Source organism: Microcoleus sp. N9_A2 (genome assembly GCF_036701775.1).
Classification (GTDB): Bacteria; Cyanobacteriota; Cyanobacteriia; order Cyanobacteriales; family Microcoleaceae; genus Microcoleus.
In genome coordinates this window covers 57672-288357 of the sequence record NZ_JAUBRH010000001.1, presented here as the reverse complement: position 1 = coordinate 288357, position 230686 = coordinate 57672, and the positions used below count along the sequence as shown (strand labels likewise).

The window sequence follows — 230686 nt, the reverse complement described above, 5'->3', positions numbered from 1 at the left end:
ACCCCTGCCAATTTCACCTCGCGCAAGTTCGCTCCCGTCAGGTTAGCGCCTTTGAGGTTTGCGTCTTGGAAATTCGATCTGGTAAAGTTAGCCTCGCTGAGGTTTACCCCTTTTAAGTCGGCCCCGACGAGGTTAATCTCTCGAAAATTTCTTTCTCCGGCCGCATATTGCCTCAGAATTCGATCGGCCTCCATGTCATTCGCCTCGCAATTTTTTTTAAACGTTAGAGTGATGGGTGTTACCACATCATCCCAGATAACTACGGTATTCACTCTGCACGCTGTACTATCTGTAGAATCTTTGCATTGCTTTCCTGGCAATGCTGTGCTACTCGCTCCTAAAGGGCCTGACAAATATCAACGCTTCTGAGAAAATCAACAATAGGGTAAAACTCTCGGGACTGGGCACTCAGTCAGTCGATTTTAGATTTTAGATTTTAGATTTGCTCCACAGATTCATCTGGGAGCCGGAACTTTGGTCTAAAATTATGGGCTCACCACGACGATTATCGGAAACTTGTATCCGTTTTTGGGCGAGCTGGCAGTTGACAACTGACAACTGTTAACTGTCAACTGTCAACTATCAACAGAGAAAGGAAATTTTAAAATGCCTGAAAATTTGAGAAGCCAAGCTGTGACTGGGGGCGTGCAGCGCGCGCCCAATCGAGCCATGCTGCGGGCCGTCGGTTTTGGCGACGGCGATTTCACTAAGCCCATTGTGGGCATTGCCAACGGGTACAGCACGATTACGCCCTGCAATATGGGATTGAACGAGCTCGCTTTGCGGGCTGTTGCGGGTGCAAAAGAAGCCGGCGGGATGCCACAGATGTTCGGTACGATTACTATCAGCGACGGGATCTCGATGGCAACTGAAGGGATGAAATATTCCCTGGTTTCGAGAGATGTGATTGCAGATTCGATTGAAACTGTTTGCAACGGCCAAAGTATGGACGGGGTGCTGGCTGTGGGCGGTTGCGATAAGAATATGCCGGGGGCAATGATTGCGATCGCCCGCATGAACATTCCTGCTATTTTTGTCTACGGTGGCACGATCAAACCGGGATACCACAACGGACAAGATTTAACCGTTGTCAGCGTTTTTGAAGCAGTCGGTCAATTCAGCGCCGGCAAAATTGAGGAAGCAGAACTCACCGCAGTGGAAAAAAAAGCTTGTCCGGGTGCGGGCTCCTGCGGCGGAATGTACACAGCAAATACAATGTCCAGCGCTTTTGAAGTGATGGGCATGAGTTTGCCCTATTCTTCGACAATGGCTGCTGAGGATGCCGAAAAAGCTGATAGCGCTGAGGAATCTGCCAAAGTTTTGGTGGAAGCGGTTCGGAAACAGTTGTTACCGAGCCAAATTTTGACACGCAAGGCCTTTGAAAATGCGATCGCGGTAATTATGGCGATCGGCGGTTCAACCAACGCTGTGCTGCATTTATTGGCGATTTCAAATACGATCGGCGTTGAACTGTGCCTCGACGATTTTGAAACAATTCGAGCCAAAGTGCCAGTCTTGTGCGACCTCAAACCAAGCGGCAAATACGTAGCCGTCGATTTGCACAAAGCCGGCGGCATTCCGCAAGTCATGAAAATGCTTTTGGAACGCGGCTTGCTACACGGCGATGCGCTGACAATTACCGGCCAAACTATTGCTGAAGTGTTAGCAGATATTCCCGCCGAACCGCGCGCTGACCAAGATGTCATCCGCCCTTGGAATAACCCGATGTACGCCCAAGGACATTTAGCAATTCTCAGGGGAAATTTGGCAACAGAAGGAGCCGTTGCTAAAATTACAGGTGTTAAAACACCAAAAATTACCGGCCCAGCGCGGGTATTTGAATCGGAAGAAAATTGTTTGGCTGCAATTTTGGCTGGAAAAATCAAAGCCGGAGATGTGATTGTCATCCGCTACGAAGGGCCCAAAGGCGGGCCGGGAATGCGCGAAATGTTAGCACCAACTTCGGCAATAATTGGTGCAGGTTTAAGCGATTCTGTCGGCTTAATTACTGACGGCCGCTTCTCTGGCGGAAGCTACGGCAGGGTTGTCGGTCACGTTGCACCCGAAGCGCAAGTTGGCGGCACAATTGCTCTGGTAAAAGAGGGCGATTCGATTACAATTGATGCTCAAAATCGCTTGTTGCAGCTCAATGTTTCTGATGCAGAATTGGAGCAGCGGCGCGCTCTTTGGCAGCCTCCTAAACCTCGCTATACTAGAGGCGTTTTGGCTAAATACGCTAAGTTGGTTTCTTCTAGCAGTGTGGGTGCTGTGACTGATTTAGGTTTGGGTTAAAGTAGAAATTTTTGTAACCGCAGATGAAGGCAGATCAACGCAGATGAACGCAGATAAAATCCTATTTGCGTTCATCTGTGTCCATCCGCTGATATCTGCGGTTACAAAATTCCCAAATTAACTGCGCTGATTCAAAAAGCGGCTTGCCATCGACATTGCGTCAGTAATATCTACATCACCGTCTCCATCTGCATCTAAAAACGTATTCAAAACGGGATTTCCGCCCTGGGCAGGATTTTGAGCGTTGGTGCCGGTTTGTAGCAAATTCAGTACGAGTGGCACCAAAACAGGTATCATCGCTTGCACTGTGGCGTTATTTAAACCGGTTCTTTGGGCGATATCGGCCACTATCTGCGTTAGTTGGCCGGCTCCGAACAAACTCTGTACCGCCTGCGGATTGGGACTTGTGCCGCTAAATTGGTTGACAAGTTGTTGAGCTTGTGCGTCTCCTGACTGCGATCGCACGTCTTGCAATGCCGATCGCACGTGTCCGCCCAAAACCGACATTGCTAGCTGAGTCGTACCCGCATCGATGCCCTGGTTGCCGCTCAACTGCTCTACCGCACCGAGAATGTTGCCCAACTGATTGGGACTTGCTTGTTGGTTAGGATTGTCGATCGCGCTTAAGATTTGGTCAAATAGTCCCATAATTTTTGCTCCTTGCTGTGATTGCTAAACTATAGATCAGAAGATTTAAGAAAATGTAAAAATCAAACCATCAAGCCTTTTATTTGCCGCTTTCCTCATGCCTTTGCCACGCCTGTTAACCTTAATTGCTGCTTTCTGCCTCGCCCTGGGGCTGATTATTGGGCTGGTGAGTTCCTTAACAGGGCTTTACAGTCAAGTTGCGTGGTCTGCTTCTCCGCTGCTGGCTAATTTGCTGATTTTCCTGATAATTGTACTTTTGGGAACCCTAATTTTTGCGCTGGTTTACTATTTTAGGCTGCTGCAACGCCCTCAGAAAGTTAAGGGAAAACGGCCGATTACTCCGAAGGTTCCTGTTGTAAAAAGTGAAGCTGCTTCGGAAAATCTCAAAGCAATTCGGCAACAAGTCGATCGCATTCAAGATGAAGTAGCGCGGCAAGCTTTGCTGTTGAGAGCTCGCGAAATTGAAGCTAGCATGGCTCGCGGCAGCGTTCGAGTAGTTGTTTTCGGCACCGGTTCTGCAGGCAAAACTTCCGCTGTCAATGCGCTGGTGGGGCGGATGGCGGGACAGGTGGGCGCGCCGATGGGAACTACCGAAGTTGGGGAAACTTACACTCTGAAATTGAAAGGAATCGATCGCGAATTAGCAATTACTGATACCCCAGGTATCTTGGAAGCGGGAGTTGCGGGGACTTACAGAGAGGAATTGGCTCGGCAGTTGGCGGCGAGGGCAGATTTGATCTTATTTGTTTTGGACGGCGATTTACGAAAATCCGAGTACGAACCGCTACGGACTTTGGCGGAAATTGGCAAAAGGTCGATCGTGGTTTTTAATAAAGTTGACCTTTATCCCGACACCGACAGAGATGAAATTCTCACTAGGCTGCAGCAGCGAGTCAAAGGTTTTGTATCAGCAATGGATGTAGTTGCAATTAGCGCCAACCCGCAAAAATTTGTACTAGAAAGTGGCACAATATTTCAACCAGACCCGGATATGATGCCATTAATTCGGCGCATCGCTGCAATTTTGCGAGCCGAAGGCGAAGACTTAATTGCAGACAATATTTTGCTGCAATCTCAGCACTTGGGAGACCAAGCGCGCAAGTTAATTGATGCTCAAAGAAGGCGGCAAGCTGATAAGGCAGTAGAGCGATTTCAGTGGATCGGAGCCGGAGTAATTGCGGTAACGCCTTTGCCAGTTTTGGATTTGTTAGCGACAGCAGCAGTTAACGCTCAAATGGTAGTAGAAATTGCCAAGATTTACGGCTGCGAATTAAATATCGATCGCGCCAAAGAATTAGCCTTGTCTCTAGCAAAAACCCTAGCAAGTTTGGGAATAGTTGAAGGCGTAATTCAAGTAGTTTCAAGGGCGCTGCAATTAAGCGTAGCTGGGTTTGTGCTCGGCAAAGCAATTCAAGCAGTCAGCGCCGCTTATTTAACCAGAATTGCCGGCAAAAGTTTTATTGAATATTTCCGACACGACCAAGATTGGGGCGACGGCGGCATCGCCGAAGTTGTGCAAAGGCAGTTTCAGTTAAACCGGAAAGACGAGTTTGTCAAAGCATTTGTCAAAGATGCGATCGCCCGCGTTGTCGAACCTCTGAACATTTATCAGCAGGAATCGGAACCAGAATTAGAAATGTCAGCGGAATTGGAACCACAAATAGAACCAGAATCCTTGTATCAGCCGCCGCAATACGACGATTGGGAAACTTACAGCAACAAACGCAACGATGAGTGGTAATGGGCCAAACAGGGAATTGGGCAAACAGGGAATTGAGAATTGGGTAATTACGATCATTCAATGAGATGTTCCCTGAGTATGCTTTGTTGAATTTTATTAAGAAATTTTACAATAATTTTACACATGGGGGAGACTCCGGGGGGATCAAGTCAAACCGAGCGATCGGATCGAACACAATTTTGATAAAATTTAAGATTGACAACAAAATTTGCTATTGTGCGTCCGGGTAAAAACAATGAGCGATCGACCAATTATTCTCGGTATTGTCGGAGACAGCGCAGCGGGCAAAACCACCCTGACGCGGGGAATTGCCCAAGTATTGGGGCCAGAAAATGTCACTGTGATTTGCACTGACGACTATCATCGCTACGACAGAAAGCAGCGGGCCGAAATCGGAATCACAGCATTGCATCCCGACTGCAATTACCTCGACATCATGCAGCAGCACCTCAGCCTGCTACGTACCGGACAAGCAATTCTCAAACCCATCTACAACCACACGACAGGTACATTCGACCCGCCGGAATACATCAAGCCCAGCAAATTTGTAATAGTTGAAGGTTTGCTGGGTTACGCAACCCGAACAATCCGCGATTCTTACGACGTAAAAGTGTATCTGGCTCCTCCCGAAGAGTTGCGAACTCAGTGGAAAGTTAAGCGCGATATCATGAAGCGCGGTTATACTGAAGAACAGGTGCTTGCAGAAATAAAAAAACGGGAATCCGACTCTGAAGACTTCATTCGTCCTCAGCGCAAATCGGCCGACGTTGTAGTTAGTTTTTACCCGCCAGAAGCGGACAATGAATCGAATTTGAGCGTCCGTTTAGTGCTCAGACCGACAATTCCTCACCCTGATTTTACTGAGATTTTAGGTCGAGGCAGCGAGAGTTTTAAACCTGCAATTCGCTTGGGACTCGATCGGGATATGGGCAAACCGGTTGACGTTTTGGAAGTAGACTCCCACGCTACCAGCGAGCAAGTAAACGAACTGGAAAAGATTTTGTGCAACGAAATGCCGCACCTGCGGGGATTTTGTTCTACCGAAGGCAATCCCGAAATTGGCAAACTGATCGGCACAACTGGCGAAGTTTTGCAAAGTTACCCGCTAGCTTTGACGCAGTTGCTAGTTGCATATCACATGATTAAAGCAATTCATTTGTATTAAGCTGTACTGCATTTAAATTGCATATTCGGGCGGGCTAGAAGCCCACCCCACAAGAGTTGGATTATTTCTGTAGTTATTGTAGGGTGTGTCAGGGGGGGATTATTAGTTTATAGTCAAAACATTCTGCCCTGACGCACCCTACAAACTGGCGAAATTGCGGAATTTTAACTGTATTATTTGTGTCACAATTGAGGATAAATCGTCAGTGCTGGCAAAGTCAGATTAATAGTAGCCAATTGCTGAAGTGGCATGGAGACTGGCAACTGACTTTGAGGTGCGGGCAGCATTTCGCCTCGGAAGTCCAGGATGGTGACGAGTAGCAGGTAGGCAAGTGCTAGCATTATAGAAATCACGCCGGTGATAATAGCAATAATTTTTGAACGATCCATATTCAGATAATTTTAAGTGCAGCTAAGATTAGTTTAACATTAAAAAGAGCAATTATGACGAAACTTATGCAATAGAATATAATCAGGTGCTACTTATTTAGATGACGAAAATGGAACCTTTTATAGATGCGCCAACTTCCACCGAGATGCCCGGAGCTACCCCAGTGGTGGAAATATTTAATCTGGGGAAGTTCTACCGTACCGGCTTCTGGATGAACGAAAAAATAGAATCGCTCAAAAGTTGCACTCTGACTGTTTCTGAGGGGGAAACTTTCGGGTTGTTAGGGCAGAATGGAGCGGGAAAAACTACGCTGCTGAAGACTTTGCTGGGGATAGCGCGGCCGAGTTCTGGCACGGGGCTGCTGTTGGGGAGGCCTTTGGGCGATCGCAACGTGAAGCGGCGAGTCGGCTATTTGCCAGAAAATCCCTACTTTTACGATTATCTCACGGGCTGGGAATTCTTGCAATTTGCGGCGGGCTTGTTTGAAATTCCCCCCTCGATTCAGCGGCAGCGAATTCCGCATTTGTTGGACTTAGTTGGGCTATCTCAATCGGCGGCAATCAAAAAACAGTTGCGCCAGTATTCTAAGGGAATGCTGCAACGGATAGGTATGGCTCAAGCTTTGATTAACAATCCAGATGTGGTATTTTTGGATGAGCCGATGTCTGGTTTAGATCCGATGGGGCGCTATCAGATGCGGGAGATAATTTTATCGCTAAAAAATCAAGGAAAAACGATTTTTTTTAATTCGCACGTACTGTCGGATGTGGAGAAGATTTGCGATCGGGTGGCAATTTTGGCTCGCGGTGAGTTAATCTGTATTGGTGCGATCGACGAACTTCTGGGAAATACTGAAACTTACCGGGTTGAAGGTAGGGGCGGCCACTTGAATATCCTGCAAAAATGGATACCGGATATGGAAGTTGATAATGATTTGTGGTACGGTCATTTGCAGGGCGAACCGAAGGAGTTTATTTCTAGTCTGAGCGCGACGGGAGGGCAGCTAATTGGGATGAATTTGGCTAAGCCTTCTTTGGAAGAGTTTTTTATGCAGCAACTTCAAGAAAGAGGCATTTATTCCAGCAGTTGAAGTTGATAAAATCGGCGGTTGAAACCGGGCGGTTGAAACCGCGACTACACATACAAAGTCCGCCTTCGCGGACTAAGAAAACGGGCAAGATGCCCGTTCCACAAGAGTTTAATTTTCTTGTGGGGTGGGCATCTTGCCCGCCTCTGAAAGGCTAATATTTTTTACTTCCTTTAACAATGGCAACTGTAGATTTGCACATACTAACTCTGCACAATTCCACTGCCGCAAATACTCACAAACTTCAGAAATAATCGCATTTGCTGCATCTAAATCTTGTGCTTGAGAGGCATGATAGTGCGCTCTAATTAAGGGCTTAATATCCTCGATATCTTGCCATTCCGATTCCGGTTTGAGCGGAATACTGATATAATAACTATAAGCTTGGCTGTGGGCGGTACGGAAACTTTCGGGATTTTGATTTAGCAGGTACTCGCCCTTTTCTCGGACTAGCGGATGCAAGTGATAGGATTTGAGATGGCGATCGTAATATAGCAATTGTCGGCGTTTGAGTGCCTGAATAATATTTTCTTTAAGTTCATACTTGCTAACTTCTGGCATTTGAGCGCTAATCCCTGCAAAAGATAGCGGATATTCTGAGGTTTGATAGACAGAAATTCGGCTGAGACAAGTTTGCTCGCCGTCGCCCAGACGTGCTATCATTTCATCGATCGCTCTTTCAATATCTCGAATCAGCAACCAGTCTCTCTGGTGCAGAAAAATTCCGACATTTCCCTGAAACTCGGTATCATCTCGAATCAAGGCTGCAATGAGTTGTAAGGCTTTGGGATGTCCTGAATAGCGATCGCCCATTTCGGCTAATTCTTCTGGATTTGCAGTCAGATTAAACGATTGCAACAGGGAAATTGCGCTATCTCGATCCAATCCGTTGAGTTGGATTTCGCGGGTGACTGTGGGCGGCAATTCGGCTAAGGTTTCGCGACTGGTAAAGATAATTTTGCTTTGATGTTCTGTTTCTAATAGTTGTTTGAATAACCAAGCATATTCTGCACAATCGTCTGCGAAATAACCAGCCGCTTTGGCTTGTCTTGTTTTCAAAAGTGTGTCAGCGCGATCGAAGACAATTAAGCAAGGTTTTTCTCTGAGGATTTTGAGCAGATTTTCGGTTTTTTTGCCGCAGTCATTTTGAGCGTTGGTGGCGGGGGTAATGTCGCCGTTGGAGAGGGTGAATAGCAGGGAGTCAATTGTGCGATCGAAGGGGGGTGCTTTGCCTGTTGCGGATTGCAAGGATTGCCAAGCGGCGCAGGTGAAGGGGGTTTTTTTTGTGTGGAGTTGGCGAATTAGTTGGCTGACGAGGCTGGTTTTTCCGATTCCGGGTAATCCGACAATTGAGATGGCTGTGATATCTGAGTTAACGATCGTAGTTTTTAAGATTTCGAGTTCTTTTGTGCGCTGTACCCAATTTCTGACGGGGGGTAAGTTTTCTGGGAGGGGAAATGTGCGATCGGTTTCGCTGTCTAGGGGGATATCTGCGATCGCGGCGGCTAAAAGTGGCTCTGTTTTCTTGATTTTGTAGCCTTCAGCAATGTATTCCCAGTTTTCTATTTCTACTGCTTTGCAAATATTGATAAAGTTCTCTCGTCTAATTTCTATTTTCGCCCAAAACCGCTTTAAGGTAGCTGTTGAAACTAAAGCGGCAACACACCAAGTATCCTCAGTTTTATTCCATCCGAGATTGCGTCTTACCATGTCAATGATTTTTAGCCCTTCTTCGGATGCTCTGAGCAAACCTGCCATTGCGACTCCTCTACGGAAATTATGCCTTGGTAAAGAATATTACATGATTTTGTGAGCCAAATGAGCCAAATGAGCCAAGTGAGCCTTTGATGTTGAGCCAAATGGTGAGCCGTTAAGCCTATACAGATTCTGGATTGTGGAGTATTGTGAAATGATGTGTTTGGCTGTCAGCTACGTTTGACGGTGCATCTGGCGGGCGATCGGGCATACAGCTTATCTGCTGTTGGGAGCAATGTAAAGTTTTATTACAAAAACAGGGCGAACTGCATAAAGAGCAGAGAAACGCCCTGATAGATATCTAGGAAAGCTTGCAAGGCGGGCTTTGCTGGTTTTGACGCAACTATATTTGTGAGGAGATGGGATTATGCAATTACTGACAGATGATGTGTTGTTGGGTAGTGCAGTGGATGTGAGTGCGATCGCGCCTCTGGAGGAAGAGATCAAGGGCGATCGAATCTTGTCCTATGGTTTGGATACCCGCAGTGCTAGCCAGTTAGGGGCCAGTTCGTCTTTCATTTCGACCTTCGACGGACTAAGGGGACAAGTTGGAACGATCGATCCGTCAGCCAAATTTACTCAAATTGCTAGTACCTTCAGTTTCTCCGACATCGCTGTTTCTAAAGACGGGACGATTTTCGGAATTACGCCCACTCAGTTATTCAAAATCGATCCAGTATCGGGTTTAACTTCATATGTTGGCGCTCTGGGTGCAGGTGTTGTCAACATTAATGCTCTAGAATTTGCCAATGATGTCCTCTATGCGACTGGCAATTCCAACTTATATACAATTAATACCAGTAACGGGGCAGCATCTTTCGCAGCTAACTTAGGCCCTGGGTTTACTAGCAGTGGGGATTTAGTATTTGACGCTGCGAACAATCGATTTTTAGCCACATCGAGAGGAGATACAAGCGATAGTTTGTTTGCGGTATCTCTCACAGGTCAAGCAACGAAAATTGGTGACATTGGTATCAATAATGTTTGGGGCTTGTTGTTTGAGGGCGGAAAACTTTTCGGTTTCACAGGAGATGGGAAGCGAATTGCGATCGATCCTGGAACGGGAGCGGGGGTTTTTGATACCCTTGTCCAGGGTATTAGCGATCGAATTGGGGGAGCATCTGGTATTCAAATTAAGAAAGGAGAGATACTGTCGAGCACTCCGGGAACTATTCTGTCAGCGGATACGATCGATGTGTTTTTGCCGCCCGGTGGCGAAATTACTTTAGATATTACAGTGACAGTGCCTGGGGATGCTTCTAGTTCAACCACTCGCAGCGCATTGAGTGTTGAAAGTGTGGATACTGTGGCTGCTCAGATGCCAAGTTCTTCAACGGTTAGTGCGAGTGCGACAACTGACCAGCTTCCGCTTGATGTTTTTCTGCTGCAAGACGCTTCTAACTCCTTCCGTGATGACGTGTCTACTTTCCAGCGTCTAGTACCAAATTTAGTTGATACTCTGTCAAATCAGCAGCCGGATACTCAATTTGGTCTTGGCAGTTTCGTTGACAAGCCAATAGAAGGGATCGGAAGTATTGATGCAGGTCATTATGTTTATCGTACTAATCTACCACTAACCAAAAATGAAAATGAACTGCAATCGGCAGTGAATAATCTAACTATTCTCCCTGGTAATGCTCAAGAACCGGAAGCATCACTGGAAGCCCTGTTACAAACGGCACGTCGTGCTGGCACTTCTGAAATTGGTTTCCGAGATAGTGCGCGACGTGTTGTTGTTGTAGCTACAGATGCACCGTTTTACCAAGCGGGTGATGGTGGGATTCAGGCGGGAATTACCAGACCAAACAATGGCGATGCTGTTCTTGATGGCAATCCGCCGGGAACCGGAGAAGATTATCCGAGTATTCAGCAAGTTCGCGAGGCGCTGATTGATGCAGGTATAGTGCCTATTTTTGCTGTTACATCTATATCCGAAATAGATAATGTAAACAATATTTCAGTGTATAACGACCTAGTTAATAAATTAGGTTTCGGTAAAGTTGTCAGATTAGACTCAGATAGTGCTAATTTGGTGAGTGCAATTACAGAGGGCTTAGATCGAGTCAGTCAGGAAATTACTCTCGTACCTGCTGATGATGATTTCAACTATGTGAAAGATATTTCACCCAAGAAATTTGAAAATGTCAAGCCGGGTGATCAGCTAAATTTTAAAGTCACGTTAAAATCGGATAGTACAGGTGGTGACGATAATCTGAAACTGCAAATACCTGGATTTGGTAATCTGGGTGACACGCAGATTAATGTGCGAACATCAAATCTTAATCAGCTAATCACAGAAACAGATACCATTACTGCCAATTTTTTTGAAGATTCTGATACTGACAAAAAATTAAAAGACGGGATTAGCAGAACAAGAACCAGTATAGCAGCAGGTTCCATAGGAGTAGCAGAGTTTAGTAAAGGATTTGGCATTGGCGGTCTCATTGCGGGAGTTACAGTAGGCGTTGGAGCAGGTTATATTAATGACAGGCTGGGGGAGGGTTCTACATTTCTTCCCTATGGTCAGTTACCTAATGATTTGGAGATAAAACAGAAGAATCAACGTGAAGTTAGCCTTAAGCGTTTTCCATCTTCCCTAACTTCCACACCAATTAATTCAACTGAATCTAAAAAAACATGGGTCATTATTCACGGTTTGAATGATAACCCTGACGATAAGTCTGATAGTGATGGAGATTTTTCTGACATAGCAAAAGCCTTAACTACAAAAACTAACGATAATGTGTTTCTTCTCGATTGGAGACAAGCGGCTGCTGGTGGAAGAGTAGATGAGAAGGATAATAATCCTAATGCTCTCATGAGACTTGGTAACTATACGGGAGCTAAGTGGATTCGACCTGTTGCTGAATTTGCAGTTAATAAGCTGAAAGAGTTTGGCATTGATGCTGAATATGCCAGTAAGAATTTAAATTTAGTAGGTCACAGCTTGGGGTCATTACTAAGTAATGAAATTGCCAGAATCTACAAAAATGGTTTCCTTGATAAAAATGATGGTAAAGAAACTAAAGCTAATGGAATAGGAGTGAATTCTATTTTGGCTCTCGATCCACCATCGCAGACTAACCTAAGTTCTTTCTCAGCTTTTGTTCCTGGCATTGGATACGATATAGATGGTAGAACTGCGGAAGCTGATTTTGTAGATCCAGTTCAAGGAATATATTTACCAAAATTTAGAGAAGTGTCTAACTTCTCAAGGGCTTTTGTAGGCAGCAAAAGTCTTGCAGGAAATCAGTTATTCGCTGAACAGGCTCATGAATCATTCCAAATGGATTTTGGTGGAGTTGCTACTGATATAGGTCAGGAACATACTTGGGTTGTCCAGACTTTTAAGCAAATTATTGATCGAAGAGACAGTTTAGGAGAAATTGGCAAACTATTCAATCCCACTCCCATTCAACAACTCCTCAATCCGAGTCCCAATTTTAAAGAAAATGGTTACACTAATGCCCTTGGCGGAAAACATGATGGGAGCATCGCTGTTGAAAAACCAAACGGCAATAATTTACCTCAACCAAAAGCTCTGATCTTTACAAATACATCAGGAGATAAGGATGATATTGTTTATGGTACTGCTGGGGATGACAAGTTAGATGGTAGTGACCAGGGCTTAAACTTCTTTGGTGATTCTCGTTACAGTGATGCTGGAAACGATATATTTTATGCCAACTCAGGAGAGGATGAAATATTTGGCGGTACTGGCAATGATACTCTTTATGGCGATAAAGACAACAATTTCATCAATGGCGAAGAAGACAACGATTTGATTGAAGGTGGCGATAATAACGACACTATCTTTGGTGGGAAAGGAGACGATACAGTTATTGGAGGTAAGGGCAACGATAGTTTAGAAGGCAACGATGGTAAAGATACGATTACTGGTGGAGAAGATAACGATACCCTATGGGGCGGTAGTGGTAACTGGGCTGATTATCTTGATGGTGGTGATGGCAATGACTCTCTCATGGGAGAAGACGGCGATGATACTCTGATTGGTGGAAAAGGCAAAGATACTCTATCTGGTGGTTTTGACAGTGATATATTTGTCATAGGGAAAAATGATGGTATCCGCATTAATGATAGTCCTTCTAGAGAAGATATCAAAAATGGAATCGATCTGATCACAGATTTTGGCACTTCAGGATTTCGAGGAACTGACAAAATTAAGTTAATCGATTTAAGCTTTGGAGATTTAGATTTTCTAGAGTTGGAACGTGGCTTCCTTAACCCTTTCAAAGATACGGCAATAGGTATCAAATCAACAGGAGAATACTTGGCGTTTTTAGACGGAGTTTCCAGGGATTCAATTAATAAAAACGAATTCTTCATTTGAGGGCATAAACTAGATTATGTTTAGCTCTTATTTGGTTGCGTCTCCTTCACCAAACTAGAGCGATCGCCCTTAATCCATCCGCGTTCATCTGCGGTTCAAAAAAGTGCGATCGCCCTTACGACAAAAAGTGCGATCGCCCTTAACACAAAAAGTGCGATCGCCCCTTTCAATTCCTAACCAGAAATCACCTCACTCAAAAGATGAGCCTGAGAACCCTCAAGCCGAGGCCCATGAATCTGCACCACGCTAGAAGCCAAGAAATTGCCCCAGCGAGCCGCTTGTACAGAACTCAAACCGTTAGTAATTCCAAACAAAACACCGCCCGCAAAAGCATCCCCAGCACCCACAGAATCGATCGCCTTTACCGGAAATCCCGCCACATCAACAATCTGTTTGTTCTCCACCACCATGCAGCCTTTTTCCCCATTAGTGATAAAAGCCAAATCCGAAATCTCGCTCATTTTCCGAGCGCACTCTTCCAGAGATTCTTCCTTAAAAAAGCTCCGAACTTCATCAGCATTGCAAAAAATTACATCGCAATATTCCGAAACCACCTTGTGAAAATCATCAGCAAATCGATCGACTAAAAAGCCATCCGAAAAAGTAAAAGCTACCTTCACACCCAGACGCTTAGACTGTTCCATCGTCTCAATACTAGCCTTTCTCGGTTCTGGAGCATCCCAAAGATAGCCCTCAACATAACTGTACTTGCAGTGAGACAGGCGATCGACATCAATATCAGTCGCAGCCAGAGTAGTAGAAACCCCCAAATTAGTACACATCGTGCGTTCCGCATCCGGCGTAGTCAGCACAACACAAGTACCAGTGGGCTCCTTCGACTCAGCAGCAGGATGCACGTTAAAATCAATCCCCGCCGCCAGCAAATCTTGGCGGTAAAATTCCCCGTTAGTATCCTTAGCAACCTTCCCCGAATAATACGCTTTACCGCCGCTCTGAGCCAAACCAATCATCGTATTTGCCGCCGAACCCCCCGATCGCATTTGCAGCGAATTGTGCTCTAAATCGTGCAAAATTCCCCCCTGCGTTTCCGAATCCATCAGCGTCATCCCGCCGCGATTCAGCCCGTGGTCGAGTACAAATCCATCTTCTACCAATGCTAGGATGTCTACAAGGGCATTGCCTACGCCAAACACGTCCACTGAACCAGATTCTTGATTATTTTCTGTCATCGCTGCTTTTTTTTACACTAACTATCAACTCTATAATAAATCGGATTAAAGTCAACATCCCCACTCCCAATCTAAAGTCCCCAACTTAAAATCTAAAATTCAAAATCCAAAATCCCCAATCTAAAATCTAAAATCCAAAATCTAAAATCGCTATGACTTGTCTCCCACCTCTGATTCAGCAAATGTTGCAGCCCGGGTTTTACCCGCACGGGGTGACAGAACCTGTGCAGCTAATTCAGACTCATGGCTCCTTTGTTCTCCTGACAGGAGATTATACTTACAAAATCAAGAAACCAGTCAATTTTGGTTTTTTGGACTATTCAACCTTGGAGAAAAGGCAGCATTTCTGCACCCAAGAATTGCTGCTGAACCGACGCACTGCACCGGAAATTTATCTAGAAGTTTTGACAATTGTTAAAATTGGGGATTCGTTTCAATTTGGCAGAAACTTACCTGCTATAACTCCGGTTGAATTTGCTGTAGAATATGTTCTGAAAATGCGGGAGTTTCCTCAAGATTCGCTGTTGCTTAGTTTGTTGGAACGCGGACTGTTGACCCAGCAACTTATGGCAGACTTAGGGCGGGAAGTTGCCAACTTTCACAGCAGGGCAATTAGTAATAGCTACATTCGCACATTTGGCGAAGTCAGTCAGATTCGCACAGCAATAAACAACAATTACCTGATTTCGCAAAAATATATCGGCGGGCCGCAGACTCAGGTGCAATTTCAGGAAACTAAAGATTATACGGATACGTTTTTTGCGAGAAATAAAGACTTATTTAACTTGCGGGTTGCCAATAATAAAATTCGCGAGTGCCACGGAGATTTGCACTTGCGGAATATAGCATTCTGGCAAGATAAAATATTACTGTTCGACTGCATTGAATTTAACGAGCCTTTTCGCTTTGTTGATGTCATGTACGATGTCGCTTTTACAGTAATGGATTTGGAATCGCGCGGGCGCAGAGACTTGGGAAATGCTTTTCTCAATACTTACATCGAACAAACAGGCGATTGGGAAGGACTGCAACTGCTGCCTCTGTATTTGAGCCGTCAAGCTTATGTGAGAGCAAAAGTAACTTCGTTAATGTTGGATGATGCCTCGATTCCAACTGCCCAAAAAGCACACATTTCACAGACAGCAGCTCATTACTATAAACAAGCTTGGCAATACACACAACCACGCCCAGGAAAGTTAACTTTGATGTCGGGTTTATCTGGTTCTGGCAAAAGTACAGCGGCTCGATATTTGGCTCGGCGCACTGGGGCAATTCATATTCGATCCGATGCTGTTCGCAAACATTTAGGCGGGATTTCTTTAAATGAACGCGGGGGGCAAGATTTGTACTCGGATGAAATGACGGCCCAGACTTATGGTAGATTGTTAGAGTTGGGGATAATTCTGGCTGACCGAGGTTGGGATGTGATTTTAGATGCAAAGTTCGATCGCCAAAACTTGAGAACCGATGCGATTAATCAGGCTCAATCCCACGGCTTATCCTGGCAAATCGTTTACTGCACCGCACCAATTGCTGTATTGCGAGAACGGCTGCAACAGCGCCGGGGCGATATTGCCGACGCGACAGCCGAACTATTGAGTTCGCAGCAAGCCACTTTTGAACCTTTTACAGAATTAGAGCAAATTTCTTTAAAGATTGTAGATGCCGCGCAAGACTTAGAGGTACAATTAAACTTGATTTGTGGGGAGTAGTTGCAGCGCGATCGCCCTTGGCAATCTTACTTGTCTGCTAATATTGTCAATATCTTTCTGTGTTATTACAAACAAAACTTACAGCTCATGCCAAAATTTACCGGAGACTCCAAGGGGTTTAGCCCCGCCCTGATATGGTTTGTGTTGTTTACCGTTGGGTTTCGCTTAGTAGGATGTACGCTGCCCCTGAGTCTCGGCTTGGGTGTCATCGGTGGCGTGGCAGCAGGTTTAATTGTCGCTTGGTGGCACAACGAATTACTACTCAACCCGAATATAAATTCCAAGGACACAACCTCGGATGCTATCCTCAACAAAGAAGTAGTGCAAAGGGACGGCCATAAATATAGCAAAACCTCTAGGGGTGATGCTGCTACATTTTTTGGTTGGTTATCTGGACCAGAGGATCGTCGCTAGCACTGAAAATAGTTTTGAGTATTGAGTTGTAAGTTTTAAGTTAAAGAGTTCATAATTAAAAACTCACTACTAAAAATTAACCACTCCCGCCCGTTAAATTACCAATTACAGATTAGCGACTAACGATGGTTCATTTCCAATTACCCATTACCGCTAACGAGCAATTTGAATTACTTGCTTAATGTTTCTATTTCTATCGAAACTCCTGCCGCTGTTTATTTATCCTTTGGGGTTGAGTTGCCTGTTAATGATGGCGGCTTTAATCACACTTTGGAAGCGTCCCAAATGGGCGGCGGCGCCAATTGCTGCGGCTCTAATTATTTTACTGCTCGGAAGTAGCGGTTGGGTTTCAAAATCGTTAGTTCGATCGCTCGAATGGCAAAACTTACCAACCGCCGAACTCCCCCAAGCTGAAGCGATAATCGTCTTGGGCGGTGGTGTCAAAGCAGCTTTACCTCCCCGTCCTTGGGTAGAATTAGGTGAAGCGGGCGATCGAATAATCTATGGTTCCCGACTTTACCGGCAAGGCAAAGCTTCCCTGCTAATTCTCAGCGGCGGTAGAGTAGATTGGAAAGGCGGCGGGCCTCCAGAATCGGCAGACATGGCAGAAATTGCCCAAACAATGGGTGTACCGGCATCAGCAATTCTGCAAGACCCCGATTCACACAACACCTATCAAAATGCCGTCAACGTGCGGAAAATTTTAGATGCTAAAGCTATAAAAGGGCCGGTTTTGCTAGTGACATCGGCGATGCACATGACTCGATCGCTCTTAATTTTCAAGCGTCAGGGAATAAAAGCAATTGCCGCACCAACAGACTTTCAAATCACGCAGCAGGATATCGCAGCATCCCAAAGCAATTGGCAAGCAGTCGCCTTGGATTTATTGCCGGATACCTATCAGTTAAACCAGTCAACTAAAGCTTTGAAAGAATACATCGGCTTAATCGTTTATCGGCTGCGGGGATGGCTTTAACAGAATTTTAGATTTTAAATTTTGGATTTTAGATTGAAGAATTTAAGCTAATATCAAATCCGGTTGCATCCCAATTATAGGGGCGTGGCGGGCTTATATAATTTGTCTATACTTATCAAATATCTGGGCGAACGCGCCCCTACAAAACTTCATCAGATAAAATTCCGAATCAAACGGATACGATCTAAAATCTAAAATCTAAAATCTAAAATTCTATGATTTAGTGTGTTAGCTTAAAGTCAATACAGCCAATATTAGCCACCGTCGCCCCCAAACAGTCATGCTGCCCCACGAGTTGCAAAACATTGCCCCAGAACCGACTCCCGCGGCCGAAATTTTTCAGAGACACCAAATTGTCCGCGAGTTTTACGATGAAATTAAGTACCGTCAAGAACTAGAACTTCACTGCCAGTGGTATTACGCTACAGCCAAGCAGCATCAGCAGGAATTGCAGAAAATGCAGGGAGATTGGAATATTTTAGGTTGGTTCAGCCGCAGAGGGTCGAAAAATTAAGGATTAAATAAATTACGAATATTAACTTAATCCCACTTTAAAAAACTGAACCCCAAGATCCCGACTTCTTTAAGAAGTCGGGGATCAAACAACTAGACTTCAGAAGAGATCAATTCAACCTCATCTTCTTTGAAATGAGCTTTAAATTTTTTGTCAAACTGAACTAGAACCGGCCAATTAGCACTGACAGGTCTGCCGTGCCATTCCTGAACGATCGCCACGACTTCTCCTTCCATACCCTTAATATCAAATGGTTGACTGCGATTTTCAGGATGGTGGTAGACAACAACAGAGTTTTTAATGCAAACGCGATCGCCAACTTTCATAAATTTAAACTTAGTGTTCTTTCTTTCAAACTCTACAAAGCGCGCAAGTGCAGAACATCTGTACGCTTTGGGGACAGTCTTTTTATCTTCCCACATAAGTAGAGCGAAAACTTAAACAAAATTGGCGGTTCTCTGTCGGTGCTTCGATCGCCAGCCAAGATCGGCATGGAGGCATCCAGGCCGATCTATTCTCGGTTGAACCCGCAGGCCTGATCGGCATTTAAAGCTCGATCGGGCGGATTCTCAAGGACGGGAATTGATGCCGGCTAATCGGGAAACTGTTAACTTAACTGATTTAACCAACACTCCACATCAACTGCCAAGGTTTGACCCAACTCCAGCAACTGCCGGATCGAAGACAACTCCCAGCCGCCGCCTGAACGCGCAATTTCCAAGGCAACGGCAGCCCCCGCAGTTTCGTCCGCCGAGGCATCTTGCCGTTGCAGCCAGCCCAAACACAGAGGCACAATTTGGCTGTACAGAGAATCGAAATACAGTTCCTGCGATTTGTCCAAACACAAGCCTAAACTCAGCCGATCGCCCACAGCAATCAAACGCTCGATCGTGCGGATATCAGCTTCCAACTTGACAGGCGAGCGCTCATCCACACCCGATCCTGCTTGCAGCAGCGCGTCTAGCGATCGCCAAACCATCTTTTCCAAAATTTCCTTGACTTCGGGAACGTTCAACTGACAGCGGAGATGGCCGCTTTCAGTGGCGATCGCCTCTATTTCTGCCAGCAGCGCCTCCGGGTTCTCGGTTTCCAGTTCCAGGGCCTTAGCCGCCGTCACACAGCGGTGTCCCAAAGCCACCTCAGCAGCCACCTGCAACTCTACCGGCACCGGGAGTTCGTCGCGGTGGAACGCCATCATCACCCCGTAATTTTCCCGGTAAACCTGAGTGTAAAGCTGATCCAACCGAGTCAAATTTTCCTGACTCAGCAACTGCACGATCCGGTGGCGTTCCTCAGCGAATAAATCCCGCAAGCTAAAGGACTGATCCCCAAACAGCCGCACCATTTCCAGAATCGCGTGGGCCGCCGAAGCTTCTTGCATAACTCCAAACAACCGCTCTTTGAGCATAGTGTACGATCGGCGGCTGCCAAAAGGCTGAATACAGCAGTGGAAGTCCCAGCCGCCGAGGTGCAACGCAGCAAACACAAAAACCTCTGTTTCCCGCGTAATTTCCGAGGTTAACTGCAATTGACCCACAGCCAGAGTCATCGATCCCATGCGCTGAATTTGGAAATCTTCCTGCAGGGCCTGATAGCAGTAAACTCGTTGTTCGCGGGGATATTTGGCAAACAGAGAACTGATCGCGTAGTGGGCGGCTACCTGTCTGAGACTAATTTGGGCTGTCACCACGAGTTTGCGGTAAACTTCGGCCCCTGTTTGGAAATAGTCAACGTTGCTGGGTACGAGGGCTAGTCGATCGACAAAATCCTTTTCTAGCTGCACGCCGGTAACTTCGCCCGCCAATTCCAGCGCCCGGGCCGCGTAGCGCAGAATTTGCACGCCTTCTGGCCGCGAGATTTCTTCAAAAAACCAGCCGCAGCTAGTGAACATTAACAGGGTGTGGCGCTGCATTTCCAGCAGTCGCAGTGCGTCTACCTGTTCGGAGGCATCGAGTTCGCGCACTTGATGGCGTTTGAGGAAACTGTCAACGTTAGCGGGCGATCGATCGCGGATGACCTCAATATATTCATCTCTGGCTTTCCAGGGATCGCGAAACAGCTTGCGTCCCGCTTCTTCGTAAATCGGAATCAGTCGATCGCGCAGCCAATTCAAAGTATCCCGCAAAGGCTTGCGCCACAGCAGGTGCCACCCACCCCCACCACCGCAGCCGCAATCATCTTGCCAGCGATCGACCCCGTGAGAGCAACTCCAGGCCGTTACGGGTTTGAGTTCCACTTCCCAAACACTCGGATTTTGACTTAAATAATGAGCAAAATTCGTCACCGTCCAGCCGCGGCGGGGAAACTCTTCTGTAAATGCGTAAGCGAGGCATTTTTCGGTACTATTTTTGTGATGGCCGAAAGTTTCGCCGTCCGTCGCCACGCAGATTAATTGAGCCGGTCGGTGGTCTCCCCGTACTGCTTGACCCAACCGCCCTGCCAAGTGGTGGCTGCTGCTGAGAACGTCATTGAAGCCCATATCCCGCGAGATCGGGCCATCGTAGAAAAAGATATCGATGTAGGGAGTGTTGGCAGGTGCGGCTTCGGAATTTTGGAAGTGCCTGCGGCCAAAATGGTGAGTGCTCAGCGGCGAGAGTTGGTGGTCAGCCATCAACCGCATTTCTGGTTTCAAATAGCAGCGGTACGGGCGAGTCGGATCGATTTGACCGCCGCCGACTTCGTGCCATTCGGAATTGGACGCTGGTTCCCCTTCTTGGTTTTGCGCGATCAACGGGCGGCAGCGTTCTGCTTGGGAGGGGGCTAAGACAATGAAGCGGATGCCTTCAGCGACTAAAACTTCGAGGGTGGCGTAGTCTACGGCGGTTTCGGCGAGCCACATTCCTTCGGGATCGCGACCGAACCGGGAGCGAAAATCTGCGACCCCCCACCGAATTTGGGTGTATTTGTCTCGCTCGTTAGCCAGCGGCATGATGATGTGATTGTACACTTGGGCGATCGCGTTGCCGTGACCGTTGAGCCGCTGGCAGCTTTTGCGATCGGCTTCGAGAATCCGCTGGTAGACTTCCGTGTCGTAGCGTTCGAGCCAGCTCATCAGGGTCGGCCCGATGTTAAAGCTCATATACTCGTAGTTGTTGACGATCCCCGTGACTTCGCCGCGATCGTTGAGTATGCGGGCAAAGGCGTTGGGGCGGTAGCACTCGATGTCAATGCGTTCGTTCCAGTCGTGGGCTGGAGAGGCGCTGGCTTGGCGTTCGATCGCGTCCAGGTAAGGGTTTTCCCGGGGCGGCTGGTAAAAGTGACCGTGAACCGTCACGCACACCCCTGTTGCAGCAGTCACGCTGCTTTGGGTTGCAGCCGTAACGGTTGGCGAAGACAAAGGTAGCAGATCGGATTGAGTTGTAGAAATCGAAACCATGCGATCGAATCCTCAAGTAGTTAAAGACAATAAAACCCGCCTAATTAGAGACTAAAACCTGACGCAGCAAGAGTTGCAGCTAGGCATCTGTTAGGGGTAAATTTTGGCAGATAAGTTTTGATACATTTGTAGTATTGCGAGCAAAGCATTCGTTCCAAGATGCCAACCGTCGATCCCTGGGTTTTTCTGCCAATGCTTTGCTGTTGAAAGAGTTAAAAAAGGTAGCTTTTGCTGCTTTTTGGCACTTGCGACCCATTTCGGGTTAGTGTTTGCAGAGCTGTTCATTGAGAAATTGATTTACATTGCTGGATTGTAAAGTCTTATTCATTAAATAGCAACTTTTCGCCGGAAAGATTTAATTTTTGGCAATAAATCTTGGCGGTTGTGGAGATCGGTTTAATGCCCGATCAATTTATAGAGTAGGAGTATTGCCCGAGTTTCGCATCATACTTTAGGTGCTTTTTACCTAAGTTCTGGAGAAGTGAGGCCAGTTGGGTTAGGGCGGGGCAGATTTGCGGCAAATGTACTTTCCAGAAGAGTTGTAACACTGGTGCGGAGTCAAAAGGCAACAAAAAAGCAAAACGGTAACTGTTATATTTTAACTCCTGAGAGGTATGTGAGGGCGGAGGCGGAGGAGGAGGAGGAGGAGAGTTTGGACGAGAAGATGCTGCATTTGACGGCGAAGTTGGAGAGGCAATTTGCCGAGAGGGCCAAGTGAGAGGCGATGATTCGGGAAAATCGGCAGAGGGTGGGTTCTGGCGGATAGTTCGTCAATTGCTGAAGATTATCATGATTTTTTGCGAGAACTTAAGGAACGTATTGTGCGATATCAAGTGCGGGCCGTACTTTCTGTTAATCGCCAATTAGTGTTGCTTTACTGGCCAATTGGACGGAATATTTTAAACTGACAACAGCAGCGAGGATGGGGAGCAAAAGTTATAGACCATTTAGCTGCTGACTGAGAAACAGCTTTTCCTGAAAGGATGTTTGCCGAGGATTGAGCAGTTGGAAGCTGAGTTAGAAGCGGTGGATGTGGAAATTGAAGAGTAATGATAAAATGGGAGAATGTGAAGCTAGCTGAACGCCTCCGAAAAATTAGTCAAAATTTTAACATGATTAAACCAACAACAATAAGTGAAAAGCTCCTTTTCAGTACCGTTCGGATAGCAGTCCAATTCTCTTCAGGTGAGGAAGGCACGGGTACTGGCTTTTTCTTCAACTTTCTAGTCGATGAGCAGACACATATACCTGCAATAATAACTAATAACCACGTTGTGGCTGGCGCTGTAACAGGGAGTTTTCAACTGCATGAATTAGATAAAACTATAGAAGAACCACAGCCATCTGGCGACTTCTTTACTGTGGACTTAGATGATTTTGAAAACCGCTGGGTTTCTCATCCTGACAATAATGTAGATTTATGTGCAATGCTATTTCAACCTCTACGGAGTGAAGCTGAAATACAGGGGAAATCTATATTTAACTGCGCGCTTGACAATAGTTCTATTTTATCTAAGGCTGACCTTGAAGAACTTAGTGCAGTGGAAGAAGTGCTAATGATAGGCTATCCTAACGGGTTGTGGGATGAGGTTAACAATTTACCGCTTATTAGAAGAGGAACTACTGCAACTCATCCGGCTGTGGATTTTAAAGGAACAAGCACAAATGTAATTGATGCAGCCTGTTTCCCTGGTTCTTCTGGCTCACCTGTGTTGATTGTAAATGAAGGAATGTTCAACACCAAGTCAGGGACATTTGCGGGATACACAAGAGTTTGGTTACTTGGTGTACTTTTTAGTGGCCCTTTCATAACCGCGCAGGGAGAAATCGTAAGTGAAACAATACCTACGAGTCAACAATCTATTAGTCTAACAAGGCTGATGATCCACTTGGGATACATTGTTCAGGCAAAAGAAATAAAAGTTTTAGGAGAACACATAAAGCAGATTTTGCAGGCATCTGGGAACCTTTAATTAAGAAACAGGAATGCAAGTCAGCAACTCTAATAATCCAAAACTATTGAAGTGGACATTAACCAACAAAAAGAACAATTCAGCAACATCTACCTGCAAGCTGTCACCACCGTTGCCGGCTATTCCGTCTACAAACCTTCCGTAGACGATGACAGCGTAGACTGGGGAGTAGCTGCCAAAGGCGGGACAGGCCCCATCAGAGCACCTCGCTTAGAATTGCAGTTAAAATCTACATCAAGAGATATCCAAGACGATAACTCCATCCGCTACCCCCTCAAGCTCAAAAACTACGACGACTTAAGAATGGATGACTTCGCCATTCCCCGAATTTTAGTTGTCGTTTTAATCCCCGAAACACCCGAAGACTGGTTAACCCAGTCGGAAACAGAACTCTGCATCAGAGGCTGCGGATATTGGATATCGCTGCGGGGAAAGCCAAAAACACAAAACACAAACACTGTCACCGTCGCCATCCCCAGAACCAACCAATTTACAGTCGCCGCCCTTCAGTCAATTATGGAGGGAATTAGCCAAGGAGTTAAACCATGAAAATCACCGTAAAAGATAGCCAAACTCTCGAAACAATCAAGCTAAATCAACTGAGAAATTACTTACAAACTCACGGCTGGCATGAAGACAAACCTTTCTTAGATAATGCCACACTTTGGCACAAACCAACAGCCGATGCAGAAGAATTTGAAATATTGCTACCTAACCGGGAAAACCTGGGAGATTATGCAGCCCGCATCCGCGAGGCAATCCAAACCCTAGAAAACGCAGAAAATCGCCCTCAAATTGAAATTTTAAGCGAACTACTTACCAGCATTCCCAACACGATTATTCAGGGAATTGTTATGCAAATTCACACCCCAAATACCCAAAAATTAAGTGGCGAAATTACTCTCATCGGCCTTGTAGTTGCCAAATTGCGGAAAATTCAAACTTCACTTGCAGACAAAGATTATATCCTGGCGATTAAAGCTTATCAAGAACGCTTACCGATTCTCTGTAGCGGTGACTTAATCAAAGACAACAACGCCTTCATCCTCAAAAACCCCCACAACTTAACTCTCGATGAATTTTGGTAAGACTAACAGATTTTGTCTAAATCTATATTAAACACCTTCCAAACAGATATCCAGTTCCTTAGCAAAGGCCTCTGGCGCATCCAGCATTAGCCAGTGTCCAGTATCGGGTAGCGTAGTTGTCGTCAGTGTGGGACGGAGGATGTGGAGGCTGAAGGGAAAAGTGTTTGAGGGGGCAATAATGGAGTGGGCTCGTGTTCCAGGGGCTGCTAGGTAGCGATCGAGAGAATCAACTGCGTCAAAAGCAAACATCTGGCGATACATTCCAAACAGGCGATCGTGTGGAGTCGTCGCCAACCAAGCGAGAATCCGATCGCGCGTATGGGCCCTGCTTCCTGTCAGCGCCTCGTTGAAGCTGGTTTCCACAGCAGCCCGCCAATCCTCCGTCTCCAGAGTCCTCTGGAAGGAGACGATCAGTTCGTGCACATCTGCAGGCACCTTGGTAAAGTCTCCAGGTGCGTCTGCCAGAATCAACCGCGCGATGCGGTGCGGTGCGCTGGCTGCTGTGGCGAGGGCAATACAAGCACCGAAACTGTGTCCAACGATCGCCACTCGATCGAGTCCCAGCCCATCCAGTACCGCCAAAACATCCGCTGCACAGGAGGCGGGCGCGTAGTTGCCGTCCTCCGGCGGTGCGGAATCGCCGTGTCCCCGCATATCAAGGGCGATCGCGCGTCGGGTACGGGCGACACGGGCAAGCTGCGCCTCCCAGATGTTCGCGGAAACCGCCATACCGTGCACGAACACCACCGGCAGTGGCTCAGACTCCGCAGCGGTGACAGGGGGGCTGGCTTCGATGATGTGAATAGTGCCGATCGGTCCTTTGAGAGTTGTCGATCGCATACAATTTTCTCCTAAGTTTTATAGTCCTGGACGCACGGGTAGTCAGAAACTGGGTTTTTCGCAAAAATACTCGGTTATATCAAATCCGTTAACATCGGAATTATTATCTCTCTCTTCTCTTTCTCTGTGTCCTCTGTGCCCTCTGTGGTTTAATCATTCCGATACAACCGGAATTGATATTAGAGCATCGCAGAAAAGGTAAAAACCCGGTTTCTTTGGTTTGGATGGGTAAGTCAGGTTTTAATTTCCTCATTTCACACCACCAATTTTACCTCTGTTACTCCTTGGCGCAACTCATACTGTCCTTTTACCCAAAATTGTTTAATTTTTTCACCCAAAAACGGAGCCGTTTGCATCATCAATAAACGCAATAATCCATTTTTTCGCAGTTGTTCGCCTTTCCACGCTTCTTGTGCTTGAAGTTTTTGGGCGCGAATAATTTCTGGTTCGCGTTCTGCCTGAATCCGCGATAATGCTAAGTCAATATCCTCGTAATTAGCGCCTGCTTTCAATAAAGGTACAAGGTGATTGGCCGCAACAATTACATCGCGGAACGCCATGTTAATTCCTTGAGCGCGAACCGGAGACATCGGATGTGCCGCATCCCCCAAAAGTATGATTCCTGGTCGATGCCAGCGCGGACAGCGACCAACCACAACAGATAATCGCATCGGAGATTCGCTCGTATCCGCACAGTTGCGGAAATGTTCTGCCATCCACGCAGGCGATCGCGATGCGAAAGTTTCTGCCCAGTCTGTGTGTTTCCGATCCGTTTTGTCATCTGCCGATAGCACCCAAGCCAGATGAAGTTTACCTGATTCTGCCCCATGAAAGACACTAAATCCGCTACCGCCATTCAGGATGGAATAAAATACATTATCCGCCACAAACCGAGGATGAGCGGCAAGTTTAAACCACAGAACATCTATACTATTCTGCTGTTTTACTAACTCTAATTCTGCACGTTGTCGTACAACCGAGTTTCTACCATCTGTACCAATCACAAGTGCAGCAGGAATCTCTCGCCCATCTCCTAGCTTTACACCCGCAATGCGATCGTTGCTGTACAGTAAATCTTTTACGGGAACACCTGAGATAAATTCAAACTCTGGATGCAACTTAGCTTCTGAAATTAGTGTTTCTAGCAAAGGCGGTTGCGATACCAGCGTACAAGGTTGATTAGACCCCATTGGCTCATCAACTCGAAATAGTTGCCGATCGCCCACAACGAACTCCCAGGCATCAATTTGTCGGTGTGGAACACCTTCTAGCATAGTGGATAAGCCCATTTGGGCGATCGCATCCAATCCGCTGGGCATTAACGCTTCACCGCGAAACACTCGGTAGGAATCTTTTGCAGCCTCAACCAAGGTAACAGAAATACCTCGTTTTACCAGCAGCAAAGCAAGTGCCGCACCAGTTGGCCCCGCTCCCACAATTACAACTTGCGTCATTGCCATTCCCCATTGCTTTTTGCGGATATTGAGATGTCAACAAAGGTGGTGAAAGGAGGCGAAATCCCCTATTCCCAGCTATTTCTGAAGTGCCTGTTGAAAAGTCTTAAGTGCATCAACATGATTCACCATATTGATGCAACGCAACAACAAATCAAAATCTATCCCTTTCACCTCCTCACTACTGGAAACCTTTTCATAATGAAGTGTATTGCCCTCTCCCCGCAGGTGATAAACCTCTAACAATCCATCTTCCCAGAACCACACTTCCTTTATCTTCAGCCGCTTGTATACCTCCAGTTGGTTGATGCCGCCACTGGAAAACACGACCTCGATCGCCAGATCGGGTAGCATACGACCAGGGGCAAGTTTATAAGATTCATCCGCCTCTCGCTTAACGGCTACGCCTTCACTTTCTAGCGTCATTGAGCCAGTTGGAGTAAAGTCAAACCCCGCCATCAGCAGGTACAGTTCCACCAATGCGGCAATTCTCTTCTTAACGGTTTCGTGGGGTTCTCCAGGCATTAGTTTAATCTCCAAAACTCCATCCAGGAAAGAAAGTCGATATCCTGGACGGTCTAACAATTGCTCAACTGCTTTGAACTCTCTCCAAGTGAGTCCCTCAAACAGAAGGGGTGATTCTTTTCTGGGTGGTGCGATGATTGCTGCAGTCATTTGATTCTCCAGTCTATTTCCAGATGAGAAACGATCGGGTTTGGAGGGCGATTTGTTTATTATAACTTTAAGTAGCATCCTCCACTGTACATCCGATTTCTTGCCCGTAGGATAGTTCCAGCGTGTGACCGTCTGGGTCTCGCAAAAAAGCCCAGTAGCCGATCGGATATCCAGAATCTTTTGGTTCCTCAAGCAGTACGCCTTCTTGACGTGCTTTGTCGCAGAGAGAATCCATGTATTCGCGGCTTTTGCAACCTACTCCGAGGTGTGCCCAGGGAGACAGAACGGGATGTACGGAGTTTGTTTGAATTAGCACAATTACAAAAGGGCGAGTGCGATCGGAAATCCAGACCACAGCAACACCCGTTTCTGCATCAATGCGGCGGTGAACTACTTGCATCCCAGCATATTTGGAGTAGAATTCAATACTGCGATCGACATTTGAAACCGGGAGGGCAATGTGAGTCAGTCCAATATCAATATTTTGCATCATAATTAGGTTTTTTCCGGCGGGCTATCTCGATCGTTTGGCTGTTTCATGACTTACATAAAAAGTCAATTTTCACATTAGCCATAGTAATAAGGTGCGCCGTGCGTACCCTATTACTATCGTGGAATAGTTTCTAGACTGATTATGTCAGTCCAATATTAATCATGAAAGGTAGCAGAAGTTAATTCAACCAGTTGGAATCTTGACAATCCAGAAGGTGCAATTTCTGGCGGTGGCACCTGTCTTGCTGAAGTTTTCAGGTATTTCCCCTCGTGGATTGGTGAGACGATTTTCATCCGGTGAGGGCGGGTGTAGTAGCGGTGCGTTGGTTCCCTCTGTTGCTCTTCTTGGAAGCTTTCGTTGGCAATCTTCTTGCGGAGTTTGACGATCGCATCCATAATCGCTTCTGGCCGGGGCGGACATCCCGGTACATAGACATCTACGGGAATTAACTTGTCCACACCGCGCACAGCAGTCGGAGAATCTGCACTAAACATTCCGCCCGTAATCGTGCAAGCGCCCATTGCAATTACGTATTTGGGTTCCGGCATTTGTTCGTAAATTCGCACCAAAACCGGAGCGTATTTCATCGTAATCGTGCCGGCCGTAATTATCAAATCTGCCTGTCGGGGAGACATCCGGGGAAATACACCCCAGCGATCCAAATCGAAGCGAGCAGCGAGCATGGCGCTAAATTCAATGAAGCAACAAGCAGTCCCAAACATCAGCGGATACAAGCTGGACATTTTGGCCCAGTTGTACAGGTCATCCACTGTGGTGAGGATGATGTTTTCCGATAGCTGCTGCGTGACTTCAGGAGGATCGATCGGATTGGCGATCGGCAAATCTTCTGAAGGCATCTCCAGTGTAATTTCAGGTGAGTTCATTTTGACAAACTCCTTAATATATCTAGCGGTTGGTTGTTAGTAGTTGCCAGTTAATTTATGTCTGAAGATTGAAAAAGTTTAGTGAAAATTGGGTGAAAAAATTCAATCATCAGCACAGTCTTTGTTTAATTATGGCATGGCATTTTAGAGGTCGCCATTAACTGCAAAATATTGTAAGATAGCGAATAAAGAAAAATAGCGCTTCTTGGAGTGCCTGTTCTACTCCGTGCGAGTCGCGTCCTGTATAAGAGTTCGATCGACCAGCGACCAACAGCTAGCGCCCCCCAGCTTTAACAAAACCCCTTTTTTTCATTTACCCACAGGCTATGATTGACCGTTGGGAGCTTTTCAGAATCTAAATGCTAAACACAACCACAATAATTTCCAGCCTGCTGTTATTTATCCCAGTGTCCATCGCCGGACACTTTCTCGGCTGGGAATCCTCCACAATCTTCATCACCTCGGCCCTAGCCATCGTCCCCCTGGCCGCCTGGATGGGCACGGCCACCGAAGAAATCGCCGTCGTCCTCGGCGCCAACTTGGGGGGTTTGCTAAACGCTACCTTCGGAAATGCCACGGAACTGATTATCGGCATCGTCGCCCTCAACGCGGGACTAATAGATGTTGTCAAGGCCAGCATCACCGGTTCAATTATGAGCAACCTGCTGCTGGTGATGGGATTTGCGATGCTGCTGGGCGGCTTGCGCTACAAAGAACAAGAATTTCAGCCGACAGTCGCCCGGTTGAACGCTTCAGCGATGAACTTAGCCGTGATTGCCATTTTGGTGCCGACGGCAGTTGAGGCGACCTCTATTGGCATCCCTCCGGAAACTATGCAGAACCTCTCTAGCGCTGTTGCTATAGTGCTGATTATCGTCTACGTGCTGACGCTGCTGTTTTCGATGAAAACCCACAGTTATCTGTACGATGCAGGGGTGGCAGAAACTGAAATGCTCGAAGAATTAGCCGAAAGTAACTTAGCACCAGACAGTCCCGACCACAAAGTCAATCTGCCGCTGTGGATTGGGGTGCTGTTGGCCTGTACCCTGATGGTAGCTGTCGAGTCAGAACTGTTGGTTGGTACCCTAGAAGAAGCTACCGCCACTTTGGGGCTGACATCACTGTTTACCGGGGTGATTTTAGTGCCGATTATTGGCAATGCGGCCGAACATACGACGGCGGTGACGGTGGCGATGAAAAATAAAATGGATTTGTCGGTTTCTGTGGCCGTGGGTTCTAGTTTGCAAATTGCTTTGTTTGTTGCCCCGGTGTTGGTTTTGGCAGGTTTTGTCTTGGGCAAACCGATGGACTTGAATTTCAACCCGTTTGAACTTGTAGCGGTTGCGGTGTCGGTGCTGATCGCCAATTCTATCAGTTCTGACGGCAACTCTAACTGGCTAGAAGGTACTTTGCTGTTGGCAGCTTATACGGTTTTGGCGCTGGCGTTCTACTTCCATCCGGTAATTGAGGGACTTGTTTAAAAGGCTTTCTTCTGCTGAAGGAAGAAGTCAAGCGTGAAGAAGCAAGAAGGAAGAAGCAAGAAGGAAGAAGCAAGAAGGAAGAAGGCGGATTTTCCGACTCTCCCCCACTCCCCCACTCCCCCTCTCCCCCTCCCCCACTCTCCCCTCGGACTTCTTCCTTCGATAGTGGTCGTGGCGATCGTACAATTGAAATGTGGCTGCTCTCTCGTTATTAGTTCTGGTGTGTTTGTACATTATGTGCTCTCATCAGGGATTTGTGACCTCGATCGGCTATGACAAACAACAAAACCTTTGGCCTCAACCCGATCGTTAGCTCGCAGTGCCCCCGGTTATAAAAAAACACGGGATGCTGAAGTCAAGCGAGACTAAAACCTCTCTTGACTTCAGAGACGCTGCAAGATTTAAATCAAGGGTGCTCATGAGTCTTTTACTAGGTGTGCTACGATGGTCATAAGTTGAAAATTGAGTTGGACTTGCATAGCCAAAAAGTTCACCAAAATTAGTCATACTTAACTTGACTGATTAACATTATGGGCGGTATGATTAAATCAATGCCGAAAAAAAGGCTTAATTATCTGGGAGAGTAAACCGAGCGTGTAAGTCAAAACTGACCAGCCTGTCACAAGGTCCAACGGGAGCCCGCGTTTCGTTAAATTGGTTGAAAATAGTGGATGACTCATGGCTAAAAGCTTCAACTAAAATTAATTCAATTAGGGTGCTGCTCCATCCGAATTAACGCCTGTGGACAAGAAAGAGCCGACTCCCTTGGGTGAAGCAGGAAACAGACCCTTCAGGAGTAATTCTGATTGAATGGTGAGGCTTAAATAAGTTTAGCCAAGTTTTGTGTAGCAGTAAACGACGGTCGATTTAAAACTGACCAGCCTATAAAAAGGTCGAACGGGATACCACGATTCGTTAAATTGGTTGAAAATAATGGTTAAACAATGGCTAAAAGCTTCCAAAATAATAAATACAGACTGCAAAAATAGGGTGCTGCTCCACCCGAATTAACGCCTGTGGACAAGTAAGAGCCGACTCTCTTGGCAGAAGCAGGAATCAGACCCTCTAGAAAATACTTCTAGTTGAATGGTGAAGCTTAGATAAGTTTAGCCAAGTTTTGTAGAGCAGTGTCAAAGTAAAACTTGATAGAGCAACCTCAATCAGGGTTATGTGGCTTCTGTGAGTTATTGCCTCAATCCCAAATGCCCGAATCCCTCCGATCCAGCCAACTCTGGCAAATCCGCGTGTATCCACTGCGGGTCAGAACTTTTGTTGCAAGGTCGATATCGGCTAGTCGCGCCTCTCGGAAGCGGCGGCTTTGGCAGAACATTTGAAGTGGACGACAACGGCGCCCGAAAAGTGATCAAAGTCCTGCTCAAAGAACATCCCAAAGCTGTAGAACTGTTTAAGCAAGAAGCCGACGTATTGGTCAGGCTCAGACATCCAGGTATTCCAAAAGTCGATCGCGACGGTTATTTTATATTTTCGCCCGCTCACAGCACAGAGTCTTTTCACTGTCTGGTGATGGAGAAAATTGCTGGGGCCAATTTGCAAGATTGGCTGAAACACCGGGGCCGCCCGATTAGTCAAGAACAAGCTGTTAACTGGCTCAAACAACTGTCGGAAATTTTAGACCAAGTTCACCGCCTCAACTATTTCCATCGCGATATCAAGCCGCACAACATTATGTGCAAGCCAAACGGGCAGTTAGTGCTGATTGACTTCGGGACTGCTCGGGAAGTGTCGGCGACTTATTTCGCTAAGGTGGGCCAGGGGCAAAATGTGACTGGTATTGTTTCCCCGGGCTACACGCCGCCGGAACAAACTAATGGCAAGGCTGTTCCGCAGTCAGATTTTTTTGCTCTGGGGCGCACTTTTGTTTATTTGCTGACTGGGAAGCCGCCGACTGCGTTTCCAGAGAACCCGCGCACGGGCAGATTAATGTGGCGCAAAGGAGCTCCTCAGGTTTCCGACGCCGTGGCTAATGTAATCGATTATCTGATGGCGCCTTTTCCGGGAAATCGACCTCAAAGTCCGCAGATGGTTTTGCAGTGCTTGGAGGAAATTAATCTCGATGGCGCGGAAAGTCAGTTGCCGACTCAGTTGCCGACGACGGGGCAAACTAAAATTCGCGGAACTTCCGGGGGGGCTGGGGCGACGAAGCAGAGTTCCATGAACCGCCTCAGACCTCTGAATTCGGGATTGAACAAGACCGATAAAGAAGTTTTTGATTGGAAAAAGAAGCTGCTGGCCGGCACGGCTGTTTTGATGGTGAGTATTGGCGTGTCTCAAATTTACGGTTCGCTGCGTTACAAGGTGTTTCCAGCAAATCCGGTGTGGCTGCTTTCTACTTTACCTAGCACTCATCTTTTGCAAAAAAGTTTAAATAATCTCGGGGGTGTAAATGCGATCGCCCTGTCGCCTGACGGTCAAACTTTGGTGAGCGCAAGCTCTGGGACGATTAGAATTTGGAATGTGAGGACGGGACGCCTGTTGCACCCTCTCTATTCGGTGCATTCTCAAAAATCGGTCAAGACGCTGGCGGTGAGCCCGGACGGCTCGATTTTTGCCAGCGGGGGCGACGACAATAATGTGATTCTCTGGGATTTGAAGACGGGGGTACGGAGGCTGACGATTCCCGCTCACGCAGCCGCCGTCAACGCCATCGCTTTTAGCAGGGACGGTAAAACTCTCGCTAGCGGCAGCGATGACAAAACTGTTCGCTTGTGGAATGTCAGAACCGGCAGCAGGTTGCGGACTTTGAGTGGCCACGCCGGAGGAGTAAACGCGATCGCTTTGAGCCGGGACGGTAAAACTCTCGCTAGTGGCAGCCAGGACAAGACTATGCGTTTGTGGAATCTCGATACCGGAGAAGTCAGAAGAATTATCACAGGTCACGGGGGCCCGGTTAATGCTGTGGCTTTTAGCCCGAACGGGCAAATTGTGGCTAGTGCTAGCACCGACAATACGATGATCCGTTTGTCGAACGTGCAAGACGGGAAGCGCACCCGCACTTTTAAAGGGCATTCGAGCTGGGTGAGGACGATCGCCTTTAGCCCGGACAGCCGCACTTTGATCAGCGGGGGGGGAGATATTATAGTTTGGGATTTGAAGACGGGAAAAGAAAGAAGCACTGTTTCTGGTCACAGTCAGTTTGTGAGTTCTGTTGCTATTGCCAGAGATAGCAAGACTTTTGTGAGTGGCAGTCCTGATAGCACCATTAAGATTTGGCGAATGCCATAGTCAGTTGACAGTTGACAGTTGACAGTTGACAGTTGGCAATTGACAGTTGTCAGTTGGTCGTTGGCAGTTGGTGGTTGACAGTTGGCAGTTGTCAGTAGTGTAAGGTGTGCAGCGTACATTGTACAGAATTACTTTTTTTACGAACCGCGTCCTTCGCGAAGGAAGAAAAGAGAGAGAAGAGAGACTGTTGCGACCAGTATTACCAATGACCAATGACCAATGACTAATTTTAAAATAATCAATAGGTTGTGCAAGGGGACATGATATTATCCCAAAATTCCTCGCCCGTTTTTGGCAAATTCATCAACTGTTTGCTGGGACAATTCGTGAACTGCGATCGCCTGCAATACGTCCAAAGGCAATGTCAAATGATGGGCGCCGGCTAATAAAGTATTTACTGCTTCTTCTGGCGATTTAATGCTTGCTGCCAAAATCTCTGTATTAGTTCTCTGCAATACGTTGGCCATATCTCGCACTAAGGCAAAACCGTCTCCGAGGAGTCTGGTGGCGCGATTCACGTAGGCGATCGCATATTTAGCCCCCGCTTCTGCTGAAACAACTGCTTGTGATGCGCTGTATATCGCCGTCACCGCGCAAGGAATTTCCGGTGACAAATGCGCTACTGCTTGAAAACCAGCCGCCGTTGCTGGAACTTTCAACACTGTTTGCTGTCCAATTAATTCAAAAGCCGCTTTTCCTTCTGCTACCATGCCATCAAAATCAGATGCAGTTAGCTGATAATACACTTCACCGGGAATAAGTTTTGCCAGTTGTTTGAGCGTCACATCAGGAGCTAAATCGCTTTTTCCCAGGAGGGTTGGATTAGTAGTAATTCCCGAAAGCCAGCCGAACTTGCTCGCCTCTTTTGCTTCGGCTACAATTGCAGTATCGAGATAAATTCCCATCAGATCTACACCTTTATTTTCTTAGTTTATTGTGAGTTTTCCGAGGCTTAGTTTCAGTTTGATGTCACTGAGCGTCAAATTGATTGTTAGGTATTAACTGTAGCAGATTTGTGAAAACATCGCTAGTAAGTAAAAATAACAATTAAGTGATGGGTATCACCTCACTTGCTGATTACGATCGCCATGTAACAAAACTTCGATCGCCAAATGCCGGAAACAAACAATTTATATTTGTAGTATGGGTTATGTATGCAATAACTCAAGGAGGTGACTCATAAAATGAGAGAAAAAGAAAATAATCAGTCACAAGTCAGTCTTGAGGAATCTTGTGACAAAGCGGAGTTGAAAAAACCAGCAGCCACTCAAGACTTGTCAGAAAATGATAATTCTCAAACCGAGTCTCAAGCCTTTGAAAATCACGGTGAAGATGGTTTGAAGGCTCTAGCACGCTTAATGATGGTGAGTCTAACTTGGTCGCTGGCAGGACTTTCTAAACCAAAGTAAGTTTTTGGGTTATTGGCTATTGGTTATTGGTTATTGGTAATAAACACTGGTATTATGCCAGAGTGTGATGAATCTTTAAGTTTTAATATCCAATTCCTAATCTCTCGCCTGTGCTTTTTATAGTACAGGCTTGCCCATTGCCTAATCGGATGGGACTCAATGCCTCATCCCTGGGCTTCGCCCAATTCCCAATATCCAAATTTTATTTATATCAACCGTTTTGGGGCTTGCTATCAATCCGCCCCAAAGACACAATATTGTTGTGTCCTAATCTGCTACTTAATATTTTCCGAACCTACTGCCTCAGAAATCGAATTAAATCCTTTTTCTTCTAACTTTTGCAACAAGCCTTGTAGAATCCGGCGCACCATCCAAGGCCCTTCGTAAACCCAACCGGTGTAGACTTGAATTAAACTCGCACCGGCGGCTATTTTTTCCCAAGCATCTTCGGCGGTGAAAATGCCGCCAACTCCAATTATGGGTAATTCGCCTTTTGTATATTGCCAGATAAATCGGATTACTTCTGTCGATCGCTCCCGCACAGGAAGCCCGCTAATTCCCCCGGCTTCTTCGGCGATTGGTTTGCCTGTTTCTCGCAATATTTGTGTTTTCAATCCGTCGCGGCGAATGGTGGTATTTGTGGCGATAATTCCTGCTAGTTGGTAGGTTTTTGCTAAGTCGAGGATTGATACGATCGCCTCCGACTCCAAATCCGGCGCAATCTTGACTAAAATTGGCTTGATTCCCTGATTTTCCTGTTGCAAAATTTCCAAAATTGTGCTAAGCCCAGCAGCATCTTGGAGCGATCGCAACCCAGGCGTATTCGGAGAGGAAACGTTGACTACAAAATAGTCGCCCCAATCTTTCAGCAGCTTAAAACTCTCCCAATAGTCGGCTGCTGCCTGCTCTAACGGTGTTACCTTAGATTTACCGAGATTGATGCCCAAGGGGAAGGGAGACTGAGGCATGGGGCGCTGGGCATCGAATTTTGAATGTTTCTGTGCTGCCTGAAACCGGGCTGCCATTGCCGCGGCTCCTTGATTGTTAAATCCCATGCGGTTGAGGGCTGCACTGTCCTGAGTCAAGCGAAACAAGCGAGGTTGGGGGTTTCCCGGCTGTGGTTGACAAGTGACAGTGCCGAGTTCGGCAAAGCCAAAGCCAAAATTTGCCCAAATGTCAGCAGCTACGCCGTTTTTATCAAATCCGGCGGCCAAGCCGACAGGATTGTTAAAGCTCAGTCCCCACAAAGATTGTTCAAGGCGAGAATCTTGGACTCCCAAAGATTTCTGCAATCGAGAGAGCATTTGGCTGGTTGCGGGGTTTGACTGGGTTCTGGCTGCGAGTTCGAGAACTTGGAGAGTGCGGTTGTGCAGCCACTCGGCATCGGTTTTAAATACGGAAAACAACAGCGGGCGTACACTTGATTGATAAATATCCAATGATTTGTACTGGGGCAATTTACAAATTAGAAATGAGAAGGAAAATAAAAATATTCACGAGCAGGCAGCGAAGGCGAAGTTTTTACTTCAACTTCGATCGACTTTATCCAATGTTTGAGATTGAGGGATAAGTGAGACGATTATATTATAAGTTGACTCTTTTGCATTTTATTTTTTTGAATTTTTAAGTTAGTAATTTTAAATTAGACAAAGGTGCGGGGAAGCTTGGAAATGGGGCAGCAGCAAAGACCAAAGGATTTAGACGAACAAATCGCGACCCTAGAGCGCGTTCTCCAGACTCTCCGAGAAGAGGAGAATGTTGAAGTGCTACTTTCGACCACACTCGGTTACTTGCAAACGGAATTTGACTGGGGGTTGATTTGGATCGGGTTGTACGATCGACAGGCCCACAGATTGTTGGGGAAAGGAGGCATGACTCCTAACGGCGACCAGTCTTTTCTCAAACAGCGGTTTGCCCTCAGCCCGGGGGATTTGCTGGAACAAGTGGTGATTCAGCTCCGGCCGGTGGGAGTCCCGGATTTGCGATCGGAAAGTAGAGCCGGAGAATGGCGCAAAGCAGCTCAAAATTTCAATATTCAAGGCACGACTCTGTTTCCGCTGCGCTACAAAGACCGCTGCTACGGGGTGATTTTGCTCGGCACCCAGGTGTGGGGAGCGTCGCCCAAGTCGGGGGAAAAAACGCAGTTGGCGATCGTATTTGGAGCGCTGGCAACTGCTCTTTACCAAATAGAAAAAGACTGGCAGCGAGAACAAGTCAAACACCCAGATGAGTCTCTTTTAGCGCTGATTTCGCAGTTGGGGGAATTGCGATCGCTCGATCAATACTTGCAAGCGGTGGTCGAACAAACTCATGAATTTATCGAGCCGACGCGTACCAATGTTTATTGGTTCGAGCGAGAGCGGCGCTATTTTTGGCGCCGAGTCAGCAACCGCGAAGTTGCTCCGGGTTTGGGGGGGCCCGGCCGAGCGGCTTCGGGCATCACCGTCCAAGACTTGGGGGAATTTTATCAGGCTTTGGGCAGGGAAGAAATGGTTTGGATCGGTGAATCTCAAAGTTCTCTGAAAACTGAGCTGACAGGGCGGTTGATGCAGCAAATCCGCGCTCGCTCTCTGTTGGCTGCGCCGATTGTTTCGGAAGGGGAATTGTTGGGATTTTTGGCAGTCGAAGCCGGCGAGCCCCGGATTTGGCAAGACAATGAAAAGCATTACCTGCGGGGAGTGGCGCAGTTAGTGGCTCTGACGGCTCCGGTGTCGGAGATGGAGGAGAAAATTCAGCAAATTGAGATCGATCGAGATTTAACTGCCGGAATAGCTCACGCCATCTACAGCGATGCTGACTGGGAGGCGACTTTGAAATATACCGCCGAACAGTTGTGCGATCGGCTCAAATGCGAATACTTTTTGCTGCTGCTGTACGGCGAAGAACAAAATAGCTTTGAAATTGTCTGCCAAAATCTGCCCCGCAACCGCAGGGCAGTGCCGTCGCCACTCAACGCCCTAGATGTGGCTGACGTGGGGCTGTTGCAAGAAAGTGCACCTCTAGCTATTGAAAATTGGGAGGAAGACAGGCGGTTGGGCGCTTGGCGGGAAGTGTTGGGGGAAGCTGGGGTGCGATCGCTGTTGGCATCGAGCACTCAGGGGAAAAAGGCAGAGGGAGAAAACCCCAATCTCAAATCGAAAATCGCCAATCGCCAATCGATCAAGGGTTTGCTGGTTGTCGGGCACAGTGCAACTCGCACTTGGAGGCGATCTGAGCAAGAATTAATTCGGCTAGTGGGCCAACAACTAGGATTGATCCTGCACTCCTGGCAACAGAGTTCGGCAATCGACAAATATCAGCAATTTGAGCGATCGTTCAAATCGGGTTTGGCGGTTTTGCACCATTCTCCTGATGAGCAATCTGAGCAACCGATATCTGGTGCTTCACCGACGATGTTCCCAGAGTTGCCGCTACAAAAGCTCGATCGTAACTTTGCTCAACAGGTTTCCCAGACAATTTCCTGTCCTTTAGTAGCCGTAATTACTTGGAATCCCGGTGAGGAGGAAGGTTCAATTGCGACGGCGCTAGCTGCCAATCCCGTATTTGCCCTCAATCCCGAGGCGGTGATTCCTGTCAAAACAGATGCGTTAATCCAACAAACCCTGGCTGCTAGCGAGGTGCTGCAACAGAGCACGAGCCAACTGCCGCTGGCGACGAAGCGGTGGCTCCGCAGTCCGGGAATTGGCGAGATTCTGACGGTGGCGCTGCGGACGGCCCCAGAACACGCTCCGGCGGGCATTGTGGTGGCGGCAGACGCTCCGGGCCGCCAGTGGTCGGAGTTGTCGGTGAGTTTACTCAGCTCGATGGCGTCTCAGTTGGCTTGGTGGCGCAGGTATTTGGCGGTGCAATCTGCCGCCGAGTCGCAGCGATTGGATCTGGAGTTGCTCAACTGGTACAAACAGCGGCGTTTTGAGGAGTTTTACCGCACTGTGGGAGCGGGGGTGAAGGAGTTGGGGGAGTTGAGTGAGTCGATTTTGCAGTCGGCGAAAGAACAAAAGGATGCTCTGAAAACTTTGCGCTACCAACAGGTTTTGCGACACATTGGCAATGCTTTGGGGTCAACTCATTTGCTGCTGAAACAGGAACATTGGCGGCTGCAATTCGGACAAGATGCGGTGCCTGTGAGCGCTTGGCTGAGGCGATCGCTCGATCGAACTGCCCCCCTGGTCAAACAGTCGAAAGTCGTGCTGGAAGTGCACAGAGAAACTGCTGTGTCGATGCCTGCGGGTCAGACTTTGAGTGTTCGCGGGGACAGTATCAAGCTGGATTTGATCCTGTGCGAATTGCTGGCGACGGCTTGCAGGCGCTCTGCTGTTGGCGCCAAGATTGAGATTCGCTCTCAGTTGTTAGGGGAAGATTTGTTAGAATTGTCTGTGATCGATAGTGGCGCGTGCGATCGACAGTTAATTGCTGCCTTCAACGGCGGTTCCGGGCCCGATATATTAGCGGTTTCTGCAAATAGGTCGATCGTGCAAAATCTCTTAATTTGTCAGCGAGCGGTACGCTTAATGGGGGGAAACTTTTATTTAGAAATGTTAGAACACAATTTAATTGTCGCTCGTTTAGTCCTGCCCCTAGCCAATTCTTAAAATTCTGTAGCCGCGAGTTCACCCGACAATAACTTATGCACTCAGTAGACCTGAATTGCATAAGGAATGAGAATTAAATAACTTCCACAAGTTTGTGGGATGGGCGTCCCGCCCATCCCACAATAACAATTAAAATTGTAAGTTATTTAATTCGCGATCCTTAAGTCTTTGGTTAATACAGAAACCGCAGATGTCAGGCAGATAGACACAGATAAACGCAGATATTTTCAGGATAGGCGATCGACTTTTGCTAGAGGTATAGTCATTTCCCATCGCAAATCGCAAATCGCAAATGGTATGACATCCAAAGGAGGAGAAACCCTTTCCCTAAACCGATAAAGTAATAGTTTCCGCCGCCTCAGAACTGGGGAAAAACCTTTGAGTAATCGAAGCAGTTATAATATGAGAAAGCAATCCCATCGGCCCCGCAAAAAAACACAAAGCCAAAGAATGAACTGTCCAAACTCCTGTCCGCTGTCCTTCCAAATAAATCCAGCGCCCGACAAACAAGTCCATCACTAAAAAATGTATCCATCCCGTAGCCGCCGCTGTTTCCTCCCCCAGAAACTTAGCAATATCTGCTAGCTTGGGATTGGACAAAGCTGCCGCGTTTTCCGCAGTCAGACTGCTACCAAACAAATATATGTACAAAACGGCGAGTATCGCAAACGGAATAAAGGAATTCATCACTTTTCGGGTAATTCCCCAGTTTGGTAATAAAATCATAATTGCCCAGAAAGGCACAACGAACAGATTACCGACATTAAAAATTAGCTCTGGTGTCATAGTTGGCTCTTGGCTCCTGTGAATGCAATTCAATTAAGGATGTTAAGATTATTTTACACAATTTTTGCTGAAATTTCTCAAAAGCCGAAAAAAAGCTCATTCACAAATGAAATAGAATTGCTATACTTATCTAAAATTTCACATCTCGCATCTAAAATCGATTAAGGCAGCACAGCCCATGACAACTTATAATAACCTTTCCGAGTGGTGCAAGCAAAAAGAGAATATCTCGCTTGATGCTAAACATACGGTAGAAATACTGTTGCAAATATCAGACTCTTCCGAGTGCGATAGAGCCAACGCACTACTTTCTAATACAACAGAACTTAACCTCAAAAATCTTCAAATTACTGATATCAGCCCTATCTCATCTTTCTCTCAACTTACTAATCTCATCCTCGGCAGTAATCAAATATCTGACATCGCTCCCCTGCAATCTTTGACTAACCTGAAAACTCTGGTTATAGATGTTAATAAAATATCTGATATCAGTCCGCTTTCATCTATGAAAAATCTGAGTATACTCGTTCTCGATACCAATCAAATCTCAGACATCAGTCCCCTGGCAGATCTCACTAATCTTACCGCACTTGTCTTGTTTGACAACAAAATTTCCGACATCACTCCGGTGAAAAATTTAACTAACTTAAATGCGCTGATTCTCTACAACAATCAAATTTCAGATATCGCTCCTCTGGCCAATTTAACTGAACTCCAGACACTCTACCTTTACAATAATCAAATATCGGATATCACCCCGCTGGCTTCCTTAAAAAATCTGACTACGCTGTTTCTCTTCGGAAATGAAATATCTGACATTACTCCGCTGGCATCTCTAACTAAATTAAATAAATTGGTTTTATTCCAAAATCAAATCTCTAATATTAGTCCTTTGACATCGCTCACTAATTTAATTGAACTCAACCTCGGTAACAATCAAATCTCCGACATCAGTCCGCTGAAATCGTTAACTAATTTGACTGAACTTTATCTGTTCAACAATCCAATTTCGGATAGCAGCGCGCTGCAAGCTTTAAATAATTTATTTTTACTAGACTTGTACAATAATCAAATCTCTGATATCAGTTCCCTGCAATCTTTGCAAAAGTTAACTACCCTGGACTTGCGCGGAAATCCCATTGTTAATAAAATTTGCCCTGTCAATCCTGAATCTATATGCCGGTTTTAATTCTTAAGGTCGAGATGGCAGTTTATATAGTATAATGTTTAAGGTCAATATCAGGAGAAAGTGATGAGCGGACACGATGCTTTGATGTTAGGATTGCTGCTGTTGCCAGGTTTGGCTTTGTCGATCGCAATTATGGGGGCTTTTGCCGCTGGTGGATAATCAGTTTTTAGCACTCATCAGCACTCCAGCAAGCAGTTTACTGGTTACGAGAGGGCGGGTTGATCTATTTTTTGAGTTGCCTACAATATCTTTGGCAAAACCCGCCCGCTTCCTTCTTCCATAACTTACAAAAATTGTGCTGTCACATCGGAATTTACCAAAGTATTCGCACATAAAATACCCGATGCTGCGACGGCGGGAACGCCTATTCCGGGCATGGTGCTGTCTCCCACCCGATACAAGCCTTTGACTGGTGTTTGCGGCCCGGGAAATGTGCCTTTTCCGGCGGCGATTGCAGGCCCGTAAGTTCCTTGATATCGGCGTAAAAATCGGGCGTGGGTTAGCGGTGTGCCGATCGACTCTAAGACTATTCGCGATCGCAAATCCGGTATAATTCTTTCTAAAGCTTGAAACAGAGATTGCGATCGCTCTTGCTTTTTCTGCTGATACAATTTGCCATATTCCCAACCTTCGTAAGGTTCCAATGTATAAGCGTGAAGGGCGTGATGTCCGGGCGGCGCGAGAGTTACATCCCACACTGTAGGAATCGAAATCATGCAAGTATTTCCGGGTACTGTAATGTCAATCTTGCTGTCGTGAACGACGACGTGGTGGCCGGTCAAATCTTCTAGTCCTTCGGCTTTAATTCCTAAATGCAGGTGCATGAAACTGTCTACTGCTGGCATCGACAAAGCGTTTTTTCGGTAGCTTTCCGGCAAATCTTCAGGTCGCAGTAACTTTGTATAAGTATCCCAGACGGTGGCATTTGAAATAACAATTGGGGCGCGGATAACTTCGCCGTTTTTCAAGCGAACGCCGGTGGTTTTGCCGGATTCAACTAATATTTGCTCGACGGGAGAACCCAGGCGCAATTTTCCTCCCCAGCGCTGCAAGCCTCTGACTAAAGCATCGACGATCGCACCGCTGCCACCTACAGGATATTCGATCGCACAGCGCGATCGTTCGCCAATCATAAAAGCTATTTCCGGCGCGACGGTTCCGTGCGCTTTCAAACCCGACAGCAAAAAGCATTCCAAATCGATCAAACGCCGCACCCAAGGGTCACGCACGTCCCGATCCATCAAGGAACCTGCTGAACCCGCGATCGCACCTACTAGCGGCAACAGCTTCAGCAAAGCAGGCGAGTACCGAGACAGCAAAACAGGTATCAACTGCCAGTCGGATCTCAGTGCTAAAGCCGGGATTCCACGCAAAGCTTCATACAAAACTAATAAGTTTTGTTGAAATTGCTGCAATTCTACAGCACCTTGCGGTGCGAACTTAGCTACAGCATCTAAGTAACTTCTCGCATCAGCATAAATCGGTAAACTTCCCTCTGGAAAATGGTAATGCCCCAGCGGATCGTAGGAAATTGCTGTGATCGATTCCTCCAAAACATCAAAAACTTGCCGCAAAGGATTGAACGACCGGGGGTCAGTCAAACCGCAATAAAAAGAAGGCCCCGAATCAAAGTGAAATCCCCGGCGCGAAAAGCTGTGAGCTGCCCCGCCCGCTATGATGTGGCTCTCGCAGACGAGCACCCGCTTGCCGTAACGAGCTAGCATCGAGCCGGCGACTAAGCCACCAATACCGCTGCCAATGACGATCGTATCAAAGTCTTGCATTTATCAAATGTGGTATAATTGTATTATTTCTTGCTGAGTGTTGACAGGGTATTTTTATGGGAGGAAAACTATGAAAGCTTTATCTATTTTAGATGAAGTTGTTCGCGAATTAGAACAAGACGTGAATCTTTCGCGCATTAAAAAAATAATATTTTTTGCTTGTAAAGAGTTCTGGGAAAACGACCCTGCCCAACTCGCCAGCGCAGATGTAAGGATTTTAATCGAAGAACTGTGCGCCAAATACAGCAGGTTAGAAGATATTGAAGCAGTTTTAAATAGTATAGTCTCTAAGGTTAATAAAAAAACCGAGTATGCTTTAGTAGCAGACCTCATAGTCTGTCAACTTAGCAGGCTGTATGAATTTGAAGATTTCACCAAATTAGAAATAAACATATCTAGTTTTGGCGGTCAGGAAGCTCCCGCATTTGAAGAACACTTTAGTTCGGAAGTACCCAGCAGCGAAGAAAGGGCAAGAAACCCAGGCAAATTATTTGATGTCAGACAAAAAATTTTGCAGCAAACAAATCCGCTGAGGGCGAAAATCCTAATTTTTTCTACTCTTTATCACCAGTTTACTTTTAGCGATCGCGATTGGCTCCTGCTGAAAACTCAAGAACTTGACAATTTACTGCGACAACTGTTTAATGTCTGTGGCAGCCTAGCCGAACTAGAATCTCGATTGTACACAACTGCTAGCAATCTCGACAACAGAGATGAAAACGACCAAGCTGCGAGCGTAATCATCAAAGCGATGAATCCTTGTTACGCAAAAATGCAACAGGAAGAATCCCATGAAGCCGAATCTTCGGCTAGTGAAGATTACGATCAGACACATTTAAACAACAGTATTTATCAAGAGAGCGAGCTGGTGGACAGGCGCAGCGATTATTTTGATCCAGGCGAGATTACTAACATCCTTCAAGCTGCTCCATCTCACTATCATTATGACCCCCAAAAGAGTTACTTAGTGCCGGACACGGCAGAAAATGTACAGTTTAAAGAACCCGAAACCAGCAATAATTATGCTACCAATTTCAGACAGGAAATGGTAGAAACATTCCCAGTTGCAGAAATGCCGACTATTATCGAAATTTTAGAACCGGCTGCTCCTGTTATTATAAATATTAGCGATTCCATCAAACGAAAATTGGAATTGGAAGAAGAAATGACAGAATTAGTCAGTCAAAGTGCTAACTCCGCAACGGCGCAAATAGAAAATATATTCACCCAGTTAGAAGCTGCTTTGAACGGAAAATTTTCTACGGGAAGTGCAGAGGAGCGTTTGTACTGGAAATATAAAAATCTCAGAGAGTATGTAGGAAAAGTTCAGAAGTTTACCGATAAATTGCTGGAAATTTTGATTGAACTGGAGTCAAAAGAAAGCGGAAACTATCCTTCTGAAATCTTAGAAAACATGGCAGACAATATTTCCGAAATACCGCCGGAAAACTCTAGCCATAAAGCAAATCAGTATCAGCTTCTGGAAATGGCAAAGCAAGGCAAACCAAAGGCGATCGTCCAATTGATTAATCAATTGCTACAGCCTAAAGGAATTACTGCTACAGCGGGATTTAAAGATGGTTGGCTCCATGTAATTCTGGAGTCTGCTGAAGTACCAAATCAACAGGCTACAGCTACATACATTCACAAAAAACTGTGTACTTTAAAATCTCAATATCTTACTCATGTGAAAATTTACGGGCGACAGTTAGGTAGTAAAACAGTCTTTTGGACTCAAGAATTTGTCAATCAAATTGATTAAATGCCCCGAATCTAGTCTGAGGCTACACAAACTAACTCGGCCTGCCTCAACTGAAATTCAACAAACAAATTTCATCAAATTTCTCAGACTCAAGTCTGGCGCTACAAAAATTAAGTCCGCCTGCGCGAGCAGAAACTTAAGCAGTCTAGAAATAGCAGATTGTACCAAATTAACAACAAAAACAAATATGAATGCCAGCGAAATTTTAAGGCGATATACATCAGGAGAACTAGATTTTCAAGGTATGAATCTCAGAGGGGTATACCTGAGCGGTGCCGATTTAATTGGCGTCAATTTAAGCAGTGCTGACCTCTGGGGTGCAAACTTAGCGATGTCGTACCTGAGCAGAATTAACCTTCAGCGCGCAAATTTAACTAATGCAAAGTTGTGCGGTGCTAACTTAAATCAAGCTAACTTGAGCGGAGCCAATTTGTCCGATGCAGACTTTCACGGAGCGACTTTGCAAGGTGCAGACTTTCGCAGAGCCAATATCTCTTTGGCAGTTTTTATCGATGCAAATTTGAGCGGTGCAGATATGCGAGGTGTCAATTTGCAAGGTGCAGATTTGCGCGGTGCGTGCTTGCGGGGTGCAAATTTGCGGAAGGAGCCGCGGCTTTTTGAGGGTGCAAATTTGCGGGGTGCAAATTTGCAAGGTGCCGATTTGCGGGGCGTCAATTTGCAAGGTGCAGATTTGACTAAAGCTAATCTCTGTCACGCGAATTTGACAGAAGCTTCTCTGGGGGAAGCAAATCTGACTCAGGCGAATTTGAGCGAAGCTATTTTAGATGGCATATTTTTGACTGAAGCAACTTTGGTAGAAACAAATTTTTCTTGGGCTGTAATGACAAATGCTAAGTTGGAAAGAGCTGTGTTAATTGATGCTGAATTTGCTGGCGCTAACTTGCGGGGTGCATTTCTTCCTGATGTTAAGTTGAGCAATGCTAATTTAGTTATGGCTGACTTGAGTCGAGCTAATTTGGTGCGGGCTGATTTGAGTCGAGCTAATTTTAATCAGGCAAATTTGAGTGAAGCGGATCTGACTGATGCTTACCTGGCTAGAACAGATTTGCGCGATGCAATTTTGCACCGCACAATTTTGATTAGGGCAGATTTGAGCACTGCTAATTTAGCAGGTACTCAGTGGCGCGGTACAATTATGCCGAATGGAGAAATGCACGGGTAATTACTTCTAGTAGCAATCCTTGCAGGAGTCGTAAACTTTTTACCCCATCCCAACCCTCTCCTTATCAAGGGGAGGGAGTAAGAAATTCACAAATGATTTAGGATTGCTATATACATGGAATCTGCTGTATCTGAAATTGCTTAAGACCTTGTGTTAACAACCTGTCAGCTTCCGTTTTCCGGTCTACAAGGTTCTGAGTCAACACTTGAAAAGCAGGAGTTTTGCCTTGAACACTGGGATGAAAGAAAATTCGCCGCCACTGAGCACGGCTAGAAGTGAGAAGAGTAAGGTCGAGCCAATGGTTGGCAATTTCATCGCTTTTACTTCCTCCGTCAGATATAGCACCTGAGCCAATCTAGCGGTTATCAACCGCATGAGATACACTCAGTAAAATTCATTAGACCTGTCCCATAATTCTTGTGGAACAGGCAGGATGCCTGTTCAAGACTGGCTTTTCTGGAGATGTCTATTAGCGTTTTTGCCTCGCACACACCAATCCTCTTTCATGAGAACGAGCAACTCATAACGTTTTAAAGTAGCTCAAAGCTTGGTTCAAAAACTCGCCCATTCGCTAGGGAGAAGTCAAAAGTCTAGCTTCCCTTTCTACCGATGGCGGATTTTCCTTAAAGTTGCTGGGAAAAATTGGTGTGATTGAACAACTGCTTGATAAAAAATGATGCTACTTTAAAAGATTTATGCCAAGACTTTCAAAAAAAGACCCGAATCAAAGTCAGTATATCTTATTACGCTATCGCCCAAAAAACATTGAATTTTAATTCAAATTTATCCCTTCACAGGCAAAACGATCGCAAACTCAGTGCCAACTCCAGGCTCGCCATTCACCTCGATGCTTCCGCCATGTTTTTCTACCGCAATCTGGTGGACAATTGCCAACCCCAATCCAGTTCCTTTGCCGACACCTTTCGTCGTGAACAAATGGTCGAATATCTGGTGTTTAACTTCCTCTTTGATTCCGGTGCCGTTATCAGCAATTTTAATTTTAATGTACCCCTCGCCGACTATATCCGTGCAAATCGTGATGCGGTTGGGATTGGCGGTAATTTCGCTAAAACTGCGTCCTATATTTGACTCTTCTAAGGCATCGATCGCATTGGCAAGGATGTTCATGAAAACTTGATTCAATTGACCGGGAAAACATTCGATTTTAGGGAGATTGCCGTATTTAGTGATCACTTCGATCTGCGGGCGATGTTCGTTTGCTTTGAGGCGGTGTTTCAAAATTAAAATAGCGCTATCAATGCCTTCGTGAATATTAAAAGGAACTTTGTAGTCTTTGTCGCCTCGGGAGAAGGTACGCAAACTGTTACTGATGCTGCAAATGCGTTCGCATCCGAGTTGCATTGAATCAATCATCTTGGGTAAATCTTCCAAAAGATAATCGAGGTCTATCTCTTGGGCGTGGTCGGCTATTTCCGATTGCGATGCAGCGGAGCGATACAATTCTAAGTGTTCTATCACATCTTCCAAACTTCTTTTACCTTCGCTTAAATTGCCAGAAATAAACCCAATCGGATTGTTAATTTCGTGTGCGACTCCAGCGACTAAATTACCCAATGCCGACATTTTCTCATTTTGCACGATTTGCAGTTGTGCTTGTTGTAAATTTTTTAAAGTTCGTTCTAGCTGTTGATTTTGCTCTTGCAAAAGTTCGGCTGCTCGCTTGCGCTCAGTGGCATCAACACCCAAACCAATAATCCCGATTGTCTCGCCATGGGAATTTTTTAACTGCACTTTCGTGATTTCTAAATCGTGTAGTTTGCCGTCAACAAATCTGAGAATTTCGCTGGAGTAATGCGGCAAATCTTGGGCAAGGCAGGCGGTATCGGAAACCAAACAGCCCGCTGCATTCTCCCCCAGTATATCTTTATAATGATCGACAGCTAGGAAATCGCTCAGAGGCACACCCACATCTTGAGAAAATGTCTTGTTCAAAAACTGAACTTTACCACTGAGATTAACCATCCAAATCCAAATCGGAGCGACATCAAGAATCGCTTGGAGCATTTTTTTCTGATCGGCAAGCTGAGCTTCGGTTCGGCTAATTTTTACTAGCGATCGCTCTAATTGTTGGTTGTAATCCTGATATTTTTTATATAGCAGAGCATTTTGCAAACTGATGGCTGCCTGGGAACACAGGAGATTGAGAAGTTGCAGGCGATCGCGGGTGAAAACTCTTGCGGTTAAGCGATTTTCCAGATACAAAATGCCGACTAAGTTGCCTTGATCGAGAATCGGCCAACACAACAGGCTCTGCGGTTGGTATTTGAGGATGTAGGAGTCGGAATCCCAATCACGTTGTTGAGCGAGATCCCGAACTATCACAGGTTTCAATAAATTTTGAACGCAGTCAACAATTTTGAGGGGCAAGATATCGCTGTTGTCATCGAGTTTTGCGGATGATAAGTCGATCGCCCATTCGAGTCCCGAATTGTCGAGCGCGCTGGTAGCCCTGATTTCCCATTGATTCCCGTTTGACAAAATCAGCGCTCCTTTGTCAGCTCCTGTATTTTTCATCGCCAGTTGCATCAGTTTGGCAATCAGTTGATCGAGTTCTCTTTCACTAGAGAGCGCTTGACAAGCTTTTAGCAGTGTTGAAAAATTCCCGAAATCTGAGACGCTCGCCGAAACAGACGGATGAATGGATGGATGAATGGATGGATGAAGCGATTGATTTGGCACCGCAGGTGTAGGAAAATTTGCTAATGGATTTGCAGGGAGTTTTGCGGGTTCTAAAATCGGTTTTAATAATTGAGGATAACGTTTTTCTAAGTCATCAATTTTGGCTCTATCTCCCCAGCGGAAATAGCAATCATAGGCATCTATCATGTAGAGTCGGGCAATTTTTTCTCTTCCTAATGACAGGTAAAACTTAGCAGCGAGTTCGCAGCCAAGAGCTTCTTCATTGACATATTCGTTAGCTTTAGCTCCGGTAATAGCTCGATCATAAAGTTCCATTGCTTCTGCTGTCTGTCCCATAACGCCCAGCAATTCTGCTTCAACCAGATCGAACTTGTGTTGGTAATTGATCGGCGTATGCTGCGCGAATTCTTTGAGTTTTTTCTGACTAGCCCCAACGCGCTTCAGGATTTGTTGGCGCTCCGCCGGTGCGGCATCTGCATAGATTGCCAAATCTGCCAGCGCATCATAAAAGTCGTGCATCATCGTTACTAGCATCAAAACACAATTCCCAAGATAAGGTTTGCCTCCATTTCCCCTGTCGATTGGCTACGGATTACGGCTGGAATATATCCCGAATCCGTGGCCTCTTTTTGTTAAAATTTATCCACCTCCATCTGGCAGGTAACAGTCAAGATTAATTGAAAGATTGGAAGGTTTAATGTATTTGTAAATAATCGGTCTGCGTTCGAGTTCGTCGAGAATGTCTGTTCGGTTGAGGACTATTTCTACCGAGCCAATTAACGATCGCTAATGCAACTTTTTGGGATTTTGGCAGCACCGCGTCCCGGAACTCCTCCGCCACAAGGACGTAGGTTTGAGAATTTTAGCGGCGGGTGGTTGGTCTTTGTCGCGCACGAACCGATCGATAGCCGATCGAGAATCTGTGTACAATTGCGCGATCGGGCGATATCCCGGCATTACCGCAGTCAAATCTAGTACATTTATTATTGTGTCCATATCGGCTGACCTCAACTCCGACATTAGCTTGACAAAACTTAGTGTATCTATCTTAGGGCATAAACCGCATAATTTTTGATCGCCCGATCGAAAATTCCAATTATCTGTTAATGAACAACATTTTATACTTTGGCGATCGCGATTAAAGCTTTTTACTTACGTATAAGTTTTTGCTGTTAATCTCAAATGCGATTCAATGAAGGCGAAATACCGTAGAAACACCGCCTTATCATGTCTTGAAAAATACAATGGGTCATAAATTGAATTTAATATAGCTCGATCGCCCAAATTTCCGCGAAGCCGGTCAAAAAGTTAATACCTTAAAAAGTCCAAATACAATCTATATAAATTATAAAGAATCAGTCGTGAAAGCAGTAGCATTCCAGTCCCCCCTAGAAAAGGACAGGGCATTTGGATTGTGGTGAAACCCCCCTGCACTCTACTTCCAGGCTAATAGCCCTCCCAGGGGTTAAAACCAAATCAAATAGTAATAGGCAGTAGTCTTCACAGGACTTTACCTAGATTCCGACAGGGGTTTTAACCCCTGTCGGAATCTAGCTTCCCGAGAAGGAAACAGCGTTATTTGATATTAGTTGATCGCGTCTGCCACTGTTTCTGCCACTCGTTGAGTTATTTCGAGATATCGATTCACTTTCCAGCGAACCTTGTTCGAGGCATCTTCAGCGTTCTATTGTGCATCTCGCGCTGCATCATTGATATTTTCTTGGCCGCCGCTGGTACCGTATCTCAGGGACTCAGTACCCTCTGATACTCTTTCTTTTGCTCCCTCGGTAGCTTCTTTAACAATATCTTTTGCTCCCTTCAAGCCTTCGCGAGTGTTTTCTTTAAGATTAGCAAAGCCTTGTTTGGTTTTGTCGCCAAAGTCATCAGCTTTGCGCTGGGCTGTGCGAGCATCGTCCTTCACCTTTTGGCCAATTTGGTCGAGTTTGTCAGGCGCGTCATCCGCTACCCGCCGTACATTTTCGCCTACATTGTTGCTAGATTTCGTGTCAATGCGTTTCTGGGCTTGATCTTTGAGAAGCTGAGCTTTTGCTTCTGTTGTTGTCATCTTTTTGTTTCTAGGATCGACATCGCTGTAATCGTTCATGCCGCCTTTGAATTCGGAAGTTACAGCCCCTGAAGGCACTTCTTCTCTAATTTTGTCGGCAGTTTTTCCTACCTTCACATCAGTTTTTCCTACTATCGCATCAGTGTTTCCGGCCGTCACATCAGGGCGGCTGCAGGCCGTACTCACTAATACTAAAATGCCAGCCAGAAACACTGTTAAAATTTGTACAGCTCGAATTTTTTTCAGAAATGCAGTTAGTCTCTTCATAAAAATGCTCGGTAAGTGGGAAACAAGCGTGGCTTGAGCCCTGAGAGGGAAACGACGCGGCGGTTTCAACCGCTTTGAATCCCCTTTCTGGGTTGGAGAGGTATGGTTGCCCCTCCGATGGAGATATGGTTGTCTCCTTTCTCCCTTGCGGGGTAATGTTCGCCTCGACCTGGTTATAAAGGCTTGTTAGACCTGCAACACTGTTTCAGTGACTTTAAAACTGTTTAATTGCAGATGACAGAGCGGAAAACTGGCGTCGCATTCGCCGGTGTCGTGACCTAAATAACGTCTCCGCCATGCGGGGGGTCTGGTCAGAACAGCTTGCAATTTCTTACAAGCTCAGTGGCACTTAGCCCTGAGTTCCTGACAAAAATGCTCCTTTCTATTGTGAGATGATCAAATGCCTGGTGGTTCTGTAGATGGCTAGCCTTACCAAATTAGGCACTTAAACACTTTTTTTACTATACGAATAGAAACCGTAGCTTTTCATCTATCCCAAGTTACATTCCTTAAGTTATAGCAGAAGGAAGAAGGAAGAAGGAAGAAGGAAAAAGGAAGAAGGAAAAAGGAAAAAGGAATGGACAATCCTCAATCTTCTACCAATTATTAAAAGTCGCAGCACCCCGCGCAGGACAAGGCAAAGTCGTTTCCCTACATAGCTGTTTGGTTCTCTGTGCGGGCACTGCGTAGAAACGTTTTGCATTTTGGGATCAAAAAAAACCTTCTAGTCAGGAACTAGAAGGAAGGTGGTGTATTATCTCAAGTACAACAAGGTCTTTAATCGCAATTGTGGCGGCACATCCCGATCGCACACATCTGTCTAATGGCTGAAAGTATCTGTACAGTTGCTAATCATTTTGAATCGCTGTTTTGAGACTTTTGCAGAATTCGCCGATCGCCTCTAAACCCTGTTCTGGAGTACCTTCTGCCAAGCGTTTGACAAAAGCACTGCCAACAATCACAGCATCTGCACCCCATTCTTTCACTTGGCGAGCGTGTTCGGGTTTCGATATACCAAACCCGACGCCGATGGGTTTGTCGGTGATGCTTCGGAGTTCTTGCAGCAACTCTTTTGCTCTCGTTTCTAAGCCTTCGCGTACTCCCGTAACCCCCGTCACGCTGACCAAGTAAATAAATCCTTGAGACTCCCGAGCGATCGCTTCTATGCGACTTTTGGGACTTGTGGGAGCAACTAATAATGTTAGTTCAATCCCTAATTTGTTGGCAGGTTGGATGAGACTGTCAGCTTCTTCTAAGGGCAAGTCTGGGACAACCAATCCCTGAACTCCGGCACTTTTGATTTGTTGCAAAAAGGTTTCTATACCTCGGTACAAAATCGGGTTGTAGTAGGTAAAGAGAATAATGGGCGATCGCAAATTCGGACTAACTTTCGCTACCATTTCCAGCACCGCATCTAACCGCGTTCCCCGCTGTAGAGCCCTTGTAGCAGCGGCTTGAATCACCGGCCCGTCAGCTAGCGGGTCAGAATAGGGAACCCCAAGCTCGATCGCATCTGCACCGTTATCATCCAAAATTTGCAGTGCTTTAGCTGTTGTCTCCAAGTCTGGGTCGCCAGCAGTAATAAAAGGAATCAATGCACATTGGTGGTTCTTGCGTAACGTTTCAAAACAATTAGAAATAGTCATTAGGCAGTTGGCAGTTGGTTGTTGGCAGTTGGTTGTTGGCAGTTGGTTGTTGGCAGTTGGTTGTTGGCAGTTGGTTGTTGGCAGTTGGTTGTTGGTATTAGCTAATAACAACTAATATCATGTCCGATCGATTAACCATAATATCCCGGTCGGGGCGGGTTTTTGAGATTGTCAATTATTGGCAGGTATTGTTGGCTCACGGGCCCCTACAAAAATCGCGGTCGCTCGACCGGACATGATATAACCACTAACCACTGACAACTGACAACTGACAACTAACCACTGACTAACTATCTTTTTCCTGCTCAATTTCCGCTTGAAGTTTGGCTAATTCTTCAGGAGTGAGTGCATCTAGCTGCTTCTGCAAAACAGCATCTTTGTACTCTTTCAGTTGCTCGCTGTAGGTCATACTTTGAGTCAGCGCTCGAAATAAATAAGTCACCAGCCAGCCAATCAAGCCAGCAACCAAAAATAACTGACTCCAAATGCCTGCATTCATGCTGTCGAGTCCGGCGAATTGCAGTAGCAAGTAGACCAAGCCACCCGCTACAAAAAAGCCGAGACTGATTCCAATTACGTCAATACGTCGCATTTAGGCTTCTATCTGCCGCCGTTTGGGGCGAAAATTCAAAAACGGAGCTAGGAGGAACATACCTGGGAAGAAGAAGAACATCAAGAAGTACATGAAGCCACGCTCAAAAGAGGTAGCCACGTACCAGCGGCTGTTCAGGTAAGCGTAGGTGGCCGCGGGTACTACCAGGAGGTAGGCTCCTGCCAAGACGGCGTAAAGCAGTAAGGTAATATACATAGATTTGCTTTAGGGGAATAATAACACGGGTAAGTCAGTTGACAGGCTGCGTTAGCTGGTTAACTATTGTACCGCTTGGGGAGATCCAGCGCGACTTTTGGGAATTTTTTGATTAGGGGTTGCGTAAATTGGGGTTTTGGCTGTAGAATAAAAGGCTGTTGCTGTCAGTGAATCAAATCCACAGCAATTTGACAAAAGGGGGGTGTGGCGGAATGGTAGACGCTACGGACTTAAAATCCGTTGACCCGAAACGGTCGTGTGGGTTCAAGTCCCTCCACCCCCATCAAATTCTATCCTTTGTGAGTTAATAAGCTGTTGCGGCATTTAACTTTATTTTTTTCGGGCGATGCTCAAAGCCCACCCCACAATAGTTTTAATAAAGAGGATTCTTCAAGTTAGATGCGCGCCAGCTTGTAGTAATTCTTGCAAGATTTGTGGGATGGGCTTCTAGCCCGTCCTATATTACGCAGCAACTGGCAAAGTAATCGCAAATTCCGTGCCCTGTCCTATTTGAGAATTTACCTCAATTTTGCCGTGATGCTTGGCAAGGATTTGATAGGAAATAGCCAATCCCAATCCAGTGCCTTTGCCGATCGACTTTGTAGTAAAAAATGGGTCAAATATCTGTTGGGTACTGGCGGAGGCAATTCCCGGCCCGTTATCCCGAATCTTGACGGTGACAGTATTGTCGGCTGTAATTTCCGTGCTAATCCAAATGGTTGGCGAATAGCCTTTGTCTTCCTTTTTCACCTCCTCCAGCGCATCTATTGCATTACTAATAATATTCATAAATACTTGATTGAGTTGGGCTGGATAGCACTCAACCGCAGGCAACTTGCCGTATTGTTTAATAACTTGAATACCTTGTTTGAGTCGGTGATTGAGAATGACGAGGGTGCTATCAATTCCTTCGTGAATATCGGCTGATTTCATTTTTCCATCGTCCGATCGCGAAAAATTCCGCATGGATACGACAATTTCGCGAATGCGATCGGCTCCCATTTTCATCGAACAGAGGGTTTTTGGTAAATCTTCTCTGAGAAATTCGAGTTCAATGTCTTCGATGCGCTCTAAAATTGCATCTGGTGGGTTGGGATAGGATTGTTGATAGAGAGTTACCAAACCTGTCAAATCTTCGATGTATTGCTTGGCATAGTCAATGTTGCCACCGATGAAGTTGACGGGATTATTGATTTCGTGGGCTATCCCTGCAACCATTTGACCGAGAGATGACATTTTTTCGGTCTGAATTAATTGGGATTGAGTTTGTTTTAGTTCTTGTGTATACTCGCTAACTCGCTGAATCAATTGATTGAAAGAGGCCGCTAAAACTCCGATTTCGTCTTCGGTTTTGACTGGTACTTGCAGGTTGAAGTTCGATTCGCGAGTGACTTGCTGAGCAAAATTAGTGACGGTTTCGATGGGTTGGGCGATCGCGCGGCTAGTTTTGCGAGCAAGTAACACGGCGATGAGTGCTGAAATTAGCATACTCCCGATAATAATTCGGTTTCGCAAACCTTCAGTTTCTTCTAATGCTTCCACTCCTTGCAGTTTGTGAACTTCTACTGCAGCAATTAGCTCGGTTAAACTCTGAGCAAAGTTATCTAGTACGATCGCCTCTTGACCGCTGCTAGTCCTCAACATTTGTAGCTGTGCGGACTCGATTCTGTTGGGTGGCAAGTTCCAAACTTCCGCTTCTTTTAACTGCAATTTAATTAGCTGAGCGTAGTAATCAATAACGATGGCAGATCTCTTCAATATAGCCTGTAATGCTGCCTCTTCTGTTGGTAATCCCTGGGGATTTTCTCGTGCGAAAGATTCAATTTCTGAAATCAGGATTTTCGCCTGATTGATTTGCTGGACAAACCGATCGTGCTCGTATTGCAGCCACAGCGTGTTTCCCAAAACGGCCGGCAATCTCGCTGCGTGCGATCGGGCTTCAAATACGGTATTTTGCAAATTTTGCAGCAGTTGCTGCTGTTGCCCAGCAACATTTACCTGAATTAAAGCTTGCTTGCGAAAGTAGTCTCCGACTTTCAGTCCCGTACCCGTGCCAAAAATCGCTATGCCAATCGCTAAAGCATAGCCATAGCTAATTTTTTGACCGATCCGCAAATGATTGAATCGTTCCCTCAGCCAATTTAAATTAATAAATGAATGCGGGAGCAAGTTTTTTTTAAGATAGCAATTTGACTCTACTTTACTATCTTGGCGCTGAGTGTGGGTAAATAATAACATTTAAAGTTCCTCCCAAAATAATCAGGAGTTGTTGACATCCTGCACAATTTTTTGTAAGTTTTAAAAACAGCCAAAACCGAAATTTATGGGTGTATCATTTAACCTGGGTTAAAACTTATAATATTTCGGCTCTTACTCCTGAAAAAATGCGATCGGGAGATCCGACAGTTTTTTTGGCTTTTAACTTTTGGCGTAATTTTGGGGCGGACAGTCGGTTGCGTACAAAATATTGAAACTATTTTTTGTCTTAAGTCCACCAGATAAATGCTGTTTTCGCTGCTAGCAGACGCAATTTAGCCGATCCCTTCTTAATTATCTCTGTTATTATGCGAGAATGTTTGTGATCTGTATCAACAATCTATGTGATTTTACGCAGATTTACAAAACTTATAATAACTGCGATTAGTATTTTTACTCAGTTGGGGACACAAGGTCCAACTACGGGTTCTCCCCGTTTTTCTTTTTCTGCCAGTTCTAGGTTTAATTCCAGCAGTTTTGCTAAGATATCGTCGCTGTCAGTAAATCCGTAAGCTGCATTACATTGGCGATCGAGCGCTTCATGGAGTTTATAAAGTTGGCTGGTTGGTTCTGCAAAAAACTTGTTGTAAAGCTGAGTAATTCCCCACTGTTTTGATGACATTTGTTGAGTGCGGTATTCGTGAAGTTCGACAGCAGTTGCGCGAATTTGCTCTACTAATTGCTTCGCTACTGTCTGGGGAAATGGGAAAGTTTCAAAACAGGTATTGTGGGTGTAAGCGATATCTGCTTTGAGAGTTGATTTTTGAGCGTGCATCCAAGTCCGGTGTACTTGAGATGAGAGAATGCCAAACACATAAAAATCATCAGAGGCAACAACTACTGATTTGTCTCCCGGCAGCCAGCTAACGGGGGCGGGAATGAAGACAGCCCATTTTGAAACTCTCGGCACAGTAAAGTAGTGAGATAACGGTGCGATCGCCTTTCTCATTGCAGGTCGCTTTTCCCCATATTTCCACCAATTAAGTTTAGTTGATTCTCTCCGATTATCATCCCGTTCAGGCTTTACATTAGCTTTCACGTATTCAAAAGGTAGCAGGTATTCACTCGCGTCTTCAATGTTCATATCATTAAAGTCAATAATCCAGCGTTCCGGCGTACCGTTAGGATTTTTTGCTAAATTTGCACCCATTGAAAATAGTTTAAGAACCTCTTGATTTTTAGCATCTGCTTTCACCCAATTCTCAACTTGTTGGTGAGTAACAATAAATCCTTTTCCAACCGGGATTACACCTTGAAAGCATCTGTTTGAATTAGCTAACAATTTCGCAGCTTGAGAAACATCAATCGTAGCTTGCAGCGAAGAATTAATATTTAAAACTGGGCGACCATCTAAATTGTAACGTTTCGGCTCTGACTTGCTCCAATTAACAATACTTACATGAACTTTAGCTTCACCCGACCAAGGTTGAGTAGAAATAGCATCATAAATATAACCGCCATTTTGAGCAATATAATCTAAACCAGCAGCGCGGTTTTTCCCTTGACTGATTGAATTAGTAGCCACCAAACCAGCCCGGCCATTAGTGCCTAAATTATTATGAGCAATCCGAAACCAATAAGAGCAAAAATCCACAGAATCTTTGACATCTGAAAACCGTTCAAATACGCAGTCAATATATTTGTCATTCAGTGTCATTCTCATATGCTTTCCCCCTAAAAATGGCGGATTTCCGATAATCGCGTCCGCCTTCACCCACTCAGTAAACAAAGCATCAGCACAGACAATATTTTGATCCAAAGTATCCAAAGGCAAAGAAGGTTCTTGCAATCCCAAATTATCAATCGCCACCTTGCGGCCAATCATCAGCGTCACCCGCGCCAACTCAACCGCAAACGAGTTAATATCCATACCATAAAATTGCTGCGGCGTCACTACTGAAAGGTAAACTTTTGAACCTTCACAGTCATTTAACTTATCTAACAATAACTTTTCAATCTGCTTGAGTTCCTGATATGCCACATAGAGAAAATTTCCCGAACCGCAGGCGGGATCTAGTACCCGATATCTACCTATTTCCTGGTGCAGTTTTTGCAGTTCCTTAACTGTAGTTGCAGCTTGAATCCGTTCCTCCCAGTAATAAGTAATCGTTGGTAAAACAATCCGCCGAATGTCTCCCTCAGAGGTGAAGTGAATGCCATGTGCGTGTCGCTGTTTTTTATCATTCTTCAACGCCCCCTCAAAGATATTGCCGAAAATAGAAGGGCGTACTTTACTCCAATTTTGTTCGGCACAAACTTCTAATATTTTTAACTCTCCCGGTTGCAATTCTATGGGGTGAATCTCTGAAAATAAGCCGCCATTAAAATATTCCACACCTTTATAACGTCCCGATGGCGTGACTCCATCCTGGTTCATTGCTTGAAATAAGCCGCCTAAAACATCGTAGGTACTTGCCCCTTCCAGACAATCTTTGACGCAGCGAGTAAAGAGTCCTAGTGGCAAAAGTCCCCTATCTTCCGCAAACATTGCTAACACGCACTGCAACACAAATCGCTGGGCTTGAAGCTCATTAAATTTAGGAGATTTGCGCTCTTTTTCGCGCTCAATTAGCATTTCCAGCAACATCCCCATCCTGCTAGCAGCTTTTTCTGTAATCTCGACTTGATTATTTTTAAATATCGGGCGACGGACGACAGATTCCATAAAGGCAAAAGCGGGCGATCGCGCTGGCAATTGCTTTAATGCTATAATGTCTAAAGGTTCATCAGGCTGAAGGTCAAAATCGTAAATGTGAAATTCATCAAAATTGCACATCATCACGTAGCGAGGGCGATCGTCTTTTTTTAGGCGCAGATAATACCGCTCAGTTTGGGCGCGATACTCTCTTTTAGTTAAGTCTTCTCCCCGCTTTTTCATTTCAATCAAAACGTGCTTTTTCCATACCAAATCAGCAAATCCCATTTGACCTTTCTTGCTAGCTTTTTCGATGCGTTGTTCATAGGTTGCGCCTGCTTCTAATGTCCCCTCGTGACCGAATGCCTGAAAAAAGCGGTCTAAAAATACCTGTGCTTGTCCTTTTTCATCGCCTGTAATGTTTTGTTGGCAGTAGGCGACGAATTTGTGGAGGCTTTCGGGGGTGGCTGGCATGGGAGGATAGTTTTAAAGGCCTGATTAATTAGTATAATCTGCTATCTTGTATTATTGTTATCTTTTGTCATAGCCCGCCAGGGAATAAATTCCCTGTCTAGATAGCTTAAGTCCTCTGAAGAGGACTGAAAAGAATATTTTATATTTTTTAATTAAACCATTAAAAAAATCTGTTATGCTATTTATTTAGTCCTCTTTCAGAGGACTTGAGCTGTGAGCCAGGGAATTAATTCCCTGGCGGAATGTTGGGTAGCGGGTAGTAATACTATATTTTTTATAATGTCTATTCTTGAACTCTAAAAATCTGTGATTCAAAACTCGACTGAACAAGCTGCAAATAAGATAAATGGATGGCACGGCAAGCTCAATATAGTCTACGCCAACCGTGACGGCGCAACTCAAATCATTCACAATCAAATGCAAGCGCCCCTAAAGGTGCAGCGTCCGTTTTATCCAGAGGGTAAAGAGGTTTGTCACAGCGTCATCTTGCACACGGCTGGGGGAGTTGTTGGGGGCGATCGACTTTCCAGCCATTTTCACCTCCAACCCAACGCCAAAGCCTTGATTACCAGCGCCGCTGCTAGTAAAATCTATCGTAGCAGCGGACTAGAATCACAACAAAATATCGACATCAAACTAGAAGCCGGTGCTAATTTAGAATGGCTGCCACAGGAAACAATAGTTTTTGACGGCGCAATATATCGGCAAAATTTTCGGGTAGAATTAGCACCGCAAGCGAGCATTATGCTATGGGAAATTACCAGATTTGGACGCACTGCTAGGGGCGAAAAATTCTTGTCTGGAGAATGGCAATCGCATACCGAAGTCTGGCAACAAAACAGCCCTTTATGGATTGACAGACAATTGCTCAAAGGTGGAGAAAAAATGCTCGAAAGTCCTCACGGCCTCGCAGGAAAACCCGTAGTCGCCACCCTCGCTTGGGTAGGCGAACCCGTCACCAAAGAACTCGTGGAAAAAGTGCGAAATTTGCCATCTGAGGCAACAATTTATCCGGGTAATTCCACCGGCGTGACTCGTATTCCTAACGGTTTGCTGTGCCGATATCGCGGTTCATCCACCACCGAAGCTAGAGACTGGTTTGTCAGCATTTGGCACTTGCTGCGCTTATCTTTTTCAGAACGCCCTTGCTGTTTGCCCAGAGTTTGGATAAAATAGGATGATATTTGAGTTTCAATGTATAGTTGCCCTCCTAACTAGATTATTCATCTCTCTCTTCTCTGACTCAGCGCCCTCTGCGCCCTTTGCGGTTAAATCATTCACCAACAACCGTAAAAGATATCATAATCAAATAATGCGATCGCCCTTACCAGAATAAAAATGCAACTCACCCCCCAAGAAAAAGACAAACTGCTGATTTTCACCGCCGCCCTGGTAGCAGAGCGCCGGAAACAAAGAGGCTTAAAATTAAACTATCCAGAAGCACTAGCCTACATTTCCGCCGCGATTTTAGAAGGAGCTAGAGACGGCCTCACCGTCGCAGATTTAATGAGCTACGGGACAACTCTCCTGACGCGGGAAGATGTCATGGAAGGCATACCGGAAATGGTGCACGAAGTACAGGTTGAGGCGACTTTTCCCGACGGTACTAAGTTGGTTACAGTCCACGATCCGATTCGTTAAATATTCTACCGCAACAACTCGCAGGAGATAGATATGATTCCGGGAGAAATGATTGTTTCAACAGGCGAAATTGAATTAAATGCAGGGCGTGAAACAGTGCGCTTGCTAGTCGCAAATACGGGCGATAGACCGATTCAAATCGGTTCCCACTATCACTTTTATGAAGGGAACGAAGCCTTAGCATTTAATCGAGAACAAGCAAAAGGAATGCGGCTGGATATCCCCGCAGGTACAGCAGTCCGATTTGAACCCGGAGATGAAAGGGAAGTGCAATTAGTAGCGTTTGTCGGCAGTCGTGAAGTCTACGGCTTTAATGGGAAAGTGAACGGTAAGTTAGATGGGTGAGACTTGTTTGCCGAGCTTAAAAAGAATAATTAGTAGGATTATAATTCGATATGTCAGATCAAATTAGATTGTGGGAAATATCAAAGGATAAATTGAATGAAATTACAGAATCTAAGTTAGACTTAGAATCGCGTTTGGAAACCTGGTTAGATAATGATATTTCAATCCTAGCAGACGATCTCTTGGTAATTGGTCGGCAAGTGATTACTGATTATGGTGGAAAGCTTGACCTTTTATGTATAGATAGGAACGGAGATTTAGTCATTGTTGAGTTAAAGAAGGACAAAACATCAAGAGAAGTAACAGCACAAGCCTTGGATTACGCCTCATGGGTTAAGGATTTGTCAAAGGAGAGATTGACAGAAATTGCCAATGCTTATTTACTAACTAAAAATGGCAGTAACTTAGAAGATGCTTTTTGTGATAAATTTAGCTCAGAATTCCCTAATATTTTGAATTATCAGCACAACATTATAGTTGTAGCTGCACAGATAGATAGTAATTCTGAAAGAATTATTAAATACTTGTCAGAAACTTATGGTGTGAGGATCAATGTCGCAACATTCCAGTATTTCCGTGACTCAAGCGGTAGAGAGTTACTAGCAAGAAAAATGTTGATTGAGGCTGAAATAAAACCTGTAAATATATCCCAAAAAACTCCCAACTTGACCCTAGAACAATTATCTGAAATGGCAGATGACAAGGAAGTTGGAAAAGTTTATAGACTACTTTATGACGAAGTTGTACCAGATATATTTTGGATAAATACAACAACAAAAGGTCTGGCATTGAGAGAAAGATGTCGGAATGGCAAACTTATCTTAAATCTTTTGTTAACTGAAAGCACGCCTAGGGATGGTCTAAAAGTTAAGGTATACATAGATAGAATTTCCAACTATTTAAACATTGATGCAGAAGAGTTTGCTGATTTGTTACCTAACTATCAAGAAATAGAACAAGATGATTCCTTTGGTTTAATTGCTGAAGGATTCTTTAAAACAGAAGAACAGGTTAAGCAGTTTGTGGCAAAATTAAATCAAGTAAGGAGCTAATTAATATGAGTTACAGAATGGATCGTCGCGCCTACGCGGAAACTTTCGGGCCGACAACGGGCGATCGCGTGCGTTTAGCCGATACAGAATTATTCATAGAAGTTGAAAAAGACTTCACAACCTACGGCGATGAAGTTAAGTTTGGCGGTGGCAAAGTCATCCGAGATGGCATGGGACAATCGCCTATTTCTAATGCTGACGGTGCTGTTGACACGGTAATTACTAATGCTTTAATATTGGATTGGTGGGGAATTGTTAAAGCAGATGTCGGGATTAAAGACGGCAAAATTTACAAAATTGGTAAAGCCGGAAATCCTTATATTCAAGATAGGGTAGATATTATTATCGGGCCTGGTACTGAAGTAATTGCGGGTGAAGGAATGATTCTCACGGCGGGGGGAATTGACTCTCACATTCACTTTATTTGCCCGCAACAAATAGAAGTGGCGATCGCCTCTGGAATCACCACGATGATAGGAGGAGGCACTGGCCCGGCAACGGGTACAAACGCCACAACTTGCACTCCCGGCCCTTGGCATATGTACCGAATGCTGCAAGCAGCCGACGCTTTTCCGGTGAATTTGGGATTTTTAGGTAAAGGAAATAGCAGCCAACCTCAAGGATTAGTCGAACAAATATTCGCCGGTGCAATGGGTTTGAAACTCCACGAAGATTGGGGAACTACGCCATCGACGATCGACAATTGTTTGAGTGTAGCTGACGAGTACGACGTGCAAGTTGCAATTCACACCGACACTCTCAATGAAGCGGGATTTGTGGAAGCGACAATTGCCGCTTTTAAAAATCGGGCAATCCACACTTACCACACCGAAGGTGCAGGCGGCGGACACGCACCGGATATTATTAAAGTCTGCGGCCAAGCTAATGTTTTGCCTTCGTCTACTAACCCGACTCGCCCTTACACTGTCAATACTTTGGAAGAACATTTAGATATGTTGATGGTTTGTCACCATTTAGATCGGGGGATTCCTGAAGATGTGGCTTTTGCTGAGTCGAGAATTAGAAGGGAAACTATTGCTGCTGAGGATATTTTGCACGATTTAGGTGCGTTTAGTATGATTTCTTCTGACTCGCAGGCGATGGGAAGGGTTGGGGAAGTGATTATTCGGACTTGGCAAACGGCGCATAAAATGAAGGTGCAAAGGGGGATTTTGAACGGGCAAGATGCCCGTTCCACAGGGAATTTGGACGGGCAAGATGCCGGTTCCACAGGGGGAGAAAATGACAATTTTCGGGCGAAGCGGTACATTGCGAAATATACAATTAATCCGGCGATTACTCACGGAATTAGTCAGTATGTCGGTTCGGTGGAAGAGGGTAAGTTGGCGGATTTGTGTTTGTGGCGGCCGGCGTTTTTTGGGGTGAAACCAGAGTTGATAATTAAAGGAGGGGCGATCGCCTACGGGCAGATGGGAGATGCTAATGCCAGCATTCCGACGCCGCAGCCGGTGCATATGCGGCCGATGTTTGGCAGTTTTGGGGGGGCTATTGGGGCGACTTGTTTGACGTTTGTAAGTCAGGTGGCGCGCGATCGAGATATTGCCGCACAGCTCGGTTTGCAAAAGCCCACTGTAGCAGTTTCGGGCACGCGGCAAATTAGTAAAAGAGATATGAAACTCAACGATTATTTGCCACAGATGGAAGTCGATCCAGAAACCTATGAAGTGAGGGCGGATGGGGAATTGTTAACTTGCGAACCGGCAACAGTTTTGCCAATGGCGCAGCGATATTTTCTGTTTTAACTGATATCTTGCACCATTGTCAGCAACAGGCAAGATGCCTGTTCCACAAAATATAAATTTTCTGGTGGAACAGGCATCTTGCCTGTTCATAAAAGGCTAATTGACAATGGTGCAATATCTCTGTTTTAACCGATTATACAATCATGTAGGGGCGGGTTTTACAAACAATATTTGCCAAAAATAGACAATCTCAAAAACCCGCCCCCACCCAACGGTAAATCTTCGTCTTACTTCATTCGGGAGTTGATTTCGTGTTAGAAAAATTGAGCGATCGCACTATCAAACCCTGGCACAAAAACCAAAAAAAAAGTGCAATATTAATCCCGCTCAACAGCTTCGGTATTCCCTCCAGCAAGCTCGAAACAATCTCGTTTTTTAACGGCAGCGCTTCTGCAAAAAAGGCAACAAATAACCAACCAACGCCACTCAGCAGTAAAGCATAGGGAGTCGAGCGAATTTGTCTCCGAAAAGCTAATCCGTATGAAATTGCCAGCACGGCGTAAAATATGACAATTGTCACTTTCGGAAAACCCGCACGTCCCAGATGAACGTGGGTGCGAAAAACTTCATTGAACAAAAAGCACTGACGGGGTTGTCACCCCGTCAACCCAAAACGCTCTAATTTAATCACGACTCTCCTGGATTTGTGGTGGAAACAGTAGTGTGAGCGTGTCGCTAACGCAGCTAAGATGCCGCCACCACGGGAAGTTTTATTTTTATTTATTATCACCTAAAACTTAGGAGAGTCTTAATCAGTTGGTAAACTCAATTTTAATACCTGTCCAACAGATACCTCGTGCTTGTGCGTCGCTACTACCACCGCACCTCCTAATCGCGGATCGTAACATCCCACCCAAGCCGCAGGATGACATTCGTGCACTAAATACCCGTACAGCCAAATTGCTCCTCTACCTTCAATGACAATTCCTTGACTCAATTGAACGTCTGGAGGAAGTTTCAAACCTTGTAAATCATCGGGTGTGATGATACCGTCTTGAGTTGTAATTCGCAAGCGCAAATGTTGGTAAGCTAAACCGTCTTGAGTTTGATGGGGGATTATTTTTAATTCAATAGGATTCATTGGATGCACAAATGTTGAATGCTGCGATAAAATCATATACCTTTTAGGGTAAATTGGGAATCCGATCGCCAACTTTGAGTCCCAATTGGGCCGCCCTTCCGCCTCTGAGTTCAATAACTCCGTCAACGGGAACATCCGGGCCGTAGTTGGGGCAGGTGTCGCTAAAACACGGCGGTACGTTAGGAATTATCGCCTGCACGACGCCTTCGCGCAGAAAAATCATATCGAGCTCGATCGACACGTTTCTCATCCAGAAACGCACGTTTCGCGCGGGGGCGATCGGGAAAAACATTCCCCTGTCATCGGGCAATTCTGTGCGAAACATTAAGCCAATTGCTTGTTCTTCGGGAGTTTTTGCCACTTCTAGTCCCAGGGGGCGATCGCCCACAATAGTATTCACAGAAACTGGCAAAAGTTGACCCATATCTATCCCGCTAAACAGCGATATAAAGTTGGTTTCTGTCAGATTAGGGTTTCCCAAAATTACTCCTAAATAATTACCAGAATTTTTATCTTTCATCACAGTTTGGTTATCCGCAAGAGAAATATCTAAATCGCTAAACTTCATGCCTTCTGTCAAGACAATTTTATCATTTCCGTTGGCAAAATCTGTAATTATATCGGCTTCAGTAATAGTAGATGCGGCGGAGGTTCTTTCAATCACAAATAAATCATCCCCCGCGCCTCCTGTTAAGATATCCCCGCCTTCGCCGCCTATTAGCAAATCGTTACCCCGATCGCCAAAAATCCAATCGGAGTCTTGTCCTCCATAGATTGTATCGCTTCCCTGACCGCCAGACAGCGTATCAGCGCCTTCATTTCCTGCTAGCAAATCATTGTCCCGATCGCCAAAAATTCGGTCGTTTCCGCCCAAACCTTGAATAGTATCATTACCTGCAAATCCTCTAATCGTATCGTTGCTGAGAGTTCCCAGGAGAAAATCGAAGCCGAAACTACCGTCGATGTTAACCATTTTGCGTTTAATGATGCGTTTAATAAAATGAAGATTTGGCGATCGGCATCCGCCAACCGGTACCAAAAGCTCGATCGCTAATTTTCAAACCCGGGGCTGCTTGTCGCCGTTTAAACTCCGCTTGCCTCACTAATTTTACTACACGTTTAACCACCGCTTCATCGTGTCCTGCAGCGACAATTTGTTGGGCAGATTCGTGATATTCTATCAACCGCTGCAAGATGTCATCCAAAACATCGTAATCCGGCAAAGAATCTTGGTCAATTTGCCCCGGTTTCAGTTCAGCACTCGGCGCTTTACTAATAATATTAACCGGAATAATTTCTTGTCTCTGGGGCGGGCACGGGGGTGGGTATGGAGAGGGCGGGCACGGGGGCACCGCCCCTACATATCCGCCAGAATTCAGCCACCGACAAAGCGAATAAACGCGAGTTTTCGGGACATCAGAAATCACCGCCAATCCCCCATTCATATCGCCGTAGAGAGTGCAGTAACCCACCGCCATTTCCGACTTATTACCAGTCGAAAGCAGCAAATGTCCGAACTTATTAGAAATTGCCATCAACAGATTGCCTCGAATCCGCGATTGAATATTTTCCTCAGCAATCCCGAAAGTTGTGTTGACAAACAAATCGGCGAGAGTGCGATCGTAAGTTTTCATCAAATCGCCGATCGGCAATAGTTCGATCGCGATCCCCAGATTTCGGGCTAATTCCAAAGCATCATTAACCGAATGATCTGAACTATAAGGAGAAGGCATCAGCACCCCTAGAACATTTTCGGGCCCGATCGCGCAACTGGCGATCGTCGCCACCAAAGCCGAATCTATCCCGCCACTCAAACCAAGTACAACCTTAGAAAAACCGCACTTGCTGACATAATCTCGTACTCCCAAAACCAAAGCAGCCCAAATTTCGGCATCTCCCTCGGCAGGATGAAAACTTAAATCAGTTGTGGATCGGGCATCTTCCCCGATCCCGCCGCTGCCAACTAAATCTTGTTTATTTTCGTCATATTCCAGCACCGCAAAATCCGTTTCAAAAGAAGCTAATACCTGAATCAAATCACCCTTTCGATTCAGAGCAAAACTGCTGCCATCAAAAATAATATCATCATTTCCCCCTACCTGATTAGCGTAAACAATCGGTATCCCGCAGCGGATGACGCTGTGCTGCAACATCGCCGATCGCACTCCCCGCTTCCCCGCAGAATAAGGCGATGCCGACAAATTCACCACTAAATCTACACCCAATTTTGCCAAATCGGAAACAGGATCGCCCGCGTAACTGCGTTTACCCCAAAACTCCTCATTGTTCCACAAGTCTTCACAAATTGTCACGCCAATTTTGACTTCGCCAATAGAAAAGTAATTGCTGTTTTCTCCCGGTTCAAAATATCTATCTTCATCAAATACATCATAAGTAGGCAACAAGCGTTTATGAAAAACTTGTTTGACGGCGCCATTTTGCAACAAAACAGCGCTATTAAACAATGATTTTCCGCCGAGTTTAACAGCATTAGCATTAGGTAAGGCAGTGCCGGCTATGACTGCTAACTCCGGTGGCAAAGCTTGCGCCAGTTGCTCCAACTGTACACCTGCATCTGCAATGAAACTCGGATTGATTAACAAATCGCGCGGCGGATAACCGATCAGGGAAAGCTCCGGTGTTAGCAATAAGTTTGCGCCCTCAACCTCAGCTTTTTTCGCAGCCTCCAGAATTAGGTTGGAGTTGCCAAAGATATCACCAATCGTAGGGTTGAGTTGTGCGATCGCAATTTTCATATCACCAAATCACCTCATAAATATTGCTAACAGTCCGCCCGCGCGGACTCACTTTCCTATAGTTCTAGATTTGAATGTATAGAAACCTTACTCTGATTTGAAATGTTTCAACTCTTCCTCAATATAATAATTTACCAAATCCCGGTAAATATTTTCAACCACATCAGGATTCAAACCTGATTCTAAAGCCCACTCGCGCCGCTGCTGTAACATAGCATGAAAGCGATCGGGCGCTTTAACGCCAGCTTCACTCGTTTTGAACCTTGCTGCCGCGACGACGTATTTAAATCTCTTGCTCAAAGCGTCGATCACTTCTCGATCGATGATATCAATTTCCTCCCGAACTTCGTGAATATTAGCGCATTCATCAGGGTCTTTCATAGTCTACACTCCTTAATAGCTTCTATTCTAATGTTACTAAATTGATCCCCAAATGTCATCCAAGGAACAGCTAGATAAACACCAACGGCTTATTTTTGAAAGGAGCAAAAGCGGCGGCATCAAAGCGGTACAAACTAGCAGGGCGGCCAGCCCTGCGCGAAACCTTAACACCGGTATCGCACAAAAAACCCAATTTCAACAATCGAGCTCTAAAATTAGAATAATCAGAAAAACTTTCCCCCAAAATAGTTGTATAAAGTTGATACAAATCGCTCAAAGTAAAAAGTTCCGGCAAAACTTCAAAAGCTACCGGGCTGTATTCAAGTTTGTTACGCAGTCGCCGATATCCGTATTCGAGAATTTGAGTGTGATCAAAGGCCAGCTTTGGAACTTGTTGCACGGGATACCAAGCAATGCCGCCGACACGGTGCCCGACACCCGCGACTACACTCCCAGCAATTAACTCAGCTTCCTCAAAGCGAACCAAAGCAAAATAACTAACCGAAAGATAACGATCGCCCCTGGTAAATTCCCGAGGATCGCGCCCCGGTTCTCCGAAAGTATACAATTGCTCCAGATACAAATTTTTTACCCGAATTTTCTCAGACAAAATCCGGTAAGCCGCATTTTCAAGAGACTCTCCCTGGCGCACCAAAGTACCAGGAAGACTCCAAGAATCGATAAACGGTTCGTCTTGCCGCATTACCAACAGCACCAACAAGCGGTTCTGCACGGTATCGACGGAAAAAATAACATTATCTACTCCTACTTTAAAGTCAGCTAATGAGCAACCCTCGCTCTTTTTTGTGCCTCTTGCCATGCGTACAAATGCTCCCTATGGATGTAATCTTCGATGGTCGGAGTCAGAGCTTCCGTGTCTCCTGTTTCGCGATAGGAAGTAGAAGAAACATTGGGAGCACTCAAAGATGCGATCGCCACGTCTGCACCCATGCGCCTCAACTGCCACAAATCTAATTGCTCTGACGGATAACCGGGTCGTGGTACTATCAGCAACTCCACTTGTTTTAACAATTGTTCAAATTTGTACCAGCGAGACAATTGCCCCACCAAGTCCGAACCTATTACCAGCGTCAAATCTGCATTCGGCCACAGCAATCTTGCTTGTTCCACAGTTTCCACCGTCCTCGGACTGCTGAGTTCTGGATGCAAGCAAAGATTGTGTCTGGGGGAATTAATTTCTTGAATCATTAACAGCAGCATTGCCGATCGGTGTTCTAGAGAAGTCTGGTGCGACTTAAAAGGATTGTCCGACGCCCAAACTGCTACCCAATCAAAATGTTGGGAAAGCCAATTCAGGATAGTTTTGTGTCCGGCTGTGGGCGGATCGGCACTGGTTCCAAAAAGAGCAATCTTCTGCATAGGGAATCGGTAATTGGTAATTGGGAATTGTTGACTGTTGACTGTTAAATGTTGACTACTGACTACTGACTACTGACTCTTTTTCGTTTTTTGGGTGAGACTCTGCAAATCTGTAGAAATTTCCACTGAGGGCGAAATCGGGTTGTCAAGTTGGCGAGTTTCGGGTCGAAGACTGGCGACAGAAGCAGCAGTGCGTTTGGCGATCTCCTCCAAACTTTCCGGGTTCTGGACTCGTTTGCCATCCTTGACAACCAACTCCATTAATGGTAGGTAAGAATCGCAATTGTGAATAGTTTCTCCCGACAATCCCAAACAATCTCCGAGAATTTGCCCATTTTCAATATGTCTAAAAATTTGCTTTCTTCCTGGATATGTTACCTTGTCGCTTGCCTCTTTCATCACCGGAATTCCGTCAATTTCCACCAACTTATAAACACCGTTGACAGGGGAACCGCTGACCAACTTGGTTCCCAAACCGTAACCGTCAATGCAAGCGCCGCTGCTTTTTAATTTAGCAATTTCTCGATCGTCCAAATCGCCGCTAGCAAAAATTGGAACGCCCGGAAGGATCGATCGAACTTCCCGAGACAGCACCGCCAAATCGCCGGAATCCAGCCGCACGCCTTCCAACTGCATTTCACCACTGTTTACTCGATCGGCCAACATCCGCGCCGCCGCCACAGTATCATAAGTATCGATCAGCAGCGGCGCCCCCGGAAAATAGCGGTGAAAAGCTGCAAACGCCTGATTCTCGCTACCTTCGAGGGCAGCCACAGCCATTACCAAAGCATGGGCGATCGTACCGACTGGTTTGCGGCCCAACTTCAAAGCAGCCAAAACATTAGAAGTTCCGTCGAATCCCGCAGCCAGGGCAGCCCTAGCCGCCCACACAGCAGCTTGAGGCCCAAAAGCCCTGCGCGTCCCGAATTCCAGCAACTTAGCCTCCGGGCCCGCCGCATCCCGCAGTCTGGCCGCCCGCGTCGCAATCAAAGTTTGATAATTTATGGCATTCAACAAATAAGTTTCCACCAACTGAGCCTGCCACAGAGGAGCCTCAATTCGCAGCAGAGGCTCGTTAGCAAACACCGCCGTCCCCTCCGGCACCGCCCAAACATCGCCAGTAAAGCGGGCTGTGGCGAGTAAAGTCCAAAATCGCTCTCCTGCGCCAGCAAAAATCCCAGTGGACTGCAAAGCCTGAATTTGCGCCGGCGAAAACCGAAATTTCTCCAGATAGTCAATAACTTGAGCCAAACCCATCGCGATCGCGTAGCCAAAACCTTCTGGCAGCCTGCGCGCGAATAATTCAAAACTCGCGGCCCGCCCGTCGATCCCTTCCCCGACGTAACAAGCGGACATCGTTAGCTGGTAGAGATCGGTCAAAAGGCTGTAATCTGCTGAAGAAACCGTTAGTTCCTGGTCTTCTAAGATTTCTTCAAAACCTGTGAGCTGCAGGCTTTCTGTCGCAGTTTCCATAAGAAAAACCCCGAACAAACTTCTTTTTTTTAATTATAGTGACAAACACCATATCTTTTTGTAAATTTTTGATAAAGATTGCAGATATTTGTCGAAAAAATTCGCTTATTATGCCCTTTAATAGCGGATTTAGGTTGATTTTTCGATTAATATTATGGTAAAAGCAATATAAATACTGAATTTAACAAACTCAGGAATTAAGCACAAACACTCAAGCGTTCCGGGTTTTTTGCGAAAATATTTCCTTGCAGCCTTTGAATAGAGTTAGAAAACCCGGTTTCTGAGCGTCGAAGGGCGATCGCGACTGCTTGAGTTGAGCCAGGAAAAATCTATCAGCAAAAGGTCGATCGTCCAAAAATGTGTAATGTCTCAAACCTTCAGCTTGCTTCATTGTTGCAGACCAATAAGTAATTCAAATAAATATTGCTAAACTCATCCACAGCCCAAAAATCCGAGTAATATTAAAAGTATCAGAACCCAGACAAGAGAGGCAGATTCTATGAATCTTTCTAAATCTTTGGCAAACGCGATGCGTTACGTTTCGGAAGCAGCGGTGCGGATTTTTAGCCCCAGCGATGACAACTATCCAAATAGTGGAGTTCAACCTTTTGAGGGTAAGCTCTCCAAAAGTTCTAAGTCGAGAGAATGAACAGCCATTCCGGCAGTTTCTCGTGAGTTCGGCACCGGCATTCAGTTTAACAGTCAACAGTTAACAATTAATTGTTGACTGTTAACTTTGGACTTTTGACTTTGACTGTTAATAGTAATTGTAGGTGGGGTTTCCCTTCCTTCTACCCAACATACAATTACCAATCACCAATTACACTAAACTTCCCAAATTGACAAAAAGCATATTCAGTGTAGTAAGCTTTTGAAACAAAGATTTTTGCCCCTGTTTTACTGCGTATAAGTTAGAGAAATACCAAGCAAAACGAGAACCTTTTGTTGCACTAGGGTTGGTTCAGTAACCTGATCAAAAATCAAACTATATAGCAATCCTTGCAGGAATCATAATTTTTTACCCCACCCCAACCCTCCCCGATCCCGCGGGGAGAAAGTAAGAAATTCACAAATGATGCGAGCGAGGATTGCTATAGGAGATATACTTGCAGAGGGAGGCATTAGAAATCCCATTTGAGCAGATTGCTTGAGAGATGATTTCTTGAGGGATTTATCATTTTTTTATACCTGAACAAAAAGTATTAGCTTTAGACCCAGTTGAGTATTTTGCTGAACCCAAAAATCGGGATTGAGGAATAGTCAAGCGATCGCAAAAACCTCAAATATCGGTAATTGCTTTTCCTTTTCCTCCTAATCAACGAAGTTCTGAACAGTTTTTCTTCCAACCTCCTTGAACTAAAATGTTGCACCATTCTCAATTAGCTGTAGGGGCGGGTTCGCGAGTAGCCTTAAAGGTTGCAGACAGGTAAAATAGACCCGCCCTCCCTTATCTTTATTGACATTGTTGCAAGATCTTAGTTGAACAAATGGCACCATATTTTAAGTTGCTACTTCGATACCTAAGAGTAATTCTACCCATAGACAAAAGTGTTTTTAGCTTAACTGGTTACAATGTGTAGACACTGGCTGCGGGCGATACCTAGCCGAAAGTTCGGGTCATTCCCCCGTCTGAAGACTGGCTATAAGCTGGTCTTTTTGTTAGCTGAAAACTCTACTGTTAGTTAGGTCTTACGAGGGTTAATTGTCGTAAAGTGATTTTACAGGCAAGCTGCAAACAGGAGTGAGAACATTCAAGTAATTTCACGGAAGCTTTGAACGTTTGTTGGGAAATTGTTTGTGCCTCAATTAACTTGCAAGGAATTTCCCCTTCAAATACACCCCTGCTGACAGCCGCGATCGCACTTTATGAAAGGAGTAGCTGATGCAGGCAAAACAAAACAAACTTTTCACTACCGAAGCGATCGATCGCTTATCTTCACCGGAACGCCTCGACCAAATGATGCAGGTGGTCAGTCCTCGATCGTGGCTGCCGCTAACTGCTATTGGCTGTTTGGTGGCTGCTGCGGGCGTTTGGAGCGCGATCGGGCGAATTCCGCTGACTGTTTCCGGTCAAGGCGTGTTGCTTCTGCCCCGCCGAGTCGTGCAATTTCAAGCTGCTAGTTCCGGTCAATTGGTAAAGCTCAATATCAAGCCGGGAGATGCAGTGAAACGCGGTCAGGAAATCGGCAGAATTGATAAACTAGACCTCAAGCAGCAGCTAGAGCAAGAAAAAGCGAAATTAGCTGAACTGCAAGGGCAAAAACAAGATACTAATAAGCTGCAAAAACAGCAGATTGCCCTCGAATTAAAAACCCTCGAACAGCAGCAAAAAGACCTTCAAGAAAGCTTGAATAGGGAGTCAGTTGCACCAATATTGCACCAGCAAAGTATGGCTGCATTAGAGCAAAAACGCCAAAGTTTGGAAGAAAGTTTACGCCGCGAACAAATTGCGCCGGTACTGCGGCAGCAAACTCTGACAGCATTAGCAGAAAAACGCCAAAGTTTGGAAGAAAGTTTGCGGCGGGAACAAGTTGCACCGATATTGCGGCAGCAAACTCTGGCCGCGATCGCCAAAAAACGGGACAGTCTTTTGCAGCGAAAGCAGCACATCACTTCTTTGGTGGAAACTTTACAGCAGCGCTTTGAAACTCGCCGCGTTCTTTACGAACAAGAGAGGGCGATTAGCGAGGATGTAATGCTGCAAGCGAGACAGGAATTCGCGGACTCTCAGACGCAACTGGCGGATATTGAAACGCAGTTAAAGGAACTCGACGTTCAGAAAACCAATAGCGATCGCGAATTCCTGCAAAATCTCAATAAAATTGACGACATCAAAAACAGCCGGCAGCAACTCAAGGTAGAAGCTACCAATACCGAACGGGATTACCTGCAAAATCTCAACCGCCTTAACGAAATTAAAAACAATCTCCAAGAACTTAAAGTTCAGAAAAGTAACACCGAACGGGATTACCTGCAAAACCTGAACAAAATTGACGAAATCAAAACTAAGATTAAAGACATGGAAACCCAAGCGGTCAAACTAGCTCAACAAGATTTAGAAAAGTCGATCGCCCAAACAAATCAAATTCAGGAAGTTAAACGCAAGATTGCCCACTTGCAGAATCAGTTGACCGCCGACAGCAAAATTACCAGCCAATACGACGGCCGCGTTTTAGAAGTTAGCGCCGTTGCAGGTCAAATGCTGAACATCGGTACAAGGATCGGGACAGTTGAATCTCAAAATGCTCGCGAAAAAATGGTCAGTCTTGTTTATTTTGCTGACAGAGACGGCAAGCAAATTAAACCGGGAATGACTGTACAAGTTACCCCTAGCGTCGTCAAGCGAGAGCGCTACGGCGGCATTGTCGGCAAAATAACGCAAGTTTCTCCTTTTCCCGTTACTAATCAAGATATGTCGGCAATTATCGGCAATGAAAATTTGGCTGACAGCATCTCGAAAAACATCGCTGGTGGCGGTGCTCCCGTGCAAGTTTTTGTGGAATTGCAGGAAGATCCGAACACTATCAGCGGTTACAAATGGTCTTCCTCGAACGGGTCTCCTCTCAAGATTTCCCCCGGTACTACTGCGCTAGTTCGGGTTCAAATCGGGCAGTTAGCGCCGATTTCTTACGTGATTCCTATTTTTCGATCTTTGACAGGAGTTTACTAACAACAGGACTGACGCATGGGTAGTCAGAAACCGGGTTTTTTACCTAATCTGCTCGCCCTCACGAAGTATTTTCGTAAAAAAACCCAGTTTCTAGGTTCCGGTGCGTCAGTCTTGTTCATTTACTAATTACCCGTTAATAAACAATGAAAATTCCCTGGATTGACAAAGTTTTTACGCCGCGCAAATTAAGGCGGGTTCGTACTCCCACACTGTTACAAATGGAAGCAGTAGAATGCGGTGCTGCTGCTTTAGGAATTATTTTAAATTACTGCGAACACCCGGTACCGTTAGCTCAATTGCGGAGCGAGTGCGGCGTTTCTCGCGATGGCAGTAAAGCTTCTAATATCCTTAAAGCAGCCAGAATTTACGGCTTAGATGCTAAAGGGTTTAAAAAAACTGTTGAAGAATTGAAAATTGTACCGCCGCCTTTTATTATTTTTTGGAATTTCAATCACTTTTTGGTGGTTGAGGGGATGAAGAAAAAGCGCGTTTACCTTAACGACCCCGCATCGGGGCCGAGGACTGTTTCCCTTGAAGAATTTAAGTCTGCTTATACTGGCGTTGTTTTGACTTTTGAGCCTGGGCCTGAGTTTAAAAAGGGTGGAAAGAAACCGAGTATTGCCAGTGCTTTAGATTCCCGATTGCAAAGTTCCCGTTGGGCGATCGCATTTTGTTTAATTGCTGGTTTATTACTGACTGTTCCCCGTTTGGCTGGCGCGGCATTTACCCAAATTTTTGTAGATGAAATTCTGGTCGAAAACCGTCACGAGTGGCTGCGACCTTTAATATTGGGAATGCTGTTTGCGGCGGCAGTCCAAGGGCTGCTAGCGCGGATGCGGCTTTTCTATTTGCGGCGGCTGGCAAACAAACTTTCGATTTCGATGTCGGGACAGTTTCTCTGGCATACTTTGCGCTTGCCTGTGGGATTTTACGCGCAGCGGTTTGCAGGTGAAATTAGCAGCCGCTGCCAAGTTAATGACAAGGTTGCTGAAATTTTATCGGGGAAACTTGCTGCAACTGCGATCGACGCGGTGATGATGGTTTTCTATGCGATAATTATGGTTATGTACGACTGGGTATTGACCAGCGTTGCCGCTGTTTTTGCAGCATTAAACTTTTTGGCACTGCAATCTTTATCCCGCAGCCGCGTCGATGCTAACACCAGATTAGCTCAGGAAACAGGTAAGGTGGGCGGTGCTGCAATCGCAGGCATTCAATCTATTGAAACTGTCAAAGCTAGCGGTTTAGAATTCGATTTATTTTCTAAGTTTGCCGGGTACTATGCCAAAATGAGCAACGCCCAGCAAGAATTGGCTTTGCCCACTCAAATATTGTCAATATTACCAGCATTTTTAACGGCATTAGCCGCAACTGCTATCTTAGTTGTTGGGGGCTTGCGGGTGATGAACGGCGGTTTGAGTATCGGGATGTTAATTGCCTATCAAAGTCTCACTCAGCAATTCCTCGGACCTGTTAACAACCTGGTCAATTTTGGCGGCACATTGCAAGAATTAGAAGCCGATTTAAGCCGACTTGATGACGTTTTACAAAACCCGATCGATCCAGAAGCAGACCGCGATTCTTTTAATAGTGGAAACGACCGCGGCGCGATCGCACCAGATGCTTTTCACCTGCAAGGAAGTATTGAATTGCGGAGTGTCAGTTTTGGCTACAGCCGCTTGGAAGCGCCGCTAATTGAAAACTTGAACTTAACCGTAAAACCTGGTCAGCGGGTAGCGTTAGTGGGGGGCAGCGGTTCGGGCAAATCTACTATTGCTAAACTTGTTACCGGACTTTACGAACCAATGAATGGCGAAATTTTATTTGACGGGGTTCCCCGCAATTTGATTCCGCGTTCTATCCTAGCAAATTCGCTGGCAATGGTCGAACAAGAGCTATTTCTATTTGCCGGCACTGTTCGGGAAAATCTCACGCTTTGGGACCCGACAGTACCAGAAGCAGATTTAGTGCAAGCGTGCATTGATGTGGCAATTCACGAACTTATTTTGAATATGCCGGGAGGATACGATGCTCAACTCAATGAAGGGGGAACAAATATGAGCGGCGGACAGCGACAGCGCTTGGAAATTGCCAGGGCATTAGTGAGGAATCCAGCGGTGTTGGTGCTGGATGAAGCAACCAGTGCTCTGGATGCTGAAACTGAGTTAATTATCGATCGCAATTTGAGGCGTCGCGGTACTTCTTGTATTGTGGTTGCTCACCGCTTGAGCACGATTCGAGATTGCGATGAAATTATTATGCTTGCAGGGGGGAAAGTAGTTCAGAGAGGCACTCATGAGGAGTTGCAAAAGCTGGGAGGGCCTTATGCTCTTTTGGTTGGGAACGAACAATAAATAGCAGAAATACAGTAGCCAACCCGACATTCCGCCAGGGAATGAATTCCCTGTCTAATAGCTAAAGTCCTCTGAAGAGGACTGAAATGAGCGATGGTTTTATAGGGCTATTCAGTGTTGGCTATAGAGTCTTAGCTATTCAGTCGGTTTTAACCGACTTTAGCTATGAGACGGGGATTTTAATCCCCGGCGGATCTGTGGATTAGCCCGATCGATTCGATCGCACTGTCTTCTTTGAGGCAAGGCTTTAAACCCCTGCCCAACTTGATATTACTAATTACCAATTACTAGCTATGCTCGATCTAAATCCTGTTAAGAAACTGCATCGAATTAAAGGAAATGAACCGCTGCTGCTGAATGACCCGCATCAGGTATGGATTGTTCGATCGGGCGCGATCGCAGTCTTTGCAGCCAAGATACAAAGTGAGAAGCCTGCGGGCAACCGCCATTATCTGTTCGGCGTCGGTGCAGGCGAGGCTTTGTTCGGCGCTGCCCTGGGGGATGGGTGGGGAATTCTGGCGATCGCGATCGCCGAAACGGAACTGGAACCGATCGCGATCGCAGATTGTGCCGCTTTAGTTGCTGCTGGTGAGAGCAAAACGAGATCGCTGGTGCAAGGGTGGATAAAGCATTTGGGAGAACGAGTGATTCCCTACGGCATAGATCCGCTTCACGCCCCGGAGGAAAAAGTTGCCCCAGAAACTGAGGTTGTAGCAGCCTCGCAGCAGATATCGCTGCAAAAAGGTCAAATGCTGCGATCGCCGCCGGGAACAGTTGTCTGGGTGCAGGTGCGATCGGGCGATGCGAGTGTCGGGGAATTGAAGTTAAATTCCGCTTCCCCAGCGTTTCCTTTGGCTGGGAATATGCTGCTGGTGGCATCCGGGGAAGTTGAGGTGCAAATTTTCTCAACAGCAGAGGTGGAAAATGCCGACTGGCTGCGCGCGAGTTTAGCTTTGCTGCACGAGTATTTTTGCTGCTGCTTGAACTTGCTGGTTTCCCAGCAAAAAGCAGAGGAATTTCGGCGCTTTCAGGAACGCGAACAGCTAAACCGCCAAGTAACTCAGACAGCTTTGGGAGATTTAACCGAGGTTTTGCATCCCCGGAAAACTGCCTTGTCTGAGGAAGGAACACCGCTGTTAATCGCTGCTGGGGCTGTAGGTAAGGCACAAAGTATAACCGTCAATCCCCCGGCGGGTTCGGAAGATTTCAGCCGAGTGAAAGATCCGATGGAGGCGATCGCGCGATCGTCCCAATTTCGCACCCGCCGCGTGCTGCTGGCTGGAGATTGGTGGCGGCAGAACTGCGGCCCGCTGTTGGCTTATACAAAGTCCGACAATCGACCTGTAGCTTTGTTGCCCGGTAAGGGATCTCGCTATACTTTGTTCGATCCGATCGATCGCACTCGCAAACGGGTAACTAAAGCAATCGCCCAAGAGTTGTCGTCAGAAACTCTCATGTTTTACCGGCCCCTGCCGCTATTGCTTCACAACGCTGCGGAACTGTTTCGCTTCGGAACGAAGGGCTACGAAAAAGACATCATCGTTGCTTTCGGGCTGGGGATATTGGGAACGCTGCTGGGGATGGTGACGCCGCAAGCTACCTCGATTTTGGTCAATGATGCTATTCCTGACAGCGATCGTTTGTTACTGTGGCAGTTAGGGCTGGTACTGTTAGTTGCGGCGATCGGACGGGCTGTATTTAGCATGGCCCAAACAATTATGACGCTGCGGATCGAAAATGCTGCCAGCGGCACTCTCCAGCCGGCAGTTTGGGATCGATTGCTGAGATTAAAACCGGCATTTTTTCGCAGCTATTCTTCTGGCGACTTGCTGACTCGCTTATTAGCAGTTAATCAAATTCGCGCCCAACTCAGCGGCGCGACGCAGCGGACACTTTTGAGCGCGATATTTTCCCTGCTGAATTTGGGGCTGATGTTTATTTACAGCCTGCCGCTGGCTTTAGTCGGAATTGGTTTAACTTTGCTCGCGGTTATAGTAACAGTCACATCGAGCTTGCTCTTAATCCCAAAAGAGCGGAAGATGGAAACAGGAGAAGGCGACATTAACGGGCTGACAGTAGAACTGATCAACGGAGTATCAAAGCTGCGGGTAGCTGCAGCAGAAGGGCGAGCGTTTGCAGCTTGGGCGAAAAAATACAGCCAGCAAATCAAGCTAAGAACAGGAATTAAACGAATTGACGACAGCGTTTCTGTTTTTAACGAAGCGCTGCCATTAGTAAGTTCTATCCTGATGTTTTGGTTTGCAATTCAGTTCATGCAAACTCATCAAACAGGAGGCGACGTACTGAACATGGGCACATTTCTCGCTTTTAACTCCGCCTTCGGAACCTTTCTTTCTGGCGTCACAGATTTGAGCAATACCGTAACTGATATTTTAGGCATTGTACCGCTGTGGGAGCGAGCCAAACCGATCGTCCAGGGAATCCCGGAATCTGACTCGACAAAAGCCGATCCCGGCCGCTTGAAAGGCCAAATTACGATCGATAGGGCAACTTTCCGCTACCGGGAGGACGGCCCCCCAATTTTAGATGATGTCAGTATCAATATTCAACCGGGGGAATTTATCGCGATCGTCGGGCCGTCTGGTAGCGGTAAATCAACATTATTTCGGCTGTTATTGGGATTTGAAATAGCACAAAGTGGGACTGTTTATTACGACAATCAAGATTTAGCAGGCCTCGACGTTCAAGCTGTGCGGCGGCAGTTAGGAGTAGTGCTGCAAAACGGCAGAATTAATGCAGGTTCGATGTTTGACAATATTACCTGCGGGGCGCTGGTAACGCAGGAGGAAGCTTGGGAAGCCGCCAGAATGGCCGGTTTAGCCGCCGATATCGAACAAATGCCGATGGGAATGCACACGGTTGTCAGCGAGGGCGGCACGAATCTTTCGGGAGGACAGCGGCAGCGGTTATTAATTGCCCGCGCGATGGTTGTCAAACCAAAGGTTATCCTGATGGATGAAGCTACGAGTGCTTTGGACAACCACACGCAGGCGATCGTTACTGAGAGTTTAGACAAGTTAAATGTTACCCGAATAGTCATCGCCCACCGCCTGAGTACGATTCGCAATGCCGATCGCATTTATGTGCTTGAAGCCGGCCGTTTGGTGGAATTCGGTTCCTTTGAGGAATTGGTAAAACAGGGAGGATTGTTTGCTCGATTAGTGGCGCGACAGATAGAGTAGAGATTCAAGGTAAAACCATTTTCAAGAACGGGAAAGATGCCCGTTCCACAAGAAATTCACTCTGTGTGGAACGGGCATCTTTCCCGTTCATAAAAGCCTGATTAAAAATGATGCAACATCTCAGTTACATCCGTTAGATCCTGTACATTGCTCGTTGGCAAACTGGTTATTCTTTTGTTAGCAAATCTGGCAACCACAACAAAATTAGCAATAGCAAGCAGGCGATAACTAAGCCAACGCTAAATATTGTACCGTTACCCAGGTTGGGGGCTTGCTGCATCAGGTATAGTGGCTGTATTGCATCCATATTTTCTGTATATTTGGATTGTTGTATTTGTCATTTAGTAACGAAAAAGCAATCGCAGAGTATACGATTGCTTTGCGAATTTTAGCCTCATCGATCGCGTTACAGTTGGCAATTACAAGTGGCTCATTACAAGCAACTCATTTCTTCTATCCGCGATCGAAATTCCTTAATGCTTCAAAGAATTCCATACTGATAGCGGGGCCTTTAAAATGAGGTCGGGGACTGTTGCTTGTGACCACAGGCATACCGGCAGCCCGAGCGCGATCGGCCATATTAGAATGACCACCCGCGATCGCTTCGAGATCCAAGTCGTTCAATTCTCGATCGGTTGAATTTCCCAATTCGGATGCTGTGAGTTTGGACGACTCGGACGGTAATTCTTGCAAAAAGTGATTGTTGCTTTCCATCAGATGTTTTCTCCTTGGATGTTTAAACTCAGCAGAAGCGCGATCGCTTCTAGTTACAAGCAGCTCATATCTTCCGTCCCAAATAGGACAGCGTTTCTTCAGTTATTTGGAAGACCGGACCCATACGCAACAAAAAGTCGGGCTTTGGACCGCTGGCTGTGATAGTACGGATACCGCCTGCGATCGCATCTAATTCCGTATCATTCAATTCTTGATTAGTTGAGTTATCCGGTGCGGATGCTGTGATTGCGGACGACTCGGAGGGTACTTCTTGCAAAAATCGATTGTTGCTTTCCATCAGATGTTTTCTCCTTCGATAATTAGTGAAATTTGCTTCCAAAAGCGATCGAACCAACTCCTAGCAAAGTTGGCTGTTATCTAACCTTTTTACCTGCTACTGAGTTAAAATTCTCTCTGTCTGAAAGCCAGTAACCAAGCTGATCGAACAGAAAACCGCCTGCGATCGCATCTAATTCCGTATCGTTCAATTCTTCAGCAACAGGATTGGCTGGCGACTGTTGCTGTTGTACGGCAGAATCTCGATCGACTTCTTGGCAAAACTGATTAGTGCTGTCCATCTGATTGCTCCTTTTGATTTCGGTGTTGTATTAAGACAAAGATTACCTACGGTGTTGGAGTCGCCGCACCGACTACAGCTCCAGAAATAGCTCCTTTTGCGGATTCCTTAAAGGGGTCTTCTCCTGCGAAAAGACCGCCGAGAAATCCACCTAGAGCACCTAGAACTGCTCCTATACCAGCTCCGATAACTCCTGCGCCAGCAACAGCCTCCAATTCACTGTCAGACAACTCGCCTGAAGTATCTGACTGGCTCTGATGCTGAGCAGTCACCGACTCCAGCCACTCAGAAACCTCTGTTGAGGAGAAACTGTAGCTTTTTTCTTTGCCCAGGGCTACCGCTTTATTCACTAAGCTTTCCCGATCCGTTACCGATTGGAACTGTAGCTGGAGTTCTGGATCTTGCGAGACTTCTTGAAAAAAATGATTGACGCTTTCAAATTCAAAAGACATGAGATTTGCTCCTAATTGAATTGTTAAGGAAGTAACTCCTTATTTGTTTTTTCCAGCTAGGCTAGTGCTGGCCTATGCGTAAATTTAGTTTAGGAAATTACCCAGCTAAAGTAGCTAGCTCCAAGTTTAGTTTTGAACCTATAAAAACAACAGAGCTTTAACTCACCTTTAGTTGAGGAGATTACCTGAACTTTTGGTTAGGTATCGAATATTCCACGGAACTATAGACTGGTAATACTCCGTTTCTGTGCAATGAGTAAAGCCTGCGTTCCATACCTCCGTAAGTCTTGTATAAGCAATGACAGCCTATATTTGAGGGCGACATCCAGCCAAAAGTTTAGGATTTTACCTCACAGAGGCTGAGTCGCCAACTGACTATTTGGCTAAGTTCATACTCAACTAAAAGCTAGAAGGTTTTTAGGGTTATTATCTTACGCTAAAAATAGTAAATCAACAAAAAAACCATGAAATTCATTAAATTGTTTGGAGTGTCGGCTTCAATCGTACTATCGTTCTCCATCTTTCAGCAGCCGACCCATGCTCAAAAAGCAAGTACCTTTGCTACCAGTTGCACGGATTTTTCAATCAATGGCGCTCAATTATCTGCAACTTGTGACAAAAAAGATGGCACTAATCAGCGCACTTCCATTACCATTCAAGGGGTTCATAATAAAAATGGACAACTGGTACAAGGCAATATTGGGGAAGCAAGTACGTTCAACCGAACTTGCACAGACTTCGGTATTAATGGATCTCAAATTTCTGCCAATTGCCGCACATCTAGCGGTGATTATCGGCATTCTTCTGTCACATTACTGGGAATTAATAATAACGATGGCAAGCTAATGTATTAATTATAGGAGGATTGATCGTTTCTAAAGTCCGATCGGCAATTGTGAAAGTGCTAACCCAAGAGTCGTATAAACAAAGGGCGATCGGGCTGCAAGAGGCGATCGGGCGATCGGGCAGAGTCAAGCGCGCTGCTGATATTATCGAACAGGCTGTATTGACTCGGAAGCCTGTCTTGGCTTCTAAAATCTAAAATCTAAGATGTGGAGTCCACTCTAAAATCTAACATCTAAAATCTCAAATCGACTGACGGCTCACGCACCTCTTGTGTGAGGAGCATATTTATGCTATGTTCGACCCTACAGTTGACAGCGGTATGAATATGCTGACTCTTCCCGGCGTTGAAATCACAGAGCTCGTCTACGAAAGCGCAAACTCCCTGGTTTACCGAGCATTCCGACAACCCGACTGTCTCCCCGTCGTCCTTAAAATCCTCAAAGAAAATTATCCCACACCCCAAGAACTCGCCCGCTATCGCACAGAGTATAAAATTACACAATCTCTGAACCTGAGTGGTTCTATAAAAGCCTATGATTTGCAGCCATATCAAAATACACTGGTGATGTTTGTCGAGGATTTTGGCGGCGAATCCTTGAAAATTTGGATGCAGCAGAAAAAATTTACTCTTGAAGAATTGTTACGAATTGCGATCGCCACTACAGAAAGTTTACAACAAATTCACAGCGCCCACATCATTCACAAAGACATTAACCCTTCAAATATTGTCTTCAATCCAGCTAACGGAAAACTCAAAATTATCGATTTTGGCATTTCCACGCAGTTAACGCGCGAGAATTACACCATCAAAAATCCCAACATTTTAGAGGGAACTCTTGCTTATATGTCGCCGGAACAAACCGGCCGAATGAACAGAAGTTTAGATTACCGCACGGATTTTTATTCCCTGGGGGCTACCTTTTACGAACTGCTGACCAACAAATTGCCTTTTGACACCAATGATGTGCTGGAATTAGTACACAGTCATCTCGCTAAACAGCCCTTATCTCCCTGTGAGGTGAATCCCGAAATTCCGCAAATTGTTTCCGATATTGTGATGAAGTTGATGGGGAAAAATGCTGAGGAGCGGTATCAAAGTGCGATCGGAATTAAAGCGGATTTAGAACAATGTTTAAATCAACTGCACAGCAATAACAACATATCAGTTTTTCCCCTAGGGAGTCAAGATATTTCTAACCGTTTTCAAATTCCGCAAAAACTTTATGGCAGAGAGGAAGAAATTGATAGCTTACTAACAGCTTTTGAAACAGTCAGCAGTCACAGGAAAGATGCCTGTGCCACAAGTTCAATGATGCTAATTTCGGGATATTCTGGTATCGGTAAATCAGCTTTGGTGCAAGAATTATACAAACCTATTACTCAACAGCGCGGTTATTTTATCTCCGGCAAATTTGACCAATATCAGCGCAACATTCCCTACAGCGCCATTGTCAATGCTTTTCAGGATTTAGTCAAACAACTGTTAGCAGAAAGCGTAGCAAATCTCAAAGAATGGCGGGAAAAATTATTAGACGCATTGGGAATCAATGGTCAAGTCATTATTGACGTAATTCCTGAAATTGAATTAATTATCGGCAAGCAACCTGCGGCGCCAGAATTGGGTGCGGCAGAAGCGGAAAACCGCTTTAATTTTGTGTTTCAAAACTTCATTCAAGTTTTTACCAAACCCGAACATCCTCTGACAATATTTATCGATGATTTGCAGTGGGCTGACTGGGCATCTCTGAAACTGATGCAACTGCTGATGAATGCTTCGCCAGCCGGACTGTTTTTTATTGGGGCTTATCGGGATAACGAAGTTTCTGCGGCTCATCCGTTAATGCTAACAATTGAAGAGATTGTCAAAACAGGGGCAAAGGTCGATCGCATTTCCCTGTCCCCTTTGGACTTAGCCACGGTTACTCAACTGATTGGCGATGCCCTGAATTGCCCGGAAGCAAGAGTCAACTCCCTTGGCGAGTTAGTGTTTTTCAAAACGGGCGGGAATCCTTTCTTTATGAATGAATTTCTCAAATCGCTTTATACGGAAGGGCTATTACAATTTGACTTTACTCCTCTGCCTCACCAAGGGGGGACACAGGGGGGTTGGCAGTGGGATTTAGAGGAAATTCAAGCGAGGGGATTCACTGATAATGTTGTCGAATTGATGGCTGGTAAAATTAAACAACTACCACAGAATACCCAGGAAAATTTAAAGCTAGCAGCCTGCATTGGCAATCAATTCGAGCTGAAAACGCTAGCGTCACTTTGCGAAAAATCTGTGCAACAAACGGCGGATGATTTGTACGTAGCCGTTGCTGACAATTTAGTAGTGTTGCTGGGGAATAGGGGAGATGTGGAATTAGAAATTGCAGGAAGATTACCCAGTAGCCAATCCGTAGAATACAAGTTTGTTCATGACAGAATTCAGCAAGCTGCTTATTCCCTGATTGATGAACAGGATAAGCCGATAGTCCACAAACAAATAGGACAACTGCTGCTGCAAAATATTCCCATTAACAAACGAGAAGAAAAAATATTTGACATTGTTAATCAACTCAATTTCAGCAGTGAATTAATCGATCGCCAGCAAGACAAAGATGAACTGGCTCAGTTAAATCTGATTGCTGGCAAAAAAGCCAAGGCATCTGCAGCTTATCAGCCAGCTTTCAACTATCTGCAAACGGGGATACAATTGCTGGCAGAAAACGCTTGGCAGGTGCAATACCCGCTAAGTTTGCAACTGCATCAAGAAGCCGCAGAGCTAGCTTACATAGTGGGCGATTTTGAGCAGATGGAAAGTTTAGGCAACCTCGTACTAACCAATGCTAAAACAGTGCTCGATAGCGTCAAAACGATCGAGGTAAAAATGGGTACTCATGCTGCCCAAAATCAACTAGATATGGCAATTAATCTGGGGCTAAAAATTCTGAGGCAGTTGGGAGTAAAACTGCCCGCAAAGCCTAACAATCTAGATAGCATAATCGGATTGCTGGAAGTTAAGTTAACCCTAGCTGGGAAACGCATTGAGGATTTAGCCAATCTACCTCAAGGAAGCGATCCTTCTAAACAAGCCGCACTGCGTATCTTGTCATTTATGACTACTGTCGCCTATGGCGTGGCCCCTAAACTCATGCCTTTAATTGTGTTTAAGCAGGTGATTTTATCTGTAAAGTATGGCAACTATCCTGAGTCTCTCCATGCTTATGCAGTTTATGGATTAATTTTGTGCGGAGTTGTGGGAGATATTGAAGGTGGTTATAAATTTGGTCAGCTAGCATTGAGGATGTTGGATCAATTTGGCAAGCCAGAATTAAAAACTAAAGTCCTGCTTCCATTTAATGACTTCATCCGTCATTGGAAAGCGCCAGCTAAAGAAACGTTGCCATCTTTGTTGGAGGCTTACAAAAGCGGATTGGAAACAGGACAAGTGGAAGAACGTGCTTGTGCGTCTCAAACTTACTGCGGTTATTCGTACCTCTTCGGCGCTGAATTGTCAGGGCTGGAAGGCGATATTGCTACTTATGGCGAGGCAATAGAACAATCAAAATATGACCCGATTATTTGGCAGATTAAACCTTTAGAGCAGTCGGTTTTTAATTTATTAGGTAAGTCGGAAAATCCCGGCTATTTAATTGGGGAAGCCTATGATGAGCGAACTGCGCTATCACTATTAACTGAAGCTAACGATCGCACTTCGATTTTTGCCCTGCATTTTTATAAAATGATTCTCTGTTATTTATTCGGGCAATATGCTGAAGCTGTATCAAATGCAGCTTCCACCATGCAGTATGTAGAGAGTGCTGCTGGAACTCTTCAAGTATCATACTGTTATTTTTATGAGTCGCTGGCTCAGCTTTCGTTCTATTCTAATGCTTCTTTCGACGAGCAAAAGCACTGTTTAAAAAAAGTCACTGCTAATCAGAAAAAAATGAAAAAATGGGCGCATCATGCCCCGATGAATCACTTGCACAAATTTAATCTAGTGGAGGCAGAACGATATCGGGTTATTGGCAAAGATGCACAGGCGATCGACTATTACGATCGCGCAATTTCCCTTGCCAAAGAAAACGAGTACATCCACGAAGCCGCCCTCGCTTACGAACTCGCCGCCAAGTTCTATTTATCGAGAGGGAAAGAATTAACAGCTAAAGCTTATATGCAGGAAGCTCGTTACTGCTATCAACTCTGGGGTGCCGTGGCTAAAGTTAAAGATTTAGAAACGCGATATCCGCAATTATTTACGCTCGATCTACCTACAAAGAAAAACATTTCAACCACTACATCAACTACGGGCAGCCCTTCTAGTTCTTCCTTGGATATCGCTACAGTCATGAAAGCTTCCGAGGCCATTTCTGGCGAAATTTTACAGGATAAATTACTATCCAGATTGATGAAAATTTTGATTGAAAATGTCGGAGCTCAAAAAGGCTATTTAATTTTAGAAACCCAGGAAAGATTGCTGATTGAAGCTGAAGGTGTAATGAATGATGAACAGATAACAGTGTTGCAATCTGAACCAGTAGAAAATTGCCAGGAACTTTCCGAAACAATTATCAATTATGTCGCCCGAACCAAAGAAAATTTAGTATTAAATGATGCGACTCGTGAAGGAAAGTTTACGAATGACCCTTACATCAAAGCACGTCAGCCTAAGTCTATTTTGTGTGCCGCTTTGATGAATCAAGGTCAAGTGGCTGCTATTGTTTATCTCGAAAATAACCTCACCGCCCAAGCTTTTACTCCCGATCGCCTGGAAGTTTTGCAATTGTTATCGGGACAAGCGGCGATCGCACTTACCAATGCTAAACTTTATGCGGAAGTAAAAGAACGCGAAAACCGACTGACTCAATTTATCGACGCTATGCCGATTGGAGTAACAGTAATTGACAGCGCCGGACAAATTTCCTACGCAAATCCCACAGCTTCCCAACTCAGCGGCATCAATTATATACCCGAATTAAATGCCGCTCAATTTGCCGAAATCGGTCAAGCTTATTTAGCAGGAACTAACGAGTTATATCCCACCGCACAAATGCCAATCGTGCGTTCTTTGGCGGGTGAAACTGTCAAAGTAGATGATATAGAGTTCCACCGACCTGATAAGATTGTTTCCTTGGAAGTTTCCAGCACACCAATTGTGGATGAAACTGGCAAAATTAATTATGCGATCGCCACATTTCAAGACATCACCGATCGCAAACAAGCAGAAAAAGTTTTAGCTGATTACAACCGCACTTTAGAACAGCAAGTGAGCGATCGCACTCTTGAACTCCAGCGAGAAATCATCGAGCGACAACGAGCCGAAGACGCCGCACAAGAAGCCAACCGAGCAAAAAGTACATTCCTCGCAAATATGAGCCACGAATTGCGGACTCCCCTCAATGCAATTCTCGGATTTTCCCAATTAATGAATCGCGGTTATAACCTATTGCAGGAACAGCAAGAACACCTGAGTATTATCACCCGCAGCGGAGAACATTTGCTCGAACTGATTAACCAAGTATTAGATTTGTCCAAAATAGAAGCGGGACGCACGACTCTCAACGAGACCAATTTTGACCTCCACCGCCTGCTGGACGACATCAAAAATATGTTCCAACTTCCTGCACAAAATAAGGGATTGCAGTTATTAGTAGAGCGGATGCCAGACGTTCCCCAATATGTGCAAACTGATGAAATAAAATTGCGCCAAATCTTGATTAACCTGCTTTCTAACGCCATTAAATTCACGTCCAAAGGCGGCATTTATGTGAAAATTAAAAATCATGAGCTTGCTCATAAAATCTACTTTGAGGTTGAAGACACGGGAGCGGGAATTGATGTTAGTGAGTTAGACAAGCTATTTGAAGCTTTTGTTCAAACTAAAACAGGGGAAGAATCGCAACAAGGAACAGGATTAGGTTTAACGATCGCACGTTCTTTTGTGCAGTTAATGGGAGGTGAAATGACAGTCAGTTCTTGTGCTGGAGGCGGTACTATATTCAAATTTGACATTAAAGTTAATGCAGTTGAAAAGGCCGATCGCCAACGGGAACAGCCAACCAGACGAGTTATGGCGATCGCACCCAATCAACCCCGCTATCGAATTCTCGTTGCAGACGACGCTTTTGACAACCGTCAACTGCTAGTTAAACTGCTTTCTGCGATCGGTTTTGAAGTTTACGAAGCCAAAAATGGGATGGAAGCAATAGAAAAGTGGGAGCAATATTCACCGCACTTAATCTTTATGGATATGCGGATGCCGGTGATGGATGGTTATGAAGCAACCAAACAAATTAAAGAGGGCAACCACAGGGGGATTGCCCCTACGGAAAACGATGATTTTGTAGGGGTAGTGCCCCCGTGCCTACCCCAGACAGCAATTATTGCCATAACAGCAAGTAGTTTTGAGGAAGAGAAAGCCGTTATCCTTTCTACCGGGTGCGATGATTTTGTTCGCAAACCATTTAGAGAAGCAAACATATTTGATGTTCTCCACAAACATATCGGAGTACAATTCGTTTTTGAAGAACTAAATGCTGCGGCCAGTTTCACAGAAAATGAAGTAAATGTATTGACAAAAACCGCTTTTTCTGAACTGCCTCCTGAGTTAGTAGCCAATCTCCAGCAAGCCATTAGCAATCTCGATTTGGAACAGATGCAAACAGTCATCAATCAAATTCGCGAAATCAATCAGCCCTTAGCGAGGGCGAGCGCAGCTTGCATTAAAAACTTTCAGTACGAACAGTTGCTAAATTTAATACACACATTGAGGGATGAGACATGAACAAAAACCTCAGTTTTACCAGCGAAGAAAGTATTTTAGTTATTGATGATTGTCCTGAGAATTTAAAACTTTTAAGCGGGATACTATCAGCCGCCGGATATAAAGTTCACCTAGCTCCCAGTGGGAAATTAGCTCTAAACTTTATCAATGCCAACTTACCAGACTTAATTTTACTCGATATTATGATGCCTCACATGGATGGCTATGAAGTCTGCGCTCAGCTCAAAGCTACTCCGAAAACTCAAGATATTCCAATAATTTTTATCAGCGCTTTGCAAGAAATTTTCGATAAGGTAAAAGCCTTCTCTGTGGGCGGAATAGACTACATTACAAAACCTTTTCAACAACAAGAAGTTTTAGTCCGCGTCGAAAACCAATTACGTCTGAAAAGGATGTCTCAACAACTCATAGACCAAAATATTTTAGAAGAGCGCAACCGCATGGCGCGGGAAATTCACGACACTTTAGCGCAAACTTTTGCAGGCATCATCATACATTTGGGAGCCGCAGAACGGGTAATATTAGCGAATCCAGAACAAGCACAAACACACATGAAAACAGTCTGCGAATTGGCTCGCTCTGGACTTGCTGAAGCGCGGCGATCCGTAGAATCTTTGCGCCCGCAACTGTTAGAAGATGGCGACTTGTATAGCGCTCTAAACCAAATTGCTAAACAACTGTCATCAGATACTGATACGCGCACTATTTTTGAAGTGGTTGGCACAGCCTATTCCCTACCATTAGAAATAGAAAATAACCTGTTGCGAATCGGGCAGGAAGCATTAACAAATGCTTTCAAATATGCCAAAGCTACAACGATCAAAATTGAGTTGGTTTACGAAACATCCAAGTTCCTTTTGCGGGTGCAAGACAACGGAGAGGGATTTGATACGGAAAGTATCTGTTTTAGTAAGGGCTTTGGTTTATTGGGAATGAAAGAACGCGCCGATCGCATTAACGCGCAACTAATTGTAAACAGCAGCCCCGGAAACGGAACAGAAGTTATAGTTTCAGTTAATCGCCAGTAAAGTAAGGTGCACATTTCGCACCATACATAGTAAATTTGTAGTTAGATTTTCAGTTTTTTTTGATAAAATTAACAGGGAAACATGATTAACCAATCAGATATTATTCGCGTTTTAATTGCCGACGATCATTATATTGTGCGGCAAGGTTTAGTGGCGCTGCTGGAGCAGGAATCAGATGTTAAAGTTGTGGCGCAAGCAAGCAACGGGCAAGAAGCTGTGGCAATGTTTCGCCAACATCAGCCCGATGTAACGCTGATGGATTGGCGGATGCCGGTGATGGATGGAGTCGCCGCTATTGCTGCGATTTGTGCGGAGTTTCCCAGCGCCCGGATTGTGGTGCTGACGACTTATGACGGCGATGAAAACATCTATCGCGGATTGCAAGCTGGTGCAAAGGGCTATCTGCTGAAGGATGCGGAACCAGAGGAGCTTTTAGCAGCAATTCGGACGGTTTTTGAGGGTAAAAAGTATATTCCGCTGGCAGTGGGTGTTAAGTTAGCCGATCGCCTGAGTGGCCCTGAATTGAGCGATCGCGAATTAGAAGTCATTCGCCTGATCGTCGCAGGTAAAAGCAACAGCGAGATTAGTAAAGTTCTCCACATCAGCGAAAGCACCGTCAAGTTTCACATCAACAATATTTTGAGCAAAATGGGAGTTAGCGATCGCACGCAGGCCGCGATTGCCGCATTAAAACGGGGGATTGTCAGCCTGTAGTTCGACCGTAAGTATTTTTACTGATTGATATGACTATTATGACTGCAAATAATGAAAAATAAGACCTTAAGTTTTACGTCAAAACTTGAAAGCAGAGCTAAGGTAGAGCTAATAGGACAAATTATCCCTATGAAAAAAATGCTTTATTCACTTTTGCCCAAATCTCAAGTCAAAGCCCGCGTTTTAAAACAGTTAGCAGCCGCCATTTCGGCATCTTTAGCCCTTAGTGTAACAACCAGTTTGAAACCCTCGCCGGTATTAGCTACTAGCAATATCCCCCCCGTTAATCAAACCTCGACCCAGCAAGCCGTAAAACCTGATTCTAGCTGGCAGCTAGGGCAGTTGCGTACCACTGTTCCCGTGCAGACAATGCAGCTAGGGCCGGGCGGATTTATCCCGATCGCGATCGGCAGTATGATAATCATTCTAGTCCTGCCATTATTTTTTGGTGGATTAGTCGTAATTGGCGATCGGGAAGTTGGCATTGTCAGTAAAAAGTTTAGCTTCAACGGCAAATCTTTGCCCCCAGGAGATTTAATTGCCTTAAACGGTGAAGCTGGATACCAAGCTGATACATTGCCGCCCGGTTGGCACTGGGGTTATTGGCCTTTGCAATACAACGTCCGCAAAGAATCTTTAACAATCGTTCCCCAAGGCGAAATAGGCTTAGTTATCGCAGCAGGCGGCGAGTCGAATCCGCCACAGCGCATCCTCGGAAAAATCACAGAATGCGACAATTTTCAAGATGCTCGCAAATTTCTCAAAGAAGGCGGCGAAAAAGGCAGGCAACTCGGCATATTGACGGGCGGTAGCTATCGAATTAATACGGCATTATTTACAGTAATCACAGCAGCAAACGCTACCAAACACGGGATGACAGCCGAACAGTTGAAGCTGTACAAAATTGCTCCCGATAAAGTGGGAATTGTCACAACTTATGACGGCGTTCCCATTCAAGATGGCGAAATTGCCGGCCCGATTATTCCCAATCACGACAACTTCCAAAACGCGCAAAAATTTATCACCGCCGGCGGGCGGCGCGGTTTGCAGGAACAGGTTTTGCTTTCCGGTTCCTGGAACTTAAATCCTTGGTTTGTCGGGGTTGACCAAGTGGCGATGACCGAAATCCCGATCGGCTATGTCGGCGCGGTTATTTCCTATGTCGGCAAAACCTCAGAAGATGTTAGTGGCGCTGCTTTCACTCACGGAAATTTAGTAAATGTCGGCAATAAAGGCGTGTGGGTAACTCCTCTTTATCCGGGGAAACATCCGCTGAATACTCGCATTTTGAAAGTAGAGTTAGTGCCGACTACTAATATAGTATTGAATTGGTCTGGCAAAACAGAAAGGCACAGTTACGATTCTAAACTTTCGTCTTTAACCGTGCGTTCTCAAGACGGTTTCGCCTTTGATTTAGAAGTAGCTCAGATTATTCACGTCGGCGCTTTGGATGCTCCGAAAGTTATCTCCCGCGTCGGTTCGATGCAGAATTTAGTAGACCACGTTTTGCAGCCGACAATTGGGAATTATTTCCGCAATTCGGCTCAAGCTTATTCTGTATTAGATTTTCTCTCCGCAAGAAGCGGCAGGCAAGCCGAAGCCGCCGAGTATATCAAAGCAGCTTTGCGTACCTACGACGTGCAGGCAATTGATACTTTGATCGGGGATATTTTGCCGCCTGCAGAGTTGATGCAAACTCAAACAGATCGCAAAATTGCTGAGGAACAGTGCAAGACTTATGAGGTGCAGCAATTAGCACAAACTCAGCGGCAACAATTGGTGCGGGAAACTGCTTTGGCTGAGATTCAGCAAGAGATGGTGAAATCCGAACAAGGCGTGAAGATTTCTGAGTTGAAAGCCAATTCTCAGGTGAAACAAGCTCAAGGCGAAGCTGAGTCGATTCGGGTGAAGGGAAATGCTCAAGCTGAAGCTTACCGCGCGGGTGTTGTAGCTTTGGGAGGTTCCGGTTATACGGCTTTGCAGTTAATGCAAATTATAGGCGATCGCAACGTGCGAGTTGTGCCGGATGTTGCGGTTAGCGGTAACGGTAGCGGCGGCGGTTTGGTTGACGGTTTGCTGGGAATGATGATGTGGAATCAAACGAGCAAAAATGGCGAAAATGGCGGGGAATTGCCGATAATTAAGTTGGAAAAATCGCCCCCTGCTGCTGTAGAAAATTCTCCTAATTTACCAGTAGCTAAGCTGCATTCAAGCAAGCTGCAAGTAGCGAAGTCTGAGACTTTCCATGAGACTGAGATTGATTCGCTGTTTGATGAATTGCCATTTGACGACAAATTTTTTAGTTAGATGGTTTTTGTAATTTGAATGATTCGTATTTAATCATTCGTAGGGTGCGCAATGCGCACCTTTAGAACTGGGCGAATATAATTCGCGTCTATACAAACAAAACCCTAGAAGAGCGGGTTGAAGAGTTAGAGGCTAAAATGACGTTATTTTCTTCATTCTGCGGAGGCATAATTCGTTTGCATAGACGCGGTTTCAACCGCCGTATTATCTGGGAATTCTATGTTTGTGTAGACGCTAATTCTATTCGTTGGGAATCCTTGGATGCTGGATGCAGTGGAAAAAATGCAGCCGGTGAGACACAGAAAAATTCAGCAAGTTTTTGTATGTGTTCAGTTGTAAGTTGACGCTTTTCGTGCAGAATATCAGAGATAATAGACTCTGTTTTGAAAATAGGAACGAGGTCTTTTTGTCTGAGGTTGAATTCTTCTATCAAAGCTTTTAACAGTTCTATCCCGTAAATGTCAGGAATAGGTTCTAAAGTTTGCTCGTATTCATAAACCAGGGTTCCGAGTACGTTTAAGTAGTCGCGTTCGTCAGGAGTTAGTTCGCCTTTGTCTAATGGAGAGTCAATGGTTTTTTGAGTTGCGATTAATTCTGACTCCGCAGTTACGGGTCGCGGAGGAAATGCTTTGAGCAATTCGATATAGGCAATAGAGTTTTTCATGGCATAATATATTTTTTTAACAAAAAATATATTAATTTGTAGGTGCATAATGCGCACATTATACCTGATTATTATGCGCACTACACCTGATTTTTTTGGTGCGCAGTACACACCCTACACCGAATTTGCTTTTCTTTGAGTCCGCGAAGGCGGACTTTGTTTGTGTAGACGCGAATTCTATTCGCCACGAAGCTCTCCGTTGCGACAAATCGCAGTACAATCGATCGCAGTATTGCATATAAGGAATCCCCATGTCAGACCAGTTTTCCACTGAAATCAGCGATCGCATCTGCACTCACATGAACGAAGACCACGCTAGCGCCGTAGTCTTGTACGCTCAAGCCTACGGCAACAAACCGGAGGCGACATCGGCTCAAATGCTCGCGATTGATGCCAACGGCATGGATTTAACGGCTCAAGTCAATGACGAAACAGTGCCAGTCAGAGTTGAGTTCGATCGCACTTTAACAGACGCCGAAGATGCTCACCACACTCTTATTGACATGGTGAAACAAGCTCGAAAAGTTGCTAAGTAGTCAATTGCGTACTATTCTGTTATAATTTTAACGTTTGCAGTACGGACTTTAGTCAGGTTAAATAGTTGTTAAGGACTCAAGTCCTTAGTGAAAACCTTTAGTTAGGTTAAAAATTTTTTTAAAGACTAAAGTCCGTACTGAAAAAATAATAATAAAGTTTAATTTCACTCTAAAATATCAAATAAAATGACCGAAAATTACCCCAAATTCCAAGAATTTGATGCCGTCAAGGGCAGTCAAAATAACCCTTTCGAGGCACTCATTAAGCGACTAGATTTGATGATTCGCGCCCGCTATTCGCTGCTGTACATTGTCGGCGCAGAAGAGGAACCAGTCGAAGCTGTAATCGCCCAAGTAGCGCTGCAAGTAACACCCGCGCGCCGAGTATTGTTCTGGGATCTCGTGCGCGGCTGGGAGGATAACGGTTCTGGGAAAGGTTCGGTAATGGCAGCGCTCGATCGCATCGGCAAGACCGCTGTCGAAGAATATACCATATTTGTACTGCGGGATTTGCACCCTATTTTGAAATATCCATACAGCGAAAAAAGCGCGGCGGTAGTGCGAGAATTGCGGAATTTAACGCGAGAATTGAAGCGCAGCAAAAAAACAATCGTCCTCACTTCTCACGCCCTAGAACTGCCCGAAGAATTGAAAGAAGAAGTAACAGTAATTGATTTTCCTTTGCCCAACGTCCAAGAAATCGACAGTTTAATTTCCCACGTTGTGGAAAAGCCGCAACAGTTGCAAGTTAGCGGTTTAGCAAGGGAACAGTTGGTTAAAGCTTGTCAGGGTTTGAGCCGCGCTAGAATCGGGCGGGTTTTGGCTAAAGCTTTGGCCGCCAAACAGCAAATTAACGAGTCGGATATTGACGGAGTTTTGGAGGAAAAACAGCAAGCAATTCGGCAAACAGGAATTTTGGAGTTTTTTAACTCCAAAGAATCCCTAAAAAATGTGGGAGGATTGGAGAATTTGAAACAGTGGGTAAAGATGCGGCAAGATGCTTTTACTGACGAGGCGCGCCGCTACGGTATACCCAATCCTAAAGGCGTTTTGTTAGTAGGAATTCAAGGAACAGGCAAATCTTTATCTGCCAAAACTATTGCTTGCGAATGGCGTTTGCCACTGTTGCGTTTGGATACTGGCAGATTGTTCGGCGGCGTGGTCGGGGAAAGCGAAAGCCGCGTCAGGCAAATGATACAATTAGCAGAGGCGATCGCCCCTTGCGTTTTGTGGATAGATGAAATAGATAAAGCCTTCGGCAACATTATCAGCGGCGGCGACGGCGATTCGGGAACTTCGCGGCGGGTATTCGGCAGTTTGATTACTTGGATGCAGGAAAAAACCAGCCCGGTGTTTATTGTCGCAACTGCAAATAACGTGCGGATTTTGCCGGCGGAGTTGCTGAGAAAGGGCAGGTTTGATGAGATTTTCTTTTTGAATTTGCCCTCAGAATCGGAACGGCAAGATATTTTTAAGGTGCATTTGCAGCGTTTGCGGCCAACTAGATTGCGCGAGTTTGATTTGGAGGTTTTGGCGAAGTCTGCTAAGGATTTTAGCGGTGCGGAAATTGAGCAAGTTGTAATTGATGGATTGTACCGGGCGTTTGGCACTTTTGTGAACGGGCAGCGCCGAGATTTGACGACGGAGGATGTTTTGAGGTCGATCGAGGATACAGTACCATTAGCTGCGATCGCGCGATCGCAAATTGAAGATTTGAAGCGCTGGGCGGCCGAAGCAGGGGCGAGAACCGCTTCTAACGATACTCGATTGATTGATGAATTAAAGCGCTACAGCAGGCCGCTGGGTGAAGATGCGATCGACAATTAACCAAATTTCGGTTCGCAGTCAGGAATGCAAGTCCCTAGTTCTGAGGACTGAATTTCTCACTACGAACCTAATCTAAAAATATCCGCAAAAATCGCATTTTCTCCAACCATTCTACTCGCAGCCGGCGAATCGTAAACCACTAACAACGAATTCTCCTCCCCCAAATAGGGAAACAAACTCAACCCCTCAGCATTGTCCGTACCAACCTGAAAAGGCAAGTCAAACAATACCTCCAAATCTCCCCCACCTTGCCCAGTAATACTGTCGCCCGCTCGCCCTAAAATTCCCCTTAACCGAAAAACCCTCATCGCCCCAGATAAAGTCATCGTCGGCCCGGCTAAAACAATTAAATCTTCCCCATTAAAACACAATTCTCGCACACCCAAACCGTTCAAATCGACAAAATGTTTTTTGTACAATTTCCCTGCTTCCCCAATTTCCTTAAGCCTTAAAACTCCAGGTTCTGTCTCTTCAACTTCTATTTCTAAAATTATTGCCCAACCGCGCAGCACCGGCCCCCGCAAACCGAGAAAAATGCTCTCCCCCCGCACCGCAAAACCCTCAATATCGAAGCCATTTTCTTTGCTCGGAATTGGCACAGAAAAATACAAGCCGAGATGGCGGTCATCTTGGAGCGCATCTGTGAGAAGATTGCCCGTTTCTGTCCGCTGAAGGCATCCCGCTGTCAATTGAATTTGGGGATTTTCAGGATGGGAAATTGACTTGTACAAAATCCCGTCTTTCACAGGGACTTTTGCTAGCAAATAGCGGTTGACCTCTGTCTTAATTGTTGCTAATCTTTCGAGATCGTCTTCGGAGTCTTTACCTTTAGGTTTTTTACGTTTTGTGCTGTGAGAACCGACCAACCAAAGGTAATTGCTGCTGAAATCAATTCCTTCAATATCGATTTCGTCGTCTCCCGATAAATCGATAAAATCCGCGATCGCAAATTTTTGATGTTCTCCAAAAACATGAGGCGATACAGGCGACAAACATTCGAGCGAAGTCGTTTCATCGGAACCCAGCCACAAATGACCGTCGGGAGTGAAAGCCACAGCCGATAAGTCTGTAATAATATCGCTCGCTTCGCTGTTGAATTGCAGCAGCAGGCGACCGAGCAAAAAGGATTCTGACATAATTATTAGCACCAAAACTATTCTTATGGTAAGTAATTATAGCTAAATCTGCTTGAAACTCATAGGTTGCACCATTCTCAATCAGGCTTTTATGGGCGGGCTAGAAGCCCACCCCACAAGAAAGAAAATTCATCTGTTGTGGAACAGGCCGGAAAGCCTGTTCATGACGGGCAGGATGCCCAACCCCTACTCCCCACAAGAAAGAAAATTCATCTGTTGTGGAACAGGCCGGAAAGCCTGTTCATGACAGAGGTGCAAGATGTGAGTTAAAACCCATTGAAAACTAAAACAGAAAACTAAAATAAATATCCTCCTCAAGCCTCATAGCGAGAACTTCCGTTTTGAGATAAGGATTTTTAACCCCTGGCGGGCCCAACCGCAGTTGGCGGTGATTATTCCGCAAACCGAACCTCCACAGACGGATAACACCCTAATTGAAGCATTAACATCGCCGTTACGTTTCGTTACTATAAGGAAACAGAGAAAAAAACTTCTCGACCATAATATCAGAGGTAGCCAATTATGAACGGTACATTTCGCGTCGGCAACCTGTTTGGAATTCCCTTTTATGTCAACGTATCTTGGTTTCTAGTTCTGGGTTTAGTAACTTGGCAATACGGCGGCGCACTAGCTGGCTTGTTTCCCGCATTAGGCCCCGTAGCGCCCTGGCTGCTAGGATTATTCACAGCGCTGCTGTTATTTGCTTCCGTCTTAGCCCACGAATTAGGACACAGTTGGGTGGCCATCAAACAGGGAATTGGCGTGAAATCAATTTCGCTATTTCTGTTTGGCGGGCTGGCTAATTTGGAAAGAGAATCGAAAACGCCAGCCGAAGCATTTTGGGTAGCCATTGCAGGCCCGTTGGTCAGCTTATTTTTGTCCGGTTTGTTAACTGCGATCGGCATCGGCGCCGGTCTCACAGGCCCCGCAGCGGCCATCGTCGGACTTTTAGCTTCCATCAACTTAGTTTTAGCCTTATTTAACTTAATTCCCGGTTTGCCCCTCGACGGCGGCAACATCCTCAAAGCGATCGTCTGGAAGATTACCGGCAACCCTTATAAAGGCGTAATCTTTGCTAGCCGTGTCGGTCAAATAATTGGTTGGATCGCTATTGCTACAGGCATCTTCGGCAATATTTGGAATTTAGTAATCGGTTGGTTCTTGCTGCAAAATGCTGGTCAATCTGCACAATATGCCACAGTCCAAAATGAACTCGCAGGGCTGACAGCCGCCGATGCTTTGACTACCGAAAGCCCGATCGTCTCCCAAGACTTGTCCCTCAGAGAATTTGCCAACAACTACGTTATCGGTAGCGCTCATACCTGGCGTCGGTTCTTAGTTACCGATGATGCGGGACAATTGGTAGGTGCGATCGACCTTGACGACCTCAAAACCATTCCTACCGGAACCTGGCCCCAAGTTTTGGTGAAAGAACTCCTGAAGCCGATCGAATTTACCACCACAGTCAAACCAGAATTATCCCTCCTCGAAGTCGTCACCCTTCTGGAAACACTCAAAGTCCAAGAGCTCCCCGTGATTCGCGAAAACGGCGTCCTCGTGGGACTTGTAGAAAAAGCTGAAATTGCCCGCTTGCTACAAAAACGAGCTCAAGCAGACCCCGCTTGATACCCTCAGATACTTGACAAATAACAATTAACCCCCTCGATTTCCCCTTACCAAAAGGGCGATCGGGGGGGTTAACAATAGCTTCACAAAAATCACAGTTAAACACAAATAGTCGTGGACGCAACTGTCACAATAGTTAAAGATTTTTTGAGGTATGTTGTTGCGTCCAGGACTGACTAAGGAGCGCGAATTAAATAACTTACAATTTTAATTGTTATTGTGGGATGGGCGTCCCGCCCATCCCACAAACTTGTGGAAGTTATTTAATTCTCATTCCTAAATTATTAGCTGCCAATCAAGAATGATAATTATTATATAGCCTTTCTCAACTTTCGTGAGGTACGCGGGCAAGCAATTCCATATAAGATTGCCAATAGCCTGCAGATATTAAAATTATCTGCGTTAATCTGTGTTCATCTGCCTTAATCTGCGGTTTGTCTATCAATCAAAAAATTAGGCACTCTTGTCTACTGATTACCTGACAATTCTCAACCGTACCGCACTGTTACTGAGAAAGGCTGTACAAGTTAATCTTCGGCGCCCCCTACCGCTCAATTTCATCAATCAAATCTAGTATTTTTTGATAATCAAAATTATATAGATGATTCATCAGAACTTCCGCAAAAACATCATTATCGCTGCCGATTTCCTCAATAGTTGTGGCAATCAAGTCGAAGTCAGCCTCACGGACTGCCTGTTTTAGATTGCTCGTCCATTCTGGGGAAACTTTCGGCTTGGAGTCCAGCGTAAATATTGCAGCACTATCAGATATTTTTTCTTGTACCATACTTGAACTTTGCGATAAATCATAGACTTCAACATATTTATTGATGACTTCACCAGCACCCGCTGCGGTAACAACTTGAATGTCAAACTTGAAGACTGTACCCTGTCCCACTTCGCTCTCTACAGTAATGTCGCCGCCCATTAATTTTATGAACTCGCGGCTGATGTTTAATCCTAAGCCCGTACCTGTTTGAACTTTTTTTTCTGATGAAGTTTGCACCAATAATTCAAATATGCTTTCTAATTTTTCCGGGGAAATACCAACTCCTGTATCGGCTATTTCAAAGCCAACAAAAACTGTTTTTTCAGGTTCCCCACTATTAAAAAAATTGTTTGTTGTAGGCTTAATTATTCCTGATTGCTTTTGCCTTACTGTGACTAAAACTGAACCAGATTGGGTAAATTTAACCGCATTATCTAATAGATTAATTAGCACTTGTCGCAACTTAACATCATCAGTTTGCACGTATTGGGGAACATCGGAATAGCAGTCAATAATTAATTGCAGTTTTTTATTTTTCACCGGAATCTGAAACATATTTTGCACGTCCACCAGCAAGCGGTACAAGTCAAAAATTTTGGCGTTGAGTGTCATGCGCCCAGCTTCAATTTTAGATAAGTCTAAGATTTGATTGATCACCTGAAGCAGGTGCTCTCCGCTGCGGCGAATAATTGTGATATTTTCTTTTTCCGGCAAAGTTAAATTAGCGCTAGGTTCCATTAATTGAGCGAAGCCGAGAATGGCGTTGAGGGGGGTTCGCAATTCGTGGCTCATGTTGGCGAGAAAGATGCTTTTAGTTTTGTTGGCAACTTCTGCGGCTTCTTTGGCTTGTTTGAGTTCTTGTTCTGCTTGTTTGCGATCGCTCGTATCAATGATTATGCCGTGCCAGACAATATCTCCATTTTCGCGCAATTCTGGTCGAGAATAACCTTGCAGCCATTTGAGTTTTCCCGATGCTGTCACAATCCGCCACTCGTGGGAAAATAGTTCTAGATCAGTGGCACTTTTGACAATTGCCTCGAAGTGACTGGATCGATCGTCCGGGTGTATTTGTTCGTAGAATAAAGCAAAGTTGTTCTGGATTTCCTCCGGCTCTAATTCTTGAATTTCTCGGCACAGCGGACTCATATATTCCATCTTGACTGAGCCGTCGGAATGCTGCACAAATATGTAAAGTTCTCCGGGAACAGTGTTGGCTAATTTGTGAAACAGAGCTTCGCTTTTTTGCAAGGCTAATTGTGCTTGTTTACGATCGCCAATATCAATCCCAAATCCAAAAAGAAAGTCAAAATTGCCATTTTCATCCAAAACGGGCGTACCGTACCACTCGACTAACAAAGTGCGCTCGCACTTTGTGAGAATGGGATGTTCGTTAACGGTTTGCTCCCGCGCTGTTACACCCGTAAAAATCGAATGTAATCCGGCTCGATCGCTTGGGGGTACAAATGTAGCTAAGTAATCTTTGCCTGCAACTTCTGTGGCAGTATAGCCCACAGCTTCCAGCATACTGTTATTCGCCAGCAGGATTTTACCCTCAGAGTCGATCGCTACAAAAAAAATCGGAGAATTTTCGATAATCTTTAAGTTAAAGTCGCGCTCTTGACGGATAATTTTTTCAGCTTGCTTGCGCTCCTCAATTTCGAGCTGCAAGCGGGCATTGATCGAGGCTAGCTCGATCGTGCGATCGACTACTTCAATTTCCAGAGTACGGTTGTAGTCAGCCAATATTTGCTCTGCGTGTTTGCGAGCCGTAATATCTTTAAAAACAGTAAGAACATAAAGGATATTCCCTGCACCGTCAAACACCGGCAGCGCTCGCACTTCCAAACGAATATTTTTCCCGTCTCGGCGAATATCCATATCTTCGGCAATCACCTCCAAGCCACTCAACGCCCGCACAAACGGCATTTGCTCAACCGGGTACAGTTGATTAGTACCTGTTATATAAATTTGATAAGCTTCTGCTAGCTCTGTTGCGGTAGCATCGGGCATTTCTCCCCTGCCCAATATTTGCTCTCCCGCCGAATTCATGAACATAACTGCGCCGCCCGGAGTCATCGCCGAGACTCCAACAGGCAAATTTTCTACCAGTTGGGCAAATTTTTCTTCACTTGCTGCCAAAGCTTGAAAAGACTTTTTCAGTTGAGCTGCCATCTCGTTGAAAGACTCGGCTAATTCGCCGACTTCATCAAGCCTACTGACATTAACAGCGTGATCGAACTTTCTGGCGGCGATATCTTTAGCTGCTTCGTTAAGTCGTCGCAGCGGCAGCGTTACCCACCTAGCTGTCAGCACTCCGGCAATTGTCGATAGCAGTAGCGCCCCCCAACAAAGTAAAATTGTAGTGCGCGTATTTTTGTTAATTTGCCCCAGGAAATCGGATTTGGGAACTGCGATCGCAATCAGCCAGTTCAAACCGTAACCATCAGAAAAGGGCAGCACTTCCACAAAATATTCCTGCCCGTCTCGGCTAAATTTCAGTTGCTGTCGCTGCTTAATGTTGCCAAAGCCCCCGAAGTGTTCGTACAAATATTTAGCTGCGGTGCGAATGACAGGAGTTTGGCTCTCTAAAACATTCAGCCGTTCAGGTTCCTGCTTTCTCAGCATCTTTCTAAAGGGTGATTCTTGACTCGAACTGGCAACCAGCAAGCCCGATCGTTCGATCGCGAAAATTTGGCCTGTTTTGCTAAGCTTGATGCGATGGAGATATTGCTCAAGCCCCGAGAGCGAAAAGTCTACGGCACTAACTCCCAGCAATTTACCATTTCGATCGCGAATCGGTTGGCTGGCAGCAATAAAAACAGTCCCGGAAGTAAAACCTGGATAAATACTCGTCCAAATGGGTTTGTTAGCTGCAACAGCTTCTTTGTACCAGGGGCGGAGACGGGCATCGTAGGTTCCGGGTTCTGCCTTTAATTTAGCGGTGCGAGTGCCTCTGCCGTCTGTAGCGTAGTATATGTTCTGAAAGTTGGTAGACTTGTTCGCCTCGACAATTTGCAAGCTGTTATCCGTGGGGTGGCGCCAAATGCCGAGATATTCTCCTGATTTTTGAGCACCGAAGGATATCCATTGAATGCTTTTAAACGATCGCATTTGCTGCCAGAGGAACTTCTCTCCCCGAGGCTGTGGCTTTTCTAACTGTAAGTTTAATTCACCGCGCTCGATCGCTTCAGCGTTAAGTTGATTTACCCACTGGGTATGTTCGAGAAAAGAAATCAGCTTTTCTTCAACTCTCTTCCCCGTCTCCGCGATCAATTTCTCGGCGAGCTCTTCGACTGCTTTGTCTCCGTTGCGAAATGACAGATACCCGACAATCCCGACTGCTGCGACGATTTGCAGCACAAAAGAGGCCACTAGAAGGTGACGCAGGGAGATTTTTGTTTGGTGTTGAGAAGTTTTGCTCGCGAATCGGGGCAACGGCATAGGCTGATGACTAATTGCTCCCTAACACTTTAACTGTTCCAGCTCTTAATTTCACTTATGGGCGATCGAGGCTGCTTCCTTGCCCTCAAAACACATCCCACACAGACACATAAAATTTTAGATTTTAGATTTTAGATTTTAGGTTAAATAATTGGGAATGAATGATCAAGCTCGTGCTTTCGAGCTTCGCTACAGTTGCATTCTTTTTTTCAACTGGTATGACGCACTGTTAGCTGAGAATACCTCTGCCATTTTCTTGCTTTGGTGGGTTTCCTAGCTCAACCAAACCTAATTTTTCCTTCAAACCTCTTCGGTTCATCAATTACATCCGTTAAATCCCGTACACAATTGGCTGCCGAACATCCATCCATCGAACCTCCATCAATTACATCCGTTAAATCCCGTACACAATCGGCTGCAGAACATCTCTTTAACAGCTACGCAGAAAATCCCCCGCTTCTCCAAACGGATATAGCGAGGGGCGAGAATAGGTATTCTCGGAAAATATAAAGTAGTGGCAGTGGCTTTTGTCGAGCCATTGCCATCTATAGAAGCCATACTGTTTTAGGCTCACAGAAAGATTTCAGAGCCAATTCTCTGCTTGCAGTCAATGCTTGAAGTCAAACCAACCTGTTCAAGCAAGAAGTCAAAGCAAGTGGTAAAGGCCTAGGCTACTTCTTCTTCTCGATCAATTTGGCGCAGGTGAATGTGCTTGCGTCCCAGAGAGATTTCAAATTCATCTCCTGGCTGGAGTTCCATCTGTTTGGTGTAGGCAGCTCCAATCAGTAAGTTGCCGTTAGATTGAACGCTAATCCGATAGCTGGCAGAACGTCCGCCGCGTCCATTGCCGTTTTGCTTCCCGTCTAGCTGAATGCCTTCTGCATCAATCAGCGCATTCAGGAATTTCATCATGTTGACCCGTTCTACGCCGTTCTTGGTAATGGTGTAGTAGCCACAGGCTCTAGCTTTTTCTTCCTTGGTAAGGTTCTCTAGCTCTTTGACCTTTTTGATCAGATCTTCGCCTTCAAGGGGTTCGATATTTTTCTTTTTAGCCATTTACTGAGTCCTGAAATATTCAACTGGTGTACGGATTTTTTCTCGGTTGGTTTTTGGTTTAACCAAGAAACTTTAGCTTTATAGCTGGTCGTAAAACCATATTACACCGATCGGCTCAATTGTTAACCACTATTATCTAAATATTTTTAACAACCTGCAGTCTTTCTTGAGGAGTAGCTGCAGCCGGTGCGAGCAATCTCTAAACTCGGTAGCATAAGCTATCAGCTATCAGCTAGCTGAATATTTGCCCCGCTCTTAAAATCCTATGAAGTTAACCACACGCGGACACTACAGTGTCAAAGCATTACTGGATCTAAGTTTGCAACCTCGCTTTGGCCCGACATCGGTGAAATCGATAGCGAAGCGACAGGAGTTACCGGCTCCGTATCTAGAAAAATTGCTGATTGAAATGCGACGAGCCGGTTTAGTCCAATCTGTTCGGGGCTCCCAAGGAGGATATCAATTAGCCCGCCAGCCAGCTCAAATCTCTTTAGGACAAATCTTAGAGGCTGTAGGTGAAACTATTGAACCTTTACCTCGACATTTTCCCGACGCGACGCAAGCAGAGGACTGGGTAACATTCAGTTTATGGAACCGATTGCACAAAAAACTTGCCGAAGCGCTGTACAGTATTTCCCTCGAAGACTTATACTATGATGTCCGCAGTTGGCAAGCGGCTCTTGGGGAAGAAACCAGCTTTATCATTTAAATGGTAAGTTCATTTATTCGATCGCTCTTCTAGCACACATGGACACAACACTTGTTACCTACTTTGGCGGCTGTCACTGCGGAGCTGTCCGCTTCCGTGTCGCCGTTGGCAAACACGAAGCATCTGATTGCAACTGCTCTATCTGTAAAAAGAAGGGATTTTTGCACCTCATTGTGCCGCCAGAACGTTTTACCTTGCTCAGTGGCCAAGATGTTTTGACAACCTATACATTTAATACAGGAACTGCTCAACATACTTTCTGCCGAATTTGCGGCATTCACTCGTTCTATCGCCCCCGATCGCATCCCGATCAATTCGATGTCAACGTCCGCTGTCTTGACTCTGATGCCATTTCGCACTTTCAGATCCTACCCTTTGATGGTGTTAATTGGGAGGAGAACGTACACTTGCTGGGCGACGAAAGTAATCTCAGCAGTTAAAATTAGGGATCAAAAATCCAAGTCAGCAAGGGTGGCAGCATTTAAAACCGTGGCTATCCTGCGAGCGCTCTTGCTCGGACAGACTATCAAGTTTGACACAATATATAATGATGCCGGATGAATTTCCTGTTTTGATTTTAGCTGCGGTGTTGGATTATTCGATCGGCGATCCTTGGGGTTGGCCACATCCCGTGCAAGCGATGGGTTGGGCGATCGACCGTTATACTCGACTTGTCTTTAATATATGGAATAATCCCGCAGGCAAAATGCCTGAAGCAGGCGCTCGTCCCGCTGGCGAGCAGCACAAACTGCTGCTACGATGTGCTGGTACAATACTAGCGATCGGGCTGATTGTAGGCAGTTATACTGTCAGTTGGTGGATCGTCCAAGCTGCTAGTTGGGTACATCCTCTTTTAGGTATTGCCATACAGACCATTTTGCTGGCAAGCTGTTTTGCAGGTCGCAGTTTGAGGGCGGCAGCGGAGGATGTGCTAGCACCTTTAAATGTTGGAGATTTAGTCAAGGCGCGAGAAAGGTTGAGCCTTTACGTCGGCCGGGATACCGAAAACTTATCCGAGCCAGAAATTCTACGAGCATTGTTAGAAACTGTAACAGAGAATGCAGTCGATGGTGTGACAGCACCGCTATTTTATGCATTACTTGGGTTCGCTCTGCCACATCTATTATTAAGTGTTACCGATCGCCCGATCGATCCTAACTCGATGTGGGCGAGTGCTATAGTCCCCTTGGCGATCGCCTACAAAGCAGCCAGCACATTAGATTCTACCGTCGGCTACAAAGAAGCGCCATACACTGATTTAGGATGGTTTAGTGCCAAACTAGATGACGTGTTGACATGGATTCCTTGCCGACTAACAGTGATTACTTTAGCCTTAATATCTGGCAAACCGATGTACATTTGGCAGATTTGTCAGAGAGATGCAGTTAAAGATGCCAGTCCCAATTCCGGTTGGAGTGAGTGCGTTTACGCCGCCATCTTGGGAGTGCAACTAGGAGGTACTAATTCCTATCGCGGAGTTCTCAAAGACAAACCCCTGTTAGGCGAGCCGGTTTACCCTATCACAGCGCAGCTAATTTGCCAAGCATTGGAATTAACTCGGTATTGCTTTCTGATTTGGTTGGGACTATCATTGCTTTTTTATACCTTATTATGTTTGAGCCGCTAGCTTATGACCTCACTCGAACAGTCCAGGAGGCATAAATAACGTATTTATGTGATTGTTCGCCCTCAGCCAAGCAATCGCAGCATCTGCTTTTCATCCGTTCGGGGTCAGTCCTGCAGAACACAGACATCAACCACCGACAAAAGCAAAAAAAAGTTTTGACCTTTGTTCAAACCCCCAAATTAATCTGTAAAGTCAATCTCAAATCTCAAATCTCAAATCTCAAATTGTTAGATATGCCAACAGCCAACAATTAGCTCGCAGCAACCCATGACTAAAATTATCAAAATTTTATCCCCTGATGAAGTGAGACGCACTCTCACCCGCGTCGCTTCCCAGATTGTCGAAAAATCAGGGAATCCCTCGGAGTTAGTGCTGTTGGGCATTCATAGTAGAGGAGTGCCTTTAGCTCAAATTTTGGCAGATCAAATTGAAGTTCTCGAACAAGTCAAAGTACCCGTGGGCGCTTTGGATATTACCTTTTACCGAGATGACTTGGATCGAGTTGCGATGCGGACACCGGCTAAAACAGAAATTCCTTTCGATTTGACGGGCAAAACTGTGGTGTTGGTAGATGACGTTATATATAAAGGCAGAACGAGTCGAGCGGCTTTGAATGCGGTAAATGATTACGGGCGGCCGGAGAAAATTTGGTTGGCGGTATTAGTTGATCGTGGCCACCGAGAAGTACCGATTCAGCCGGATTTTACGGGTAAAAAGTTGCCGACTGCAAAGGAAGAACAAGTTAAGGTTTACGTTCAAGAGCTCGACGGGCGCTACGGAGTGGAGTTAATTAAGGGTTGATATCCTTGACCAATGATCAGAATAATAATTTTTGGAGTGCAGTGTGAGCGTCGCCGCGCAGCGCCCGCCATCTCAGAAGCGAGCGGATATAATGTGGAATTGATTAAGGCTTGATATCCTTGACCAATGATCAGAATAATATTTTTCCGAGTGCAGTGCGAGCTTAACAGATTGCGATCGACCAAATTTCTAGTTGGCGATCGCACTTGCGACCTCACAAACCAGGTTTATTCGGATATTTTTCGTTACTTGTCGCAAATTTTTCGTAAAACCGGGTTTCTAGCCCCCATCCGTCCTGGACGGGTATCTGGGAAGAAACCTGGTTTTTAGCCAGAGCGCTGAGCGTCCTAAATTATTAAAAATCGGCAGTGCAGGAGTTGAACCTGCCTGGGGCGAATTATGAGTTCGCTGCCTAAACCGCTCGGCCAACTGCCGTTAAATCTATTTCTTTGATTTAACTCAAAATGAAGTATAACATAATTTCCCAGTCCGTGCTAGAACTAGAGAACAAAAATCAAAATCTTTAGATCTGCTGAGTCCCGATCGCCTGTTAGCCAATGTTAGGCAAGCCAATCGACCGGACAAAGCAGTTTCTAGGGTTCGGCATAAACTTATAGGCAATGGCAGTGAATTCGACGGTAGTGCTGACTCTAATTCTGCTCGCTCTAATGTTTGGAGCAGGCGTGACGAGTTCTGTTTGGGGATTTACTATAGGTCGCGAAGCCTTACAAGGAACGACTCAACCCGATGTTCGTCCCAGCAACAATGCTGGCAGCGGCAAGCCTGGAACGAAGGCTAGCAAAGACCAAGTGAGCATTTTGAAAGAAAAAGACATTCTCACAACCGTCAAAGCACGGGTAGAAGGTCGCGATCCCGAAAAAACAACGGCCGGGGCAAATACTAAAACAGAGAAGGCAAGCTCTAAATCAGCCGCGGCCAAAAAACCGGCTGCACAAAATGCCAGCGCCAAGTTTCCCCTGAACAGTCGCGACGGGGGAATAACTCTGGAGGTAAGCGCGGCCAGTCAGCGCAACAATTCCATGCTGCTAGACGTGAGCATGAAAAATGAAGGCTCCCAAGCTGTGAGGTTTCTCTACAGTTTCTTGAACGTCACTGACGATCGTGGCCGGGCCCTGAGCGCGACTGCCGAGGATTTGCCGTCGGAACTCCCCCCCAACGGGCAGGTGTTTTACGGTACGGTGAGTATTCCCACAGCTTTACTGGAAAATGCTAAGGAAGTTTCGCTGACGCTGACAGATTATCCAGGTCAAAAACTTCAGTTGCAAATATCTGGCATTCCAGTGGCGAAGTAAAATAAAAGAAGACCAAACCTGTAGACCGATTCTCAGGTTTGATCGAGAAAGTTTTTTTAGGGAGCATTGTGTCACTTTTAGGGGCGAGAGTGCAGGAGATATCTGATTTACCCGCGATGAGTTTGACAGAGGTGCTGTCGCGGTTGCTGTCAGTGCTGTTGCTGATTGCAATCAATGCTTTTTTTGTGGCCGCTGAGTTTTCGATGGTGACGGTACGCCGATCGCGCATCAATCAGTTAGTAGAAGCTGGCGACATTGCAGCTCTAACTGTGCAATCTTTGCAGAAAAGTATTGAGAGATTGCTCTCGACAATGCAGTTGGGAATCACTCTTTCTAGTTTAGCTCTCGGCTGGATTGGGGAAAGTACGATCGCCGTGCTAGTCCGAATGTCGATCGGCTATTTGCCGCTGCCAATTTACATCAAGTCGGCGATCGCCCATTCTTTTAGCATACCAATAGTAACTTTTTTGTTGCTAGCTTACCTGCAAATCGTACTGGGCGAACTCTTTCCCAAATCTGTAGCGTTACTTTATTCCGAACAGCTAGCCAGAAGTTTAGGGCCTCCGAGTTTATTGATTTCCCGTCTGTTCAATCCCTTTGTGTCGTTTCTTAATCAATCTACTCGATCGCTCTTGCGGTTTGGGGGCATCGAATACGACCTAAGACATCGGCCGGTTACTCCCGAAGAACTGCAATTAATTATAGCTACTTCCAGCGAATCAAGCGGCTTGCAAGCAGAAGAGCGAGAACTACTTAACAACGTGTTTGAATTTGGCGAAGTTTGGGTAGAAGAAGTGATGGTGCAGAGGCCGAACATTATCGCACTTCCGAAGACGGCTACCTTTCAAACTTTGCTCGACGAAATGGCAATTTCTAACCATTCCCGCTATCCCGTGACGGGAGATTCTTTAGACGACATTATTGGCATTATTGGTTTCAAGCAACTTGCAAAACCTCTAGCTCAAGGTTTGCTATCTCCCGACACGGAAATTGTAACTTGGATGCGTGCGGTGAGGTTTGTGCCGGAGATGATGCTGCTGGGGGAACTGCTGCCTTTGATGCAGAGTTCGTCGGAAGAAATTGCGATCGTTGTCGATGAATTTGGCGGCATTTCCGGGTTAGTCACGCTGAGGGATTTGATTGCGGAAATTATCGGCCGCACTTACCACTCGCCCGACAGTAAAGAAATTGCTTTGCAAGTATTGGACGATCGCACTTTTTTGGTGCAAGCGCAGTTAAATGTAGATGATGTGAATCAAATATTGAATTTGGATTTGCAGGTGACAGACGAATATCAGACAATCGGAGGTTTTCTGAGCTATCAGTTGCAAAGAATGCCGGCTGTTGGGGAAGTTTGGCGCGGCGACAATGCGGAACTTACGGTGGTTTCTGCGTGCGGGCCCCGCTTGGATCAAATTCAAATTCAGTTGCTGTCAGGGGCTGCGGGCGATCGAACTTTGGGTGAAGTTGCAGCAGCGGATGGAGAATTTGTGGGGAAAGGGCGATCGAATAGCGGGTTGAGAGGAGGGGCGAGATTTTCTAGTTAAGATTGGGATGGAAAGGGCGATCGAAATAGGGCAATTTTTTAGAGATCCGAAATTATCTGCGAACGGTTTCATGACTTACGCATTAAGGTAAAGAAACCGGGTTTTTTACCTTAATTTAAAGTTTTAAGCAAATATTTTGGTTAAAAAACCCGGTTTCTAGCTACCCGTGCGTCTAGGACTATGTTTAAGTCACTCGTCCTGGATTTTGTTAGAGTTACAAATCAGTATTTTTGTTCTCCGTCGAAGGCAAAAAACAAGAACCGTCTAAATTCATCGCTACACCCACAACACCACCATATAAGCGTTTGCCACCTCTTAGTGCGGCTTCCTCTGCGGCCCCATACAGAGTGGAATAATCTACACCATGTTCGGGATAGAAAGCTACCCCACAAGATACTGTCAACGGAAGAGCAACTTCTACATAACTGCAATCGCTCATACAAAAAAAGCTTCGCAATGGGGGAAGATGAGAATAATTCTGATTAACTGCCTTACAAATTCGCATTGCTAGTAAGACAACTTCTGCCATCTTCAAATTATTTATAAGAATTAAAAATTCCTCTCCACCTGTTCTAAAGACATCAATACCATCCGGTAAATTTTGGCAAATCAACTTAGCAATCTCTTTCAGTTTTTCATCGCCCACATTATGACCGTAGCGATCGTTGAAATATATAAATCCATCTATATCTATCAAGATGAGTCCAAATTGCGAGCGATCGCCAGCGAATTGAGCAAAGCGAGTTTGCATCATTCTTCGATTACCCAATTCGGTCAAGCTGTCAATATCTGAATAATTCATCTAAGAAGCATCCTTTTCAAATCAAACCATGAATATCAAAATCACTACGCCAACCAAATAACTTGTAAGGTGCGTCAGGCTTGAAGCGAGTACGAAATAATTATGGTTTGCCGTCTGACGCACCCTACATATTAAGCGTAAAGCACCGGATCTTGCAACCCTAATTCTTCAAAAGCCGCCAGCCGCAGCCGACAAGAATCGCAAACGCCGCAGGCTTTTTCCCCACCTGCATAGCAAGACCAAGTTTGCTCCCAAGGCACTCCCAACTTGTTACCCAATTCAATAATTTCAGTTTTTTTAAGTTCGATTAAAGGTGTGACAATCTTAATAGCTTCTCCTTCCCTTCCCTGCTTCGTTCCTAACCGAAATACTTCCTGCATTGCTTGGATGTAATCGAGGCGGCAGTCGGGATATCCAGAATAATCTAAAGCGTTGACGCCGATGTAAATGCGCTGAGCTCCTAGGGTTTCGGCGTAGGCGAGGGCAAAGCTGAGAAAGATGGTATTTCTAGCTGGAACGTAGGTAATGGGGATGTTTTGCGACATTTCTGCCAGGTTGCGATCGATCGGCAATTCCATCTGATTGTCCGTCAAAGCCGAACCGCCCCACAGCGTCAAATCAAAGTTTATCACCTGATGCGCCTTAACATCCGCTGAAAGTGCGATCGCCCTTCCTGAATCCAACTCCCGCCGGTGCCTTTGCTGGTAGTCAAAGGAAATAGCGTAACACTCGCAGCCGTCGGCTTTGGCTTGATACAAAACTGTTGAGGAATCCAGCCCTCCCGACAATAAAATAACTGCTTTCACTTAAAACATCCTCAATCGAATCAGCTTTTACATTTATATCAAATTAGTTGTGAATTGACAAGTTTACAGCGATGGATTTTAACGAACCGCGAAGACGCGAAGGAAGAGAAGGAAAGAGAAATAGTTGACAGTTGATGTGATGATTGCTAGAAGTTTAACTTGCTAACAAATCGTCGAGTTCGCGGTAATCGGGCAAAGTTGTATCAATTTCTTTACCTTGCCGCAAAACTGTGCGATCGCGCTGTGACCTCGATAACAGTTCGCTGAAATTTCGCGCCTTAAACAAAATCAAATCTGCTGGTACACCAACGGCAATTTTTCCTAGATTCGGCAATCCCATTAAATCTGCTGGTGTTGTTGTGACTGTGCGCGGCCAATCTTCCCAAGGCCTGTCTAAATGGGCTATGCGGACTGACATATTAAAGACTTCTAAAACATCGTGATCTCCAAATCCGTAAAACGGATCGCGACAGTTGTCGCTAGCAACTGTGACGGGAATTCCTGCTGCTTTGAGTTCGTGCACCAGCGTCACTCCCCGCCAGCGCGGTGTACGCCCAGATTGTCTATCTTGCAAATAAAGGTTGCACATCGGTAAGCTGACAATGCCAATATTTGCTTGCTTGACTAATGTCAAAGTTTCTGTTACTAAATCGGGCGGTTGTACGGCTAAACTGCAGCAGTGCCCGCAGATAATTTGACCGCTAAATTTATGGCTGATGGCGGTTTTTGCGACTTCCCGCAATGTTACTGATTCTGGATCGTCGGTTTCGTCGGTGTGGAAGTCGAGGTTTAAACCGCGTTCTTGGGCTAAGCTAAATACGCGATCGAGTTGTTTGTCTAAATCCGGGTTCATGTAGGCGACTCCGCCGAGGATGCCGCCGATTTGGGCAATTCTATCTGCTAATTTTTCGCCTGCGGGTGTCAGGTAATAGTCGAGGGAAACTAGGGAAACTGCTTGCAAAATTAGCCGATCGCTCCATTCGGCTTGCAAAGCTTCAAATACTGCTAAACTAACGGTTCCCCCATCGCCTGCGCTGTCGATGTGAGTACGGATGGCTTTGGTGCCGTGGGCGTAGCTGCACTTGAGGCCGAACTGCATCCGCCGGTAAACATCCTCTGCATTCCAGTGTTTTTCGGCATCAGCGCGCACAGTCTCCAGCGCACTTGCAAAAGTTCCGTCGGGATTGGGCGATCGTTCCCAAATGTGGCCTTTGTCTAAATGCGTGTGCATATCCACAAAACAAGGCCAAACTAAGCCGCCCTGCAAATCTACAACTGGGATATCTCGAAGTTGCGATAAAGGTTGCGTATTTGTGGGGATGATTTGGGCGATCGTACCCGCTGCAATTTCCAAATCCACCAAACAAAAATTGTTCTCACTCCCCGTTGTCGCCACAGTAGAAGCTGACGGGGCGATCGATTTCATCTCTAGCAGAGACAGGGGGACGCGAGCATTTTTGAGCAATAAATTAGATGTACTTGGCAACATTAACTTTGTGAGTTAGAATTTTATTAATAATTTAACGATACCAGCTTTAAATATAGCAATTATTTCCAAATTTGGGAACTTTTTTATTTCTCTCTTTCCCTTTTACTCTCTTTCTTTCTCCTCTGCGGCCTCTGCGGCCTCTGCGGTTAGTAAAAAAATATCATTCACAAATGAAAGATAATTGCTAGAGAAGATTTCGAGGAAATTGGATATATCGGATACTTCCGCAGACACAATTGTGTTGTTACAATCGATAATTGTTTAAAATTGCCATAGCAAGAGCCAAAAACAACTGTGTCAAAACCCAAACATATAGTTTTAACATCCCATCCCGACAGATCCGGCACAAAACCTCATCCCATTTACTGGGGAGAAATCGATCCGCTGAAACGGGGGCCTGTGATTGGTAGCCTCACCAAATCGTCTCACCGGAATGCGATCGGCACTCATTCGGGTTCCTACTCTGTTTATCGCGCGCTAGCAGTGGCTTCCGGGGCTCTGCAAGCAGATCACCGCCCGGATTTTACCAACACCTCTCCGGCCGCACACATCGGGCCGCACCCGAGTTGGGGCGATCGCAATTTGATTGTTTCTCTCGATCCCTTTGGGGGTTTGGTCAGCGAAGTTTATACTTCATTTCTCCAGCAGGGATATGATATTCGACCGACGATTGCTGTCACTAAAGCTCACATTAATATGCCGGAATTGCAAGATGCCATCGCTAAGGGGCGAGTGCAAATTGATGGCAAAATAGTCAAAGCAGGTGGCAATTTAGCAGTAACTAAAATTGCGATCGACCCGGTGTGGTATTTGCCGGGAATTGCTCAGCGGATCGGCGCTGAAGAAAGTGTTCTACGGCGTGTCCTGTTCGAGGAAACAGGCGGAATGTTCTCGGATTTAGTGACGCGGCCGGACTTGCACGTTTTCTTGCCCCCAATTGGCGGAACTACGGTTTATATTATTGGCGATGTCGCGAATATTTCTGACCCACAGAAGCAGTTGGCGGTACGGGTACATGATGAATGCAACGGTTCTGACGTGTTTAGTTCGGATATCTGCACTTGCCGTCCTTATTTGGTACACGGGATTGAAATTTGCATCCAAACGGCACAATCTGGCGGTTCTGGGGTAGTTGTTTATTTCCGCAAGGAAGGCAGAGCTTTGGGGGAAGTTACGAAGTTTTTGGTGTACAATGCCAGAAAACGGCAGGAAGGGGGCGATCGGGCTGATGCCTATTTTACTCGCACTGAATGTGTCGCCGGAGTTCAAGATATGCGGTTTCAAGAACTCATGCCAGATGTTTTGCACTGGTTGGGGATCTCTCGAATTGACAGTTTAGTTTCTATGAGCGATCTCAAATACAATGCAATTATCAATTCTGGCATTCAAGTAGTCGATCGCATCCCCATTCCCGAAAATTGGATTCCCGCAGACGCCCAAGTCGAAATCGCCGCCAAAAAAGCAGCCGGCTACTACACGCCAGACCCCGTGCCAGATGCTACAATTCTTGCAGAAGCCATCGGACGCGATTTAGGAGATTGACAGGCCAAAGACGCGAACAATCGAGCGCGAACAATCGCGTCTTTGCCAAATAAAATATATTGCTGGTCTTTGATCGGTCAGGGTAGGTTATGGCTAATTTGCGTTCTACTGTTATCGTAAAAACAGATATTTGTGGATATACCGCCAGAGTTAAAAAATTATCTCAGTCGGAATTAAGTAGTTTGTTAAACGAGCATAAAATTTTTATTTCAGATATTAGTACCAGAAATGAAGGCAGCATGATTAAAGGGGAAGGTGATTCCTTTTGGATGATTTTTCCCAGCGTCACAGCAGCGGCGATGGCAGCCATAGAAATGCAGCAAGAATTGAGAGCTGAACAATCTAGCAAATCGAATGATGAACGATTGGCTATTCGCGTGTCGATTACCCTAGGAGATGTCTTGCACCAAGATAAAGATATTTTTGGCGATACAGTCAATTTAACAGCGCGGATAGAATCAGTAACTCCGCCGGATGAAATATATTTATCCCAAGCAGCATGGCTGGCGCTCAACAAGGCAGAAGTGCAAACATCTTTTGTTAACGAGTTTTCTTTGAAAGGGATGAGCGAACCTGAAAAAGTTTACAAAGTTGACCAAAGTCACAAAACGCGGATAGTTGAAAATCAAGCAATAATTAAAGCTGATTTGAGAGGTTTTATTGCTTATCAAGAATCTAATTCTATCAAAGATGTTGAATATTTGCTGACTAACTTCGATACTTTTGAAAAAAACATTTGCGAAGAATATGGTGGCACAATTCGGAGTATAGTTGGCGATTCGCATTTGTTAACTTTCCCGGAAGCTCATTCAGCCTTAGCGGCAATGGAAAGTTTGTGCGAGAATTGGAAACTGTTTATTCACGGAAATCAAATACCTTGCGGCTTGTCGGTAGGAGTTGCTAAAGGAAATTTGTATATTTTTCGGTCTTGCACTTACGGAAAAGATATTAACATCGCCGACAGGCTGGAAGATTTAAGTAAAATAGTATCTCCGGGTACAGAAAGAAATTCGGTGATAGTTTCCGATCAAATAAAACGCGAAGTTAGCGGCTCGAAGTGGGAGTACAAGCTGATCAAAATCGATAAAAATGCGATTTTAGATAATCTTTTAGATTACAGTCAGTTTGACTTTTTTCAAGAAAACGATGTTTATCGGTGTTTGATTGTATGAAGTTGAGCAAACTTGAACTGGAAACTGTACAATATCTGAGAACGCCGGCTGCAATTCGCCAAAAGTGCGATCGGCTTTTTGATTTAGCCCGCGTGGATAAACTCCGCTACTTCCGCGTCGATTTATCCCAACTCGACAAAGCAGCAAATTATGTAATTGACACAACGCGCCAACAGTATCCCGATTTTAACATTCCCTTTCACAGTCGCTGGCGGCATTTTGAAGCTGGCAACCTGCAGCGACTAGCCGAATTAGATGCAGCTTTAGCAGAATTTTCACTCATAGAGCAAGCTAAGATCAAATTTGATTTAGCAATTATTAGCGTTTTGCTCGATGCCGGTGCTGGTGCAGATTGGCAGTATTGTGAACCAGAAAGCGGACAGGTTTACCGCCGTTCTGAAGGGTTAGCAATAGCCAGTTTTCGGATGTTTTGTCAAGGTGTTTTTTCCAGTAATCCCGATTTTCCTTTTTCTGCTGATTCTCGCGGACTTTCTCAATTAAAACTAGAAACCTTAGCTGCGGGATTTCAGGTAAGTCGAGACAATCCGCTAGTTGGTTTAAGCGGCAGATTAGAATTGTTGCAGCGTTTGGGGAAGGCGATTTGCCAGCATCGATTATTATTTGGCAGCGCAAACCCGCGTCCCGGCAATTTGGTACAATACTTGCTCGACAGTCGGGTTTCTGGAGTCAAAACTGTGAATGCTTCTGAAGTATTGAATGCTGTTTTGACAGGTTTTGAGGAGATTTGGCCGGGAAGATATGCCATTGGTGGGGTTAATTTAGGGGATGTTTGGCAGCATTCAGCTTTAACAGGAGAAAATTTGGGAGATGAATTTGTGCCGTTTCACAAACTCTCGCAGTGGTTGACTTATTCGCTGTTGGAACCGCTGCAAGAACTTGGTTTAGAAGTCGCCGGATTGGATGAGTTAACGGGATTACCGGAGTACCGAAACGGCGGTTTGTGTTTGGATATCGGACTGCTGCAGGCAAAAGATTCGGCTATTTTTGAGCAGAGTTACTTGCCGGGTTCGGAAGTTATAGTAGAATGGCGATCGCTGACTGTGAATCTTTTAGATAAAATTGCCGCAGCTATGCGAGAAAAGCTGCATTTGAGTGCGATAGAATTGCCACTGGTGAAGATTTTGCAAGGAGGAACTTGGGCGGCGGGGCGGAAAATTGCGGCAGAATTGAGGGCTGGTGGAGGGCCACCAATTCAGATTGAAAGTGACGGCACTGTGTTTTAGGGGGAAGAGAGAAGAAGGAAGAAAGCCCTTCGGCTTCGCTCAGGGTAAAAAGAAGGAAGAGGGAAATTTATCCCCTCTTCCAACTTAAAATTCCAAATTCCAACCTGAAAACTATTGCTCACACTACACTCCCCACAAGCTGCTTAGCGGCAAGTGCAATATTTGACGTGATAAGCAGATTAATTATTCAAAAAAATGAGTTCTAAAGTTACTGTCATCGACCATCCTTCGATACAGCACAAGTTAACTCTCATGCGGCAAACTCAAACGAGCACGGCGAAATTTCGCCAACTGCTGAAAGAGATTGGGATGCTGCTAGCTTATGAAGTTACGCGAGATTTGCCGCTGAAATATGAAGAAATAGAAACGCCGATCGCCAAAATGAATGCACCGGTGCTGGCTGCAGAAAAGAAAATTGTTATTATTTCAATTATGCGCGCCGGTCAGGGACTGTTAGATAGTATTTTAGAGCTGATTCCGTCTGCGAGGGTAGGACATATTGGTTTGTACCGCGATCCGACAACTCGGATGGTGATCGAATATTATTTCAAAGTTCCCCAGGATATCGAACAGCGAGATGTTTTAATTGTCGATCCGATGCTGGCTACTGGTAATTCAGCAGTGGCGGCAGTGGATAGGCTGAAAGAAGTTAATCCGAAGTCTATTAAATTTTTGTGCTTGCTGGCGGCACCGGAGGGAGTGGGGCACTTTCACGAACAACACCCTGACGTGCAGATTTATACGGCGGCAGTTGACGAGTGTTTGGACGAACACGGCTATATTGTACCCGGACTCGGAGATGCGGGCGATGGCTTACACCCCGCTACGCTACGGCTTTATGGCACTCTGTGAATTCAATAAAATTATTTTCTGCTGTATATGCCAATACATTCATTTAAAAATAAGTTTACTAACATAAGCATTGGTTTGATAGTGCCATACAATGTAAATTGTAAAATTTCAATGTCAGGAAAAGCCTATATATAACAATGGTTGTAGGGTTTTCTTACATTAAATTCGTAAATTGCATGATCTAGATGTATTTACTGCATTTGATGGTTAAATTCTCTGCCTTTAGTTTAATTAATTGCAAGAATTAGTTATTAAAATAGATGTATGATGCTAACCGTTTGCGATCAACTACTAACATTTTTTGACGAGGAAAAAAACAATGGAGACTACAGCACAGAAAGAAGCCCCAACTCAGCCTGTTGAGGAAGTGAAAATTCATAATATCAACAGTTTGGAATTTGAGCTTTGGGCTAAAGCAGTGAAACGCCAGATGATTGCAGCACTCTCTAAAAAGGGCGCGATTTGACATCTCTGGGTTTTTTGTGCACACGTTGTGTTAATTAATTAAATTAACAACATTTTTGTCTGCATTGTTGTCGGAGTTCGAGAGGAGTAAGGGGAAGAGTGTTGAGATTGCGCTGCTTTCGGAGTTACGCGAGGGGCAAAAGAAAGATTTTTCCTTTTTCCTAGTTTTGGACGTACAGGTGGAAGGAAGCCGGGTTTTTTTACGAAAATACTTCTGTTGCAATCGGCAGAAATGGTAAAAAACTCGGGTTTCTTCGTGTCAAGATTGCCTCCGGGACTGTTCCCTCTACCGAATGCTCGATCCCAGATTACCAGAAAGAATTGGTTTAAAGCCTCTTCCTTATAGGGAGAAATTAAAACAAGACTATTCATTACCAATACTTCGGACAGTTTTTTAACGACCCTGTAAGCCGAGGGCGAGGAAGCCCTGCCATTTTTAACGCATTTTCTGAAACTTAGCGCGCTTACTTAAACCTTGAAATAATAGTCCAGCATATAGCCAGTCAGGGTTTCGGACACTCGATTAGATATAAAACTGTCCGAAGTATTGCATTACTCGAATCCTCGGACTTCCAGGTAGAGGTCGCCCTCATCCCTTCGACTACGCTCAGGGCAAGCTGTCAACTGTCAACTGTCAACAGTCAACTGTCAACTGTCAAGATCGCTTGTCAACGGCCGCCAGCAAGCGCAGACTTCCGTCTTGAATCTGCACTGCTTTCACCGTTCCCACAGCAACTCTTTGTTGACCGTTAGCCATCGCTACCTCAATCTTAATCTTGGGGTCAGCCTGTAATCCCAGCCGCCCCCAGAGCCACTTGACTTGAGTACCAGGAAAAGAGCGCACTTCTACATCAGAAAAGGGCGAATTAACCCAGCGGCTACCATCGTAAAAACTCGCTACCTGCACCTGATACCAAACTTGTTCTCCGGTCAATTTTAACTCGTTGTTCGGTTCGGGTTCCAGCCACTCAGCGGGATTGACACTGCTAATTAAAGTAGCAGAACCCATAATTTGACTTTTGTGGCTTTCTAGATTTTCAGCCTGAGAAACTGCTTCCTGAAGTTTGTTGACCAAATTCCGAATTCGACTTCTTGTTTCGCTGTCAGTATCTGATTGCTGGTCGAGCCAATTCATCGCCTCGCGGGTTCCGTCTTGAGAGGCTACAATCAGGGCGCCCCAAGCCTTGACATCGGCGTCAGCGGCATTCACTCTCAAGGCGGCGTCTACGCGGTTCCAGATCCGTCCGCCGTCATTTTTGAGGGTTGTGGCAATTTCGTTACTGTTGCTCGCATCGGCTTCAAATACTTGCAAAGCTTGGGTCCAGCGGCCGTCGATCAGTTCTGCGAGAACTTGTTGGCCGGGACTGGCCCAAGATGCGATCGCCTGAGCCCGGGTAATTTTAGCGTGAAATTCGATCGTCTCTAGCTGAGCTTGCGCGACTGCGGGCCAATTTTTGTCGGCTTTCCCCTTAGCAATACGCATGACATTTAATGCTGGAGACCACAGCCCACTTTTTGCCAGCCGCAGCCCGTTTTTATAAGTCTCGTCATTGAAGGCAAATTCTTCTAAAGAAATCGCGGTTAACTGAACTGGGTTCGGCAGAAATTTGCGCGGGCCAATTTGATAAAGGGTAAATTGCGGCTCTAAACCAACTGTTTGGTCGATCGCCAACTGCGGATTTTCCCCCTTAACAATTTGCTGCCAATTCGGCGGTTGTCCAGCCGCACTCGCCCACTCCAACAGCGGCATTAAATGATTTTGGCTGGGGTTGTAGCGAACGACTTGTCCGTAGGGAATTTTCTTGTCGCCCCGCTTTAGTTGACCGCTGACATTAAACCAAATGCCGGAGGCGGGGGGCTTTCCGTCAAAGCGGCGCAGTTCTGTTAGGGGTAGGGACTGATTCGAGGCTTGATTGTCAGATGTAGAGTCAGCTAAAGAAGCAATGACAAAAGATTCCGCCGGGCCTTCTACGTTCACAGAACTTGCTAACTGAAAATACTGCTCTTTATCGGAACTGCGATCGGGAAACTGCACCTGCTTGTACACCCGAAGTTCGACAATTTGACGGCAAGGATTTTTGCAAACAGTAGAAGCCTTAACAGTTCTTTCTACCATCACCGGCAATAGCAAATCGGAAATAGAATTATCGCTGGATCGATCGACGGGAAGCGGGAGGGGTTCTCCGGTTACGAATCCCAATTTGCGGATGCTGGCTTTGATTTGATCGAGAGTTTGGATCGAATCTCTGCTACCTGTAGGCAGGCGCGACCATTCCGGCACAAACTGAGAGATCAACTTGTTGCCGTTGGGATCGACAATTAGCTGATAACTCAGCCAAGCGCCGCCTCCCATTAAAGCTGCACAGCCACCCAAGATGCTGAGGGCTGTCAAATTAGCTATCAGTCTTTTCCAGGGATATCTGGCGCGAGTTGGGGGAGTAGGTATGAGAAGCTGGGACTCTTGAAGATTTTTGGCGCGTCGGGTTTGGCGACGGCGTCTTGTCGGAGGAGGAGCAACTTTGCGATTTTCTGGGGGTTTGGCTCGATTTTTTGAGGGGTTAATTTTGTGTTCCATCGTCCCATTTTAGAATTTAGATTTTAGAATTTAGAGTTTAAAATTGCAATAGCCGATCGTACTGCCGACCTATGATATCCCAGGTGTATTGGCTTTCAACGAGCGATCGAGCGTTGACAGAGATCTCCTGTCTTAGCTGCTGATTTTCAAACAAACTGGTAATCGCCTCAACATACTCGTGAACTTTGTTCGCCCGCAAGGCCCTTCTCGGTTGTGGGCCACCATCGACGGCTAAACCCTCCAAACCTCGATCGCTCGCAACGACGGGGGTTCCCGCTGCCATCGCCTCCAAAGTTTTATTTTTAATCCCAAAACCAATCCGCATCGGCACCACACAAACAGCAGCTTGATGCAAATATTCTGCCACCCTTTGCACCCGGCCTACTACTTGAATTCCCGGAAGTTCCCCCAAGGCGAGCACTTCCGGGACTGGCGAAGCCCCGACTAGGGTGAGGGTGGCATCTGGATAGCGCTGCTGCAAAGGCGGCAGTATTTGCAAACTCAGAAACCGCGCCGCGTCAATATTGGGCAAATTGTTCATGGCGCCTGCAAAAATTAAGGTGTGTCCTCCCGGATCGATCGACCGGTACGGAAATTCTGTCAAATCCACACCATTAGGAATAACATCAATCGGAGGCACAAAAAAATCTGGTTTTTCTCGGAGTCTTCCCGCCTGCGACAGCAATTCTAGGAGTTGCTGCTTGTCTGTGGATGTGGTGGCGACAATGCGGGAGAATTTGGCACAGTATCGTCTTTCGTAGCGGGCGAGTAGCGGTAAATTTAGTCGATCGCGCAGGGGTTTTTCCGAGGTGCCGATTGCTAACATTTCCCTGCAAGTTCCCCAAACCGAACTGTGAATATTGACCACTGTCAGCAGTTTTTGCCGCCATTCTGGACGCACGTAAATCTCGTTAACGCTGTGTTCGCAGGTGACAGCATCGCATTTGCCTGCTGTTACCAATTCGTCAGCCCAATTCTGCATTGCTTGGGAGTAGCTTGAGAGTACGTTCGGAGGTGTCCCGGATAACAAAAATTGACTAAATCTGTGCAGTTTTCCGAGTATTTCGTTCATTTTCTCATCAATCCCCTGATTGACGGGAGGAAAGAACCCCCCCTCAGTCCCCCCCTTGTTAAGGGGGGGAGGTAAGAATTCTTCCTGAGTCTTCTGGTTTGGCGGGGGAAATAACTCCTCCTGAGTCTTCTGATGGAGTCTTAGCCCCCCCTTAGCAAGGGGGGTTTGGGGGGGGATCTGCGGGTGGGGAAAAACTGCTAATTCTTTAACTTGCCCTCGCAATGCCTCGATTTGTGCGTCGGTGACATCGGGCGATCGTACAGTGCCGAGAATTACATCATGCCGCCGGCTCAAGTATTGTAATAAATTAAACGTCCTTACCTGAGTTCCTCCGCGGCTTGGTGGGTAGGGAAAAGTCGAGGAAAGCATCAAAATCTGCATGGGATGTTGGATAAATAAAATTGCCGCTGTCGCGATAAGATTGACTGATAAAACTTTTTTAACAATCTTCGCACCTATGGACGAATTATCTGTCAAAGCGCTGCTCCAAGACTTAAAAAACTCCGAAGAAAGCGTGCGCGATCGGGCAACTACAGAACTCTGGCGCACTTGGTTTAACCAGAAGGGTGATTACGGGATGCAAATTCTCAGGCGAGCGCAAGTTTCGCTGGATGCAGGCGATGTTCACCACGCTTTGGATTTGCTGACGAAACTGATTGCGGAAGCGCCGGATTTTGCTGAAGCTTGGAACCGACGCGCCGTACTTCACTATACCCAAGGAAATTATAAAAAGTCGCTCCACGACTGCGAAATCGTCCTCAAACTGAACCCGGTGCATTTTGGGGCGTTGCACGGTCTGGGTTTGTGCTACGCTGCCTTGGGAGAATACAGAAGTGCTATTCGAGCTTTTCGCCGCGCTTTGGAAATTCAACCTTTTGCTTTGGTGAATCAAAAGTTAATTCTCGAATGTACGGCTCGTTTAAGTTAATATCAACAAGGAACAGTTGACAGTTGACAGTTGACAGTTGACAGTTGACAGTTGACAGAAGGAAGAGTTGACAGTTGACAGAAGGAAGAGTTGACAGTTGACAGAAGGAACAAGGAAGGAAGGAATAAAGAAGAAGGAAGAAGGAAGAAGTGAAAATTTAATTTTTATAAATCTAAAATCTAAAATCTAAAATCTAAAAAGGTCTTTGTTTGTGCCGAAAATTAGCGTTTGCATTCCTACTTGCAATCGAGTGCATTTGCTGGCTAGTGCGATCGCCAGCGTGCTAGATCAAACTTATACAGATTTTGAATTAATTGTCTGCGATGACGGCTCGACTGACAGCACTCCGCTGTTAATGTCAGAATTTGTAGAGCAAGGGATTCGCTACATTCGCCACCCGCAGAATATCGGCAAAAGTAATAATATGCGATCGGGATTTGCGGCGGCAAGGGGCGAATATTTTATCAAATTTGACGATGACGATCGCCTGAGCGCGCAATTTCTAGAGCGGACATCTGCTATTTTAGATAAAGACCCCAGCATCGATTTTGTCAGTACAGATCACTGGGCGATCGACATTAACAATTATATTGACGAAAGCCAGACGAAACTGAATTCGCAGCGGTGGGGCCGCACCGAGTTGTCGGCTGGAATTGTTGAAGATTTGCTCTCGACAGTTTTTCTGAGACAGAGTTTGCAAATAGGGGCGACTTTATTTCGCCGCCCCGCGCTGGAATCAGTCGGATTTCTGCGGCCGAATTTGCAAAATTGCGAAGATAACGATTTGTTTGTGAGACTTGCAATTGCGGGCAAAAAATGCTATTACTTGCCAGAGCTGTTGATGGAGTATCGATTTCACGCAGAACAGCAAGGAGTCGATCGGGCAATTCCGTATTTGAGCGATAAATTGCGCTATTTGACCAGCTACGAATTTGACTCCGAGAAGTTGGAAACAGTCAGGCTCCAGAGGATTGCAGAAACTCAATTAGCGCTTGGTTTGCGGCTGATTGAGGTGGGTGAAACAGCAAAAGGGCGGCGGATGGTGCGATCGGGAAAGTCAATTTCTGAGGCTAAAATGTGGGCGGGTTTGGGATTGTCCCTGCTGCCGGTAAAGTGGCGGGGGAGGGCTTTTGCGGCCGTGCGGGAGTTGGTGAAAGTATAGACGGCGGTTGAAACCGCGCCTACACAGATATGCACGTGCCTCCGCAGGTTGAAGAGTGCACGGTTAAAATCACGTTATTTTCTTCAGTCGGCGGAGGCCGACTTCGTTTGACAAGACGCGGTTTCAACCGCCGAGTCTTCGTTTGCATAAACCTAGTTTCAACCGCCGAGTCTTCTTGACGAGCCGAAATTATCCCAATGATATCGCGGGTAGCCAGGGAATATCTGTAACGCCGGGATCGCAGCCAAGTTGTTTGATTAGTGCGGTAATTTGCCCTCTATGGTGAGTTTGGTGATTGAACATATGTGTCACCAAAACCCAAGTCGGTAGCACGCGACATTTACCGTCTACAATGCTTGTGTACTCAAACGGTTGACTCAGCCAGTCAGACTGAAGGTGGCTAGACCATGCTATAATTTGGCGATCGGTTATCTCTCGTTCTGCTCTCAAAACATTAAAATCAGCATACAGTTCTTGACCCATCGCCGTCACCGAAAATGGCTGAAGGGTGAAACGACCCATCCATGCTCTGTCACCATAAAGTAAATGATTCAAAGTGCCATGAATCGACTTAAAAAATGCACCAACATCCTGTTTGCGTTGTTCATCAGGAATTGCATAACACACCGAATATAGATTTTGGTTCATCCAGCAATTGTACTCAGCCATTAGCTGGTAGTAGCTACCATCGTACATACTCAAAACTCAACCACCTAGTTTGAATAACTTACATTATACAATACGTATTTCACAATACTCCTGACTCTAATTCGTCTAGATAGATAAATTCAGGAGCTTTGACTCCCGCTTCATCTCTAATTTTAACCAATGCAGGCGACTCAAAGAACGCCCTGGCATCTGTTGTTGATGTCCACAGGGAAAAATGAACAATTTTATTGGGTTCCTTTTCATACTTCAAAACCTGATAGGAGCGCTCTCCAGCTTCTTTGCGGATGTTTTTAGCATTATCGAATACCTTTTTCCAAGCTGCATAATTTTCCACTTCATGAATAATTAAGACATACTGCACAGCCATAAAACCTATTTTCCTCTAAATTTTAACATTCACAGAGCGCTCTAAAAACTGCTCGTATCCCTATTGAAACTTTTGCTTTCTTTGATGTTCGACGATACTTGGGGTAGAATTTTTTAAAATTTGCTGCAAACAAATAGTGGTAAAGATTTGGTGCAATGATGGGGCTAACAGTTTCCAGTTCGCTAAACCGACTGACTATTGTATCATTGACTTGAATCGGTTGAATAACAGCAGAAATCGGGTGTTTAGATCGAGGTGCAAGCACTATAAATTACTCCAACTAAGTATTTTTGCCAGCCCACCAGGTTTTTGGAGGTCTGGATTAAAAAAAAAAAATTAAAAAAAAAAGTTTATAGGTGCAAATTTTACCGTACATTAAAAAATAAGGAAAAAATTAACTATTTACCAGCTTAGGCTTTTTGATGAGCGATCGCAGGCTCTTGCTAGAGTCTCACCTGCTTGTGCTATCTGTCATGCCTGTCAGAAAAACTTTTGCCCTGAGACAGGGTGAAGGGATCAAAGTCAGCATTGTTAAATTCTGTCTAGTTTATTAATGCACCACTCATGTCAATAACTAATCAGATTCGTTTCAATAATCTCAAGGGCGACATCTTCGGCGGTGTCACGGCTGCGATCGTCTCGCTGCCCCTGGCCCTGGCCTTCGGGGTCGCTTCCGGAATCGGGCCGATCGGGGGACTGTACGGTGCCATCTGCGTTGGCTTCTTTGCGGCGCTGTTTGGTGGCACCCCAACACTGATTTCCGAGCCCACGGGGCCGATGACTGTGGTGATGACGGCGATCGTCGCATCCCTCACCGCTAGCAATCCCGAACAAGGACTGGCGATGTCTTTTACCGTGGTGATGCTGGCGGGGGTGTTTCAAATCATCTTTGGTATTTTCAAGCTAGGGAAATACGTCACCCTGATGCCCTACAGCGTGATTTCTGGCTTTATGTCGGGAATTGGCGTGATTTTGATCATTCTGCAAATTGCACCGTTTCTGGGTCAAGCCCCTCCCAAGGGCGGTGTTTTGGGCACTTTTATGGCAATTCCGCAGTTGCTGGCAAACGTAAATCCGCCGGAAGCAATTCTCGGTGCCTTGACGGTGGCGATCATTTTTCTGATGCCCAAACAAATCAAGAAATTAGTGCCGCCGCAATTGATAGCGCTGATTGTCGGCACGGTAATTTCCCTGACTGTGTTTCAGGGCGCGGATATTCGCCGGATTGGCGAAATTCCGGTGGGACTGCCCCCCTTGCAATTGCCGACTTTTTCCGCAGGTCAAATCACGGTGATGTTTGTGGATGCGGTGATGCTGGGGATGCTGGGCTGTATCGATACCTTGCTGACGGCGGTGGTGGCGGACAGTCTAACGCGAACCGAGCACAAGTCCGATAAGGAGTTGATCGGTCAAGGGATTGGCAATATCGTGTCAGGGATCTGTGGTGGCTTGCCGGGCGCCGGGGCAACGATGGGAACTGTGGTCAATATCCAAACAGGTGCGACTTCGGCGTTGTCGGGTTTAACTCGGGCGTTGGTGTTGCTGGTGGTGGTTTTGGGGGCGGCGAAGTTAACTCAACCGATTCCGATGGCGGTGTTGGCGGGGATTGCGCTGAAGGTGGGGATTGATATCCTTGACTGGAGTTTCCTGAAGCGATCGCACAAGGTATCTGTTAAGGGCTCCCTGATCATGTACGGGGTGATGTTTTTGACAGTGTTTGTGGATCTGATTGTGGCCGTGGGTGTTGGCGTGTTTATTGCTAATATTCTAACGATCGAACGGTTGAGCAATTTGCAATCTGCCGGAGTGAAGCTGATTTCCGATACGGATGATGATGATGCGATCCTCAGCGATGAGGACAAGCAACTGTTAGATCGGGGTAGGGGGCGCGTGTTGCTGTTCTGTTTGAGCGGCCCGATGATTTTTGGGTTGTCGAAGGCGATCGCCCGCGAACATAATGCTATGAAGGATGCGGATGCTTTGGTGATGGATTTGACTGAGGTGCCGATGCTGGGGGTGACGGCTTCGCTGGCGATCGAAAATGCGATTCGCGATGCTTGCGATAAGGGCTTGCAGGTTTACATTGTCGGTGCCAGCACCAAAATTCAGCAGCGCTTGCAGAAGTTGGGATTGTTGGATCTGATCTCGCCCGAACGGATGTTGACCGATCGCACCACAGCCTTGCAACAAGCCGTCGCTGTAGCTGACAGCAAACGTCCCCTCTCGGAAGTGCCAGTGTAACGGGACTTACGCAGGGGCAGTCAGAAACCGGTTTTTTTACCAAAATAGTGCATCCTAGCCCTTAATATCGGTAAAAAACCCGGTTTCTTTGGTATTGATGCGTGCAGGACTAGACTTGAGTTGCATAAATATTCCATCGATCTGTTAACCGCAGATTTCCAGCGTAAGCTGTTAGTCATTTAAATTTCTTGCCTGAACCCCTTACAGTATGGGGTATAGACCACAAATAATGCAGTTTAAATGTGGAACAGCTTACAAACACCGATAGACGCAGATAATTTAATCTTGTCTGCGATTGAGTGCAACTCAAGTCTAATAATCAAGTTTCCTATTTCCACTAAAGTTATAAACATTGCCCGCTCTAAGTTTTTCCTAAATATCGTGTCTATATTTTCCGAAATTCCGACTCTGTGGTTGCAAATTTCCCTCGTGGGTATCTGGCTGGGTTTGATTTTACTGGTAGCTGAAGGGTTAAATCGCTTTACTTCTGTCGATCCTGAAGTATCGCGGAAGGTGGTGCACATGGGTACTGGAAATGTGATTTTGCTAGCATGGTGGCTCGAAATACCCGGTTGGGTGGGGATTTCGGCGGGAATTTTAGCAGGTGCGATCGCCCTAATTTCCTACCAACTGCCGATTTTGCCCAGTCTTAACAGTATCAACCGCAAGAGTTTCGGGACTTTTTTCTATGCTGTGAGTATTAGCGTTCTCGTCGCTTGGTTTTGGCCGCTACAACATCAGGAATACGCAGCTTTGGGCATTTTAGTGATGGCTTGGGGCGACGGATTGGCCGCTGTCATCGGCAAAAAATACGGCAAATATATTTATCGAGTTTGGGGAATCCAGAAGAGTTGGGAAGGTTCTGCAACTATGTATTTGGTGAGTTTTGCTGTTAGCAGTTTGATTTTGCTCTTCGTTCAAGGCAATGTTTGGCAAACTTGGGCGGTGTCAGCAATTGTGGCTTTGGTTGCTGCTACTTTGGAGTCGGTTTCTAAACTGGGAATTGACAATCTGACTGTGCCGATCGGCAGTGCTGCGATCGGCTTTTTCCTCAATCAATTTTGGGTAATTGGTAATGTCTAATCTGAACTTACCCCCACGGGCGGCGTTGCTGGATACAGGTATGAATTCAAGATTTCGCAATTGCTATAAACCCTCGGAGGGTGAATTTTGTAACTTCAAGCGAAAAGGGAATTCATACCGTGAATCAGCAACGCCAATTATCAATTGTCTAAGTCCCGTTAAAGCAGCCGACGTGCTTGTAAAATTTGTTGTTGCAATTCCTCGAAATTAGGCGTTTTTGAGCGATCATCTGTTTGAAACATCGCCTTGATTTGGTCGATTAGCTCGATCGCCAGCGGTACACCAAGTTGCAATTGTTCCAAGACATCCCGCTGAGCAAAAACGGCTTCGGGAGTGCCTTCTAGAATCAGTTTTCCGCGATCCATCACAAACACCCAATCAGCCCAGCGGTAGATGAAATCGAGGTCGTGACTTGCTAAAAGTATGGTGGTTCCGGCCGCGTGAATTTGTTGCAGCAAACCGATCAGTTGTCGGGTGTGGCGCGGATCGAGATAGGCGGTAGGTTCATCTAACAGTAGCAGTTTGGGCTTGAGAACCATGATATCTGCGATCGAAACGCGCTTTTTTTGTCCTAAACTGAGGTTATGGATTGGTTCGCGGGCGAGTTCGCTTAAGTTAAATTGGTCGATCGCCTGTTGCACCTTTTGACCAATTTCTGATTCGGGCAATCCTAAGTTGTACAATCCGTAGGAGATATCTTCTTCTACCGTCGAAGCAACTAATTGATGTTCGGGATTTTGAAAGACGAGTCCGATTTGTTGGCGCAGTTGCGTGAGATATTTGCGATCGTAGCGGAATGGTTCACCTTCCCAGCGAATAATTCCCTGTTGCGGTTGGTACAAACCATTTGCTAGCAGGAAAAAGGTGGTTTTACCGCAGCCGTTTTGACCAATCAGCCCGCAGCGCTTCCCGGCGGGGACTTTGAGGCTTAAGTCCTGAATTGCTACTCGCGAACCGCAGGGATAGGAGTAGAAAGTGCGAGCGAATTCGAGAATTGATTGAGACATATATTAGTAATTGATAATTAGTAATTGATAATTGGTAATTGGTAATTGGTATTTGGTATTTGGTAATTGGTATTTGTGGGGTGGGCTTCTAGCCCGCCCAAAATCAAATTTAAATGCCGCAACAGCTTAGCTTAATATGTCATTGCGAACTCTTAGTGAAGCAATCGCCGAGACTATGCGATTGCTTTCCCGAAGCGCGATGACAATTACAGCATTTAATAAAAAGTTTGATCGGACTTAATTATTAGCCACGTCCATCTTTTTCTGTCAACTGCCAAAGTTTAATTTCATAACAAAGATGTTGCTCAAAAAGTTGACTCGCCTCCAATCCTTCAACCACCAATTTTTTAAACCAGCGACGAAATATCCAACGCAGGAATTTATGAATTGGCGGAACTGCGATCGAAATTAAATCCGCAACATAAATCATTGTGTTCAGTCCATACCTGCGGAAAGTATCGACATATAGGTCAATTGTTGGTAAAATATGAGTGGAAATATCCTCAGTTTTTACTAAATTAAACCCGGCTTGCATTAATGCAGTTTCCAGCTCTTTGACAACATGACAATTAGAAAACATTCCTTCTGTATAATTAGGATTAGATCGCATCATATCCGCAAGCAGTACGTAGCCTCCAAGATTGAGTACAGTCGCCGCACCTTTAGCTATATCGACAGCAGACATATATTGGCTACTTTCGCTAAACAGAACCAAATCGTAGGAGTGGGTGGCTTGGAAGTCTTCAAATTTAGTGAGGTGGAAAACTGCCCGATCGCCTGTACACTTAAGAAAACGCTGTTGTTGGAACGGATCGGGTGCGAGCCCTTCCACTGCAAAACCTCGATCGAGCAAATAAGCCGCATTTCCACCAATCCCGCATCCTACATCCAGCAAAGTCTTGACTTCTTTGGGGATAAAATCTAACAATTTATCTGTGTAAGCTTGCTGAGCAAAACGCAGCCGCGCGATGGTGAGTTCGTCAGCAGGCACAGGCAGAGTCTTCCAATAGCCGTAATGAAGATACGGCGAATCTGTCAACCCCAAATAGTAATTCAGCGCTGCATTTTGGTAGCGAGTTACTTTGGAAATAGAAATTGATGTTTGCTTCGACATGAGGAGAATTGGGTAAATTTGAGGATTTCCGGGAGGGTTGAAATTCTTCCCAGCGCTTGCATATATGTTAATAACACGCGATCTGCATAAATTTCCAACTTTTGCCACAAAATCCAAAATTCCCTTGTCATTCGCGCTCGACAAACCGACAACAACAGTAGATTAATTGTAAAAATACTAAACTAACCATCATCTATACCTCGCAGATGAAAACAACAGGTAAACAAATCGGCGGGCATCCTGACTCAGAGATTTAACTATCCTAGTATTATCTCATTACAGTTGCGGGACAGCGCCGGATTTTCACCGAACTTTCCCCCTTGCGTCTGATGGCTGTTCTCCATCAGAGCCGATCGATCTGCCGAGATATTAGCACTATTTTAGATATTTCACAAAATACTGATTCTGTTGGGCGATCGCCCATTTACCCCATTTTTCATAATTCTTTCATTTTTACGGGTTCTGTGATAAATTTAAAAAATGAAAAGATTATGAAAATCAGCGATCGTCGATCGTACCGTCTGCTGCAAACTCTAGCGAATTTCACTTGGAATTTTTGAAGATATGCGGAAAAACCGTCAAATTACCCTAAATCCCCCTCTCCCCCTCCCGGACTCTCCCCCTAGGAAAAAACATCATCTCCTAGGATTCGGGCTGCTACTGGCAGTTTGTCTCAGCGGGTGCAACACTCAGACGACCCAGCCTCAAACCAACCAAAATCCAGCTTCAGGCACAACCGCCACCGATTTGACCCGAAAAGATAAAAAAGTCATTCTCACCACCTTCACGGTGCTGGCAGACATGGCGCAGAACGTCGCCGGTGACAAGGCAACTGTTGAATCCATTACCAAGCCAGGGGCGGAAATTCACGGCTATGAAGTCACTCCCAGCGACTTAACACGAGGGCAAAAAGCCGATTTAATTTTAGATAATGGGTTGAACTTAGAACGCTGGGCAACTCGATTTTATAACAGTTTTCCCAAGGTTCCCCACATTACTTTGAGCGAGGGAGTCCAACCCGTTAATATTTCTGAAGATGCCTATCAAGGTCAACCAAATCCCCATGCTTGGATGTCGCCCAAAAATGCTTTAATTTATGTTGATAATATTCGCAAGGCTTTAGGAAATATCGATCCGGCTAATGCTGCAGCATACAACGCAAATGCGGCAAAATACAGTGAACAAATTCGGGCGATCGACGAAAAACTCAAACAAGCTATTTCAGCCATTCCCCCGGAAAAACGCTACATGGTAAGTTGTGAAGGCGCTTTTTCTTACCTTGCCAACGATTACGGTTTGAAAGAAGTTTATATTTGGCCTGTCAACGCCGAACAACAATCCACACCGAGACAAGTCGAACGGGTGATTAATACAGTCAAAGCAAACCAAATACCTGCTGTATTCTGCGAGAGCACCATCAGCAACGAAGGACAGCTTCAGGTAGCCAAGGAAACAGGCGCCAAATTTGCCGGGGTGTTTTATGTCGATTCCCTCTCTCCAGCGGAAGGCCCAGCATCAACCTATCTTAAGTTACTTGAATACAATGTCAATACTTTGATAAAAGGGTTACAGGGAAAATAAAGGAGAACAGTGAGCCCAAAAACCCGGTTTCTCCAAAAATCTTGGCTTTAGCAACGAGGTATCTCGCAAGAAACTGGGTTTTTACCCCCCTGCGTAAGTTCTGTAGGTAATTGATAATAGGGAGAAAATTAGATGGATGGAATCAGTATCGATATTGAAAATGTCACTGTTGCCTATCACGGCAAAGTTGCCTTGCACAGCGCCTCTCTGCAACTCAAAGCAGGGACGATTTGCGGTTTGGTGGGGATGAATGGTGCGGGAAAATCCACGTTGTTTAAAGCCATCATGGGGTTTGTGAAGCCAAACACCGGACGAGTTTTAATTAATGGGTTGCCGATTCGTCAAGTGCAAAAACGCAATTTGGTTGCCTATGTGCCTCAGTCGGAAGAGGTAGATTGGAATTTTCCGGTGAATGTTCGCGATGTGGTGATGATGGGGCGCTATGGGTACATGAATCTGTTGCGGATTCCTGGATCGATCGACAAACAAGTGGTGCGAGAAAGCTTGGAAAGGGTGGAAATGTGGCAGATGGGCGATCGGCAAATCGGAGAGTTATCCGGCGGACAAAAGAAACGCACCTTTTTTGCGCGGGCTCTGGCGCAACAAGCAACGGTTTTGCTACTGGATGAACCCTTTGCCGGAGTCGATATCAAAACAGAGAAAATGATGATTGATTTGTTGATGGAACTGCGTCAAACAGGACATACAATTCTCGTTTCTACCCATGATTTAGAGTCTATTACTACCTTTTGCGACCAAGTAGTGTTAATTAATCGCAGCATTCTCGCCTATGGCAATACCTCTGATGTGTTTACAGAGGAAAATCTTTCGCGAACTTTTGGCGGTTCCGTTGGCGATTTTTCCTCTGCAAAAAGTCGGTCAACCTGAGATATTGTAGCAATGTCAACAAAGTGTTATGTGGTGGGTTTGCACGTTTAATGCCCGATCGCGAACCCGCCCCTATAGGATTATTGATTGTGGTGTCCGATCTCAGTTAACTCAAGTCGATTTGGAGAAAAAATAATGGATTTAATTCAGTGGTTTGCCGCACCGTTGCAGCATGAATTTATGCTAAAAGCGATTTTAATCAGCGCTTTAGTCGGGCTTGTTTGTTCGGCGCTTTCGTGCTATATGACTTTGAAAGGATGGGCATTGATGGGTGACGCGGTTTCCCATGCGGTGATGCCGGGGGTTGTGATTGCTTATGTGCTGAATATTCCTTTGGCGGTGGGGGCGTTTGTGTTTGGTGTGGGCTCCGTAATTGCGATCGGCTTTATCAAAGCGAAAACTCGCATCAAAGAAGATACGGTAATCGGTTTAGTGTTTACTGGATTTTTTGCCTTTGGTTTAGTGTTAGTTTCTAAAGTCAGAAGTTCGATCGACTTGACGCATATCTTATTTGGCAATGTCTTAGGCATTTCCGATGCTGATATTGTTCAAACTGTAATTATTAGTGTCATCAGCTTAGTGACGCTGGCAGTTTTACGCAAAGATTTAATTTTATTTTGTTTTGATTCGACTCACGCGCGATCGATCGGTTTAAATATCACATTTCTCTATTACGTGCTGCTATCTTTGCTATCGCTCACCGCAGTGGCTGGACTTCAGACAGTAGGGATTATTTTAGTAGTAGCAATGTTGGTGACTCCGGGAGCAACCGCCTATTTATTGAGCGATAATTTTGACCACATGATGTTAATTGCGATGGCGACTGGGGTATTTTCTAGCGTCATGGGAACTTATATCAGCTATCACATAGATGGTGCGACGGGCGGATGTATTGTTGTTTTGCAAACGCTGCTGTTTGTGTTGGCGATGATTTTTGCTCCAAAACACGGCTTGTTGGTTAGAGCTAGGAATTCACGGGCGATCGATTAATAAGAGTGGGCGGTTAAAACCGCTCTTAGACAAGCCTAATCCGCCTACATATTTAAGCCGGATTAGGTATAACATCAAAGTCAATATTTTCATACAAATCTGCCAGCACAACTTCCACAGAAATAGAAGTTAATGAAACTCGATCGCCCGCACAGCTATATTCCGAAAAAATCCACTTATTCGCTTCAGCTTTAGAATATTGCTGCACTTGTAGTCGATATTGGTCAATCAATAAATACTCCTGAAAACTCGGAATACTACGGTAGGCCGCAAACTTTTCATCGCGGTCATAAGCTTTGGTACTTTTAGAAAGCACTTCCGCAATCAGCACAGGATTGGTAATTGTATCCGTCCGTCCAGATTGCAACTCGATCGGGCGCGCTACTACCATCACATCAGGGTAAGTATAGTTGTTAAACTGCGGAACCCAAAACCGCTGATCGGATGAAAAAATACTGTAAGGTTTACCCTTGAGACTTACCCTCAAAACAGAATTTAAGATGCTAGTAATTTCGTTGTGAATCGGTGTGCCACCCGCCATCAGAATTATCTCCCCATTGATAAATTCATGTCGCTCTTCAGAATTGATTTCCAATTCTAGATATTCCTCAGCCTGGTAGGTTTTCGTTTCAACTTGCGCGATCATACACAACGGTCTCCTTTAATCGACTGATTTCAGCTTATCATAAAAATTTGTCAGCAACAGGATTTCCGGCCTGTTTTACAAAAAATTAATTGAATTGTGGCAACTTTCACTATTCTTAGAAACAGGCTTTCCGGCCTGTTCTACAAAGAATGAACCCGATCGCACAAAAGCAAACTTACCGCAACGGGACAAAGTTATAGCCAGTGCTTCCTGCTTGTTTAACTTGCACTAAAATCGGCTTCCCAGCCCGATCGCCCGTTGGCAAAAACTTCACTTTCTCGCTAGCTCCCGGTGTCGAGAAACTAGGACTTTTGAATGCTTCTTGTAACCCTTCCCGCGTATTACTTTGCTTCAATCCCGCGATGACAGCTTGAGTCGCATCAAAACTCGTTGCGGTGCGCCAATTTACTACTCCTCCCCACAACTGAGCAGCATTCTTGGGGAAAGTGCTACCGGGATTGGTTTCAGGATGCCAGGGAACAGGCAAAACAAGCCCGTCAACGCTCTTTTGCCCATCTTTTAACGTTTGAAACGTGTACATTGTCGTGCTGCCGTAGAGTGGCAATTTGCCTTGATTGGTGCGAGCCAGAGAAATCGCGCGATCGATGCGATCGATGTGGGGTGCTAACATCAATCCTTGTGCGCCTTTACTGACTGCATCGGCGATCGCACTTTCGGGAGTAAAAGAAGGGACTGAAAAATCGCAAACAGTCGGAACTAACTTGCCTCCAGCAGCAATTAGAGCAGCCACAAATTCATCTTTAAATGATATATTATCCGGTGCTTGGGAGTCATAACAAATAGCAATATTAGTTTTGCCTGTTTTGACTGCATATTCTGCTAAGGGAGCCGCCATAATACTAATATTCGGGACAGTCCGAAAAATGTAACTGCCAAATCCAGAGAGATTGTTCGCCAAGCTAGTCGGTGTCACCATTACCAGTTTTTCTTGCTGATATATCGGAGCTGCTTCAAGAGAGGCGTTGCTAGCATTGTGTCCAATTACTGCTAATATTGTTGGATCTTTTGTCAATGTGTTTGCAACTTCTTTAACAATTGCTGGATTGTTGTCATCGTTCACAATTTCTACTTGCAGTTTTGCGCCATTGATGCCACCGCTATTATTGACTTCAGATTGAGCTTGAGCGACACCTCGGAGGATTTCTTGAGCGACATTGGGGTTGCTACCAATGGGGACGCTGACAGCAATTTTTAAGGAAGAACCACTGCTGGCTGTGGCATTATTCAAATAAATAACTGTTTCTGGATCGTTGCGAGTTTGTTTTAGCGAAGCCTGAAAATTTTGAATCGCAGTTGAGAAATCTCCGTTATTAAAAGCTTCAATACCTGCTTGTTTATCTGGTGTGGTTTGGGATGTCACCAATAGCTGATTTCCTAAACTGATGCGATTTGCTATCGCATCTGGACTCGCACCCGATGTAGGTGTAGAAGTAGATATATCTGAACTTTTGGATGCGAATAAACCGGGAAAAAACTTGAATGCGCCAAACCCAATTAAAACTAAAGCAATAATAAAAAATCTGGGTGAGGAATTGTTTCTGTCATCTTGGAACATAGTTTTGATCCTTATATGATTTCTACTTAAAACTTGTTAGTTACAATCATTATTCAAGAGATTGCGGTTAAAGTCAATTCATTAAATTCATTAATTAAGTTCATAAAAGTCATATTTGTATGTTCTGGGCGAGCAGGATGCCCACCCCCACGTGAGTGTCATCAAAATTGGCTGTTTTGCTGAACAGTCAACTTTTAGAAGACAAATACTGGTCCCCAACTACAGATAGATTCTGGCTGGAGAGGGCAAGTTTTAGGCTCGATCGGATTTTCGTTGAGGTTGAGTTCAATTAGATTAGTCAAAGATTGCAAAGGTTTGATGTCGCTAATTTGATTGGAACTGAGGAATATCCAAGTCAGTTTACTCAAAGATTGTAAGGGCTTGATGTCTGTGACTTGATTATTATTGAGCAATAGCGAATTCAGGTTAGTCAAAGATTGCAATGGTTTGATGTCGCTGATTTTATTGTTGTTGAGTTCGAGTGAAGTCAGGTTAGTTAAAGATTGCAAGGGTTGGATGTCGGTAATTTGATTAGTACCGAGGTTGAGTTTAGTCAAGTTAGTCAAGGATTCCAAGGGTTTAATGTCGTTAATTTGATTGTATCTGAGATCGAGTTCGGTCAGTTTGGTCAAGGATTGCAAGGGTTTGATGTCGCTAATTTTATTGTTGGTGATGCTGAGTGAAGTCAGGTTAGTTAATGATCGCAAGGGTTTGATGTCGCTGATTTGATTGTTGAAGAGACCGAGTTCGGTCAGGTTAGTCAAAGATTCTAGCGGTTTGATGTCAATAATTTGATTGTAGCCGAGACCGAGCGAAGTCAGGTTAGTTAAAGATTGCAACGGTGTAATGTCGCTGATTTCATTGCTGTCGAGGCCGAGTTCCGTGAGACTTGAAAGTATCTGATTAGCGGCATCGCACTCAGTAGTATCAGCTTCCTTTAACAGCACATCAATAGTATGTTGAACTTCTGGACTTAAAGAAGCTTTTTCGCGACACCAATCACCAAATGTTTTTCCACTATTTTCTGGTTGCTTTTCTGCGAGTGACGGGGAAGGTTCATTTGTAGATAATCTTAGGAGGGGAACTGCATTTCCGTTGAGCTTGACCTGATACAAGTTAGTCAAAGATTGTAAGGGTTTGATGTCACTGATTTGATTGTTGCTGAGATCGAGGGCAGTCAGGTTAGTCAAGGATTGCAATGGTTTGATGTCGCTAATTTGATTGTTGCTGAGATCGAGCCAATTCAGTTTAGTCAAGGATTGTAATGGTTTGATATCAGTGATTTTATTGTTCATGAGGAAGAGCGTATTCAGTTTGGTCAAAGATTGTAATGGTTTGATGTCGCTGATTTGATTGTGGCTGATAAAAAGCTCAGTCAGGTTAGTCAACGATTGCAATGGTTTGATATCGCTGATTTGATTGACACTGATGAAGAGATTAGTCAGATTAGTCAACGATTGCAATGGTGTGATATCGCTGATTTGATTCGCGCCGAGATTCAGTACAGTCAATTTAGTCAACGATTGCAAGGGTTTAATATCGCTAATTTTATTATTGTTGAGGGACAACTGAGTCAGTTTAGTCAAAGATTGCAATGGTTTGATGTCGCTGATTTGATTTTCGTCTAGTTGGAGTTCCTCGATAGTGGAAAGCGTCTCATTAGCTTCAGCACAATTAGTAGTTTCAGCTTGCTGCAACAGCACCTCAATAGTATGTTGAGCTTCGGGACTCAAAGCAGCTTTTTCGCGACACCAATCACCAAATGTTTTGTTTGCGGGTTGCGTTTCTGCTGCTAAAACTGAAAGTGCATTTCCAGATAATGCTAGGATGATGAGTGTACTACAAGTAACTGCGATCGATTCTTGTAAATTCATGTGTTTTTCTCCAATTATAAATGTCATATTTTTGTCGCTCTAACTTTCAGAAGTGTCAACTTTTCGGATTTAAGGATAATTTAAGGGTTCCCAATTACATATAGACCGTTCCTGAAGAGGACAAGTTTGGGAAGACATCGGATTTCCGCTGAGGTAGACATAACGAAGCTCAGTCAAAGATTGCAGGGGTTTGATATCGGTGAGTTTATTTTTTTCTAGGTTGAGTGACGTTAGGTCAGTCAAAGATTGTAATGGTTTAATATCGCTAATTTTATTGTTACTCATGTATAGATTAATTAGCTGAATCAACGATTGTAATGGTTGGATATCGCTGATTTGATTGTTGTCCAGGTTAAGGGTGAATACCTTGGTCAAGGATTGCAATGGTTTAAGATCGCTGATTTGATTGTTGTTGAGGTAAATCTCTTTCAGGTTAGTCAAGGATTGTAATGGTTTAATATCACTGATTTGATTGGTATCTAGGTAAATTATTGTCAAGTTGGTTAAGGATTGCAATGATTGGATATCGCTGATTTTATTGCGACTGAGGGTAAGATTAGTCAGTTTTCTCAAGGATTGCAATGGTTTGATATCACTGATTTGATTATTTATGAGAGTGAGATTAGTCAGCTTAATCAAGGATTGCAATGATTGGATGTCGCTGATTTTATTGTCACTGAGGACGAGATTAGTCAGGTTAGTCAAAGATTGCAATGATTTTATGTCGTTGATTTGATTGTTGCTGAGGTCGAGCTTAGTCAGTTTTGTCAAAGATTGTAAGGGTTTGATATCGCTGATTTTATTGTTATCTAGGTTAATTTGAGTCAGGTTAGCGAAGGATTGTAAGGGTTGAATGTCGCTGAGAAGATTGTTTTTGAGTTCTAGCCGAACCATTCTAGTCAAGGATTGCAATGGTCTGATATCGGTGATCTGATTGTCGCTAAGGTCTAACCAAGTCAGCCTAGTCAAGGATTGTAATGGTTTGACATCTGTGATTTCATTGCTACTGAGGACGAGATACGCGAAACTCGAAAGTTTCTGATTAGCTGCATCGCAGTCAACAGTCCCTGCTTTTTCTAAAAGTGCTTCCACAGTATGTCTAGTTTCTGAACTCAAAGAAACATACTCGCGACACCAATCACCAAATGTTTTTCCACTGTTTGCGGGTGGCGTTTCTGCGGCTTTCGCAGATAATCCATTGACCGATAATGCTAGGGCGATCGCACTTAAAGCAACTATCATCAACTTTGGTGCATTCATGTGTTTGTGTTTAACTATAAATTTCATCATTTTCTACCTGTATTTTTATGAATTACCAAGTTTTAGCATTGACTAAAAAAATTCAGAGAGGAATTAATACCTCTCTAAAATTTGCACCGTTTAACTCAAATATCGGAGAATTTACCAAGTACAGAATCCAGATCATTTTCAGCAACAGCCTCAAATTTAGCAAGAGGTGAATGATTCGGAGACTTCGGTAACTACGGAGACTTCACTGATACATAATTAATCTTTGCTATTGGTAAAGTCAGCGACAGAATTCACAACAAGAGGCTCCGATTTGTGTCCATTAATTACAGGTAATTCTCCTGCTTTGTCTCCATTTTTGGTGGTGGTTTCATTCCGCATGAATGTTGCCATTAAACCGTCAAGCAAACCTCCACCGCCGCCGCTACCGTTGACTGCGACATCGGGTACGACGCGAACGCTGCCATCTGCGATCGCCTGAATAGCTTGCAACATCGTGTAACTTTCGATACCCAAAGCACTGACACCAACTTGATAAGCATCGGCTTTTGCTTGTCCCATCAAGCGAATTCCTTGTGCTTCACCGCTGGCGTGTTCGATCGCAGCGCTAGCAGTCAATTGAGCAATTTTCACACCTTGTTCTGCCCCCACCACCTCATGTTGAATATTGGCGATCGCAGTTGCACGCACCAATTCTTGACGCTGGGACTCCGAACTGCGCTGCGCTTCGTAGGTTTTCTCCTGTTCCTGAGCAATTTTGCGATCGGTCAACGTTTGCATCAACTCCCCTGGTGGCGAAATCAAACCAATCAGGGTATCAACCGCTTGTACATCATAGGCGCGCAATGCCTGACGAACGTGTTCTGCCGCCTCTGCTTGGCGATCGCTCCGCGCGATCAAAAAATCGAGTATGGTATATTCTTGAGCGGAATTGCGGAAGTAATTGCCCACAATTGGACGCAGCACTTGGTCAATTAGATTCTGCATTGAACCTTGGCGCGAAATCACTCTCGGTGCATCTAAAGTACCGACATGAATGATTTGGAAAATTTCTAACTCAAAGGTAAATCCGTCAAAAGAAAGTAATTTCATGGCACTTAACTTAGAGTCATAGCCGTGTTCTCCGCTGAACCGTGATGTGAAGTTTAGAACAACATCGGTAGTGGGAACAAGTTCGACTTTCATCACTTTTGTATTGACGGGATGTTTGCCTGGATAAAGCGGCTCTACCCACACGCCTTTATTGCCCTTGCTGACGAGATTTCCGTGGGTGAAAGACTTACCACTTACGTCTTTTTCCGATTCCCCCACAAAGGAAATTACTACGCCTACATAACCGATCGGCACTTCGGTCATCTTTACCTGTTCAACTTGCACAAACCAGGGATTGAGGTTCCACGAACCCGATAGAATTATCTGTTCTTGCAAGCCCCTGCGCCCGCCACCCTTGATGAAAGATTGCGCTTTTTGGAAATTGTTGTGACCTGGAATTATGGGGCCGGCGATTTCACCTTCATCAATGGGAACGCCGTCTAGTACGGTAACAATCCCTATACCTTCGGGAGCAAGTTTGTATACTTCAAACTCCCACGGTTCCATACCTTTTTGAGCGGCATTGGCTGAAGTTATGACCTCAAATATAGCTGTATTGATTCGATAAGTACCCGTTGTGATGATGGCTAGCTGCCGTCCTTTTTCTCCGCCGTTGGTGAGGAATTTGCGGGCATTTTGGAAGTTGTCGCAATCGACGACTGTTCCTAAAATGCGATCGGGAGGAATTGTGGCTCCGTCATTGGCAATAATTAAGCCGATTTCATCTTGAGGAACGACAACGACTGGTTCTTTGCGAATGCTATATTGCCAGGGAAAATAACCAAAATGCCAGCCGGGAGGAAGGGTGTCTGCTTGCAAACCTCCTTCGCCATCGAGGGCAATTAATCTACTGGATGGCAAGTTTTTGCGGGAGAATTTCTTGGTGACAATTCCCACTTCTCGTTCGCCGATCGCAATTAGCCCCAAAATCCAGCCAATCTTAGGTACGAAGATAAAAAATACTATAAGTCCTCCGATGGGATAGATCCACATCGGGATGCTGATTCCTTCAGCCGTGGCTACTTGGACTTCTTGGGCTTGGGGTGGTGGCGGATTGGTTTGGGCGGATGCTGGTGGGGCGATCGCGCCGGCTGCTGCGATCGTTGTTGCTACAGATAGTGTTAAGAGTAAAAGTTTGCGAAACAAACTTGCTAATTTAGTCATGTTTTTTAACCTGCTTTAAGCTACGATATACGGAAATGTTGTTATCTACGATAAGTATTCAACTAATTTTTTTGAAAGTCAATTCATAAAATTCATTAATTAAGTTCATAAAAGTCATATTTGGAATATGATTTTGTAGGGAGTGCGATCGTTCGTACCACAAAATATCAGATTACAAGCATTGACAAAATTACTGGTTCCCCGGCTCTGCCGGGGAACCGATGTCTAATTTCCGTTGATATTAACCACCACCGCCACCGCCACTCGTGGTAATGATTGGAATTACTTCTTCGTACTCCTTATGATAAGAGCAGTTTCCACAGTGATGGGTAACATACCTCTTTCCTGAAGCGCCAGTAGTTGCAGGAATCAAAACTTGATAAGTCCCTTTGAGCTTGAGCGTTTTACACTCAGGTCAGCGTCGATTATTGATTGCTTCCTTGCTTTTTTTGTAAATAATGACGCTGAAACTCCCCACAAATAGAAGCATCATCATCGGAAAAAATACAAAGCAAATAAACAATGTCAAACAAACTAGGAAAAAAAAGACTAGACCCATTATGTTGTCTATGAAAGAGCCTTCTCCTCCCTGATTACCATTTTGTTGCCAACCAGGTTGAGGTATATTCAAAACTGGCTGGGGAAATGCAATCTGCACTTCTAATTTTTGTTCCGGTTGAATAGGCTGACTTGCCACAAATTCAAAGGTTTTAGGATCTACTTGACGGGGAACTGCTGCTGCACCAAAAGTCGTAAATGAGACCAATTTATCTGACAAAAATTCAGGTAATTGCACCGTAACTTTTGCGCTATTGATCCGTGCTTTACGACCCGCAGCAATAGCTTTCCAATAAAGTAGAGTATTCCCACCATCTAACTGCAATCCACCTACAACACGATATTTGATCACAAAAGTATGTGAGTCTGGCGGTTTTAATTCATGTTGCCAGCGAATCCAAAATTGATTGTTTTCAATCCCAGTGCTACTAGGAATTATTTGATTATTTTCAGCGACGATCACATCTTTAATTTCATCGACCTTATCTAAAGAAATATAGCGATATCGTTCAGTGTTGTAGTCGGCTGTGAATACATATTTTTGGGTTTCGGTGACTAACATATCTCCGTTGGTCTGAACGTCGATTAAGACGTTGATATTCTCCCAGTAGAATGGTAGTTCTTGGGCGGCTACATGAGTGACTGTGACCAGAAATATGGTGAATAATGTGGTGAGGAAATAAAGTATTTTTTTGAGAGGTCGTTTATTCATAATATAATTCCTACTGAGTAGCTATTGATTGCTATTATTCAATAGGTTTCTAGTAAGGTCAATTCATAAAGTTCATTAATTTAGTTCATAAAAGTCATATTATGGTTTTGTCACAAAGATGAGACGGCGGTTGAAACCGCGTCTACACAAACAATGTCCGAGATGAGACGGCGGTTGAAACCGCGTCTACACAAACAATGTCCGCCTCCGCGGACTGAAGAAAATAAGATGGTTTCAACCGCCGATTCTTCAACCTGCGGAGGCAGGTTTTGTCTGTATAGACGCGGTTTTAACCGCCGATTCTTCAACCTGCGGAGGCAGGTTTTGTCTGTATAGACGCGGTTTTAACCGCCGATTCTGTACAAACGCGGTTTCAACCGCCCGGTATCCTGACAATACTTAACAGGGTTAAAACCGTGCAGCCAAACACGGCTTCAAATGTATATCTGCGCGATGGTTTGTAAGGGTAGGAATTCCAAACGCGGAGTTCTCCGTTGAAGCCGCGCGAGGCTAAAGTCAGGGAAACTTGACGGTAATTTTCTAAAGTTCGCAGCAGCAATTGACCGATTAAAATGCCTAAACTGTGCATTCCCCGCTTCCAAGTGCGGTAGCCGCAGCGGGAGTTTTGTGCTGTCCAAAGTTCGTCGGCGATCGCCAATAAGCTAAAAATAAAGCGGTACATTAGTAATAGCAGTTCTGTGACTAACTCTGGACAGCTTAATTGTCTCAGAATCTGCAAGATTTCGGTAAATGGCACCGTCAACAGGATGAAATACATACAGCTTGTGGATGCGAAGGCGCGGGCAAACAGCAAGCTCACTTGGTATATCCCAGTGCGGCTCGCATAGAGATAAAAAGTGCCGGTGCTAATTCCCCAACCTTGCCAAATATCCCACTGAATTTCCGGGATTCGATCGCCCGCAACGGCACCCATCGCCAAAGCAGGCAAACTCGTCAGCAAAAACACCAGCGGTACCGACAGCAACCGCAGATAGAGTTTCGCCGGAATTCCTGCATAAACGACGATCCAGATTGTCAACCAGAGGGCGATCGACAACTGCACCGCTGCATGGGAAACTAGAGACAGGATTAAAAGGGCGATCGCAAATGATAGTTTGTGAGCTGGCGGCAAACCGCGCAACCTATTTGTATAAGCCAGACTATCAATCTGATGGTTCATTCCAAGGTTTTGCGATCGGAATTTTGCCGAGATTGCGATCGGCCTTTATATAACCCGATCGCGTAGCCAATTACGCCAGCCCCCAATGCAGCTTGAGTTGCAAACAGCAAACTTTCAATTTCGCCGCTAGCAGGTTCAAAGAAGTGATTGAACCAAGGTTCATAGCCCGGTTGAATTTCGGTAATTGCCTTTTGGGCTTCCCCATCAGCACCGCCGTATTCACCTCGGACAAATACTAGAGGAAGAACAGCAAGAGCAACCACAGCAGCAACCAAAATCCAATTTTCTCGCGCAGTAGATTGGTGATTTCTTGTATTTTTCTGACTCATGACTTTATGACTCCTGTCTCAATAAATTCAAAGTTTCCAACTCCGGCTTCCCGTAGGAATGCAGCCAATTCCAAACCAATAAAGTCAGCAATCCCTCACTAATAGCCAGAGGAACTTGAGTAATTGCAAAGATGCTAGCAAACTTGATAAACGAAGCTACAAAACCGCCGCTTGCTGCGGGGAAAGCTAACGCTAATTGAATGGAAGTCACCACATAAGTCAGCAAATCCGCCAAAGCCGCAGCACAAAAAATTGCCGCCCGCTGCTTGCCAGTTCGCATCAGCAAATGATAGATAAAATATGCAGCAAACGGCCCGACAATCGCCATCGAAAACATATTTGCTCCCAGGGTTGTCAAGCCGCCGTGGGCTAACAAAATTGCTTGAAAAAGCAGCACTAAAGCGCCGAGTACAGCCATCACCGAAGGGCCGAACAAAATCGCACCCAAACCAGTACCCGTCGGGTGAGAACAACTCCCCGTTACCGAAGGAATTTTCAAAGCAGAAAGCACAAAAGTAAATGCGCCTGCTAAAGCTAACAGTAATTTAAGTTCCGGGTGTTCTTTGGTAATGCGGGCGATCGATCGCAAACCGACTATAAAAAAAGGTAACGCCACTATCCACCAAAACGCCGCCCATTGCACCGGCAAAAAACCTTCCGAAATGTGCATAGCTGCGGCAGGCGTTGCCGATGCTAGGACAATATAACAACTCAAGCCAGCCATCAATCCCAGGCTGACTAATTTCCGATTTCTGGCCTTCACGCTGAACCTCGCAGATGAGACTATGTAAACAAACACATCGGCGGGCATCCTGACTCAGAAAGCGACATCGCTTTCATTACAGTTGCGGGACAGCGCCGGACTTGCACCGAACTTTCCCCCTTTCCTCTAATGGCTGCTCCCCATTAGAACCGAATGATTAGCTTAGTATAGTCGATCGCGCCAGTCCGATCCCAAATTTCACAAAAATTATTCAACTTCAGTAAATTAAAATTACCTATCATCGTTCTATTCTCTTTTCTTCTCTGCTTCTCCTTCGCGTCCTAGCGCTGACGCGCGACTTCGCCTAAAGCGTCTTCGCGGTTCGTTCAATAAATAATATTTACCAATTACCAATTACCCATTACCAGGTAAATATCACCAAACAGAGAAAGGCTATAATCTTAAGTAAGTTTTGAGGAAAGCCGCAATGTTAAAGTACAACTTGCCGAGGAACTTGCCCTCAGCCGACGAACTACCAGATTCGGATGAAACGCCTGTGGATAACGAACTGCAATAACTAATACCGGGGTTGTTAAAAGCAACCTTGCTGATACTTTGGGCAGAACGCATGGACTGGTTTTTTGGCATAGATATGGGTATCTATTATCACCCAGATAAACCTGCCATTGTCCCAGATGCTTTCTTAAGTTTAGGAGTAGAACGGTTTTACGACGAAGAATTGCGTCCCAGTTACGTGCTGTGGGATGAAAATGTCATGCCACTTTTCGTGCTAGAAGTTGTTTCCCCAACTTATCGCAAGGAATACAGCACAAAATTGGAGATTTATCAAGATTTAGGCATACTTTATTACGTCATTTATTCTTCCCGCCGCCGTCGAAAACCTCATTTGGAAGTACACAAGCTAGTCAATGGAAAGTACGAGTTACAGTCAGGAAATCCAATTTGGATGCCAGAAATAGGTTTGGGAATTGGTTGTGAAAGGGGAAACTATTCTGGGGTAGCAAGGGAGTGGTTGTATTGGTACGATGCCGATGGAAAACGCTATCTGACACCTGAAGAACAGGTAAAACAATCAGCAGAACGTATCCAACAGGAATCGCAGCGCGCCGAACAAGCATCGCAGCGCGCCCAACAGGAATCGCAGCGCGCCGATCGATTAGCTGAACGTTCCGATCGATTAGCTCAGCGATTGCGGGAGTTGGGGATTGATCCTGAGAATCTGAGCTGATGGCAGTAAAGACACAATACTTACACAGTCTTGACGCTCAGAAACCGGGTTTTTCAACGCCCGATCGATCGCCCTCAACAGAGAATTTTCGGGAACAAACCCGGTTTCTGCGTCCAGAAATATGTGAATATTTATCGCAAAAATCAGGAAAGATAGAGCTAGATTTGGGAAAAACAGAGAGTTTGACGGCAAACATTGAGATCCAGCTCGAAAACATGAAAATCAGGAGAGGTTATTAAATAATGGTCATGGATCTGCGTTATTACGATGTCATCTGTTTTGGTGATGAAGTTCCAGGAGTTCTAGCTGTTATCTCGGCCGCCAGAGAATATCGTCGCCGGACAAAGCGTTATCCGCGAGTTCTGCTGATGTCTAAAGGAAGCTTGCAAGAAGGAATTGGCGGGCATTTGGTAAGAGGCGGCCTTGCTTATTTAGATAGAAGTCAGATTAGTCAAGAACTTAAACAATCTTTAAATTTAGATACCTTTGGTTCACCGCCGGCAATCTATAAAGAATTCCTGCAAAAATCCGGTGTTACGACAATTGCACTTGATTCCGGCAAAGCCAGTGCAGCCCTGAAAGAAATGCTGTTACAAGCTGGAGTCGATATCCTCAGCAAAGTAGAAATTCAATCAGTCAATAAAGAAGGTCAAAAAATTGCCAGTATAACCACATCAAAAGGCACAGTTTATGCCGGCAAGCAATTTATTGATGCCACTGTCAATGCCGAATTAGCTCAAGCTGCCGGCGTGAGAAAGTTGCAGGGATTTGAAACATTCGGTCTGCCTAACTCAGAACTTCCAGTCACCCTCGTTTTTGAAACTCAAGGACTCAGTGCAAGAGCACTGAAAGAATTCGATTACATTTATCTAAACCGCTTCACAAACCTTGCCGATTCAGAGGCTCAAAATTTTTTGCTGCACGCTGCCGGCAAGGATGCCCAACTAGCAGAAAAACTACGCCTGGAAATGATCGACACTAGAGGCAATCTCAAAACTCTGTGGGCGGGAAGCGATTACATGGATGTTCGATCGCCGACTCTGTCTGTAGCTTACCACTCCTTTAGAGGAAGAAAGCTATCTTTTCCTGAAACTGGCATGATTTTAGATCTGGGAAATATAGCAATACTTCCAAATGAAAGACTTTCGTGGAATGCGCTTTTATTTGCCGTCACCGCCAGCGAAGCGGAAGCCTTAGCCAGAAGCGGGAGCAAACCCACGGCTAATATGCAAAAAGAGATATTATTTCTTGCAGCTTGGCTGAGGAGTTTGGGGGCTACTTCTGTTACTTCTGCCTCAGAACTTTATATCAGACACGCCGGCAATGTGACGGGAGTTGTAGAACCTTTAACTGGCACACAAATGCTGTTAGGTGGCGTACCAGCTAATGAGGCACTAGGAACATTTAGCTATTATTTTGATCTACGTGGAGGCATCGAGGGTATTGAGAAAAAAGCAAACAGTCTAGGATGGTTTGAAACTATTGCTTTTACAAAGCCTACCTTCAATATTGGCATCCGCCACGCATTAATTAAAAACGTTCCTAACCTGGCAGTGGTCAGTCCGTGTTCGGGATTTGAAGGGTTGGCTTGTTCTGCAGGCAGAATTGTTGAATTCAACGCTGCAGTTGGTCAAGGTGTCGGTATCGCTGCGATTAATGCCATTCTAAATAACAAAAATCTAGCTGATGTATCTAACCCAGAAGTGAGACAAGTTCTCGCTGAAACAGGTCAGTTACCTAAAATTTTTGGAGTGGCAAATAATGCTGATGGAATGCTATTGGCGCAATTCGAGAATCTTGTCACTTTGGATGCTATTGCGTAATATAAATTCCGGTTGCAGTCCTCATGATTGTTGACTGTTGACTGTTGACTGTTGACTAAAATTATGCTTTCGGGACAACGGACTGTTTGAACCTTTGAAAAATACCGATACAACCGGAAACGATATAATAGCAATTTCAATAAACAATGCAGTAGTAAATTGGGCAGGCGGAACGAAAATAAAGCCAAAAGTTTTTAGCAAAAAATGACTGAAATTGCTATTAGTATTGTGCTACCACGAACGACAACAATCACGTTGGTTTGTAGTGAGGACTTTAATCCTCATAAAATTATGAGCACTTCCGTCGTCACTACAAACCTATAACGGTGATTTTACCGAAAATTATATAATACTCGATCGCCTGCACCGAATTATTGTGCTGCGCGGCACTAACCGGTTAAACAAATTTTCAACTTGAGACTTCACTTGATGTTTCTAGCTTGGTTTCCCGCACAAACAAGAAAAGCGGGAAAGCACATGAAAACGAAACAAGCAAACCCAGAATTATGTACAGCCCTACAAAACTTATATCCAATCGTTTCGACTCAGCGTACATCCAAGTGCTTCCTGCTACAGTTGCGATCAACAAATCTAAACTTACCGATTTCGCAGCAAGATTAGCCGAACTCTCGTTTACAAAGTCGAGCAAGCCAGCATTGCTAAAAAACTGCAAGTTATAGTACCAAGGCAGCACAAGCCCCAGAATTGCTAGGATGAGATAAATGATTCGCTTAACGCTCATAATTACCCTACCTGTTCTTTGATCAACTGTATTACCCTACTCGCTAACAACCAATCCTTACTTCTTCTGCGGGCACTTCGGATGAATCCCCCCCTGCAAACAAATGTAAGCAATTTGACTTTTATCTAAATTCTTAGCCTCTGCAAAATCAACTCCTAGGAATCGACCGGATTTACTACCAGTCGGATTTTGAATAAATTGATCCGAAGCTGTTTTCCCCAGAAACACAGCGCCTTTAAAATTCGCTCCCGCTAAATTCGCGCCCCTAAAATCAACCGAACTCACCTCCGCATTACGAAAATTCGCATCTTGCAACCGAGCATCTTTGAAATTCACGTTGGCGAGTTTAGTCGAAGTCAAATCGGCATTTTGTAAGTTAGCGCCGCTCAAATCAGCACCGGACAAATCAGCACCTTGCCATTCCGATTTAGACAAATTTGTCAAGGACAACTGAGCGCCTTGAGCCTTCACTTTGCCCAAACGCGCACCTGACAAATCTGCTCGCGACAAATTCGCGCTTCCTATATCTGCTCCGGTAAAACTTGCATTTTTTAACAGTGCTTCCTGCAAATTCGCTCCAATTAAAATAGCACTGCTGAAATTAGCTGAATTCAAATTGCCGTTTGACAAATTAGCTTTGTTCATGACAGCGCGCACAAAAGTAGTGCGGTTCATTACAGCACTGTTCAAAGACGCCCCGACCAAATTTACTCCTTCCAAATTAGCGCCGCTCAAGTCAGAAATCCAATCGTCAAATGTACCCGGACGCCTGTCTTCGCCGGTGCCGTAAAAGCGAGTTCCCTGCAAGCTGGCATTGGTTAAATTGGCGTTTCTCAGCTTAATTCCCGATAAGTCAACTTTGTTTAATACTAAAGTAAACTGAGACGGGCCGGCAGGACTTTGAGCTAAATCCGTGCGGCTCAGATCCGCGCCGTTGAGTTGGCTGCTATACACTGTGAGAATTTTGCCGATCGCCCTTTGTACTGTTCGCTGGCGGGCGGCCGCTAACTCGCGTTCCGGGGCCTTGCCACCAAACCGCAGGGAATCGAGGTCGTTGCTGAGGGCCTGGTTCAACCGCTGCAAGTCAGGCAAAGCTTTCGGGCCGCTACTGACTAAAGCTTGCTGGATCGCGTCCAACATCGGGCGGTTGTCTTCTTGAGCTAGCAAATCCGCTAGCAGCGGTACGGCGCGGGAGTCTTCCACCGCCCCCAAAGCCAAAATGGCCGATCGCCTGCCCGATGCCCCGCTAGCCGATGTGGGAGACAATTTGCTAACTAAAGCTACAAATAATTCGTCGTTCCGCTGCCGCGAATCCCGCATATTTGCTTGACTTTGAGTGTAGATGAGAGTGCCAACAAACAAAGTTAAAATCAATCCTGCGCTGCCGATGGTAACTATCACTAAAGTTGTGCCTGGGTGTTGGCGCATCCAATTCCACAAACTGGCATTTGCTTTCAGGCCGCTTTGTGGAGTCACTACCAAAGCCGCAATTTGCGCGTCTTCCTCAGTCCAATCTTGACTCTTGACAGGATTGGCAGACAGTTGATTCGATCGAGCATTGACCACCAAAGTATTCGCGAGGCGATCGTGTCCTGATTGGCGTTTGTAGCGCAATGCCAAAGCGCCGTCTGCGAGCACTGCCAAGCCGCTCAGCCCCCCTAAAATCAGCAAATCTGGAAACGCACCAGATAAGCGCCAAATGCCGTAAGCGACGCCTAGAGGCACTCCCCAGCGCCCTAAACTTTCGCGAATTAGCACTTGCCCAAAACCCGGAGGAGTGCCCGACGCTGTGACAACTTTGACGCCAAACCACCGTTTGGGGATAGTTTGACCGGTTCTGGCGAGCAAAAACAGTTGCCACCCCGCTAAAACTGCCGGTGCCAGCAGTGCCGCTGACCAGAATAGATTAGTTAGGGGTGCGACTCTGGGGCTGCGATCGCGCACGGGTATGCCCAAAGTACGGGCGACGGTTTCGGATGCTGCTGCTACTGAGGAATTGAGCGGCACGGTTTGAGATTCCTGGTTAACCAATGCCCCAATACTGAAGGGAACGAGGGCGCTGGCCGCAATTAACGAAATTTCCACTGCCCAAGCGCCGCACCTGCGAACCAGCAGTGGCATTTGCTTGGATTGTGTTTGCCAAGACGGATCGGGTTGATTGATGCCGCTGGGCGCGGTGGGGCTAGCCATATTTAGAATTTCCTATTGTTAGTCGTTAGTGTTTGAGGAATCAGGAGAAATTGCCAATTTATACGCTATGTAGATTAGCACTCCGAGAACGGCAAGAGTCATCAGCGCTGAAATTAGCTGTACGATGCTATTGAAGACTGTCAGGACAATTATCGCTCCGACGGCAAAGGCTGCCACCTGTCCCGGTTTGGGGAGTCTTTGAAACTTGTCCAGTAATTGATTGTAGAAGGTTCCGACGGCTTGATAGCTGTCTGAATTTTGTGTGATGAGTGGCGATCGTTCTACTTTAGCTTTTAGTTCTCCGAACGCTTGCTGCCAATTGAAGTTATTTTGAGGATTCATAAAAAAATTCGGAAGTTATTTTAGATTAATGTGTTTGGAACCGCCATTATCCCCTACCGTCAAAGAACTAGAACCAAATGCCATTGTGTGAGGAAACATGAAGATCAATTATCCGGGCGAACGCGGCAAACTGTGGTTTAGCTCGATCATGACCGTAGCCTTGGCAATGATTTTAGCGGATGCCGGTGCCCTTCGGAGCCAACCGCTACAAATTGCTCCGGGATTTCCCGAACCGCTGGGAGTTTCTGGAGTTTCCGGCGGCCCGAACAATAGCGGCGACTGCGGTTTTGTGTCCCAAGCACCGAACCACGTCATTGAAGTAACGCAGGATTTGCCTTACTGGCGGATTGCAGTACAAACCGCTGGAGCTCCCAGTTTGATGATTCAGGGGCCGAGGGGGCGTTTCTGCGTCCTGCCGGCGAATGCTGCTGCGGGGAATGTAGAATTTTCCGGTTATGGGGACAAGGGGACTTATGTTATTTTTGTGGGCGATCGATCTCAAGGTCAACACCCTTACTCTCTCTCGATTTCCCAAAAGCGAAATTAAAAATACAAGGGAATTAGGAGGCTTGCTGTGAAAAAAATTGCTTTTTGGCGATCGTAAATAAGCCATTTTCTGACAGCAAGTGCGGGGAATAGGGATTTCATATCAATTTTGTATTTGGTCTTTAACCCACTTCCTAAACAATCTGAGAGTTTGACTCGTGCCCGCTGTTTGACTTTCTTCGCAATATTGAGAAATAGCTTCAATAATTGGCAGATTGGGAAAAGTAGGACTAATTTTTGATTCAACATATTTCCCATCTTGAAGCACATTAATCAGAAGCTTGTTATTTTCATAGCGCCAAATTTCCGGCACTCCCAGCGCCTCGTAAGCGTCCAGTTGAGTCTTGGAAGTTAGATCTACTTCAATTGCTAAATCCGGCGGCGGATCTACTGTTAAGTCGATCCGCTTTTTGCCAATCATTAGAGCGTAATTCTGAATGTAAAAACATTCATCAGGTTCAATTCCTTGTAAGATACTTTTTCGCTTGAAAGTCGTCGAACCAAATGGTTCAAATTCGATTTCTAGTTCCTCAAACAGAATTTTCACTAAATAGCCAATAATGATTTTAGCTTTCTCGTGTTCTGGTAGTGGCATCCTAATCTCCAAAGTTCCTTGACTGTAAGCTATTCTAGAGCCACGGTGTTCTCCCAACTCTTCTAAAATTGCTTCAAATTCCTGCCAGTTGACATCATGGAACAGCACTCTATGTCCTGGGGGTACACTGATTTGCCTTAATTGCAGCGTTACCATTTCAACCTCCGATGTATTTAAGTTTATTATAACTAATGCAATCTTTTAATTAGAGGGGTACACGGCGCTCCCTCAACTTAATTTAGGAATGAGAATTAAATAACTTAGAATTTGATATTTCTTGTGGGATGGGCGTCCCGCCCGTCCAGAAAAGACGGGCGGGACGCCCATCCCACAAACTTGTGTAAATTATTTAATTTGCGATCCTTACTGGTAACTATCGCCAAAAATCGAGCTGTCTAACCTGCGTTTTTTTGCTGGTTGTACAGTTCCTTAAACTTGCGCTGCTGCTCGTTGTGATCTACGATTGGAGAGGGATAATGAAGAAGTCTGCGTTCTAAAGGCGAAATATTTCCTGTTAGCAAAAGTTTCGTATCAACGCGGCGCAATTCGGGAACCCAGTACCGAATATATTCCCCTTCCGGGTCAAATTTCTGAGCTTGACTCGCTGGATTGAATATTCGCAAAGGTTTCGGGTCCATGCCGCTCGATGCACTCCACTGCCAGCCGCCGTTGTTAGCAGAAAGGTCGCCATCTATCAATTTTTGCATGAAGTATTTTTCGCCCCACTGCCAGTTAATAATTAAATCTTTGGTGAGGAAACTGGCGACTATCATGCGGCAGCGATTGTGCATCCAACCTATCTGATTTAACTGCCGCATTGCCGCGTCAATAATAGGATAGCCAGTTTTGCCTTTACACCAAGCTTGAAAGAGTTTTTCATCGTTCTCCCAAGGAAAGTCTTTGAATGCTTGACGGTAGGGGCCGTCTGCTAATTCTGGGAAATTATACATGGCGTGTTGGTAAAATTCCCGCCACGCTATTTCCTGTTGCCAAGTTTGGATGTTTGTAGATGCTTCTTCGCTGCGGCAAGTGTCCATTACTATCTGGGTAGCTTGCCAAACAGTGCGGATGCCAATTGCACCAAATTTTAGGGCTGCACTGAGTTGGGATGTGCCGTTAATGGCGGGGAAATTGCGCTGTTCTTGATATTGGTAAATTGCCCGATCGCAAAATTCTTCTAATTTTTGTTGCGCTGCATCTTCTCCGGGTTCTATTACTAATGGATTTTCCCAAATAAATCCCAAACTAGAGGCTGTTGGCACTGTTTCCATTGCACCTGCTTCGTTGGCGATTGCTTGTTCTTCGGCGGTTAATCCGGTCATTAATTCCAGATAAGTTATCGGCAGTGTCTCTACTGGTTGGGCTTTGGGTTTACTATTCCATTTTTTCCAAAATGGTGTATAAACTGTGTAGGCAGTCCCTGTACCGCTGCGAATTTCATCTGGGGCGTGCAGGACTTGATCCCAGAAATTTTGGACTTGAATTCCTGCTTGTTGGAGGGCGCTTGATATGGAGAGATCGCGCTGTTTTGCATAGGGTTCTACATCCCAGTTCCAAAATACTGCTTGAGCATTTATAGCTGTTGCTAATTTCGGTATTCCTAGAATCGGGTCATCTTGAATTATCAGCAATTGGCTGCCTGCTTCCCTGTAACGCGCGGAGAGTTTTTGCAAGCAGCCGATCATGTAGGTGACTCTAGCTGGCGCTACGTCATCCCGATTTAGGATATTGCGATCGAGGCAAAAAATACCGACTACTTTCGGGCTTTGCTGGCGCGCTGCTGCCAGTCCGATGTTGTCAGAAATACGCAAGTCGCGGCGGTGCCAAAATAAAATTAGATCGGACATTAGATTTTAGATTTTAGATTTTAGATTTTAGATTTTACATTCCTGGACACACGCGGTATCAAAAACCCGGTTTCTAAGTTAAGATTTATCGGTTTGATGCACGATTTTTATAAGAAACCGGGTTTTTTTAGTCAGTCCTATTTAAGTCAAAAATGGACGTGCCAAGAAAAAGCTAGAAATAGATTTTGCATCAATGGGCTCCCCAGCTAAGATAGCTTTGTCTAATTCTTCCGGGGTGAATAAAACTGTTTCAATGTCTTCATCCTCGTCTTGTGCGGGCGGCTTTTCCAGTTTTTCCAAATCTTGGGCTAAGAAAGCATAAATGATTTCGTCGGAATAACCGGGGGCGAGAAAAAATTGCCCTAAGTTCCGCCATTTTCCGGCGCGATATCCGGTTTCTTCTTCGATTTCGCGTTTGATAGTTTCGGCGGGGCTTTCATTGATTTCTACCGTACCAGCGGGAAATTCTAAAATTCGCCCTTTTGTGGCAAAGCGATATTGGCGTACCAAGACAAGTTTACCTTCGGGGGTGACGGGAACTGCAAGTGCTCCGCCGGGGTGGCGAATACATTCCCACTCGCCTTCGGAACCGTTGGGAAGGCGGAGGGTAGCTACGTCAAAGTTAAATTTGCGCCCTTGGTAAAATAGGCGCTGTTTGAGGAGTTGGGGTAGTTCTTGACCGATCGACATAAGTGACAAGCGAATAATGTTAGAGTGCACCGATTTAAGACATGATATGCGATCTCATAGGATTTTAGATTTTAGATTTTAGATTTTAGATGGGGAATGACTGATAACTATCACTGTTTGCAGCTTAGGAATGAGAATTAAATAACTTCCACAAGTTTGTGGGATGGGCGTCCCGCCCGTCCTTTTTGGACAGGCGGGACGCCCATCCCACAATAACAATTAAAATTGTAAGTTATTTAATTCGCGATCCTTACCTAGGGTTGCATTTTTTGTGAATTTTGCTCAATTTTTACAGTTGCAATTTTTGCACTCCGGAACAGTCTGCGGTTTGCAGCAGTTGGAAGATCGCACTTTTCGTCACCGGATGCACCCAATCCGGGGCAATTTCTGCTAAAGGTACTAATACAAAAGCTCTTTCGGTCATCCGGGGATGAGGCAAAGTCAGTGTCGGAGTTTCTAAGATTAAATTGTCGTACAGCAGCAAATCTAGGTCGAGTGTTCTTGGCCCCCATTTTTCTCGGCGAATTCGATTAAATTTTATTTCAATTTCTAATAAAGCTGCTAGCAATTGTTCGGGTTCTAGTGCCACTTCTAGGATGGCACAGGCGTTGATGTAATCGGGTTGGGGCGGCCCGACGGGGGCGGTTTGATACCAGGTTGAATTAGATTTTACTGCTATTCCTGGGGTGTTGTTGAGGGTTACGATCGCGCTTTTGAGTGTGGCGAGGGAGTCGCCTAAGTTGCTACCGAGGGCGATCGCACATTTTGTTGATTTCATAAGGAAGAAGGTTCGGCAACGGATTGTGTAACGGATGTAGCGGATGTCAGGAAAAAGGAAGAGGGAAGAAGGAAGAAGGAAGAAGAGTAACGCGGGGGCGGGTTGATCGATATCCTTTACTACCGACAAATATTTCGAGTAAAATCCGCCCCTAAAAGCCTAATTTTTTGTGGTAAATTGAGTCTACAGGACATTTTTTTAGGGAAATGTGGTGACACAAAATATTATTTTAATCAAATATTAACTTAGTGTTAAATTTTATTAACTATCATTGACAAGTGTTAGTATTTAGTTGAGAACATAATGAATTTGTACCTACGCTTATTGTCGGCGGTTATTCTAGCAATTATCAGTTTAACAGCAAGTATATCGATAGCTTTGGCTGAAACCAAAGAGCGCTACCTTACCTTAGATTCGGACGGCAGTCAATCTTTTGCGAGTTTAGTGCAGCAGGCGGAAGATTTAGCCGCATTGTCGATCGCCCGCGAGTTTCAAGAAAATCCGGCATTAACAGAAGTTACAATCATCATTACAGCCGATCGCCGCCGACAAAGGGTTCCAGTTTTGCGATCGAGAGTATCCCGCCGCGACTGGCAAAAAGATTCGAGAATCGAACAGTGGACTAGATATTTTGCGGATGCTCAATTGCTGCTGGGATTCAGAGATGGCAATATCTCGCCCGCAAATTCTGGGTTTTCGCAAGTGATAAATGTACCTGCGCCCAGTCGATCGACATCCCGAAAAAATGATCCGGGTTTTCGAGATGATTGAAATCGGGCATCGGGCATCGGGCATCGGGCATTGGAAATTGGTAGCACACAACAAACAACCAATAACCAATTATTAACCAAAATATAATTCCAGTTTAATTAACCTTCAGGTTAACTTCCCTTAATTTAACAGTGATAAAGTTTCATACGGAATCATCTGATTAGGGATGTTGGTTTGAAAAGGAATTTATGTCTAAAATAACTCGCCGACAACTGCTAATTTTCTTCGGCAGCAGCGCAGCTACCACTGTGCTTGCCCCTCAACTAACTCAAACACTCTTCGGCATCAATTCCACCTCGGCGGAATCTGTTATAGGGCCGCTATCTTTCACTCCGTTAAGACTTCCCCACCCGCTGCCAATTTATCAAGAATTGTCCAGCTTTATGCCGACGGGCTTAAACGGACAGGGAACCGTGATGGCGGCCTCGCAGAATACTAAATTAACCAGCTACAACATTGTTGACGATGTGGTTGTGCCGCCGGAATACGAACGTTATGTGATTCTCCGCTGGGGCGATCGAGTTTTTCCCAATCCGGCAGACTATTTCGGCTACAACAACGACTACACCGCCTTCCTACCCCTTCGTGGCAGCAGTGACGACGGCTATCTCTGGGTTAACCACGAGTATGTAGGTTTTCCGATGTCGAAAGTGACGCCGGAAGCGCCGTCTGATCTGGCACCATTTCCAGCAACCGATCGCGCCGTCCTCGGTATAGACTTATCGGTAAAGAATCGCGATACCCTCGGCGAATTCCTGTACAATCTCGGCGGTTCGATCGTTCGCATCACCAAACAAGCTAACGGACGCTTTGGGGCGATCGCCGGCGACTCCCTCAACCGACGCATTCACGGACTTTCCGGCCTCGGCATCAACAGCCAGCGTGCCGACAAATACAAAGATGTCACCTCCTGGGGCACCAGACAAGGCGATAACGAGTACCTCACGGGCACGGGCCCTGCAGCTACCCAAGTCTTCGCCCAAGTCAACAGCGACGGGCTCGGCAACCGCATCATCGGCACAGCCTACAACTGTTCCGGCGGCACAACCCCTTGGGGCACAATCCTCTCCGCCGAAGAAAACTTCCAAGGTAGCGAACTATTCTTCGTGGGAGTTCAGGAAAACATCAAACCCAACGGCGGCCAAACCAGCTACGCCAAGGGCACTACTGGTGAGGAATTCGGCTTAGTGGGCGAAAAATACGGCTGGATGGTAGAAGTCGATCCTCAAGATCCGAGTTTCCGCCCCCGCAAACACACCGCTTTAGGCCGTTTCCGCCACGAAAACGTCGCGATTCGCGCAGCAGCAGGTAGCAGATTAGTAGTGTACATGGGGGACGATCGACGCGGCGGACACACCTGGAAATTTGTCAGCAACGGTACTGTCACAAATCCCGCAGATAAAAACAACAGCCGGTTATTTGAAGACGGCGTTTTGTACGTTGCCCAATATAACCGCAACGGTACTGGAAGATGGCTGCCATTGACATTAAATTCCCAGACGAATCCGGTGCGTCCTTCTAAAGTTGGCGAGGCAGAATTAGCAACTTTTGGCAAAGCTCAAAGAGATGCAAATACTCGCTTGCCCAAACGCGCCGGAATTGCTGGGCAAACCGAGGACGGCGGTTCTTTTGTAGTAGATACAACCAATGAAGCAACAGCACTTCTTGGTTACCAAAATAAAACTCTTGCTAATTTCTACAGCAGCCAAGGTGCGGTTTTAGTTGATGCTTTCTTAGCTGCTAATTTGATGGGTGGCACTCCGACGGCGCGGCCAGAAGATTTGGAAGTTAATCCTACTACTCAGGAAGTTTTCATTGCTTATACTGACGCCGCACCCGGAAGCGACGGTTATCCAGATTCTCGCATTTTTACTGTTGCTAAATACGGTAGCGCAGTCAACAGCACTCAGCAGTCGGGAGGACTTTACAAAATAATTGAAGACAGTCCTGATGGTGCAGGTTTGACGTTCCGCTGGCAGCGTTTGGCTCAAGGTGGAGAAGCGGGTTCGGTAGCTGGGTCGGGATTTGCTAGTGCAGACAATTTGGATTTTGACCCTCAAGGTAACATTTGGGCCGTCACTGATATGTCTACTAGCACGCATAACGGTTTTGATGTGGGTGCGGCTGGAAAGCCAACGACGATCGACCACAACAAGACTGGAAATGTGTCAGATTTTACTGGAGTTTTCGGCAACAATTGGCTGTTTTATATTCCGACTTCTGGGCCGAATGCAGGAACAGTAATTCCGTTTGCTTACGGCCCGAATCGGTGCGAAATGACGGGGCCGACTTTTGTGGGAGATACGCTGTTGCTTTCGGTGCAGCATCCGGGGGAAGATTGCCCGATCGATGATGGTACTGTACTGAGTCGGCAAATTGAAATGTTGGATTTGAACGGTGCGGTTTTTAATCAGACTCGTAGTGTTGCTCGCGGCAGTTTGTGGCCGAGTAATATTGAGAATGACAGGCGTCGTTCGCCGATGCCGTCGGTGATTGGGATTCGCCGCGTGCGATCGACTCCAACGGGTCAGTTTGTTTAAATCTCACATCTTGCACCATTCTCAAGAACAGGCTTTCCGGCCTGTTCCACAAGAAAATTCCCTCTTTGTGGAACAGGCCGGAAAGCCTGTTCATAAAAAGCTTATTGAGAATGGTGCAACATCTCAGTTTAAATTTGACTTACGCATCGGGGCCCAGAAACCTGGTTTTTACGAATCTGGAGTAAGATTAAATGAACCGCGAGGCACGCGGAGGCGAAGAAAGAGAAAGAATAAGATACTATTCTTTATTCGCGCTCTACGCGTCTTCGCGGTTCATTCAAATAATTAAAAATATCCCTAGGATAATTAATATCAAATCCCTTAACAGCGGAATTTTTAAGAAAATTGTACTTGGCGATATAAATCGGCGATCGCAATTTCTAGATTCACCGATTCAAGTTGCAAGGAATCGCCCAAACCATACTCGGAGAGAACCCATTGCTCCTGTTGATTGCGCCGAAATATCTCTACTCCTGGCTGTTCGACTTGCACCAAGACATACTCTTGCAGTGTTGAAAATTGGCGGTATTTAGCAAATTTAATGCCGCGATCTGCTGCTTCTGTGGAAGGCGATAAAACTTCGATAATTAAGGAAGGAAATTGCACTAATTGCGGATCGTTATCATGCTCCTCACAAGTTACTACAACATCAGGATAAAAATACTTTTGTCCTGGTTCCACTTGGACTTTGACATCCGCGATGTAAGGTTCGCAAGGGCGATCGACAAGGGCATCATCTAGGATTCTGAAGAAATTTCCTGAAATTCGATTGTGATTGCGGGTGCCGCCACTCATGGCGACGACTTCGCCATCCCAATACTCGTAGCGTTCCTCTTGGGTGGGTTCCCAAGCCAGGTATTCTTCTGCACTCATCGATGGGCGATCGGGTAAAGCAACCATAATGCGATCGGGAATGAAGTATGTTTCTTTGACACTCCCCGACTATCAAGGTGCGGGGATTCTTAATTCAGCGACTAACCTTTAAGTGTTGCGTCATGAAAGGCAATACTCCGACTTTTCAACCGTAGAATCCTACCAATTAACGAGCCTGATTCGCAGCCACCAAGCGCGGGTCTGTCTCCAAAAGCGTACTAGAATATTTATCTAGAGTTTGGGTATGCCCTACCCTACTTAACAATCCTAAAAATAGTTTTTTTTGACTGGTTTAAGGCTTACTGAATTCAGCCTCTAGCTGTTTAAAGAGTTTTCGCTGCTCTCGGTCCCCCGGTTTATGCCTGAAAGTGTGTCTCATATCCTGTTTCACGATGGCAAAGGAATTTGACCTTGACTTTTATACTATACCCCAGATATCGGAACTTACCAGACTTTTTGAAAAAAGTTTTAAGAAATTAAAGCTGTCCTAGAAGGACAGGGTTTTAAACCCAAATTTTTGATAGCTTGAAGAAAAAGGTTGCTGCGGTTGCCCCGAGTGATGGGGACGGGTACTCTTGGGGTTTCCGTACTTAGTGTGCTTAAATATTAGTTTAATTAGCCAAAAACTAAACTACGTCTGAATTGACGAAAAAGCTGAATTTATCTCGCCATCTCAAAACCGATATCAGAGGCTTTGATTCCTCTGATTTAGATATTCCTCCAGCCTGCTGGGTCGGACGGGTTGTCAGCCCGTCAGGGACTAAATTCCTCTTTTCAGTTGACAGTTGACCAAAGCAGAGGGGATTTAAGCCCCCACCTTTAGGTGGATTGTTTTTAGGCTGGGGCTTAAATCCCCTGCCTAAAAACTTCGCACTCCGAAGTCAACTGTCAACTGTCAACTGTTAAAGCTTGCCCTGAGCGAAGTCGAAGGGTTGACCGCAAGATAGCGACCTCTACCTGGAAGGAAGAGGATTAGAGTAATGAATAGTCTTCTTTTAATTTCTCCCTACAAGGCTTGGGGCTTTAAACCAATTCTTTCTGGTAAGTCACTGTAATTGATTAAGTGCGATCGTACCAACTTTGCAGCGCCAAGCGGTGAACTTCCCGCCAGCTAATATTTTTAAGTCTGGCAATTTCCGCGCAATCTTCGTATTCTGGGTGTACATTAACAATCGTTTTTCCAGACTTCGCAACTTTTATTTGCACTTCGCCGTATTCTGTTTTAACTGTCTGGATTTCTCGGTGTAAAATCGTTCTTTGTTGAGTCGATCGCCTAATTCCCAGAGTAGTAGTTTCGCGAAAGATAACTGCTTCGCAAGCATCCTGAAAGTCGGGATGACAAATCGCAGTTAGCAAAACCCCCAGGCGCGACTTTTTCATCACAATTGGGGCAGTGAAAACATCCAGAGCTCCGGCGGCAAACAAAGCATCAAAAACATAGCCGATCGCCTGCGGACTCAAATCATCAATTTGTGTTTCCAATACCGCAATAGTTTCTATGGAATTGGTAATCGGTAATTGGGAATCGGGAATGGGGAATTGGGAATTAGTAGCCGTCTTTCTCCCACTCTCCCACTCTCCCCCTCTCCCCCTCTCCCCCTCTTCCTTATCCCCAATCCAGAGGCGCAAAATATTAGGAATTGCCAGCATTCGAGAACCTGCACCCAAACCGATCGCCTGAATTTGCATCGCTGGCGGCGGGCCGAAAGCGGAGGCGAGAGTACAGGCGATCGCTGTTCCCGTAGGAGTACACAATTCGCGATCGATGCCATTGCTATAAACCGGCACTCGGTGCGTTTCCCACAACCGCATCACCGCCGGCGTCGGCACCGCTAATCGGCCGTGTGCAGCCTTCACCGTACCCCCACCAGTCGGCATCACCGAAAAGTAAAACTCCTGAATATCCAACCAATCCAAACCCAAACAAGTACCAACAATATCAACAATTGCATCCGTCGCCCCCACCTCGTGAAAGTGAACCTCGTTTGGGGGGATACCGTGTACGGCACCTTCTGCCTCTGCTAATTTGCGAAATACGGCCAAACTCCAGGCTTCCACGCGCGGAGGCAATTTTGCAGAGACGATGATCTGCTCAATTTCTGGCAAATGGCGGTGATGAGTGTGGCTAATTTCTGCATCTTCTTCGTGACTGTGAGAATGTTCTTCCCCGTGATGATGGTGGTGGCGGGCGTCAAAAGTCGGGGATTCGGTTTCCGAGGGATCGAGTTCGGTAGCGGAATTTTCAGGTTTTAACGACAAATCCGCAGCTAAATGGACATAAAATTTAGTTGCTTGTTGAGTATTCCGGTGGACTAATTCCGTCCACAACTGGTACTCTGTCGAAATGCCGAGCAAATTGAGTTTTTCAATTAGGTAGTCTAAAGGAACGCCGGCGTGGACGAGAGCTCCGATGCACATATCGCCAGCAATGCCGGTTGGACAGTCAAAATAAGCTATTTTATTCATTGTTAACAATTAATTTTTAGCATTGATTGTTTCACTCGATATTTCGATCGCCCACTTAGCCTGCAATATCTTAACATGGCAACTATTTACGAAGTGCATCCAGTTGCACCCCAAAGAGACCGGATCGAGAAGATTACAAAAGCTCTAAAAGATGGGGCCGTGATGCTTTATCCGACAGATACAGTTTACGCGATCGGCTGCGATCTCAACTCCAAGTCTGCGGTAGAACGAGTCAGGCAGATCAAGCAACTATCCAATGATAAGCCTTTAACGTTCCTGTGTTCCTCTCTGTCAAATATCACCGACTATGCTGCAGTCAGCGATGAAGCATACAGAATTATCAAGCGGTTAATACCGGGGCCTTATACATTTCTGCTGCCCGCTACCAAGTTAGTGCCACGGTTGGTAATGAGCCCGAAGCGGAAAACCACTGGAATTCGCGTTCCCGACCAGCGGCTTTGTTTTACAATGTTGGAAGCCTTGGGAAATCCAATTATTTCAACATCCGCTCACATTACCACCGATGATGAAGGTGCAGCAACCGTGCCAGCAGGAAAAGCAGAAAGTTTTGGCAAAGCTGAACTTTTTGACTGTTTTTCTAAGTTAGTAGATGTGATTGTCGATGACGGTTCAGATCCGGGATATCAAGTTTCTACAATTCTCGATTTGACACAAAGCGAACCGATTGTTGTTCGCCGTGGTTTGGGTTCGGAAGCTGTCGCCGTTTGGGAAAAAGATTAATTTTGGAGATACAATAAAATTCACTCTTTGTGGAACAGGCATCTTGCCTGTTCTTGAGAATAGTGAAATAAGGCCCAGAACCCAGACTTGTTCAAGAAGTTGGGTTCTGATTAGATTAACTCAAAACTGCTTTAAGCCTCTACCTTAACTCCTTTCCAAAAAGCAATATACCCCGCAATATTTTTAGCAGCATCTTTCGGAGTAGGATAGTACCACGCAGCATCTTTATTAACTTGTCCGCCGACTTCGACACTGTAGTAACTAGCAACACCTTTCCAACCGCAAGTAGTGTTAGTGCTGCTGTCCTTGAAATACTCACGGTTGATGGCATCGGCGGGGAAATAATAGTTGTTGTCTACAATTTCGCACTTGTCGCTCTCGGCCAAAACGGCACCATTCCAAATTGCTTTCGGCATCAGTTTTTCTGCTTAAATTGAGATTCTCAATTATTGTAACTGTATTTGCGCTCAAAACGCATAGAATAGTTGAGAAGCCAACAACCAACTACTGCAAATGTCAGCGTCTAATCCGCCAATATCTTCTGTGCCACTGTCCCTGGAACAAGCTCTTAAACATTTTTTTGGCTATGACTCTTTCCGTCCGGGACAGCAGGAAATTGTCGAAGCTGCTTTACAAAAACGGGATATGATGATTGTCATGCCGACGGGCGGTGGCAAGTCTTTGTGTTTTCAATTACCGGCACTGTTGAAACCGGGATTGACTGTGGTTGTTTCGCCGTTAATTGCTCTGATGCAAGACCAGGTGGAAGCTTTGCAGGATAATGGAATTGGGGCGACTTTTCTCAACAGCACTTTGAGCAGTCAGGAAACCCGATCGCGCCAAACAGCGATTCTCGAAGGTAAGATTAAATTGCTCTATGTTGCACCCGAACGCTTGCTGGGTGAAAGATTTTTACCGTTTTTAGATATAGTAGCAAATAAGTTAGGAATTTCGGCATTTGCGATCGACGAAGCCCACTGCGTTTCGGAATGGGGGCACGACTTTCGACCAGAATACAGGCAAATGGAACGGGTGCGCGATCGATATCCCGACATTCCCATTATGGGACTAACCGCCACCGCCACCGAGCGCGTCCGCCAAGACATCATCCAGCAGCTAACTCTGCGAAATCCCTACATCCACGTCGCCAGCTTCAACCGCCCCAATTTATACTACGAAGTTCGCCCCAAAACCAAGCACAGTTTTGCCGAAGTTTTACAAATCATCCAAAAAAAAGGCGGTTCAGGAATCATCTACTGCCTCAGCCGTAAAAAAGTTGACGAAGTTGCCTACAAATTGCAGCAAAGCGGCATCCAAGCCCTACCATACCACGCCGGCATGAACGATGTCGATCGCGCCACCAATCAAACCCGCTTCATTCGCGACGACGTACAAGTAATGGTAGCAACAGTCGCCTTCGGGATGGGCATCAACAAACCCGACGTAAGGTTTGTAATTCACCACGACTTACCCAAAAATCTCGAAGGATACTATCAAGAATCAGGCCGCGCCGGCCGGGACAACGAACCATCCCATTGCACCTTGTTTTTTGGATTCGGCGATGTCAAAACCATCGAATACATCATTGAGCAAAAACCAGACGAACAAGAACAAAGAATAGCCCGCCAACAGTTACGGCGAGTAATTAACTACGCAGAATCCAGCGAGTGCCGCCGCACAGTCCAATTAAATTATTTCGGCGATTCATTTCCCGGCAACTGCGGCAATTGTGATAACTGTTGCAACAAAAAACCAGTAGAAGATTGGACAATAGAAGCAATGAAATTTCTTTCCTGCATCGCGAGATGCCAAGAGAAATTTGGCATGAATCATATTATCGACGTACTGCGAGGCTCAAAAAATCAAAAAATATTGCAATACCAGCACCAGCAGCTTTCTACTTACGGAATTGGCAAAGATAAAAGTCCAGAGGATTGGAAAAGATTGAGCCGTTCGCTGATAAATCAAGGTTTATTAGACGAAAAAACAGACGGCTTTCCCATTTTGAAACTGAATGAAAAAAGTTGGGAAATTATGAAACGTCAGCGCACAGTGGAAATCGCCATTGAACCGCAGCGGGAAGTACAGGGAAAAGTTCGTTCCTTGGCAGTAGAAGTCGAAGGTTTATTTGCCATACTGCGGACGCTACGCAAGCAAATTGCCGACGAACAATTTGTGCCACCTTACGTAGTTTTTGCCGATAAAAGCTTGCGAGACATGGCAGAAAAACGCCCGCAAAATCTCACTGAATTCGAGGAAGTTTACGGCGTTGGTAGCAACAAGCGAAATAAGTACGGTAAGGTTTTCTTGGAGGCAATACGCACTTTTTGCCAAGAACAAGGATTGCCAAGTGGTGCTGCATCTTCTGATGCCGCTAATCTTCCCAATCTTTCCAACGTTGCGTCTTATTCGCAGATGCAAACCTGGGAATTATACCGACAAGGTTTGACAGTTCAAGGAATAGCCAATGCGCGGGGGATGAGTCCTAATACTATTTCTGGGCATCTGATAGAATTGATGGAAATGGGCAGGGAAGTTGATATAAATTTGTTGGTGGAATCGGAACGCCAGCAGGCGATAGTGTACGCAATTGAAGTTATGGGGGATGAAAAACTGAGAGCCATTTATGAGTTTTTGGAAGAACGTTATACGTTTGAGGAGATTAAGTTTGTGCGGGCTTGGTGGCGGCAAAATTATGTCGGTTTTTAACCGCCGATGTAGGCAGAGGAACGCTGATGGACGCAGATAATTAATAGATAGGAGGGGAAAATGAGAATTAAAAAAGTAGCTTTTTGGGATAATTTACGAGAGTGGCGTTTTGAACCGATCTATTTTTCCAACTTGGCTTTATTAGTTGGTGTCTCTGGTGTCGGCAAAACACAAATTTTAAAAGGAATTTTGAATTTACAGCGAATAGCTAATGGTGCTTCGTTAAACGGTTTAGCATGGGACGTTACATTCTCGACAGTAAACAATGTAGAATATCGCTGGCAAGGCGAATTTGAAACGCAAAAAGTCCCTGCTATCATTCCTACTGAGGAAGACGAAATTAATAAATTTAGAATAGTTCGAGAACATCTATCCAGAGAGGGAAATGTAATTATAGAAAGAAGCAATAATGAAATTAAATTCAAAGGCGAGACAACGCCCAAATTATCGCCGTTTCAAAGTGCCGTTGAAATTTTAAATCAAGAAGAAGATATTTCACCTGTCCAGCAGGCTTTTAATGAAATCATTTATAGCGACAATTCTAGCTTGTTAAATGGAATTTATGGTATACCTGTAAGGGTACTATCGATAATTTCCAATAATAATTTTGCTTTGAAAAATGTTCAAGCAAGTGATATGCCAATTCTTCTTAAACTGGCTTTAATAGCTCGCCCTTGTCCCGATATTTTCGATAAAATAAAAACTAAATTTATCGATGTTTTCGAGCAGGTAGAAGATATTAAACTAGAAGCATTAGAAGATAACGCAAATCCATCTTTTACCCGTTTTCCTATTCAAATCAAAGAAAAGGGTGTTAACGATTGGATTTTCCAAAACAATATTTCTTCAGGAATGTTGAAAACTCTCATTCATATTAGCGAACTGTACTTGTCGCCCGAAGGCACGGTAATCCTGATTGATGAATTTGAAAACAGCTTGGGAATTAACTGTATCGATGTTGTGACAGATTTGATTGTGGAAAATATAAATATTCAATTCATTCTCACCAGCCATCATCCTTACATAATCAATAATATTGGGATGGAACACTGGAAAATAGTCACTCGCAAAGGTGGGATCGTAACTGCCATAGATGCAAAAGATTTGAACTTGGGAAAATCAAGGCATCAAGCTTTTATGCAACTGATTAATCTTGAAGAATATAGCGAAGGAATCAAAGTTGAATGAATCTGTATTTTTTAGTTGAAGGAACACAATCGGAGAGAAAAGTTTATCCTGCTTGGTTGGCTCATCTTTTACCGGAATTGCAGCGAGTTGACAATTGCGATGATGTGACTCAAAAAAATTATTACTTGATTAGTGGCGAAGGATATCCTTCATTATACAATTTTATCCCGCCTGCGATAGAGAAAATCAACTCAAACGGAAAATACAGCTATTTTGTAGTGTGTCTGGATGCCGAGGAAAATACTGTTTCTGAACTCGAAACTGAAATTGATGAGTTTTTAAGTCAGCAAAAATTGAAATTAAACAATGCAGAACTTGTGCTGATATTTCAGAATCGATGCTTGGAAAGTTGGCTGCTAGGCAATCGCAAAATTTATTCTAAAAATCCTCAAGATAAAGCTCTATTAGATTATACTAGATATTATGATGTTTCAGTGAACTGTCCCGAAAACATGGGCTGATATCAAGAGTTTAATACTCATGCTCAGTTTCACGGAGCTTATTTGAGAGCGTTATTTGAAGCTAAAAATATTACGTATTCTAAGAAACGACCGGGAGATGTACTCAAGCCATTTTATTTGGAACAGCTATTGACCAGAATTCAAGTTCATCCAGAACAACTGACTACTTTTCGCCAGTTTATCAATTTTTGCAATATAGTTAAATCCAAATTGCCAAGTTAAGCGCAACAGTTATAGGGCTTAGGTAGAACCTCTATATGAGGGCTCCATGCACAACCCCACCGAGAGCGCTATAATTCGCCCGTCAAACTACTTAGGGTTCTCTGTGCTCCGCGTGCCACCTACACTTTAGAAGTGTACAATAAATAGTTGATTTCGTTAGCCAACCATTCGTTAAACAGATTGTGCAATATTTCTTGATACCGTTCAGGGGTTAATTCCGCCGGGAGAAACTTTTCAACCAGGAACAAGTGATATCCTAGCTCTGTTTTAATTGGACGAATCACTTCTCCGGGTTTAGTGCTAAAGACGGCGACGGCTATGTCTGGTTTTAAACCCCACCGATAAACTTTGCCTTCGCAACCGCATATATGCCGACGATTTTCGTCAATATCGTAAAGGTGAGCCGCATCAAAAAAGCTAATTTCTCCTTCTTGAATTTGATAAAATAGTTCCTGAGCAAGCTGCGGGTTGGCAACAACTATTTGATAAAGAATTATTTGATCAAATTGCAATTTGTTTTGAACGAAAATCTTTCCTACTTCTTTGCTAAACAAGTGTTCGGCTAGTTTTTGGCTGAGGAGCCGATCGCAAATTCCGGCTTCTAAGTCTTCTACAGAAATCATCTGATCTACCAGCCAAGAAATCGTATCCGCTGCTTTCTCCAAACGCTTCTCGCGGCGGAGTTGGTCGCCCACAGCTTGAATTTCGTCGGGAGTCACAGTTAACCCCCGTTCCCGGGCTGCTTTCTCAATAACTTTTTTCTGCAAAACCTTTTGACTAAATGTCTTTATTTGCTGCTCTTGTCTGAGTTGTTCGATGATTTCACTTGCTTCAATCAATGGCCCGTAAAAATCTTTCATCTTTCTCTCTCAACCTATATAACTTTATTAACTTCATCCCCCGACGCTAGCCGCTGGTAATTAGCGTTAATAATTTAACCCTTGGCTACAAGATGTCATTTGGCAAACTAATAAAATCAGAATTGCTCAAAGTTGTTGCACCCGCTGCGTTAACTGTTCTCAAAACAACAGCTAAAATTCGATCGCCATTATTTGAACTAAACTTGACCAGAGTCGCGTCTGTCGTACCGTCACCATCCGTATCAAACGCGACGAGTGTCAAGTCTGTTACCGAAAGTCCCCCTGTCAGCCCAATTTTATCGCCTTGAGCGGGATTGAAATCAACGACTAGATCTGCTAACAATGGATTAGCTTCTGCACTAGCTGTTTCGGGTCTAAAGGCAAAGGTATCAGCGCCGCTACCTCCAATCAACGTATCGGTGCCGAAGTCGCCGCACAGAAAATCGTCGCCGTTGCCGCCAATCAGTAAATCCTGACCTTTTCCTCCCCGCAAAGTGTCGTTTCCATCGCCTCCATCGATCGCATCATCACCTCTGTTACCTGTGACAATATCGTCGCCGCTTCCTGCAAAAATTTGATCGATCCCGCTACCGCAAGTAATCACATCACTATCGCTGGTGCCGAGCCAATATCCGTCGCCGTTGCTGTCGTAGCTGATAGTTAATGCGCCCGGATAGTTTTCTGGGGCGATCATTTCTGGAGGCGGGGTTGTCTCAGCATTGCTGTTGTTCGTATTGTGATCGGGAAGTGCGATCAAATTATTGCTGTTACTGTTATCTGTTGGCTCAGAAATTATCGTACTCTCGCCGCCAGTACCCGTAATGTCTGAGTAGGAATTAGAAGAACTTGAATTGCTAGAAGTGCCGCCAGTCGCGGGGGTGAACGTTGCACCGTCATTATTTGACGGTGTGGGTGTTGGCGTAGGTGTGGGTGTTGGCGTAGGTGTGGGTGTTGGCGCTGTGATATTAATTACCGGTGCAGAGTCTGTAGCAGCCGGAGCTGGCTCAGGTGCAGGTGTGGGTGTTGGTGCTGGTGCAGGTGTGGGTGTTGGTGCTGGTGCAGGTGTGGGTGCTGGTGCTGGTGCTGGTGCTGGCGCAGGTGCTGGCGCAGGTGCAGGTGCAGGTGCTGGTGCAGGTGCTGGTGCTGGTGCAGGTGTGGGTGTTGGCGCTGGTGTTGGTGTTGGCGCTGGTGTTGGCGCTGGTGTTGGCGCTGGTGTTGGCGCTGGTGTTGCTGCTGTGGCGCTAGTAGTTGGCGGAGTATCTAAACCACTGCTAGCTGAGGCGCTCGCACTGCTAGAAGTACCGCCGGGAGCCGATGCTGTCTGAGTGCTGCTGCTGCTCCCTGTCGGAGAAGTCGCTGTCGCGGTGCTGCTACTGCTAGCACCGCTGCTGTCTCCTAACGGCGCTGGTGTTGGCGTTGGCGCTGGTATTGGTGTTGGTGTTGGCGCTGGTGTTGGTGTTGGCGCTGGTGTTGGTGTTGGCGCTGGTGTTGGCGCTGGTGTTGGCGCTGGTGTTGCTGCTGGTGTTGGCGCTGGTGTTGCTGCTGGTGTTGCTGCTGTGGCGCTAGTAGTTGGCGGAGCAACGGAAGAAGTTTGCGCTTGTGCACTGCCACTGCTAGAGGTAGCCCCCGCAGCGTAAGCAGTCTCACTACTGGTACTGGTTTCCGCTGAGGAAGTGGCTGTCGCGCTGCTGGTGCTGCCTGCACCGCTGTCATCTACAAAGGCACTAGATGTGCTGGAACTACTGCTGCTGCCCGCACCAGGGTTATTCGCCAACGAATTCAAGGTGTTTAAACTATTGTTGTTTCCAACAATATTATTTAAGGGCTCAGGAGCTAATGAATCTAATGGAGGCATCGCGATTTATCTCCTTTTACCTGTATGTAAAGACGAAAAGCACTTGCACGAACACCGACATTCCCAATTTCAATGAATGCCAATGTAGGATTTTAAAGAGTGTGAAACAATTGCTCTTGACTTCAGATTAAAGACTGAAATGTTTTTAATAAATGAACCTTGGTGCATCCCGAAAATAGGACGCGACCAAACTGTTACCAATACCAATCTGGGCGATCGCTACTGATTGCCAATGGCATTTGATTTAGCCATCACCATCACTCTCAAAAGGCTTGTATAAATTTAAACTGCACCTTCCTTGCACTCGCCCGTACTCAAAAAATATTAGGGCGGACTGCTAAAGATGAGCAAAAACCGTGTTTTATTTCGATTTACCTAAATATATCTGGACTAATTAGAGGTATGTTGCCAATTTGGCAGATTTGTTTGAAATTATAAGACTTACGCAAGTTTTCAATTTTTATACTCTTTGTATCCGGGCGCGCTTACTGGTGTTGATCGCCTCCTGACACACCGCTGCTCCCGTTCCTGAATTGTGATTAACAGAGCGGGGTTTGGCAGCATTTTGATGACTGTGGTTGAGCGGATGGGAGGGGACTTGGAATGGCGGTTGGAGGGGCTTGCATCAGCCTGGAAGGCGACGGATTTAGCCCATTTGAATACGATCGCGATCGAATTGATGCGGAGTCATGGCAGGTGCAGGGCGATCGCGATCGCCCTGCACCTGCCATGATGCGGAAGTAATTAGAATTGGCATTCAGCGAGTTGGGGCGATCGGCTCTTTCCTCGGCTGAAACCCGTTCGTACCCGTGATGCAGTGGTCAATCATTAAAAGCTAAAAAGGGCTTAAGCCCTTAGTACAAGCCATCAAAGTTAGTATGGCAAGTCCATCGCCTTTACAGTAACAGTCTCATAAGCATAGTTTGCTCCTGTTCCTGATTTAATTTTTACTTTGACTTTATCAAAGCCTGCGTAGTAAACATCAACACCAGCTAGAGGATTAGTGCCAATCGCCATAGCTGTTCCTATACCCGTTGCTTTCGTAACTTGACCTTTGTTTCTAAAAATAATGTCTGTAGTAGTCAAAGTGTTTCCACTGTCCACTGATGAAAAGGCATCCAATTCTTATGCAGTACCACCTAAAATTAAGTCGTTTTCTGAAACATTTTCGAGGTAGGACAAATCCGATATCAACATAATGAGCCTCGGTTTTTAAACTAAACTTTCTTAAACCAAACTTGCTTAAATTGTGATTCTTCAATAACCGATAAACAGAGCAAAACTGTCTGATTCAGCTCGTGCATAATTTTTTCCAGTTTTAGCATAAGCGTAAGCCTGAGCCTGGGAGTCAGTGAAACCTTGCGAGACTGTTGTATTAGTTCGAGTTTTAGCATAAGTAGATTGACCAACAGCCACAGCATCACCATTAGCAGAACCAGAACCGCTACTAGCGAATGCACTGGTATCTGCGTAGGCATAGACACCGCCGACAATATTAGTTTCTTCAATCAATTCTTCCTGGTAATCCAAGTCGCAAATAATCATTAATTTTGCCATCCACTCTATTCATCACAACCTGAATACTGTGTTGTATAGCAACCGCCACATCGGTTAGGACATTCAGGAACTCATCAATAGAGTCTAAAATCCGTGCTTCATAAACGGTTGGATTCGGATACCATAACTGTCACTTGTCTACTGTCAACTGCTATAGTTACCCTTGACATTCACGGAATAGATAGAAAACCGCTGAAAGTTGTTAAGATATCGATCTTGCAGCGGTTTCTGCTATCTGTTTGTAGGGTAGAACTACTACCAGTAGAAGTAGGAACCTAGGGAACCAGCTACGGAGGCACTGGAAGCTGTGGAATAGTAACCCTGAGCGGTTTCAGTGTAGGTGACACTCTTAGCGAAAGTATTTTTGCCGTAGGCATTAGAATCTGCTAATGCGATCGCGCTATTGCCTTTGATTTCTGGCTTCGAGACAATCTGCAGTTTGACGAAATCATTTTCGTAGAAGTTGTAGTAGTATCCGCCTTCTACTTGGGTTGATTCGGAGACGATTTCGACGTGGTTGAGGTCTGAGATAATCATTGCTTTTTCCTGTTTTTTTTTGATTAGTTGCTCGAAGGAACGTTGTTTTCTTTCGATGTACCTAATATATCTGGACTAATTAGAGCTGTGTTGCCAATTTGGCAGATTTGTGAAAATTAAATTGTAAAGTCAGCTTCATGAATCTATGTTAATTATTTGCTCGCAAACTAGAGGCGATCGATATATAGCAGTTGACAGTTGACAGTTATGGTATCCGAATCCAACCGTTTATGAAGCAAGGATTTTAGACTCTATTGATGAGCGGAGTGAATGTCCTAATCGATGTGCCGATCGATATATTTTGACATCCAAAAACCAGCCTCGTTTGATAGTTTATTGACGAGACGGGAAGATTGTAGTATTTGGCTCAATTTATAATACTAAATCAGGGTTACTCATCCCCTTTATTGTCATTGTTCACTGCGTGTCGCAATCACCTAGTCTCTGCGATTGCGACGCACAGCGAACAATGACAATAAAAGGCGTACCAGATAACAAATTATCAAGTACGATCGCCCCAGCGTGTTGCCATTTTGGCAGATTTATCCAAAGCGCGGATGTTAGATACTCAAAAACCCGATCGCCCGCGGTGAGTCAACCAAAAAATTGGTACACCCAACGCCCGCAATCGGGTTGTCGGTCAATCGACTAAATTACTTACCCGCCCAATTAAACCAGCGCGTCTTACATCCAGCCCAAAATCCTTGATTGTGAACATCAACCCCCGGCGCCGAGATATGTGAACCTGCGCCTGCGACTTCAGCTACAAAACCTGCGGTATCTGACTGCAACTCGCTACCCATCGGAATTGCATCACCCCCTCGAACTCCGGCTCGTTTTTCCCTCACCACTTCCACATAATCTAAATCCGCAATTTTCCCCAATGCAGGCTTAGTTTCGGATTTACTCGACTTGCTGATTTGACTGTTTTCCTTAAGCAAGCGGTTGGAAGTACGGTAAGGGATATAGTCGAGAGGGTTGTAACCCGTGCACCGCAAAAGTAAAAAACAAGCCCAAGAATACTTTCCTGCCAGGATGGCTGAAATTATCTCATCCAATTGTTCTGGTTTGATTCCAATTTGAGAAGGATTGGCAGAATGGTGAAATTGGGAATTCATTGTTTTATCCTGTTTTGTGTATAGAGAGTGACAAAGGACAACAACCACTTAACTAACGTTCTACAAACTCATGCCGCCCTTTTGTAGCTGCTTGAGAGGGTCAAGCAAAATGTCGGCTATGCTGCGCTGGCGAATGACAATTTCCGCAGTAGCTGTTTGGCCAGCTTTGAGTTTCCAGGTTTGATTTTTGGCTTTCACTGAGTCTCGATCGATACTCACTTCCACCCGGTAAAAAACACCCAATCGCTCGTCTGTTTTGGCATCCGGCGAAATAGATAAAACTTTTCCCGGAATCACGCCGTAATTTTGATAAGGAAAAGCATCGAATTTGACTTGCACCGGCATTCCAGCTTTGACAAATCCCGCTTCTCGGTTTGGCAAACTGACTTCCAGCACTAGCGGAGCGTGATCCGGAGTCATTTCTGCAATAGTTTGACCCGGTTGAACTACTTCGCCGGTGTTGTGAATGTTGAGCGCGGAAATCACTCCGCTGACGGGTGCGTAAAGAAATCTTTGTTTGAGCTGATTTTTTGCTTGAGCGAGCAGGGTTTGGGTTTCGGCAATTTTGGATTTGACTTGATTTAATTGCATTTCCAACTGCTGAATTTTTTGCTCTTTTTCTAACTGCGTTTGGCGCGCTGCGGCTTGTTTGCTGGCGGCTTCGGCTTGCAGTCGATCGACTTCTGCCAATTGTTGATTTAATTCACCTTGGGTTCTAGAAATGGCGCTACTTCGATCGCGCAAACTTTGCTCGACTTCAAACAGCCTTTCCTTAACCCCAGTTGCATCAGACAGTTGACTCCTGATAGCAGCACTTTGCCTGTCGCGAACGGTTTGCTCGACTTCAAATACTCGATCGTCAGCCTGAGTTGTCTCCCCCAACTGGCTTCTAATCACCGCATTTTCGCTTTCTCGTAGAGCTTCCTCAGCTTGAAACAATACGTCTTTTGACAGTGCTCCTTCATCTACCAAAGGTTTGAGACGCGCGATCCGCTCTTTGTGAGCAGTCACTTTTGCTTGCAATTGGGCGAGCAATTCTTGAGTCTTGCGTTGCAATGGTTTCACCTGATCGCGCCGCCCTTGCTGGGAGTTAATATCTGTTTTCAGTTGCGATAGCAAGTCTTGCACATTCTTTTCCAGAGGTTTGAGCTGTTGTTGCCGCGCTTGCTGAGACACTAAATCTGCTTGCAATTGCTCGATTTGAGACTGCGTGGTGGCGGCTGAAGCGCGAGCACGGGCGATCGCAGCTTCAGCCCCCCGCTGGTCTGCAGCAGCAATAGCTTCGCTCGCTTCAACTTCCAGTCGAGTTCTCTCGATCGAACTCACCTCTTGTACCAATTGAATTCGATCAGCGTCCAGAATTTTATCAAGACGCTCCACCTCGCTCTGGGCATTCGACGGGTCTAATTCGGCCAATAATTGTCCAGCTTTGATTTTTTGACCTTCTTTGATAGCGAGGTTAATAATTTTTCCCGTATCCGTCGGGTGAATTTTGTAAACAGCGCCTTTGGGAACTAATTTGCCCTGAGCATGACCAACCTCGTCAATTTTCCCCAAAGTTGCCCACGCTCCAAAAGCTACGGAAAAAACCATTCCTCCTAATATCAACCGCTGCGGGAAAGATACTGGTGGCTGGTCGAGTACCGAGTGCAAAGAAGTAGACCAATTATTAGCATCAGGCTGCCGGAACTTGGCAATATTGATACCGTCATCAGTTTGAAAAGAGCGATTTTGAGATTCGACTACTTCTAAAGAGCGGTCTTTTTTTCGGGCTTCGTTTTCTTGCCTTGAAGCTACGCCCCCATAGACTTCAGCTATCTCATCAGGAGCCGCACATAATTCTTTGTCATCTTCTGAAAGCATGGTATTTACTCCAAATTAGTAATTAGAAATTGGCAATTGGCAATTGGTAATTGGTAATTGGGAATCGGCAATTGGGAATTGGCAATTGGAAATTGGAAATTATCTTTAGTCTTGTGTTGGTTGCGAATGACTAATGACTAATGACTAATGTTCGCGAGGGGGACAGCACTAATGACAACTGTCAACTGTCAACTGTCAACTGTCAACTGTCAACTGACTTTAAATATCGAGTTGTTGCTGAGCGAGGTGATAGTAAAGTCCGCGTTCAGCCATCAATTCGTCATGGTTGCCTTGTTCGGCTAAAATGCCTTTCTCTAGAACCAAAATGCGATCGGCATTACGCACCGTAGACAAACGATGAGCGATAATAAACGCAGTGCGATCGCGACTAATGCGGGCGAGATTTTGCTGAAACCTGCGCTCAGATTCGGTATCCAGCGAAGAAGTTGCTTCGTCCAAAACCAAAATTCGGGGATCGCCCAAAAGAGCGCGGGCGATCGCAATTCGCTGCCGCTGGCCCCCAGACAAACTCGTTCCCCTTTCCCCCACAGGAGTTTGATAACCCAGCGGCATATCTTGAATAAAAGCATGAGCTTCTGCTAGCTTCGCCACTTCTATCGCCTCTTCCAAGCTTGCAGAAGTAGCATCGTTGCCGTTTTTATACAGCGTAATATTTTCCAAAATCGTTCCCGAAAACAAGAAACAATCTTGAGGAACAACACCCAACTGAACTCGCAGCGACTGCAAAGAAATGTGCCGAATATCGTGGCCGTCAATTGTTAGCCGCCCCTTTTCTGGATAATAGAAACCTTGCAGCAGCTTTACCAAAGTGCTCTTACCGGAACCGCTGCGGCCGACAATTGCCACAGTTTCTCCAGCTTGCACCTCAAAGGAAAGATTTTGCAGCGTATTGCGTTCCTCATCCTGAGAATAGCGGAAAGAAACATTGTCAAACTTGACGTTTCCCTGAATGCGAGGCAGCACCAGCATTGGCTTGTAAGGGCTTTCTTCAGGTTGGGCAGAGAATACATCATCCAAACGCTCGATCGAAACGAGCACTTCTTGAAACTCGTCCCAAAGTCCCACTACAGACAGCACAGGAGAAATCACGCTCCCAATCATCATATTAAAAGCGACAAATTGACCGATCGTCAACTCGTCTTGAATCACCAGCATTGCCCCGTACCACAGCAAAGCCGTACTCCCCAAAGTATTAATCCCACCCCCGATCACCTGCAAAGAATTCGCCAACTTCTGCCCGCGAAATTTAGCATTAACCATGCAAGTTAATTGGTCTTCCCAGCGCCAGCGCATTTCTCGCTCAGCAGCAGTTGCCTTAACCGTCGCCACCCCAGTAATCATTTCCACCAAAGATGAATTTTGCTTAGCACTTTCGGTAAAAACCTCCCGCGACACTTTTCGCAGAAATGGAGTTGCGACTAAAGTCAAAATCACGATCGGCGGAATCAACGCCAGCACCAACAACGCCAGACGCCAGTTATAGTAAACCATCAGCCCGATGTAAACCACAGCCATCAAAGCATCCAACCAAGCCGTAATAGCTTGGCGAGTCAAAAATGCCTGAATTTTTTGATTTTCCTGAACCCGCGTCAAGATATCGCCCACCTGACGAGATTCAAAAAACTTAATCGGCAAACTGAGAGTGTGACTGATAAAGCCGCTAATTAAAGTCAGGTCAATGCGGTTCGACAAATAATCCAGCAAATACTGTCTTGTTGCACCCAACAGCGTTCGCCAAACACTAAACAGCAGCAGTCCGATCGCAAAAACGTGCAGAGTTACTACGCTTTTGCTGACAACCACTTGGTCGAGAATTACTTGGGTAAATAGGGGAGTAACTAGACCAAATATTTGGAGCAACAAGGAGAGGATCAGAATTTGGGCGATCGCAGCGCGGTAGGGCCAGACTATGCCAACAAAATCTTTAATTTTAATGCCTTGATGTTCGCCACTGTGATTGCGGTATAGTTCCGCTGTCGGGTCTAAAATTAGGGCGTACCCCGTCCAATTTTCGGTAAAACTTTTAATGCTCATCCACCGCTTCCCCGCAGCCGGATCTGCCACTAAAACCTGTTGATTTTTAAAGCGGTAAACTGCCACATAGTGATTGCCTTGCCAGTGAGCAATCCAGGGATTTTGATTTCGCAGCGGAGTTAAAGAAGCTCGCACGGGACGGGTTTGAAATCCCATCCTTTCGGCTGCTTTGGCCAGACTCTTGAGCGACGCGCCGCTGCGGCCGATTTCTGCCAATTCGCGCAAGTAATTTAGGCTGAATTTTTTACCCCAATATTCGCTAATCATGGCTAAGCAAGTAGCTCCACAATCTGCTGTGCTCTGTTGTTGAATGAATGGGTGTCTGCTGCTCAACCAGCGGCGCCGCTTGGGTTTGGGAAAGCTGAAGATTCCGGTTGCGGGCTTTTTCTGAGCAACTGCGGTTAATTTTGATGGCTCGGTTTGTGAGGTAGAGCTGGCATCTTGGGGCGGCGTTACTAAGCTTAAAATTGGAGGTTTGCGGATGATTTTAGGACGGGAATTGCTTTCGGAACTAATTGTGGCTTTGGCGATTTCCCACTGTTCGCTGCTAAGCTGGTAAATTAGCAGATCTGTTACCGCTATCCAGTCGCTCTTTACGTCTGAATGTTCCCAGTTACTGCCGATTATCGGCGGTGCTTGACCTTGAACTTGACCGCTGCGGAGCCAAAAATGATTGTTGGAGTTTTGGCAGTGATCAGCGAGGGAAACTCCGGCCGGAATTCGGCTTTCTTCTATGTAAGGAAGTAAGTGCGGCCACAGAAGCTGTTGTTGGTGGGGAGCGAGCGAGCGCAAATCTGTTTGTGTCTTGAAAAATATTAACCGCTGTCGCTCTTGAAATTCTTGCTGCAAGTGCTGTTGCAGTTGCGGGAATTCCTCTAAAATAAGCTGCATTGTGGTGTCCGCAATTCGACCGATTTGGCAAGTGCCGGCCGCAATTGCCCTGTAAGCCAGTCCGCTGTCAATAAATCGGTCATCTGTCCCAAATATTGCTCCGACTTCCAGTACCACCGCCGAAATCTCCTGCTGGTGAGACGCTTCTACCGCTAGCAGCCTGACTCTTCCCTCGCAAACTAAATAAAAATTGCGATCGCTGTGTTCCTTTTCAACGAAATTGTTGCTATCTGATGTTTGATATTGAGTGATTTGATCTCCTAGCTGAAACTCGCAAATTTCACAGGCTGTATTTAATTGGGCAACTAATGTCTGTTCGCCACCGATTTTCTCAAAGATTTTCTGAATAGCCGGGAAATTTTCCAAGGCTTCTCTGGTTTTAAAAATGTGATTTTTAACCCCTACTTTTTTTTTCATAACTTACCCTGTAAAAAAAATGTTTCAATGTTTTTTGAATTACAACTAACCCGGTTATGAGCAATTTTTATTGGTTGAGTTGCAATTTAGTTGGCTTAAAAACTGTTTGTCGATATGTCCGACTAACACCCCTTGGTTATGACATCCCTTCAACGCCTTTAGGATATATAAAATTGCGTTTTTTCAGGATTGTGTGGTCATTACGTAAGTGTGGTTGGGCTGGCTCCCAGTTTAACTTACAGAATCGTGGTTTTGGCTACCTTTAAGGGCAATCTTTACGTACTCTTTATAAATTTACCGTATTATTACGGGATAATTATGAAGATTCTGTGAAGCTGAGGAGGCCAATGTTCTCCCCGGTATACGTATATCTACGCAAAAGTTTACATTCAGGATTCAAAAACCATCAATTTTTGACGATCGTTTGTGAAGTCCAGAGTCCGAACATTGTAAAGAAATATTGATTGCTGTTAGTTTGTAGCAGCAATTCAAGCAATTAATGGTTTTTCCGTACTTAGTATAGCAATCCTTGCAGGAAGGAGTCGTAAAAAGATGTAGGGGTAGTGCTAAGAGTGCCTACCCCGGCCTCATGGGGGCAACCACGGGGGGTTTGCCCCTACAAGAATTACACAAATGATTTAGGATTGCTATATGCTAAAATGTTATGAAGACAGCGAGCATTTAAGTTTAATATGAAAAAATTAATGACAAAAATACTGAATATACCTAATGTAATCGTCGAGGATAGCTTAGAGACAGAAGCAACAATTATTTGAGCCTTTATCGTCAAAAATAAAACACAAATTTGCCCACGACGTGGACAAACAAGCCGCCGTATTCATCAAAATAAAACGCATTTAGTTAGAGATTTACCAATCACTAACAGAAGCCCTCTCCAAAATAGTAACATTATGTAGTAAAAGAACATAAAAGACATTTGTTTACACAGAAACATGAGCGACATCCTGAATCATATTGAAGAGAATCATAAAGAAACACAGCGATTAATTGGTCTGGTGTATGAACAGTTACAACAATTGCTCCCAAATGCCGAACGATTACATCATGAAAAACCAGCTTTACTAGAATCCAAGAAAGTGAGAATTATTGCTGGTGGAGTCGGTCGAAAACCAAAACTATCTATTCCCGAATAAATAATTTTAACTTGGTTCTATCTTAGGCGGAGGAAAACATTTCAACTTCGGGGCATCCAGTTTGGAGTAAGTGAGTCTACAGCTAATGATACATTTAACTATTGGTTTGGGCGCCTGCGAGAATTGCTACCATCTAGCTTGCTGGAACAAGTAAAAAAACGCTGCTGACCATGCAATAGTTAAGGAAATATTCACAGAATATTAATTAATAGTAGATACCTACGAACAAGTCAGAGAAAGACCTGGAACTCGTGATGAACAAGAAAAATACTTTTCAGGCAAGAAGAGTAATCCTAAGCTGTCGTGCATTTAAATTGTATATTTTAGGCGCGCGGGACGCCCACCCCACAAGAGTTTGATTGTTTTTTAACAGACAATTTAAATGCCGCAAAAACTTACATTTAAAAGTTAAATAATTTTCATGCCAGATGATAGAGATATAGTTTATGTTGTGGCAGGGGAACCTGAACCTAAAAGGGATATAACCTTATTTCGGGAATATCGCTCAGAGTTTGACCCTCAACAAAGATTTAAGGGAGATCAAGCTTACGTTGGAGAAGATTTAATAACAACTCCCATTTAAAAAAAACATAAAATCAGAATTAACAACTGAACAAAAATAACAAAACAAAGCGTTTTTGGGTCGCCAATTTTTTGTCGAACATGGAATTATAACTGTCAAGAGATTTCAAGTTTTCCAAGAAAGATTTAGATTAAATCCCCAAAAATATGAGCCAGTAATTTTAACGATTTGTGGAAGAGTAAAGTTGCGAATTGGAGCGCTACTACCATTAGGAAAAGCGGTGAAAGCGTCAGATTGAAATTAATACAGCTAACTCAATATTTTGGTACAATTATCAACAATACATATCTCAAAGTCTGGTTTTATCGTACACACTAGCTAATTTAGGATGATTACATTTACGTCCTAGAGCTTAACTACACAGAGGCTTTGATTGTTTTAGGAGATGTCTTCTACAGAGCGACAGTGCTTTTTGCATTTGGGATAACCCTTCCTTTTCTCGCCTTTTTTACAGCGGCTATAGAAGCTAGATATAGAAGCCCAAGCGCGTTCCGCACTGGCTTGACGGGCGGCTGAATTGAGCTTTTTCGCGAAAGCGAACTATGCAGGCATATCTTTGCAGAGTGCGTACAAGATGGTCTTGCTAACATCTGCGTTGTCCATCCAAAATCTGACCAAAGCACAGGGGATTTCAGCCCCCATTTTTAGGTGGATTGTTTTTAGGCAGGGGCTGAAATCCCCTGCCTAAAAACTTCGCACTCCGAAGTCAACTGTCAACTGTCAACTGTTAAAGCTTTTTTTTCTAATGAACTCGCCTGTTCGGATGGCTTCATCAAGTGCACAGTATTAATCTCTCGTATTGCTCTATCGTTTTGTTTTTCAGCTTTGCTTTTCTTACTATCATGGTATGATTATATCAAATCTCAGCACTTTTTATCAAGGAAAGTCCTAGATAAAAGCCGCACTTAAGTGCGGAGCTTTAAACCCCATTTTTCGGTAAAAATTATCTAAAACCCTATGGGAGCAAGGAGCAGTAACCCCCTCGAAGCAGCCGGCTCGACTCGTGAGCCGATCAAAATAGGCGTGTTGCATTCGCTGACGGGCACGATGTCCATCAGCGAAATTTCTGTTAAAGATGCGACGCTGTTGGCTGTTGAGGAAATTAATGCGGCGGGAGGGGTGCTCGGACGCCCCTTGGAAGCGGTTATAGAAGATGGAGCCAGCGATTTGCAGACTTTTGCTCAAAAAGCTAAGCAATTGCTCTTAGAAGCGCAGGTGGCGGTGGTATTTGGCTGTTGGACTTCGGCGAGCCGCAAAGCTGTACAGCCGGCTTTCGACCAGGGCAAAGGGTTGCTGTTCTATCCGGTGCAGTATGAAGGGCTAGAACAGTGTCCGAATATTTTCTACACTGGTGCTGCCCCGAACCAACAGATTGTGCCTGGGGTGAATTACTTGCTGGCACAGGGGAAGCGGAAAATTTTCCTGTTGGGTTCGGATTATATCTTTCCCCGCACGGCAAATCGGATTGTGAAAGCTCAACTGGCGGCACAGGGGGGAGAGTTAGCGGGGGAAGTGTATCTGCCACTCGGTTCTAAGGAAGTGGGCGAGGCGATCGCACATATCTTAGCAGTGAAACCGGATGCTATTGTCAACACTCTCAACGGGGACAGCAATGTGGCTTTTTTCCAAAAGTTGCGGGAAGCTGGCGTGAAACCCGATGATTTGCAGGTGATGTCGGTCAGTATAGCAGAAGAGGAAGTGCGGGCGATCGGGCCGTCCAATATTGCTGGACATTTGGTGGTATGGAACTATTTTCAAACGGTGGATACACCGGAAAATCGTAAATTTGTCAAGGCTTATAAAGCCCGATACGGGGAAAATCGAGTCACGGATGACCCGATCGAAGCTGCTTATTTGGGTGTTTACCTGTGGAAGCAAGCAGTAGAAAAAGCTGGTTCGATAGATGTGGTTAAAGTCAGGGCGGCTGCTAAAAATATTGAGTTTGCAGCGCCCTCGGGCAAGGTAAAAATAGATGCCCAAACACAGCATACCTGGAAAACTGTGCGGATTGGTAAGGTGAGGTTGGACGGTCAAATTGAAGAGATTTGGAATTCGGGCGTACCGGTTCCGCCAGATCCTTTTCTCAAGGGCTATCCTTGGGCGGCGGCACTTACTCCGAGGCAGATTTCTTTGGGAACTCGGGCTTCTTTGATCGGGCTGTTTGTCATCTTGGTACTGATAACTTGGATGGCGGTGGGAGTCGGGTGGATGGGTTCTGTGGAGATGAAGAACTATTTGCTGACAATAGACGCTGCGTCAGCTCCGGCGGCGGGGGTTCCAGAGGCAGCAATGGTGGTGCTGGTGCAGCAAACTCTGGCTTTGGTGAGCCGCACTCAGCACTGGCTGCTGGGGGCTTTGGTTTTGAGTTCGATCGCGGGGATAGTCGGTTTGGTGTCGGTGTCGGCAATTATTCGGAATCTCGGCTTGCTGCGGCAAACTGCTGAACTGATGGCGAGCGGTGATTTGACGGCTCGATCGCCTATTGTTTCTAATGACGCGATCGGGGTGCTATCTTCTACTCTCAATACAATGGCTCAGCAAATTAGCAGTTTGCTCAACGGTTTGGAAGTGCGGCAGCGGCAGCTCGAGGAACGATCGCGCGAATTGGAAGTTGCTAAGAACGCTGCGGAAGCTGCCAACCGAGCGAAAAGCACATTTTTAGCAAATATGACTCACGAGTTGCGGACGCCCTTGAATGCGATTATTGGCTACAGCGAGCTGCTGCAAGAAGAGGCGATCGAACTAGGCGAAGAAGAGTTTGTGATGGATTTGGCAAGCATCAATCTTGCAGGCAAACAGTTGCTAAATATTATTAGCGATATCCTTGATATTTCTAAAATTGAAGCAGGAAAGATGACTCTTTTTCTGGAAACTTTCGATGTGTGGAAGTTGATCGAGCAGGTTGTGACTACGGTTCAACCACTGGTAGGGAAAAATGGCAACACTTTGATCGTCAATTGCGATCGCGATATTGGCACGATATATTCTGATTCCTCGAAGTTGCGACAAGCGCTGTTGAATTTGACGAGTAATGCTGCTAAGTTTACCGATCGAGGAAAAATTACGATTAATGTTTGGAAGGAAGAAGAATCGGAAGTTTTGCCTCCTGACAATTCTGAAGGACTTTCTATCGTGAACTCTGGGTGTCAAAATTCTGCGATCGTGTTTCAAGTCACCGATACTGGCATCGGGCTGACTGACGATCAGTTGTCGAGGCTGTTCGGGGCTTTCTCCCAAGCCGATGATTCTACTACTCGCAGGTACGGTGGCACCGGTTTGGGGCTGACAATTAGCCGGAGGTTTTGCCAGATGATGGGCGGTGACATTACGGTTGAGAGCGAGTTTGATTGCGGTTCTACTTTTACGATCCGGTTGCCGGTTGCGGTAAAAAGCCCGAAAGAAGCGCAGGAAGATCGAGAAATCGCAGAAATGCCGAAGTCTTCCGACGATTTAGAAACGAGTGTAGCGGCGACTGAAGCGAAGCAAAGAGCAGTGCGATCGCAACCGCTGGATCTGCCGGATGCTGCTACTGTGCTGGTGATTGACGACGATCCAGACGCGCGGGATTTGATGACCCGCTGCTTGTCGAAACAGGGATTTCTGGTGCGATCGTCGGCTAGCGGTCAAGGGGGGCTTCTGTTGGCTAAGGAGTTGCTGCCCGACGCGATTATTCTGGACGTGATGATGCCAAGTATGGACGGCTGGGCGGTGCTGTCGGAGTTGAAAGCCGATCAAGATTTGGTTGATATTCCAGTGATTATGATAACTTTTTTGGACGACCAAAATCAGGGTTTGGAATTGGGAGCGGCGGAGTATGTGAGGAAGCCTGTGGATTACAAGCGCTTTGCTGCTTTGTTGAGTAAATATCAGGGTATCGAGAAGTAGCTAGTTGACTGTTGACTGTTGGCTGTTGGCTGTTGACTGTTGACTGTTGACTGTTGACTGTTGGCAGTGGTTATTAGTTATTAGTTATCGGTAGCCGATAACAACTAAAAATTAACAACTAACTACTAAGCTGTCGCGCATTTAAATTGCATATTCTAGGCGGGCGGGACACCCTACTAATTGTTTGATTGTTTTTTGACAGACAATTTAAATGCCGCAACAGCTTAACAAATAACAACTGACTAATTAATCTAAAAAGCCCATTAATGCCGAGCTATCGTCAATTTCGTTTGAAGCAATAGGGCGGTTTCCTCCCATTGTGGAGTAAACTTCGTCAATGTGCAGAGTGCTGATACCAATTGGGCGGGCACCGGACATACTGAACATTTCGCTGACTTGCATGGCGCTGGAGCCGATCGGGCGCCTCCCGATTGTACCAACCACTTCCAAGTCGCTGGCTTCCACGGGGCGATTGCCTACAATGCCGTAGGTTTCGCTGAGGTGCAGGGTGCTAGTGCCGATCGGGCGATTCCCCGAGATCGAGACGGTCTCGCTGATGGTAAAATCGTCAGGGCCGACGGGGCGGTTGTCATGCATGAGTTGAGGCCGATAAAGTTGAATTCCTGTTGCTTTGGCATCCGTGGGTTCTGTCGCTTGGCTTTTGGAACTTGCTTTGCCGCGGCGGGCGATCGCTTTGCCTTTGCCTGTACCTGTGCTCCTCGTATCCATAATTCTTTTCCTCGTTTATTGCTGTTGATTGCTGGGTTCGGACAACCGCTTTCTGGGCTTTTTGCTTTCTATTTCGGCCGATGATTAAAATAATATTACAAAGTCTAACTATTTTCTTAAAGAAATTGCAGAATCTCTGCATTTTTGTTAAGATTTATTGGTAATAGCTACATTTTCCTATGGTAACTGCGGCAGCATCTTTTCAATTGCAAGCGCCCTTCCAGCCCACAGGCGACCAACCGCTAGCGATCGAGCAACTCGTCAAAGGCATCCAAGCGGGCGATCGATTTCAAACCTTACTCGGCGCGACAGGTACCGGCAAAACCTTCTCCATTGCTTCGGTTATTGAAAAAATCGGCAGACCAACCTTAGTTCTAGCACACAACAAAACCTTGGCAGCTCAACTGTGCAACGAACTACGCAATTTTTTCCCCAACAATGCAGTCGAATACTTTGTCAGTTATTACGACTACTACCAACCTGAAGCATACATCGCCGTCACCGATACATTCATAGAAAAAACCGCAGCAATTAACGATGAAATCGATATGCTGCGACACTCTGCCACGCGATCGCTCTTTGAACGCCGCGACGTAATTGTCGTAGCATCAATTAGCTGCATATACGGTTTGGGAATGCCCGCAGAATACCTGAAAGCTGCTATCCCTTTGCAAGTAGGAATGGAAGTCAACCAGCGGCAAGTTTTGCGAGATTTAGTCAACGTCCAATACAGCCGCAACGACATCGATTTAGGCAGAGGCAAATTTCGCGTCAAAGGCGACGTTGTAGAAATCGGCCCCGCCTACGAAGATAGAATTATTCGCGTCGAATTCTTCGGCGACGAAATCGATGCCATTCGCTATGTTGACCCCGTAACTGGTAAAATCCTGGCAAGTACAACCGCTTTAAATATTTATCCAGCCCGCCACTTTGTGACTGCTGATGATAAATTAGAAGCTGCTTGTCAAGGAATCGAACTCGAATTAGAAGACAGATTAATAGAATTTGAAAAGAATGGAAAACTCTTAGAAGCTCAGCGGATAGAACAGCGCACCCGCTACGATTTGGAAATGCTGCGCGAGGTAGGATACTGCAACGGAGTCGAAAATTATTCGCGGCATTTAGCAGGCAGAAATGCGGGGGAACCGCCAGAATGTTTGATTGATTATTTTCCGAAAGATTGGATGTTGGTGATAGATGAATCCCACGTTACAGTCCCGCAAATTCGGGGAATGTACAACGGCGATCAAGCGCGGAAAAAAGTGTTGATCGAACACGGTTTTAGGTTGCCCAGCGCGGCCGATAACCGCCCTTTGAAAGCTGAGGAATTCTGGGCAAAAGAGAATCAGTGCATTTTTGTTTCTGCTACGCCTGGTGATTGGGAAATGGAAAGATCAGAAGGCAGAGTTGCGGAGCAAGTTATTCGCCCTACGGGAGTAATCGATCCGACTATTTTTGTGCGTCCGACGGAAGGACAAATTGATGATTTGTTGGGGGAAATCAAGGAGAGAGTCAGTCGGGACGAGCGAGTTTTGGTGACGACTTTAACGAAGCGGATGGCGGAGGATTTAACCGAATATTTGCAGGAAAGGGGAATTAGAGTGCGGTATTTGCACTCGGAAATTCAGTCGATTCAACGCATTGAAATTATCCAAGATTTGCAGGATGGTAAGTTTGATGTGTTGATTGGTGTGAACTTGCTGCGGGAAGGTTTGGATTTGCCGGAAGTGTCGCTGGTGGTGATTTTGGATGCGGATAAGGAGGGGTTTTTGCGATCGGAACGTTCTTTGATTCAAACGATTGGGCGGGCGGCGCGCCACATTCAGGGACAGGCTATTTTGTACGCGGATAATTTGACTAAGAGCATGATTAAGGCGATCGATGAAACCGATCGCCGCCGGGGGATTCAGCTAGCGTACAATAAGATGCACGGGATTACGCCGCAGCCGATCGCGAAAAAGCGATCGACTAACGCGATTTTGGCGTTTCTGGATGTGTCGCGCAAGCTAAATTCTCAGCAGTTGGAGGAGGTTTACGAACAGGTTGATGAGTTATCTTTGGATGAGATTCCTCAGTTAATCGGGCGGTTGGAGGCGCAGATGAAGGCGGCGGCGAAGAAGTTGGAGTTTGAGGAGGCTGGTAAGTTGCGCGATCGGATTAAGCATTTGCGGGATAAGCTATTGGGACATTAAACCCGGCGGTTGAAACCGCGTCTACACGAACAAAACCCGCCTGCGCGGGTTAAAGATTGGACAGCAATGAGCAAATTTCAGTTATTGGATGCAGTGACTTTAACCGAAGCAGTCGCCCTCGCTGATGGCGAGATTGCACCGCCACAAACAGCCGGGACAATTGTTGAGGTTTTCAAGAACGGTGAAGCTTATTTAGTAGAATTATTTGGGGGATGGGTGAAAGCGGAAGTGGGCGGAGATTTTGTTCCCGCAACTCAGGATGAACCGGGCGCATTTATGGAAACGATTGGTGTTGAAATAGTTTATCCGCATCAGTTGCAATTAGTAAAATCTGCCGACGAAATGATGGGGATTCGAGAGCATTTACTGTCGGTTTTAAATAATTTACCTGACGAGTTAGTGGCCCAAGTATGCGACTTTGCAGAGTTTTTGCAGGAAAAACAGGAAAAAGTACGCGCCTGCGAAGCTATCCCGTAGAAAATCAAATTAAGCATCTGCGCGATCGACGTTTAGGTAATGGAGGGATAATTTAAAAGCTGAACATTAGCTTGAGTCCATTTGCGATCGGCTGATACTCTTCTGCGGTTAAATCTCCTCGGTAGCCCAAAACACGCTTTATGTCCACAGCACGTATTTGATCCAGCAACACAGTAGAGTCATAGCGCAGGTTTCCCATTCCAGCCTGAAGCTGCGGATATAGCGTTGAGTTTCGTGTCGCCCAATCTCCTTGTTGTGTCGTCAAGGGAACGACTATTACCACCGAAAACCGCGTTATCCCTGTGACATTTGGCAAAGCTACAATTACCGCAGGTCGAGTATTTTCCTGTTCGCGACCGGGGGGAATTTGAGCCGGGAAGTTAACTAGCACCACGGCCCTCACCTGCAAAAAATTAGGTAGCTGACTCACAAATTTTCTCTACCTTTTTATTGCCAATGTCGATCGGATTTGTTTCTTGAATTCGCCATTTAGCATAGGCGATAACTTCTTTAAAGTCTGCTTCTTCAAGTTCTGGATAAGTTTGGCGTATTTCTGCTGTCGAATAGTGAGACGCCATCATTGAGATGATAGTTTCAACAGTTATGGGTAAGTGGCGAATGCAAGGTTTTCCCGCCATGAATTCTGAATCGGAGGTAATTCTAGTAAATTGCTGGATATCTTCTTTGCTATTGGTTGCACTTTGATTGTCCAGAATTATCATTCCAACTCCCGGAATAAAACGCACAGGCTTTGTACCTTCGAGGGGGTCTACATCTCCCCAATCATAGGGGGGAATTTCATTATCGACGAGGTAAAGTTGACGCCAAGGCGATTTTGCCAATGCTTCCTCGGAAATGTCAGGAAAAAATATTAGGACTTCTGAGATGCCAACTGGAAAACCATTGAGTTTGCTCAAGCCATCTATAATGGCGGCTAAGACGGATAAGTCTAAATGGTTGAGCTTTTCGGCTTTTTCGATCAGTTGGTATACGGTTTCAGGATTGAGTGTTTCGCCCACAGCTTCGACTAAGTTTTCGGGGGTGAAACCTCGACATTTCAAGTATTCGGCTAGTTGTAAGCGAATTGTACTCATGGGTTTAGTTGAGAAAGATTTTAGGGTGAAGTGCGATCGCCCTTTACCATTTTCCTATTTTTTGGATGGAAAGGGCGATCGTACTTTTGATGAATTTACTTACATCCCTGTTTAATATTCCTCGTCCAAAGAGTCTTCAATCGAAAGACAATCTGGCGAAAAGGGATCTACTCGTTGTCGCAGTTCAAGGTTCTCATCCTCCAATGAATTTATCTTGTGTTGTAGTTCAAGCTTTTCATCTTCTGAGTCATCTAACTTTTGTTGCAGTTCAAGCTTTTCATTGCATTTTTGTTGATTCTCAATTTGAAGCAATTCGATAGTTTTGTCCTTTGCTTCCATTTTTTCAAGCAGAATGCGGTACAAGTTTGCTTGAGTAGAGAGTGCTATTTCAAGTTGCTCAATGAGTTGTCTGTTTTCAGAAATTAGGATGTTAGCCATTTGCTTCTTTGACTAAGTGTTGGGTGGATTGATACTCGCAATTGCAACAAATAGATTAGATACAGCTAAGCCAGCCAGTAAGCTGACTGGCTGCTGTCTAGGCTATTTTGTTCTCAGTTAATTTCCTGCTTGGGAGAGTGCTGAGCAATCCACCCGCGAATCTTGTCATTAGTCATACCTTTGAAGTATGGTATGTCTTTTATACCTTGACGCTTGGCTAGGTTCAAGGCGATCGCCACAAGCCGACGCTCTGGCTGTGTCTGCCTTTGACCGTCTTGATGGAGCTGATACACCAGATAAGCTAGCTCCAAACCATGAGGATGCTTAGACAGCGTGTCTAGTAGAAACAGCGGATTTTCTGTTATCATTGTTTTAGTTGGTTAAAAAACAGCCGAATCCTTACAGCGGTCTGAAGCATACGAGCGCAGCCACTATACGATTCGATATTACGAAAAATAGAAAACATTAGAGCGTCCTCAGACCTGCCAGTTTGAGGGCGTTTTGTTTTCTATTTCAAAACTCTAACACACTTTAATCGGAATTTCAAAAGTTTCGTGCCGAAGTTAGTAGCACAGTTAAGTGCAGGACCGCAAGGGTATCCCTATTATCGTAGATACCATTGTAGCTCCTTAAAAAAAACCTAATAATATAATAACCAGACTTACGCATTAAGTGCATACTAGCTACGCATCAAATACATATGCTATGATATGCACTTAATGCACTTGTACTTAAGCACCTAAAACATATGTCGGTCGATAAAAATCACCCAGATGACGGGAGAGACTCGGATCAGTTGCCAATAAAACAAATAGACCCAGAAATTGTGGAATATCTTAAAACTGTTGATGACTCTTTTCTAGAGCCCCAGCCACCCACAAATAAAAATTATAAAAATGACTTACAACCCTTGCCAGTTGTCCATTCTGACCTCGATGAGTACGGCTTAGACCCCTATGAATTCCGACTCTATGCCCATGTAGTTCGCAGGACAGGAGGAAAACTCCACGGTGAGTGTTTTGCTAAACTGAAGAAAACAGCAGAAATCTGTCATATGAGCGTCAGAAAAGCCCAATATGCCCTAAAAACTCTATGTGATGCGGGTTTAATACTGAAGGAACAGCGTAGGGGACGTACTGACGTGTACAGACTAACTCCCAAAAGCAACTGGAAGCCAAAAGAAGAACTCAAGCAGATTCGACAGAAAGCCAAAGAGTCTAAAGTTGAGGACTCAGAAGAAGAGTAAAATGCAAACAAGCTAAACCGTGGTACGGGCGTCTCGCCCGTACATCATCTGCGGTTTAAATATTCATTGACAACAAAAAGTGCGATCGCCATTCCCAGCGCTGGGAATGGATGTTAAACAAGGTTAAAATATTAATTGACAACAAAAAGACCGATCGCCCAAAACACCACCAAAACCAACTACTTGGTCAACACCACAGCATCGGTATTGCCAGAAAAAGCCGGACTAATAAACTCATCCTTCTCCTCGGCTGTGATGAAACCCTTATCTACAGCTAGCTGCATCACTTCAGCCAGAAAACCTCTGAGTGCATCTAATACGTGAGTGCGATCGAATTCAAAATGCTTTTCCCAGCAGGAAGTTCCAAACTTGCTCAAAGTACAGCTAAGGCGATCGTCTGTGGGTACTAACTTGATAGTTAGCGTACAACTTTCAGCAAAATCTATTTCTATTGGCTTACCTTGTGACAGTTTCCTAATTTGTTCAGGCAGATTATCGTCCAAAATCATACAGATATCAGGATCTAAAAATACCTGTATTCTCTCATCACCTATTTCTATTGATACTGTATGATCGTACTCAAAACAAAAACGCCGGATAGCCATTTCAAAATGAGTAAGTTCTCCCAATGGATCTTCTGGAGGATTTGCGTAATTTTCTAAAAAACGTTTTCCTAATTGAAAATTAAAGTTTTGACTATTATTCATACTCGCTCCTCCTGTTTAATTATGAGAAACAATGGGTAAGTTGGGCGAAGTAGGGTTTCGTTACCTCAACCCAACCTACTAATAAACTTACGGTGTCGGATTCGGATACTTAGCGTGCACCGCATCGATTTCCGCTACAATCTCCTTATCCAAATTCACCTCCAAACTACCGAGATTTTCCTCCAACTGTTCGAGACTTGTTGCACCGATAATAGTGCTAGTTACAAACCAGCGCGATCGCACATAAGCCAAAGCCATCTGCGCCGGAGTCAAACCGTGTTTGCGCGCAATCTCAATATACGCTTTCACCGCATCGTTCAGATTAGTTTTATCGTAACGCTGACCGAATCCAGCAAACAAAGCCAGCCGCGAATTTTCGGGAATTCCATTCAAGTATTTACCCGTTAAAATTCCAAAAGCCAAAGGACTGTAAGCCATCAATCCCACATTTTTAAAACGGCAAGTTTCTGCCAAATTCATGTGAAAAGTCCGATTGCTCAAACTAAAAGCATTTTGAATCGAAACAACTTTCGGCAAACCGTGTTTTTCTGCCAATTCGCAAAACTCGCAAACTCCCCAAGGCGTTTCATTGCTCAAACCCAAATAGCGGATTTTGCCAGTTTTTATCAAGTCAGCAAACACCTCTAACTGTTCCAAAATTGGTACAGTTTCGTGTTCTTGAGTTATATCGTAATCTGGCGCGCCAAATAGCGGCACGTAGCGATCGGGCCAGTGGATTTGATACAGGTCGATGTAGTCAGTTTGCAAGCGCTTCAGGCTATCGTTCAGGGCTTTTTCGACATTTGGGCGATCGATCTGATTTTTCCCTTCCCGAATCCACTTTAACCGAGTGCTTCTGCCCGCCACTTTCGTCGCTATAATAAGCTTATCCCGCTGCTGTTTCGCCAGCCACTCGCCGATATATTCCTCGGTTTTTCCCTGAGTTTCCGGTTTTCCCGGCACCGGATACATTTCGGCCGTATCGATAAAGTTGATTCCTTTGGAAATTGCCAAATCGAGCTGTTGCGCTGCTTCTGTAACGGTGTTCTGCTGGCCGTAAGTCATCGTACCCAAACAAATTTCAGATACTGATAAATCGCTGTCGCCTAGTTTTTTGTATTCCATGATTTCGATTGCTGCACAATTATCTGATTCTATATTACCGAAAAACCTTGATTTAATTGACAACTCCCGAAAAGTGCGATCGGCTTTCTCCTCTCTTCCTCTTTTCCTCTGCGCTCTCTGCGCCCTCTGCGGTTAAAAATTTCAAAAAGATATCCGCACTTAAATGTTAATATAAATAATTAGTATCCCTGTGGTGTATGAGTAGTCGCCCGCCCAAAATTCCATTTGTCAACCTCTCCCTGCAACACCAACCAATTCAACCCCAAATAGTAGCAGAAATTGGAAAAATTATCGAGCAAGGAGACTTTATTTTAGGCCGCGCACTGGCAGAATTTGAAACAGCATTTGCAGCAGCTTCTGGAGTACAATACGGCGTAGGAGTGGCTTGCGGAACAGATGCGATCGCCCTGGGACTCCAAGCTTGCGGCATTAATCCGGGCGACGAAATTATCGTACCCGCCAACACATTTATCGCCACCATCATCGCCGTCATTCAAGCCAAAGCAATACCTATCCTGGTAGATTGTGACCCGGAAACCGCCCTGATTGACCTGACAGCAGCCGCAACAGCAATAACCTCAAAAACTAAAGCAATTATCCCCGTACACCTCTACGGTCAAATGGTGTCGCCTACGCAGCTTTTAGATTTTGCTAACCGGCACGATTTAATCATATTTGAAGATGCCGCCCAAGCGCACTTAGCCGAAAGAGAAGGATACCGCGCGGGTGCCTTTGGGAAAGCAGCAGCATTCAGCTTTTATCCCAGCAAAAACCTCGGCTGTTTTGGCGACGGCGGGATGTTAATTACTAACGATGCAGAGCTCGCAAAAACCATGCGTACTTTCCGCAATTACGGAGCTCTTAGCAAATATTTACATACAGAAATTGGCACCAACAGCCGCCTCGACAATTTGCAAGCGGCTGTACTCAATGTTAAATTACCTTACTTAGAAAAATGGAATCGCGATCGCAACTTAGCCGCCCAACATTACAATACTTTATTAGAGCCGCTGAAACACAAAGGCATTGTACCGATCGCCAATCACAGCAGTTCAGGTCACATTTATCACATCTATGCGATCCAAATTACTGAGAAAAGCCCGATCGACCGCCATACCCTCCAGCAAAAACTCGCCCAAGAAGGGATTGAAACAGGCATCCACTATCCCGTACCCTGCCACCTGCAACCAGCCTACCAAAACTTAGGCAATCCGGGCGACTTCCCCCACGCAGAAACCCTGTGCCAGCAAATTTTATCATTGCCAATGTATCCCGGATTGAGCAATACTCAGATCGAGCAGGTTGTACAGGCGATCGGGCGATCGTTGAATTGCTAATTGTTCATAAAATTTATGCAGGAGGTGTTTCAAGCAGTAGGGTGCGGTTCTCAAAGCGTTTTGGTGGGGAATTAACAAATCTTTAACTCACAGTTTAAAACCCGAAAGCGTTGCGAATCCAGCGCGGCAATCTTAAAACTTCTCAAACCATGCACATCCAGCGCAAAATTCGCATTGTTTTCAAGCGATACCTCCTGGCGGAAGGTATCACGGCGCTCCTAGTGCTGCTGTACGCCCCCCTGCTAGTACACTGGTACGACGGCTGGCTCAACAAAAGCATCAGCCTCGAACACGAATATTTCAGCCACGGACTAATTGGTTTGCCCTACGCAGCTTATATTGCTTGGATGAACCGAAAGTGCTGGCGCAGCTTGCCCAACTCACCGCATCCTTTGGGAGGCTTTTTGCTGGTACTAGCCACGCTTTTTTATCTGAGTCGCTTGAGCGATTTAGTAAATTTATCCCTCCCCGTAATGCTGGCCAGCATTTGCTTATCTTTAAAAGGAATTCCCGGCTTACAATTGCAGGCGATGCCGCTTTTATTCGTATTTCTGGCCTCGCCGAACCACATTCCTTACCTCATAGAACCCTACGCCTTGCCCTTACAGCAATTCATTGCTGAAACATCAGGCTGGATATTAATTAAGATTGGTATCAACGTGAGAGTGGAAGCAATTTATCTGTACGTAAACGAGCGCATTGTAGAAGTTGCTCCACACTGTGCAGGCTTAAAAATGCTGTTTACCAGTCTTTACGTCAGCTTAATTTTGCTGGATTGGACGGGAGTTTGGAACTCTCGCAAAAAAAGTCTTTTGTTTCTAGTGATTACATCCATCATTAGCATCACTTCCAACATTTTTCGCAATACTTTGCTAACTTACTTTCACGGAACCCAAAGAGAGGCGCTTTTTACTTGGCTGCACGCCGGATGGGGCGGAGATTTATATTCTGCTTGTATACTAGGGTTATTGGTACTTCTCCTCAACGGGATGGACAAGTATTTCCCAAGTCAGTCTGGCAATTAATGAAACAGATGATTTCAGCACAGAAACTACTGCGGTGGTATCAATTATCTAAAATTATGGTACTGGTGTTTTTGCTGGTATTAGTTGGAGCAGTAGCAATTCCCGGCTACGCGACGGGAAGATGGCCTTGGACAAACCCGCCAACCCTTGCCAACCTTAAGCAATTAAGAAGTGTGCGCCAAAACGGGATAAAAATTCCTGAGTGGCAGGTTATAGCCGTTCAGAATAACGTCCAAATTGGCACTCACAGATGGTTAGTTGAAGAAATTAAAAAGGATAAAACAATTGCCATTTTATTGCTGTTGCCTCAAAATTACCCCAAAAACCAGCCCCAAGTGGAATGGCTAGATATCGATGGATTTCACCGATGGCAAACCGATTCTCATCGCACTTTGAGGTTTACTGTTAAATTAGCACCAATACCCGACCAGGCACCGCCTACTGTCGAGGCGAGGTTTTTCCGAAGCTGGACTCCCCAACAAACTTTTGCTGTCGTGCAGTGGTACGCTTGGCCTAACGGGGGTTCTCCAGCAACCAGTCGCTGGTTTTGGGAAGACAGCATTGCTCGGCTATCGAACCGCCGCGCCTCTTGGGTTGCTGTCAGTATCATCCTTCCCATTCAACCGCAGGGCGACATTAAGATAGCTCAACCATTGGTGGAATCTCTTGCCGAAAATGTCCAGGCTAAATTAATGACAGAAACTTTTCGGTTTGAGTAAGCAGGTAGGTGCAAATAAATCAGCCTAGGGCGTGGGCTGGTTTTGCCAAAATCAACTGCTTCCTATTCAGTTGACAGTTGACAGTTGACAGTTGACAGTTGACAGTTGATAGTTGACAGTTGATAGTTGATAGTTGATAGTTGACAGTTGACAGTTGATAGCGACCTCTACCTGGAAGGAAGAGGATTGGAGTAATGAATAGTCTGATTTTAATTTCTCCCTATAAGGGTTCCGGCTTTAAACCAATTTTTTCTGGTAAATATCCGGATTCAACTCGCCCCTAAAATATCTTATTGTTTTTTCTCGTCGCTATATTTAGATGAAACTTACAAATCAGGTCATTATTCAAAATATTACTTTTTTAAATCCTCTCAAAAAGCGGGAAAAATCCACAATTAAAAATCGCCTCGCTTTTTCCTTGGCAGGCCTGTATTCAACTGCTTGGACTCTATCTTTTGCTGCTGTATTCTGGGGTTTTAATAGCAAAAATTTTTCGGAAACGGCTTTAGCTCAATCTGTTGTTCCAAGAGACGAGCGACTCGTGGCGCCACCGCCATTGCGTGTACCGCCACCGCCGCCAGCCAACTTCAACCGGGATATTAACCCAGCTTTTCGGAATCGGCCCTACCGCCTGGGCCCGGGAGACCAGATTTCTGTTCAAGTTCAGCGCTTCCCAGAGCTAGGTTTTACGGGTGCAATCAGCCCTGAAGGGGTAATTGTACTGCCGCTAATCGGAACAGTAAATGTGCGTGATCTTACTGTCGAAGAATCACAGCAGCGCCTCCGGGAGCGCTTTGGCCAATTTATCAAAAATCCTCAAGTCTCGGCTGCTTTGCTGGTTCAGCGCCCCGTGGTGGTGACGGTGACGGGGGAAGTGGCCAGACCGGGTTTTTATCCGCTGCAAACCCCCCAGCTTCCTGCTGCTCTGGCGGCTGCTGCTGGGACTACTCCGACGGCGGAACTGCGGGCGGTGCGGGTGCGGCGGACTCTGCCGGGAGGTGCTGTGGCTGAGCAAGTTGTTGATATTTTGACTCCGCTGCAAACTGGTATTGCTCCGCCGGATTTGCGTTTGGAAGATGGAGATGCGATCGTTGTACCGTATAAACAGGTTACGCCCGATCGCAAATCAGATCAAGATTTAGCATCCAGGTACAGCCTCGCTGCTGCTGCTGTCCCCGTCCAAATCACTGTCACCGGAGAAGTTGGCAAACCGGGTTTTTACACGCTTCCGGCGGGTTCTGGTCGAATTTCGGCTGCTTTGGTGATTGCGGGGGGAGTCACGGGAAAAGCCGATTTGCGGGCGGTGCGAGTGCGGCGGACGCTGATGGACGGCTCCTCGGTGGAGGAACCAATCGACCTCTACACTCCCCTAGCAAACGCTAACGATTTGTTCGATTTTCCTTTGGCATCGGGAGATGTGATTGTCATCCCCCAATTGGACGCTAGTACCAAAAACCTAGACTACGACAAAGCTCTTGTTTCGCGGTCTACTCTGATTAAGCCCCGGATCTACGTTCGAGTTTTGAGTTACGCTAGTGGTGGTTTGACTTCGTTCTACGTAGAAAATGGCAGCAGGTTTTTGGATGCTCTCAACAACTTGCCTGCTAATCTTGCTGACTTGCGGAAAATAGCCCTGATTCGGTTCGACGAAAAGCAAGGTAGAGCAATCAACCGTTCGATAGATGCTAAAGCTGCTTTGGAGGGCAATGTTTCTCAGAACCCGATGCTCGAAGATAATGATGTGATTGTTATTGGTAGGAATTTGGTAGAGCGCATTGGTTATGTAATCAATACTTTTACTCGACCATTCCGGGATACTTTGGGATTTATTCTGTTTTTTGAGCAGTTGAGAAATGGGGTAACAGATCTGTTCGGCCCGTCACGTAATGATAGGTAGTCAGTTGGCAGTTGGCAGTTGGCAGTTGGCAGTTGGCAGAAGTCATCAGTCATCAGTCATCAGTCATTAGTTATGATTTATCGTTAACAATTAGCAATCTAAAATCTAAAATCTAAAATCTAAAATCTAAAATCCTTATGACTTTATCTGTTGTCAAACGTTATTTAATTGCTTTCGACCAATACAAGTGGGTGGGACTGGCTACTCTCGCGGTGACTGTGGGAGTGTCGGGAGTAGTGGCTTTGCAGCCAAAGGCGGCGCCAGTTTACGTTGCCATAGGTACGCTGGCCTACGACAGACCGAACGTGATTTTTTCATCGACTACTACTAAAATTCAACAGGAAGGACAAGAAATAACTAAAGATATGCTGCTGGATACAATGGTGGTTAAACCAGCAGCAGAAAAACTCATCAAAGCCGAAAAAAAATTAAACAAAGAAGAAGAAGAAGAAGCGGCAATAGTAAATCAAGAAGAAGAAAAAAAAGCAGTAGAAGTTTTGACTAACAAGCTGGTAAAAGACGTGCAGGTAAAGATGCCCAGTAAGAATAATGACCCCAGCGCTTTGATTCAAGTATTGTACAAAAATGCCGATCGTACAAAAGCAGAAGCGGTAGTAAAGGCGCTGATGAAGGAAATGGTGGAGTACAGCGAAACATTTAATACTTCTAGACTGCGAGCAACGATCGACCAAATTAACCAGCGTTTGCCGAAAGTAACTCAGGAACTCCGAGAGACGGAAGCAAAACTTGAAGCATACGAAAAACGAGAAGGAACTTCAATTTTAGCAGCTCAGAGCGGTGCTTTGCCGCTAGCGATTACCAGCAGCCAACAGCAGCAGCGGCAACTCCGCGTGCAGTTGGGAGGAATTGTAGCTCAAATTAATAGTTTGCAGGATCGCTTGGGATTGAATGTGGAGCAAGCTTACGTCGCTCAAGCACTCTCTGCCGATCCAATTATTGCCCAACTGCGAGTGCAATTGTTTTCGATCGAATCTCAGCTCAAAATTCTCCGCAGCGACTTGCAGGAGGAACACCCGAAAATTGTAGAATTGCTCAAACAAAAACTTGCTTTTGAGCAGCAGTTGCAGCAGCGGCAATCTGAGGTACTCGGCGGTAACGGGGTGGCGGCTCCGCTCAGAAGTGCCGCTCGAATTCGGGTAGACTCTTCTTTAGATCCGGCCAGACAGCAGTTAGCTCAAACTTTGATTGGTTTGCAAACGCAGCGGGATACGGTGCAACAGCAACTCCAAGGAATCGAGAAAACTGAACAAGAATTGCGTCGGGAACACGCGACAATCCCCAACAAGCAGTTAGAACAAGCGCGGTTAGCCCAGCAAGTGGGGTTCAAAAAAGCTCTCTACGACAAGATGCAGTCGGCTTTGGTAGATGCTGAGGCTGCGGTAGCTGAGACAACGGGGAGTTTGAGAATCGCCCAATGGCCGCAAACTGATGACGTTGAGTCAAACAAGAGAGGTTTGCCCGTGATGCTGGCGGTGGGCGGATTTGTGGGATTGCTGCTGGGCGGGGGGTTGATATTTTTGTTGGGGATGCTCAACGGCAAGTTTTACAGTTGGGAAGAAGTGCGGGCGGCTTTGGTGGAAAAAGAGGTGCCGATACTGGCAGTTTTGCCTGAAGTGACGGTGTTTGATTCCTACGGCGATGAAATAATGCCGCTCGCCTTGGAGGCAAATTCTCCCTATTTGGAATTTTACGAGCGGTTGCGTACTAATTTGCGCCGGATCGGGAACAAACCTGTGAAGGTGGTGTTGCTGACTTCGGCGGCGCCTTTGGAGGGGAAAAGTTTTAGTGCTTATAATTTGGCAATTGCATCGGCTCGATCGGGTAAACGGACTTTGCTAATTGAAGCAGATTTGCGATCGCCTTCTAACGTTGAATCTTTAAAAATCGCCGCTGATCCTCTGGCGGCGGTGGAACCTTTGCACTATTACGGCAATTTTAGCGAGTGCGTCCTTTTGGTTCCAGAGGTAGAGAACCTATACGTCGTGCCAAGTCCGGGCTTTTTGCGACAAGCCTCCGCCGTACTAGAATCAAGCGAAATGCGGAGATTGTTTGAGGATGTTCGCAACCGCTTTGATTTTGTGGTTGTGGATTCTCCGGCATTGAGCGAGTGCAACGACGCGCTGACGCTGGAACCGTACACGGACGGTATGATTTTGGTGGCGCGGCCTGGTTACACTTTGTCTAGTATGTTGTCTGAGGCTGCAGATCAGTTGCTGGAATCTGAGGAGGACGAGTCGCATAAATCCGGGCCGCGGCTGTTGGGAGCGATTATTAACGGTGCTGATATTGCGGTGAAGTTCCGCAATGATATGGATATTGATGAATGGGAGTTGCCTTTGAGTGCGATCGGCGATCGCGCGATCGAAGTGCGATCGAGGCAATTACCGCAGCACTCAAAGCCTAAAAATAAGGCTATTAATAGTAAATTGAGCTAATTTATCTGGCTTGATTCTTGTAAAACAATCCTCAACGAAATATGAATATATTGTAGGTTGCAACCTAAACAGCTTAAGCTTAAAGCACCGTTAACAGCCAGTCGATTTTAGATTTTAGATTTTAGATTTAAAAATCGACTCCACAGATGAATCTGGGAGCTGGAACTTCGGTCTAAAATTTTTCGCTTGTCAACAGTCAACAGTCAACAGTCAACAGTCAACAGTCAACAGTCAACAGTCAATACTTGAAAATGTGTCATCCCACTATTGATTGGATTCAGGGCGTTTCTGGTGTTTGCTCTGGATAAACTGTTCCAAATCGGCGATCGCATCTTCAAAATCCGACAAATTAATTTTCGCAGGTCTAGTCATCTTCGGCGGACTCGAAGACTGACTCGAAGACTTCGCCGGAGGCGGTGGAGATTTAGGTTGTGCAGCTTGACTGCTGTTCGACTCTATAGAATCGAACAATTCATCCAGGGACTCAAAAAATGATTGAGCCGAGGCCCGGCGTAAATCTTTCTGGTCATCGTCATCCGTCATAAGCCACTCCATAGAGTCGAAAAGTTGCCAACAAACTCTGTCCGCCCCGGCGCGTGCAGATATTAGACATGAAAACCGACTAAAACAAGCAGGGGGACAGAATTTAACCGGGCGGTGGGAATGCCTGCGGCCCAAGTTGCTGCCCCAATATCAAACCCGCAGCGGGCATTGTCAGCCTTCAAACTGTATTTAACTGTACACCCGCCTACTGAGTGATTTGAGACTTTGTGTAGACCCAGCTCAAAATCATCGACCCTGAAAAAATCTCAGTTAGGGCTCTTTCGTTGTCTAATTAACCCTAGTCTAGTCGAGAATAAGGACACAGGACTTATGCAATTATTACCGCTGTTCAAAGGTTGCGATGGCAACGCGCCACCTCGAAAGGACGGAGAGACGGTGTTTGTTGCTTGAGTCCTAAGATTTCAAAGGCATTAGGAGATTTTAAGGTGACTCAGGGATTTGATTACGATTTAGCAATTATCGGCGCTGGCGTGGGCGGACACGGCGCGGCCATACACGCGGTTAGCTGCGGGCTGAAAGTGGCAATTATCGAAGCGGGCGATATGGGCGGAACTTGCGTCAACCGCGGCTGCATTCCCTCTAAGGCGCTGCTGGCGGCTTCCGGGCGGGTGCGGGATTTGCGGAATGCCCACCACCTCAAGATGTTGGGTATTCAGTTGGGAAACGTGGATTTCGATCGCGGAGCGATCGCCAATCACGCTAATACTATTGTTAGCAAACTTCGCGGCGACTTGACCAACAGCCTCAAACGTTTGAACGTGGATGTCATCCAAGGTTGGGGCAAAATTGCCAGTGCTCAAAAAATTACCGTCGAAACAGATAAAGGCGAGAAAACTATTACCGCCAAGGATATTATTCTCGCTCCCGGTTCGATTCCTTTCGTCCCTCCAGGGATAGAAATTGACGGCAAAACTGTATTTACCAGCGATGATGCTGTCAGATTGGAATCCCTACCGAAGTGGATCGCAATTATTGGCAGCGGTTATATCGGTTTAGAGTTTTCGGATATTTACACAGCCCTCGGCTGCGAAGTTACGATGATTGAAGCTCTCGATCAATTGATGCCGACTTTTGACCCAGATATTGCTAAATTAGCCGAACGAGTGTTAATTGCACCCCGCGATATTGAAACAAAAGTGGGTTTGTTGGCTAAGAAGATTATTCCCGGTTCCCCGGTAATTATTGAGTTAGCTGATTTCAAAACGAAGGAAGTTGTCGAAATTTTGGAAGTTGACGCTTGTTTGGTAGCGACTGGCCGAGTTCCGGTGAGCAAGAATTTGGGGTTAGAAATTCTTGGTGTGGAAACGATGCGCGGTTATATCCCAGTTAACGATAAGATGCAGGTTTTGGCGGCGGGAGAACCGATCGCGAATTTGTGGGCGATCGGTGATGTTAATGGCAAAATGATGTTAGCCCACGCTGCATCTGCCCAGGGAATTGCCGCCGTTGAAAATATTTGCGGCCGCACTCGCGAAGTTGACTATTTGAGTATCCCGGCGGCGGCTTTTACTCACCCGGAAATTAGCTATGTGGGAATGAATGAACCTGCGGCGAAGGAGTTAGGAAAAGCCGAAGGGTTTGAGGTTGCTTCTGTCAAGACTTATTTTAAGGGAAATTCTAAGGCTATTGCGGAGGGTGAAACTGACGGTATGGCTAAGGTGATTTACCGGAAAGATAATGGGGAATTGTTGGGAGTTCACATTTTTGGTTTGCACGCTTCGGATTTGATTCAGGAGGCGGCAAATGCGATCGCCCAGCGCGATTCTGTGAACTCTTTAGCATTCCGAGTTCACACGCACCCGACGCTTTCGGAAGTGCTGGATGAAGCTTTCAAACGGGCGGCTGGGGCGGCGGGCGGTCATTAATTTGGGCGGTGGCTTCCGAAGGCTGTCAATTCAAGTTTTAACCGTTGATTAATTTCGTTTGTAGTTGAGTCTCGATCCCCCTAAATCCCCCTTAAGAAGGGGGACTTTGAATGCTCTTCTCCCCCCCTTCTTAAGCTACCGTGTACACATCTCTGTGTAAAACCAAAATCCTCGGAGAGCCCCTAAATCCCCCTTAAGAAGGGGGACTTTGAAATCCATTTTTCTCCCTTTTAAGAGGGGCTTTGAATGCTCTTGTCCCCCCCTTCTTAAGGGGGGCTAGGGGGGATCGAGGGACTCATTGGAGCAACAGGAGACTGAGTTTGATGTATTTGTTGACATCAATATGCGATCGCGATCGCCCCTTTTTGAGAATTGTGTTTAAATGGAACTGAATCAGCGAAAAGAACAATTTAGTAAAGCTTACGTGCGGGCTGTGGCAGCAGTCGCTGGCTGTTCGGTAGATCAACCCGAAAATGATTATGATAGCGTTGACCTCTGTATCAAGGCTGTCGATCGCGATCCAGTGCAGCCACACCGTCTCGAATTGCAGTTAAAATGTACGTCAAGAGATGTACTCAATGCCCAATGTGTTCGATATCCGCTAAATGTCAAAAATTACAACGACTTGAGAGTGACTGCCTTTATTCCCCGCCTGTTAGTTGTGGTTTTAGTACCGGAAAATATCGGGAAATGGATACAACAGTCAGAACAGGAAATGTTGCTCAGGCATTGTGCCTACTGGTTATCTTTGCGGGGAATGCCGGAAACTCAAAATACCAGTCGCGTGACTGTTGAGTTGCCCCGCAACAATCAGTTTACAGCAGAGGCTCTACAGTCCATTATGCAGCGCATTAGCCAAGGAGATATCCCATGAAAGTAACTGTACGGGATTTTGAAGTTTTTAAGAATTTAGATGTCAATGTAATCATAGCATATTTACAAAAACATGGCTGGCAAGAACACAGCCGAATTTATGACAATAAAGGGGCGATTTGGGTCAAGAAAAATGATGCGGGAGAGTTGTTTGATATCGGATTGCCTCTGACGCGAGACTTTGCGGATTATCCAGCTAGGATGGGAGATGCTGTCAAAAAGCTGGAACAGGTAGAAAAGCGTTCTCAATTAGAGATTTTAAGCGATTTAATTACTTGTTTAGAAAATACTGAGATTCAAGGATTCATTGTCAAAGTCGATCGCCAAGGAGGGGAGAAAATTGGTAAAATTGCAATGATGGGATTTGTGGTGGGTAAGTTGCAGAAAATCTATCTCGAATTGCAAGACAATGATTTGATTTTGGCACTGAAAGCTTATCAGGAAAGAATTCCGGTAATATGCGACGGCGATTTTGTCAAGGAGGGCAAATATTTTGCTGGGAAAAATCTGCGGAATTTTGCTTTGATGGCAGAGGAAAAAGGGAAAATGGTACTTTGAAGGGCTTGCCATAACTACAAATTACCACATTTTTCCTCCTAGCTCAATCCTGCTTAATAGCTTTTAATGCTGCTAAATATCGCTCTTGAATGTCTTTGCGATCTAATTCATCGAAATTTGCCTGCTGGCTGGCGCGTTCAGTCTGATCGGCGTGTCGCCTGAGTGCTGTTCGGTGTGTGGTTCGATCGGTGAAACGGGCCACAACCGCGATCGCCTCTAGCAACCGCATCGTGATAGCTACATTCGATTTTCCATTCTGTCGAATTTGGTTAAAGGCTGCATCGAGCACGTCAGCAAAGGCGATGGGTTCTGCAATCATCCGCAACTGGTTGCTGTCGTCGTAGCGGTAGGGAGAGGGAATTTCTCTTTGGGTTAAACGACAAAGGGCCGCACTCAGTTGGTCAATACAGCGGATAGCCGTAAACGGATCGTTGATTCCTGGGGAAAGAGCGCGTACTGCAATCTCAACGAGTTGGTCGATCGAAAACTCTACATCCTGCCGCTCCGTGCGCTGCGATCCAATCAGAAAAGCACCGTTAATCTTGGATGTAAGTTCCTCGTTTACTTGTTTTCCAGGAAAGACTTGTACAAGTTCACTTCCTTCGACAGTAAAGCGACCGGGACGCTGTTGAATTTGTAACAGCAGGTTATGCTCGCTAGCAATTTGCATTAGTTGGTCATTATTAATGGCTTGAATGTAGCCACCATTCTTTGCTGAAACTGGACGGGCATCTTGCTCAAAATTAGCTGGAATCTCGGCGGAAATGTCCGATGGATTGTCTTGCTGCTTGTTTTTAGCTTTACTGGTTCCCATACTTTCTGGAAACAGTCGATCGATCGCATTATCAAGTTCCTCACCAACTAATTTAATCACATGATCGACCTGAATTGATAAGGCAGAATGATGAATGAAATAAATCAATACGCCAATGCTGGCGATCGCCAAACCAATGCCGCAAGTTACTGCTAGGTGGGGGACAAACTCATGTTCTTCTAACCCGTTGATTGTTCGCAGCACCATCAAGCTATACACAAAGGTGGAAATGAACGTTCCCAGCACAATTTGGTTGCCCTTATCTTGCATAAAGTTACGCAGCAAGCGAGGGCCAAACTGCGAAGATGCAAGTTGAAGGGCAACGATTGTAATTGAAAAAGCTGTGGTAGCAACGCTCATCATTGAACTGGCGATCGCCGAAAGAATCGCGCGCGAGCCGCTCGGGCCTAGAGTATAGGCCCAACCCAATTCTCCAATCAGCTTGGTTTTTTGATTTTGGTCAATCCAAATGGTGACAAACGAAAGTGCGATCGCCAAAAAAACCATCACGGTTGGCACAAACCAGAAACTCGAATTTAAGGAATCCCAAAAGTTGCTGAATTTCGTATTTTTCACCTATCGTTCCCCTCAGTATATTTATTGTTAGAAATTACTTGGCCATCCTCAGATTTATTGCGTTTAGACTCGATTGCGGCAAGTTGTCTGAGGGCGTAGCTGATACTGCGCGATTTGGGAACTTCAGCTTGTCCGGCGGGCCAGCCTTCTCGCTGACGCTTGCGATCGCCGTCTGTGTCTTCTGTCTGATCGTGGAACAAAATCTGCTGAGTTGGGAAGGGCAGATCGATCCCATTTGCTACTAGCTTGTTTTTAATGTTAGTTAATACGCGGTCTTGAAAATCTAAGAGTTCGGCACGGCGAGGTGGCTGCACCCACCAGCGAGCCCGAATGTTAACACTGCTACCAGCTAATTCTACGACTATCGCATCGGGAGCCGGATCTTTCAGCACTCCATCTACTTCATGAATTGCCTCTAAAATTAATTGTTTTGCAGTATCAATATCATCGCTATAGCCAATGCCGATGTCATACTGCAAACGGCGATTGTCAAAGGCTGTGTTCACGATTACAGAGTTAGTAAATAGTTCCGAGTTGGGAATTACAATCCGTCTACCATCATAGGTTTTTATTATCGTCGCCCGCGTTTGAATATTTTCTACAGTTCCCTCAAAGTCTTTGAATACAATTTGATCATCAATGTGGAAAGGTTCAGTCAGCAGGATCAAAACACCCGCCAGAAAATTTTGCAGGATATCGCGAAACGCAAACCCGATCGCCACACCGCTAATCCCCAATAGCTGAATGAGATCGTTTGCTTTGATGGACGGAATGACGATCGACAAAGCAATAAACAATCCTGTAAGAACGGTTACTCCTTGTGCTAATCGCCCCAGCACCAATCCTAAATTGCGAGCTTGACGGTGAGCGCTGGTTAGTTTTCTAACCGCTCGTTTCAATGTTTTGCCAATAAAAAAGAAAATTGCGAAAACAATTAGTGCCAGTACAATATTTGGTAATAAAATCAGGAAATCATTGGCCATTGCCTGGACTTTACTCCAAACATCGGTGATTTTTTCTGTTGTATTCACAAGAGTTTTAGTCAATAGGTCAAGTCAGATTCTATGCCTAAGCGATGGAATCGGCATCTACCAAAGGTTAGGAATTTGCGGAAGTGGAGCGCCCTGAATGCCTGCTATCTTGGTTGGGGCGCTGGTAGATGGGCGGCGGTTAAGGTTTAAGTTAAAGTGCAATTCCCGACGGGATAGCTACGCTAGGGGAACGCGAAAGCGAACGCTGGTGCGTACTTTTAGTAATTCAGTTAAGATGAGATATTTGTGAGGAACCGCTGTTAAGAATCACGTCAGCTATGTCTTGGCGTGTAGCACCAAAGGTAAGCAAGGTGCGAATCAGGAGATCGAGGGAAGCGGAAGGATCGCCAGCTTCTATTTTAGCAACTCTTGATTGGCTGGACTTAATTCTTTGAGCAAGTTCGTGCTGCGTCATCTGTTGGTTAATCCGGTTTTGTTTGATGGCTTTACTCAGTGCAAGTTTCATTTCTATGAAGGCTGTTTCTTCTGCTGAAAGTCCTAGAAATTCCTCTGCTGTTCCGATAGTCCATCCTGCTGCTTGTAGGCGTTGGCGTTTAGCTGTGTCCATAAAAATACCTTCCTGATATCAATTCAAATTTGGTCGTATTGTTTCAACCGTTTTTTACATTTTTCAATGATAAAATCCGGTGTTTTGTTCGTAGTTTTGTTAAAGACATCGAGTATAATGATAGCATCTACGTCTATTCGATAAATGATGCGCCAATCCTTGCTTGTCCCTGAATCGGCTAGACGGATCTCGTGACAATGAGCTCCGATGCTTGGCATAGGGCGAGAGAAAGGCATGGATAGGCTTTCGCCATCCTGTAGCTTTCGCAGGAAAAATCCGGCTTGAATACGCGCCTCAGTAGAAAAAGGCGGTGTTTTTACTTCCCCACTAAGCCAGACAAGGGGTTTGCTTTCCGAATCTACCATCTATATTTTAGGTTTTTTTAGATTATATGTCAAATCAGACATATTAGCAAACTAGCTTGTCTGCTGCAAATCCGGCTGACTTTTGGCAACAACAAAAGGAGATTCGACATCAATTAGCCAGTTTTCATCAATAACTGTCTGATTCGTATCTAAAATCAGAGTTAGTTCGCCAATTTCCTCATCGTCATCATCGCTAACTAGGTTGTTTTTGCTAGCAGATAAATCTGCTTTGAGTAAAAATTTAAGCTTAATCCAGTCAGAAGTCGGATGATTGTTGATAATGTTTGTGCCGATCGATCGACCTATCAACTCAGCATAGATGGGATGAATGAAAGCTATTTCTTCATAAAACTTATTGTCATCCCAATAACCGCGTATTTTGTAATTGCAGGATTCTAGATGTTTCTCGATGAGGTGATTTAGGGCTAGGAGTGCTAATAGTTTAGCAAGTTCATCCCAAATTTTGTGATTTGTCACAGTTACTGCATTCAAGAGATTCCATTGGCTTGTCTGCGATCGGGATTCTTTGATTATCCCAAAGAGCGATCGCACTTCAATCATATAAGGGCGATCGCTTTTTCAGCAGCTAAGTCAATTATCATAAATACCAGAACAACATAGCCTATGCTTAGCATTCTCAGGTCGTGGATTTAAAAGACTACTGGGGTTTAGCTGCTTCAACTATAGCCTGAACCATCTTAATTGCCTCTGTGATAGGTATTTGACCACTTTCGACAGCCCTCATTAAATCCTGAGCCCTTTGAGGGGTAATTAGATTAAGCCTAACTGGTTCTTTCAAGGAAACGATAAATTTTGTCTTGTCACTGTCTCTAACCTTAGATGCTCTTTCTTTTGCTTCAACCTCTTTTAGCTGTTCTTTTAACTGGTCGAGCATTGCTGCTTTTTTCCCTTCGTTGAAATTGCCATCGATGATCCTCTTTGCTCCAACGAGAGCTGCTGCACCTAAAGCAGCAGCGCCAACAACCAATCCTACTGGGGGTGCAACCGCTATTAGCCCAAATAATATGGATGTACCGCCGAAAGCCGCAACAGCACCCGCAGCAGCACCAGCACCTACCACACCAATCCCAATCTCAGCTAAAATTCCTAACTTATCATGAGGATTTTTGGCCAATTCCTCGATCGCTTTAAGGATTTGCTCCTTAGTTAGGGTTTTATTTCCTGACATATTAAACCTCCTGATTGTTTCAAATTTTCTTATTTAAGCAGTGATAACGTTGCGAAAAACTGCATTAAAAACATCAATCAGTAGTTGAAAAAACAATTTGGCGAGTTCAATAATGTCTTGTGCTACTCCAACTATCCCATCTACTTGACGGTAGCCTTGATCTAGTCTATGTCCAGCGATCGCACCAACAGTTATACCTAGCACTGCTGCCAATGGCGCTAACACTGGGCCTATAATTGGTACTGAACTTGCCAATAACCCCACAGCAGCTCCTAGAGCAATGCCTGTAGCTAAATTAGGATGTGCCTTGACAAACTCGATAATTTTGAGCAGAATAATTTTCCCTACAGCCAAAACTTTGTTACCAGATTTTTTCGTGTAGGTAGCCAACTCGTGCAATCTGATGGTGACTTCGTGGGGCAAGCCGAGATCATTTAACCAGACATACAAATCGCTACTACTCATTGAATCGGCATCTACTTGCCAGAGAACCATTTCTAAGTTTGCTTGGGGGAGGGATAATGCTTGTGTAGTCATTTTTTTCCTATGGGAAAGCTATAATAGTGCCTCTTAAATATGATTGTGACTCTAAAATCTCAGTCTTGTCCAGTCGGAAAAAGTCGGATAAAGTAAGCACTTTTATATCATTTGCCATTTACCCACGCCAGAAAAAGCTGGACAAACTCGATCGGGTCGGAAAAAGTAGGATCGAGTAGGATATAATAGGCAAAACCCCAGCATTAACCCGACCTATGGACGTTCAAGAAGTCTTAAAACTTGCCGACGACCTAGTTTTTATCAATACGGGAAAACACTTAGACAATCTGCAAGAAGTGATACTGCGGGGAACTTTGCAAGGTCTGAAATACTCAAAAATAGCCGATGAATCTCACTGTACTGAAGGCCATGTCAAGGATATTGCATCTGAATTATGGAAGCTACTATCAGAAGTATTAGGCGAAGAAGTCAATAAAGGAAATTTTAGAGTCAGATTGGAGCAAGTAAAATTCTCAAATCTCTGGTGGAACTTCAATAAAGATATTGTACAAATTGGTGAAGTCAACTTCTGTGAAAATAATTCACATTCCCCAAAATTACCCAATTCACCAATTGAGGAAGAAGTTCTAAACAAAGCCAACACTGAACCCAAAGTGCGTCAATTCTTAGCTGAAATGCCTAAATCTGGCATTTTCTACGATCGCACATCCGAACTCGCCACCCTCAAACAGTGGATTTTACAAGAAAACATCCGCCTACTCGCCATACACGGCATAGTCGGCATTGGCAAAACCGCACTCGCCGCACAACTTGTCCAACAAATCAAATATGAATTTGATTTCGTCATCTGGCGAAGTCTCGCCACATCTCCACCCCTGTCAATACTTCAAACAAATATAATTCAATTATTCTGTAGGGGCGGTGCCCCCGTGCCCGCCCACTCCCCAGAAGAAGGGGCAACCACGGGGGGATTGCCCCTACTGGAATACTTGCAAAAATACCGCTGTCTGCTGATACTCGATGACGTACAAATGGTAAATAGCAGCGGACAACTCGCTGGTGATTACAAACCTGGATACGAAGATTACGGCACGCTATTTCGACAAGTAGCAGAATTATCTCACAACAGTTGCTTAGTGTTGCTTAGTTGGGAAACACCCAGAGAAATTGCCGTATTAGAAGGCAAAAACCAACCAGTGCGATCGTTACAACTGAATGGTTTAGGTAGTGAAGCGGGGGAAATCCTCAGAGAAAAAGGTTTGGCTGAACATGAAAAATGGTCAGAACTAATTGAACAATACAAAGGCAATCCCTTGTGGTTGAAAATAGTTGCGACAATGATTCAAGATTTATTTGACGGCAGCCTATCGGAATTTTTGTCTGACGATTCACTATTTTTAGGGGATTTAGAATCTTTACTGCATCAGCCATTTAATCGCTTATCCGAGTCAGAAAAAGAGGTAATGTCATGGCTAGCGAGTGAAACCGCGCCAGTTTCCATCTCAAAAGTGCCAGAGAATATGCGATTATCCCGATCGCAATTTTTGAAAGTGATGCAATCCTTGGGACGGCGTTCATTAATTGAAAAAATCCCGGAGGGCGATCGCACATTTTTCACCCTTGCACCCGTACTAAAAGAGTATCTCAAAACGAACTATTCCCCAAAATAGAACAAGAAGCCCGATCGCCCTTTTAGTAAAATTGGGGTTTTAGCCGATCGCACTTAAATCTGATAGAATTAGGTATCTGCAAAACATCTGAACGATCGCTAAATGCACGTTATCAGTCGCAAAAAATTAAGAGACTACTGCCAAAATCATGCTGATTCCTGCGAAGCCCTCGATGATTGGTACAAAATTGTTAGTCAAGCCAACTGGAATAAACTTATTGAAGTTCAAACTATTTATCCTCAAGCTGAAGCAGTTGGAAATTTTACAATTTTCAATGTCAAAGGAAATAAATATCGCTTAATTGTAAGTCTTAACTATCAAAAGCAGATTGTTTATATCAAGTACATTTTGAATCATGCAGAATATGACAAAAACAACTGGAAAAATGACCCTTACTTTTGACTCCGACAGGTACAGCAGCTTGCTATCTCAATATCAACCTCGCATTATCAAAAATGAAGATGAAAACGAAATATTTTTAGAAATAGTTGAAAGCTTGCTTTCTCGGAACAATCTAACCCCCGAAGAAGATACCCTCCTAGAACTATTAGTCAAACTAATTGAAGATTTTGAAGAAACGCATTATCAAATAAATGCTTCAACGCCCCACTCAAGACTTCTTCATTTGATGGATGCTAGAAATCTAGAGCCAGCGGATTTAGTAGAAATTATGGACACACTTGAGATAGTAACTCAAATCATTAATAACCAGCTAGAAATTACCAAAAAACAAGCTGAGGCTTTGGGAAAGTTTTTTGATGTCAATCCGAGTTTGTTTATATTTAATTAATTACAATCTTTCATATCTCTTAGTCCGCCCAAGCAAACTTCGTTTGTTTAGACGCGATTTCAATTGCCGAATAATTTATCGACTTAGGCCGATCGCACAACAGCAGATTCAGCAACAATTCCTTCATCTTTACCACTCAAACCAGTTCCGAATTCAGTATATTGCCGCACTTGAGGATGCCTAAAACCGAGTACAATATCTTCTTTAGGAACACCTGCTGCTAGTAAATCGGTAGCCACTCCTTCTTCCGTATCATCATATTGAATCCAGATTTTATCGCCAATTAAATTGATGTGAATTGGTGTAGCGTGAAGGTACTTGTTCTCATTCCAACCAATATCCAAGACTAAGTAGCCTCCTCGTTCATCATCAAATAAAATTTGAGACTGATAGCCGTCAGGTATAGTATTGCGAAAGTTAGCGTGTTCCCGAAGTATGGTTTTGATGATTTCTTGGTATCTCAATCGGGTATCCATTGAAGTATTGCCTAACTTTTTTTATCAAAAACAAGCAGTTTAATAATTTGATTTCTTAATAACACTTCCCCTACTTCTATGGTAAATACTATCTTAAAAATTGGTTGAGAAATTGCCAGATAAAGACTTCTATTATATAATAGTTGTAAACTTGTCGCGATCGCCCTTAATCCCCCCTATCATGCTTCCAATCCGCCGCCGTCCCCCCAGCACCTCAGTCTCCGTACTCTACCTCAGCTACGAAATCGCTGTACCTGACTCCGAACCCCGCCACATCCTCGAAGAAATCGTCTGGCAAAAAGAGGCAGAAGTAGCCCAAAAGCGCGATCGCACGCCGCTAGCCGAACTCCACAAAAGACTCCCCTTTGCGCCCCCCATCCGCGACTTCCTCGGCGCGCTCAAAAACGGTAAAACCACACCCGCAATCATCGCCGAAGTCAAAAAAGCTTCCCCCAGCAAAGGGGTAATTCGTGAAGATTTCGACCCCGTGGCGATCGCCCTAGCATACCAACAAAACGGCGCTAGCTGCATCTCCGTACTCACCGATGAAAAGTTCTTTCAAGGTAGCTTCGACAACCTCGCTAAAATCCGTGCCGCCGTCGAATTGCCGCTACTTTGCAAAGAGTTTATTATCTATCCCTACCAAATCTATCTCGCCCGCATTCACGGCGCAGATGCCGTACTTTTAATCGCCGGCATTCTATCTGACAAAGACTTACAATACTTTGTAAAAATTGTCAAGACTTTGGGCATGACAGCTTTAATCGAAGTTCACACACTCGAAGAACTCGATCGAGTATTAACCCTACAAGGTGTCGAATTAATCGGCATCAACAACCGCAACCTAGAAAACTTTTCCGTCAGCCTAGAAACCACCGGTCAACTATTAGCCGATCGCCAAACCGACATCCAAGCAAAAAACATCCTCACCGTCAGCGAGTCAGGAATCCACACAGCAGACGACCTGAACCGAGTGGCCAGCGCCGGAGTCCAAGCCGTCCTCATCGGCGAGTCCCTAGTCAAACAGCCGGATCCGGGCGCTGCTTTAGCCTCCCTAGCCAAGGCTCATCCGCAAACCTAAAAGGCCAGACCGCTTGACAAACACCCCTGAATTCTGATAGAAAATGATTAAGTATGTAAATAATCAGCATTTCTGGCCTGTATCGACTCAGGCGCTTAATTTATGAAAAATTAGCATTCGCAGCTATATTTCATAGAAATAGCTGGCAAAAAACCAATTAAATCTATTCGCTCTGGTTAGTCGATCGCGAAATTTAGCGCAGCCAACGCACCCAGCCCCGAAAAATCGATCGGCAAAGCTGGGGTTTTTGTACGGCTAGCAAACCGATAAAAATCAGGCATCTAATGTCCACCTGCGATGCCCCATGCAATTGCAATGGGGTGTCTGTTCGCTGAGGTATTTTAGCTTTCATGGAGCCAATTCCCCTGCCTTCGTACATTCATTATGAATTGCTACTTCAATTGTTAGAACGCAAAACAATGTTTGCTGTTAGTCCACAATCGCCGCAGCAGCAACAAGTTCACCAACTTATTATTACACTCCGCAAAGCCCTGGCGATTCAAAAGCAATTAGAACAAAGCTGCCAGCGATCGAACTTAGCGGTAGAATACCGCTGGTCTTTAAATGAAACTAACTCTACGGGAGTTAAAAATTAAAAGTTAAAAAACTTAGAGTGCAGACTTTAAAGTTTCAGTTTTTGATTTATTCTATTAACTCCCACAGAAAAAGTTAGGACAGGATTATGGACAACAAATTAATGCTGATGATTCCCGGCCCGACACCGGTGCCCGAAGCGGCTTTGCTGGCGATGGCTAAACACCCGATGGGCCACCGCAGCAAGGAATTTGACGCGATTTTTGGAGAATGTACCGAAAACCTCAAATGGCTGCACCAAACCAAAAGTGACGTGCTGAGTTTGACCGTTTCTGGTACCGGCGCGATGGAAGCTGGGATAATTAATTTCTTGAGTGCGGGCGATCGAGTTTTGGTCGGCACCAACGGTAAATTTGGCGAACGCTGGGCCGAAGTCGCAGAAGCCTACGGTTTAAATGTCGAAATCATCAAAGCCGAGTGGGGCCAACAATTAGACCCCGAAAATTTCCGCGCAAAACTGGAAGCTGATACAGAAAAGCAAATCAAAGCTGTCATCATCACCCACTCGGAAACCTCCACGGGCGTTCTCAACGACCTCGAAACCATCAACCGCCACGTCAAAGCCCACGGCGAAGCTTTAATCATGGTCGATGCTGTCACCAGTTTAGGCGCTGCGAATGTACCGATGGACGCTTGGGGAATTGACGTGATTGCTTCTGGTTCTCAGAAAGCTTACATGATTCCCCCTGGTTTGGGTTTTGTGGCCGTCAGCCCGAAAGCTTGGAAAGCTTACAAAACTGCGACGCTGCCCCGCTATTATTTGGATTTGGGCAAATATAGCAAAGACGCTGCCAAAAATACCACTCCTTTTACTCCGCCGGTCAATATGTTTTTTGGACTGCAAGTAACATTGCAGATGATGAAAGCCGAAGGGTTAGAAAACGTTTTCGCGCGGCACAAACGGTTGATGACAACTACTCGCGCTGCTGTAAAAGCTTTAGGTTTGCCGTTGTTCGCGGCTGACGGTGCAGCCAGCCCTGCGATTACTTCGGTGATGCCGCCTGAATCTGTAGATGCTCAAAAAGTGCGGACTTTGATGAGAAAGAGATTTGATATTGCTCTAGCCGATGGACAAGACCATTTGAAAGGTAAAATCTTCCGAATCGGTCATTTGGGCTTTGTGTGCGATCGCGATATTCTAGCAGCTATTTCCGCCTTGGAAGTCGTATTGCAAGAATTGGGCCATGAAGGCTATACTCCTGGTGCCGGCGTTGCCGCTGCTGCGAAACTTTTGGCAGAATCTTAATCTAAGTTATTAAAGCATTTTGGATTTTGGATTTTATTATCTAAAATCTAAAATCCTTTTAATATGCTTCGGACAACCAATCAAAGATTTTATCCAACTGATCGAGAGTGACTAAACCGTACTGCCACAGAACCATCGGCAACGAATTCGGGTCTTTATCGCGCTGCCGCTGTTTGTCGCCGCGACGTTCGGCTACGGCTATTGAAGCGGGAGAAATCGCCAAATCTTCTTGTAAAAATCGAATTAATTTAGTGTAAGTAGCGGGTGCCATGTCATTTTGTCTCCAAGTATAGGACACCATTTTCTGATGTGAACCTGATGTTTGTGATTAGTAATAAGCCAGTTTTAAATCTGTCTTTTAACCGTGCATAGCTGTTAAAACAGTATTAGCGGTTGAACTGCCAAACGTAATTCTGAGTGCTACTGTAAAGCTAACCTTTCCCAAAAAGTGAAAGGTTTTGCAATTTTGCTGATGTCGGCCCGATCGAAAGAGTGATCGCGATCGAACCTAAACTGAATACCTCGGCATCTTTGCAGCGCGAATCAGAATAAATTCTGCTACCTAAAACTACTAAACCAAGTTCAGAGTTTAACTTCATCTGCCAAAATGCAGAATCCGCAAATCTACTTCGGCAAAATTAGATATTTCGATCAAACCCGAAACTGCTACCAGAAGTTAAGTTTGCCAATTACCGCCAATTAACTTGGCTCGTAGCATATTACTTTAGATAGGTTTAGCTCGATCGCCAGAACTTCCAGAGAATTTCTTTTCGTGTTGCTACACCTTGAGGCTGAGTATCGTCTCTCAGGATTGGTAACGAGTCGCTGACTCGTCTCATACCTGCGACCAAGAATCTACAGCTTCCGGAAACAAGCTCAAGTCCTGACTGACTGAGATCGACATCGTAGCAAATCTTTCGGTGTTTGTACTGAATCTTACATTAATATCTTAACAGATTTAATCAATTTTTGTAAAGTTTCTAAATTTTCTCCGGTATTCCGAAGGTAGGGGCTCTCTGGGCGATGGGAACCGGGGATTGTGTCTTTTTGCAGGTTTTACTGAAAGAGTCCGAAGTTTTACTGGAAAAACTCGATTTCAATACGATCGCCCACTTTGACACCGAGTTCAGCAGCCCGCCCGCCCCGGAGTTCGATCACTCGATCGACAGCAGTATTGGGCCCGTAGGTAGGACAAGGATCAGCAGTACAAGGAGGTGTTTCTGCTGCGATGGCTTCCACAACTCCATCCCGCAGAAAAATCATATCCAGAGAAATCTGGCAATTTTTCATCCAAAAATTGACCTGCCGCGCCGGTTTAAACTCAAACAGCATTCCTCTGTCATCTGGCAAAGAAGTTCTGTACATTAAACCCATAGCCTGCTGTTCCGGTGTTTTCGCCACTTCGAGTTCGATCCTCTTCGAGGGCTCCGCTAACGGGCGATCGGCTATCCGAGCTCTAGCAGAAACAGGCAGCACTTGACCCGATGTTGTCGCCGTCGGAGACTGAGCCGCCAAAATACCAGTAGCACCAGCATTCGCGATCGGTAAAGTCGGCGAACATCCCAGCAAAAATACAATTACCCCAATATTTAGGAAAGTAGCGAAATAACTCATAATGATTTAAGATTTTTAATTTTAGATTGTTGACTGTTGACTGTTGACTGTTGACTGTTGACTGTTAACTGCGTTGAGTGATGACAACTGGCAACTGACAACTGTCAACTGTCAACTGACTTCAAGCTTCCCGCATCACATAGCCAACACCGCGCACCGTCTGAATCAAGCGCTTTTCGCCCTCATCTTCAATCTTGAGGCGCAGATAGCGGATGTAAACCTCAATCACATTCGACTCGCCCAAAAAGTCGTAACCCCAAACATTTTCCAGAATTTGTTCCCGAGTCAAAACCTCGCGGGGATGTTCCATCAAATACTTTAGCAGCTCAAATTCCTTCATCGTCAGGTCGATCGCCCGTCCATTCCGCAGGGCCCGCCTAGAGGCCAAATCCAAAACTAAATCGCCAAACCTCAATTGTTCGTTGCTGGTGTTATCCGGCTGCAAATACAAGCGCACCAACTGCAAAAACTCGTCAGTGCGGTAAGGTTTGAGAAAATAATCGTCCGCGCCAGCTTCCAGACAAGCTACGCGATCGTCAACTGTATCACGACCGACCAATAGCAGCACCGGCACCCGATTGCCAATACTTCTGAGGTAAGAACACAGCGACAGCCCCGACTCAGGGCCAAGTATCCGATCGATTACAATCAAAGCTGGCTGCAATTCACGGGCTAAATGTTGGCCTGTGGCGGTATTAGAAGCCACTACCGGTTCGTAGCCGGAGGATTTTAAGTCTAGACTCAAGTGTCCGGCGAGAACTTCGTCTGTTTCAACTAGCAGGACACAGGGATTGCGATCGAGAGTAATTGCAGCCATTGAATTGACCTGTGAAGACCATAACTGTTCTAGCACGTCTTAAGGAAGAGAGGGAGAGTGGGAGAGAGGGAGAGGGGGAGAGGGGGAGAATGGGAGAGTGGGAGAATTACAAATTACCAATTACCAATTAAACTATTTGGCATTTAAATTGAAGCTCGATCGCCACGGGCTCTCCTGCCCGCGCCACAAGAGTTTAAGTAAAAAGTAGTTTACAAATTAAATGCACTACAGCTTACCAATTACCAAATTGAATAATTTATGACCATCATCGTATTCGGCAGTATCAACATCGACCTAGCAGCAAAAACTCCCCGGTTGCCGCAGCCAGGGGAAACTATCATCGGTAGCAATTTTTTCACAGCCGGCGGCGGTAAAGGAGCAAATCAAGCTGTCGCGGCCGCCCGTCTCGGCACTTCTACCAACATCATCGGTCGCGTCGGCAACGATAAATTTGCTGAAGAATTATTGACTAATTTACAATCTTATGGTTTAAGTACAGACAATGTATTAATAGACCAAAACACTCATTCAGGAGTGGCAATTATCGCCGTAGACGAGACAGGTCAAAATAATATTATTGTGATTCCGGGCGCGAATCACAATGTCGGTGAAGCAGATATAGAACGTCTCAAAAAACTTTTAACAGGAGCTACATCTTTGCTGTTACAGTTAGAAATTCCCCTGGAAGTTGTCCAAAAAGCTGCGAAAGCTGCTCATCAAGCGGGGGTGCGAGTTATTCTCGATCCAGCACCGGCTAGGGCGGATTTGCCACTGGAACTTTATCCGCTAATTGACATTATCACGCCGAATGAAGTGGAAGCCAGCCAGTTAGTCGGTTTTCGGGTGAATGACACCGAAACAGCGATTGTAGCTGCCAAACAGTTGCAGGAGCGCGGCGTCAAGAATGTTATTGTCAAATTGGGCGATCGGGGGGCTGTTGCTGTTACTGCGGATGAAACCTTTTTTGTACCCGCTTTTGTTGTAGAGGCGATCGACACTGTGGCTGCTGGCGATGCTTTTAACGGCGGGTTGGCCTCCGCATTAGATGCCGGTCTGTCCTTGTCAGAGGCGGTGCGGTGGGGCGCAGCAGCGGGCGCTCTGTGCACAACTAAAGTGGGTGCTCAAGTTGCTATGTGCGATCGGGCAACCTTTGATAAATTTTTGCACAATAGACTTATTGGATGAATCTTTGATTGATAGACCAACCGCAGATGTAAGGCAGATGCAACACAGATGAACGCAGATAATTTTAAGATACTAGAGTTTGGGAGTTGAGAAGGTCTATTGTATATCAATAAACCATCAAGTTCTTGTGGGGCGATGCTCCTGGCCCGCCCCGAATATGATATTTAAATGCGTAACAGCTTACCCTACTTTGGCCGCTGAATAATGGTTTCAACAACCCGCCGCTTGACTTTTGGATCGATACCAATCAGCCGCACGTATTCGCCGCCGTGTTCGGATAAACAAGTTTCCAAAGATGCAACCACATCTTTTTCCTGTGCAGTTTTAATTGTCGCGCAACTTTGCCAAGAACCAGTCTTAAATCGGCGATTGTCTGCATATTCCATGCCAATTTTGCAGCCTCTTGCTAATAACTGCTTTACTTGTTCCAATACCTCGGAACTCAGTCGCGCCGCATGACCGTTACCACCTTCAGAACTTGGCTCGACGTAAGCCTTATAATATTTGGAATCCGGGTCGTTTAATTGATTTTGCGTTGGCGTGGCTGCGGGAACATTGACGGTTCCTTGAACGTTGAACAGTCGCGATTGGTTGTATTCATCTACTAAGCGCATTTCCTGAATCCGCTTTTGTTGACCCACCATCAAACCACCCATTTCTAATAAACGAGCGAGGCTGAAATCTGGGTTGTGGAAATCGGGCGGTGCTTCTGTACTGTTTACCAAACGTTTGGAAACTCGCTCGATTCCTATTTTGTGAATGAATGTGCGGACTTGTTCGTCGTAAATGCGCGATCGCAAAGCGCTAAAAAAGTCGATCGCCTGATCGGGAAAATTATCGACTAACCCGACAATCTCAGTTTTCGACAATTTGTCAGACTCAAAAATTCCCCCAACAATCCCAATTTTATCATCCCGGCTGGGTTCCCAATAAAACTTTTCCATCCGCCCGTCGCGAATCAGCGGCGCGTACAGCGTAGAAAAATCATTTCCGGTGACAATAATCGGCACTCGATGCAGCGGCGTGCTGTCATAACTTCCCGGTAACTGCACATTAGTTGGATTGTCGGCAATATTCATCAGAGTGGCATTCACCATCTGAGTATTGACGGTATATTGAGTAGTAGTATCGAACCTGCCAGCACCGGCATCCAAATCGTTAATAAAAATGGCGCACATCTCGCCCCGCACCCGAATTTGCTCCGCAGCTTCCCGGTAGCGCAAGCGAATTAAACGCGACGGATCTCCCGCATCTGGACTTTCTAATTCTCCGCCAGAGATCATCACCGGTTCAAAGCCCATCCGCCGAAAAACCAGTTCGGTTTGAAAAGTTTTGCCTTCTCCTTTGCGGCCGTGAATTCCTAAAATTAAGGGGACTCTTACTCCGGGCAAATTTAAAAAGTTTTTTGTGATGTGCACCGCAACGCGATCGAGAAAGCTAGGAGAAATGTAATAACTCATCAGTAGATTTTTGAGGGATTAATTGATGTTACTGTTATGATTTTATGACAAAACTAACAGCCTGCACCGCGAAGCTGGATTTTTACCGTACAATCAAGGTCTACATATGATCTTTTAAGGAGCGATGCGTGAGTCCAGAAACCTTACTAAAAGAACCAAACGTGCAAGCCGAAGCCAATCCCTTCAGTTCTGAGAGCTTCGACAGCTATGTAATGACGACTTACGGGCGTTTTGCGATCGCCCTAGAACGGGGCCTCGGCTGCCGCGTTTGGGATACCGAGGGCCGCGAATATCTCGATTTTGTCGCGGGTATTGCTACCTGCACTCTGGGACACGCCCACCCGGCAATGATTGCAGCGGTAACTAAGCAGATTCAGACCCTGCACCACGTTTCTAACCTTTATTATATCCCCGTACAGGGCGAGCTGGCGAAGTGGCTTGTAGACCATTCTTGCGCTGACAGAGCCTTCTTTTGCAACTCCGGTGCGGAAGCTAATGAAGCGGCAATTAAACTCGCCCGCAAGTACGCCCACGAAAAATTAAATATCTCGAATCCGACAATCATTACCGCCGTTGCGAGTTTCCACGGGCGGACTTTGGCGACGATTACGGCAACGGGACAGCCTAAATATCAGAAGGGTTTTAGCCCCTTGGTGCCGGGATTTCACTACGTGCCTTATAACGATATTAGTGCGATCGAAAGTGCGATCGAGCAACTCGACAAAGACGAACGCCAAGTAGCAGCAATTATGCTGGAAGCGCTGCAAGGTGAAGGCGGAGTTCGCCCCGGAGATATCGCCTACTTCCAGCGAATTCGGGAAATTTGCGACGAAAAAGGAATTTTGCTCATTCTTGATGAAGTGCAAGTCGGGATGGGACGCAGCGGCAAATACTGGGGCTACGAAAACCTCGGCATTGAACCGGATATCTTTACGTCTGCCAAAGGATTGGGTGGCGGTATCCCGATCGGCGCTATGCTGTGCAAATCTTCCTGCGATGTATTTGAACCGGGAAGTCACGCCAGCACTTTCGGCGGCAATCCTTTTGTCTGTGCTGTCGCTTTGTGCGTGTGCCAAACTTTAGAACGGGAAAACCTTCTGGAAAACGTGCAGCAGCGCGGGGAACAGTTGAAAGCTGGCCTCAACAAGCTGGCGGCCACATTTCCGCATTTGATTGCTGAGGTGCGCGGCTGGGGTTTGATTGTCGGGATGGAATTGCAAGCTGACATCGAACTTACTTCGGGTGATATCGTCAAATCTGCGATCGCTGCAGGAGTGCTCTTGGTTCCCGCAGGGCCGAAAGTGCTGAGATTTGTGCCGCCTCTGATTGTCTCTGCTGCAGAAGTCGATCGGGCTTTAGAAGCAGTAGAAAGTGCGATCGTTTCCTTGGGAAATACTCTAGCTTAGTTAGTTTCCTCACCCGGAGTGGGGTTTTAACCCCACTCTTATCGCTTACAGCGGCTTGCTGTCGCATAGGTACAACCAGAGGAAAAAAAACCTCTCGCCTTATAGAAGTACCTATCAAGTTACAATCCGCTGTACTCTCTCAACAATTTAGCTTGTAGCCGAAAATAATTGTGGAACAGCAACTGCCTCAACGGAAATAGCATTAGCTAAAACTTGCTCTAGTTCGCGGCCTTTTGACGATGTTTCTTTTAAATAAGCAAACGCTTGATTCTCTAATGATAATAAAGCTTCTAAGGAATCTATTGGCATCTTACCAGTTTCTTTTTTAGCTTTATAGTAATTAATAGCAATGTTACCCACTTCCATAAATACCAACATATTTTTGACTGGTGGTACTAGCGGATTTATATCAGAGACTGAACCAATCAAGAATTGCATTCCCAAGAAATCAGCACTTGGTTTGGTAAAGGAAGCACCTAAAATGACTAAAATATCACCTTCACCGCTTTCCATACCATAAATAAGAGAAATTTGGTAAATCATCTCTACCAGCAAGCTATTGGTATCAAAAAAATTAACTAGACGACTATTGAGTAATTGATGCAGAGTTTCAAATTCTTTATTCCCTGCAATAAAATCACTAATTGCTTCGGGAAGCTTACCTGCACAACTTCTACTTAAGCCTTGTATAAAACCGGTAATGCTTGTATACACAGCCTTCTCAAAAACAATGCGTTCTGCAAGTTGATGATTGGTTTCATCAGGATAGTCAATCCTTAACTGATCTACTATTTTCTTAGATGTACTAAAATTAACTTTTTCACCTTTAATTAGTGTGGTCAAAACCCTTTATTTCCAAGCTCGACTCCATATTTCATTAACCTCCTTCAATATTTTATTTTTAACCGCAATTACTAATGATGGTAGGGCTTCTAGCAAATTAGTAATAACCACTTTATATGAGAAAGATAGAGGATCTACGACAAGTTTTGCTCCAAATTCAAGCCCACTAATAATTGTTTGTAGGAAAAATGATATCTCTGGGATGTGGACGCTTTGGGTTTCAACAATTTGTTTATGCTCTTTGACAATTTTTATCAGTGTATTCACATCATCTTTGGCTTCTTTTTGAGTTTCTTTTTCGGCTTTTACGGAGGAAACAGATCCGTATAAAGATTCTTCGGGAACCCATTGACCTATTGTTTTTCCCTTGAGCAGAAAACAAATGCGTCGCCGATCAACATACGTAGCTATTGCGAGAACTCGTCCCTCTTCCACTCGTTCTCCAAAGTAACAGCTAGTCGCTTTCCATAAATCTTTTTGTGTGCTCCTTGCAAATTCTCCTGCCTATATTAAGATTGGTCAAGTATTGTGGCGATAGAAACTTACAGCAGATTCCTGATTGATAAATCATACACTAGAAGCTGGGTTTCTTGATGAAGCCCAGCTTCTTTGTACCTGCGTGGCCGCAAGCCGATGTAAGTCCTTTGAAGACGACTATATTTAGACCTATTGTAAAACTATATCAAGCTAATGAGCAGGACTTAGACAAAAACAGAAGCTAAAATGGCGTCAAACCCAGAGCTAGAAAGACTTTTAGCTCGAATAGGCATAAATCTAGTATGTACAAAGGTTTCAGGCGTTTTTAGGTCATCAACCTATTTTGCTTGTCCAGATAGGTTTTCAGCCCTAAAGGGGCCTTAAAATGTCTAAGTCCCGTTAGTCCTTGTCAAGCAGACAAAAATTTGTGTCGCAGCGAGTTCAATTGGTTGGATATTTTGCTAAGAGAGTTATTTGATCGTCAACTCTTCTTGATTGATGCTTCAAAAAGTGTACTCAGTTATACTAACAAGGGGGTTAGGCTAGCAATCCTTGAATATTACTACTCATTTAGGTTGAACAAGTCACACCTACCATTGATTTTAAGTCGAAAGGAGGGTAAATAGAATTAGGGATTCAAATTTCCCGATTTCTGGATTTAATTGGTTGCACGGAAGCAGCGCTCCTATGGTTAATAGTTTGGCGGAATGCACGATGGACGAACAGCGTCGCAAAACTGATGTTAATATGCTCCAAGCGCTGCTGGAAAATCCTGGCGACTCAGGAATAGATTTGATTTTGAGGACGAACCCAAAGTCGATCGACTTTGGGTTCGTGCAAACGCTTTATTTGGAAGAAGTGGCACTGACGCGAGAAAGCTTGCTGAAAGCTGCAAAATTTTTCCAAAGGGCGATCGCACCCTTAGAATCTGCAAAAGGGAATTATAAATTGCCCGCAACCGGGGCAGCCTATCTGGCTTTTTTAGCAGAAGTATTGCAGGCAGTGGCGCGCGGCGCGGATTCGCAGCACCTATACTCGCTGCTGAGAAACAATTTAGACAAACTCGACCAGAATTTCGCACAACTGCTGCGCCACTGGGCCATTTTAGTGCTCCCTGCAGCCACAGAATCCGAGACTAGGCGCATTGCAGCGTTAATCGGCAATCTGAGCAACAAAATTGGGCGGTTTCCCCTCGGCAGCAAGGCTCATAACTTGGAAATCGAAATTGCCGGTTACGAAACAGTTGCTAAGGTGTTTACCCGCAAAGACTTCCCCCAAGAATGGGCGGTGATGCAAAACAATCTGGGCAACGCTTATAGCGATCGTCCCAAAGGTGATAAGGCTCAAAATATCGAACAGGCGATCGCTTGCTTTGAAAATGCCCTACAAGTACGCACGCCCGAACAGTACCCGGAACAGTGGGCGACGCTGCAAAACAATCTGGGCAACGCTTACAGCGAGCGTCTCAGGGGAGATCCGGCAGACAATCTAGAACAGGCGATCGCCTGCTATCAAAACGCGCTGCGAGTTCGCACCCGCGAGCCTTTCGGGCAAGAGTGGGCGAGCACTCAAAACAATCTCGGCCGTGCTTACAGCCGCCGACTGCGGGGCAACCGAGCCCAAAATCTGGAACTGGCAGTCGCTTGCTACCACAATGCTTTGCAAGTCTACAACCGCAAGGTGTTTCCCCGGCGTTGGGCCACAACTCAAAATAATTTGGCAAATGCTTACTGCGAGTTGCTGCAGGGCAACCGAGCTGAAAATCTCGAATACGCGGTTACGTGCTATCAGAGAGCTTTGCAGGTGCGGACTCGGGAAGCTTTTCCGCAGCAGTGGGCGACGACTCAAAGGAATTTGGGCCGGGTGTTTGTTGATCGCATCAAAGGCGATCCGGTGGAAAATATGGAAATGGCGATCGGCTGTTATCAAAATGCTTTACAAGTCTACACCCGCATCAAATTTCCCGAAGTCTGGGCTTCGATCCAAACTTACCTCGGTAGGATCTACAGTCGGCGGGTGAAAGGGGAAAAAGCCGAAAATTTGGAAATGGCGATCGCCTGCTATCAAAATGCTTTGCTGTTTTGCAACCGCCAAAAATCTCCCGAACGCTGGGCAATGCTGTGTGCCTACCTCGGCCGCGCTTTCTGCGAACACGTCAAAGGGGAAAAAAACCGCAACCTCAAAAGCGCGATCGCCTGCTATCAAAATGCGGGCGAAGTCTACACCAGGCAGGCATATCCCAACCGCTGGGCAATGCTGCAAATTTATCTCGGCAGGGCTTATTCGCAACTGACGGAGGCGGAAAACTTGTCTCACATGGAAAGCGCGATCGGCTGCTATCACAGCGCCTGTCAAGTCTACACTCGCGAAACCTATCCCCACCGCTGGGCTGAAATTTTATTTTATTTGGGTCAAGCTTACCGAGTTCGTGGCGACTTGCTTCGCGCCTACGGGGTTTTGACTGCTGCTGTCGATACTGTGGAATTCTTGCGTTGCGAAGTTGGGGTTGATACAGTCGATTTTGGCGATCAGACGAGTACCGCAAAAGTCAAATTAACCCGCACCTGGGCTGGACTCTATAAATGCCTGGTGCAAGTTTGTCTGGAACTCGGCGCTAGCCAACCTGAATATTACGCTAAGGCTCTGGAATACGCCGAACGCCACAAAAACCGGAATTTGGTAGAACTGCTGGTTAAATGCCACTTGACTCCAAAAGCCGAAATTCCTGCAGCGGTGCGAAGCGAGTTGGAGTCGCTGCAACTGGAAATAGCGGGGGAACAGCGGCACCAAGAACAGGGAGAACCTGAGCCGAACACGACCTTGATTTCTGAGGGCGATAGTCAAGGTTTGAGCAGCGGTTCTCTACTGCCGAACTCGGACTTCATGCACTTAAATCAATTGTGGAAGCAGTTTGATAGGTTGATTGCGCGGGAGGTGCAGGCAAACGATCCTTTCTTCAGCCTAGCTCACAAAGTTGAACCGATCGCTTTTGAGCAAATTCGCCAATTGTTGCCTGATGACAATTGCGCTGCTGTGGTATGGGCGAGTTTGGGGGAGTTGCTGGTGGCTTTTGTGGTGGTAAAGACTGCACAATATCCCGCCGTTCACCTGTGTTCGCCGGAAAATGCTTTGGCTGCCGAAAGTTGGGGCCAGGAGTACCTCACCGCTTATTCTGAACAAAAAGGTCGCTGGATCAATCATCTCCCGGCTCGCCTCAAACGCTTGGCTACGATGCTGGAAATCGATCGAGTGGTGGCGCTGATTCCCGATAATTGCGATCGGCTGATTTTTGTGCCGCACCGATTTTTGCACGCTTTGCCACTCCACGCTTTGCCTTTGGCGGGGAGAGACGGGTTTGAGGATGGTGGGGGAATTTTTAGATCTGGGTGGAGCGATCGCAGCGGTTTTGATGTGGAAACGTACAGCCTTTCGGATTTTTCTCAAAGTTCGTCTTTTGGCGACGTTGCAGCGCCTGCTGCTTATTTGATCGATCGATTTGCCGGAGGAATTCGCTATGCTCCTAGCTGTCAGCTATTGCTGTTGAGACAAAGTGCACACGGAGCGGCTATGGGTCGGTACAGACCAGGTTTGCAGCACCTTTTGGCAATTCCAACTTTCACCAGAGATGCGTTCTACAGCAACATTGAAATCGGCAAGATTTCCCAGTATTTTGCCAGTACAGAAGTTGTGCGCCATAAGCCGGCAATTAAAGAGGCTTTTTCCCCAGAAATGTCTGTTAATAATGGGAATTTGCCCCAGCAAATAGGGCAGTTGCAGCAGAAAAAATGCGCTCATTTTGCTTGTTTGAGTTTGCTTAATTTGGCTTGGCCACTGAAATCTGCCGTGTTTTTGAGGAATGATGCTCTGAGTTTGGAGGAAATTTTTAATCTGGATTTTCGGCAATATTTTTTAGTTACTTTATCGGGTTGCGAAATGGCCGCTGGCGGAGTTAGCGGTGCTGGAGGAGATTTTGTGGGTTTGTCGGCGGGTTTGTTGTATGCTGGCACGTCTAGTGTGGTTAGCAGTCTTTGGAAGGTGAACGATGTTTCTACGCTGCTGCTGACGAGCAAGTTTTATGAAAATCTGGGACGGTTTTCTCGGTTGCAGGTGGGAGATGTGGCGATCGCCCTGGGGGACGCTCAAAGGTGGCTGCGGGATTTGACTAGCGAGGAATTGGAGGTGTTGCTGGCGGATTTTCAACCTCAAATTTCGCAAATGTTCGATCGGCTTTCTCAAAGTTCTCGCGTTATTGCTGAGGCATCTTTGCAGCAAATTCGCAACCGCAAACCCTATCCTTTTGCTAATCCTTATTATTGGGCGGCTTTTACTGCTGCTGGGGTTTAGTTATTAGTCATTTAAAAACCCGACACTAACAACTTATTTAAAATTGTCAATGTCGGGCGCAAATTCAACAAATTACAGCAAAAATTAGGACTTTTTGCCAAAAATTTGTTCTTTCAAGGCTTGAATTTCTTGACCTAATTGTTGCCGATTGGACGATCGCAGCAAATAGCGGTAGACAAACCACCCAGTGTATCCGATACCAATTAGCTCGAATGTGGGTGCTAGCAGAGGGATGTCGTTGAGTTCGTCTACTATCCCCAAAAGCACTTTCAAAGAGACAATCGAGGCTATAATTACACCGACAACTGTCAGGGGACTTTTGTACTGCTCGTAAAAGCTACCGATGTAAGCGGGAAACTCGGACAAAATTGAGATAATTTGTTCTTTGATCTGCTGGACCTGACTTGGCGGTTCTTCGGTAATTATGACTTTTGTTGTACCGATCGAACTGTCTGCTTCATTTTCGGCTGGAATTTCGGTGATGATAACGGTTGTTTCTGGTTCGTTTGATGAAGTCATTTCTCCACTCGCAATAGTTTTTTGCTGGTTGGCGGCAGGTATTTCAACTGCTGCTGCGACTGTTTCAAGAGCCGGTATTTCGACTGCTGCAACCTCCCCGTCGGTTGGTTCGAGAGCCGACACTTCGCCTGTTTCTGAAGTCGGTATTTCGACTGCTGTAACTTCCGCCGCCACTGCTTCAGGAGCCGATATTTCGACTGCTGAAACCTCTGGTGCTGAAGTCGGTATTTCGGCTGGTGAAACTTCCGCTGCCGGGTGTTGTGCGACAGAAGTTTCGGTTGCAGTTTCCGCGTTTTGTTGTTCTGGGGCAGGAGTTTCGGCCGCGACACCAACAAGTGGCAAATTCAAGTTGCTAATAGCCTCTTGCAAGCGGGTTTTAGCCGTCCCCCGCTGGTGAAGGATTACCCAAGATTCTATCAGGTCGGGGCCGTGCATTGCACCTGTCAGGGCTGCTCTGAGCGATCGCATAATTAGCCCTTTGTTAAGATTTTTCTCTTTACTGAGCTTTTTAGTGATTTTCTGAGCTTCCGCTGATGTCAGGGACGAATGAGTTTCCATCGCTTCTACAACTGCTTGTAAAGCCTGTGCAGCCCCTGGTTGCTGCAATTGTGCGAGGGCTTCTTCTTCGTATTCCACCGTGGTGGAGAAGAACAACTTGCACATATCCACAGCATCGGTTAAGCGAACGAGACTCGGGCCGATCAAAGCAGCTATTTGTTCGAGCCAGGGGCGGTCTGCCTCGGAGTCAAACTCATAACCGGCTTTCTGCCAATAAGGTATCAGCAAATCTGTCAATTGCGGTACTGGCATTTTGTGGAGATATTGACTGTTAAGCCAATTGAGTTTATCCCAGTCAAATTTTGCACCGGCTTTGTTGACTCGATAGAATGTAAATAATTCTGCTGCTTCCGACAGTGTAAATATTTCCTGCGTTGAATCCGGCGGAGTCCAACCGAGCAAAGTCATGTAATTAACTAAAGCTTCGGGCAGGTAGCCCATATCTTTGAAGTCAGAAATCGAGGTTACGCCGTCGCGTTTAGAAAGCTTTTGCCCTTGGGAGTTTAAAATCAGTGGCGTGTGGGCAAATTCTGGGATTGTCGCGCCCAAAGCTTCGTAGAGCAATATTTGTTTCGGAGTATTGCCGATGTGATCTTCGCCGCGGATGACGTGGGTGATGGCCATGTCGATGTCATCGACAACTACGGCGAGGTTGTAGAGTGGTTGGCCGATGACGCCGCCGCTGGATGCCCTGGCAATTACCATGTCGCCGCCGAGGTCGCTACCTTTCCAGGTTACGGTGTCGCGCACCATGTCGTTCCAAGAAATTGTGCGATCGTCGTCGATGATAAACCGAACCACAGCTTGTCGCCCTTCGCCTTCAAAAGCTGCGCGCTCTTTGCTTGTCAAGTTGCGGTGGCGGTTGTCGTAGCGGGGGGCTTGTTTGTTGGCTTTTTGTGCTTCCCGCATTTCGTCGAGTTCTTCCGACGTGGTGTAGCAGCGGTAGGCGAGTCCATTGTCTAGAAGGGTTTGGACTGCTTGGCGGTATATTTCCAGACGCTCGGACTGAAAACTCGGGCCTTCGTCCCAGTTCATACCCAGCCAGGTGAGTCCTTCGAGGATGTTATCGGTGTATTCGCTCTTGGAACGTTCTACGTCTGTGTCTTCTACCCGCAGAATGAACTTGCCGCCTTGGTTGCGGGCAAACAGCCAGTTGAATACGGCGGTTCTGGCGGTACCGATGTGTAGGTTTCCGGTGGGACTGGGGGCTAGACGGACTCTGACATTCATGTAGATTTTTGCTTTTAGATTGGGGGCGATTTGCTGGTTGGGGGAATAGCTGATGTTTAAGACTTTAAATTTTATTATACTTTGTTGCCGAATTAACAGTTGTGCTTGGCAGGTGCTTTGCCTCGAATTGCTCGATCATAGACGATCGGGCGATCGGGCGAAAGTCTCCGGCAACTCACCAGAGGGCATCTTGATGATATTAGCATTGCGGGCGGCCAAGACTGGATTCACCTTTGGGACTATTTTTTACCGCGCAAATAACTGTCGTAGGGCTACCAAATAATTCTTGTAAAATGTTTGTGTGCGATCGACCACATTAAAATATATTTCCCTATGTCTGCTGCTAAAACTGAGTTTTCCGAATCTGTTGAGGTTAAGCCTGCTTGGCAAATCGAGTTGCTGTACGACGGTGAATGTCCTCTGTGCGTGCGGGAGGTGAATTTCTTGAAAAAACGCGACGCGGGGCGAGATTTAGTGTCGTTTGTGGATATTGCGGAGGATGGTTACAACCCGGAAGCCCACGGCGGAATCGACTACGAA

At 45.5% G+C, this 230686-nt stretch carries 192 protein-coding genes, 2 tRNA genes, 3 pseudogenes and 2 riboswitches (2 of these 199 only partly in view); of the genes and pseudogenes, 92 read left to right on the top strand and 105 right to left on the bottom strand.

Translation table 11 applies throughout. From position 1 onward, the window contains the following. Positions 1 to 194, bottom strand: partial view of a pentapeptide repeat-containing protein gene (locus tag QUA44_RS01235; RefSeq protein WP_333247516.1) — the 5' portion only. 649 nt of this gene lie to the left of the window's left edge; the window shows 194 of its 843 coding nt (coding positions 1-194); the start codon lies at positions 192 to 194; the stop codon falls past the left edge of the window. Positions 195 to 606: 412 nt separating this feature from the next. On the opposite strand from QUA44_RS01235, the gene ilvD reads away from it, so the two are divergent. Next, on the top strand, positions 607 to 2292 hold the full coding sequence (ilvD, locus tag QUA44_RS01230) for a dihydroxy-acid dehydratase (RefSeq protein WP_333247133.1): 1686 nt from the start codon (positions 607 to 609) through the stop codon (positions 2290 to 2292). A gap of 117 nt (positions 2293 to 2409) precedes the next feature. On the opposite strand, the gene QUA44_RS01225 is transcribed toward ilvD, so the two are convergent. Continuing rightward, positions 2410 to 2940 (bottom strand): hypothetical protein, encoded by a 531-nt coding sequence (locus QUA44_RS01225; RefSeq protein ID WP_333247135.1) that lies wholly within the window; start codon positions 2938 to 2940, stop codon positions 2410 to 2412. A 97-nt stretch (positions 2941 to 3037) separates the two neighbouring features. Between QUA44_RS01225 and QUA44_RS01220 the strand changes: the two genes are divergently transcribed. Beyond that, on the top strand, positions 3038 to 4681 hold the full coding sequence (locus QUA44_RS01220) for a GTP-binding protein (RefSeq protein ID WP_333247137.1): 1644 nt from the start codon (positions 3038 to 3040) through the stop codon (positions 4679 to 4681). A gap of 235 nt (positions 4682 to 4916) precedes the next feature. Next, positions 4917 to 5846 carry a phosphoribulokinase gene (locus QUA44_RS01215; protein WP_333247139.1) on the top strand — a complete coding sequence of 310 codons (930 nt, stop codon included), beginning with the start codon at positions 4917 to 4919 and terminating at the stop codon, positions 5844 to 5846. Between the two features lie 182 nt (positions 5847 to 6028). Here QUA44_RS01215 and QUA44_RS01210 read toward each other — a convergent pair whose 3' ends face one another. Next, positions 6029 to 6235 carry a hypothetical protein gene (locus QUA44_RS01210; RefSeq protein WP_333247141.1) on the bottom strand — a complete coding sequence of 69 codons (207 nt, stop codon included), beginning with the start codon at positions 6233 to 6235 and terminating at the stop codon, positions 6029 to 6031. Between the two features lie 110 nt (positions 6236 to 6345). Here QUA44_RS01210 and QUA44_RS01205 point away from each other — a divergent pair, with 110 nt between their 5' ends. Then, a complete protein-coding gene (locus tag QUA44_RS01205; RefSeq protein WP_445243617.1) occupies positions 6346 to 7326 on the top strand; it encodes an ABC transporter ATP-binding protein in 981 nt (326 codons plus the stop codon). A gap of 108 nt (positions 7327 to 7434) precedes the next feature. On the opposite strand, the gene QUA44_RS01200 is transcribed toward QUA44_RS01205, so the two are convergent. Beyond that, entirely contained in the window at positions 7435 to 9081 is a 1647-nt protein-coding gene (locus QUA44_RS01200; RefSeq protein WP_333247143.1) for an NB-ARC domain-containing protein, read from the bottom strand. Between the two features lie 364 nt (positions 9082 to 9445). Between QUA44_RS01200 and QUA44_RS01195 the strand changes: the two genes are divergently transcribed. Then, complete coding sequence (locus tag QUA44_RS01195) at positions 9446 to 13429, top strand: VWA domain-containing protein (protein WP_333247145.1); 3984 nt, start codon at positions 9446 to 9448, stop codon at positions 13427 to 13429. A 173-nt stretch (positions 13430 to 13602) separates the two neighbouring features. On the opposite strand, the gene QUA44_RS01190 is transcribed toward QUA44_RS01195, so the two are convergent. Continuing rightward, positions 13603 to 14619, bottom strand: coding sequence for an adenosine kinase (locus QUA44_RS01190; RefSeq protein WP_333247147.1), 1017 nt, complete (start codon positions 14617 to 14619; stop codon positions 13603 to 13605). Positions 14620 to 14771: 152 nt separating this feature from the next. Between QUA44_RS01190 and QUA44_RS01185 the strand changes: the two genes are divergently transcribed. From QUA44_RS01185 to QUA44_RS01170, 4 genes are all read left to right on the top strand, one after another. After that, a complete protein-coding gene (locus QUA44_RS01185) occupies positions 14772 to 16331 on the top strand; it encodes an AAA family ATPase (RefSeq protein ID WP_333247149.1) in 1560 nt (519 codons plus the stop codon). Positions 16332 to 16418: 87 nt separating this feature from the next. Then, positions 16419 to 16745, top strand: coding sequence for a hypothetical protein (locus QUA44_RS01180; RefSeq protein WP_333247151.1), 327 nt, complete (start codon positions 16419 to 16421; stop codon positions 16743 to 16745). A gap of 181 nt (positions 16746 to 16926) precedes the next feature. After that, positions 16927 to 17721, top strand: coding sequence for a YdcF family protein (locus tag QUA44_RS01175; protein ID WP_333247153.1), 795 nt, complete (start codon positions 16927 to 16929; stop codon positions 17719 to 17721). Positions 17722 to 18001: 280 nt separating this feature from the next. Beyond that, complete coding sequence (locus QUA44_RS01170) at positions 18002 to 18235, top strand: hypothetical protein (RefSeq protein ID WP_333214159.1); 234 nt, start codon at positions 18002 to 18004, stop codon at positions 18233 to 18235. A gap of 92 nt (positions 18236 to 18327) precedes the next feature. Here QUA44_RS01170 and QUA44_RS01165 read toward each other — a convergent pair whose 3' ends face one another. Continuing rightward, positions 18328 to 18561, bottom strand: coding sequence for a ferredoxin-thioredoxin reductase variable chain (locus QUA44_RS01165; RefSeq protein WP_333085253.1), 234 nt, complete (start codon positions 18559 to 18561; stop codon positions 18328 to 18330). 281 nt (positions 18562 to 18842) lie between these two features. Then, positions 18843 to 21611 carry a DUF3536 domain-containing protein gene (locus tag QUA44_RS01160; protein ID WP_333247155.1) on the bottom strand — a complete coding sequence of 923 codons (2769 nt, stop codon included), beginning with the start codon at positions 21609 to 21611 and terminating at the stop codon, positions 18843 to 18845. A 1067-nt stretch (positions 21612 to 22678) separates the two neighbouring features. Here QUA44_RS01160 and QUA44_RS01155 point away from each other — a divergent pair. From QUA44_RS01155 to QUA44_RS01145, 3 genes are read left to right on the top strand one after another with little or no spacing between them, the layout of a single operon-like run. Further along, on the top strand, positions 22679 to 23584 hold the full coding sequence (locus QUA44_RS01155) for a serine protease (RefSeq protein ID WP_333057526.1): 906 nt from the start codon (positions 22679 to 22681) through the stop codon (positions 23582 to 23584). 51 nt (positions 23585 to 23635) lie between these two features. Continuing rightward, a complete protein-coding gene (locus QUA44_RS01150) occupies positions 23636 to 24133 on the top strand; it encodes a DUF4365 domain-containing protein (protein ID WP_333247159.1) in 498 nt (165 codons plus the stop codon). Further along, a complete protein-coding gene (locus tag QUA44_RS01145; protein ID WP_333247161.1) occupies positions 24130 to 24672 on the top strand; it encodes a hypothetical protein in 543 nt (180 codons plus the stop codon). Before QUA44_RS01150 ends, QUA44_RS01145 begins: the two co-directional genes overlap by 4 nt. A 27-nt stretch (positions 24673 to 24699) precedes the next feature. Here the strand turns inward: QUA44_RS01145 and QUA44_RS01140 are convergent, their stop codons facing one another. The 5 genes and pseudogenes from QUA44_RS01140 to nuoB form a co-directional block, all read right to left on the bottom strand. Beyond that, positions 24700 to 25512 carry an alpha/beta fold hydrolase gene (locus QUA44_RS01140; RefSeq protein WP_333247163.1) on the bottom strand — a complete coding sequence of 271 codons (813 nt, stop codon included), beginning with the start codon at positions 25510 to 25512 and terminating at the stop codon, positions 24700 to 24702. 254 nt (positions 25513 to 25766) lie between these two features. Beyond that, the gene (locus tag QUA44_RS01135; RefSeq protein ID WP_333247165.1) at positions 25767 to 26966 is read right to left on the bottom strand and encodes an FAD-dependent monooxygenase; all 1200 of its coding nucleotides are present in this window, start codon (positions 26964 to 26966) and stop codon (positions 25767 to 25769) included. A gap of 78 nt (positions 26967 to 27044) precedes the next feature. After that, on the bottom strand, positions 27045 to 27641 hold the full coding sequence (locus tag QUA44_RS01130; protein WP_333247166.1) for a Uma2 family endonuclease: 597 nt from the start codon (positions 27639 to 27641) through the stop codon (positions 27045 to 27047). A gap of 67 nt (positions 27642 to 27708) precedes the next feature. After that, a complete protein-coding gene (locus QUA44_RS01125) occupies positions 27709 to 28134 on the bottom strand; it encodes a VOC family protein (RefSeq protein ID WP_333247168.1) in 426 nt (141 codons plus the stop codon). Positions 28135 to 28352: 218 nt separating this feature from the next. Then, positions 28353 to 29018, bottom strand: a pseudogene (nuoB, locus tag QUA44_RS01120) (NADH-quinone oxidoreductase subunit NuoB); the annotation flags it as partial. A 359-nt stretch (positions 29019 to 29377) separates the two neighbouring features. On the opposite strand from nuoB, the gene cax reads away from it, so the two are divergent. The 3 genes from cax to QUA44_RS01105 all read left to right on the top strand — a co-directional run bounded on the left by cax (position 29378) and on the right by QUA44_RS01105 (position 33742). Further along, positions 29378 to 30499 carry a calcium/proton exchanger gene (cax, locus tag QUA44_RS01115; RefSeq protein WP_333247170.1) on the top strand — a complete coding sequence of 374 codons (1122 nt, stop codon included), beginning with the start codon at positions 29378 to 29380 and terminating at the stop codon, positions 30497 to 30499. A gap of 33 nt (positions 30500 to 30532) precedes the next feature. Next, positions 30533 to 30775 (top strand): hypothetical protein, encoded by a 243-nt coding sequence (locus QUA44_RS01110; protein ID WP_333247172.1) that lies wholly within the window; start codon positions 30533 to 30535, stop codon positions 30773 to 30775. 894 nt (positions 30776 to 31669) lie between these two features. Then, complete coding sequence (locus tag QUA44_RS01105; RefSeq protein WP_333247174.1) at positions 31670 to 33742, top strand: serine/threonine-protein kinase; 2073 nt, start codon at positions 31670 to 31672, stop codon at positions 33740 to 33742. Positions 33743 to 34008: 266 nt separating this feature from the next. On the opposite strand, the gene QUA44_RS01100 is transcribed toward QUA44_RS01105, so the two are convergent. After that, positions 34009 to 34647, bottom strand: coding sequence for a transaldolase family protein (locus tag QUA44_RS01100; RefSeq protein ID WP_333247176.1), 639 nt, complete (start codon positions 34645 to 34647; stop codon positions 34009 to 34011). Positions 34648 to 34926: 279 nt separating this feature from the next. On the opposite strand from QUA44_RS01100, the gene QUA44_RS01095 reads away from it, so the two are divergent. Next, positions 34927 to 35151 (top strand): hypothetical protein, encoded by a 225-nt coding sequence (locus QUA44_RS01095; RefSeq protein ID WP_333247177.1) that lies wholly within the window; start codon positions 34927 to 34929, stop codon positions 35149 to 35151. Between the two features lie 275 nt (positions 35152 to 35426). On the opposite strand, the gene QUA44_RS01090 is transcribed toward QUA44_RS01095, so the two are convergent. Next, positions 35427 to 36590: a quinone-dependent dihydroorotate dehydrogenase gene (locus QUA44_RS01090; protein WP_333247179.1), complete on the bottom strand. Its 1164-nt coding sequence runs from the start codon at positions 36588 to 36590 to the stop codon at positions 35427 to 35429. 231 nt (positions 36591 to 36821) lie between these two features. Here QUA44_RS01090 and QUA44_RS01085 point away from each other — a divergent pair, with 231 nt between their 5' ends. Then, positions 36822 to 39740 (top strand): GAF domain-containing protein, encoded by a 2919-nt coding sequence (locus tag QUA44_RS01085; RefSeq protein ID WP_333247181.1) that lies wholly within the window; start codon positions 36822 to 36824, stop codon positions 39738 to 39740. A gap of 327 nt (positions 39741 to 40067) precedes the next feature. Here QUA44_RS01085 and QUA44_RS01080 read toward each other — a convergent pair whose 3' ends face one another. After that, on the bottom strand, positions 40068 to 40526 hold the full coding sequence (locus tag QUA44_RS01080; protein WP_333247183.1) for an ABA4-like family protein: 459 nt from the start codon (positions 40524 to 40526) through the stop codon (positions 40068 to 40070). 178 nt (positions 40527 to 40704) lie between these two features. Between QUA44_RS01080 and QUA44_RS01075 the strand changes: the two genes are divergently transcribed. Next, positions 40705 to 41715: a leucine-rich repeat domain-containing protein gene (locus QUA44_RS01075; RefSeq protein WP_333247185.1), complete on the top strand. Its 1011-nt coding sequence runs from the start codon at positions 40705 to 40707 to the stop codon at positions 41713 to 41715. Between the two features lie 284 nt (positions 41716 to 41999). On the opposite strand, the gene QUA44_RS01070 is transcribed toward QUA44_RS01075, so the two are convergent. Continuing rightward, a complete protein-coding gene (locus QUA44_RS01070; RefSeq protein WP_333247187.1) occupies positions 42000 to 43499 on the bottom strand; it encodes an NAD(P)/FAD-dependent oxidoreductase in 1500 nt (499 codons plus the stop codon). Positions 43500 to 43569: 70 nt separating this feature from the next. Here QUA44_RS01070 and QUA44_RS01065 point away from each other — a divergent pair, with 70 nt between their 5' ends. After that, positions 43570 to 45261, top strand: coding sequence for a hypothetical protein (locus QUA44_RS01065; RefSeq protein ID WP_333247189.1), 1692 nt, complete (start codon positions 43570 to 43572; stop codon positions 45259 to 45261). A gap of 187 nt (positions 45262 to 45448) precedes the next feature. Next, the gene (locus QUA44_RS01060; protein WP_333247191.1) at positions 45449 to 46444 is read left to right on the top strand and encodes a pentapeptide repeat-containing protein; all 996 of its coding nucleotides are present in this window, start codon (positions 45449 to 45451) and stop codon (positions 46442 to 46444) included. 783 nt (positions 46445 to 47227) lie between these two features. Here the strand turns inward: QUA44_RS01060 and QUA44_RS01055 are convergent. The 6 genes from QUA44_RS01055 to ndhL all read right to left on the bottom strand — a co-directional run bounded on the left by QUA44_RS01055 (position 47228) and on the right by ndhL (position 53891). Then, positions 47228 to 49639, bottom strand: a complete 2412-nt coding sequence (locus QUA44_RS01055) for an ATP-binding protein (RefSeq protein WP_333247522.1) — start codon at positions 49637 to 49639, stop codon at positions 47228 to 47230. Between the two features lie 252 nt (positions 49640 to 49891). After that, positions 49892 to 50101 carry a hypothetical protein gene (locus tag QUA44_RS01050; protein ID WP_333247193.1) on the bottom strand — a complete coding sequence of 70 codons (210 nt, stop codon included), beginning with the start codon at positions 50099 to 50101 and terminating at the stop codon, positions 49892 to 49894. A 688-nt stretch (positions 50102 to 50789) separates the two neighbouring features. Next, positions 50790 to 51437, bottom strand: coding sequence for a DUF6658 family protein (locus QUA44_RS01045; RefSeq protein WP_333247195.1), 648 nt, complete (start codon positions 51435 to 51437; stop codon positions 50790 to 50792). A gap of 848 nt (positions 51438 to 52285) precedes the next feature. Continuing rightward, a complete protein-coding gene (gene trpA / locus QUA44_RS01040; RefSeq protein WP_333247197.1) occupies positions 52286 to 53083 on the bottom strand; it encodes a tryptophan synthase subunit alpha in 798 nt (265 codons plus the stop codon). A 286-nt stretch (positions 53084 to 53369) separates the two neighbouring features. Next, positions 53370 to 53675, bottom strand: coding sequence for a DUF3007 family protein (locus QUA44_RS01035; protein WP_333247199.1), 306 nt, complete (start codon positions 53673 to 53675; stop codon positions 53370 to 53372). Continuing rightward, positions 53676 to 53891 (bottom strand): NAD(P)H-quinone oxidoreductase subunit L, encoded by a 216-nt coding sequence (gene ndhL / locus QUA44_RS01030; protein ID WP_193972727.1) that lies wholly within the window; start codon positions 53889 to 53891, stop codon positions 53676 to 53678. A 198-nt stretch (positions 53892 to 54089) separates the two neighbouring features. Between ndhL and QUA44_RS01025 the strand changes: the two genes are divergently transcribed. Continuing rightward, positions 54090 to 54174, top strand: a tRNA-Leu gene (locus QUA44_RS01025). 179 nt (positions 54175 to 54353) lie between these two features. Here the strand turns inward: QUA44_RS01025 and QUA44_RS01020 are convergent. Beyond that, positions 54354 to 56129, bottom strand: a complete 1776-nt coding sequence (locus QUA44_RS01020) for an ATP-binding protein (protein ID WP_333247201.1) — start codon at positions 56127 to 56129, stop codon at positions 54354 to 54356. 415 nt (positions 56130 to 56544) lie between these two features. After that, entirely contained in the window at positions 56545 to 59256 is a 2712-nt protein-coding gene (locus tag QUA44_RS01015) for a DNA methyltransferase (protein WP_333247203.1), read from the bottom strand. 306 nt (positions 59257 to 59562) lie between these two features. Here QUA44_RS01015 and QUA44_RS01010 point away from each other — a divergent pair, with 306 nt between their 5' ends. The 5 genes from QUA44_RS01010 to ureC all read left to right on the top strand — a co-directional run bounded on the left by QUA44_RS01010 (position 59563) and on the right by ureC (position 64057). Further along, positions 59563 to 60432, top strand: coding sequence for an urease accessory protein UreD (locus QUA44_RS01010; protein WP_333247205.1), 870 nt, complete (start codon positions 59563 to 59565; stop codon positions 60430 to 60432). 162 nt (positions 60433 to 60594) lie between these two features. Next, the gene (gene ureA, locus QUA44_RS01005) at positions 60595 to 60897 is read left to right on the top strand and encodes an urease subunit gamma (RefSeq protein ID WP_015179363.1); all 303 of its coding nucleotides are present in this window, start codon (positions 60595 to 60597) and stop codon (positions 60895 to 60897) included. 33 nt (positions 60898 to 60930) lie between these two features. Beyond that, entirely contained in the window at positions 60931 to 61242 is a 312-nt protein-coding gene (locus QUA44_RS01000; protein WP_333247207.1) for an urease subunit beta, read from the top strand. Positions 61243 to 61292: 50 nt separating this feature from the next. Continuing rightward, on the top strand, positions 61293 to 62294 hold the full coding sequence (locus QUA44_RS00995) for a DUF91 domain-containing protein (protein WP_333247209.1): 1002 nt from the start codon (positions 61293 to 61295) through the stop codon (positions 62292 to 62294). 5 nt (positions 62295 to 62299) lie between these two features. Continuing rightward, a complete protein-coding gene (gene ureC / locus QUA44_RS00990) occupies positions 62300 to 64057 on the top strand; it encodes an urease subunit alpha (RefSeq protein WP_333247211.1) in 1758 nt (585 codons plus the stop codon). Positions 64058 to 64289: 232 nt separating this feature from the next. Here the strand turns inward: ureC and QUA44_RS00985 are convergent, their stop codons facing one another. From QUA44_RS00985 to QUA44_RS00945, 9 genes are all read right to left on the bottom strand, one after another. Further along, positions 64290 to 64634 carry a hypothetical protein gene (locus tag QUA44_RS00985; protein WP_333247213.1) on the bottom strand — a complete coding sequence of 115 codons (345 nt, stop codon included), beginning with the start codon at positions 64632 to 64634 and terminating at the stop codon, positions 64290 to 64292. 171 nt (positions 64635 to 64805) lie between these two features. Next, on the bottom strand, positions 64806 to 65138 hold the full coding sequence (gene crn3, locus QUA44_RS00980) for a CRISPR-associated ring nuclease Crn3/Csx3 (RefSeq protein WP_333247215.1): 333 nt from the start codon (positions 65136 to 65138) through the stop codon (positions 64806 to 64808). 43 nt (positions 65139 to 65181) lie between these two features. Beyond that, a complete protein-coding gene (locus tag QUA44_RS00975; protein WP_333247217.1) occupies positions 65182 to 66111 on the bottom strand; it encodes a DUF192 domain-containing protein in 930 nt (309 codons plus the stop codon). Between the two features lie 19 nt (positions 66112 to 66130). Further along, positions 66131 to 67894, bottom strand: coding sequence for an NAD+ synthase (locus tag QUA44_RS00970; RefSeq protein ID WP_333247219.1), 1764 nt, complete (start codon positions 67892 to 67894; stop codon positions 66131 to 66133). 87 nt (positions 67895 to 67981) lie between these two features. After that, positions 67982 to 68275, bottom strand: a complete 294-nt coding sequence (locus tag QUA44_RS00965) for an isochorismate lyase (protein WP_333247220.1) — start codon at positions 68273 to 68275, stop codon at positions 67982 to 67984. A gap of 70 nt (positions 68276 to 68345) precedes the next feature. Continuing rightward, positions 68346 to 69095 (bottom strand): NrtR DNA-binding winged helix domain-containing protein, encoded by a 750-nt coding sequence (locus tag QUA44_RS00960; protein WP_333247222.1) that lies wholly within the window; start codon positions 69093 to 69095, stop codon positions 68346 to 68348. Beyond that, positions 69056 to 69655: a nicotinate-nucleotide adenylyltransferase gene (locus QUA44_RS00955; protein ID WP_333247224.1), complete on the bottom strand. Its 600-nt coding sequence runs from the start codon at positions 69653 to 69655 to the stop codon at positions 69056 to 69058. Before QUA44_RS00955 ends, QUA44_RS00960 begins: the two co-directional genes overlap by 40 nt. A 69-nt stretch (positions 69656 to 69724) precedes the next feature. Further along, the gene (locus tag QUA44_RS00950) at positions 69725 to 71128 is read right to left on the bottom strand and encodes a nicotinate phosphoribosyltransferase (RefSeq protein ID WP_333247226.1); all 1404 of its coding nucleotides are present in this window, start codon (positions 71126 to 71128) and stop codon (positions 69725 to 69727) included. Positions 71129 to 71339: 211 nt separating this feature from the next. Beyond that, positions 71340 to 71519 carry a hypothetical protein gene (locus QUA44_RS00945; protein WP_333247228.1) on the bottom strand — a complete coding sequence of 60 codons (180 nt, stop codon included), beginning with the start codon at positions 71517 to 71519 and terminating at the stop codon, positions 71340 to 71342. A 108-nt stretch (positions 71520 to 71627) separates the two neighbouring features. Here QUA44_RS00945 and QUA44_RS00940 point away from each other — a divergent pair, with 108 nt between their 5' ends. The 4 genes from QUA44_RS00940 to QUA44_RS00925 all read left to right on the top strand — a co-directional run bounded on the left by QUA44_RS00940 (position 71628) and on the right by QUA44_RS00925 (position 80355). After that, the gene (locus QUA44_RS00940) at positions 71628 to 71777 is read left to right on the top strand and encodes an isochorismate synthase (RefSeq protein ID WP_333049849.1); all 150 of its coding nucleotides are present in this window, start codon (positions 71628 to 71630) and stop codon (positions 71775 to 71777) included. A 1233-nt stretch (positions 71778 to 73010) separates the two neighbouring features. After that, positions 73011 to 74798 carry an NHLP bacteriocin system secretion protein gene (locus QUA44_RS00935; RefSeq protein ID WP_333247230.1) on the top strand — a complete coding sequence of 596 codons (1788 nt, stop codon included), beginning with the start codon at positions 73011 to 73013 and terminating at the stop codon, positions 74796 to 74798. 143 nt (positions 74799 to 74941) lie between these two features. Continuing rightward, positions 74942 to 77152, top strand: coding sequence for an NHLP family bacteriocin export ABC transporter peptidase/permease/ATPase subunit (locus QUA44_RS00930; protein ID WP_333247232.1), 2211 nt, complete (start codon positions 74942 to 74944; stop codon positions 77150 to 77152). A gap of 293 nt (positions 77153 to 77445) precedes the next feature. After that, positions 77446 to 80355: an NHLP bacteriocin export ABC transporter permease/ATPase subunit gene (locus QUA44_RS00925; RefSeq protein WP_333247234.1), complete on the top strand. Its 2910-nt coding sequence runs from the start codon at positions 77446 to 77448 to the stop codon at positions 80353 to 80355. A gap of 166 nt (positions 80356 to 80521) precedes the next feature. Here the strand turns inward: QUA44_RS00925 and QUA44_RS00920 are convergent, their stop codons facing one another. The 5 genes from QUA44_RS00920 to QUA44_RS00900 all read right to left on the bottom strand — a co-directional run bounded on the left by QUA44_RS00920 (position 80522) and on the right by QUA44_RS00900 (position 82098). Beyond that, entirely contained in the window at positions 80522 to 80662 is a 141-nt protein-coding gene (locus QUA44_RS00920; protein ID WP_333247236.1) for a hypothetical protein, read from the bottom strand. A gap of 146 nt (positions 80663 to 80808) precedes the next feature. Then, positions 80809 to 81069, bottom strand: coding sequence for a hypothetical protein (locus QUA44_RS00915; protein WP_333143637.1), 261 nt, complete (start codon positions 81067 to 81069; stop codon positions 80809 to 80811). Positions 81070 to 81133: 64 nt separating this feature from the next. Then, complete coding sequence (locus QUA44_RS00910) at positions 81134 to 81367, bottom strand: hypothetical protein (protein WP_333143636.1); 234 nt, start codon at positions 81365 to 81367, stop codon at positions 81134 to 81136. Positions 81368 to 81443: 76 nt separating this feature from the next. Then, positions 81444 to 81647: a hypothetical protein gene (locus QUA44_RS00905; RefSeq protein WP_333247239.1), complete on the bottom strand. Its 204-nt coding sequence runs from the start codon at positions 81645 to 81647 to the stop codon at positions 81444 to 81446. Positions 81648 to 81693: 46 nt separating this feature from the next. Next, complete coding sequence (locus QUA44_RS00900) at positions 81694 to 82098, bottom strand: Nif11-like leader peptide family natural product precursor (RefSeq protein WP_333143634.1); 405 nt, start codon at positions 82096 to 82098, stop codon at positions 81694 to 81696. A 464-nt stretch (positions 82099 to 82562) separates the two neighbouring features. Here QUA44_RS00900 and QUA44_RS00895 point away from each other — a divergent pair, with 464 nt between their 5' ends. From QUA44_RS00895 to QUA44_RS00870, 6 genes are all read left to right on the top strand, one after another. Beyond that, a complete protein-coding gene (locus QUA44_RS00895) occupies positions 82563 to 82952 on the top strand; it encodes a CVNH domain-containing protein (protein ID WP_333143633.1) in 390 nt (129 codons plus the stop codon). 11 nt (positions 82953 to 82963) lie between these two features. Beyond that, a complete protein-coding gene (locus QUA44_RS00890; RefSeq protein WP_333247241.1) occupies positions 82964 to 83140 on the top strand; it encodes a hypothetical protein in 177 nt (58 codons plus the stop codon). Positions 83141 to 83236: 96 nt separating this feature from the next. Then, positions 83237 to 89713: an AAA family ATPase gene (locus QUA44_RS00885; RefSeq protein ID WP_333247243.1), complete on the top strand. Its 6477-nt coding sequence runs from the start codon at positions 83237 to 83239 to the stop codon at positions 89711 to 89713. Then, entirely contained in the window at positions 89710 to 90741 is a 1032-nt protein-coding gene (locus QUA44_RS00880) for a response regulator (protein WP_333247244.1), read from the top strand. Before QUA44_RS00885 ends, QUA44_RS00880 begins: the two co-directional genes overlap by 4 nt. An 84-nt stretch (positions 90742 to 90825) precedes the next feature. Beyond that, complete coding sequence (locus QUA44_RS00875) at positions 90826 to 91455, top strand: response regulator transcription factor (protein WP_333247523.1); 630 nt, start codon at positions 90826 to 90828, stop codon at positions 91453 to 91455. Between the two features lie 129 nt (positions 91456 to 91584). Continuing rightward, complete coding sequence (locus QUA44_RS00870) at positions 91585 to 93762, top strand: flotillin family protein (RefSeq protein WP_333247246.1); 2178 nt, start codon at positions 91585 to 91587, stop codon at positions 93760 to 93762. Between the two features lie 217 nt (positions 93763 to 93979). On the opposite strand, the gene QUA44_RS00865 is transcribed toward QUA44_RS00870, so the two are convergent. After that, a complete protein-coding gene (locus tag QUA44_RS00865; RefSeq protein ID WP_333247248.1) occupies positions 93980 to 94426 on the bottom strand; it encodes a transcriptional regulator in 447 nt (148 codons plus the stop codon). 251 nt (positions 94427 to 94677) lie between these two features. Between QUA44_RS00865 and QUA44_RS00860 the strand changes: the two genes are divergently transcribed. Then, positions 94678 to 94962, top strand: a complete 285-nt coding sequence (locus tag QUA44_RS00860; protein WP_333247250.1) for a DUF2470 domain-containing protein — start codon at positions 94678 to 94680, stop codon at positions 94960 to 94962. Positions 94963 to 95148: 186 nt separating this feature from the next. Next, on the top strand, positions 95149 to 96789 hold the full coding sequence (locus QUA44_RS00855) for an AAA family ATPase (RefSeq protein ID WP_333247252.1): 1641 nt from the start codon (positions 95149 to 95151) through the stop codon (positions 96787 to 96789). A gap of 59 nt (positions 96790 to 96848) precedes the next feature. Here QUA44_RS00855 and QUA44_RS00850 read toward each other — a convergent pair whose 3' ends face one another. Then, positions 96849 to 97925 carry a DUF3616 domain-containing protein gene (locus tag QUA44_RS00850; RefSeq protein WP_333247254.1) on the bottom strand — a complete coding sequence of 359 codons (1077 nt, stop codon included), beginning with the start codon at positions 97923 to 97925 and terminating at the stop codon, positions 96849 to 96851. A 522-nt stretch (positions 97926 to 98447) separates the two neighbouring features. On the opposite strand from QUA44_RS00850, the gene QUA44_RS00845 reads away from it, so the two are divergent. Beyond that, positions 98448 to 99551, top strand: coding sequence for a site-2 protease family protein (locus QUA44_RS00845; RefSeq protein WP_333247256.1), 1104 nt, complete (start codon positions 98448 to 98450; stop codon positions 99549 to 99551). A gap of 544 nt (positions 99552 to 100095) precedes the next feature. Here the strand turns inward: QUA44_RS00845 and QUA44_RS00840 are convergent. Together QUA44_RS00840 and QUA44_RS00835 are read right to left on the bottom strand one after the other, a co-directional pair. Continuing rightward, positions 100096 to 103680 (bottom strand): PAS domain S-box protein, encoded by a 3585-nt coding sequence (locus tag QUA44_RS00840; protein ID WP_333247258.1) that lies wholly within the window; start codon positions 103678 to 103680, stop codon positions 100096 to 100098. A 747-nt stretch (positions 103681 to 104427) separates the two neighbouring features. Then, positions 104428 to 104817, bottom strand: a complete 390-nt coding sequence (locus QUA44_RS00835; RefSeq protein ID WP_333247260.1) for an AbrB family transcriptional regulator — start codon at positions 104815 to 104817, stop codon at positions 104428 to 104430. 265 nt (positions 104818 to 105082) lie between these two features. On the opposite strand from QUA44_RS00835, the gene QUA44_RS00830 reads away from it, so the two are divergent. From QUA44_RS00830 to pyrR, 4 genes are all read left to right on the top strand, one after another. Beyond that, complete coding sequence (locus QUA44_RS00830; protein WP_006635345.1) at positions 105083 to 105526, top strand: Rrf2 family transcriptional regulator; 444 nt, start codon at positions 105083 to 105085, stop codon at positions 105524 to 105526. A gap of 38 nt (positions 105527 to 105564) precedes the next feature. Continuing rightward, positions 105565 to 105966: a GFA family protein gene (locus QUA44_RS00825; protein ID WP_333247262.1), complete on the top strand. Its 402-nt coding sequence runs from the start codon at positions 105565 to 105567 to the stop codon at positions 105964 to 105966. Positions 105967 to 106073: 107 nt separating this feature from the next. Continuing rightward, entirely contained in the window at positions 106074 to 107153 is a 1080-nt protein-coding gene (gene cbiB, locus QUA44_RS00820) for an adenosylcobinamide-phosphate synthase CbiB (protein ID WP_333247525.1), read from the top strand. Between the two features lie 267 nt (positions 107154 to 107420). After that, positions 107421 to 107954 carry a bifunctional pyr operon transcriptional regulator/uracil phosphoribosyltransferase PyrR gene (gene pyrR / locus QUA44_RS00815; RefSeq protein ID WP_333247264.1) on the top strand — a complete coding sequence of 178 codons (534 nt, stop codon included), beginning with the start codon at positions 107421 to 107423 and terminating at the stop codon, positions 107952 to 107954. A 362-nt stretch (positions 107955 to 108316) separates the two neighbouring features. On the opposite strand, the gene QUA44_RS00810 is transcribed toward pyrR, so the two are convergent. Then, positions 108317 to 108389, bottom strand: a tRNA-Ile gene (locus QUA44_RS00810). A 185-nt stretch (positions 108390 to 108574) separates the two neighbouring features. Here QUA44_RS00810 and QUA44_RS00805 point away from each other — a divergent pair. Further along, positions 108575 to 109267 carry a hypothetical protein gene (locus QUA44_RS00805; RefSeq protein ID WP_333247266.1) on the top strand — a complete coding sequence of 231 codons (693 nt, stop codon included), beginning with the start codon at positions 108575 to 108577 and terminating at the stop codon, positions 109265 to 109267. A gap of 68 nt (positions 109268 to 109335) precedes the next feature. Continuing rightward, positions 109336 to 110814 (top strand): hemolysin family protein, encoded by a 1479-nt coding sequence (locus QUA44_RS00800; RefSeq protein ID WP_333247268.1) that lies wholly within the window; start codon positions 109336 to 109338, stop codon positions 110812 to 110814. Between the two features lie 214 nt (positions 110815 to 111028). Here the strand turns inward: QUA44_RS00800 and QUA44_RS00795 are convergent, their stop codons facing one another. From QUA44_RS00795 to QUA44_RS00785, 3 genes are all read right to left on the bottom strand, one after another. Next, on the bottom strand, positions 111029 to 111616 hold the full coding sequence (locus QUA44_RS00795) for a GGDEF domain-containing protein (protein ID WP_333247270.1): 588 nt from the start codon (positions 111614 to 111616) through the stop codon (positions 111029 to 111031). Between the two features lie 131 nt (positions 111617 to 111747). Further along, positions 111748 to 112422, bottom strand: a complete 675-nt coding sequence (queC, locus tag QUA44_RS00790; protein WP_333247272.1) for a 7-cyano-7-deazaguanine synthase QueC — start codon at positions 112420 to 112422, stop codon at positions 111748 to 111750. A 154-nt stretch (positions 112423 to 112576) separates the two neighbouring features. Then, the gene (locus QUA44_RS00785; RefSeq protein ID WP_333247274.1) at positions 112577 to 113911 is read right to left on the bottom strand and encodes a cytosine deaminase; all 1335 of its coding nucleotides are present in this window, start codon (positions 113909 to 113911) and stop codon (positions 112577 to 112579) included. A gap of 294 nt (positions 113912 to 114205) precedes the next feature. Between QUA44_RS00785 and QUA44_RS00780 the strand changes: the two genes are divergently transcribed. The 5 genes from QUA44_RS00780 to QUA44_RS00760 all read left to right on the top strand — a co-directional run bounded on the left by QUA44_RS00780 (position 114206) and on the right by QUA44_RS00760 (position 119187). Further along, positions 114206 to 115453 (top strand): GTP cyclohydrolase II, encoded by a 1248-nt coding sequence (locus QUA44_RS00780; protein ID WP_333247276.1) that lies wholly within the window; start codon positions 114206 to 114208, stop codon positions 115451 to 115453. A gap of 89 nt (positions 115454 to 115542) precedes the next feature. After that, the gene (locus QUA44_RS00775; protein ID WP_333247278.1) at positions 115543 to 116625 is read left to right on the top strand and encodes an adenylate/guanylate cyclase domain-containing protein; all 1083 of its coding nucleotides are present in this window, start codon (positions 115543 to 115545) and stop codon (positions 116623 to 116625) included. After that, the gene (locus QUA44_RS00770) at positions 116622 to 117869 is read left to right on the top strand and encodes a URC4/urg3 family protein (protein ID WP_333247280.1); all 1248 of its coding nucleotides are present in this window, start codon (positions 116622 to 116624) and stop codon (positions 117867 to 117869) included. The genes QUA44_RS00775 and QUA44_RS00770 overlap by 4 nt, the downstream gene beginning before the upstream one ends. Positions 117870 to 118064: 195 nt before the next feature. Then, a complete protein-coding gene (upp, locus tag QUA44_RS00765) occupies positions 118065 to 118721 on the top strand; it encodes a uracil phosphoribosyltransferase (protein ID WP_333247281.1) in 657 nt (218 codons plus the stop codon). Positions 118722 to 119040: 319 nt separating this feature from the next. Continuing rightward, the gene (locus tag QUA44_RS00760) at positions 119041 to 119187 is read left to right on the top strand and encodes a hypothetical protein (protein WP_333247283.1); all 147 of its coding nucleotides are present in this window, start codon (positions 119041 to 119043) and stop codon (positions 119185 to 119187) included. A 654-nt stretch (positions 119188 to 119841) separates the two neighbouring features. Here QUA44_RS00760 and QUA44_RS00755 read toward each other — a convergent pair. Together QUA44_RS00755 and QUA44_RS00750 are read right to left on the bottom strand one after the other, a co-directional pair. Continuing rightward, positions 119842 to 121761 (bottom strand): hypothetical protein, encoded by a 1920-nt coding sequence (locus QUA44_RS00755; RefSeq protein WP_333247285.1) that lies wholly within the window; start codon positions 121759 to 121761, stop codon positions 119842 to 119844. Positions 121762 to 121798: 37 nt separating this feature from the next. Next, on the bottom strand, positions 121799 to 123214 hold the full coding sequence (locus QUA44_RS00750; RefSeq protein ID WP_333247527.1) for a glycosyltransferase family 4 protein: 1416 nt from the start codon (positions 123212 to 123214) through the stop codon (positions 121799 to 121801). A gap of 76 nt (positions 123215 to 123290) precedes the next feature. Between QUA44_RS00750 and QUA44_RS00745 the strand changes: the two genes are divergently transcribed. After that, positions 123291 to 123761, top strand: a complete 471-nt coding sequence (locus QUA44_RS00745; RefSeq protein ID WP_333247287.1) for a tetratricopeptide repeat protein — start codon at positions 123291 to 123293, stop codon at positions 123759 to 123761. 211 nt (positions 123762 to 123972) lie between these two features. Beyond that, positions 123973 to 124923 (top strand): glycosyltransferase family 2 protein, encoded by a 951-nt coding sequence (locus QUA44_RS00740; RefSeq protein ID WP_333247289.1) that lies wholly within the window; start codon positions 123973 to 123975, stop codon positions 124921 to 124923. 189 nt (positions 124924 to 125112) lie between these two features. Here the strand turns inward: QUA44_RS00740 and QUA44_RS00735 are convergent, their stop codons facing one another. Then, entirely contained in the window at positions 125113 to 125619 is a 507-nt protein-coding gene (locus tag QUA44_RS00735; protein WP_333247529.1) for a DinB family protein, read from the bottom strand. A 52-nt stretch (positions 125620 to 125671) separates the two neighbouring features. Further along, on the bottom strand, positions 125672 to 125959 hold the full coding sequence (locus QUA44_RS00730; RefSeq protein WP_333247290.1) for an antibiotic biosynthesis monooxygenase: 288 nt from the start codon (positions 125957 to 125959) through the stop codon (positions 125672 to 125674). A 564-nt stretch (positions 125960 to 126523) separates the two neighbouring features. Here QUA44_RS00730 and bicA point away from each other — a divergent pair. Next, entirely contained in the window at positions 126524 to 128200 is a 1677-nt protein-coding gene (bicA, locus tag QUA44_RS00725) for a bicarbonate transporter BicA (protein ID WP_333247292.1), read from the top strand. Between the two features lie 381 nt (positions 128201 to 128581). After that, a complete protein-coding gene (locus QUA44_RS00720) occupies positions 128582 to 129283 on the top strand; it encodes a diacylglycerol/polyprenol kinase family protein (protein WP_333247294.1) in 702 nt (233 codons plus the stop codon). A gap of 158 nt (positions 129284 to 129441) precedes the next feature. Here QUA44_RS00720 and QUA44_RS00715 read toward each other — a convergent pair whose 3' ends face one another. Together QUA44_RS00715 and QUA44_RS00710 are read right to left on the bottom strand one after the other, a co-directional pair. Further along, complete coding sequence (locus QUA44_RS00715) at positions 129442 to 130290, bottom strand: ABC transporter ATP-binding protein (RefSeq protein WP_333247296.1); 849 nt, start codon at positions 130288 to 130290, stop codon at positions 129442 to 129444. A 244-nt stretch (positions 130291 to 130534) separates the two neighbouring features. Next, positions 130535 to 131404, bottom strand: a complete 870-nt coding sequence (locus tag QUA44_RS00710; protein WP_333247298.1) for a methyltransferase domain-containing protein — start codon at positions 131402 to 131404, stop codon at positions 130535 to 130537. 213 nt (positions 131405 to 131617) lie between these two features. Further along, a riboswitch (cobalamin riboswitch) is annotated at positions 131618 to 131773 on the bottom strand. A gap of 195 nt (positions 131774 to 131968) precedes the next feature. On the opposite strand from QUA44_RS00710, the gene QUA44_RS00705 reads away from it, so the two are divergent. The 3 genes from QUA44_RS00705 (at position 131969) to QUA44_RS00695 (ending at position 134863) form a co-directional block, all read left to right on the top strand. Next, positions 131969 to 132985, top strand: a complete 1017-nt coding sequence (locus QUA44_RS00705) for a metal ABC transporter substrate-binding protein (RefSeq protein WP_333247302.1) — start codon at positions 131969 to 131971, stop codon at positions 132983 to 132985. Between the two features lie 132 nt (positions 132986 to 133117). Then, positions 133118 to 133873 (top strand): metal ABC transporter ATP-binding protein, encoded by a 756-nt coding sequence (locus QUA44_RS00700; RefSeq protein WP_333247304.1) that lies wholly within the window; start codon positions 133118 to 133120, stop codon positions 133871 to 133873. A 135-nt stretch (positions 133874 to 134008) separates the two neighbouring features. Then, entirely contained in the window at positions 134009 to 134863 is an 855-nt protein-coding gene (locus QUA44_RS00695; protein WP_333247306.1) for a metal ABC transporter permease, read from the top strand. Positions 134864 to 134915: 52 nt separating this feature from the next. On the opposite strand, the gene QUA44_RS00690 is transcribed toward QUA44_RS00695, so the two are convergent. The 9 genes from QUA44_RS00690 to QUA44_RS00650 form a co-directional block, all read right to left on the bottom strand. Then, entirely contained in the window at positions 134916 to 135509 is a 594-nt protein-coding gene (locus QUA44_RS00690) for a Uma2 family endonuclease (RefSeq protein ID WP_333247308.1), read from the bottom strand. 175 nt (positions 135510 to 135684) lie between these two features. Then, positions 135685 to 137085 carry an ABC transporter substrate-binding protein gene (locus tag QUA44_RS00685; RefSeq protein WP_333247310.1) on the bottom strand — a complete coding sequence of 467 codons (1401 nt, stop codon included), beginning with the start codon at positions 137083 to 137085 and terminating at the stop codon, positions 135685 to 135687. A 194-nt stretch (positions 137086 to 137279) separates the two neighbouring features. After that, the gene (locus tag QUA44_RS00680) at positions 137280 to 138959 is read right to left on the bottom strand and encodes a leucine-rich repeat domain-containing protein (RefSeq protein WP_333247312.1); all 1680 of its coding nucleotides are present in this window, start codon (positions 138957 to 138959) and stop codon (positions 137280 to 137282) included. Between the two features lie 69 nt (positions 138960 to 139028). Then, positions 139029 to 140249 (bottom strand): leucine-rich repeat domain-containing protein, encoded by a 1221-nt coding sequence (locus QUA44_RS00675; RefSeq protein WP_333247314.1) that lies wholly within the window; start codon positions 140247 to 140249, stop codon positions 139029 to 139031. Between the two features lie 216 nt (positions 140250 to 140465). After that, positions 140466 to 142463, bottom strand: coding sequence for an SPFH domain-containing protein (locus tag QUA44_RS00670; protein ID WP_333247316.1), 1998 nt, complete (start codon positions 142461 to 142463; stop codon positions 140466 to 140468). A gap of 415 nt (positions 142464 to 142878) precedes the next feature. Next, positions 142879 to 143733, bottom strand: a complete 855-nt coding sequence (locus QUA44_RS00665; protein WP_333247318.1) for a DUF2207 domain-containing protein — start codon at positions 143731 to 143733, stop codon at positions 142879 to 142881. 373 nt (positions 143734 to 144106) lie between these two features. Next, a complete protein-coding gene (cbiQ, locus tag QUA44_RS00660; RefSeq protein WP_333247320.1) occupies positions 144107 to 144913 on the bottom strand; it encodes a cobalt ECF transporter T component CbiQ in 807 nt (268 codons plus the stop codon). After that, positions 144910 to 145242 (bottom strand): energy-coupling factor ABC transporter substrate-binding protein, encoded by a 333-nt coding sequence (locus QUA44_RS00655; protein ID WP_333247322.1) that lies wholly within the window; start codon positions 145240 to 145242, stop codon positions 144910 to 144912. Before QUA44_RS00655 ends, cbiQ begins: the two co-directional genes overlap by 4 nt. Before the next feature lie 4 nt (positions 145243 to 145246). Continuing rightward, positions 145247 to 145966 (bottom strand): energy-coupling factor ABC transporter permease, encoded by a 720-nt coding sequence (locus QUA44_RS00650; RefSeq protein WP_333247531.1) that lies wholly within the window; start codon positions 145964 to 145966, stop codon positions 145247 to 145249. Positions 145967 to 146027: 61 nt separating this feature from the next. Beyond that, positions 146028 to 146174, bottom strand: a riboswitch (cobalamin riboswitch). Positions 146175 to 146432: 258 nt separating this feature from the next. Here QUA44_RS00650 and QUA44_RS00645 point away from each other — a divergent pair. The 3 genes and pseudogenes from QUA44_RS00645 (at position 146433) to QUA44_RS00635 (ending at position 149017) form a co-directional block, all read left to right on the top strand. Next, positions 146433 to 147194: pseudogene (locus QUA44_RS00645) on the top strand (Uma2 family endonuclease). Then, positions 147194 to 147433: a hypothetical protein gene (locus QUA44_RS00640; protein WP_333247326.1), complete on the top strand. Its 240-nt coding sequence runs from the start codon at positions 147194 to 147196 to the stop codon at positions 147431 to 147433. The pseudogene QUA44_RS00645 and the gene QUA44_RS00640 overlap by 1 nt, the downstream one beginning before the upstream one ends. A 9-nt stretch (positions 147434 to 147442) precedes the next feature. Next, positions 147443 to 149017: an FAD-dependent oxidoreductase gene (locus tag QUA44_RS00635; protein WP_333309448.1), complete on the top strand. Its 1575-nt coding sequence runs from the start codon at positions 147443 to 147445 to the stop codon at positions 149015 to 149017. 409 nt (positions 149018 to 149426) lie between these two features. Here the strand turns inward: QUA44_RS00635 and QUA44_RS00630 are convergent, their stop codons facing one another. From QUA44_RS00630 to QUA44_RS00620, 3 genes are read right to left on the bottom strand one after another with little or no spacing between them, the layout of a single operon-like run. Then, complete coding sequence (locus QUA44_RS00630) at positions 149427 to 149759, bottom strand: DUF2834 domain-containing protein (RefSeq protein ID WP_333247330.1); 333 nt, start codon at positions 149757 to 149759, stop codon at positions 149427 to 149429. Between the two features lie 57 nt (positions 149760 to 149816). After that, positions 149817 to 151949, bottom strand: a complete 2133-nt coding sequence (locus tag QUA44_RS00625) for a pentapeptide repeat-containing protein (RefSeq protein ID WP_333247331.1) — start codon at positions 151947 to 151949, stop codon at positions 149817 to 149819. A gap of 18 nt (positions 151950 to 151967) precedes the next feature. Next, entirely contained in the window at positions 151968 to 152291 is a 324-nt protein-coding gene (locus QUA44_RS00620) for a hypothetical protein (RefSeq protein WP_333247332.1), read from the bottom strand. Positions 152292 to 152388: 97 nt separating this feature from the next. On the opposite strand from QUA44_RS00620, the gene QUA44_RS00615 reads away from it, so the two are divergent. After that, positions 152389 to 152838 carry a hypothetical protein gene (locus QUA44_RS00615; protein ID WP_333247334.1) on the top strand — a complete coding sequence of 150 codons (450 nt, stop codon included), beginning with the start codon at positions 152389 to 152391 and terminating at the stop codon, positions 152836 to 152838. Between the two features lie 102 nt (positions 152839 to 152940). Here the strand turns inward: QUA44_RS00615 and QUA44_RS00610 are convergent, their stop codons facing one another. From QUA44_RS00610 to folK, 4 genes are all read right to left on the bottom strand, one after another. Next, positions 152941 to 153588, bottom strand: coding sequence for a Uma2 family endonuclease (locus tag QUA44_RS00610; RefSeq protein WP_333247335.1), 648 nt, complete (start codon positions 153586 to 153588; stop codon positions 152941 to 152943). Positions 153589 to 153827: 239 nt separating this feature from the next. Further along, positions 153828 to 155279 (bottom strand): FAD-binding domain-containing protein, encoded by a 1452-nt coding sequence (locus QUA44_RS00605; protein WP_333247337.1) that lies wholly within the window; start codon positions 155277 to 155279, stop codon positions 153828 to 153830. 141 nt (positions 155280 to 155420) lie between these two features. Then, the gene (locus QUA44_RS00600) at positions 155421 to 155969 is read right to left on the bottom strand and encodes an NUDIX hydrolase (protein WP_333247532.1); all 549 of its coding nucleotides are present in this window, start codon (positions 155967 to 155969) and stop codon (positions 155421 to 155423) included. 289 nt (positions 155970 to 156258) lie between these two features. Beyond that, positions 156259 to 156747: a 2-amino-4-hydroxy-6-hydroxymethyldihydropteridine diphosphokinase gene (gene folK, locus QUA44_RS00595; RefSeq protein WP_333247339.1), complete on the bottom strand. Its 489-nt coding sequence runs from the start codon at positions 156745 to 156747 to the stop codon at positions 156259 to 156261. 303 nt (positions 156748 to 157050) lie between these two features. Between folK and QUA44_RS00590 the strand changes: the two genes are divergently transcribed. Further along, complete coding sequence (locus QUA44_RS00590; protein WP_333247341.1) at positions 157051 to 157518, top strand: hypothetical protein; 468 nt, start codon at positions 157051 to 157053, stop codon at positions 157516 to 157518. 188 nt (positions 157519 to 157706) lie between these two features. Next, complete coding sequence (locus QUA44_RS00585; RefSeq protein WP_333247342.1) at positions 157707 to 160058, top strand: PhoX family phosphatase; 2352 nt, start codon at positions 157707 to 157709, stop codon at positions 160056 to 160058. Between the two features lie 336 nt (positions 160059 to 160394). Here QUA44_RS00585 and QUA44_RS00580 read toward each other — a convergent pair whose 3' ends face one another. Both QUA44_RS00580 and larC read right to left on the bottom strand, forming a co-directional pair. Then, complete coding sequence (locus QUA44_RS00580) at positions 160395 to 160958, bottom strand: Uma2 family endonuclease (RefSeq protein ID WP_333247344.1); 564 nt, start codon at positions 160956 to 160958, stop codon at positions 160395 to 160397. A 1032-nt stretch (positions 160959 to 161990) separates the two neighbouring features. Then, the gene (gene larC / locus QUA44_RS00575; RefSeq protein WP_333247346.1) at positions 161991 to 163397 is read right to left on the bottom strand and encodes a nickel pincer cofactor biosynthesis protein LarC; all 1407 of its coding nucleotides are present in this window, start codon (positions 163395 to 163397) and stop codon (positions 161991 to 161993) included. 75 nt (positions 163398 to 163472) lie between these two features. On the opposite strand from larC, the gene QUA44_RS00570 reads away from it, so the two are divergent. Next, the gene (locus tag QUA44_RS00570; protein ID WP_333247347.1) at positions 163473 to 164138 is read left to right on the top strand and encodes an L-threonylcarbamoyladenylate synthase; all 666 of its coding nucleotides are present in this window, start codon (positions 163473 to 163475) and stop codon (positions 164136 to 164138) included. Between the two features lie 131 nt (positions 164139 to 164269). Here the strand turns inward: QUA44_RS00570 and QUA44_RS00565 are convergent, their stop codons facing one another. Next, on the bottom strand, positions 164270 to 164554 hold the full coding sequence (locus tag QUA44_RS00565) for a DUF427 domain-containing protein (RefSeq protein ID WP_333247349.1): 285 nt from the start codon (positions 164552 to 164554) through the stop codon (positions 164270 to 164272). Between the two features lie 97 nt (positions 164555 to 164651). Here QUA44_RS00565 and recQ point away from each other — a divergent pair, with 97 nt between their 5' ends. Genes recQ through QUA44_RS00550 form a run of 3 tightly spaced genes read left to right on the top strand, consistent with a single transcriptional unit; the run spans position 164652 to position 168496 of the window. After that, positions 164652 to 166847: a DNA helicase RecQ gene (recQ, locus tag QUA44_RS00560; protein WP_333247350.1), complete on the top strand. Its 2196-nt coding sequence runs from the start codon at positions 164652 to 164654 to the stop codon at positions 166845 to 166847. 60 nt (positions 166848 to 166907) lie between these two features. Continuing rightward, positions 166908 to 168035, top strand: a complete 1128-nt coding sequence (locus QUA44_RS00555; RefSeq protein ID WP_333247352.1) for an AAA family ATPase — start codon at positions 166908 to 166910, stop codon at positions 168033 to 168035. Further along, positions 168032 to 168496 (top strand): hypothetical protein, encoded by a 465-nt coding sequence (locus tag QUA44_RS00550; protein WP_333247354.1) that lies wholly within the window; start codon positions 168032 to 168034, stop codon positions 168494 to 168496. The genes QUA44_RS00555 and QUA44_RS00550 overlap by 4 nt, the downstream gene beginning before the upstream one ends. A gap of 341 nt (positions 168497 to 168837) precedes the next feature. On the opposite strand, the gene QUA44_RS00545 is transcribed toward QUA44_RS00550, so the two are convergent. Further along, positions 168838 to 169578 (bottom strand): peptidylprolyl isomerase, encoded by a 741-nt coding sequence (locus QUA44_RS00545; protein ID WP_333247356.1) that lies wholly within the window; start codon positions 169576 to 169578, stop codon positions 168838 to 168840. A gap of 85 nt (positions 169579 to 169663) precedes the next feature. Then, on the bottom strand, positions 169664 to 171433 hold the full coding sequence (locus tag QUA44_RS00540; protein WP_333247357.1) for a hypothetical protein: 1770 nt from the start codon (positions 171431 to 171433) through the stop codon (positions 169664 to 169666). Positions 171434 to 171968: 535 nt separating this feature from the next. Between QUA44_RS00540 and QUA44_RS00535 the strand changes: the two genes are divergently transcribed. After that, positions 171969 to 172166, top strand: a complete 198-nt coding sequence (locus QUA44_RS00535) for a hypothetical protein (protein ID WP_333247359.1) — start codon at positions 171969 to 171971, stop codon at positions 172164 to 172166. 140 nt (positions 172167 to 172306) lie between these two features. On the opposite strand, the gene QUA44_RS00530 is transcribed toward QUA44_RS00535, so the two are convergent. The 6 genes from QUA44_RS00530 to QUA44_RS00505 all read right to left on the bottom strand — a co-directional run bounded on the left by QUA44_RS00530 (position 172307) and on the right by QUA44_RS00505 (position 179871). Then, on the bottom strand, positions 172307 to 172519 hold the full coding sequence (locus QUA44_RS00530; RefSeq protein WP_333247361.1) for a hypothetical protein: 213 nt from the start codon (positions 172517 to 172519) through the stop codon (positions 172307 to 172309). Positions 172520 to 172690: 171 nt separating this feature from the next. Further along, entirely contained in the window at positions 172691 to 172990 is a 300-nt protein-coding gene (locus tag QUA44_RS00525; RefSeq protein WP_333247362.1) for a hypothetical protein, read from the bottom strand. Between the two features lie 255 nt (positions 172991 to 173245). Next, positions 173246 to 173527 (bottom strand): hypothetical protein, encoded by a 282-nt coding sequence (locus tag QUA44_RS00520; protein WP_333247364.1) that lies wholly within the window; start codon positions 173525 to 173527, stop codon positions 173246 to 173248. A 653-nt stretch (positions 173528 to 174180) separates the two neighbouring features. Next, positions 174181 to 174645: a HetP family heterocyst commitment protein gene (locus QUA44_RS00515; RefSeq protein WP_333247366.1), complete on the bottom strand. Its 465-nt coding sequence runs from the start codon at positions 174643 to 174645 to the stop codon at positions 174181 to 174183. A 60-nt stretch (positions 174646 to 174705) separates the two neighbouring features. Next, positions 174706 to 176508, bottom strand: a complete 1803-nt coding sequence (locus QUA44_RS00510) for an HlyD family efflux transporter periplasmic adaptor subunit (RefSeq protein ID WP_333247367.1) — start codon at positions 176506 to 176508, stop codon at positions 174706 to 174708. Between the two features lie 219 nt (positions 176509 to 176727). Continuing rightward, positions 176728 to 179871, bottom strand: coding sequence for an ABC transporter transmembrane domain-containing protein (locus QUA44_RS00505; RefSeq protein ID WP_333247369.1), 3144 nt, complete (start codon positions 179869 to 179871; stop codon positions 176728 to 176730). Between the two features lie 953 nt (positions 179872 to 180824). Between QUA44_RS00505 and QUA44_RS00500 the strand changes: the two genes are divergently transcribed. The 3 genes from QUA44_RS00500 to urtA all read left to right on the top strand — a co-directional run bounded on the left by QUA44_RS00500 (position 180825) and on the right by urtA (position 185493). Beyond that, the gene (locus QUA44_RS00500) at positions 180825 to 181025 is read left to right on the top strand and encodes a hypothetical protein (RefSeq protein ID WP_333247371.1); all 201 of its coding nucleotides are present in this window, start codon (positions 180825 to 180827) and stop codon (positions 181023 to 181025) included. After that, positions 181026 to 181193: a transposase family protein gene (locus QUA44_RS00495; RefSeq protein WP_333276340.1), complete on the top strand. Its 168-nt coding sequence runs from the start codon at positions 181026 to 181028 to the stop codon at positions 181191 to 181193. It abuts the gene before it with no gap. A gap of 1372 nt (positions 181194 to 182565) precedes the next feature. Continuing rightward, positions 182566 to 185493 carry an urea ABC transporter substrate-binding protein gene (urtA, locus tag QUA44_RS00490; protein WP_333247372.1) on the top strand — a complete coding sequence of 976 codons (2928 nt, stop codon included), beginning with the start codon at positions 182566 to 182568 and terminating at the stop codon, positions 185491 to 185493. Between the two features lie 246 nt (positions 185494 to 185739). On the opposite strand, the gene QUA44_RS00485 is transcribed toward urtA, so the two are convergent. Next, positions 185740 to 186222, bottom strand: a complete 483-nt coding sequence (locus QUA44_RS00485; protein WP_333247374.1) for a hypothetical protein — start codon at positions 186220 to 186222, stop codon at positions 185740 to 185742. 179 nt (positions 186223 to 186401) lie between these two features. Between QUA44_RS00485 and uvrB the strand changes: the two genes are divergently transcribed. After that, complete coding sequence (gene uvrB / locus QUA44_RS00480; protein ID WP_333247376.1) at positions 186402 to 188414, top strand: excinuclease ABC subunit UvrB; 2013 nt, start codon at positions 186402 to 186404, stop codon at positions 188412 to 188414. Positions 188415 to 188423: 9 nt separating this feature from the next. Next, the gene (locus tag QUA44_RS00475) at positions 188424 to 188891 is read left to right on the top strand and encodes a hypothetical protein (RefSeq protein WP_333309445.1); all 468 of its coding nucleotides are present in this window, start codon (positions 188424 to 188426) and stop codon (positions 188889 to 188891) included. 52 nt (positions 188892 to 188943) lie between these two features. Here the strand turns inward: QUA44_RS00475 and QUA44_RS00470 are convergent, their stop codons facing one another. The 4 genes from QUA44_RS00470 to QUA44_RS00455 form a co-directional block, all read right to left on the bottom strand. Continuing rightward, the gene (locus QUA44_RS00470; RefSeq protein WP_333247380.1) at positions 188944 to 189321 is read right to left on the bottom strand and encodes a type II toxin-antitoxin system PemK/MazF family toxin; all 378 of its coding nucleotides are present in this window, start codon (positions 189319 to 189321) and stop codon (positions 188944 to 188946) included. Next, the gene (locus QUA44_RS00465) at positions 189305 to 189985 is read right to left on the bottom strand and encodes a DUF433 domain-containing protein (protein ID WP_333247382.1); all 681 of its coding nucleotides are present in this window, start codon (positions 189983 to 189985) and stop codon (positions 189305 to 189307) included. The genes QUA44_RS00470 and QUA44_RS00465 overlap by 17 nt, the downstream gene beginning before the upstream one ends. Positions 189986 to 190096: 111 nt before the next feature. Next, a complete protein-coding gene (locus QUA44_RS00460; RefSeq protein ID WP_333247385.1) occupies positions 190097 to 190423 on the bottom strand; it encodes a hypothetical protein in 327 nt (108 codons plus the stop codon). A gap of 113 nt (positions 190424 to 190536) precedes the next feature. Beyond that, a complete protein-coding gene (locus QUA44_RS00455) occupies positions 190537 to 190791 on the bottom strand; it encodes a hypothetical protein (RefSeq protein ID WP_333247386.1) in 255 nt (84 codons plus the stop codon). 380 nt (positions 190792 to 191171) lie between these two features. On the opposite strand from QUA44_RS00455, the gene QUA44_RS00450 reads away from it, so the two are divergent. Next, complete coding sequence (locus tag QUA44_RS00450) at positions 191172 to 191669, top strand: helix-turn-helix domain-containing protein (RefSeq protein WP_333247388.1); 498 nt, start codon at positions 191172 to 191174, stop codon at positions 191667 to 191669. A 179-nt stretch (positions 191670 to 191848) separates the two neighbouring features. On the opposite strand, the gene QUA44_RS00445 is transcribed toward QUA44_RS00450, so the two are convergent. Together QUA44_RS00445 and QUA44_RS00440 are read right to left on the bottom strand one after the other, a co-directional pair. Beyond that, entirely contained in the window at positions 191849 to 192376 is a 528-nt protein-coding gene (locus QUA44_RS00445) for a hypothetical protein (RefSeq protein ID WP_333247390.1), read from the bottom strand. An 87-nt stretch (positions 192377 to 192463) separates the two neighbouring features. Continuing rightward, the gene (locus QUA44_RS00440) at positions 192464 to 193501 is read right to left on the bottom strand and encodes an NADP(H)-dependent aldo-keto reductase (RefSeq protein ID WP_333247391.1); all 1038 of its coding nucleotides are present in this window, start codon (positions 193499 to 193501) and stop codon (positions 192464 to 192466) included. A gap of 197 nt (positions 193502 to 193698) precedes the next feature. On the opposite strand from QUA44_RS00440, the gene QUA44_RS00435 reads away from it, so the two are divergent. From QUA44_RS00435 to QUA44_RS00415, 5 genes are all read left to right on the top strand, one after another. Then, positions 193699 to 194838: a DegT/DnrJ/EryC1/StrS family aminotransferase gene (locus QUA44_RS00435; RefSeq protein ID WP_333247393.1), complete on the top strand. Its 1140-nt coding sequence runs from the start codon at positions 193699 to 193701 to the stop codon at positions 194836 to 194838. A 149-nt stretch (positions 194839 to 194987) separates the two neighbouring features. Further along, a complete protein-coding gene (gene crtB / locus QUA44_RS00430) occupies positions 194988 to 195863 on the top strand; it encodes a cyanoexosortase B (RefSeq protein WP_333247395.1) in 876 nt (291 codons plus the stop codon). Beyond that, complete coding sequence (locus QUA44_RS00425; protein WP_333247396.1) at positions 195863 to 196582, top strand: cyanoexosortase B system-associated protein; 720 nt, start codon at positions 195863 to 195865, stop codon at positions 196580 to 196582. Before crtB ends, QUA44_RS00425 begins: the two co-directional genes overlap by 1 nt. Positions 196583 to 196901: 319 nt before the next feature. Beyond that, the gene (locus tag QUA44_RS00420; RefSeq protein WP_333247398.1) at positions 196902 to 198479 is read left to right on the top strand and encodes a polysaccharide biosynthesis/export family protein; all 1578 of its coding nucleotides are present in this window, start codon (positions 196902 to 196904) and stop codon (positions 198477 to 198479) included. Positions 198480 to 198616: 137 nt separating this feature from the next. After that, the gene (locus tag QUA44_RS00415) at positions 198617 to 200935 is read left to right on the top strand and encodes a lipopolysaccharide biosynthesis (RefSeq protein ID WP_333247399.1); all 2319 of its coding nucleotides are present in this window, start codon (positions 198617 to 198619) and stop codon (positions 200933 to 200935) included. Between the two features lie 264 nt (positions 200936 to 201199). Here QUA44_RS00415 and QUA44_RS00410 read toward each other — a convergent pair whose 3' ends face one another. After that, positions 201200 to 201478, bottom strand: a complete 279-nt coding sequence (locus QUA44_RS00410) for a hypothetical protein (RefSeq protein WP_333247401.1) — start codon at positions 201476 to 201478, stop codon at positions 201200 to 201202. Between the two features lie 446 nt (positions 201479 to 201924). Between QUA44_RS00410 and lpdA the strand changes: the two genes are divergently transcribed. From lpdA to QUA44_RS00395, 3 genes are all read left to right on the top strand, one after another. Then, positions 201925 to 203364, top strand: a complete 1440-nt coding sequence (gene lpdA / locus QUA44_RS00405; protein WP_333247402.1) for a dihydrolipoyl dehydrogenase — start codon at positions 201925 to 201927, stop codon at positions 203362 to 203364. Between the two features lie 382 nt (positions 203365 to 203746). Further along, complete coding sequence (locus QUA44_RS00400) at positions 203747 to 204238, top strand: DUF4365 domain-containing protein (protein WP_333247404.1); 492 nt, start codon at positions 203747 to 203749, stop codon at positions 204236 to 204238. After that, complete coding sequence (locus tag QUA44_RS00395; RefSeq protein ID WP_333247405.1) at positions 204235 to 204795, top strand: hypothetical protein; 561 nt, start codon at positions 204235 to 204237, stop codon at positions 204793 to 204795. Before QUA44_RS00400 ends, QUA44_RS00395 begins: the two co-directional genes overlap by 4 nt. Positions 204796 to 204838: 43 nt before the next feature. Here the strand turns inward: QUA44_RS00395 and QUA44_RS00390 are convergent, their stop codons facing one another. From QUA44_RS00390 to QUA44_RS00360, 7 genes are all read right to left on the bottom strand, one after another. Then, positions 204839 to 206185 carry a DUF2254 domain-containing protein gene (locus tag QUA44_RS00390; protein WP_333247407.1) on the bottom strand — a complete coding sequence of 449 codons (1347 nt, stop codon included), beginning with the start codon at positions 206183 to 206185 and terminating at the stop codon, positions 204839 to 204841. After that, positions 206182 to 207216 (bottom strand): mechanosensitive ion channel family protein, encoded by a 1035-nt coding sequence (locus tag QUA44_RS00385; RefSeq protein WP_333247409.1) that lies wholly within the window; start codon positions 207214 to 207216, stop codon positions 206182 to 206184. The genes QUA44_RS00390 and QUA44_RS00385 overlap by 4 nt, the downstream gene beginning before the upstream one ends. Before the next feature lie 226 nt (positions 207217 to 207442). Beyond that, complete coding sequence (locus tag QUA44_RS00380) at positions 207443 to 207784, bottom strand: helix-turn-helix transcriptional regulator (protein ID WP_194070083.1); 342 nt, start codon at positions 207782 to 207784, stop codon at positions 207443 to 207445. A gap of 23 nt (positions 207785 to 207807) precedes the next feature. Next, the gene (locus QUA44_RS00375; protein WP_333090944.1) at positions 207808 to 208149 is read right to left on the bottom strand and encodes a type II toxin-antitoxin system RelE/ParE family toxin; all 342 of its coding nucleotides are present in this window, start codon (positions 208147 to 208149) and stop codon (positions 207808 to 207810) included. A gap of 51 nt (positions 208150 to 208200) precedes the next feature. Then, entirely contained in the window at positions 208201 to 208710 is a 510-nt protein-coding gene (locus QUA44_RS00370; RefSeq protein ID WP_333309442.1) for a hypothetical protein, read from the bottom strand. 97 nt (positions 208711 to 208807) lie between these two features. After that, a complete protein-coding gene (locus tag QUA44_RS00365; RefSeq protein WP_333247415.1) occupies positions 208808 to 209338 on the bottom strand; it encodes a hypothetical protein in 531 nt (176 codons plus the stop codon). A gap of 33 nt (positions 209339 to 209371) precedes the next feature. Continuing rightward, entirely contained in the window at positions 209372 to 209875 is a 504-nt protein-coding gene (locus tag QUA44_RS00360) for a DUF2273 domain-containing protein (RefSeq protein WP_194065273.1), read from the bottom strand. A gap of 215 nt (positions 209876 to 210090) precedes the next feature. Here QUA44_RS00360 and QUA44_RS00355 point away from each other — a divergent pair, with 215 nt between their 5' ends. The 3 genes from QUA44_RS00355 to QUA44_RS00345 all read left to right on the top strand — a co-directional run bounded on the left by QUA44_RS00355 (position 210091) and on the right by QUA44_RS00345 (position 212296). Continuing rightward, on the top strand, positions 210091 to 211506 hold the full coding sequence (locus QUA44_RS00355) for an NB-ARC domain-containing protein (RefSeq protein WP_333247417.1): 1416 nt from the start codon (positions 210091 to 210093) through the stop codon (positions 211504 to 211506). A 102-nt stretch (positions 211507 to 211608) separates the two neighbouring features. Beyond that, positions 211609 to 211908, top strand: a complete 300-nt coding sequence (locus QUA44_RS00350) for a type II toxin-antitoxin system HigB family toxin (protein WP_333247419.1) — start codon at positions 211609 to 211611, stop codon at positions 211906 to 211908. After that, positions 211892 to 212296 carry a helix-turn-helix domain-containing protein gene (locus QUA44_RS00345; protein ID WP_194012177.1) on the top strand — a complete coding sequence of 135 codons (405 nt, stop codon included), beginning with the start codon at positions 211892 to 211894 and terminating at the stop codon, positions 212294 to 212296. The genes QUA44_RS00350 and QUA44_RS00345 overlap by 17 nt, the downstream gene beginning before the upstream one ends. An 83-nt stretch (positions 212297 to 212379) precedes the next feature. On the opposite strand, the gene QUA44_RS00340 is transcribed toward QUA44_RS00345, so the two are convergent. Beyond that, complete coding sequence (locus QUA44_RS00340; protein WP_106333600.1) at positions 212380 to 212772, bottom strand: XisI protein; 393 nt, start codon at positions 212770 to 212772, stop codon at positions 212380 to 212382. Between the two features lie 11 nt (positions 212773 to 212783). Further along, positions 212784 to 212933, bottom strand: a complete 150-nt coding sequence (locus QUA44_RS00335; RefSeq protein WP_333247536.1) for an element excision factor XisH family protein — start codon at positions 212931 to 212933, stop codon at positions 212784 to 212786. 20 nt (positions 212934 to 212953) lie between these two features. Between QUA44_RS00335 and trpC the strand changes: the two genes are divergently transcribed. The 3 genes from trpC to QUA44_RS00320 all read left to right on the top strand — a co-directional run bounded on the left by trpC (position 212954) and on the right by QUA44_RS00320 (position 215693). Further along, on the top strand, positions 212954 to 213853 hold the full coding sequence (gene trpC / locus QUA44_RS00330; protein WP_333247421.1) for an indole-3-glycerol phosphate synthase TrpC: 900 nt from the start codon (positions 212954 to 212956) through the stop codon (positions 213851 to 213853). Positions 213854 to 214203: 350 nt separating this feature from the next. Next, positions 214204 to 214449: a DUF5340 domain-containing protein gene (locus QUA44_RS00325; protein WP_106333603.1), complete on the top strand. Its 246-nt coding sequence runs from the start codon at positions 214204 to 214206 to the stop codon at positions 214447 to 214449. Between the two features lie 86 nt (positions 214450 to 214535). Continuing rightward, positions 214536 to 215693, top strand: coding sequence for an alanine--glyoxylate aminotransferase family protein (locus QUA44_RS00320; RefSeq protein WP_333247423.1), 1158 nt, complete (start codon positions 214536 to 214538; stop codon positions 215691 to 215693). Between the two features lie 58 nt (positions 215694 to 215751). On the opposite strand, the gene QUA44_RS00315 is transcribed toward QUA44_RS00320, so the two are convergent. From QUA44_RS00315 to nblR, 4 genes are all read right to left on the bottom strand, one after another. Then, entirely contained in the window at positions 215752 to 215964 is a 213-nt protein-coding gene (locus tag QUA44_RS00315) for a DUF2949 domain-containing protein (RefSeq protein WP_265239307.1), read from the bottom strand. 160 nt (positions 215965 to 216124) lie between these two features. Next, positions 216125 to 216292 carry a hypothetical protein gene (locus QUA44_RS00310; RefSeq protein ID WP_333247425.1) on the bottom strand — a complete coding sequence of 56 codons (168 nt, stop codon included), beginning with the start codon at positions 216290 to 216292 and terminating at the stop codon, positions 216125 to 216127. Positions 216293 to 216770: 478 nt separating this feature from the next. Beyond that, positions 216771 to 217307 (bottom strand): DUF192 domain-containing protein, encoded by a 537-nt coding sequence (locus QUA44_RS00305; protein ID WP_333247427.1) that lies wholly within the window; start codon positions 217305 to 217307, stop codon positions 216771 to 216773. Positions 217308 to 217428: 121 nt separating this feature from the next. Continuing rightward, the gene (gene nblR, locus QUA44_RS00300; protein ID WP_333247429.1) at positions 217429 to 218124 is read right to left on the bottom strand and encodes a response regulator transcription factor NblR; all 696 of its coding nucleotides are present in this window, start codon (positions 218122 to 218124) and stop codon (positions 217429 to 217431) included. A gap of 258 nt (positions 218125 to 218382) precedes the next feature. Between nblR and rbsK the strand changes: the two genes are divergently transcribed. Beyond that, a complete protein-coding gene (gene rbsK, locus QUA44_RS00295) occupies positions 218383 to 219309 on the top strand; it encodes a ribokinase (protein WP_333247431.1) in 927 nt (308 codons plus the stop codon). A gap of 185 nt (positions 219310 to 219494) precedes the next feature. On the opposite strand, the gene QUA44_RS00290 is transcribed toward rbsK, so the two are convergent. Then, on the bottom strand, positions 219495 to 220769 hold the full coding sequence (locus QUA44_RS00290) for a ribulose bisphosphate carboxylase small subunit (RefSeq protein WP_333247433.1): 1275 nt from the start codon (positions 220767 to 220769) through the stop codon (positions 219495 to 219497). Between the two features lie 128 nt (positions 220770 to 220897). Between QUA44_RS00290 and QUA44_RS00285 the strand changes: the two genes are divergently transcribed. Further along, positions 220898 to 222175 carry an aspartate aminotransferase family protein gene (locus QUA44_RS00285; RefSeq protein ID WP_333247435.1) on the top strand — a complete coding sequence of 426 codons (1278 nt, stop codon included), beginning with the start codon at positions 220898 to 220900 and terminating at the stop codon, positions 222173 to 222175. A gap of 147 nt (positions 222176 to 222322) precedes the next feature. Here the strand turns inward: QUA44_RS00285 and QUA44_RS00280 are convergent, their stop codons facing one another. Together QUA44_RS00280 and QUA44_RS00275 are read right to left on the bottom strand one after the other, a co-directional pair. Continuing rightward, complete coding sequence (locus tag QUA44_RS00280) at positions 222323 to 223018, bottom strand: hypothetical protein (RefSeq protein WP_333247437.1); 696 nt, start codon at positions 223016 to 223018, stop codon at positions 222323 to 222325. 6 nt (positions 223019 to 223024) lie between these two features. Then, the gene (locus QUA44_RS00275; RefSeq protein WP_333247439.1) at positions 223025 to 223453 is read right to left on the bottom strand and encodes a hypothetical protein; all 429 of its coding nucleotides are present in this window, start codon (positions 223451 to 223453) and stop codon (positions 223025 to 223027) included. Positions 223454 to 224182: 729 nt separating this feature from the next. Between QUA44_RS00275 and QUA44_RS00270 the strand changes: the two genes are divergently transcribed. After that, positions 224183 to 227839, top strand: coding sequence for a CHAT domain-containing protein (locus QUA44_RS00270; protein WP_333247440.1), 3657 nt, complete (start codon positions 224183 to 224185; stop codon positions 227837 to 227839). 84 nt (positions 227840 to 227923) lie between these two features. Here QUA44_RS00270 and QUA44_RS00265 read toward each other — a convergent pair whose 3' ends face one another. After that, positions 227924 to 228358 (bottom strand): CAAD domain-containing protein, encoded by a 435-nt coding sequence (locus QUA44_RS00265; RefSeq protein ID WP_333247537.1) that lies wholly within the window; start codon positions 228356 to 228358, stop codon positions 227924 to 227926. A gap of 354 nt (positions 228359 to 228712) precedes the next feature. Further along, a pseudogene (gene gltX, locus QUA44_RS00260) lies at positions 228713 to 230146 on the bottom strand (glutamate--tRNA ligase); the annotation flags it as partial. 333 nt (positions 230147 to 230479) lie between these two features. Between gltX and QUA44_RS00255 the strand changes: the two are divergent. Then, positions 230480 to 230686, top strand: partial view of a DUF393 domain-containing protein gene (locus QUA44_RS00255; protein ID WP_333247442.1) — the 5' end (the start) only. The gene runs 276 nt beyond the window's last position; the window shows 207 of its 483 coding nt (coding positions 1-207); the start codon lies at positions 230480 to 230482; its stop codon lies off the right edge, out of view.

Excerpts from the sequence above, each read along its gene's own strand:
- ilvD (WP_333247133.1), top strand. The coding sequence starts at position 607 with ATGCCTGAAAATTTGAGAAGCCAAGCTGTGACTGGGGGCGTGCAGCGC.
- QUA44_RS01225 (WP_333247135.1), bottom strand. The coding sequence starts at position 2,940 with ATGGGACTATTTGACCAAATCTTAAGCGCGATCGACAATCCTAACCAA.
- QUA44_RS01220 (WP_333247137.1), top strand. The coding sequence starts at position 3,038 with ATGCCTTTGCCACGCCTGTTAACCTTAATTGCTGCTTTCTGCCTCGCC.
- QUA44_RS01215 (WP_333247139.1), top strand. The coding sequence starts at position 4,917 with ATGAGCGATCGACCAATTATTCTCGGTATTGTCGGAGACAGCGCAGCG.
- QUA44_RS01210 (WP_333247141.1), bottom strand. The coding sequence starts at position 6,235 with ATGGATCGTTCAAAAATTATTGCTATTATCACCGGCGTGATTTCTATA.
- QUA44_RS01205 (WP_445243617.1), top strand. The coding sequence starts at position 6,346 with ATGGAACCTTTTATAGATGCGCCAACTTCCACCGAGATGCCCGGAGCT.
- QUA44_RS01200 (WP_333247143.1), bottom strand. The coding sequence starts at position 9,081 with ATGGCAGGTTTGCTCAGAGCATCCGAAGAAGGGCTAAAAATCATTGAC.
- QUA44_RS01195 (WP_333247145.1), top strand. The coding sequence starts at position 9,446 with ATGCAATTACTGACAGATGATGTGTTGTTGGGTAGTGCAGTGGATGTG.
- QUA44_RS01190 (WP_333247147.1), bottom strand. The coding sequence starts at position 14,619 with ATGACAGAAAATAATCAAGAATCTGGTTCAGTGGACGTGTTTGGCGTA.
- QUA44_RS01185 (WP_333247149.1), top strand. The coding sequence starts at position 14,772 with ATGACTTGTCTCCCACCTCTGATTCAGCAAATGTTGCAGCCCGGGTTT.
- QUA44_RS01180 (WP_333247151.1), top strand. The coding sequence starts at position 16,419 with ATGCCAAAATTTACCGGAGACTCCAAGGGGTTTAGCCCCGCCCTGATA.
- QUA44_RS01175 (WP_333247153.1), top strand. The coding sequence starts at position 16,927 with ATGTTTCTATTTCTATCGAAACTCCTGCCGCTGTTTATTTATCCTTTG.
- QUA44_RS01170 (WP_333214159.1), top strand. The coding sequence starts at position 18,002 with ATGCTGCCCCACGAGTTGCAAAACATTGCCCCAGAACCGACTCCCGCG.
- QUA44_RS01165 (WP_333085253.1), bottom strand. The coding sequence starts at position 18,561 with ATGAAAGTTGGCGATCGCGTTTGCATTAAAAACTCTGTTGTTGTCTAC.
- QUA44_RS01160 (WP_333247155.1), bottom strand. The coding sequence starts at position 21,611 with ATGGTTTCGATTTCTACAACTCAATCCGATCTGCTACCTTTGTCTTCG.
- QUA44_RS01145 (WP_333247161.1), top strand. The coding sequence starts at position 24,130 with ATGAAAATCACCGTAAAAGATAGCCAAACTCTCGAAACAATCAAGCTA.
- QUA44_RS01140 (WP_333247163.1), bottom strand. The coding sequence starts at position 25,512 with ATGCGATCGACAACTCTCAAAGGACCGATCGGCACTATTCACATCATC.
- QUA44_RS01135 (WP_333247165.1), bottom strand. The coding sequence starts at position 26,966 with ATGACGCAAGTTGTAATTGTGGGAGCGGGGCCAACTGGTGCGGCACTT.
- QUA44_RS01130 (WP_333247166.1), bottom strand. The coding sequence starts at position 27,641 with ATGACTGCAGCAATCATCGCACCACCCAGAAAAGAATCACCCCTTCTG.
- QUA44_RS01125 (WP_333247168.1), bottom strand. The coding sequence starts at position 28,134 with ATGATGCAAAATATTGATATTGGACTGACTCACATTGCCCTCCCGGTT.
- cax (WP_333247170.1), top strand. The coding sequence starts at position 29,378 with ATGCTAAACACAACCACAATAATTTCCAGCCTGCTGTTATTTATCCCA.
- QUA44_RS01100 (WP_333247176.1), bottom strand. The coding sequence starts at position 34,647 with ATGGGAATTTATCTCGATACTGCAATTGTAGCCGAAGCAAAAGAGGCG.
- QUA44_RS01095 (WP_333247177.1), top strand. The coding sequence starts at position 34,927 with ATGAGAGAAAAAGAAAATAATCAGTCACAAGTCAGTCTTGAGGAATCT.
- QUA44_RS01085 (WP_333247181.1), top strand. The coding sequence starts at position 36,822 with ATGGGGCAGCAGCAAAGACCAAAGGATTTAGACGAACAAATCGCGACC.
- QUA44_RS01080 (WP_333247183.1), bottom strand. The coding sequence starts at position 40,526 with ATGACACCAGAGCTAATTTTTAATGTCGGTAATCTGTTCGTTGTGCCT.
- QUA44_RS01075 (WP_333247185.1), top strand. The coding sequence starts at position 40,705 with ATGACAACTTATAATAACCTTTCCGAGTGGTGCAAGCAAAAAGAGAAT.
- QUA44_RS01070 (WP_333247187.1), bottom strand. The coding sequence starts at position 43,499 with ATGCAAGACTTTGATACGATCGTCATTGGCAGCGGTATTGGTGGCTTA.
- QUA44_RS01065 (WP_333247189.1), top strand. The coding sequence starts at position 43,570 with ATGAAAGCTTTATCTATTTTAGATGAAGTTGTTCGCGAATTAGAACAA.
- QUA44_RS01060 (WP_333247191.1), top strand. The coding sequence starts at position 45,449 with ATGAATGCCAGCGAAATTTTAAGGCGATATACATCAGGAGAACTAGAT.
- QUA44_RS01055 (WP_333247522.1), bottom strand. The coding sequence starts at position 49,639 with ATGCTAGTAACGATGATGCACGACTTTTATGATGCGCTGGCAGATTTG.
- QUA44_RS01050 (WP_333247193.1), bottom strand. The coding sequence starts at position 50,101 with ATGGACACAATAATAAATGTACTAGATTTGACTGCGGTAATGCCGGGA.
- QUA44_RS01045 (WP_333247195.1), bottom strand. The coding sequence starts at position 51,437 with ATGAAGAGACTAACTGCATTTCTGAAAAAAATTCGAGCTGTACAAATT.
- trpA (WP_333247197.1), bottom strand. The coding sequence starts at position 53,083 with ATGACTATTTCTAATTGTTTTGAAACGTTACGCAAGAACCACCAATGT.
- QUA44_RS01035 (WP_333247199.1), bottom strand. The coding sequence starts at position 53,675 with ATGCGACGTATTGACGTAATTGGAATCAGTCTCGGCTTTTTTGTAGCG.
- ndhL (WP_193972727.1), bottom strand. The coding sequence starts at position 53,891 with ATGTATATTACCTTACTGCTTTACGCCGTCTTGGCAGGAGCCTACCTC.
- QUA44_RS01020 (WP_333247201.1), bottom strand. The coding sequence starts at position 56,129 with ATGTTATTATTTACCCACACTCAGCGCCAAGATAGTAAAGTAGAGTCA.
- QUA44_RS01015 (WP_333247203.1), bottom strand. The coding sequence starts at position 59,256 with ATGCCAGCCACCCCCGAAAGCCTCCACAAATTCGTCGCCTACTGCCAA.
- ureA (WP_015179363.1), top strand. The coding sequence starts at position 60,595 with ATGCAACTCACCCCCCAAGAAAAAGACAAACTGCTGATTTTCACCGCC.
- QUA44_RS01000 (WP_333247207.1), top strand. The coding sequence starts at position 60,931 with ATGATTCCGGGAGAAATGATTGTTTCAACAGGCGAAATTGAATTAAAT.
- QUA44_RS00995 (WP_333247209.1), top strand. The coding sequence starts at position 61,293 with ATGTCAGATCAAATTAGATTGTGGGAAATATCAAAGGATAAATTGAAT.
- ureC (WP_333247211.1), top strand. The coding sequence starts at position 62,300 with ATGAGTTACAGAATGGATCGTCGCGCCTACGCGGAAACTTTCGGGCCG.
- crn3 (WP_333247215.1), bottom strand. The coding sequence starts at position 65,138 with ATGAATCCTATTGAATTAAAAATAATCCCCCATCAAACTCAAGACGGT.
- QUA44_RS00975 (WP_333247217.1), bottom strand. The coding sequence starts at position 66,111 with ATGGTTAACATCGACGGTAGTTTCGGCTTCGATTTTCTCCTGGGAACT.
- QUA44_RS00970 (WP_333247219.1), bottom strand. The coding sequence starts at position 67,894 with ATGAAAATTGCGATCGCACAACTCAACCCTACGATTGGTGATATCTTT.
- QUA44_RS00965 (WP_333247220.1), bottom strand. The coding sequence starts at position 68,275 with ATGAAAGACCCTGATGAATGCGCTAATATTCACGAAGTTCGGGAGGAA.
- QUA44_RS00960 (WP_333247222.1), bottom strand. The coding sequence starts at position 69,095 with ATGGCAAGAGGCACAAAAAAGAGCGAGGGTTGCTCATTAGCTGACTTT.
- QUA44_RS00955 (WP_333247224.1), bottom strand. The coding sequence starts at position 69,655 with ATGCAGAAGATTGCTCTTTTTGGAACCAGTGCCGATCCGCCCACAGCC.
- QUA44_RS00950 (WP_333247226.1), bottom strand. The coding sequence starts at position 71,128 with ATGGAAACTGCGACAGAAAGCCTGCAGCTCACAGGTTTTGAAGAAATC.
- QUA44_RS00945 (WP_333247228.1), bottom strand. The coding sequence starts at position 71,519 with ATGAAGCAAGCTGAAGGTTTGAGACATTACACATTTTTGGACGATCGA.
- QUA44_RS00940 (WP_333049849.1), top strand. The coding sequence starts at position 71,628 with ATGAATCTTTCTAAATCTTTGGCAAACGCGATGCGTTACGTTTCGGAA.
- QUA44_RS00935 (WP_333247230.1), top strand. The coding sequence starts at position 73,011 with ATGCAGGCAAAACAAAACAAACTTTTCACTACCGAAGCGATCGATCGC.
- QUA44_RS00930 (WP_333247232.1), top strand. The coding sequence starts at position 74,942 with ATGAAAATTCCCTGGATTGACAAAGTTTTTACGCCGCGCAAATTAAGG.
- QUA44_RS00925 (WP_333247234.1), top strand. The coding sequence starts at position 77,446 with ATGCTCGATCTAAATCCTGTTAAGAAACTGCATCGAATTAAAGGAAAT.
- QUA44_RS00920 (WP_333247236.1), bottom strand. The coding sequence starts at position 80,662 with ATGGATGCAATACAGCCACTATACCTGATGCAGCAAGCCCCCAACCTG.
- QUA44_RS00915 (WP_333143637.1), bottom strand. The coding sequence starts at position 81,069 with ATGGAAAGCAACAATCACTTTTTGCAAGAATTACCGTCCGAGTCGTCC.
- QUA44_RS00910 (WP_333143636.1), bottom strand. The coding sequence starts at position 81,367 with ATGGAAAGCAACAATCGATTTTTGCAAGAAGTACCCTCCGAGTCGTCC.
- QUA44_RS00905 (WP_333247239.1), bottom strand. The coding sequence starts at position 81,647 with ATGGACAGCACTAATCAGTTTTGCCAAGAAGTCGATCGAGATTCTGCC.
- QUA44_RS00900 (WP_333143634.1), bottom strand. The coding sequence starts at position 82,098 with ATGTCTTTTGAATTTGAAAGCGTCAATCATTTTTTTCAAGAAGTCTCG.
- QUA44_RS00895 (WP_333143633.1), top strand. The coding sequence starts at position 82,563 with ATGAAATTCATTAAATTGTTTGGAGTGTCGGCTTCAATCGTACTATCG.
- QUA44_RS00885 (WP_333247243.1), top strand. The coding sequence starts at position 83,237 with ATGTTCGACCCTACAGTTGACAGCGGTATGAATATGCTGACTCTTCCC.
- QUA44_RS00880 (WP_333247244.1), top strand. The coding sequence starts at position 89,710 with ATGAACAAAAACCTCAGTTTTACCAGCGAAGAAAGTATTTTAGTTATT.
- QUA44_RS00870 (WP_333247246.1), top strand. The coding sequence starts at position 91,585 with ATGAAAAAAATGCTTTATTCACTTTTGCCCAAATCTCAAGTCAAAGCC.
- QUA44_RS00865 (WP_333247248.1), bottom strand. The coding sequence starts at position 94,426 with ATGAAAAACTCTATTGCCTATATCGAATTGCTCAAAGCATTTCCTCCG.
- QUA44_RS00860 (WP_333247250.1), top strand. The coding sequence starts at position 94,678 with ATGTCAGACCAGTTTTCCACTGAAATCAGCGATCGCATCTGCACTCAC.
- QUA44_RS00855 (WP_333247252.1), top strand. The coding sequence starts at position 95,149 with ATGACCGAAAATTACCCCAAATTCCAAGAATTTGATGCCGTCAAGGGC.
- QUA44_RS00850 (WP_333247254.1), bottom strand. The coding sequence starts at position 97,925 with ATGTCAGAATCCTTTTTGCTCGGTCGCCTGCTGCTGCAATTCAACAGC.
- QUA44_RS00845 (WP_333247256.1), top strand. The coding sequence starts at position 98,448 with ATGAACGGTACATTTCGCGTCGGCAACCTGTTTGGAATTCCCTTTTAT.
- QUA44_RS00835 (WP_333247260.1), bottom strand. The coding sequence starts at position 104,817 with ATGGCTAAAAAGAAAAATATCGAACCCCTTGAAGGCGAAGATCTGATC.
- QUA44_RS00830 (WP_006635345.1), top strand. The coding sequence starts at position 105,083 with ATGAAGTTAACCACACGCGGACACTACAGTGTCAAAGCATTACTGGAT.
- QUA44_RS00825 (WP_333247262.1), top strand. The coding sequence starts at position 105,565 with ATGGACACAACACTTGTTACCTACTTTGGCGGCTGTCACTGCGGAGCT.
- cbiB (WP_333247525.1), top strand. The coding sequence starts at position 106,074 with ATGATGCCGGATGAATTTCCTGTTTTGATTTTAGCTGCGGTGTTGGAT.
- pyrR (WP_333247264.1), top strand. The coding sequence starts at position 107,421 with ATGACTAAAATTATCAAAATTTTATCCCCTGATGAAGTGAGACGCACT.
- QUA44_RS00805 (WP_333247266.1), top strand. The coding sequence starts at position 108,575 with ATGGCAGTGAATTCGACGGTAGTGCTGACTCTAATTCTGCTCGCTCTA.
- QUA44_RS00795 (WP_333247270.1), bottom strand. The coding sequence starts at position 111,616 with ATGAATTATTCAGATATTGACAGCTTGACCGAATTGGGTAATCGAAGA.
- QUA44_RS00785 (WP_333247274.1), bottom strand. The coding sequence starts at position 113,911 with ATGTTGCCAAGTACATCTAATTTATTGCTCAAAAATGCTCGCGTCCCC.
- QUA44_RS00775 (WP_333247278.1), top strand. The coding sequence starts at position 115,543 with ATGGCTAATTTGCGTTCTACTGTTATCGTAAAAACAGATATTTGTGGA.
- QUA44_RS00770 (WP_333247280.1), top strand. The coding sequence starts at position 116,622 with ATGAAGTTGAGCAAACTTGAACTGGAAACTGTACAATATCTGAGAACG.
- upp (WP_333247281.1), top strand. The coding sequence starts at position 118,065 with ATGAGTTCTAAAGTTACTGTCATCGACCATCCTTCGATACAGCACAAG.
- QUA44_RS00760 (WP_333247283.1), top strand. The coding sequence starts at position 119,041 with ATGGAGACTACAGCACAGAAAGAAGCCCCAACTCAGCCTGTTGAGGAA.
- QUA44_RS00755 (WP_333247285.1), bottom strand. The coding sequence starts at position 121,761 with ATGGAACACAAAATTAACCCCTCAAAAAATCGAGCCAAACCCCCAGAA.
- QUA44_RS00750 (WP_333247527.1), bottom strand. The coding sequence starts at position 123,214 with ATGCAGATTTTGATGCTTTCCTCGACTTTTCCCTACCCACCAAGCCGC.
- QUA44_RS00745 (WP_333247287.1), top strand. The coding sequence starts at position 123,291 with ATGGACGAATTATCTGTCAAAGCGCTGCTCCAAGACTTAAAAAACTCC.
- QUA44_RS00735 (WP_333247529.1), bottom strand. The coding sequence starts at position 125,619 with ATGTACGATGGTAGCTACTACCAGCTAATGGCTGAGTACAATTGCTGG.
- QUA44_RS00730 (WP_333247290.1), bottom strand. The coding sequence starts at position 125,959 with ATGGCTGTGCAGTATGTCTTAATTATTCATGAAGTGGAAAATTATGCA.
- bicA (WP_333247292.1), top strand. The coding sequence starts at position 126,524 with ATGTCAATAACTAATCAGATTCGTTTCAATAATCTCAAGGGCGACATC.
- QUA44_RS00715 (WP_333247296.1), bottom strand. The coding sequence starts at position 130,290 with ATGTCTCAATCAATTCTCGAATTCGCTCGCACTTTCTACTCCTATCCC.
- QUA44_RS00710 (WP_333247298.1), bottom strand. The coding sequence starts at position 131,404 with ATGTCGAAGCAAACATCAATTTCTATTTCCAAAGTAACTCGCTACCAA.
- QUA44_RS00705 (WP_333247302.1), top strand. The coding sequence starts at position 131,969 with ATGCGGAAAAACCGTCAAATTACCCTAAATCCCCCTCTCCCCCTCCCG.
- QUA44_RS00700 (WP_333247304.1), top strand. The coding sequence starts at position 133,118 with ATGGATGGAATCAGTATCGATATTGAAAATGTCACTGTTGCCTATCAC.
- QUA44_RS00695 (WP_333247306.1), top strand. The coding sequence starts at position 134,009 with ATGGATTTAATTCAGTGGTTTGCCGCACCGTTGCAGCATGAATTTATG.
- QUA44_RS00690 (WP_333247308.1), bottom strand. The coding sequence starts at position 135,509 with ATGATCGCGCAAGTTGAAACGAAAACCTACCAGGCTGAGGAATATCTA.
- QUA44_RS00685 (WP_333247310.1), bottom strand. The coding sequence starts at position 137,085 with ATGTTCCAAGATGACAGAAACAATTCCTCACCCAGATTTTTTATTATT.
- QUA44_RS00680 (WP_333247312.1), bottom strand. The coding sequence starts at position 138,959 with ATGAATTTACAAGAATCGATCGCAGTTACTTGTAGTACACTCATCATC.
- QUA44_RS00675 (WP_333247314.1), bottom strand. The coding sequence starts at position 140,249 with ATGATGAAATTTATAGTTAAACACAAACACATGAATGCACCAAAGTTG.
- QUA44_RS00670 (WP_333247316.1), bottom strand. The coding sequence starts at position 142,463 with ATGACTAAATTAGCAAGTTTGTTTCGCAAACTTTTACTCTTAACACTA.
- QUA44_RS00665 (WP_333247318.1), bottom strand. The coding sequence starts at position 143,733 with ATGAATAAACGACCTCTCAAAAAAATACTTTATTTCCTCACCACATTA.
- cbiQ (WP_333247320.1), bottom strand. The coding sequence starts at position 144,913 with ATGAACCATCAGATTGATAGTCTGGCTTATACAAATAGGTTGCGCGGT.
- QUA44_RS00655 (WP_333247322.1), bottom strand. The coding sequence starts at position 145,242 with ATGAGTCAGAAAAATACAAGAAATCACCAATCTACTGCGCGAGAAAAT.
- QUA44_RS00650 (WP_333247531.1), bottom strand. The coding sequence starts at position 145,966 with ATGGCTGGCTTGAGTTGTTATATTGTCCTAGCATCGGCAACGCCTGCC.
- QUA44_RS00640 (WP_333247326.1), top strand. The coding sequence starts at position 147,194 with ATGGCAGTAAAGACACAATACTTACACAGTCTTGACGCTCAGAAACCG.
- QUA44_RS00635 (WP_333309448.1), top strand. The coding sequence starts at position 147,443 with ATGGATCTGCGTTATTACGATGTCATCTGTTTTGGTGATGAAGTTCCA.
- QUA44_RS00630 (WP_333247330.1), bottom strand. The coding sequence starts at position 149,759 with ATGAGCGTTAAGCGAATCATTTATCTCATCCTAGCAATTCTGGGGCTT.
- QUA44_RS00625 (WP_333247331.1), bottom strand. The coding sequence starts at position 151,949 with ATGGCTAGCCCCACCGCGCCCAGCGGCATCAATCAACCCGATCCGTCT.
- QUA44_RS00620 (WP_333247332.1), bottom strand. The coding sequence starts at position 152,291 with ATGAATCCTCAAAATAACTTCAATTGGCAGCAAGCGTTCGGAGAACTA.
- QUA44_RS00615 (WP_333247334.1), top strand. The coding sequence starts at position 152,389 with ATGAAGATCAATTATCCGGGCGAACGCGGCAAACTGTGGTTTAGCTCG.
- QUA44_RS00610 (WP_333247335.1), bottom strand. The coding sequence starts at position 153,588 with ATGGTAACGCTGCAATTAAGGCAAATCAGTGTACCCCCAGGACATAGA.
- QUA44_RS00605 (WP_333247337.1), bottom strand. The coding sequence starts at position 155,279 with ATGTCCGATCTAATTTTATTTTGGCACCGCCGCGACTTGCGTATTTCT.
- QUA44_RS00600 (WP_333247532.1), bottom strand. The coding sequence starts at position 155,969 with ATGTCGATCGGTCAAGAACTACCCCAACTCCTCAAACAGCGCCTATTT.
- folK (WP_333247339.1), bottom strand. The coding sequence starts at position 156,747 with ATGAAATCAACAAAATGTGCGATCGCCCTCGGTAGCAACTTAGGCGAC.
- QUA44_RS00590 (WP_333247341.1), top strand. The coding sequence starts at position 157,051 with ATGAATTTGTACCTACGCTTATTGTCGGCGGTTATTCTAGCAATTATC.
- QUA44_RS00585 (WP_333247342.1), top strand. The coding sequence starts at position 157,707 with ATGTCTAAAATAACTCGCCGACAACTGCTAATTTTCTTCGGCAGCAGC.
- QUA44_RS00580 (WP_333247344.1), bottom strand. The coding sequence starts at position 160,958 with ATGGTTGCTTTACCCGATCGCCCATCGATGAGTGCAGAAGAATACCTG.
- larC (WP_333247346.1), bottom strand. The coding sequence starts at position 163,397 with ATGAATAAAATAGCTTATTTTGACTGTCCAACCGGCATTGCTGGCGAT.
- QUA44_RS00570 (WP_333247347.1), top strand. The coding sequence starts at position 163,473 with ATGGCAACTATTTACGAAGTGCATCCAGTTGCACCCCAAAGAGACCGG.
- QUA44_RS00565 (WP_333247349.1), bottom strand. The coding sequence starts at position 164,554 with ATGCCGAAAGCAATTTGGAATGGTGCCGTTTTGGCCGAGAGCGACAAG.
- recQ (WP_333247350.1), top strand. The coding sequence starts at position 164,652 with ATGTCAGCGTCTAATCCGCCAATATCTTCTGTGCCACTGTCCCTGGAA.
- QUA44_RS00555 (WP_333247352.1), top strand. The coding sequence starts at position 166,908 with ATGAGAATTAAAAAAGTAGCTTTTTGGGATAATTTACGAGAGTGGCGT.
- QUA44_RS00550 (WP_333247354.1), top strand. The coding sequence starts at position 168,032 with ATGAATCTGTATTTTTTAGTTGAAGGAACACAATCGGAGAGAAAAGTT.
- QUA44_RS00545 (WP_333247356.1), bottom strand. The coding sequence starts at position 169,578 with ATGAAAGATTTTTACGGGCCATTGATTGAAGCAAGTGAAATCATCGAA.
- QUA44_RS00540 (WP_333247357.1), bottom strand. The coding sequence starts at position 171,433 with ATGCCTCCATTAGATTCATTAGCTCCTGAGCCCTTAAATAATATTGTT.
- QUA44_RS00525 (WP_333247362.1), bottom strand. The coding sequence starts at position 172,990 with ATGGCAAAATTAATGATTATTTGCGACTTGGATTACCAGGAAGAATTG.
- QUA44_RS00520 (WP_333247364.1), bottom strand. The coding sequence starts at position 173,527 with ATGATTATCTCAGACCTCAACCACGTCGAAATCGTCTCCGAATCAACC.
- QUA44_RS00515 (WP_333247366.1), bottom strand. The coding sequence starts at position 174,645 with ATGAATTCCCAATTTCACCATTCTGCCAATCCTTCTCAAATTGGAATC.
- QUA44_RS00510 (WP_333247367.1), bottom strand. The coding sequence starts at position 176,508 with ATGCTTTCAGAAGATGACAAAGAATTATGTGCGGCTCCTGATGAGATA.
- QUA44_RS00505 (WP_333247369.1), bottom strand. The coding sequence starts at position 179,871 with ATGAAAAAAAAAGTAGGGGTTAAAAATCACATTTTTAAAACCAGAGAA.
- QUA44_RS00500 (WP_333247371.1), top strand. The coding sequence starts at position 180,825 with ATGAGCGACATCCTGAATCATATTGAAGAGAATCATAAAGAAACACAG.
- urtA (WP_333247372.1), top strand. The coding sequence starts at position 182,566 with ATGGGAGCAAGGAGCAGTAACCCCCTCGAAGCAGCCGGCTCGACTCGT.
- QUA44_RS00485 (WP_333247374.1), bottom strand. The coding sequence starts at position 186,222 with ATGGATACGAGGAGCACAGGTACAGGCAAAGGCAAAGCGATCGCCCGC.
- uvrB (WP_333247376.1), top strand. The coding sequence starts at position 186,402 with ATGGTAACTGCGGCAGCATCTTTTCAATTGCAAGCGCCCTTCCAGCCC.
- QUA44_RS00465 (WP_333247382.1), bottom strand. The coding sequence starts at position 189,985 with ATGAGTACAATTCGCTTACAACTAGCCGAATACTTGAAATGTCGAGGT.
- QUA44_RS00460 (WP_333247385.1), bottom strand. The coding sequence starts at position 190,423 with ATGGCTAACATCCTAATTTCTGAAAACAGACAACTCATTGAGCAACTT.
- QUA44_RS00455 (WP_333247386.1), bottom strand. The coding sequence starts at position 190,791 with ATGATAACAGAAAATCCGCTGTTTCTACTAGACACGCTGTCTAAGCAT.
- QUA44_RS00450 (WP_333247388.1), top strand. The coding sequence starts at position 191,172 with ATGTCGGTCGATAAAAATCACCCAGATGACGGGAGAGACTCGGATCAG.
- QUA44_RS00445 (WP_333247390.1), bottom strand. The coding sequence starts at position 192,376 with ATGAATAATAGTCAAAACTTTAATTTTCAATTAGGAAAACGTTTTTTA.
- QUA44_RS00440 (WP_333247391.1), bottom strand. The coding sequence starts at position 193,501 with ATGGAATACAAAAAACTAGGCGACAGCGATTTATCAGTATCTGAAATT.
- QUA44_RS00435 (WP_333247393.1), top strand. The coding sequence starts at position 193,699 with ATGAGTAGTCGCCCGCCCAAAATTCCATTTGTCAACCTCTCCCTGCAA.
- crtB (WP_333247395.1), top strand. The coding sequence starts at position 194,988 with ATGCACATCCAGCGCAAAATTCGCATTGTTTTCAAGCGATACCTCCTG.
- QUA44_RS00425 (WP_333247396.1), top strand. The coding sequence starts at position 195,863 with ATGAAACAGATGATTTCAGCACAGAAACTACTGCGGTGGTATCAATTA.
- QUA44_RS00420 (WP_333247398.1), top strand. The coding sequence starts at position 196,902 with ATGAAACTTACAAATCAGGTCATTATTCAAAATATTACTTTTTTAAAT.
- QUA44_RS00415 (WP_333247399.1), top strand. The coding sequence starts at position 198,617 with ATGACTTTATCTGTTGTCAAACGTTATTTAATTGCTTTCGACCAATAC.
- QUA44_RS00410 (WP_333247401.1), bottom strand. The coding sequence starts at position 201,478 with ATGACGGATGACGATGACCAGAAAGATTTACGCCGGGCCTCGGCTCAA.
- QUA44_RS00400 (WP_333247404.1), top strand. The coding sequence starts at position 203,747 with ATGGAACTGAATCAGCGAAAAGAACAATTTAGTAAAGCTTACGTGCGG.
- QUA44_RS00395 (WP_333247405.1), top strand. The coding sequence starts at position 204,235 with ATGAAAGTAACTGTACGGGATTTTGAAGTTTTTAAGAATTTAGATGTC.
- QUA44_RS00380 (WP_194070083.1), bottom strand. The coding sequence starts at position 207,784 with ATGGACACAGCTAAACGCCAACGCCTACAAGCAGCAGGATGGACTATC.
- QUA44_RS00375 (WP_333090944.1), bottom strand. The coding sequence starts at position 208,149 with ATGGTAGATTCGGAAAGCAAACCCCTTGTCTGGCTTAGTGGGGAAGTA.
- QUA44_RS00370 (WP_333309442.1), bottom strand. The coding sequence starts at position 208,710 with ATGATTGAAGTGCGATCGCTCTTTGGGATAATCAAAGAATCCCGATCG.
- QUA44_RS00365 (WP_333247415.1), bottom strand. The coding sequence starts at position 209,338 with ATGTCAGGAAATAAAACCCTAACTAAGGAGCAAATCCTTAAAGCGATC.
- QUA44_RS00360 (WP_194065273.1), bottom strand. The coding sequence starts at position 209,875 with ATGACTACACAAGCATTATCCCTCCCCCAAGCAAACTTAGAAATGGTT.
- QUA44_RS00355 (WP_333247417.1), top strand. The coding sequence starts at position 210,091 with ATGGACGTTCAAGAAGTCTTAAAACTTGCCGACGACCTAGTTTTTATC.
- QUA44_RS00350 (WP_333247419.1), top strand. The coding sequence starts at position 211,609 with ATGCACGTTATCAGTCGCAAAAAATTAAGAGACTACTGCCAAAATCAT.
- QUA44_RS00345 (WP_194012177.1), top strand. The coding sequence starts at position 211,892 with ATGACCCTTACTTTTGACTCCGACAGGTACAGCAGCTTGCTATCTCAA.
- QUA44_RS00340 (WP_106333600.1), bottom strand. The coding sequence starts at position 212,772 with ATGGATACCCGATTGAGATACCAAGAAATCATCAAAACCATACTTCGG.
- trpC (WP_333247421.1), top strand. The coding sequence starts at position 212,954 with ATGCTTCCAATCCGCCGCCGTCCCCCCAGCACCTCAGTCTCCGTACTC.
- QUA44_RS00325 (WP_106333603.1), top strand. The coding sequence starts at position 214,204 with ATGGAGCCAATTCCCCTGCCTTCGTACATTCATTATGAATTGCTACTT.
- QUA44_RS00320 (WP_333247423.1), top strand. The coding sequence starts at position 214,536 with ATGGACAACAAATTAATGCTGATGATTCCCGGCCCGACACCGGTGCCC.
- QUA44_RS00315 (WP_265239307.1), bottom strand. The coding sequence starts at position 215,964 with ATGGCACCCGCTACTTACACTAAATTAATTCGATTTTTACAAGAAGAT.
- QUA44_RS00310 (WP_333247425.1), bottom strand. The coding sequence starts at position 216,292 with ATGAAGTTAAACTCTGAACTTGGTTTAGTAGTTTTAGGTAGCAGAATT.
- QUA44_RS00305 (WP_333247427.1), bottom strand. The coding sequence starts at position 217,307 with ATGAGTTATTTCGCTACTTTCCTAAATATTGGGGTAATTGTATTTTTG.
- nblR (WP_333247429.1), bottom strand. The coding sequence starts at position 218,124 with ATGGCTGCAATTACTCTCGATCGCAATCCCTGTGTCCTGCTAGTTGAA.
- rbsK (WP_333247431.1), top strand. The coding sequence starts at position 218,383 with ATGACCATCATCGTATTCGGCAGTATCAACATCGACCTAGCAGCAAAA.
- QUA44_RS00290 (WP_333247433.1), bottom strand. The coding sequence starts at position 220,769 with ATGAGTTATTACATTTCTCCTAGCTTTCTCGATCGCGTTGCGGTGCAC.
- QUA44_RS00270 (WP_333247440.1), top strand. The coding sequence starts at position 224,183 with ATGGTTAATAGTTTGGCGGAATGCACGATGGACGAACAGCGTCGCAAA.
- QUA44_RS00265 (WP_333247537.1), bottom strand. The coding sequence starts at position 228,358 with ATGACTTCATCAAACGAACCAGAAACAACCGTTATCATCACCGAAATT.